The 230,686-nt window shown below is 67.5% G+C and carries 198 protein-coding genes, 1 tRNA gene and 8 pseudogenes (1 of these 207 running past the window's edge); 120 read left to right on the top strand and 87 right to left on the bottom strand.

What is annotated here, in order from left to right:
• The first annotated feature begins 41 nt into the window (after positions 1 to 41).
• The 11 genes from BACI71_RS05810 to BACI71_RS17855 all read left to right on the top strand — a co-directional run bounded on the left by BACI71_RS05810 (position 42) and on the right by BACI71_RS17855 (position 4,164).
• Complete coding sequence (locus tag BACI71_RS05810; RefSeq protein ID WP_159756247.1) at positions 42 to 326, top strand: hypothetical protein; 285 nt, start codon at positions 42 to 44, stop codon at positions 324 to 326.
• Positions 327 to 438: 112 nt separating this feature from the next.
• Positions 439 to 849, top strand: coding sequence for a hypothetical protein (locus tag BACI71_RS05815; RefSeq protein WP_159756250.1), 411 nt, complete (start codon positions 439 to 441; stop codon positions 847 to 849).
• The gene (locus tag BACI71_RS05820) at positions 849 to 1,142 is read left to right on the top strand and encodes a hypothetical protein (protein WP_159756253.1); all 294 of its coding nucleotides are present in this window, start codon (positions 849 to 851) and stop codon (positions 1,140 to 1,142) included. The genes BACI71_RS05815 and BACI71_RS05820 overlap by 1 nt, the downstream gene beginning before the upstream one ends.
• Before the next feature lies 1 nt (position 1,143).
• Entirely contained in the window at positions 1,144 to 1,362 is a 219-nt protein-coding gene (locus BACI71_RS05825) for a hypothetical protein (RefSeq protein ID WP_159756256.1), read from the top strand.
• Complete coding sequence (locus tag BACI71_RS05830) at positions 1,359 to 1,847, top strand: hypothetical protein (protein ID WP_159756259.1); 489 nt, start codon at positions 1,359 to 1,361, stop codon at positions 1,845 to 1,847. Before BACI71_RS05825 ends, BACI71_RS05830 begins: the two co-directional genes overlap by 4 nt.
• Before the next feature lie 2 nt (positions 1,848 to 1,849).
• A complete protein-coding gene (locus BACI71_RS05835; protein ID WP_159756262.1) occupies positions 1,850 to 2,548 on the top strand; it encodes a hypothetical protein in 699 nt (232 codons plus the stop codon).
• Positions 2,545 to 2,781, top strand: a complete 237-nt coding sequence (locus tag BACI71_RS05840) for a hypothetical protein (protein ID WP_159756265.1) — start codon at positions 2,545 to 2,547, stop codon at positions 2,779 to 2,781. The genes BACI71_RS05835 and BACI71_RS05840 overlap by 4 nt, the downstream gene beginning before the upstream one ends.
• Position 2,782: 1 nt before the next feature.
• Positions 2,783 to 3,091, top strand: coding sequence for a hypothetical protein (locus BACI71_RS05845; protein ID WP_159756268.1), 309 nt, complete (start codon positions 2,783 to 2,785; stop codon positions 3,089 to 3,091).
• Entirely contained in the window at positions 3,076 to 3,309 is a 234-nt protein-coding gene (locus tag BACI71_RS05850; RefSeq protein ID WP_159756271.1) for a hypothetical protein, read from the top strand. Before BACI71_RS05845 ends, BACI71_RS05850 begins: the two co-directional genes overlap by 16 nt.
• Positions 3,309 to 3,584 carry a hypothetical protein gene (locus BACI71_RS05855; protein ID WP_159756274.1) on the top strand — a complete coding sequence of 92 codons (276 nt, stop codon included), beginning with the start codon at positions 3,309 to 3,311 and terminating at the stop codon, positions 3,582 to 3,584. Before BACI71_RS05850 ends, BACI71_RS05855 begins: the two co-directional genes overlap by 1 nt.
• The gene (locus BACI71_RS17855) at positions 3,571 to 4,164 is read left to right on the top strand and encodes a hypothetical protein (RefSeq protein WP_236552834.1); all 594 of its coding nucleotides are present in this window, start codon (positions 3,571 to 3,573) and stop codon (positions 4,162 to 4,164) included. The genes BACI71_RS05855 and BACI71_RS17855 overlap by 14 nt, the downstream gene beginning before the upstream one ends.
• A gap of 9 nt (positions 4,165 to 4,173) precedes the next feature.
• Here BACI71_RS17855 and BACI71_RS05865 read toward each other — a convergent pair whose 3' ends face one another.
• Positions 4,174 to 4,524, bottom strand: a complete 351-nt coding sequence (locus tag BACI71_RS05865; protein ID WP_159756277.1) for a response regulator — start codon at positions 4,522 to 4,524, stop codon at positions 4,174 to 4,176.
• A gap of 225 nt (positions 4,525 to 4,749) precedes the next feature.
• On the opposite strand from BACI71_RS05865, the gene BACI71_RS05870 reads away from it, so the two are divergent.
• The 3 genes from BACI71_RS05870 to BACI71_RS05880 all read left to right on the top strand — a co-directional run bounded on the left by BACI71_RS05870 (position 4,750) and on the right by BACI71_RS05880 (position 6,373).
• Positions 4,750 to 5,508: a ZIP family metal transporter gene (locus tag BACI71_RS05870; RefSeq protein ID WP_159756281.1), complete on the top strand. Its 759-nt coding sequence runs from the start codon at positions 4,750 to 4,752 to the stop codon at positions 5,506 to 5,508.
• A gap of 26 nt (positions 5,509 to 5,534) precedes the next feature.
• Entirely contained in the window at positions 5,535 to 5,741 is a 207-nt protein-coding gene (locus BACI71_RS05875; RefSeq protein WP_328804084.1) for a DUF3253 domain-containing protein, read from the top strand.
• A 377-nt stretch (positions 5,742 to 6,118) separates the two neighbouring features.
• Positions 6,119 to 6,373 carry a helix-turn-helix domain-containing protein gene (locus tag BACI71_RS05880; protein ID WP_201297300.1) on the top strand — a complete coding sequence of 85 codons (255 nt, stop codon included), beginning with the start codon at positions 6,119 to 6,121 and terminating at the stop codon, positions 6,371 to 6,373.
• A gap of 154 nt (positions 6,374 to 6,527) precedes the next feature.
• On the opposite strand, the gene BACI71_RS05885 is transcribed toward BACI71_RS05880, so the two are convergent.
• Positions 6,528 to 6,604 (bottom strand) — tRNA-Arg (locus tag BACI71_RS05885).
• Between the two features lie 57 nt (positions 6,605 to 6,661).
• Here BACI71_RS05885 and BACI71_RS05890 point away from each other — a divergent pair.
• Together BACI71_RS05890 and BACI71_RS05895 are read left to right on the top strand one after the other, a co-directional pair.
• Positions 6,662 to 7,405, top strand: a complete 744-nt coding sequence (locus tag BACI71_RS05890; protein WP_201297301.1) for a queuosine precursor transporter — start codon at positions 6,662 to 6,664, stop codon at positions 7,403 to 7,405.
• Positions 7,406 to 7,412: 7 nt separating this feature from the next.
• Entirely contained in the window at positions 7,413 to 7,817 is a 405-nt protein-coding gene (locus BACI71_RS05895) for a GNAT family N-acetyltransferase (protein ID WP_236552835.1), read from the top strand.
• Positions 7,818 to 7,827: 10 nt separating this feature from the next.
• Here the strand turns inward: BACI71_RS05895 and BACI71_RS05900 are convergent, their stop codons facing one another.
• The 8 genes from BACI71_RS05900 to BACI71_RS05935 all read right to left on the bottom strand — a co-directional run bounded on the left by BACI71_RS05900 (position 7,828) and on the right by BACI71_RS05935 (position 13,394).
• Positions 7,828 to 8,259 carry a GFA family protein gene (locus BACI71_RS05900; protein WP_236552836.1) on the bottom strand — a complete coding sequence of 144 codons (432 nt, stop codon included), beginning with the start codon at positions 8,257 to 8,259 and terminating at the stop codon, positions 7,828 to 7,830.
• The gene (gene purQ / locus BACI71_RS05905) at positions 8,256 to 8,924 is read right to left on the bottom strand and encodes a phosphoribosylformylglycinamidine synthase subunit PurQ (protein ID WP_159756290.1); all 669 of its coding nucleotides are present in this window, start codon (positions 8,922 to 8,924) and stop codon (positions 8,256 to 8,258) included. Before purQ ends, BACI71_RS05900 begins: the two co-directional genes overlap by 4 nt.
• The gene (gene purS / locus BACI71_RS05910) at positions 8,921 to 9,151 is read right to left on the bottom strand and encodes a phosphoribosylformylglycinamidine synthase subunit PurS (protein WP_159756293.1); all 231 of its coding nucleotides are present in this window, start codon (positions 9,149 to 9,151) and stop codon (positions 8,921 to 8,923) included. Before purS ends, purQ begins: the two co-directional genes overlap by 4 nt.
• 46 nt (positions 9,152 to 9,197) lie before the next feature.
• Positions 9,198 to 9,977: a phosphoribosylaminoimidazolesuccinocarboxamide synthase gene (gene purC / locus BACI71_RS05915; RefSeq protein ID WP_159756296.1), complete on the bottom strand. Its 780-nt coding sequence runs from the start codon at positions 9,975 to 9,977 to the stop codon at positions 9,198 to 9,200.
• Positions 9,978 to 10,076: 99 nt separating this feature from the next.
• Complete coding sequence (locus BACI71_RS05920) at positions 10,077 to 10,901, bottom strand: DUF4349 domain-containing protein (protein WP_159756299.1); 825 nt, start codon at positions 10,899 to 10,901, stop codon at positions 10,077 to 10,079.
• A complete protein-coding gene (locus BACI71_RS05925) occupies positions 10,901 to 11,809 on the bottom strand; it encodes an alpha/beta hydrolase (RefSeq protein WP_236552837.1) in 909 nt (302 codons plus the stop codon). Before BACI71_RS05925 ends, BACI71_RS05920 begins: the two co-directional genes overlap by 1 nt.
• Positions 11,788 to 12,945, bottom strand: coding sequence for an OpgC family protein (locus BACI71_RS05930; protein WP_159756302.1), 1,158 nt, complete (start codon positions 12,943 to 12,945; stop codon positions 11,788 to 11,790). The genes BACI71_RS05925 and BACI71_RS05930 overlap by 22 nt, the downstream gene beginning before the upstream one ends.
• Before the next feature lie 287 nt (positions 12,946 to 13,232).
• Positions 13,233 to 13,394, bottom strand: coding sequence for a hypothetical protein (locus tag BACI71_RS05935; protein WP_159756305.1), 162 nt, complete (start codon positions 13,392 to 13,394; stop codon positions 13,233 to 13,235).
• A gap of 75 nt (positions 13,395 to 13,469) precedes the next feature.
• Here BACI71_RS05935 and gcvA point away from each other — a divergent pair, with 75 nt between their 5' ends.
• From gcvA to BACI71_RS05950, 3 genes are all read left to right on the top strand, one after another.
• The gene (gene gcvA, locus BACI71_RS05940) at positions 13,470 to 14,384 is read left to right on the top strand and encodes a transcriptional regulator GcvA (RefSeq protein ID WP_236552838.1); all 915 of its coding nucleotides are present in this window, start codon (positions 13,470 to 13,472) and stop codon (positions 14,382 to 14,384) included.
• A gap of 52 nt (positions 14,385 to 14,436) precedes the next feature.
• Positions 14,437 to 16,686: a DNA topoisomerase IV subunit A gene (parC, locus tag BACI71_RS05945; RefSeq protein ID WP_159756308.1), complete on the top strand. Its 2,250-nt coding sequence runs from the start codon at positions 14,437 to 14,439 to the stop codon at positions 16,684 to 16,686.
• Between the two features lie 128 nt (positions 16,687 to 16,814).
• Positions 16,815 to 18,482, top strand: coding sequence for a putative bifunctional diguanylate cyclase/phosphodiesterase (locus tag BACI71_RS05950; RefSeq protein ID WP_159756311.1), 1,668 nt, complete (start codon positions 16,815 to 16,817; stop codon positions 18,480 to 18,482).
• On the opposite strand, the gene BACI71_RS05955 is transcribed toward BACI71_RS05950, so the two are convergent.
• Genes BACI71_RS05955 through BACI71_RS05970 form a run of 4 tightly spaced genes read right to left on the bottom strand, consistent with a single transcriptional unit; the run spans position 18,452 to position 21,324 of the window.
• Positions 18,452 to 19,648, bottom strand: coding sequence for a CCA tRNA nucleotidyltransferase (locus tag BACI71_RS05955; protein ID WP_201297302.1), 1,197 nt, complete (start codon positions 19,646 to 19,648; stop codon positions 18,452 to 18,454). The genes BACI71_RS05950 and BACI71_RS05955 overlap by 31 nt on opposite strands.
• On the bottom strand, positions 19,636 to 20,220 hold the full coding sequence (locus BACI71_RS05960) for a CoA pyrophosphatase (protein ID WP_236552839.1): 585 nt from the start codon (positions 20,218 to 20,220) through the stop codon (positions 19,636 to 19,638). The genes BACI71_RS05955 and BACI71_RS05960 overlap by 13 nt, the downstream gene beginning before the upstream one ends.
• Positions 20,217 to 20,777, bottom strand: coding sequence for a DUF1285 domain-containing protein (locus tag BACI71_RS05965; RefSeq protein ID WP_201297303.1), 561 nt, complete (start codon positions 20,775 to 20,777; stop codon positions 20,217 to 20,219). The genes BACI71_RS05960 and BACI71_RS05965 overlap by 4 nt, the downstream gene beginning before the upstream one ends.
• 37 nt (positions 20,778 to 20,814) lie before the next feature.
• Entirely contained in the window at positions 20,815 to 21,324 is a 510-nt protein-coding gene (locus BACI71_RS05970) for a GNAT family N-acetyltransferase (RefSeq protein ID WP_159756320.1), read from the bottom strand.
• Between the two features lie 120 nt (positions 21,325 to 21,444).
• Here BACI71_RS05970 and BACI71_RS05975 point away from each other — a divergent pair, with 120 nt between their 5' ends.
• A complete protein-coding gene (locus BACI71_RS05975) occupies positions 21,445 to 22,077 on the top strand; it encodes a glutathione S-transferase family protein (RefSeq protein ID WP_159756323.1) in 633 nt (210 codons plus the stop codon).
• The gene (locus tag BACI71_RS05980) at positions 22,074 to 22,454 is read left to right on the top strand and encodes a dihydroneopterin aldolase (RefSeq protein ID WP_159756326.1); all 381 of its coding nucleotides are present in this window, start codon (positions 22,074 to 22,076) and stop codon (positions 22,452 to 22,454) included. Before BACI71_RS05975 ends, BACI71_RS05980 begins: the two co-directional genes overlap by 4 nt.
• On the opposite strand, the gene BACI71_RS05985 is transcribed toward BACI71_RS05980, so the two are convergent.
• Complete coding sequence (locus BACI71_RS05985) at positions 22,429 to 23,325, bottom strand: hypothetical protein (RefSeq protein WP_236552840.1); 897 nt, start codon at positions 23,323 to 23,325, stop codon at positions 22,429 to 22,431. The genes BACI71_RS05980 and BACI71_RS05985 overlap by 26 nt on opposite strands.
• Positions 23,326 to 23,549: 224 nt before the next feature.
• On the opposite strand from BACI71_RS05985, the pseudogene BACI71_RS17860 reads away from it, so the two are divergent.
• Positions 23,550 to 23,729, top strand: a pseudogene (locus BACI71_RS17860) (energy transducer TonB); the annotation flags it as partial.
• 1 nt (position 23,730) lies between these two features.
• Here BACI71_RS17860 and BACI71_RS17865 read toward each other — a convergent pair.
• From BACI71_RS17865 to BACI71_RS06000, 3 genes and pseudogenes are all read right to left on the bottom strand, one after another.
• Positions 23,731 to 23,978 (bottom strand): annotated as a pseudogene (locus BACI71_RS17865) (transposase); the annotation flags it as partial.
• Between the two features lie 83 nt (positions 23,979 to 24,061).
• Positions 24,062 to 25,174 carry an acyltransferase family protein gene (locus BACI71_RS05995; RefSeq protein ID WP_159756331.1) on the bottom strand — a complete coding sequence of 371 codons (1,113 nt, stop codon included), beginning with the start codon at positions 25,172 to 25,174 and terminating at the stop codon, positions 24,062 to 24,064.
• A 35-nt stretch (positions 25,175 to 25,209) separates the two neighbouring features.
• Positions 25,210 to 26,316, bottom strand: coding sequence for a Gfo/Idh/MocA family protein (locus BACI71_RS06000; protein WP_201297305.1), 1,107 nt, complete (start codon positions 26,314 to 26,316; stop codon positions 25,210 to 25,212).
• A gap of 157 nt (positions 26,317 to 26,473) precedes the next feature.
• On the opposite strand from BACI71_RS06000, the gene BACI71_RS06005 reads away from it, so the two are divergent.
• From BACI71_RS06005 to BACI71_RS06040, 7 genes and pseudogenes are all read left to right on the top strand, one after another.
• Positions 26,474 to 27,544 (top strand): LLM class flavin-dependent oxidoreductase, encoded by a 1,071-nt coding sequence (locus BACI71_RS06005; protein ID WP_236552841.1) that lies wholly within the window; start codon positions 26,474 to 26,476, stop codon positions 27,542 to 27,544.
• A 108-nt stretch (positions 27,545 to 27,652) separates the two neighbouring features.
• Positions 27,653 to 28,843, top strand: a complete 1,191-nt coding sequence (locus BACI71_RS06010; protein ID WP_159756337.1) for an MFS transporter — start codon at positions 27,653 to 27,655, stop codon at positions 28,841 to 28,843.
• Positions 28,844 to 29,095: 252 nt separating this feature from the next.
• A complete protein-coding gene (locus BACI71_RS06015) occupies positions 29,096 to 31,417 on the top strand; it encodes a TonB-dependent receptor (RefSeq protein ID WP_159756340.1) in 2,322 nt (773 codons plus the stop codon).
• A gap of 2 nt (positions 31,418 to 31,419) precedes the next feature.
• Positions 31,420 to 32,958 (top strand): sulfatase family protein, encoded by a 1,539-nt coding sequence (locus BACI71_RS06020; protein ID WP_201297306.1) that lies wholly within the window; start codon positions 31,420 to 31,422, stop codon positions 32,956 to 32,958.
• A 542-nt stretch (positions 32,959 to 33,500) separates the two neighbouring features.
• A pseudogene (locus tag BACI71_RS06025) lies at positions 33,501 to 34,423 on the top strand (family 2A encapsulin nanocompartment shell protein).
• The gene (locus tag BACI71_RS06035) at positions 34,404 to 36,188 is read left to right on the top strand and encodes a cysteine desulfurase (RefSeq protein ID WP_159756343.1); all 1,785 of its coding nucleotides are present in this window, start codon (positions 34,404 to 34,406) and stop codon (positions 36,186 to 36,188) included. The pseudogene BACI71_RS06025 and the gene BACI71_RS06035 overlap by 20 nt, the downstream one beginning before the upstream one ends.
• 130 nt (positions 36,189 to 36,318) lie before the next feature.
• Positions 36,319 to 38,223, top strand: coding sequence for a BCCT family transporter (locus tag BACI71_RS06040; RefSeq protein ID WP_159756346.1), 1,905 nt, complete (start codon positions 36,319 to 36,321; stop codon positions 38,221 to 38,223).
• A 127-nt stretch (positions 38,224 to 38,350) separates the two neighbouring features.
• Here BACI71_RS06040 and BACI71_RS06045 read toward each other — a convergent pair whose 3' ends face one another.
• The 3 genes from BACI71_RS06045 to BACI71_RS06055 all read right to left on the bottom strand — a co-directional run bounded on the left by BACI71_RS06045 (position 38,351) and on the right by BACI71_RS06055 (position 40,639).
• The gene (locus tag BACI71_RS06045) at positions 38,351 to 38,563 is read right to left on the bottom strand and encodes a hypothetical protein (RefSeq protein WP_159756349.1); all 213 of its coding nucleotides are present in this window, start codon (positions 38,561 to 38,563) and stop codon (positions 38,351 to 38,353) included.
• 124 nt (positions 38,564 to 38,687) lie between these two features.
• A complete protein-coding gene (locus BACI71_RS06050) occupies positions 38,688 to 39,953 on the bottom strand; it encodes a dipeptidase (RefSeq protein WP_159756354.1) in 1,266 nt (421 codons plus the stop codon).
• Entirely contained in the window at positions 39,950 to 40,639 is a 690-nt protein-coding gene (locus BACI71_RS06055) for a helix-turn-helix domain-containing protein (RefSeq protein ID WP_236552842.1), read from the bottom strand. The genes BACI71_RS06050 and BACI71_RS06055 overlap by 4 nt, the downstream gene beginning before the upstream one ends.
• A 101-nt stretch (positions 40,640 to 40,740) precedes the next feature.
• Between BACI71_RS06055 and BACI71_RS06060 the strand changes: the two genes are divergently transcribed.
• The 8 genes from BACI71_RS06060 (at position 40,741) to BACI71_RS06095 (ending at position 53,034) form a co-directional block, all read left to right on the top strand.
• Entirely contained in the window at positions 40,741 to 42,738 is a 1,998-nt protein-coding gene (locus BACI71_RS06060) for a serine hydrolase domain-containing protein (protein ID WP_159756360.1), read from the top strand.
• Entirely contained in the window at positions 42,738 to 43,727 is a 990-nt protein-coding gene (locus BACI71_RS06065) for a dipeptide epimerase (RefSeq protein WP_159756363.1), read from the top strand. Before BACI71_RS06060 ends, BACI71_RS06065 begins: the two co-directional genes overlap by 1 nt.
• Positions 43,724 to 44,998, top strand: coding sequence for a peptide MFS transporter (locus BACI71_RS06070; protein ID WP_159756366.1), 1,275 nt, complete (start codon positions 43,724 to 43,726; stop codon positions 44,996 to 44,998). The genes BACI71_RS06065 and BACI71_RS06070 overlap by 4 nt, the downstream gene beginning before the upstream one ends.
• A gap of 64 nt (positions 44,999 to 45,062) precedes the next feature.
• Positions 45,063 to 47,372, top strand: a complete 2,310-nt coding sequence (locus tag BACI71_RS06075) for a TonB-dependent receptor (RefSeq protein ID WP_159756369.1) — start codon at positions 45,063 to 45,065, stop codon at positions 47,370 to 47,372.
• A 2-nt stretch (positions 47,373 to 47,374) separates the two neighbouring features.
• A complete protein-coding gene (locus tag BACI71_RS06080) occupies positions 47,375 to 48,394 on the top strand; it encodes a DUF1611 domain-containing protein (protein ID WP_159756372.1) in 1,020 nt (339 codons plus the stop codon).
• Positions 48,382 to 49,500 carry a YkvI family membrane protein gene (locus BACI71_RS06085; protein WP_159756375.1) on the top strand — a complete coding sequence of 373 codons (1,119 nt, stop codon included), beginning with the start codon at positions 48,382 to 48,384 and terminating at the stop codon, positions 49,498 to 49,500. Before BACI71_RS06080 ends, BACI71_RS06085 begins: the two co-directional genes overlap by 13 nt.
• Positions 49,497 to 51,065 (top strand): serine hydrolase, encoded by a 1,569-nt coding sequence (locus tag BACI71_RS06090; protein ID WP_159756378.1) that lies wholly within the window; start codon positions 49,497 to 49,499, stop codon positions 51,063 to 51,065. The genes BACI71_RS06085 and BACI71_RS06090 overlap by 4 nt, the downstream gene beginning before the upstream one ends.
• Before the next feature lie 10 nt (positions 51,066 to 51,075).
• A complete protein-coding gene (locus BACI71_RS06095) occupies positions 51,076 to 53,034 on the top strand; it encodes a serine hydrolase domain-containing protein (RefSeq protein WP_159756381.1) in 1,959 nt (652 codons plus the stop codon).
• On the opposite strand, the gene BACI71_RS06100 is transcribed toward BACI71_RS06095, so the two are convergent.
• A complete protein-coding gene (locus BACI71_RS06100) occupies positions 53,024 to 53,254 on the bottom strand; it encodes a hypothetical protein (RefSeq protein ID WP_159756384.1) in 231 nt (76 codons plus the stop codon). The genes BACI71_RS06095 and BACI71_RS06100 overlap by 11 nt on opposite strands.
• Before the next feature lie 130 nt (positions 53,255 to 53,384).
• Between BACI71_RS06100 and BACI71_RS06105 the strand changes: the two genes are divergently transcribed.
• On the top strand, positions 53,385 to 53,846 hold the full coding sequence (locus BACI71_RS06105; RefSeq protein ID WP_159756387.1) for an Lrp/AsnC family transcriptional regulator: 462 nt from the start codon (positions 53,385 to 53,387) through the stop codon (positions 53,844 to 53,846).
• 19 nt (positions 53,847 to 53,865) lie between these two features.
• Here BACI71_RS06105 and BACI71_RS06110 read toward each other — a convergent pair whose 3' ends face one another.
• Positions 53,866 to 56,772 carry a TonB-dependent receptor gene (locus BACI71_RS06110; protein WP_159756390.1) on the bottom strand — a complete coding sequence of 969 codons (2,907 nt, stop codon included), beginning with the start codon at positions 56,770 to 56,772 and terminating at the stop codon, positions 53,866 to 53,868.
• Between the two features lie 153 nt (positions 56,773 to 56,925).
• Here BACI71_RS06110 and agaR point away from each other — a divergent pair, with 153 nt between their 5' ends.
• Positions 56,926 to 57,705 carry a transcriptional repressor AgaR gene (gene agaR / locus BACI71_RS06115; protein WP_159756393.1) on the top strand — a complete coding sequence of 260 codons (780 nt, stop codon included), beginning with the start codon at positions 56,926 to 56,928 and terminating at the stop codon, positions 57,703 to 57,705.
• 78 nt (positions 57,706 to 57,783) lie between these two features.
• Here agaR and BACI71_RS06120 read toward each other — a convergent pair whose 3' ends face one another.
• A complete protein-coding gene (locus tag BACI71_RS06120; protein ID WP_236552843.1) occupies positions 57,784 to 58,869 on the bottom strand; it encodes an amidohydrolase family protein in 1,086 nt (361 codons plus the stop codon).
• 146 nt (positions 58,870 to 59,015) lie between these two features.
• Between BACI71_RS06120 and BACI71_RS06125 the strand changes: the two genes are divergently transcribed.
• The 9 genes from BACI71_RS06125 to BACI71_RS06165 all read left to right on the top strand — a co-directional run bounded on the left by BACI71_RS06125 (position 59,016) and on the right by BACI71_RS06165 (position 73,817).
• On the top strand, positions 59,016 to 61,100 hold the full coding sequence (locus BACI71_RS06125; protein WP_159756399.1) for a glycoside hydrolase family 36 protein: 2,085 nt from the start codon (positions 59,016 to 59,018) through the stop codon (positions 61,098 to 61,100).
• Entirely contained in the window at positions 61,097 to 62,002 is a 906-nt protein-coding gene (locus BACI71_RS06130) for a DMT family transporter (RefSeq protein WP_159756402.1), read from the top strand. The genes BACI71_RS06125 and BACI71_RS06130 overlap by 4 nt, the downstream gene beginning before the upstream one ends.
• 69 nt (positions 62,003 to 62,071) lie before the next feature.
• Complete coding sequence (locus BACI71_RS06135; RefSeq protein ID WP_159756404.1) at positions 62,072 to 63,355, top strand: D-tagatose-bisphosphate aldolase, class II, non-catalytic subunit; 1,284 nt, start codon at positions 62,072 to 62,074, stop codon at positions 63,353 to 63,355.
• Positions 63,348 to 64,487 carry an SIS domain-containing protein gene (locus BACI71_RS06140; RefSeq protein ID WP_159756407.1) on the top strand — a complete coding sequence of 380 codons (1,140 nt, stop codon included), beginning with the start codon at positions 63,348 to 63,350 and terminating at the stop codon, positions 64,485 to 64,487. The genes BACI71_RS06135 and BACI71_RS06140 overlap by 8 nt, the downstream gene beginning before the upstream one ends.
• The gene (locus tag BACI71_RS06145; RefSeq protein WP_159756410.1) at positions 64,484 to 65,428 is read left to right on the top strand and encodes an N-acetylglucosamine kinase; all 945 of its coding nucleotides are present in this window, start codon (positions 64,484 to 64,486) and stop codon (positions 65,426 to 65,428) included. The genes BACI71_RS06140 and BACI71_RS06145 overlap by 4 nt, the downstream gene beginning before the upstream one ends.
• A 141-nt stretch (positions 65,429 to 65,569) precedes the next feature.
• Positions 65,570 to 68,956, top strand: a complete 3,387-nt coding sequence (locus BACI71_RS06150; RefSeq protein WP_159756413.1) for a TonB-dependent receptor — start codon at positions 65,570 to 65,572, stop codon at positions 68,954 to 68,956.
• 38 nt (positions 68,957 to 68,994) lie between these two features.
• The gene (locus tag BACI71_RS06155; RefSeq protein ID WP_159756416.1) at positions 68,995 to 70,479 is read left to right on the top strand and encodes a tryptophan halogenase family protein; all 1,485 of its coding nucleotides are present in this window, start codon (positions 68,995 to 68,997) and stop codon (positions 70,477 to 70,479) included.
• An 18-nt stretch (positions 70,480 to 70,497) separates the two neighbouring features.
• Complete coding sequence (locus BACI71_RS06160; protein WP_159756419.1) at positions 70,498 to 72,417, top strand: NPCBM/NEW2 domain-containing protein; 1,920 nt, start codon at positions 70,498 to 70,500, stop codon at positions 72,415 to 72,417.
• The gene (locus BACI71_RS06165) at positions 72,414 to 73,817 is read left to right on the top strand and encodes a DUF4832 domain-containing protein (RefSeq protein ID WP_159756422.1); all 1,404 of its coding nucleotides are present in this window, start codon (positions 72,414 to 72,416) and stop codon (positions 73,815 to 73,817) included. Before BACI71_RS06160 ends, BACI71_RS06165 begins: the two co-directional genes overlap by 4 nt.
• Here the strand turns inward: BACI71_RS06165 and BACI71_RS06170 are convergent.
• The gene (locus BACI71_RS06170) at positions 73,741 to 74,487 is read right to left on the bottom strand and encodes an SGNH/GDSL hydrolase family protein (protein WP_159756425.1); all 747 of its coding nucleotides are present in this window, start codon (positions 74,485 to 74,487) and stop codon (positions 73,741 to 73,743) included. The genes BACI71_RS06165 and BACI71_RS06170 overlap by 77 nt on opposite strands.
• A gap of 107 nt (positions 74,488 to 74,594) precedes the next feature.
• Positions 74,595 to 75,599, bottom strand: a complete 1,005-nt coding sequence (locus BACI71_RS06175) for a LacI family DNA-binding transcriptional regulator (protein ID WP_268894059.1) — start codon at positions 75,597 to 75,599, stop codon at positions 74,595 to 74,597.
• 205 nt (positions 75,600 to 75,804) lie between these two features.
• Between BACI71_RS06175 and BACI71_RS06180 the strand changes: the two genes are divergently transcribed.
• From BACI71_RS06180 to BACI71_RS06230, 11 genes are all read left to right on the top strand, one after another.
• Positions 75,805 to 77,046 (top strand): MFS transporter, encoded by a 1,242-nt coding sequence (locus tag BACI71_RS06180; RefSeq protein ID WP_236552844.1) that lies wholly within the window; start codon positions 75,805 to 75,807, stop codon positions 77,044 to 77,046.
• Positions 77,043 to 78,650: a glycoside hydrolase family 43 protein gene (locus BACI71_RS06185; protein ID WP_159756434.1), complete on the top strand. Its 1,608-nt coding sequence runs from the start codon at positions 77,043 to 77,045 to the stop codon at positions 78,648 to 78,650. The genes BACI71_RS06180 and BACI71_RS06185 overlap by 4 nt, the downstream gene beginning before the upstream one ends.
• A gap of 125 nt (positions 78,651 to 78,775) precedes the next feature.
• The gene (locus tag BACI71_RS06190) at positions 78,776 to 79,963 is read left to right on the top strand and encodes an alpha/beta hydrolase-fold protein (RefSeq protein WP_201297309.1); all 1,188 of its coding nucleotides are present in this window, start codon (positions 78,776 to 78,778) and stop codon (positions 79,961 to 79,963) included.
• Positions 79,964 to 80,370: 407 nt separating this feature from the next.
• On the top strand, positions 80,371 to 83,391 hold the full coding sequence (locus tag BACI71_RS06195) for a TonB-dependent receptor plug domain-containing protein (protein WP_236552845.1): 3,021 nt from the start codon (positions 80,371 to 80,373) through the stop codon (positions 83,389 to 83,391).
• A gap of 148 nt (positions 83,392 to 83,539) precedes the next feature.
• Positions 83,540 to 84,226, top strand: coding sequence for a GntR family transcriptional regulator (locus BACI71_RS06200; RefSeq protein WP_236552846.1), 687 nt, complete (start codon positions 83,540 to 83,542; stop codon positions 84,224 to 84,226).
• Between the two features lie 125 nt (positions 84,227 to 84,351).
• Positions 84,352 to 85,719 (top strand): amidohydrolase family protein, encoded by a 1,368-nt coding sequence (locus tag BACI71_RS06205; RefSeq protein ID WP_159756443.1) that lies wholly within the window; start codon positions 84,352 to 84,354, stop codon positions 85,717 to 85,719.
• Positions 85,716 to 87,050 carry an MFS transporter gene (locus tag BACI71_RS06210; protein ID WP_236552847.1) on the top strand — a complete coding sequence of 445 codons (1,335 nt, stop codon included), beginning with the start codon at positions 85,716 to 85,718 and terminating at the stop codon, positions 87,048 to 87,050. The genes BACI71_RS06205 and BACI71_RS06210 overlap by 4 nt, the downstream gene beginning before the upstream one ends.
• Before the next feature lie 17 nt (positions 87,051 to 87,067).
• The gene (locus BACI71_RS06215; protein WP_159756446.1) at positions 87,068 to 88,312 is read left to right on the top strand and encodes an iron-containing alcohol dehydrogenase; all 1,245 of its coding nucleotides are present in this window, start codon (positions 87,068 to 87,070) and stop codon (positions 88,310 to 88,312) included.
• 17 nt (positions 88,313 to 88,329) lie between these two features.
• Positions 88,330 to 89,796 carry an NAD-dependent succinate-semialdehyde dehydrogenase gene (locus BACI71_RS06220; protein ID WP_236552848.1) on the top strand — a complete coding sequence of 489 codons (1,467 nt, stop codon included), beginning with the start codon at positions 88,330 to 88,332 and terminating at the stop codon, positions 89,794 to 89,796.
• Positions 89,793 to 91,904, top strand: coding sequence for an outer membrane protein assembly factor BamB family protein (locus BACI71_RS06225; RefSeq protein ID WP_236552849.1), 2,112 nt, complete (start codon positions 89,793 to 89,795; stop codon positions 91,902 to 91,904). Before BACI71_RS06220 ends, BACI71_RS06225 begins: the two co-directional genes overlap by 4 nt.
• Positions 91,904 to 92,353, top strand: a complete 450-nt coding sequence (locus BACI71_RS06230; RefSeq protein WP_236552850.1) for a c-type cytochrome — start codon at positions 91,904 to 91,906, stop codon at positions 92,351 to 92,353. Before BACI71_RS06225 ends, BACI71_RS06230 begins: the two co-directional genes overlap by 1 nt.
• Before the next feature lie 7 nt (positions 92,354 to 92,360).
• Here BACI71_RS06230 and BACI71_RS06235 read toward each other — a convergent pair whose 3' ends face one another.
• Together BACI71_RS06235 and BACI71_RS06240 are read right to left on the bottom strand one after the other, a co-directional pair.
• The gene (locus tag BACI71_RS06235) at positions 92,361 to 93,137 is read right to left on the bottom strand and encodes an enoyl-CoA hydratase (protein WP_159756452.1); all 777 of its coding nucleotides are present in this window, start codon (positions 93,135 to 93,137) and stop codon (positions 92,361 to 92,363) included.
• A complete protein-coding gene (locus tag BACI71_RS06240; protein WP_159756455.1) occupies positions 93,134 to 94,321 on the bottom strand; it encodes a CaiB/BaiF CoA transferase family protein in 1,188 nt (395 codons plus the stop codon). Before BACI71_RS06240 ends, BACI71_RS06235 begins: the two co-directional genes overlap by 4 nt.
• 209 nt (positions 94,322 to 94,530) lie before the next feature.
• On the opposite strand from BACI71_RS06240, the gene BACI71_RS06245 reads away from it, so the two are divergent.
• Positions 94,531 to 96,396, top strand: coding sequence for an outer membrane protein assembly factor BamB family protein (locus tag BACI71_RS06245; protein ID WP_159756458.1), 1,866 nt, complete (start codon positions 94,531 to 94,533; stop codon positions 96,394 to 96,396).
• Between the two features lie 11 nt (positions 96,397 to 96,407).
• Entirely contained in the window at positions 96,408 to 96,728 is a 321-nt protein-coding gene (locus tag BACI71_RS06250) for a hypothetical protein (RefSeq protein ID WP_159756461.1), read from the top strand.
• Positions 96,729 to 96,762: 34 nt separating this feature from the next.
• Here BACI71_RS06250 and BACI71_RS06255 read toward each other — a convergent pair whose 3' ends face one another.
• Genes BACI71_RS06255 through BACI71_RS06265 form a run of 3 tightly spaced genes read right to left on the bottom strand, consistent with a single transcriptional unit; the run spans position 96,763 to position 99,105 of the window.
• Complete coding sequence (locus BACI71_RS06255) at positions 96,763 to 97,761, bottom strand: SMP-30/gluconolactonase/LRE family protein (RefSeq protein ID WP_159756464.1); 999 nt, start codon at positions 97,759 to 97,761, stop codon at positions 96,763 to 96,765.
• A gap of 2 nt (positions 97,762 to 97,763) precedes the next feature.
• The gene (locus BACI71_RS06260) at positions 97,764 to 98,186 is read right to left on the bottom strand and encodes a hypothetical protein (protein ID WP_159756467.1); all 423 of its coding nucleotides are present in this window, start codon (positions 98,184 to 98,186) and stop codon (positions 97,764 to 97,766) included.
• Positions 98,187 to 98,199: 13 nt separating this feature from the next.
• Positions 98,200 to 99,105, bottom strand: a complete 906-nt coding sequence (locus BACI71_RS06265; RefSeq protein WP_236552851.1) for a cupin domain-containing protein — start codon at positions 99,103 to 99,105, stop codon at positions 98,200 to 98,202.
• Positions 99,106 to 99,220: 115 nt separating this feature from the next.
• Between BACI71_RS06265 and BACI71_RS06270 the strand changes: the two genes are divergently transcribed.
• From BACI71_RS06270 to BACI71_RS06300, 7 genes are all read left to right on the top strand, one after another.
• Positions 99,221 to 100,531 carry an MFS transporter gene (locus BACI71_RS06270; RefSeq protein ID WP_159756470.1) on the top strand — a complete coding sequence of 437 codons (1,311 nt, stop codon included), beginning with the start codon at positions 99,221 to 99,223 and terminating at the stop codon, positions 100,529 to 100,531.
• Positions 100,532 to 100,553: 22 nt separating this feature from the next.
• Positions 100,554 to 101,513, top strand: a complete 960-nt coding sequence (locus tag BACI71_RS06275; RefSeq protein WP_159756473.1) for a cupin domain-containing protein — start codon at positions 100,554 to 100,556, stop codon at positions 101,511 to 101,513.
• Between the two features lie 54 nt (positions 101,514 to 101,567).
• Positions 101,568 to 101,864 (top strand): hypothetical protein, encoded by a 297-nt coding sequence (locus BACI71_RS06280; protein WP_201297310.1) that lies wholly within the window; start codon positions 101,568 to 101,570, stop codon positions 101,862 to 101,864.
• A 34-nt stretch (positions 101,865 to 101,898) separates the two neighbouring features.
• On the top strand, positions 101,899 to 102,195 hold the full coding sequence (locus BACI71_RS06285) for a hypothetical protein (protein WP_201297311.1): 297 nt from the start codon (positions 101,899 to 101,901) through the stop codon (positions 102,193 to 102,195).
• 127 nt (positions 102,196 to 102,322) lie between these two features.
• Positions 102,323 to 102,502, top strand: a complete 180-nt coding sequence (locus BACI71_RS06290) for a hypothetical protein (protein ID WP_159756475.1) — start codon at positions 102,323 to 102,325, stop codon at positions 102,500 to 102,502.
• On the top strand, positions 102,490 to 103,272 hold the full coding sequence (locus BACI71_RS06295) for a cytochrome c oxidase assembly protein (protein WP_159756478.1): 783 nt from the start codon (positions 102,490 to 102,492) through the stop codon (positions 103,270 to 103,272). The genes BACI71_RS06290 and BACI71_RS06295 overlap by 13 nt, the downstream gene beginning before the upstream one ends.
• A gap of 261 nt (positions 103,273 to 103,533) precedes the next feature.
• Entirely contained in the window at positions 103,534 to 103,758 is a 225-nt protein-coding gene (locus BACI71_RS06300; RefSeq protein WP_159756481.1) for a hypothetical protein, read from the top strand.
• Between the two features lie 106 nt (positions 103,759 to 103,864).
• Here BACI71_RS06300 and BACI71_RS06305 read toward each other — a convergent pair whose 3' ends face one another.
• Together BACI71_RS06305 and BACI71_RS06310 are read right to left on the bottom strand one after the other, a co-directional pair.
• On the bottom strand, positions 103,865 to 104,230 hold the full coding sequence (locus BACI71_RS06305; protein ID WP_159756484.1) for a hypothetical protein: 366 nt from the start codon (positions 104,228 to 104,230) through the stop codon (positions 103,865 to 103,867).
• A 56-nt stretch (positions 104,231 to 104,286) separates the two neighbouring features.
• Positions 104,287 to 105,075 (bottom strand): DUF1206 domain-containing protein, encoded by a 789-nt coding sequence (locus BACI71_RS06310; RefSeq protein WP_159756487.1) that lies wholly within the window; start codon positions 105,073 to 105,075, stop codon positions 104,287 to 104,289.
• Positions 105,076 to 105,339: 264 nt separating this feature from the next.
• On the opposite strand from BACI71_RS06310, the gene BACI71_RS06315 reads away from it, so the two are divergent.
• Genes BACI71_RS06315 through BACI71_RS06325 form a run of 3 tightly spaced genes read left to right on the top strand, consistent with a single transcriptional unit; the run spans position 105,340 to position 108,198 of the window.
• Complete coding sequence (locus tag BACI71_RS06315) at positions 105,340 to 106,281, top strand: lysylphosphatidylglycerol synthase domain-containing protein (RefSeq protein ID WP_159756490.1); 942 nt, start codon at positions 105,340 to 105,342, stop codon at positions 106,279 to 106,281.
• Positions 106,282 to 106,296: 15 nt separating this feature from the next.
• On the top strand, positions 106,297 to 107,139 hold the full coding sequence (locus BACI71_RS06320; protein WP_159756493.1) for an undecaprenyl-diphosphate phosphatase: 843 nt from the start codon (positions 106,297 to 106,299) through the stop codon (positions 107,137 to 107,139).
• A gap of 36 nt (positions 107,140 to 107,175) precedes the next feature.
• The gene (locus BACI71_RS06325) at positions 107,176 to 108,198 is read left to right on the top strand and encodes an endonuclease/exonuclease/phosphatase family protein (protein WP_159756496.1); all 1,023 of its coding nucleotides are present in this window, start codon (positions 107,176 to 107,178) and stop codon (positions 108,196 to 108,198) included.
• Between the two features lie 14 nt (positions 108,199 to 108,212).
• On the opposite strand, the gene BACI71_RS06330 is transcribed toward BACI71_RS06325, so the two are convergent.
• A complete protein-coding gene (locus tag BACI71_RS06330; RefSeq protein ID WP_159756499.1) occupies positions 108,213 to 109,154 on the bottom strand; it encodes an alpha/beta hydrolase in 942 nt (313 codons plus the stop codon).
• 194 nt (positions 109,155 to 109,348) lie between these two features.
• Between BACI71_RS06330 and BACI71_RS06335 the strand changes: the two genes are divergently transcribed.
• The gene (locus BACI71_RS06335) at positions 109,349 to 110,764 is read left to right on the top strand and encodes a carboxylesterase/lipase family protein (RefSeq protein WP_159756502.1); all 1,416 of its coding nucleotides are present in this window, start codon (positions 109,349 to 109,351) and stop codon (positions 110,762 to 110,764) included.
• Between the two features lie 149 nt (positions 110,765 to 110,913).
• Here the strand turns inward: BACI71_RS06335 and BACI71_RS06340 are convergent, their stop codons facing one another.
• Both BACI71_RS06340 and BACI71_RS06345 read right to left on the bottom strand, forming a co-directional pair.
• Entirely contained in the window at positions 110,914 to 113,187 is a 2,274-nt protein-coding gene (locus BACI71_RS06340) for a putative bifunctional diguanylate cyclase/phosphodiesterase (protein ID WP_159756505.1), read from the bottom strand.
• On the bottom strand, positions 113,187 to 114,833 hold the full coding sequence (locus BACI71_RS06345) for a ShlB/FhaC/HecB family hemolysin secretion/activation protein (protein ID WP_159756508.1): 1,647 nt from the start codon (positions 114,831 to 114,833) through the stop codon (positions 113,187 to 113,189). Before BACI71_RS06345 ends, BACI71_RS06340 begins: the two co-directional genes overlap by 1 nt.
• Positions 114,834 to 115,013: 180 nt before the next feature.
• On the opposite strand from BACI71_RS06345, the gene BACI71_RS06350 reads away from it, so the two are divergent.
• Positions 115,014 to 117,170 carry a FecR family protein gene (locus BACI71_RS06350; protein ID WP_159756511.1) on the top strand — a complete coding sequence of 719 codons (2,157 nt, stop codon included), beginning with the start codon at positions 115,014 to 115,016 and terminating at the stop codon, positions 117,168 to 117,170.
• 128 nt (positions 117,171 to 117,298) lie between these two features.
• Here BACI71_RS06350 and BACI71_RS06355 read toward each other — a convergent pair whose 3' ends face one another.
• The 3 genes from BACI71_RS06355 to BACI71_RS06365 all read right to left on the bottom strand — a co-directional run bounded on the left by BACI71_RS06355 (position 117,299) and on the right by BACI71_RS06365 (position 121,618).
• The gene (locus BACI71_RS06355) at positions 117,299 to 118,507 is read right to left on the bottom strand and encodes a PepSY-associated TM helix domain-containing protein (RefSeq protein ID WP_159756514.1); all 1,209 of its coding nucleotides are present in this window, start codon (positions 118,505 to 118,507) and stop codon (positions 117,299 to 117,301) included.
• An 8-nt stretch (positions 118,508 to 118,515) separates the two neighbouring features.
• A complete protein-coding gene (locus BACI71_RS06360) occupies positions 118,516 to 120,573 on the bottom strand; it encodes a TonB-dependent siderophore receptor (RefSeq protein ID WP_159756517.1) in 2,058 nt (685 codons plus the stop codon).
• Positions 120,574 to 120,883: 310 nt separating this feature from the next.
• Positions 120,884 to 121,618: an SDR family NAD(P)-dependent oxidoreductase gene (locus BACI71_RS06365; RefSeq protein ID WP_201297312.1), complete on the bottom strand. Its 735-nt coding sequence runs from the start codon at positions 121,616 to 121,618 to the stop codon at positions 120,884 to 120,886.
• 128 nt (positions 121,619 to 121,746) lie between these two features.
• Here BACI71_RS06365 and BACI71_RS06370 point away from each other — a divergent pair, with 128 nt between their 5' ends.
• Positions 121,747 to 122,058, top strand: coding sequence for an ArsR/SmtB family transcription factor (locus tag BACI71_RS06370; protein ID WP_159756523.1), 312 nt, complete (start codon positions 121,747 to 121,749; stop codon positions 122,056 to 122,058).
• Positions 122,059 to 122,082: 24 nt separating this feature from the next.
• Here BACI71_RS06370 and BACI71_RS06375 read toward each other — a convergent pair whose 3' ends face one another.
• Positions 122,083 to 124,107 carry a M13 family metallopeptidase gene (locus BACI71_RS06375; RefSeq protein WP_159756525.1) on the bottom strand — a complete coding sequence of 675 codons (2,025 nt, stop codon included), beginning with the start codon at positions 124,105 to 124,107 and terminating at the stop codon, positions 122,083 to 122,085.
• 206 nt (positions 124,108 to 124,313) lie between these two features.
• On the opposite strand from BACI71_RS06375, the gene BACI71_RS06380 reads away from it, so the two are divergent.
• The 7 genes from BACI71_RS06380 to BACI71_RS06410 all read left to right on the top strand — a co-directional run bounded on the left by BACI71_RS06380 (position 124,314) and on the right by BACI71_RS06410 (position 133,802).
• Positions 124,314 to 125,162, top strand: a complete 849-nt coding sequence (locus BACI71_RS06380) for a TorF family putative porin (RefSeq protein WP_159756528.1) — start codon at positions 124,314 to 124,316, stop codon at positions 125,160 to 125,162.
• Positions 125,163 to 125,273: 111 nt separating this feature from the next.
• Positions 125,274 to 125,363, top strand: coding sequence for a K(+)-transporting ATPase subunit F (gene kdpF, locus BACI71_RS06385; protein WP_037488267.1), 90 nt, complete (start codon positions 125,274 to 125,276; stop codon positions 125,361 to 125,363).
• A gap of 14 nt (positions 125,364 to 125,377) precedes the next feature.
• On the top strand, positions 125,378 to 127,081 hold the full coding sequence (gene kdpA / locus BACI71_RS06390; protein WP_159756531.1) for a potassium-transporting ATPase subunit KdpA: 1,704 nt from the start codon (positions 125,378 to 125,380) through the stop codon (positions 127,079 to 127,081).
• Positions 127,082 to 127,093: 12 nt separating this feature from the next.
• On the top strand, positions 127,094 to 129,127 hold the full coding sequence (kdpB, locus tag BACI71_RS06395; RefSeq protein ID WP_159756534.1) for a potassium-transporting ATPase subunit KdpB: 2,034 nt from the start codon (positions 127,094 to 127,096) through the stop codon (positions 129,125 to 129,127).
• Between the two features lie 96 nt (positions 129,128 to 129,223).
• Positions 129,224 to 132,292, top strand: a complete 3,069-nt coding sequence (locus BACI71_RS06400) for an efflux RND transporter permease subunit (protein WP_159756537.1) — start codon at positions 129,224 to 129,226, stop codon at positions 132,290 to 132,292.
• Complete coding sequence (locus BACI71_RS06405) at positions 132,289 to 132,588, top strand: DUF3240 family protein (RefSeq protein WP_159756540.1); 300 nt, start codon at positions 132,289 to 132,291, stop codon at positions 132,586 to 132,588. The genes BACI71_RS06400 and BACI71_RS06405 overlap by 4 nt, the downstream gene beginning before the upstream one ends.
• A complete protein-coding gene (locus BACI71_RS06410) occupies positions 132,585 to 133,802 on the top strand; it encodes a TolC family protein (protein WP_159756543.1) in 1,218 nt (405 codons plus the stop codon). The genes BACI71_RS06405 and BACI71_RS06410 overlap by 4 nt, the downstream gene beginning before the upstream one ends.
• A gap of 57 nt (positions 133,803 to 133,859) precedes the next feature.
• Here BACI71_RS06410 and BACI71_RS06415 read toward each other — a convergent pair whose 3' ends face one another.
• Positions 133,860 to 134,663, bottom strand: a complete 804-nt coding sequence (locus BACI71_RS06415) for an SDR family NAD(P)-dependent oxidoreductase (RefSeq protein ID WP_159756546.1) — start codon at positions 134,661 to 134,663, stop codon at positions 133,860 to 133,862.
• A gap of 175 nt (positions 134,664 to 134,838) precedes the next feature.
• Here BACI71_RS06415 and BACI71_RS06420 point away from each other — a divergent pair, with 175 nt between their 5' ends.
• The 6 genes from BACI71_RS06420 (at position 134,839) to BACI71_RS06445 (ending at position 139,906) form a co-directional block, all read left to right on the top strand.
• Positions 134,839 to 135,861, top strand: a complete 1,023-nt coding sequence (locus tag BACI71_RS06420) for a glycosyltransferase (RefSeq protein WP_159756549.1) — start codon at positions 134,839 to 134,841, stop codon at positions 135,859 to 135,861.
• Positions 135,858 to 136,832, top strand: coding sequence for an acyl-CoA dehydrogenase (locus BACI71_RS06425; protein ID WP_236552852.1), 975 nt, complete (start codon positions 135,858 to 135,860; stop codon positions 136,830 to 136,832). The genes BACI71_RS06420 and BACI71_RS06425 overlap by 4 nt, the downstream gene beginning before the upstream one ends.
• 32 nt (positions 136,833 to 136,864) lie before the next feature.
• Complete coding sequence (locus BACI71_RS06430) at positions 136,865 to 137,482, top strand: PIG-L deacetylase family protein (RefSeq protein WP_236552853.1); 618 nt, start codon at positions 136,865 to 136,867, stop codon at positions 137,480 to 137,482.
• Positions 137,479 to 138,177: a class I SAM-dependent methyltransferase gene (locus BACI71_RS06435; protein ID WP_159756555.1), complete on the top strand. Its 699-nt coding sequence runs from the start codon at positions 137,479 to 137,481 to the stop codon at positions 138,175 to 138,177. The genes BACI71_RS06430 and BACI71_RS06435 overlap by 4 nt, the downstream gene beginning before the upstream one ends.
• Positions 138,178 to 138,357: 180 nt before the next feature.
• A complete protein-coding gene (locus BACI71_RS06440; RefSeq protein ID WP_201297313.1) occupies positions 138,358 to 139,305 on the top strand; it encodes a potassium channel family protein in 948 nt (315 codons plus the stop codon).
• Positions 139,306 to 139,333: 28 nt separating this feature from the next.
• Positions 139,334 to 139,906, top strand: a complete 573-nt coding sequence (locus tag BACI71_RS06445) for a cupin domain-containing protein (protein WP_236552854.1) — start codon at positions 139,334 to 139,336, stop codon at positions 139,904 to 139,906.
• Positions 139,907 to 140,057: 151 nt separating this feature from the next.
• Here the strand turns inward: BACI71_RS06445 and BACI71_RS06450 are convergent, their stop codons facing one another.
• The 5 genes and pseudogenes from BACI71_RS06450 to BACI71_RS06470 form a co-directional block, all read right to left on the bottom strand.
• Positions 140,058 to 142,088 carry a TonB-dependent siderophore receptor gene (locus tag BACI71_RS06450; RefSeq protein ID WP_236552855.1) on the bottom strand — a complete coding sequence of 677 codons (2,031 nt, stop codon included), beginning with the start codon at positions 142,086 to 142,088 and terminating at the stop codon, positions 140,058 to 140,060.
• A gap of 288 nt (positions 142,089 to 142,376) precedes the next feature.
• A pseudogene (locus tag BACI71_RS06455) lies at positions 142,377 to 143,457 on the bottom strand (DUF3526 domain-containing protein).
• Between the two features lie 123 nt (positions 143,458 to 143,580).
• The gene (locus BACI71_RS06460) at positions 143,581 to 144,171 is read right to left on the bottom strand and encodes an NADPH-dependent FMN reductase (protein ID WP_159756558.1); all 591 of its coding nucleotides are present in this window, start codon (positions 144,169 to 144,171) and stop codon (positions 143,581 to 143,583) included.
• Between the two features lie 53 nt (positions 144,172 to 144,224).
• Positions 144,225 to 145,052 (bottom strand): alpha/beta fold hydrolase, encoded by an 828-nt coding sequence (locus BACI71_RS06465; RefSeq protein ID WP_159756561.1) that lies wholly within the window; start codon positions 145,050 to 145,052, stop codon positions 144,225 to 144,227.
• A 49-nt stretch (positions 145,053 to 145,101) separates the two neighbouring features.
• Positions 145,102 to 145,800 carry a pirin family protein gene (locus BACI71_RS06470; protein ID WP_159756564.1) on the bottom strand — a complete coding sequence of 233 codons (699 nt, stop codon included), beginning with the start codon at positions 145,798 to 145,800 and terminating at the stop codon, positions 145,102 to 145,104.
• A 104-nt stretch (positions 145,801 to 145,904) separates the two neighbouring features.
• Between BACI71_RS06470 and BACI71_RS06475 the strand changes: the two genes are divergently transcribed.
• Positions 145,905 to 146,822 (top strand): LysR family transcriptional regulator, encoded by a 918-nt coding sequence (locus tag BACI71_RS06475; protein ID WP_159756567.1) that lies wholly within the window; start codon positions 145,905 to 145,907, stop codon positions 146,820 to 146,822.
• On the opposite strand, the gene BACI71_RS06480 is transcribed toward BACI71_RS06475, so the two are convergent.
• The gene (locus BACI71_RS06480; RefSeq protein ID WP_159756569.1) at positions 146,819 to 148,429 is read right to left on the bottom strand and encodes an FAD-dependent oxidoreductase; all 1,611 of its coding nucleotides are present in this window, start codon (positions 148,427 to 148,429) and stop codon (positions 146,819 to 146,821) included. The genes BACI71_RS06475 and BACI71_RS06480 overlap by 4 nt on opposite strands.
• 77 nt (positions 148,430 to 148,506) lie before the next feature.
• Positions 148,507 to 148,716, bottom strand: a complete 210-nt coding sequence (locus BACI71_RS17870; protein WP_236552856.1) for a hypothetical protein — start codon at positions 148,714 to 148,716, stop codon at positions 148,507 to 148,509.
• Positions 148,717 to 148,750: 34 nt separating this feature from the next.
• On the opposite strand from BACI71_RS17870, the gene BACI71_RS06490 reads away from it, so the two are divergent.
• Positions 148,751 to 148,984, top strand: coding sequence for a hypothetical protein (locus BACI71_RS06490; protein WP_159756572.1), 234 nt, complete (start codon positions 148,751 to 148,753; stop codon positions 148,982 to 148,984).
• 165 nt (positions 148,985 to 149,149) lie between these two features.
• Here the strand turns inward: BACI71_RS06490 and BACI71_RS06495 are convergent, their stop codons facing one another.
• Together BACI71_RS06495 and BACI71_RS06500 are read right to left on the bottom strand one after the other, a co-directional pair.
• The gene (locus tag BACI71_RS06495; protein WP_159756574.1) at positions 149,150 to 149,602 is read right to left on the bottom strand and encodes a bactofilin family protein; all 453 of its coding nucleotides are present in this window, start codon (positions 149,600 to 149,602) and stop codon (positions 149,150 to 149,152) included.
• A gap of 4 nt (positions 149,603 to 149,606) precedes the next feature.
• Positions 149,607 to 150,893: a M23 family metallopeptidase gene (locus tag BACI71_RS06500; protein WP_328804005.1), complete on the bottom strand. Its 1,287-nt coding sequence runs from the start codon at positions 150,891 to 150,893 to the stop codon at positions 149,607 to 149,609.
• A 328-nt stretch (positions 150,894 to 151,221) separates the two neighbouring features.
• Between BACI71_RS06500 and BACI71_RS18045 the strand changes: the two genes are divergently transcribed.
• The gene (locus tag BACI71_RS18045) at positions 151,222 to 151,356 is read left to right on the top strand and encodes a hypothetical protein (protein ID WP_268894060.1); all 135 of its coding nucleotides are present in this window, start codon (positions 151,222 to 151,224) and stop codon (positions 151,354 to 151,356) included.
• Between the two features lie 145 nt (positions 151,357 to 151,501).
• On the opposite strand, the gene BACI71_RS06505 is transcribed toward BACI71_RS18045, so the two are convergent.
• The 4 genes and pseudogenes from BACI71_RS06505 to BACI71_RS06520 all read right to left on the bottom strand — a co-directional run.
• Entirely contained in the window at positions 151,502 to 152,209 is a 708-nt protein-coding gene (locus BACI71_RS06505) for a Crp/Fnr family transcriptional regulator (protein WP_159756576.1), read from the bottom strand.
• An 89-nt stretch (positions 152,210 to 152,298) separates the two neighbouring features.
• A complete protein-coding gene (locus BACI71_RS06510) occupies positions 152,299 to 154,170 on the bottom strand; it encodes a M61 family metallopeptidase (protein ID WP_159756578.1) in 1,872 nt (623 codons plus the stop codon).
• Complete coding sequence (locus BACI71_RS06515) at positions 154,170 to 154,436, bottom strand: hypothetical protein (protein WP_159756580.1); 267 nt, start codon at positions 154,434 to 154,436, stop codon at positions 154,170 to 154,172. The genes BACI71_RS06510 and BACI71_RS06515 overlap by 1 nt, the downstream gene beginning before the upstream one ends.
• A gap of 539 nt (positions 154,437 to 154,975) precedes the next feature.
• Positions 154,976 to 155,358 (bottom strand): annotated as a pseudogene (locus tag BACI71_RS06520) (Tn3 family transposase); the annotation flags it as partial.
• A 197-nt stretch (positions 155,359 to 155,555) separates the two neighbouring features.
• Here BACI71_RS06520 and BACI71_RS06525 point away from each other — a divergent pair.
• Positions 155,556 to 156,512 carry a hypothetical protein gene (locus BACI71_RS06525; protein WP_159756582.1) on the top strand — a complete coding sequence of 319 codons (957 nt, stop codon included), beginning with the start codon at positions 155,556 to 155,558 and terminating at the stop codon, positions 156,510 to 156,512.
• Positions 156,513 to 156,570: 58 nt separating this feature from the next.
• On the opposite strand, the gene BACI71_RS06530 is transcribed toward BACI71_RS06525, so the two are convergent.
• Complete coding sequence (locus BACI71_RS06530) at positions 156,571 to 157,197, bottom strand: recombinase family protein (protein ID WP_159756584.1); 627 nt, start codon at positions 157,195 to 157,197, stop codon at positions 156,571 to 156,573.
• Positions 157,198 to 157,326: 129 nt separating this feature from the next.
• Here BACI71_RS06530 and BACI71_RS06535 point away from each other — a divergent pair, with 129 nt between their 5' ends.
• A complete protein-coding gene (locus tag BACI71_RS06535; protein ID WP_159756586.1) occupies positions 157,327 to 160,305 on the top strand; it encodes a Tn3 family transposase in 2,979 nt (992 codons plus the stop codon).
• 32 nt (positions 160,306 to 160,337) lie between these two features.
• Here BACI71_RS06535 and BACI71_RS06540 read toward each other — a convergent pair.
• From BACI71_RS06540 to BACI71_RS06560, 5 genes and pseudogenes are all read right to left on the bottom strand, one after another.
• Positions 160,338 to 161,527, bottom strand: a pseudogene (locus BACI71_RS06540) (Tn3 family transposase); the annotation flags it as partial.
• Between the two features lie 97 nt (positions 161,528 to 161,624).
• Positions 161,625 to 161,879 carry a helix-turn-helix domain-containing protein gene (locus tag BACI71_RS18220; RefSeq protein WP_443018497.1) on the bottom strand — a complete coding sequence of 85 codons (255 nt, stop codon included), beginning with the start codon at positions 161,877 to 161,879 and terminating at the stop codon, positions 161,625 to 161,627.
• A pseudogene (locus BACI71_RS18225) lies at positions 161,853 to 162,241 on the bottom strand (recombinase family protein); the annotation flags it as partial. The gene BACI71_RS18220 and the pseudogene BACI71_RS18225, both read right to left, overlap by 27 nt.
• Positions 162,242 to 162,325: 84 nt before the next feature.
• Positions 162,326 to 163,492: a hypothetical protein gene (locus BACI71_RS06555; protein WP_159756588.1), complete on the bottom strand. Its 1,167-nt coding sequence runs from the start codon at positions 163,490 to 163,492 to the stop codon at positions 162,326 to 162,328.
• Positions 163,486 to 166,248: a TonB-dependent receptor gene (locus tag BACI71_RS06560; protein ID WP_159756590.1), complete on the bottom strand. Its 2,763-nt coding sequence runs from the start codon at positions 166,246 to 166,248 to the stop codon at positions 163,486 to 163,488. The genes BACI71_RS06555 and BACI71_RS06560 overlap by 7 nt, the downstream gene beginning before the upstream one ends.
• Positions 166,249 to 166,375: 127 nt before the next feature.
• Here BACI71_RS06560 and BACI71_RS06565 point away from each other — a divergent pair, with 127 nt between their 5' ends.
• Positions 166,376 to 167,491 (top strand): ROK family transcriptional regulator, encoded by a 1,116-nt coding sequence (locus tag BACI71_RS06565; RefSeq protein WP_159756592.1) that lies wholly within the window; start codon positions 166,376 to 166,378, stop codon positions 167,489 to 167,491.
• On the opposite strand, the gene BACI71_RS06570 is transcribed toward BACI71_RS06565, so the two are convergent.
• Positions 167,424 to 168,761, bottom strand: coding sequence for an MFS transporter (locus tag BACI71_RS06570; protein ID WP_159756595.1), 1,338 nt, complete (start codon positions 168,759 to 168,761; stop codon positions 167,424 to 167,426). The genes BACI71_RS06565 and BACI71_RS06570 overlap by 68 nt on opposite strands.
• Before the next feature lie 49 nt (positions 168,762 to 168,810).
• Between BACI71_RS06570 and BACI71_RS06575 the strand changes: the two are divergent.
• From BACI71_RS06575 to BACI71_RS06590, 4 genes and pseudogenes are all read left to right on the top strand, one after another.
• Positions 168,811 to 168,978 (top strand): annotated as a pseudogene (locus BACI71_RS06575) (IS481 family transposase); the annotation flags it as partial.
• A 691-nt stretch (positions 168,979 to 169,669) separates the two neighbouring features.
• Positions 169,670 to 170,623: a phosphatase PAP2 family protein gene (locus tag BACI71_RS06580; RefSeq protein ID WP_159756598.1), complete on the top strand. Its 954-nt coding sequence runs from the start codon at positions 169,670 to 169,672 to the stop codon at positions 170,621 to 170,623.
• Positions 170,620 to 171,087, top strand: coding sequence for a sterol desaturase family protein (locus BACI71_RS06585; protein ID WP_236552857.1), 468 nt, complete (start codon positions 170,620 to 170,622; stop codon positions 171,085 to 171,087). Before BACI71_RS06580 ends, BACI71_RS06585 begins: the two co-directional genes overlap by 4 nt.
• Entirely contained in the window at positions 171,084 to 171,821 is a 738-nt protein-coding gene (locus tag BACI71_RS06590) for a fatty acid desaturase (protein WP_159756601.1), read from the top strand. Before BACI71_RS06585 ends, BACI71_RS06590 begins: the two co-directional genes overlap by 4 nt.
• Here the strand turns inward: BACI71_RS06590 and BACI71_RS06595 are convergent.
• Positions 171,793 to 173,106: a glycosyltransferase gene (locus BACI71_RS06595; RefSeq protein ID WP_236552858.1), complete on the bottom strand. Its 1,314-nt coding sequence runs from the start codon at positions 173,104 to 173,106 to the stop codon at positions 171,793 to 171,795. The genes BACI71_RS06590 and BACI71_RS06595 overlap by 29 nt on opposite strands.
• 128 nt (positions 173,107 to 173,234) lie before the next feature.
• Between BACI71_RS06595 and BACI71_RS06600 the strand changes: the two genes are divergently transcribed.
• Both BACI71_RS06600 and BACI71_RS18230 read left to right on the top strand, forming a co-directional pair.
• Positions 173,235 to 173,900, top strand: coding sequence for an HAD family hydrolase (locus BACI71_RS06600; RefSeq protein ID WP_159756604.1), 666 nt, complete (start codon positions 173,235 to 173,237; stop codon positions 173,898 to 173,900).
• Between the two features lie 346 nt (positions 173,901 to 174,246).
• On the top strand, positions 174,247 to 174,396 hold the full coding sequence (locus BACI71_RS18230; protein WP_443018498.1) for a GntT/GntP/DsdX family permease: 150 nt from the start codon (positions 174,247 to 174,249) through the stop codon (positions 174,394 to 174,396).
• A 162-nt stretch (positions 174,397 to 174,558) separates the two neighbouring features.
• On the opposite strand, the gene BACI71_RS06610 is transcribed toward BACI71_RS18230, so the two are convergent.
• The 9 genes from BACI71_RS06610 to BACI71_RS06650 all read right to left on the bottom strand — a co-directional run bounded on the left by BACI71_RS06610 (position 174,559) and on the right by BACI71_RS06650 (position 186,599).
• On the bottom strand, positions 174,559 to 175,749 hold the full coding sequence (locus BACI71_RS06610; RefSeq protein WP_201297315.1) for an acyltransferase family protein: 1,191 nt from the start codon (positions 175,747 to 175,749) through the stop codon (positions 174,559 to 174,561).
• Between the two features lie 11 nt (positions 175,750 to 175,760).
• Positions 175,761 to 177,434: a glycoside hydrolase family 36 protein gene (locus tag BACI71_RS06615; RefSeq protein ID WP_159756610.1), complete on the bottom strand. Its 1,674-nt coding sequence runs from the start codon at positions 177,432 to 177,434 to the stop codon at positions 175,761 to 175,763.
• A gap of 294 nt (positions 177,435 to 177,728) precedes the next feature.
• Positions 177,729 to 180,551, bottom strand: coding sequence for a TonB-dependent receptor (locus tag BACI71_RS06620; RefSeq protein WP_159756612.1), 2,823 nt, complete (start codon positions 180,549 to 180,551; stop codon positions 177,729 to 177,731).
• A gap of 445 nt (positions 180,552 to 180,996) precedes the next feature.
• Entirely contained in the window at positions 180,997 to 182,691 is a 1,695-nt protein-coding gene (locus BACI71_RS06625) for a GH39 family glycosyl hydrolase (RefSeq protein WP_159756614.1), read from the bottom strand.
• A 159-nt stretch (positions 182,692 to 182,850) separates the two neighbouring features.
• Positions 182,851 to 183,180, bottom strand: coding sequence for a hypothetical protein (locus BACI71_RS06630; protein WP_159756616.1), 330 nt, complete (start codon positions 183,178 to 183,180; stop codon positions 182,851 to 182,853).
• Positions 183,181 to 183,261: 81 nt separating this feature from the next.
• Positions 183,262 to 184,098 (bottom strand): 23S rRNA (adenine(2030)-N(6))-methyltransferase RlmJ, encoded by an 837-nt coding sequence (locus BACI71_RS06635; RefSeq protein ID WP_159756618.1) that lies wholly within the window; start codon positions 184,096 to 184,098, stop codon positions 183,262 to 183,264.
• A 126-nt stretch (positions 184,099 to 184,224) separates the two neighbouring features.
• The gene (locus BACI71_RS06640) at positions 184,225 to 184,545 is read right to left on the bottom strand and encodes a hypothetical protein (RefSeq protein WP_159756620.1); all 321 of its coding nucleotides are present in this window, start codon (positions 184,543 to 184,545) and stop codon (positions 184,225 to 184,227) included.
• A 28-nt stretch (positions 184,546 to 184,573) separates the two neighbouring features.
• Positions 184,574 to 185,500, bottom strand: a complete 927-nt coding sequence (locus tag BACI71_RS06645) for a Gfo/Idh/MocA family oxidoreductase (protein ID WP_159756623.1) — start codon at positions 185,498 to 185,500, stop codon at positions 184,574 to 184,576.
• A gap of 43 nt (positions 185,501 to 185,543) precedes the next feature.
• Positions 185,544 to 186,599: a substrate-binding domain-containing protein gene (locus BACI71_RS06650; RefSeq protein WP_159756626.1), complete on the bottom strand. Its 1,056-nt coding sequence runs from the start codon at positions 186,597 to 186,599 to the stop codon at positions 185,544 to 185,546.
• A gap of 120 nt (positions 186,600 to 186,719) precedes the next feature.
• Between BACI71_RS06650 and BACI71_RS06655 the strand changes: the two genes are divergently transcribed.
• The 6 genes from BACI71_RS06655 (at position 186,720) to BACI71_RS06680 (ending at position 198,336) form a co-directional block, all read left to right on the top strand.
• Entirely contained in the window at positions 186,720 to 188,768 is a 2,049-nt protein-coding gene (locus BACI71_RS06655; protein ID WP_159756629.1) for a glycoside hydrolase family 31 protein, read from the top strand.
• Positions 188,765 to 190,153 carry an MFS transporter gene (locus tag BACI71_RS06660; RefSeq protein ID WP_159756632.1) on the top strand — a complete coding sequence of 463 codons (1,389 nt, stop codon included), beginning with the start codon at positions 188,765 to 188,767 and terminating at the stop codon, positions 190,151 to 190,153. The genes BACI71_RS06655 and BACI71_RS06660 overlap by 4 nt, the downstream gene beginning before the upstream one ends.
• 32 nt (positions 190,154 to 190,185) lie before the next feature.
• Positions 190,186 to 192,738, top strand: a complete 2,553-nt coding sequence (locus BACI71_RS06665; protein WP_159756635.1) for a cellulosome protein — start codon at positions 190,186 to 190,188, stop codon at positions 192,736 to 192,738.
• Between the two features lie 49 nt (positions 192,739 to 192,787).
• Entirely contained in the window at positions 192,788 to 195,517 is a 2,730-nt protein-coding gene (locus BACI71_RS06670; RefSeq protein ID WP_159756638.1) for a TonB-dependent receptor, read from the top strand.
• A 529-nt stretch (positions 195,518 to 196,046) separates the two neighbouring features.
• Positions 196,047 to 197,459, top strand: a complete 1,413-nt coding sequence (locus tag BACI71_RS06675) for a methyl-accepting chemotaxis protein (RefSeq protein ID WP_159756641.1) — start codon at positions 196,047 to 196,049, stop codon at positions 197,457 to 197,459.
• Positions 197,460 to 197,568: 109 nt separating this feature from the next.
• Entirely contained in the window at positions 197,569 to 198,336 is a 768-nt protein-coding gene (locus tag BACI71_RS06680) for an EAL domain-containing protein (RefSeq protein ID WP_236552859.1), read from the top strand.
• Between the two features lie 2 nt (positions 198,337 to 198,338).
• Here the strand turns inward: BACI71_RS06680 and BACI71_RS06685 are convergent, their stop codons facing one another.
• Both BACI71_RS06685 and BACI71_RS06690 read right to left on the bottom strand, forming a co-directional pair.
• Positions 198,339 to 199,748 (bottom strand): sensor histidine kinase, encoded by a 1,410-nt coding sequence (locus BACI71_RS06685; RefSeq protein ID WP_159756644.1) that lies wholly within the window; start codon positions 199,746 to 199,748, stop codon positions 198,339 to 198,341.
• A gap of 213 nt (positions 199,749 to 199,961) precedes the next feature.
• Positions 199,962 to 200,285 carry a hypothetical protein gene (locus tag BACI71_RS06690; RefSeq protein ID WP_159756647.1) on the bottom strand — a complete coding sequence of 108 codons (324 nt, stop codon included), beginning with the start codon at positions 200,283 to 200,285 and terminating at the stop codon, positions 199,962 to 199,964.
• 119 nt (positions 200,286 to 200,404) lie between these two features.
• Between BACI71_RS06690 and BACI71_RS06695 the strand changes: the two genes are divergently transcribed.
• The 3 genes from BACI71_RS06695 to mgrA all read left to right on the top strand — a co-directional run bounded on the left by BACI71_RS06695 (position 200,405) and on the right by mgrA (position 202,657).
• Complete coding sequence (locus tag BACI71_RS06695) at positions 200,405 to 201,163, top strand: ZIP family metal transporter (protein ID WP_159756650.1); 759 nt, start codon at positions 200,405 to 200,407, stop codon at positions 201,161 to 201,163.
• Positions 201,160 to 201,495, top strand: coding sequence for a hypothetical protein (locus tag BACI71_RS06700; protein WP_159756653.1), 336 nt, complete (start codon positions 201,160 to 201,162; stop codon positions 201,493 to 201,495). The genes BACI71_RS06695 and BACI71_RS06700 overlap by 4 nt, the downstream gene beginning before the upstream one ends.
• A 70-nt stretch (positions 201,496 to 201,565) precedes the next feature.
• Positions 201,566 to 202,657 (top strand): L-glyceraldehyde 3-phosphate reductase, encoded by a 1,092-nt coding sequence (mgrA, locus tag BACI71_RS06705; protein WP_159756656.1) that lies wholly within the window; start codon positions 201,566 to 201,568, stop codon positions 202,655 to 202,657.
• A gap of 82 nt (positions 202,658 to 202,739) precedes the next feature.
• Here mgrA and BACI71_RS06710 read toward each other — a convergent pair whose 3' ends face one another.
• Positions 202,740 to 202,988 (bottom strand): glutaredoxin domain-containing protein, encoded by a 249-nt coding sequence (locus BACI71_RS06710; RefSeq protein ID WP_159756659.1) that lies wholly within the window; start codon positions 202,986 to 202,988, stop codon positions 202,740 to 202,742.
• Positions 202,989 to 203,143: 155 nt separating this feature from the next.
• On the opposite strand from BACI71_RS06710, the gene BACI71_RS06715 reads away from it, so the two are divergent.
• Positions 203,144 to 203,656 (top strand): GAF domain-containing protein, encoded by a 513-nt coding sequence (locus BACI71_RS06715; protein WP_159756662.1) that lies wholly within the window; start codon positions 203,144 to 203,146, stop codon positions 203,654 to 203,656.
• Positions 203,656 to 205,707 carry a putative bifunctional diguanylate cyclase/phosphodiesterase gene (locus BACI71_RS06720; protein ID WP_236552860.1) on the top strand — a complete coding sequence of 684 codons (2,052 nt, stop codon included), beginning with the start codon at positions 203,656 to 203,658 and terminating at the stop codon, positions 205,705 to 205,707. Before BACI71_RS06715 ends, BACI71_RS06720 begins: the two co-directional genes overlap by 1 nt.
• A gap of 27 nt (positions 205,708 to 205,734) precedes the next feature.
• Here the strand turns inward: BACI71_RS06720 and BACI71_RS06725 are convergent, their stop codons facing one another.
• Positions 205,735 to 206,460 (bottom strand): SDR family oxidoreductase, encoded by a 726-nt coding sequence (locus BACI71_RS06725; protein WP_159756668.1) that lies wholly within the window; start codon positions 206,458 to 206,460, stop codon positions 205,735 to 205,737.
• Between the two features lie 148 nt (positions 206,461 to 206,608).
• Between BACI71_RS06725 and BACI71_RS06730 the strand changes: the two genes are divergently transcribed.
• Positions 206,609 to 207,505, top strand: coding sequence for an AraC family transcriptional regulator (locus tag BACI71_RS06730; protein ID WP_159760954.1), 897 nt, complete (start codon positions 206,609 to 206,611; stop codon positions 207,503 to 207,505).
• 16 nt (positions 207,506 to 207,521) lie between these two features.
• On the opposite strand, the gene BACI71_RS06735 is transcribed toward BACI71_RS06730, so the two are convergent.
• Positions 207,522 to 209,171 carry a carboxylesterase/lipase family protein gene (locus tag BACI71_RS06735; RefSeq protein ID WP_159756671.1) on the bottom strand — a complete coding sequence of 550 codons (1,650 nt, stop codon included), beginning with the start codon at positions 209,169 to 209,171 and terminating at the stop codon, positions 207,522 to 207,524.
• 129 nt (positions 209,172 to 209,300) lie between these two features.
• Here BACI71_RS06735 and BACI71_RS06740 point away from each other — a divergent pair, with 129 nt between their 5' ends.
• The 7 genes from BACI71_RS06740 to BACI71_RS06770 all read left to right on the top strand — a co-directional run bounded on the left by BACI71_RS06740 (position 209,301) and on the right by BACI71_RS06770 (position 217,917).
• Positions 209,301 to 210,194 carry a CocE/NonD family hydrolase gene (locus tag BACI71_RS06740; RefSeq protein ID WP_201297317.1) on the top strand — a complete coding sequence of 298 codons (894 nt, stop codon included), beginning with the start codon at positions 209,301 to 209,303 and terminating at the stop codon, positions 210,192 to 210,194.
• 81 nt (positions 210,195 to 210,275) lie between these two features.
• The gene (gene poxB, locus BACI71_RS06745; RefSeq protein WP_159756674.1) at positions 210,276 to 212,006 is read left to right on the top strand and encodes a ubiquinone-dependent pyruvate dehydrogenase; all 1,731 of its coding nucleotides are present in this window, start codon (positions 210,276 to 210,278) and stop codon (positions 212,004 to 212,006) included.
• A gap of 121 nt (positions 212,007 to 212,127) precedes the next feature.
• Entirely contained in the window at positions 212,128 to 213,315 is a 1,188-nt protein-coding gene (locus BACI71_RS06750) for an AAA family ATPase (protein ID WP_201297318.1), read from the top strand.
• A 50-nt stretch (positions 213,316 to 213,365) separates the two neighbouring features.
• The gene (locus BACI71_RS06755; protein ID WP_159756680.1) at positions 213,366 to 214,421 is read left to right on the top strand and encodes a ParB/RepB/Spo0J family partition protein; all 1,056 of its coding nucleotides are present in this window, start codon (positions 213,366 to 213,368) and stop codon (positions 214,419 to 214,421) included.
• Positions 214,422 to 214,566: 145 nt separating this feature from the next.
• Positions 214,567 to 215,736 carry a replication initiator protein A gene (locus BACI71_RS06760; RefSeq protein WP_159760956.1) on the top strand — a complete coding sequence of 390 codons (1,170 nt, stop codon included), beginning with the start codon at positions 214,567 to 214,569 and terminating at the stop codon, positions 215,734 to 215,736.
• Positions 215,737 to 216,368: 632 nt separating this feature from the next.
• Entirely contained in the window at positions 216,369 to 216,614 is a 246-nt protein-coding gene (locus BACI71_RS06765) for a helix-turn-helix domain-containing protein (protein WP_159756683.1), read from the top strand.
• Position 216,615: 1 nt separating this feature from the next.
• Positions 216,616 to 217,917 carry a type II toxin-antitoxin system HipA family toxin gene (locus BACI71_RS06770; RefSeq protein ID WP_159756686.1) on the top strand — a complete coding sequence of 434 codons (1,302 nt, stop codon included), beginning with the start codon at positions 216,616 to 216,618 and terminating at the stop codon, positions 217,915 to 217,917.
• 9 nt (positions 217,918 to 217,926) lie between these two features.
• Here the strand turns inward: BACI71_RS06770 and BACI71_RS06775 are convergent, their stop codons facing one another.
• The 6 genes from BACI71_RS06775 to BACI71_RS06795 form a co-directional block, all read right to left on the bottom strand.
• A complete protein-coding gene (locus BACI71_RS06775) occupies positions 217,927 to 219,135 on the bottom strand; it encodes a GMC oxidoreductase (RefSeq protein ID WP_236552861.1) in 1,209 nt (402 codons plus the stop codon).
• Positions 219,136 to 219,140: 5 nt separating this feature from the next.
• Positions 219,141 to 219,458, bottom strand: a complete 318-nt coding sequence (locus tag BACI71_RS17875) for a hypothetical protein (RefSeq protein ID WP_236552862.1) — start codon at positions 219,456 to 219,458, stop codon at positions 219,141 to 219,143.
• A complete protein-coding gene (locus BACI71_RS06780; RefSeq protein ID WP_201297319.1) occupies positions 219,455 to 220,807 on the bottom strand; it encodes an alpha/beta fold hydrolase in 1,353 nt (450 codons plus the stop codon). The genes BACI71_RS17875 and BACI71_RS06780 overlap by 4 nt, the downstream gene beginning before the upstream one ends.
• Before the next feature lie 503 nt (positions 220,808 to 221,310).
• Positions 221,311 to 221,565, bottom strand: coding sequence for a hypothetical protein (locus tag BACI71_RS06785; protein ID WP_159756689.1), 255 nt, complete (start codon positions 221,563 to 221,565; stop codon positions 221,311 to 221,313).
• Positions 221,549 to 222,055 carry a hypothetical protein gene (locus BACI71_RS06790; RefSeq protein WP_236552864.1) on the bottom strand — a complete coding sequence of 169 codons (507 nt, stop codon included), beginning with the start codon at positions 222,053 to 222,055 and terminating at the stop codon, positions 221,549 to 221,551. The genes BACI71_RS06785 and BACI71_RS06790 overlap by 17 nt, the downstream gene beginning before the upstream one ends.
• Before the next feature lie 110 nt (positions 222,056 to 222,165).
• Positions 222,166 to 222,621 (bottom strand): carboxymuconolactone decarboxylase family protein, encoded by a 456-nt coding sequence (locus BACI71_RS06795; RefSeq protein WP_159756692.1) that lies wholly within the window; start codon positions 222,619 to 222,621, stop codon positions 222,166 to 222,168.
• Between the two features lie 160 nt (positions 222,622 to 222,781).
• Between BACI71_RS06795 and BACI71_RS06800 the strand changes: the two genes are divergently transcribed.
• Positions 222,782 to 223,735, top strand: a complete 954-nt coding sequence (locus tag BACI71_RS06800; RefSeq protein WP_159756695.1) for a sigma-70 family RNA polymerase sigma factor — start codon at positions 222,782 to 222,784, stop codon at positions 223,733 to 223,735.
• Here BACI71_RS06800 and BACI71_RS06805 read toward each other — a convergent pair.
• Both BACI71_RS06805 and BACI71_RS06810 read right to left on the bottom strand, forming a co-directional pair.
• Positions 223,689 to 226,115, bottom strand: a complete 2,427-nt coding sequence (locus BACI71_RS06805; RefSeq protein WP_159756698.1) for an ATP-binding protein — start codon at positions 226,113 to 226,115, stop codon at positions 223,689 to 223,691. The two genes, BACI71_RS06800 and BACI71_RS06805, sit on opposite strands and share 47 nt — an antisense overlap.
• A gap of 320 nt (positions 226,116 to 226,435) precedes the next feature.
• Positions 226,436 to 226,801 carry a hypothetical protein gene (locus BACI71_RS06810; RefSeq protein ID WP_159756719.1) on the bottom strand — a complete coding sequence of 122 codons (366 nt, stop codon included), beginning with the start codon at positions 226,799 to 226,801 and terminating at the stop codon, positions 226,436 to 226,438.
• A 136-nt stretch (positions 226,802 to 226,937) separates the two neighbouring features.
• Here BACI71_RS06810 and BACI71_RS06815 point away from each other — a divergent pair, with 136 nt between their 5' ends.
• On the top strand, positions 226,938 to 228,773 hold the full coding sequence (locus BACI71_RS06815; protein ID WP_159756722.1) for a methyl-accepting chemotaxis protein: 1,836 nt from the start codon (positions 226,938 to 226,940) through the stop codon (positions 228,771 to 228,773).
• A gap of 69 nt (positions 228,774 to 228,842) precedes the next feature.
• On the opposite strand, the gene BACI71_RS06820 is transcribed toward BACI71_RS06815, so the two are convergent.
• The 3 genes from BACI71_RS06820 to BACI71_RS06830 form a co-directional block, all read right to left on the bottom strand.
• Positions 228,843 to 229,850: a zinc-dependent alcohol dehydrogenase family protein gene (locus BACI71_RS06820; RefSeq protein ID WP_201297320.1), complete on the bottom strand. Its 1,008-nt coding sequence runs from the start codon at positions 229,848 to 229,850 to the stop codon at positions 228,843 to 228,845.
• A gap of 109 nt (positions 229,851 to 229,959) precedes the next feature.
• Positions 229,960 to 230,271, bottom strand: coding sequence for a hypothetical protein (locus tag BACI71_RS06825; RefSeq protein WP_159756725.1), 312 nt, complete (start codon positions 230,269 to 230,271; stop codon positions 229,960 to 229,962).
• Positions 230,268 to 230,686: the 3' portion of a hypothetical protein gene (locus BACI71_RS06830; protein ID WP_159756728.1), read on the bottom strand. Its footprint extends 508 nt past the window's final position; 419 of the gene's 927 nt are visible here — the last part of the coding sequence; its start codon lies off the right edge, out of view; it ends in the stop codon at positions 230,268 to 230,270. Before BACI71_RS06830 ends, BACI71_RS06825 begins: the two co-directional genes overlap by 4 nt.

Genomic DNA, 230,686 nt, shown 5'->3' on the forward strand with positions numbered 1-230,686 from the left:
CCGCTGCAAAGGGGATCGCGGCGGCCGCGAAAGGACGAAGGTTGCTCGGCAACTCCATGTTTCTAGCCCAAGCTAAGACGAACGCCGGCACCACCCACTGGCGAAGGCGCTCCCTCGCTCAGGAAGATGACTCCAGCATCGACCAGGGCAGCCTGGATCGTTTCGACCGAGGCCTGCTGAACTTGCTGGCCACTCTCGAAGCGCTTGATTGTGGCAATGCCCAACCGCGATGCGGTTACGAGATCAGCAGCGGTCCAGCCGAGCAGGATGCGGGCGGCGCGACACTGTTCGGCTGTTATCATGCTGATACGTTTAGCATCAAATAGTGCTTGAACGCCAGCGCCAACGATGATACCTCAGGTATCAGACGGCCGGGTAAGGAGATTGAGCCCTCCACACCCGGCCTGACCCAACCACCTGACGAAGAGGTGATAGGCTATGAACACCGTAACGCTGGGCGTTTGCCCGGCCAAGGCCCCTTGTGCCGTCTGGACGCAAGATTCTCGCGCTCTCAAGCTGCTGGCGTCCTGCGCCAAGAACCCGCCGAAGGGCGGCTATGTACACAGCGGCTTCGCCTTGAATCGCGAGCAGGACTGCTCCTACCGGTACACCGGCTACCGTGTCGACGCACTAGCGGCGATCCCCGAGGAATACGGCTCCGCGGCGCTGAAGCAGGCGCAGGACAGCGACGACTATGCCGCGTTCGAAGCTTGGACATCGCAGCCCAGCGTCGCCGGCGCGATCGATGCCGCCGGCCTAGCGCTGACGTACGCCATCGCCGCCACCGGGCTGCACGCGTCGTTGATGGCGGTCGCGCTCGCTCCCTTCCAGATGGCGGAGGCTGCGTGATGGCCACCACGCCCCTGATCGAAGCCCGCAACACGCTCGCCGGTTGGGAAATGGATGGAAAGCATCCGTTCGCCGTTGTGAGCAGCGTCGCGCCGGCCGAACGCAGCCGCGATATGCTGCACGAAGCTGCGGCGATCCTGACCGTGATGGCCGCGGCCTGCTTCGACGCCGATGCGGTCGCGCAGCGGGGCACCACCAGCGAGTTCAAGGCGATGAACCCCACCATCATGGCCGGCGCGCTGAATGGCGTCGCCACGCTCGTCTATTTTGCCACCTTCCTCCTGGAGGACTGACATGGCCACCGACACGAACATGATCGAGATTGCGGAGGCGCGCGTCCAATCGGCCGCCAGCACCGCGTCGTACATTGCGTCGCTCTGCGCACTGGTTGGCGAGGCGCTTGGCGCTGATCCGGCCACCACCATCGCGGCCGAAGCCGTCGAGGGGCTGGGTGAGATGGCGCAGACGCTGAGCCGCACCCTGTTCGACATGGCACCCGGAGGCGCGGCATGAAGCAGGATCAGGTGAACGCGATCAGCACCGCGCAGATCGGCATCGGCCAACTCGGTACGCTTCTGTCGCTGATGGCGGAGGGTGTCAGCGACAGCCGGGCGAAGGACGCGATCGAGGCCTGCTCGGATCGAGCGAAGGACATCGCCGACCAGATGGACGATATTCCCGGCTTCGTGGAGGGGCAGACATCTCGTCAAAGCGCCAGCAGCGTCCTTCACCGCCACGCCGAATGGCTAACTGCCCGGCAGGCAACGCTGAAGCGCGCCGAAGGGCTGGAAGACGGGACCGCCAAGCACGACGAGGCTTGCATCGCCGTCAACGAGCTGGACCGGCGCATCATGGCGACGCCGGCCAACAGCCAGGTCGAGATGCTGGCCAAGCTGGCGCTCGTGGCTGCCGTGATCGCAGAGGGCGCGTCACCCACGCCGGAAGACGCGGCGCGCATCGCCGCCGAAGCCGAGCCATTCCTTGCAGGGGAGGCATGACCATGACCGTCCATACCTCCCGCCGCGCGCTTTTCGGTGGCGCCGGCCTGATCGCAGTGGCGACGCTGGCTAAATGCGGCGGCACGCCCGCGCACGCCGCCACCGTCAATCCTCGCCTGCTCCGCATCATCGCCCTGCGTGATCGTGCCGAGGAAGCGTGGCAGCGGTTCGAGCGCGACGTCGAAGCGCCGACGCAGAAAGCCTACGCAGCCACGCTGGCAGCCGAGCCGATCGAGATGCCCCCACCGCACGTCGAGACGCCGACCAGCTTCGTCAACGTGCACGGAAACAACGTTCGGCTCACGACGGCCAATCCCGGCAGCGTCGTGACGTCGCGCCGCTTCGTCAGCGATCCGACCTGGGCCAAGATGGGCGACGCCGACTGGCGACAGGCGCGCCGCGAGAACGCCGCCGCCGCCGACGAGCGCGACGCGATCATTGCGGCACAGAAGGAACGCCGCGCCGCGTTTGAGGTGAAGATGGAAGCGGCGTTCGGCCTGGAGGCGATCGAACATCGCGCCGCACAGCTGCTAGAGCGCGAGTACGACCTGTGGCGTACGGCGATTACAATGCCTGCGACCACGATGGCGGACATCACCACCAAGCTGGCGTTCGTCGATCGTGTCGGGCGGACGGACACGGAGGGCTGCCTGCTCGCCGCGCTGACTGCCGACATCCGCCGGCTGGCAGGGGAGGCATGACGATGGCCACCGTGAGCACGATCAGCAGCAGGCTGTGGCGCGTCATCGCCGCCGCTGAGCCTTGGTACAACTGGGGCGAGGTGTACGTCGAGCGCATGCAGGAGATCCGCGTCGACGAGGGCGGCCGGCTTCACGTCGGCGGCGAGGGGCCGGTGCGTTACTTCGAGATCCAGTGGTTTGGCATCCACGTTGCTGTCCAGTTCGGCCGCACGCCGAAACGGGAGGGTCGCTGATATGCGGGACACCCGAGAAGCAGCCGAACTGTTCATCGCGGTCGGCGGGCGGTTGATGGTCGCACCGACTGGTGAGGTAGAGGCACAGATTAACGCCGGGCTAGCGCTCAGCTTGACGGTCGATGCTGCTGACACGCAGCGGGTCGTCACCGCTTCACGCGCGATCGACCAGGTTATCGACGCGGAGCCGCGGGCCATCGCAGATTTGATCGGCCAGCGCGGGCATCGCATCGATGCCGGCTGGCTGGTTTGGGAGGGCGACGACACCGCGTCCAAGCCGGGGGGGCTGCTGACATGGCCACCGTGCTGAAGCACTTCGACACGTTCGATCCGGCTGCGTGGCTGACGGCCATGGCGCAGATCGGTGGCGGCTATGCGCTGGGTTCCGGCCGGCGGCTCGCCCTGATGGTCGACGATTGCCATCCGGAAGATCTGACCACCGTCATGTCGCCGCTGATCGGGCGCCCTGACCGGCAAGAGGCGATCAAGGCCGCGATCGAGCAACGCCAGTTGGGACAGGTCGCCTGATGGGCCACGCCTTCCACACGCCAGCGCCGCCAGCGCAGCGACGTCCCCGATGGCGGCGGGAGCGGCGACGGGCGTGGAGCCGACCCAGCAGTCTGCCTGGCACGGGGTCGCTGTTCGCCGCGATCCCGGTTTTGCCGCGTGACGAGCTGGCCCGCCTGACCGAACGCCTGATCGACCGCATGGACCAGATCGACGGCGATCCGGACTTGGAGGATCTGCGCGACGACGACGAAGACACCCACGACCGCGAGGACGACCGTGATGGCGATCAATAGCACCGCACCTCGGCAGCCGACGTCATCGGGCCGCGTCATCCACCAGCCCGTCGCTCGCCATGCGTGCACGTCGGGCTTCAACCGCGTGCACCGGTTCGAGGACAGCCACGCGCTGGCGGCGCAGTACGGGCCGGATTGGTGGCTGCCGATCTACCGGAGGGCGTTCCCAACGCTGATGTCCGCGGTCGCGGTGGAGCATGATGGATGGGCGCAACGCGGCGGCATCGACCGGCTGCTGACGTTGGCGTGCGGGCGGACCTACACCGTTGACGAGAAGATCCGCACCGAGGATTGGCCCGACGTCCTGCTGGAGCGATGGTCGGACGAGGTGCGCAAGTCTCCCGGCTGGGTGCAAAAGCCGCTGGCGGCGGACTTTATCGCGTACGCCCATGCGCCTGCCGCGACCTGCGTTTTGATGCCGGTGGCGGCGCTACAGCGCGCGTGGCGTCAGCACGGACGATCATGGATAGGCTTGTACGGCCTTCGGCGTGCACAGAACGCGGGGTGGACGTCGGTGAGCGTCCCAGTGCCGCGAGGTGTCCTCATGCAGGCCATTGTCGAGGCAATGTTCGTCAGTTGATCGCCGGCGTCAGCAACCTGGCACAGCCCGCTTGAACGACTCCAGCAGAGCGGTCGCCCGCACCGGCTTCTGTAGCACCTCTGCTCGAGCCACCTCATGGCACGCTTCAGGCCAAGCTGTGATGAAGGTGACCGGCACTGTGTCATACATGCTGCGGATCGCGATCACGGCATCCGGACCAGTGCCTTCGAGCAACCGGACGTCCGAGGTGATGAAGTCCGGGCGTTCAGCTCGGGCAGCGTCAATCGCGTCGCCTTCGGTCATCGCGATGATCACCGTGGAGGCACCGCCATCGCGCAGCACGTCCTCGATGTGCATGGCAATGAAAGGATCATCCTCAATTATCAGCGCGTGGCACATGGTCCGATCCTCCAGGACCAACGAACGTGTCGGCGCGGCTATTCGGGCGCGTAAGCAGCGAGATAATTGACCCTGATCTACTTTGCAGAGATCAGCCGGGCGGTCCTGCGATCGTGAGAGTTGGCGGGCGCGAACCGAAGATCGGCATCCTCACGCCAGATTGTTAGGGGCGCTCGGAGCGCCATCCCCCTGCGCACGTTCCCTGCAACGCAAGGGAGACGTGCAATGTCAGGAGTTTGGGCGGCCGGGTTCTGGGGGCTCGTCGGTGGATCGGCCCTGATCCTTGGTGCTGCCATCGCCTGGTTCGTCAAACTGCCGCAACGTCTGATCGCCTCAATCATGGCGATCGGCGCGGGTGTCCTGATCTCGGCGGTCGCCTTCGACCTGATGGACGAGGCGTTCCACCAGGGCGGCTTCGACTCCACCGGCACTGGCTTCCTCGGCGGTGCGATCGTGTACACGGCCGCGAACATCATCGTCTCCCGACGCGGCGCGAAACACCGCAAACGCTCAGGATCGAACCCGCAGGAGAGCCAGCCCGACGCGAAGAGCGACTCGGGAGCGGCTATCGCGATCGGCGCGTTGCTCGACGGCATCCCGGAGTCGGTCGTGATCGGCGTCAGCCTGTTGAGCGGCGCTGGCGTCAGCGCGGTGACCGTGGCCGCCGTGTTCCTGTCGAACGTGCCCGAAGGTCTATCAAGCGCGGCGGGCATGAAGGCAGCTGGTCGATCGCCAGCCTATGTTTTTGGTGTCTGGGGCGGCATCGCTGTCGCGTCCGCCATCGCCGCCATGGTCGGAAACGTCGCGCTGGCTGGCAGTAGCCCGGACCTGATTGCGGGCGTCACTGCCGTCGCGGCCGGTGCCATCCTCGCCATGTTGGTCGACACCATGATACCGGAGGCGACTGAGGCGACGCACGACTACTCGGGGCTGATCGCCGTAGTTGGCTTCCTCATCGCCTTCGTGCTGACGAAGAGCGCATGAGTGATCCACGAATTGTGACTCTTTCTATGCTCGCATCGCGAGCGCCCGACACAACGATCTGCCCAAGCGAGGTGGCGCGCGCCATCGCACAGGACTGGCGCAGTGCAATGCCCGACGTCCACGCCGCGATCGACGAACTGGTGCAAGCGGGCTTGGTGCGATTGAGCTGGAAAGGGCAACCGCTCGCGACGCGATCAGGACCTTACAGGATCGGGCGGTCGAACGGGGATTGAGGCGCAAGCTGAGAATGTACCCGCCGTCCGGCGGCCCTGGCCTACTCGAAGCAGATATGGGTAGCGGAAGCGCCGGTAACGAACGCACCGGCTTAGCGCGATGTTTGCATGAGTACGCACACACCCTACGCAAGCCTTCGGGCTGTGTTTCCATGACAAATCAAATACATAGCTTCTGCGCGATGCCTGTCACAATGTGCTACGCTTTGTCCCACATTGTGCCACGGGCAAAAAGAGAACCAAATTGAGTATCTTACGTGTGCCACATCGTGACCTGAAAAAAGAAGCTCGTGGATAATTGCCCTCACTTCCGACCGGTGAAATAATCCGCTCGCTTTCCGGAAGGCCCACCAGCCTCCCTGCTAGGAGACTGGTATATGAAAATCGTTTGCGAGCCGGCTCGCACCCCAACCGTGCGTGATCCTCTCACCGTTTCGGTGAATGACGCTCTCTGTATGGTTGGGATCGGACGAACACGCTTTTACGAGCTCGTCGCGGTTGGAAAGATCACAACCGTGAAGATCGGCCGGCGCCGGCTGGTGCATGTGGAGTCGCTGCGCCGGTTGGCAGCCGAAGGCTATGTCAAGGCACCGCGATACGTTCGCCCCGAGCAGATAAACCTCGACATCTGACCCACCGTGACAGGCCGCTGAGCAAGCCCGTTCGTCCGGCGCTGTTCGCGAACATCCGCGTATAGCCGCAATCAAATGTGGGAGTAGGTGAGGGAGGATCTAGAGAAGGCGAGGCGAAAAGCCAGTACATACCAACGGTTTAGGCCGAGGTAAGTGGCGCGCCCGGAGGGATTCGAACCCCCGACCAAGGAGGTAGAAGCTCCTTGCTCTATCCAACTGAGCTACGGGCGCCCGCCGACGCGCCTAGCGCGGATTGTCGCAGGAAGAAATGGGGGGCATGATCCGCGCATGACCGAACAGATGCGCATAACCCCGATCGCGGCCGATCGGGTCGAGGCCGGGCGACTGCGCTATTATGACATCGTCATGGCGGCGTTCGTTGCGATCCTGTTGCTTTCCAACGTGCTGGGCGCCGGCAAGGTGGCGCAGGTGTGGCTGCCGGGCGTCGGCGAGTGGCCGTTCGGCGCGGGCATCCTGTTCTTTCCCGTCAGCTATATCATCGGCGACGTGCTGACCGAGGTCTATGGCTATGCGCGCGCGCGGCGGGTCATCTGGGTCGGATTTGCGGCGACTTTGTTCATGGCGGGGATGGCGTGGGTGGTGGTGGCGCTGCCGCCCGCGCCCGACTGGCGCAACCAGGCGGCGTATGAAACGGTGTTCGGGCAGGTGCCGCGGATCGTATTCGCGAGCATGTGCGCCTTCTGGGCGGGCGAGTTCGTCAATTCCTACGTGCTGGCGCGGATGAAGGTGTGGAGCGCGGGGCGGCATCTGTGGATGCGGACGATCGGGTCGACGGTGGCGGGGCAGGCGGTCGACAGCCTGATTTTCTACCCGCTGGCGTTCTGGGGCGCGGAGGGGTGGACGCCGCATCTCGTGGTGGTGGTGCTGTTCACGCAATGGGCGCTGAAGGTCGGCTGGGAGGTGCTGCTGACGCCACTGACCTATTGGGTGGTCGGGTCGTTGAAGCGGGCCGAGGGGCTGGACGTGTATGACCGGGGGACCGACTTCACGCCGTTCCGGGCGCGGGTGTGACCGGGTGGTGGAACTGCGCTGGAGCGGGCGGAGCGATGCCGATCCGGTCAGGGGTTGGGTGCCGAGCGAGGATTTCGCGATCGTCGCGGCGGGCGTGGTGGTCGGCGCGATCGTCCTGCGGCTTGGCGATACCGAGGCGCTGCGGCGTTATGGCGGGCAGGTCGGCTATCGGGTGGCGCCGGAGCAGCAGCGGCGCGGCTATGCGACGGCGGCGCTGCGGTTGCTGATGCCCATCGCGGTATCGCATGGTTTCGCGGCGCTCTGGATTACCTGCCGTCCTGAAAATGTCGCGTCACGGCGCGTGCTCGACAAGGTGGGCGCGCGTTTCGTGGAGCTGGTGGAGACGCCGGCCGACAGCGATCTGTTCGCGCGGGGCGATCGGCGGATGTGCCGCTACCTGCTCGATCTGTGATCGGGCGGATTCAGGACGCGCCGGTAGCGGCGGGCTGACCGATGTGGCACGGCTTGTCGCGGTCGATCAGCGCCCAGCGCGGCGCGGCGTCGGTCCAGATCGTCGCCTGCGGCGGATAATGATCGGGGTCGTCGAGCGTCCCGACGCGCAGCACGTAGAGATGTGCGCGGACCCCGGCATAGCCGCCGACCGGTGTACCGCAGCTGGGGCAGAAATGACGGTGCATCGCATTGCCGGAGTCGGCATGCGACGCATAATCGGCGAGCGCGCCGTTAAGCGTCAGCGCCGCGCGCGGCACGATGACGTTGGTGGTCGCGCTGCCCGCCGCGAGATACTGGCACAGCCGGCACCAGCATTGCCGCGCCGCGACCGGCTCCGCGACCAACGTGTAACGAACCGCACCGCACAGGCAGCCGCCCGTCACCGGCGCGGCGTCGTTCACGCCGCCACCGCCTCCAGCAGCCCCGCGAACATCCGCTTGCCGTCGTCGCCGCCGTGTGCGGGTTCGATGCGGCGTTCGGGGTGGGGCATCATGCCGAGCACATTGCCGTCGGCGCTGACGATCCCGGCGATGTTGCGCGCGCTGCCGTTGACCGGCTCGGCGTAGCGGAACGCCACCTGGCCTTCGCCTTCCAGACGGTCGAGCGTCTCGGGGTCGGCGACGTAATTGCCGTCATGATGCGCGACGGGGAAGCGAACCTGCTCGCCCGACTTATAGCCGCGCGTGAAGACGGTGCCGGCATTCTCGACGGTCAACGCGACGTCGCGGCAGACGAAGTTGAGTCCGGCGTTGCGCATCAGCGCGCCGGGGAGCAGCCCGGCCTCGGTCAGCACCTGAAAGCCGTTGCAGACGCCCAGCACCTTCAGCCCGCGCGCCGCCTGTTCGCGGACTGCGGTCATGATCGGCGAGCGTGCCGCCAGCGCGCCGGAGCGCAGGTAATCGCCGTAGGAGAAGCCGCCGGGCACCGCGACCACGCCGATCCCGTCGGGCAGTTCGGTGTCGCGGTGCCACACCATGTGCGGTGCGGTGCCGGTCGCCTGCTCTAGCGCCACCGCGATGTCGCGGTCGCAGTTGGAGCCGGGGAAGACGATGACCGCGGTCTTCACGCGCGCTCGATCCGGTAATTCTCGATCACGGTGTTGGCGAGCAGCTGCCGACACATCGCGTCGACATCCGCATCGGCGGTATCGTCGGCGACTTCCAGCTCGATCAGCTTGCCGACGCGCGCGCTCTCGACGCCCAAGAAGCCGAGCCCCGAAAGGGCGTGTTCGATCGCCTTGCCCTGCGGGTCGAGCACGCCGGGCTTGAGCGTCACGTAGATGCGAAGTTTCATGGCCGCGCGCTATGCCCCGGCGCGCGCGCCGGGGCAAGCGTGGCGGTTACTTGCCGCGGCTCTTGCGATGCTCTTCGAGGTCGAGCACCGCGGTGTCGCCGCCCTCGGGCAGCAGGCCGAGCCGGCGCGCGACTTCCTGATAGGCCTCGACTTCGCCGCCCAGGTCGCGGCGAAAGCGGTCCTTGTCGAGCTTCTCGTTGGAGACCATGTCCCACAGCCGGCAACCGTCCGGGCTGATCTCGTCGGCGAGGATGATCCGGCCGTAGTCATTGTCCCAGATGCGGCCGAATTCGAGCTTGAAGTCGACCAGCCGGATGCCGACGCCCGCGAACAGCCCCGACAGGAAGTCGTTCACCCGAATCGCCAGATCGGCGATGTCGTGCATCTCCTCCTGGCTGGCCCAGCCGAACGCCGCGATATGCTCGTCGGAGATCATCGGATCGCCGAGCGCGTCGTCCTTGTAATAATATTCGAGGATCGTGCGCGGCAACTTCACGCCTTCCTCGATCCCGAGCCGCTTGCTGATCGAGCCGGCGGCGACGTTGCGGACGACGACCTCGATCGGGACGATCTCGACCTGCCGGATCAATTGCTCGCGCATGTTGAGGCGGCGGATGAAGTGCGTCGGCACGCCGATATGATCGAGCAGCGTGAAGATATGCTCGGAGATACGGTTGTTGAGCACGCCCTTGCCGTTGATCGTGCCCTTTTTCTGGGCGTTGAAGGCGGTGGCGTCGTCCTTGAAATACTGGATCAGCGTGCCGGGCTCGGGACCCTCGTAGAGGATCTTCGCCTTGCCTTCGTAGATCTGCCGCCTGCGTGCCATGCTTGCCCTCGAAAAGAAGCGCCCCGGCGGCGCAGGTTTGCGGACGGCCGGGGCGGGGAATCAGGCTCGGCTATAGGGGAAGGGGGCGGTGGCTGCAAATCAGGCGCGCACCCGGGCTGCGCGCCAGCGGCGGAAGCGCCGCCAGCCGAGGATCAGCAACCAGATAGCAGGCCCGACGATCACCAGCCATGGTGTCGCGGCGATGACGAAGGTGATCGCCGCTGCGGCGCTGACCGCGAACGAGTCGCCGCCCTGACCGAATGCGGTTCGGACCGGTGCCCATACGCCGCCGGCGGGGGTGACCGAATAGGCGATCGTCAGTTCCGACATCGCCACGCGGCGCCGCAACTCGGCGCGCAGCGCGCGCGCAGCGTCGAGGTCCTGCTGCACCTCGGCATAGGCTTTCTCCGCCGTGACGAGATCGCCGACGCTGCCCCCACCGTTCTGGATCAGCCTGAACAAACGGTCGGCGAGCGCCTGTTTGGCGCGCAACCGCGCCTCGACATCAACGACCTGTTTGGTCACGTCCTCGGCCGTCACGCGGCGGGTCTGCAACGCGCCCCCGGCGGCGGTGACACGCGCATCGAGTTGCTGGCCGAAGGTGGCAGCGAGCCGCGCGTCGACCAGCAGCCGAAGATTCCCCGCATCGTCGCCGCGGGGATTGTGGGTGACCGCATCCTCCATGACGATGCAGCGCTCGCGCGTCAGGTTGCGGCACAGGGCGAGGTGCGCGCGGTGCACGGAGTCGAGCGTGCCGGGGTCGAGGCGATAGGCGAGGTCGTAGCTGTAGGCGATCTGCGGGCCGCCCTCGTTCTTTGCCGCGGCGGCGGGTTCCTCGACGTCAAAGGTGTTGAGCTTGTTACTGTTCGTCGGGCTTCCGCAGCTTGCCAGAAGCATCGCAACGCCAAGAAGCCACCGCTTCATCATCGCCGCCCTCCCTCGCTGAACGCCTTCGCGATCAACCGCTTCGTTTCCGTCCATGCTGCCGTGCCCGGCGTGACCAGCTCGACATGGCCGGTGTCCGCGACGTCGTGGAGCGTCGCGGAGTCGCCGGCGGCGCGGGCGCGGGCGACATAGTCGGTGGCCATGCGGAACGGGATGATGCGGTCGGCGCGGCCGTTGACGAGGTCCTGCGGGACGCCGAGCGGGAAGAGCCGCGGGACCGATGTGTCGGCGTATGGGTCGGCGCGGCCGGTGCTGACCAGCTTCGCCACCACCTCCGTACCGCAGCCGTTGTCGGGGCTGGCGGCGGTGGCTTCGAGATCGGGGAGGCCGCCGAGGCTGATGACATGCGCGATCTTGAGCGGGTCGCGGGTGGCGAGCGGGCTGGTCGCAGGAAGGCGCGGGCGCGCGGCGAGCCACAGCGCGAGGTGTCCGCCCGCCGAATGGCCGACCGCGACGACGTGCGACGGGTCGAGCCCGAAGCGGGCGGCGTGGGTACGCAGCGCGTCGGTGGCCGCCGCGGCATCGGCGAAGGTGCCGGGGTAGCCGCCGCCGCTCCGGTCGACGCCGCGATAGTCGATGTTCCACACCGCATAGCCGCTGCGGCGCAGGTCGTCGGCAACCCAGTCCATCAGCCGGCGGTCGGCGATCTCGGTCTGCCAGCAGCCGCCGTGCACCATCAGCACGGTGCGATGCGGCCCCGGCCCGGCGGGGAGCCAGACGTCGGCCTTTTGCATCGCGTCGCTGCCATAAGCGATTGTCGCATCGGGCGCGGCGCGCGGGCGGGCGCTCAGATCGGCCCAGGTGAGCGGCTTCGGCGGCATCGCGGTCGTACATGCCGTGGCGAGCAACGCCGCGGCAAGCGCGATCAGCTGCGGCGCTCGCGCCACAACGCGGGCAGTGCCAGCAGCGCGATCCCCGCGAGGGCGATGGCGGTCTTCAGCCATGTCGCGAATGGTCCCTGGGTCTGGTCGACATAATAGACCGCATAGACGATCGCGACGTGCCAGACATAGACGTAGAGCGAATGCCGCCCGAGCAGGCGCAGGAACGCCAGCGAGAACAGCCCGCGCGCCCATGACGCGGCCCGTCGCACGCCGGGGCGGGGGTGGTCCTGTCCGGCGATCAGCAGCCACGTCAGCCCGGTGGTCGCGGCGACGAAGTTGATGAGGTAGATCGGTCCGAAGTCGCCGCGGATGCCGAGCAGGTCGATCTTCTCGATCAGCCATTGCGGCAGCATCCCGTAGGCGCTGAGCAGCCGCAGCGGCGCGAAGAACAGGCAGATCGCCAGCGCGACCCTGGCCGGGGTGGCGACGTCGGCGCGGAACACGCGCTGCCACTCGACGCGCCCGGCGGCGGTCAGCGCGCCCGCGATCATCCCGGAGAAGAAGACGAGCTGCCAGCCGAGCAGGTTGAAGCTCGCGCGCATTCCCTGACCATCGCCCGTCGTCACCCATTGCCCGAGCGGATCGGTGACGAAGCGCTGCATCGCGAGCTGGCCGGCGATCCACAGGATCACGGAAACGGTCGCGACCGGCACGACGCGCCCGTCGAGACACCAGCGCACCATCGGCGGCGCGACCAGCATGTAGAGGACATATTGCGGCAGGATGTCCATGACGGTCGGCTGGAACAGAAAGGTCGCGATCGCAGCGAGTCGCAACGGATCGCCGGTCAGGCTGGTGTGGCCCAGCCAATTGCCCCACGCCTGTGGTGCGCCGGGCAGCAGCGCGCGCGCGACCAGCACCGCGACGACGATCCCCATCGCATAGCGGTAAAGCTGGAACGCGCGTCGCCAAATCTGCGCCCGTCCCTCGTCGTACCCCAGCCTGAGCATCTTGCGGCCATAGACCAGTCCGATCATCAGCCCGGACAGGAACACGAAGCCCTGCGCATCCTCGACGAACGCCAGCTTGTTGTGGTTGATGTTCTGCATCCAGTAGCCACCCGTGAAGACGAGGTGGTTGACCAGCATGAAGACGAGGAAGAAACCGCGAAGCCCGTCGATCAATCCGTAACGTGGCAAACGGCAGGCTCCAGGGTTGTTTCAGATAACGGGCGAACGCGGTTGCGGTGCAGCATGACGGTGATAGCGGTCTGCGTCGCCGAGGCGAACCGGTTGTGCACGGCCCGCCGCTTTTTCGTGCCGCCGTGTCCCGGTCGTCGCGCTGGGCCCGCGGCTTTCGGCTACAGCCGCATACCGTCATCCCGGACCCGATCCGGGATTCCGCTTCCTTTTACCTCCACCGCCAAGAAGCAGCGGGACCCCGGATCACATCCGGAATGACGTGAGAAGGGGGGCGTCGGTGGACCCTAATCGTGACAATGGCGCGGCGGGGCCTGCCACGGCGCGGCGAACTGCCGCCGCTGGAGCCGCGCCATGCCGGCCAATGTACGCTGAACGAACCGGTGGATGCCGCGCGAGAGTTGCCGGTGGTGGGTGGCGTAAGCGTCGCTTTCGAACTCGGCGTTCATGTCCATGCTCCTTCGCTAGACCCGGTGGATGATGCGCCGCAGCACGGTACGGCGCCAACAAAGCGATGGACGGGGATGATAAGCCAGCCTTATCCTTCGCCGATGCGCCACCTGCCGCCGCTTGCCGCCGTCCGTGTTTTCGAGGCAGCCGCGCGGCACGAGAATTTCACCGCCGCTGCGGTCGAGCTGGGGATGACGCAGGCGGCGGTTAGTTATCAGATCCGCCTGCTCGAAGAACGGCTTGGCCTGCCGCTCTTTCGCCGCGAACGGCGGCGCGTCCTGCTCACCGAGGCCGGCCGTCGCGCGGCGTCGCAGCTCACCGCCGCCTTCGACGCGATCGATGCGGCCTTCGCCGGGGTGCGCGCCGAAGACGAAGCGGTGCTGACCGTTTCGACCACCAACACGTTCGCGAATCTCTGGCTGGCGTGGCGACTCGGCGGCTTTCAGCTCGCGCACCCGGACACCGCGGTGCGGATGCTCACCGACAATCGCCTCGCCAATTTCGCCACGGAGGATGTCGATGTCGCGATCCGGTCGGGCACGGGCGACTGGCCGGGGCTTGCCGCACACCGGCTGATGACGCTCGACTTTACGCCGATGTGCTCGCCGGCGTTCCTCGCCGAACAGGGCGGCGCGATCGAACTCGCCGATCTGCTCCAGCTGCCGCTCATCAGCGCGCACGATCCATGGTGGGCGACATGGCTACGCGATGCCGGGCTCGACGTGATTGCGGCGCGGCGAACGGGCATCCGCCTCGATTCGCAGGCGCACGAGGGACGCGCCGCGATCGCCGGGCAGGGGGTGGCGATGCTCACGCCCTTGTTCTGGCAGAACGATCTCGCCGCCGGACGGCTGGTCCAGCCGTTCGCGCATGTCGGTACGGACAGCTCGGCCTATTGGCTGGTCTATCCCGAGGCGCGAGCCAAGGTGGTCAAGATCAAGCGCTTCCGCGAATGGCTGCTCGCCACGCTCGGCGATTCAGCGGGGTGACGCGGGGAACGGTTGTGGAACGTCGCCCCGCGCTGCTACCACCCGCGGCGACATGGCCACCGACCTCTCCGACAATCCTCCGATCGGCATTCTGGACGCTCCGTTCGACAGTGCGCTGAGCGAGCGGTATCTCGTCTATGCGCTGTCGACGATCACCGCGCGGTCGCTGCCCGACGTGCGGGACGGGCTGAAGCCGGTGCACAGGCGGCTGCTGTGGGCGATGCGGCTGCTCAAGCTCGATCCGGCCTCGGGGTACAAGAAGTGCGCGCGCGTCGTCGGTGACGTGATCGGTAAATACCATCCGCATGGCGACCAGTCTGTCTATGACGCGATGGTGCGGCTCGCGCAGGATTTCGCGCTCCGCTACCCGCTGGTCGACGGGCAGGGCAATTTCGGCAACATCGACGGCGATAACGCCGCCGCCTATCGCTACACCGAGGCGCGGCTGACGCAGGTCGCGATCGACCTGATGGACGGGCTCGACGAAGACGCGACCGAGTTTCGCCCGACCTATAACGGCGAGGAGCAGGAGCCCGAGCTGTTCCCCGGCGCCTTCCCCAATCTGCTCGCGAACGGGGCGAGCGGAATCGCGGTCGGCATGGCGACCAGTGTCCCGCCGCACAATGCCGCCGAGCTGATGGATGCGGCGATCATGCTGGTGGACCGGCCGGACGCCGACGATGCCGCGATCCTTGAATTCGTGAAGGGGCCGGACTTTCCGACCGGCGGCTTGCTGGTCGATCCGCCCGCGATCATCGCCGAATCCTATGCGACCGGGCGCGGTGCGTTCCGGGTGCGCGCGCGGATCGAGAAGATCGCCGAGAAGGGCGGCGGCTGGCATCTGGTGGTGTCGGAAATCCCCTACGGCGTCGCCAAGGGCAAGCTGATCGAACAGCTCGCGGCGCTGATCGAGGACAAGAAGCTGCCGATCCTCGCCGACGTGCGCGACGAATCGGACGAGCAGGTGCGGATCGTGCTGGAGCCGCGCAGCCGCACCGTCGACGCGCAGGTGCTGATGGACGGGCTGTTCCGGCTGTCCGATCTGGAGACGCGCGTCCCGCTCAACCTCAACGTGCTCGACAAGGATCGTACCCCGCGCGTGATGTCGCTGCGCGCCGCGCTGTCGGCGTGGGTCGAGCATCAGTTCGTGGTGTTGCAACGCCGGACCGAGCATCGGCTGGGCAAGATCGCCGACCGGCTGGAATTGGTCGGCGGCTATATCATCGCCTTCCTCAATCTCGACCGCGTGATCGAGATCATCCGCACCGAGGACGAGCCCAAGGCGGTGATGATCGCCGAGTTCGCGCTGACCGATCGGCAGGCCGAGGCGATCCTCAACATGCGGCTGCGTAGCCTGCGCCGGCTGGAGGAAATGGAGCTGAAGCGCGAGCAGGCGGCGCTGGAGAAGGAGCAGGCGACGCTGACGGCCTTGCTCGGATCGGAGGCGAAGCAGCGTACGCGGCTGAAGGCCGATTTCCGCAAGGTGCGCGACCGCTACGGCCCGGAGACGGTGCTCGGCAAGCGGCGGACCGAGTTGCGCGAACAGGCGGCGGCGCGCGACATCCCGCTGGAAGCGATGATCGAGCGCGAGCCGATCAGCGTCATCCTCTCGGCACGTGGCTGGATTCGCGCGATGAAGGGGCATGTCGACCTGTCAGCCCCCGAGACGCTGAAGTTCAAGGAAGGCGACGGCCCGGCCTTCGCCTTTCATGCGCAGACCACCGACAAATTGCTGCTGGCGGCGGGCAACGGGCGGTTCTTCACGCTGGCGGCGGACAAATTGCCCGGCGGGCGCGGCTTCGGCGAGCCGGTGCGCGCGTCGATCGACCTCGACGGCAGTGTGCCGATCATCGCCTTCCTCAGCGCGGCGCGCGCGGCGCGGCTGCTGGTCGCCGCCAGCGACGGGCGCGGGTTCATCGTGCCGGTCGCCGACGTGATTGCCGAGACGCGCAAGGGCAAGACGGTGGTGACGCCGCGCGCCGGGGCGACGCTGGCGGTGGTCCGCCCGGTCGCGCCCGCGGACGATTATGTCGCGGTGATCGGCGACAATCGCAAGCTGGCGCTGTTCCCGATCGCCGACCTGCCCGAGATGACGCGCGGGCAGGGGGTGCAATTGCAGCGGTATCGCGACGGCGGGCTGGCGGACGCGCGGACGCTGGTGTTCGGCGACGGGCTGAGCTGGGCGATGGGCGGGGGTAGCGGGCGGACCCGCACCGAGGCGGACCTGTCGCAATGGCGCACCGCGCGCGGTGCCGCGGGCCGGATGCCGCCAAACGGCTTCCCGCGGGACAACCGCTTTTGACCCTGTTGCTGCGTTAACCATCCGATCATGACCTGCGCCTAGGGTCGTGCCGGCCGCGTATCGATCCGTCTGCGCCGATTTGTGCTCTTAAAGCCGCTCTTAACCCTTCGCCGCTAGTCAGGGCGGTGATGGCAACGCGTGCGACATGGCTGACCCGGCAAACGGCGACTCCGCTCGAGTCGCCCGGCCTGACGGCGCATCAGGGTTCGCTGGAGCTCGTGCCGATCCCGCTGGCGCTGGTGGCGCTCAAGGCGGGGCGTGCACGGTTCGAGGTCCATAACCGTGCCTTCACCCGTGCCCGTTTGCTCGACGAACCCCATCTGAGCCCGATCGTCGAGGCGTTTCTCGCCTCCGACGCGCAGAGCGAGGAGCGCGATTGGCAAACCGGCGCGGCGGTCGAACGTCGCCACTACCGGCTGACGCTATCGCGGTTGCCGCAGCGCGCCGACCACGCCTGTATCGCGTCGTTCGTCGATCAGACCGCGGAGGTGCGTACCGAAGAGACGCTACGCCGCGAGATGGCGACCGACAGCCTGACCGGACTGCCCAATCGCGGCGGCTTCACCGACGCGCTGGAAGCGAGCATCGCGCAGGGCAACGCCTGCTGGGCGGTGCTGATGATCGACCTCGATCGCTTCAGCCGCTTCAATGCCTGTCTGGGGTCGCTGACCGGGGACGAGCTGCTGATTACCGTCGCGCGCCGGATCAAGGGTGCATTGCGACACCGCGACACGCTGGCGCGAACCGGCGGCGACGAGTTTGGCGTGCTGCTGACGATCGACGCCGGGCGCGAGGAGGCCGAGCAGGTCGCGCGCCGCATCCGTGACGCGCTCGCGACGCCGTTCCGGCTGAGCGAATACGAACTGCGCGTCTCGTGCGCGATCGGCATCGCCTTCGGGGACGCCGGGGTGGCCGATGCCGAGGACGTGATCCGCCACGCGCAAGTGGCGATGAAGAAGTCGAAATCGACCAAGAATGCCGAAGCCTATCAGACCCGCGCGCTCGATTCGGCGCGCGCCGAGTTTGCGATGGAAACCGCATTGCGTCGCGCGATCGAGAGCGAGCAGCTCAATCTCGTCTATCAGCCGATCTGCGATCTGGGCACCGGGCGGGTCAGCGGGTTCGAGGCGCTGGCGCGCTGGACCGACGAGCAGGGCGTTCGCCACGAACCGGGGCGCTTCATTCCGGTTGCCGAGGAATCGGGGCTGATCGTGCCGCTGGGGCGCTGGGCGCTCGACAGCGCACTCCGTACGCTGGCGGAATGGGACTGTCGCGCGGGCGGCGATTGCGGCGCGACCGTGGCGGTCAACCTGTCACCGATCCAGTTGCAGCGCGACTCGATCGCCGGGGTCGTGCGCCGCGCGCTCAACGACACCGGGCTGGCTGGGGCGCGGCTGAAGCTGGAGATCACCGAGAGCGCGCTGATCAACGATCCCGACCGGATCGCCCGCGTGCTGACCGGGCTGAAGGAGACCGGCGTCTCGATCGCGATGGACGATTTCGGGACCGGCTTCTCGAACCTCGCCTCGTTGCAGAAGCTGCCGATCGACGTGCTCAAGATCGACCGCAGCTTCGTCACCGGCCTGCTGACCGATCGTGACAAGGTGGCGATCGTCCGCGCGATCCTCGGGCTGTCGCAGGCGCTGGGGATGGATACGGTTGCGGAGGGGATCGAGGCGATCGACGTCGGACAGACGCTGGCCGCGCTCGGTTGCACCTTCGGGCAGGGTTACGCTTATGCCCGCCCGCTGGAACCCGACGCCGCCTATGCGTTCCTGCGCGAGCGCAACGCCTGAGCGACCTCCTCGTCGGCGATGGCCGCGACCCGGTCGGCGGCTGGGAAATCCTCCGCAATCCAGCGATCCTCGATCGCGCGCAGGGTCCGCGCGACGTCGGGCCCCTTCGCCAACCCGCGCGCGACCAGCGCGCCGCCGCCGATCGGCAGCGACGGGCGCTGCCAGCCGATCAGGTCGTGCAGGTCTTCTCCGGCGAGCAGCAGCCGGTCGATCGCGCTTTCGAGGCCGACGCGATAGCCGAGCGCACGCGCGCCTTCGCCGCCGCCACCGGCGGTGCTCTGGATCAGCCGCTTGCGGTCGCTGTTCGATAATTTGAGCCGTGCGCCGACCCCTTCGGCCGCCTCCGGTGCGACCAGCGACGCGAGTCGCCGGATCGCGTCGGGGGCGACGCCAGCGGCGGCTTCGCGTCCCACGAGAGCCGTGAGTCGGGTGACGCCGCCGGCATCGATCTCGGGAAGCACCGGACGGAAGATTCCGCGCGATACCATCAACGCCACCACCGGCACCGCGCCGGGCGCGACCAGCAGCTTGAGCAATTCGGCGGCGATCCGCTCGCGGCTGAGCGCCATCAGGTCGTTGGCACGCGCGACGCACGCCTCCAGCCCGGCGGCGTCGACGGTGTCGCCGAAGCGCGCGTGGAAGCGGAAGAAGCGAAGGATGCGCAGGTGATCCTCGGCGATCCGGCGGTAAGGATCGCCGATGAACCGCACGCGCCGCGCGGCGAGATCGTCAAGCCCCCCGAACCAGTCGAACAGCGCACCGGTCAGCGGATCGGCATAGAGCGCGTTCATCGTGAAATCGCGTCGTGCGGCATCCTCGCGCCAGTCGTCGGAGAAAGCGACGACGGCATGGCGCCCATCGGTGGCAACGTCGCGGCGCAGCGTCGTAACCTCGACGACCGTTCCCTCGCTGACCGCGGTCACGGTGCCGTGAGCGATGCCGGTCGGCACCGCCTTGATCCCTGCCGCCTCGAGCCGGCGCACCACCTCTTCAGGCGCGAAGCGCGTCGCCAGATCAATGTCGGCGACTGGCAGCCCGAGTAGCGAGTCGCGCACGGCGCCGCCCACCCACCGCGCCATGCCGTTCGCCCCATCCAGCGCGTCGATCAACCGGTCGAGCCCGGCGCGGGTGCGCCACGCGGCGGCGGGCAGCGTCATGCTGGCCATTGCAGCCGTCTCGAGAGGTTGACGATCATCCCCGCAGTCGCGCCCCAGATCCGCCGTTCGTTCCACATCATCTCCACATAGTGCCGTGCGCGGCCCTGATAGATTGCGGTCGCCGCGCGCTGGTTGGCCGGGTCAAGCAGAAAGGCTAGGGGCACCTCGAACACCGCTGCCACCTCTGCCTCGCTCGCCACCAGCGGGAGGTCGGGGGGCACGATCCCGATGACTGGCGTGATCGCGTAACCGGTGCCGGTGCGATACGGATCGGAGGTGCCGATCACGGTTACCGCGCCGCGCGGCAAGGCGATCTCTTCCTCGGCCTCCCGCAGCGCGGCAGTGATCGCGTCCTCACCGGGGTCGACGCGACCGCCGGGAAACGCGACCTGGCCGGCGTGGCGGCGCAGCGTTTCGGTCCGCTGGGTCAGCAGCACGCCGGGGGCGGGGCGGTCGGTGATGGCGACCAGCACTGCCGCCGGCGTCAGGACCAGCTCGCCGGGATGATCGTGATCGTCGCCGGCCAGCGCCGGCGCCGACTCGCTGGTCAACGCGGCGGCGAGCCGCTCGGCAAGCGTCACGGTTGCAGTGCGAAGAAGGTGCCGGCGCTCCATACGCCAGGGGGCGCGTCGTCCCCGGCCAGCGCGCGCTCGGCGAGTTCATAATAGACCGGGCGTGCGATCAACGCCTCCAGCCCGCCTCGAACGTGGACATAGGGGTGCGGTCCATCGGCGCGCTCCTCGAAGCGCAGCGGATGCGCGGCCGAGGCGGTTACCAGCTCGCCGGTGTTGAGCCGGAACGCCAGCGTCGCGTCGCGCCCCTGACCCTCGACCTTCATCTCCTGCGCGACGAACGGCGCCTCCTCGACGGCGATGTCGAGCTTCTCGACCGGGGTGACGAGGACATAGCCGCCATCGGGCTCGCGGCGCAGGATGCGGCTGAACGCGCGCACCATCGCCGGGCGGGTGATCGGGGCACCCTGATGATACCAGGTGCCGTCGCGTGCGATGCGCATTTCGCTGTCGCCGCAATGTGCCGGCTGCCAGCGTTCGACCGGCGGCAGCCGGTCGGTGTCGGCGAGCCGCGCCATGTCGGCGACGGTCAGTGTGTCGAAATCGGGGAGCGGCGCCATTGGCATCGCGCTCACCTAGGATGCGGACCGTACCGGGTAAAGGTCAGGCTGCGGCGCTGGCGTGGCGACGGGGGCCGAGCACGCCGGGTAGCGCGGGCAGATTGGCGCCGCGTGCGAGCAGCCGATGCCGCTCGACCGGACCGGGCAGCCGCCACTGCGCGGTCGCGGCGGCGTCAAACCCGAAGAAGCGGCCGTAATATTCCGGGTCGCCGATCAACACGAGCGGCGGGCCGCCCGCGGCAGCGGCAAGCGCCGCCTCCATCAGGCGCCGCCCGAGACCTTCCTGCTGCCGCTCGGGCACGATCGCGACCGGGCCGACCAGCACCAGCGGCCGGACGGACCCGTCATCGCCGTCGAACTGCACCGGCCAGCACTGGATCGAGCCGAGCAGCGACTCGCCGTCGACCAGCGCGAAGCTCAGCGCGGCGATGGCGTGCGTTCCGGCGCGGAGGCGATAGGCGGTGCGCGCGTGCCGGTCGCGGCCGAACGCGCGATCGAGCAATTGCTCAACGGCTTCACCGGCGATCGAATCGATCGGCACCATCTGGGTCACGCGCGCGCTGCCTCCTGCCCGCGATCGAGGTGGACGCCCGGGCGCGGGCGCTTTAGGGCGAGCCCCGCCGCTCGGCAACGGACACGTGGCGACGGCAACGATGGCAACCGGATTGACCGCATGAAGCTCTACGACGCCGATCCCGCACCCAGCCCGCGGCGCGTGCGGATCTATCTGGCGGAGAAAGCGATCTCCGTCGAGCGCGTGCTGGTCGACCTGAAAAGCGGTGAGCATCTGCAGCCCGGCTATCTGGCAATCAACCCGCGCGGAACCGTTCCCGCATTGCAGCTGGACGACGGCGAGGTGATCGGCGACTCGACGGCGATCTGCCGATTCTTCGAGGCGCTCCACCCCGATCCGCCGCTGTTCGGCGCCCGTCCAGTCGAGATCGCGCGCATCACTGCATGGACCCGCCGTGTCGAGGCGGAGGGCTATGCCGCCTGCGTCTATGCGCTGCGCAACGTGGCGGGGCGTTTTGCTGATCGCGCGGAGCCCGGGCACTGGCCCGAGCTGCCGCAGATTCCCGCGCTCGCGGCGCGCGGCAAGCGGATGTGGGAAGCGTTTTCGATCATGCTCGACGCGCGCCTGGCCAGCAGCGAATGGGTCGCGGGCGACCGCTACAGCTACGCCGACATCACCGCGCTGGTCACGGTCGATTTTGCCAAGGCGGTGAAGCTCAAGCTGCCGGAGGGCGTGTCCCACCTGCGCCGCTGGCACGATGCCGTCGTCGCGCGTCCGAGTGCCAGCGCATGACCTACGCTCCCGATACGCTGGAACTCGAGGTCCACGATCTTGAAGTGCAGGTCCTGACCGGCATCTATTCGGAAGAGACGCACCTGCCGCAGCCGTTGCGCATCTCGCTGACGGTGCTGCTCGACGCACCGCCGCTTTATACGCCGGACACGCCTTTGTCGGCGTCGAAGAATTATCTCGACCTCAAACATGCCGCGACCGACGCCTTGTCGACCGCGGGGCATTTTACGCTGATCGAGGCCGTCGCCGATCACATCGCCGAGACACTGTTCCTTCAGGACGAGCGCGTCCGACGCGTGAAGGTGAAGATCGTCAAGCTCGCGATCGCCGAGGCCGGAGAGGCGATCGGCATCACACTGGTCCGGCACCGGCGCTGACCGGCCCGGCAGTTGCCGCGGCAGGCACCGGGCGGCACGCGCCGAGCTGTTCGATCACGAAGGCGTAATCGGCCTGCGCCTGCGTCGCATCGTCGGGCGAGAGCGACGCGGTGCTCCGCTCCGGCAGGGTCGCGGGCAGGGCGCAGGCCAGCCGGTACCACAGCAACGTGTCGCGGCGCGGCGTCGGCGCCGAATCGTCGATGATCTCGCTCAGCGCGACCGACCAGCGCGGCTGTTCGCCGGGGCGGCGCAGGATCGACAGCGCGGCGGGGCGATCATCGCGGGTGCGCAGGAATATTTGCGTCTCCCCCTCGCCGGGCAGTGCGCCGGGAACGTGGAAGGCGTTGCCGACGTCGGTAATGACCGGCGGCGCGTCCGGCGCGGCCAGTTCGGAGGCGACCGCCCGCACGCGCTGCTCCAGCGCGGGGCTCCAATCGTGCTGCGCGCCGGGTTCGACCAGCTGGATTTGCCCTGCCTGTCCCGCAACGGGACGCGCAAAGGCGAGAACGCGACGCTTTTTGAGCGAGGGCACCCGCCCACGCCAGTCCGGGGCGACATCGACCACCCAGCCGACCCGCGCCGGGATCGCGCTGGCACCGCGGACCAGCGTCGTCACATCCGCCTCGACGTAGAAGCGCGTCCTGCCGGGCGCGAGCCCCGCCGCCTCGGCGCCCTTGATTCGCGAGGCCGAGCGAATCGTCGCGTCGACCACCAGCGGGCTGGCGATCACCAGATCGGCGAGGTCGGCGTAACCCGGTTCGGCGAGAACGGGTGCGTCGGCGGGCGGTTGCTGGGCGACCGCCGCCCGCGGGGGCGCCCCGGTCGCCAGCAGCACGGCGGTGGAGAACAGGAAAAAAAAGCGCTTCGTCATAACGCATGGGATAGACGCGGGCGCACAAACGATACAGAAATAAAAACGTCGCAGTCCGGCTGTACGTTTGTTGCGTCCGACAAAGCGTTTGCGCTCCCAAAAGGCGCGCGATAGGACTTGTGTGTCTGTGGTAGCCTATTGGGCGCTACGGAAAGGTTAACAACCCGACCGGATTCCGATCCGGTCACGCCACGGGCCGCAGGATGAGGGAGTTTCGTTGCTGAATGGCCTATTCTGACCAGAAGATGAGCGGGGGCAAGGTTGGCGCGCTGGTAATCGTCGCGCTGATCCACGTTGCCCTTGGCTATGCCTTCATAACCGGCCTCGCGACGAATTTCGTCAAGAAGCAGGTCGAGAAGCTGAACACGTTCGACGTCGAGGAGCCACCGCCCCCGCCGCCGGAGNGTCAGCGCCTCGAACACCCGCTCCCAAACGCCGGCATGACACCAGCGACTGAAACGTCGGTGCACCGTCTTCCACTTGCCGTAGCGTTCCGGCAGATCGCACCAGTGCGCTCCCGAACGCAGCACCCACAAACATCCGTTCACGAACAAGCGGTTATCGAAGCCCGTCCGGCCCGGGTCAGCTGTCTTGCCCGGAACCAGCGATGCAATCCGCGACCATTGCGCCTCGCTCAACTCGTACCGCTTAATCCCCATCACTCGCTCCGAGCCTCGACACGGATGCCTATGAATCAGCCTTCACGGCGTTTGGGAATCCTGAATGTCGATCCGGCCTAGATGATGCGCCGCACCGCCGGTATCAGCCGGCTTGCCCCGGCGATCGCGAATGAGGCGCCGCAGGCCGCGGCGCCGATGACGAGGAACTTGATCAACGGGGCGGCCGACCATGACGACGCGAGAACGCCCAGCGCCACCAACACCGGCGGATGGAGAATGAAGGCGCCGAACGCGCTGGCGGCAAGCCACCTCGCCATCGGGGCGGCGGTGTGCCGTCTGCGGTTCGCCCATGCCAGGAGGCCGAGGATCACGCCCGTCGCTACACACGGCTCCCAAAGTGCATAGTAGAGCGCGTTGCGATTCATGCCGCCCTCGAACCCGCCCGCGGCGCCCTGCGACGCCACGACCAACGGCAGCGACGCGAGCGCCGCCAGCGTCAGCGCGAGCCATGGCCGTGCAATCCGCATCGTCACCTGTTCAAGCAGGCGGTTCCGTGCGGCGGCGATCCCCAGCGCGAACAGCGCGATATAGCTCGGGAAATAACCGAGTTGCAGCCACAGGATCTCACGCCCGACCGGGATCACGAGGCGGACGGCAAATGTCACCAAACCCATCGCGACAATCGCCAGCAGGATCACGGTGCGGCGGGGCAGCGCCTTCGGCGGCGACAACCACTCCGGCAGCAGCCCGCGCCACGCAGTGTAGGCCAGCGCGAAAATGAGCAGCGCGATCGCGAACCACAAAGGCCCGGGGCCATGCGGCCCGTCGATGATCCCTTGCCTCCATCGCTGCAGAAGGCCGCTCTGCGTGCCGGTGTCGGCCAGCGCGACGGTGAGCGGGTGGAGCACGAAGAAGAATACGAACAGCGGCACGCCCAGCCGCACGAGGCGGTCCGCCAGATAAAGCCGCAGGCCCTTCCGGTCGATCGACAGCGGCGTGTAATAGCCGGCGAAGAGAAAGAACAAGCCCATGAAATAGGACTGGTTGATCGCGTTGAACATGACGAGCAGCGGGTTGGAGGCGTTCGGCTGCTCACGCCAGAACCAGCCCCCCGATCCGCCGTACGCAATGGCGGTATGGTGCAGGATCACCAGCGCCGTCATCAGGATACGGAGAAGGTCGATGCCGGCGTTACGCGGCGGCGCCTTGCACTGGGTCGGTTTCGTCATGGACGGGCTATGCTGCTGATCTCGCTGATCGCCGGTTAAGCGTCGGATGCGTCGAGCGCGCGGACTTCCGCGATGTCGACCACGCGGTGCTCGCGGGCGCTGATTTCGGCGGCGACCCCGATTTCGACCGCGCGCAGTCCGTCGGTGGCGGTGACCTCGACCGGCGCTTCGCCACGCACCGCCGCCGCGAAGGCAAGATGTTGAAAGAAGGTCGCGCCTTCGTGGCTCCCGGCGGCGTGAGCGACCGGGTCGATCGCGACGCGGGTGCGTTCGACGCGCTTCTCGCCGCGAAAGCCGACGCGCGGGCTGAACACCAGATTTCCCGGCGGAATCAACACGTCGAGGCGCGCTGCATCGCCGGTCGCGGTCATCTCTTCCTGGTGTTCGGCGCCGTCCGCGAACATCGAAAGGTCCAGCATCGCACGGACTCCATTGGCGAAATCGACGGTGGTGAAGCTGTTGTCGATGATGTCGGGCCGCTGGCCGTCGTACAACTCGTCGAGATGGTTCACATCGGTAGCGCCCGAACAATAGACGCGTACCGCTTCCGACCCGATAATAACCCGCATCAGATCGAAGAAGTGACAGCATTTCTCGACCATCGTGCCCCCTGTGTTGCGGGCGAAGCGGTTCCAGTCACCGACTTTCGGCAAAAACGGAAAACGATGCTCGCGGATCGAGAGCATTCGCAACGTGCCGACCCGCCCCGCGTGGATCTGTTCGATGAACGCGGCGGCGGGAGGCATGAAGCGATATTCCATCCCGGTCCAGAACGGGCGCGGGTGCGCGGCGGCGCACTCGACGATCCAGCGGGCGTCGGCCAGCGTGGTGGCGAGTGGCTTTTCGCAGAGGATCGCGGCGTCCATTCCGAACAGCGGGTCGAGCACCGCGCGGTGGGTGTGGTTGGGCGAGGCGACGACGATCGCGTCGACCTGCGCGGTGCGCGCGAACGTCGCGACGTCGTCGAAGCTCTCGACCGCAGCGGCGTGGTCGCCCAGCGCGTCCCTCGCCCAGCCGAGCGAGGTGGCGACCGGGTCGACGATCGCGACGACCTCGGCATCGGGGAGCAGCGCGATGTTGCGGAGGTGCTCGACCCCCATCATGCCCGTGCCCACCACGCCGTACCGGATTTTTGCCGTCATCGTCGGTCCTTGCTCTCGCGTCTGCGTCGCGCTTTCCTGCCGATCGCAGCCATTCGACAAGAGGGCAAAGCTTTGCAGCGGCAAAGCGGCAGCATCTGGCGAGCGGTGCCGCGGGCTGGCATGAGCCTCGCCGGACAGGCTGATGGAGAGCAATGCCGTGACGACGACCCCGGGGCCTTGCGAGATCAGCTGGTTTTCCGCGCTGTGCGACGACGATTACGAGTTTCTGGGCGTCCCCGACCCGGCACTGCGGTCGACGTGGGAGCATTGCCGCGACATCGTGGTGCAGGCGGAAACCGCGGGCTATGACAATTGTCTGTTGCCGTCGGGCTATGCGCTGGGGATCGACACGACCGCCTTCGCCGCCGGGATCGCGCCGTTGCTGCGCCGGATGCGGCTGTTGATGGCGGTGCGGATCGGCGAAAGCTGGCCGCCGCAACTGGCGCGGCAGATCGCGACGATCGACGGGATGCTGGGCGGGCGATTGACCGTCAACATCATCTCCAGCGACCTGCCCGGCGAGACGCTCGACAGCGCGCCGCGCTATGCGCGCACGGTCGAGGCGATGCACATCTTGCGCACCTTGCTGGACGGCAAGCCGCTCGATCACGATGGCGCGTTCTGGAAGCTGAAGCTCGATCCGCCGCGCGTGACGACGGTGTCGGGGCGCTGCCCGTCCTTCTATTTCGGCGGGCTGTCCGAGGCGGCGCGCGAGGCGGCGGCGCAGGGCGCGGACGTCTATCTGATGTGGCCCGACACGATGGACGGCGTGCGGGGGATCGTCGCCGACCTGCGCGCACGCGCCGCCCGACATGGCCGCACGCTGCGCTTCGGCTATCGCGTGCATGTCGTGGTGCGCGAGACCGAGGCGGAAGCGCGCGCGGCGGCGGAGCGGCTGTTGTCGAAGCTCGACGACGCGACCGGCGCAGCGATCCGCGCGCGCTCGCTCGATTCGCAATCGGCGGGGGTGCGGCGGCAGGCCGAGCTTCGCGATGGAGCCGACGACGGCTATGCCGAGGCGAACCTGTGGACCGGCATCGGGCGCGCTCGCTCGGGGTGCGGCGCGGCGATTGTCGGCGATCCCGATCAGGTACTCGCCAAACTGCAGGCGTATCGCGCCGCGGGAATCGATGCGTTCATCCTGTCAGGCTATCCGCACGCCGCCGAGGCCGATCTGTTCGCGCGCCACGTCCTGCCGCGGATCGACCATGCGCCGTTGGTGCTGTGAGCGGCTTGGCGGCGTGATAGCGAATGTTGTTCGCGACCACCGTCCCCGCGCGGCCATGCTGAGCGCATGAGAAGTGTCTCGGAACTAAGCGGGCGACATCGCGGCTTGTTGTTCGCGCTGGTCATCACCGCGGGCGTGCTGAACCTCGTCGACCGGCAAGTGATCGCCGTGCTCAAGCCGGTGATTGCCACCGATCTCGGCTGGAGCGACGACGATTACGGGACGCTGGCGGCGTGGTTTCAGGGCGGCGCGGCGGTCGGGTTCCTGTTCAGCGGCTGGATCGCGGACCGGCTCGGCGTGCGCTGGGCCAATCCGGTCGGGGTCGCTGCGTGGAGCGTCGCGGCGCTGCTGCACGGCTGGGCACGATCGATGACCGATTTTATCGCGGTGCGGGTCGCGCTGGGCGCCACCGAGTCGATGGGGACGCCAACGGGGATCAAGACGATTACCGCGGTGCTCCCGCCACGCTGGCGGTCGACCGGGTTCGGGGCGGGCAATGCCGCCAACAGCCTGGGCGCGATCCTCGCCCCATTGGCGATCCCCGTGCTGGGGCTGTGGCTGGGGTGGCGCGGGACGTTCGTCGCGGTCGGGGTCATGGGGTTGCTGTGGGCGCTGGCGTGGCTGGGCGCGGCGCGCGGCGTGGCGTTTGCCGCGCCGAAGATCGCCGACGCGGCGTCGCCGCTGCCCTCCGCACCGATGCTGCGCGACCGGCGGACGTGGGCGGTGGCGGGCGCGAAGCTGCTGTCGGACGCAACATGGTGGCTGCTGCTGTTCTGGCTGCCCGATTTCTTCCATCGCCAGTTCGGGCTGTCGGGGGTCGCGCTCGGCGTGCCGCTGGCGCTGGCCTATGGCGGCGCGGCGGTCGGTTCGCTGCTGGGCGGAGCGATCCCGACCCGGCTGCTGGGGCGTGGCGCCTCGCTGAACCGCGTGCGCAAGGGGGTGCTGCTGGGCGCGGCGCTGGCGGTGATGCCGGTGCCGCTCGCGCTGCTGACCGACAGTTATCCGGTCGCGGTGCTGCTGATGGCGCTGGCGCTCGCCGGGCATCAGGCGTTCTCGACCAACGTCTTCGCGATGATCGCCGATATCACGCCGCAACAGCGCGTCGGGCGCGTCACCGCGTTCGGCTCGTTCTGTGGCAATATGGGCGGGGTGGCGATCGCCAAGATCGCCGGGCTGACGCTGGCGGCGGGGCTGGGCTATCTGCCGTTGCTGGTGTTCGCCAGCGTCGCCTATCTGGCGGCATGGTGCTGGATACAATTGTTATTGCCACGGCTTAGCCCGATCGAGATGGATCGCTAGATCGGCATGACGTCAACTCTATCCGTCATTGCGAGCGTAGCGAAGCAATCCAGGGCGTCCTGGTCCGGCTCTGGATTGCTTCGCTACGCTCGCAATGACGGCGGTTGCGTTTAACGAGGGGGGCGATGGTGGCGGCTGTGGGCGAAGTTCGATGATCGCCCCTAAAGTCCGGCTGTGTCCGTGCGATACGCTTCTTTATACCCGATCTATGAACTAGGCTTTAGCGTCCGCCGCGATCTGAAAGGGGACCCGATGATCGATCGACGCCTGCCTGTGCTGCTTGCTACCACTGCCTTCTCGCTGTTCGCCACGCCCGCCATCGCACAGGACGCGCCCGCGCCGCAGGGTTCAACCGCGGCCGAGGCGCCCGCCACCCCGCCGGCAGGCGAGGGCGAGGTCGTCGTCACCGCCCGCTTCCGCAACGAATCGCTTCAGCAGGTGCCGATCGCGATCACCGCGGTCGACGGCAAGTCGCTGGCCGAGCGGCAGCTGAACAACCTCGAGCGGATCGCGGCGTCGATCCCGTCGGTCGGTTTCCGCAGCGGCGCGTCGAACAAGGATCGCACCGTCTTCATCCGCGGCATCGGGACGATCACCACCTCGCCGGGGGTCGAGCCATCGGTATCGACGGTGCTGGACGGTGTGGTGCTGACCCGCCCCGGCCAGTCGACGCTCGATCTGGGTGAGGTGGAGCGGATCGAGGTGCTGCGCGGACCGCAGGGGACGCTGTTCGGGAAGAATGCGTCGGCGGGTGTCGTCAACATCGTGACCCGCAATCCGACCGACGAGTTTCACGCGTTCGGCGAGGCGGGCGCGACCACCGATCAGGAATATCGCATCAAGGCCGGCGTGTCGGGCGCGATCGTGCCGGGCAAGGTACAGGCGCTGATCGGCGGGCTCTACAGCGACTTCGACGGCAATCTGCGCAACGTCGTGACCGGGCATGACGCCAGCGGCTCGCGCCGCTACGGCGCGCGTGGCAAGCTGATCGTCACGCCGTTCGACGCGTTGAAGCTGACCGCGATCGGCGATTATCTCAACACGCGCGAGACGGTGGCGGGCGTCTATCAATCGACGCAACAGATCGCCTATCCGACCCGCGCGATCACCAATTCCGCGCCGCTTGCCGCCGCGCTGGCGTCGCAGGGGATCGTGGCGGGGCCGGGCAATCGCCGGCTGGCCACCGATCTCGACACCAACGTCCGCGACGAAAATTACGGTGGATCGCTGACCGCCGATCTGTCGCTAGGTGACTATCAGCTGACTTCGATCACCGCGTGGCGGCAATGGCTGAACCACCAGCGGCAGGATTATGACGGGCTGGCGCAGCTGACGGCGACCTTCCCGTCGGGTGCCGACGAGGGCAGCGTCGACAGCCGGCAGTTCTCGCAGGAGCTGCGGCTGACATCGCCGCGCGGCGGGCTGATCGATTATGTGCTGGGCGCCTATTATCTGCGCGCGCAGACCGACGAGCGCTATCAGCGCGCACTGACGACGCTGGCGGGGACGACGCAGACCGCGACCAGCGGCATCGCGAATTACGGCATCACCAACCACAATTACGCATTGTTCGGCGAGGCGAACGTCAACTTCACCGAGCATTTCCGCGCGATCGCCGGCTATCGCTCGACGTGGGATTCGCTCGACTTCTACCATGTGCGTACGTCGAGCAACGATCCGACCGATAGCGGGGCGGCGTCGCTCGATCGTCCGGGCATCCGCGCGTACCACAATGCCAAGGGGAGCACCGATGCGCGCGGCGACAGCTATCGCCTCGGGTTGCAGCTCGATCTCGGCGCGCATGCGCAGACGTACTTCACCTATTCGCGCGGCTATAAGGGGCCGGCGTACAACGTCTATTTCAACATGCGCTCGCTCAACGCGACGACGCTGCTCGACGAAGTGCCGCTGAGCCCCGAGACGTCGAACTCCTATGAGGGCGGGATCAAGGGCAGCACCGCCAACCGTGCGCTCAGCTATGCGGTGGCGGTCTTCACGACCGACTTCGACGGTTATCAGGCGAACTTCACCGACTCGGTCGGCGGGGCGCCGGTGACGCGGCTGATCAACGCCGGGTCGGTGCGGTCGCGCGGGGTCGAGGCGGACGTGACGCTGCGCCCGGTCAGGGGCCTTACCTTCGACCTGTCGGGCGCGTTCACCGATGCGACGGTGCGTGACTTCAACTGCCCGGTCGGTGCGCCGGTGAGCTGCAACATCAACGGGCAGCCGCTGCCCTATGCGCCGCGGGTCCGGGTGTTCGAGAATGCGACGTACCGCTTCGGGTTGACGGACAGCCTGTCGCTGGAGCTGCAAAGCGACGTGACGTTCAGCAGCAAGGTGCAATATTCGCTGGCGCAGACGCCGAACACGATCCAGCCCGCCTATGCGATCTGGAACGCCAGCGTTGCGCTGCTCCATCCCGGTGACGGGTGGCAGCTGCGCGCTTACGTCAAGAACATCACCGACACGCCCTATGCCAGCTTCCTGACCAACGGGACCTTCGCGGGGACGGTGCGGTTCGTGCCGCGCGACGACAAGCGCTATGCCGGGCTGTTGCTGCGCAAGGACTTCTGACGATGAGCGATGACACGACGCGGCGTGGTGTGCTGCTGGCCGGGACCGGCGGCGCGTTCGGGCTCTATTCGATGGCGGCGGGGGCGGTGCCCGCGCCGCGGCGCTCGCGGCGGTTGCCGAAGTTGCCGGGCGTGAAGTCGCGCAACATCCTCGTCGTGCTGACCGACGACCATCGCTACGACGCGATGGGGTTCATGAAGGCGCAGGAGTTCGGCGACACGCCGACGCTCGACCGGCTGGCGCGCGAGGGGACGCATTTCCGCAACGCCTTCGTCACCACGGCTTTGTGTTCGCCGAGCCGCGCGTCGATCTTCACCGGGCTGTACGCGCATCAGCACAAGGTGGTCGACAACAACCATCCGATCCCGCCGGGGCTGGTCTTCTATCCGGAGTATTTACAGGCCGCCGGCTACGACACCGCGTTCATCGGCAAATGGCATATGGGCGACGAGGGCGATGCGCCGCAGCCCGGGTTCGATCACTGGGTCAGCTTCAAGGGGCAGGGCAGCTATCTGCCGAGCGGCGACGGGCTGAACGTCGACGGGCGGCGCGTGGCCCAGAAGGGCTATATCACCGACGAGCTGACCGATTACGCGCTCGACTGGATCGGGAAGCGCCCGGCGGGGCGGCCGTGGATGATGCACCTGGCGCATAAGGCGGTGCACTCCGAATTCATCCCGGCCGAGCGCCACAAGGGTCGCTACGACAAGGAGACGTTCCGCTATCCGGCGTCGATGCAGCCGGTGGCGCCGGGGCGGCCGATGTGGGTCGAGAACCAGCGCAATAGCTGGCACGGGGTCGGCTTTCCCTACCACGGCACGCTCGACATCGGCGATTACTACAAGCGCTATATGGAGACATTGCTGGCGGTCGACGAAGGGCTGGCGCGGATCATGGACCTGCTGGAGCAGCGCGGCGAGCTGGACGATACGCTGATCCTGTATCTCGGCGACAATGGCTTCATGTTCGGCGAGCATGGCCTGATCGACAAGCGCACCGCCTATGAGGAATCGATGCGCATCCCGATGCTTGCGCGCTGCCCGGCGCTGTTCCCGGCGGGCAGCGTGGTCGAGCAGGTGGTGGCGAACATCGACATCGCGCCGACGCTGCTCGCCGCGGCGGGGCTGCGCGCGCCGGAGGGCATGGCGGGCAGCAACGCGCTGCCGGTGGTCCGCGACGCGCACGCGCCGTGGCGCAGCGAACTGCTCTACGAATATTATTGGGAGCGCAATTTCCCGCAGACGCCGACCGTCCATGCGCTGCGCGAGGACCGGTACAAATACATGCACTTCCACGGCATCTGGGACATCGACGAATTGTACGATCTCGCCGAGGACCCGCACGAGACGAACAATCTGATCGCGCGGCCGGGACATGAGGAACTGGCCGAGCGGATGAGCGGCAAGTTGTTCGCGTTGCTGGAGAAGACCGACGGCATGGCGATCCCGCTCAGCGCCGATGCCGGCGTGCGCAACGCGCTGCGCGACCCGGCGGGGCCGGCGCAGGCGCCGTTCCCGGCGCTGTTGCAGCGACCCCGCTAAATCTCCATCGTCATGGCAAGGGGGCGCTGTCCAACCCGATGGTGCTCCCGCCGCTCAGGCCAGCGGAGGCGTGCCGCCGTCGTGGGCTACGCGTCGCAAGGGCGCGCGTGCAAAGGAGGTGGCCGTTGATGCCGATCGCTGACAGCAGATCGCAAGCGAGATTGCCCGCACGTTGAGAGCTTCGATCGAGCTGCGCAAGCCCCGGCGTATGAACACTATTCGTTACGCAGCGTCGACTTACAACGACGGCAAGGTGAAGACATCGCCGCGCCGGTGACGTCGAAATCACGCCATGGGTGATGTGGCTCTATAATCGAAGAGCATATCAGACGCACTTCGACCGTGACAAGGTATATAAGCGCCATCGAAGTGACTTTCCTGGACCTCCCGAGTTTCTGACCCACATTGGGCAGCTCTGTTGCCGTCAAAATTGACGATAGCGAAACCCAAGGATAATTGTCGGGCCAGTGGGCGATCAACGACGCAGCCGAAGCTGCCAAGTAACTTGATCGCATCGCCATTCTATTTCGATGGAGTCTTCGATGGCTGGAGAGATTGCGCTGCCGACCGCGTTGGGGGACGTTGCGGCACGGCAGCTGGCAAATGCGACCAAGACCACCGCACAGCTTTCAAACATCTCGCCGCGGTGGCTGGTGCATTTTCTCGAATGGGTGCCGGTCGAGGCGGGCATCTTTCGCCTCAACAAGGTCAGGGAAGAAAGCGCGATCGAGGTCGAATGTTCGGCACGCGACGAGCGGATCCTGCCCAAGACATTCGTCGACTATGAGGAGAACCCGCGCGAGATCCTGTTGAGCGCGGTCAATTCGGTCGTCGAGGTCCATACCCGTGTCGCCGACCTCTACAGCGTTCCCTACCACCAGACTGCGGAGCAGCTGCGCCTGACGATCGAGACGATCAAGGAGCGTCAGGAATCCGAGCTCATCAACAATCCCGAATATGGGCTGATCGCCAATACCGCGCCGGCCAACCGGCTGAAGACGCGTGACGGGCGTCCGACACCGGACGACCTCGACGAGATCCTGGCGCGAGTCTGGAAACAGCCGGCCTTTTCCTCGCGCATCCGCTCGCGATCGCCGCGTTCGGACGTGAGTGCACCCGGCGCGGCGTCCCGCCGCCCACGGTCAACATCTTCGGATCGCCGTTCCTGACGTGGCGCGGCATTCCGCTGGTGCCGTCCGACAAGATCCGCGTCGAGAACGGCAAGACCAAGATCCTGCTGCTCCGCACCGGACAGGCCAAGCAGGGGGTTATCGGCCTCTACCAGCCGAACCTGCCCGGCGAGCAGAGCCTCGGCCTGTCGGTGCGGTTCATGGGGATCAACAGCAAGGCGATCTCGTCCTATCTGATCTCGCTCTATTGTTCGCTGGCCGTCCTGACCAACGACGCGGTCGCCGTGCTCGAGGACGTGGACGTGGGGCTCTATCATGAATATCGCTACAACTGATCCGTCCGGCGCGGCGGTGCCCGGCGTTCCGGACGAAAACGAGCGGGTGCTGGCGCAGATCGCCAGCGCCTTGTTCGCGGCGCTGCCGGGGCAGGCTGCGGCGTTCGGTGCCGGCGGGGGCTCCGCGCCGCCAGTGAACGCTGCCGGCGCGGGACCCGCGCCGATCGCGCCGCCACCCGCCTCGCTCGGCGGAGCCGATATCGCGGATCTGGATCAGGCGTTGCCGGTCTATGCGCACGCACCGATCGGCGATGTGCCGGTCGTACTGGCACCGCCGGCGCTGGGTGGTTTCGGGAGGGTCATCGCGCCGGATCATGCCAGCCTGCCCGTCGCCGATCAGTATGGCAGCGGTGGCGGGCTCGATCCCGCCGATGTGCCGCTCGCGCTGCCCGCCAGGCCGTCGCTGACCGGCGGCAAGGGCTATTCCGCGGCGTCGATCGAAAATGGCGACCGTTTCTATTTTCTGGATGCGAAGCCGGCGGCACCGGCTCCGGTCACCGCGTCCGGCTTCGGACCGCTGCCCGCCGCGGCGTCGACGCCGGTGGCGGCGCCGGCCGGCGGTTTGTACGACGCGCGCCGCATTCGCGACGATTTCCCGATCCTGCGCGAACGGGTGGGTGGCAAGCCGCTCGTGTGGCTGGACAATGGTGCGACCACCCAGAAGCCGCATGCGGTGATCGACCGGCTGGCGGGGTTCTATGCGCACGAGAATTCGAACATCCATCGTGCCGCGCACGAGCTGGCTGCGCGCGCGACCGACGCCTATGAGGGCGCTCGCGACACCGTCGCGCGCTTTCTGGGCGCGCCGGCGCCGGACACGATCGTCTTCACACGCGGCACCACCGAGGCGATCAACCTCGTCGCGCAGACCTGGGGCCGCGCGAACCTTCGTCCCGGCGACGCGATCGTCCTGTCGCAACTGGAGCATCATGCCAATATCGTGCCGTGGGTCCGGCTGGCGGACGAACTGGGGTTCACGATCCGCGTCGCGCCGGTCGACGATCGCGGCGACATCATCGTCGAGGAATATGCGCGGCTGCTCGATGGCGGCGCCAAGCTGGTTGCCTTCACCCAGGTGTCGAACGCGCTCGGGACGGTGACGCCGGCCAAGGTCATGATCGAACTGGCCCATGCCGCCGGTGCGGTAGTGTTGCTGGACGGTGCGCAGAGCGTGTCGCACATGCCGGTCGACGTTGCGGCGCTGAACCCCGATTTCCTCGTCTTTTCCGGGCACAAGATCTATGGTCCGACCGGCATCGGCGCGTTGTACGGGCGAAAGGCGCTGCTCGACGCCATGCCGCCGTGGCAAAGCGGCGGCAATATGATCGAGGACGTCACCTTCGAACAGATCCGCTACCACGGAGCGCCGATGCGGTTCGAGGCGGGGACCGGCAACATCGCCGACGCGGCCGGGCTGGCGACGGCGCTCGACTATGTGCTCGCGCTCGGGCGGGAGGCGATCTGCGCGCACGAACATCTGCTGCTCGCCTATGCCGAGCACCAGTTGCGGGCCGTGCCGGGTGTGCGCCTGATCGGTGAGCCGGTGCAACGGGCCGGCGCAATCTCGTTCGTCAAGGACGGCATCGACGTTCCGGCGATCGGCAGCGCCTTGAGTGGCGAGGGGATCGCGGTGCGCGCCGGGCACCATTGCGCGCAGCCGATCCTGCGGCGGATGGGCGTTGAGGCGACGGTCCGACCATCGTTCGGCGTCTATAACACGCTCGAGGATGTCGACGCGCTCGTCCGCGTACTCCGATCATTGTAAGGCGACGGGCCGAAGTTCTGGCGCGTCGACCGATCGTCCGGCAGCGAGGAGCGCGCGCCGTGCCGCGCACGGACCAAGGTGGAGCGAAGCGAGGTTAGGGCATCGGCCAGATCTGGGTTAATCCCGCGCCATGTCAGCAAGTCATATCAATCCGCGCGTCTTCTGGGGCGCGTCCGCCATCATCGCCGTGCTGCTTATCGCCACGCTGGCGATGCCGGGCAGTGCCGATCACGCGTTCAAGGCGGCGCAGGCCTGGGCGATCGACACATTCGGCTGGTTCTACATCGCGTCGGTCGCCATCTTTCTGGTCGTCGTGCTGGCGCTTGGCTTCGGCCCGGCCGGAAAGCTGAAGCTCGGCCCCGACGATGCCGAGCCCGACTTCCCGTATCTCTCGTGGCTGGCGATGCTGTTTGCCGCCGGCATGGGCATCGGGCTGATGTATTTCGCGGTCGCCGAACCGGTCCAGCATTATATCTCGCCGCCCGAGGCGGAGAGCGGCACGATCAACGCGGCGCGTGACGCGATGGCGATCACCTTTCATCATTACGGCGTGTATGCCTGGGCGATCTACGCACTGGTCGGACTGAGCCTCGGCTATTTCACCTATCGCAAGGATCTGCCGCTGACGCTGCGATCCGGGCTTTCGCCGTTGCTGGGCAAGCGGATACACGGGCCGCTCGGCGATGCGATCGACATCTTCGCGGTGTGCGGCACGGTGTTCGGCGTTTCCACCTCCTTGGGGTTCGGCGTGTCGCAGATGACCGCCGGGCTGTCGTACGAATATGGCGTGCCCGACGGTACGATCACCAGGATCGCGGTGATCGTGCTCGTGATGGGCGCCGCGACGCTGTCGGTGCTGAGCGGCGCGGATCGCGGCATCCGCCGGTTGTCCGAGCTCAATCTGGCGTTGGCGGTGCTGCTGATGCTGTTCGTGCTCGCGCTGGGGCCGACCTTGTTCCTGCTACGCGCGCTGGTGCAGAATTTCGGCCTTTACCTCGATCATTTCGTGATGCGGACCTTCACGCTCTACGCCTATGAGCCGCGCGCGTGGATGGCGGACTGGACGCTGTTCTACTGGGCATGGTGGATCGCCTGGTCGCCGTTCGTCGGCATGTTCATTGCCCGCATCTCGCGCGGTCGCACGATACGGGAGTTCGTGATCGGCGTGCTGTTCGTCCCGACCGCATTCACCTTCCTGTGGATGACGGTGTTCGGCAACACCGCCATCTCGCTCGATCTCGGCGTCGCCGCTGGCGGGATCGCGCGCGCGGTTCAGGCGGACCTGTCGACCGCCCTCTTCAAGTTCCTCGAATATCTACCCTTTGCCAGCTTCACCTCCACGCTGGCGATCGCGCTCGTGGCGGTGTTTTTCATCACATCGGCAGATTCGGGCGCGCTGGTGATCGACACGCTCGCGTCAGGGGGAGCGGAAGAGACACCACGCTGGCAACGTATCTATTGGTGCGTGCTGCTCGGGGTGACCGCGACGCTGCTGCTCATCACCGGTGGTCTCGGCGCTTTGCAGGCCGCGACGCTGCTCGCCGCCTTGCCGTTCTGCTTCATCATGCTGTTGCTCGCGGTGGGACTGGTACGACAGACCAACGCCGATCTTGCCGGTATCGCGCTTCCCGACGAGGCGCCGCTGGGTGAGCGCTTGAAGCGGCTGCTCATGCCGGCGCGTCGCGCCGACATCCTGCGCCAGCTGGAGGGCCATGGTCAGGCGGCGCTCCGATCGGTTCATGCGGCGCTGCAGACGGAGGGATGGTCGGACAGTGCGGTCGAGGTCACGGATGATCGGTGCATCCTGCTCCTCGGCGCCGACGCAAGCCGCGCCTTCCAATACAGCCTGATGCCGCGTTCGCGACCGCTTGCCGCCTATACCGCGCTGGACGCGGCGGAGGGGCGGCGCAGTACGGCATGGTTTCTGGCCGCCCGGACGAACGACGAGGCGCGCGTCCGCGACCTGACCGGCTTCACCGTCGAGCAGATCGAGGCGGACGTGCTGACGCAGTTGGCGCGCTGGCGGTTGGGGTAGGAGATACTGCGTACGGAAACGGGATCGGCGAACGGCGGGACGGCGATTGATCCCGGCGCCGCACCTGACGGCCTTGACGGATGCGCGCCGTCGATCCCGCGCGCATCCGTCAACGAACCATCGGTCGTCAGTTGGTTGCGATGCGCAACGCGCGTGTTCGTGGCGCCTGGAAGGCGCGGGCGACGACGGGCACGACGATCTCGATGGCCGTCGGCAGCCGCCACGTCGGCGAGAGCGGCAGCAACAGCGCGTCCGGCGTCGCGCCGGCGTCGCAGAGCGCACATGACTCGTCGGGCGCCGCGCTGCCGGTCTGGACCTCGGCGGCGGTAACCGTCTGCACATGATGCTGGTGCGCGTGGACAACGACGCCGTCATGACGCAGCGATGTCAGCCCGCGCCTTTCCGGACGCTCAACGGGTGACGGATACAATTACAACCTTGTCACCTGACCCCGTTGAGGAAGGTCAGGGGCGTGATGCGGCGACCGCAGCGCCTTGTGAAGTCTCCCTGCGCCGGGCCTTCACCCGCTCCGCCGCCTCCATGACGCGCAGGACGTTTCCACCCGCCAGTTTCGCGACGGCGGCGTCGGACCAGCCACGCCGCATCAGTTCCGCGAGCAGCGCGGGGTAGGTCGACACGTCGGTCAGCCCCTGCGGCAGCGTCTCGCCGACGCCGTCGAAGTCCGAGCCGAGGCCGACATGATCGACGCCAGCCACCCTGGCGATATGGTCGACATGGTCGGCGACCTGCGCGAGCGTAACGGTCGGCGCGGGATGGGTCGCCAGCCAGCTTGCGTAATCGCGTGCGGCCTTCTCCGGTTGACCGATGTCGAGGCCATTATAGGGCGGCGAGTTGAGCCGTGCCTTCTCGGCCAGCGAGTCGGCCGACCAGCGGCGGTATGCGTCGGAGACATAGGGCGGCGAATAATCGACCATCACCACCCCGCCATTGCGCGCGACCAGCCGCAGTACGTCGTCCGCGACGTTGCGGGGATGGTCGTTGAGCGCCCGCGCGCCGGAATGCGAGAAGATCACCGGCGCGCGCGTCACCGCCAGAGCGTCGCGCATCACCTTCTCGCTGACGTGCGACAGGTCGACCAGCATCCCCAAACGGTTCAGCTCCAGCACCACCTTGCGGCCGAAGTCGGTCAGCCCGCCGTGGCGCGGATCGTCGGTCGCCGAATCGGCCCAGTCGATCGTCAGCGAATGGGTGAGGGTCAGGTAACCGGCACCCAGCGCGGCATAGCTGCGCAGCACCGACAGGCTGCCGTCGATCTGCCCGCCACCCTCGACGCCGATCAGGCACGCGATCCGGCCCGCGGCATGGGCGCGGCGTACGTCGGCGGCGGTGCGCGCCAGCGCGAACGTGTCAGGATACCGTTCGGGCAGTGACCGGACGAGATCGATCTGCTCCAGCGTCTGCTCGACCTGCTCCTTGCCGGGCAGCGTGGGCGATACCCATACCGACCAGAACTGCGCTCCGACCTTGCCGCGCCGAAGCCGGGCGATGTCGGTGTTATAGGCCGGCGTGCGTGCGCCAAGATCGCGCAGGTCGGTCGTCCAGCGCGCCTCGCCTTCACGCTCGCGCAATGCCTCCGGCCAGTCGTTGTGGCCATCGATCAGCGGTGTCGCCTTGAGCACGCGCGCGACGCGCGCCGCATCGTCCTGCGCGTCGGCGGAGGCGGGAAGCGCCACGAGCAGCGCCCCGGCGGCGAGCAGCATGGCCCTCATCGTGCCCGCCCGGACCGGCGTGGCCGAGCCGGCGGATCGTTCTCATTCTCCGCACCCGCCGCGCGCTGGCCGTGGTGCAGCGTCAGCAGCGACTCCATCAGTTCTTCCTCGGCGCTCGACATCACCGCGAGCACCTCGGCCTCCTCGCATCCGGCAGCGGCGAGGTACGCATGACCCATGCTCGAATCCAGATAGATCGCCTGACCGGGCTCAAGCGTGACCGGATCGTAGAATTCGGTCTGCACCTCGACGCGCCCGCTGAGTACGTAGAGGAACTCCTCGCCCGAGTGCCGCACCTGCTCGCCGAATTGCTCGGCGGAGCGCGCACGAATCTTGGTGACGACCGGAATCATCCGCTTCCGGCGCAGCTCGGTACAAAGATAATAATAATCGTAGTTCGGCGTCTCGACCCGCACCGAATGCGCGATATCGCCGAGGCTGCGGCGCGCGGTGACGGGCTGAGCCGCTTCCTCGCTCTGCTCCGCGAACAGGTCGGTCAACCGCATCCCGAGCCGCCGCGCCAGCGCCTGCAACTTGTCATAGGTCAGCGTCAGCCGGTCGTGCTCGATCTTCGACAAGGTCGAGACCGGGATCCCGGACTTGGCGCTCATCTCCTTGAGCGTCCAGCCTTCGCGCGCGCGTAGCCCCTTCAGGAGCGCACCGAGGGTCGGCGGCGATGTCGGCAAGGGGGCATCCTCCATGAAGCCATTGACGAAGCACCTAAACAGGATAATTGTGTCCTGATTAGGTTACTCCTTAAAAATACCGAAAAACAGGAGCCGCGGCAATGGGGATGGGACGGATGATCGCCTGGCTGTCGGCGGGGCTGGGTGCCGCCGCACTGGCAGCGATCGCACCGGCGCAGGCGCCGGTGGGGCCCGGCGCGCCGGCGGTGGCACAACCGGCCGCTCCCGCAACGGCAGGGACGCCGGGCGGTGCGCACGCGCTCACCAGCGGCGATGTCTCCGCGTGGCTCGACGGTTATCTGCCCTATGCGCTGCACAGCGGCGATATCGCGGGCGCGGTGGTGATGGTGGTGCGCGACGGTCAGGTCATCGCTGCGCGCGGCTACGGCTATGCCGATGTCGCGAAGCGCCGTCCGGTCGATCCCGCCCGCACGTTGTTCCGTCCCGGCTCGGTGTCGAAGCTCGTCACCTGGACCGCGGTGATGCAGCAGGTCGAGGCGGGGCGGATCGATCTCGACACCGACGTCAACCGCTACCTAGACTTCACGATCCCGCCCTATCGCGGCCGACCGGTTACGATGCGGCATATCATGACGCACACCGCCGGCTTCGAGGAAGCGAACAAGAAGCTGATCACCTATGATGTGCGCGACGTACAGCCGATCGGCGCCTATCTGAAGCGGCACATTCCCGCGCGCGTCTATGTCCCCGGCACGACCCCGGCATACTCGAACTGGGCGACGACGCTGGCAGGCTATATCGTCGAGCGGGTGAGCGGGATGCCCTTCGATGATTACGTCGAACAGCGCATCTTCCGCCCGCTCGACATGCAGACCGCGAGCTTCCGCCAGCCACTGCCGTCACGGCTGCGCGGGTCGATGGCGCAGGGCTATCCGCTCGGCTCGGGCGCGCCAAAGCCGTTCGAGATCGTCGTGCCGGGGCCGGCGGGGTCGCTGTCCGCCTCCGGGCTGGACATGGCCAAGTTCATGATCGCGCATCTCGACGGCGGGCGGGGCGTGCTGCGGCCCGAGACTGCGGTGCTCATGCACGACAGCCCGCTCGCCAAAGTCGATCCACGCTCGCTGATCCCGCCGCTCAACCGCATGGAGCTGGGCTTTTTCGAGACCAACATCAACGGCCGCAGCGTGATCGCGCATCTCGGTGACACCAACCAGATGCATACCTCGCTGCACCTCTTCATGAACGAGCGGACCGGGCTCTACGTCTCGTTCAATTCGGCGGGACGCGATGGCGCAGCGCATGTCCTGCGCGGGCAGCTGTTCCAGGACTTTGCCGACCGCTATTTTCCGGGCGCCCCGCGCGACACGCGCGTCGACGCGACGACCGCGCACGCGCATGCGGCGGCAATGGCCGGGCATTGGCAGGTCAGCCGCTCGTCCTTCACCAATTTCGTCGACGTGCTCAACCTGTTCGGTCAGGCCGAGGCCGGCGTCGATGCCGAGGGTCGGCTGGTGATACCTTCGCTCAAGGGCGCCAATGGCGTGCCGATCGCATGGGTCGAGACCGCGCCCTATGTCTGGCGTGATCCGGCGGGTCACGATCGGCTCGCGGCGCAGCTGGTCGACGGGCAGCCGGTGCGCTGGAGCTTCGACCTCGTCGCGCCGTTCATGGTGTGGGACCGCGTACCGGCCCGTAGCAACGCCGCGTGGCTGGTGCCGGCGCTCTATGCCAGCCTTGCGGTCCTGTTGCTGACGGTGCTGTTCTGGCCGGCCAACTGGTATCTCCGTCGGCGCTATCAGGCCGCTGCGCCCGTTGCGGGAGCCGCGTTGCGCACGGTGCGCGCGGCACGCGGAATGGCGCTGGCGGTGCTGCTGGTGCTGGGCGGCTGGTTCTGGCTGATCTCGGTGCTGTTCGGTGACAACGCGCCGGGGGATGGCTGGCTGACGCTCGCGCAGCTCGCCAGCAACCTCGTGTTCGTCGGCGCGGTCGCGGTCGCAGGCTGGAACGCCCTGGTCAGCTGGCGGAGCGACCGGCCGTGGCCGCGCAAGCTGTGGGCGGTGCTGCTGCTGCTCGCGACACTCGTGGTGCTGTGGGTCGCCGCGGTGTTCCACCTGCTCGCACTGACGGTTTATTACTGATGCTCAGGCTGTCGACCGAGACCGCGACACTGCGGCTCGCGCAGCCGTTCCGGATCTCGGGCTATGTGTTCGAGACCGCCGAGGTGTTGGTCGTCACGCTCGACGACGGGAAGCATCGCGGACGCGGCGAGGGGGCGGGGGCCTATTATCTCGGCGACGACATCGCAAAGATGCGCGCCGACATCGCGGCGGCGCATGACGCGATCGTGGCGGGGCCGACGCGTGCGCAGTTGCGCGACCTGATGCCCGCGGGTGGTGCGCGCAATGCGGTGGACGCCGCACTTTGGGAGCTGGAGGCGCGGCGCAGCGGTACGCCGGTATGGCGGCTCGCCGGGCTGAGCAAGGCGCCGCGCCCGATCGTGACGACCTTCACCGTCAGCGCCGACACGCCCGGTGCGATGGCGGGGGTGGCGAGGGGCTACGCACAGGCGCGTTCGATCAAGGTCAAGCTGACCGGCGAGCTGGCGCTGGATCTTGCGCGCGTCGCCGCAATCCGCGCGGCGCGACCCGATGTTTGGCTCGGCGTGGATGGCAATCAGGGATTTGGCCGCGATGCGCTTGACGCGCTGATCGCCGGACTATTGCCGCACCGCGTGTCGCTGCTCGAACAGCCCCTGGCGCGCGGAGCGGAATGCGACCTCGACGGCTATCGTTCCGCGATCCCGATCGCGGGCGACGAAAGCCTGCTGACGCTCGCCGATGTCGCGGGCGCCAAGGGCCGGTTCGACGTCGTCAACATCAAGCTCGACAAATGCGGCGGGCTGACCGAGGGGCTGCTGATGGCGCACGAGGCGCGGCGGCTCGGGCTGGGCGTGATGGTCGGCACGATGATCGGCACCAGCCTGGCGACCGCGCCCGGCTTCGTGCTGGGGCAGCTCGCCGACCTCGTCGATCTCGACGGCCCGACCTTCCTCGCCGAGGACCGGCAGCCGGCGGTGCGCTATGCCGATGGTCTGCTCGACGCCGGCCCGGAGGTATGGGGCGGATGACCGCGGCGGCAGCGCCCGCCCCGACGTGGTTCGGGCAGCCGCGCGGGCTGACCGTGCTGTTCCTCACCAACATGTGGGAGCAATTCTCCTACTACGGGATGCGCGCGCTGCTGGTCTATTACATGACCAAGCAGCTGATGCTCGGGCAGGCGCAGGCGTCGCTGATCTATGGCGCCTATACCGCCTGCGCCTATTTCACGCCGATCCTCGGCGGGGTGATCGCCGACCGGGTGCTGGGCAAGCGGCGCGCGATCGTGCTGGGTGGCACGATCATGGCGGCGGGCCATTTCCTGATGGCGTTCGAGCCGCTGTTCTATGTCGCGCTCGTCACGATCGCGCTCGGCAACGGGCTGTTCCTGCCGAGCCTGCCGAGCCAGATCGACGACCTCTACGCGCCCGGCGACCCCCGCGTCGGCTGGGCGTACAACGTCTATTACGTCGGGGTGAACATCGGCGGCTTCCTCGCCCCGCTGCTCTGCGGCACGCTGGGCGAACTGTACGGCTGGCATTACGGGTTCGGTGCGGCCGGGGTCGGGATGGTGGCGGGGCTTGGCATCTATCTATGGGGGCAGCGCTATCTGCCGGCGGCGCCGCGCGCCGCCACGCGCGCGCCGGTTGCCGCGCGCGGACGGTTCACGCGTCAGGTTGCGGTGCTGCTGGTCGCGATCGCCCTGTGCGTGACGGTGTTCCGCGCCGCCTATGAGCAGGTCGGCAATACCGTTGCGCTCTGGGCCGATGCCAGCGTCGACCGCCGCGCAGGCGGAGCCATGGTGCCGATGACATGGTTCCAATCGCTCAACCCCTTGTTCGTCATGGCGCTTACCCCGCCGTTGCTGGCGCGCTGGCGACGACGGGCCGAGCATGGTGGCGTGGAGCGACCGGTGCGGCGGATGGCTGTCGGTGCAGTGATCGTCGCTGCCGCCTATCTGCTGCTCGCCGCACTGGCGGCGGGCGGGGGTGTGGCGCACTGGCTGTGGCTGGTGCTGTTCTTCGTGCTGCTCACCGTCGGCGAGCTGCACATCCTGCCGACCGGACTGGGGCTGTTCGCGCGGCTCGCCCCCGCGGGGCTCGGCGCGACGACGGTGGCGGCGTGGTATCTCGCCACGTTCGCCGGCAGCCTTGCCGCGGGACTGGTCGGCACCGTGTGGACCGGCGTCGGGCATGGCGCCTTCTTCCTGATCCTCGCCGGTCTGGCCGCGCTCGCCGCGACCTTGCTGGCGGTGATCGACCCGGTTTCGCTGTCCGTGATCCGTACGGGTGAGCGACGCTGAATCTGGATTGACTATTCTCTGATTAGGACATTACGATCCTAATCGGCAAATAAGGGAGCGGACGATGAGCAGCATTCGCCGTAGCGCGTCGATCGCCAGTGTGCTGGCCATCTTTCTTGCTGGCGCCGCGTCCGCGCAGCAGGCACCATCTGCTGATTCCGTGCAGGACGGCGCGCCCGAGCAGATCGGCGATATCGTCGTCACCGCGCAGAAGCGCGTACAGACGCTGTCCGAGGTGCCGCAGTCAATGTCGGTGCTGGGCGGCGAGGCGCTGGAGCAGCGCCAGGCTCGAACGATCGCCGACTATGCCGCACTGGTGCCCGGGCTGTCGTTCGAGTCGGGTAACCCCGGCCAGACCCGCGTCGTGCTGCGCGGGATCAACGCCGGCGGATCGAGCCCGACCGTAGCGGTCTATCTCGACGACACGCCGTTCGGATCGAGTACCGGGCAGACCAACGGCGCGACGCTGGCGGGTGACTTCGACACGTTCGATGTCGAGCGGCTGGAGGTGCTGCGCGGGCCGCAGGGTACGCTGTACGGCGCCAATTCGCTGGGCGGCGTCATCAAATACGTGACCGTCGCACCGAAGCTCGGCGAATGGGAGGCGCGCGGGCAGGGCGGCGTCGAGACCGTGCAGGACGGCGGCACCGGCTATTTCGGCAACCTCGTGGCGAACGTGCCGATCGGCGATGTCGCGGCGCTGCGCGCGAGCGGCTTCTACCGCCGCAGCGCCGGCTATATCGACGCGATCGGCATTGCCGCCGATGACGTCAATCATGCGCGCAGCTACGGCGGACGGGTCTCGCTGCTCGTCAAGCCCGGCGACCGGCTGTCGCTGCGGCTGACCGCGGTGTTGCAGAATGTCGACGCCGATGCGCGCAACGCCTTCGACGCCGATCCGGCGACGTTCCGGCCGATCACCGCAGACCCGTTCACCGGCGCACCGACCGGCGACCGCGAGGTCCGCTATCAATTGTTCCCCGACCACAATCAGGTGAGCTACCGGCTCTACACCGGCACGCTCGATTACGATCTGGGATTTGCGACCTTCACCGCGGTGACCAGCTATAGCCGGCAGGTCGCGACCGATCGCAGCGACGTGTCGTACAATGCCGCCGGTCCGGGTGTGACGCTGGCGCAGGCGGTGTCGGCCGGCTTCTACGGCCTCGCGCCGGACGCCTACGGCCTTTATTATCCCAATCGCTCGACCCAGAAGAAATTCACGCAGGAAGTCCGGCTGGCGTCGAGGAACTCGGACACGCTCGAATGGCTGATCGGCGGCTATTACACCAACGAGCCCGGCCAGCTGTTCCAGCGGTACTTTCCATACGACACCGCGACCGGCCGGCCGGTCACGCCGGTACCGACCGTTCCCGGCTTCGCCGATCTGGTGCGTGTGGAACTCGCCTCGCGCTATCGGGAATATGCCGGCTTCGGCAGCGCGACGCTCCACCTGACCGACCGGTTCGACGTGACGGCGGGCGGGCGTTACAGCCACAACAACCAGCGCACGACCCAGACACTCGACGGCGCATTGTTCGGCGGCCTGTCGGTCGACCGGGCACGCTCGCGCGAAGGCGTGTTCACCTGGTCGGTGTCGCCGCGCTACGAGATCGCGCCACGCAGCGAGATCTATGCGCGCGTCGCCAAGGGCTATCGTCCCGGCGGCCCGAACGTGATCCCGCCCGGCGCCGGCCCCGACTATCCGCGCCAGACCGATGCCGACACGCTGATGAGCTACGAGGCGGGTATCCGCGCCGAAACCGCCAACCGCACCTTCGGGATCGACATCTCAGGCTATTATCTCGACTGGGACAAGACGCTGATCGTCGCGACCTTCCAGAGCGACGCCGGGCCGATTACCGCCGATGCCAACGGTCAGGGCGCGCGAAGCTATGGGTTCGAGGCAACCGCGACGCTGCGCCCGGCGCGCGGCTTCAGCGTGCTGACGACCGTCGCCTACAATCATTCGCGACTGCGCGGCGACACCTCGAACGGCGGGCGCGACGGCGACCCGCTGCCGTTCGCGCCGCGCTGGAACGCCAATGTCTCGGCGGAATATAGCTGGGACTGGCGCGGCACACGGCCGTATGTCGGCGCGGACCTGTCGACGGTGAGCGACCGGCTCGGCAATTTCAATCTGGCCTATCGCGACCTTTACGGCCGGCGGCTGACCTTCGACGGCTATGCCACCGCCAGCCTGCGCGCGGGCGTGACGCTCGGGCGGTTCGATCTGTCGGTCTATGCGCGCAACGTCGGCAATGCGCGCGGGATCGTCTCGGCGGGCACGTTCCAGACGCGCCCGAACGAAGGCATCGAAGTGAGCCCGATCCAGCCACGCACGATCGGTGCGGCGCTCGGTATCGGGTTCTAGGCATGGCCGCGGTCCACGCGCTCGCCGTCCCCTATCTGCTGTTCCTCGGCGATGCCACCGAGCGCGGCTTCGCCAAGACCGCGCTCGGGCTGCGCGACTGGGCGGCGGACAAATGCCTCGCCGAACATGCGCTGCCCGCCGCCACCGTCACTACCGGCCTGCCGCGTCTCGCGCCGGTCGCGGCCGCCGCAGCCGGGGCACGCTCGATGGTGGTCGGGGTGGCGAACCAGGGCGGCGTGATCCCGGCCTCGTGGATGCCCGAGCTGCTCGCCGCGATCGATGCGGGGCTCGACCTTGTCGCCGGGCTCCACACCCGCGTCGCCGACATCCCGCCACTGCGCGACGCGGCGGCGCGCCGCGGCACGCGGCTGGTCGACGTGCGCGAGCCTCCCGCCGGGCTGCCGATCGCGACCGGTGCGAAGCGGAGCGGGCGGCGGCTGCTGACGGTCGGCACGGATTGCGCGCTCGGCAAGAAATATACCGCGCTCGCGATCGCGTGCGGGTTGCGGGCGCGCGGCTACGATGCGACCTTTCGCGCCAGCGGCCAGACCGGGATCATGATCGCGGGGGAGGGGATCGCGATCGACGCCGTGGTCGCCGATTTTGCGGCCGGTGCGGCCGAGCTGCTGAGCCCCGACGCCGCGCCGACCCATCTCGATGTCATCGAGGGGCAGGGATCGCTGTTTCACCCATCCTATGCCGCAGTGTCGCTCGCGTTGCTCCATGGCAGCCAGCCCGATCTGTTCGTCGTCTGCCATCAGCCGTCCCGCGAGCAGATCCTCGGGACGCCCGGCTATGTCTTGCCGTCCATCGAGGCGGTCATCGCGCAGACGATCGCGGTCGGACGGTTGACCAACCCGGCGATCCGCTGCGCCGGAATCAGCCTCAACAGCGCGAACATGGCGGACGCGGCGGCGGCGGCGGAGATCGCGCGCACCGCCGACCGGCTCGGCCTGCCGACCGCCGATCCGATCCGCGGCGGTGACGCCTTCGAGCGGCTGCTCCACGCATGCGCGGCCTGAGCCCCGCCGCGGCCGACCGCTTCCGGCGGTACGTGCTGCCCGGGCTCGCGTTCAAGGCGGTGGTGATCGGCGGCGGCTACGCCACCGGTCGCGAGCTGGCCGAATTCTTCCTGCCGGCGGGGGCGTGGGGCGGGGTGCTGGCGATGGTGCTGGCGACGCTGGTGTGGGGCGTCGTCGCGGCGGCGACCTTCCGGCTCGCGCATGCGATCGGCGCGCGGGACTATCGGACCTTCTTCCGCGCGCTGCTCGGACGATATTGGGTGTTGTTCGAGGCCGCCTATGCGCTGTTCATCGTCGTGGTGCTGGCGGTCTTCGGTGCCGCCGCCGGGGAGATCGGCGCGGCGACGCTCGGCTGGCCACCGCTCGTCGGGACGCTGGCGCTGCTGGTCGGGGTTACCGTGTGCGTCGCGTGGGGCAATGCCGGGGTCGAGCGGGTGTTCCTGTGGGTGTCGGTGCTGCTCTACGCGACCTACGCGCTGTTTCTGGTTCTGGCGCTCACCAACGTCGACGGGCGGATCGCCGATACCTTCGCGGTCGCCGGACCGCCTGCACCCGGCTGGGCGCTCGGCGGACTGACCTATGCGGGATATAACATTGTCGGCGCGGTGATCGTGCTGCCGGTCACGCGCCACTTTCGCTCCGGGCGCGACGCGCTGATTGCCGGGGCACTGGCAGCCCCGCTGGCGATGTTGCCGGCCTTGCTGTTCTTCGTCACGATGGCGGCGTTCCTGCCCGGGATCGCCACCGCAGTGCTGCCGTCGGACTATATTCTGGTACGGCTGGGTCATCCGCTGTTCCACCTCGGCTTTCAGCTGATGATCTTCGCCGCGTTGCTGGAGAGCGGCACCGGTGCGATTCACGCGGTCAACGAGCGGGTCGCGCGGGCGAGCGGTCGCGACACACTGGCGCCTTTGGCCCGTGCGCTGCTCGCGCTGGCGGTGCTCGCGCCCTGCATGCTGCTCGCCGAGCGCATCGGCCTCGTCGGGCTGATCGCGGGCGGTTACCGGCTGCTCGCGGCGCTGCTGATCCTGATCTATGTCGTGCCGCTGCTGCTGCTGACCCTGTCGGGGCGCCGCGCGACGGTCCAGCCGGAGCCGGTCGCATGAAATTCACGCTGGTCGCTGCCTTCTTCGTCGTCGTGCCGCTACCCGCGCTGGCGGCGCTACCGAAGGGCTTTGACGCCCGCGTAACGCACGTCATGCGGGCCTCGGGGACACCCGGCATGGCAATCGCGATCGTCGAGGGCGGCAAGGTTACGCTTGCCAAAGGCTATGGCGTGCGGCGGCAGGGCGCGCCCGAGCGGGTCGACGCCGAAACGGCCTTTCTGATCGGCTCGACCGCCAAGGCGATGACCGCCGCTGCACTCGCCACGTTGGTGGATGCGGGAAAGATCGGCTGGGACGACCGGGTCGTCGACCATCTTCCGGGCTTCCAGATGTACGACGCCTGGGTCACGCGCGAGATGACGGTGCGTGACCTGCTCGTCCACCGCAGCGGGCTGGGGCTGGGCGCGGGCGATCTGCTCTACGTACCGCGCGGCAGCTATTCGCGCGCCGAGATCGTGCGGCGGCTGCGCTATCTCGCGCCCGCCACCAGTTTCCGCAGCGGCTATGCCTATGACAATATCCTCTACACCGTCGCCGGGCAGCTGATCGAGGCGGTGAGCGGGCAGACGTGGGAAGACTATGTCGGCGCGCACGTCTTCGCGCCGGCGGGAATGGCCGGCGCGACCGGCGAGCTGGCCCGCTACTGGACGATGCCGAACCGTGCGCTGCCGCATGCGCGCTTCGGCGGCGTCGTGCGCGGCACCGGCGCGATGCGCGTGCTCGAGGAGCATGACCAATTGCCGCAGGCCGCCGCGCCCGCCGGGCTGATCGCGGCGAGCGCCACCGACATGGCCCGCTGGCTGCAGGTGCAATTGAGCGGCGGCGTCGCGGCGGGCGGCACGCGTGTCTTTTCGGCGGGCGCGGCGCAGGAGATGTGGACGCCGGTCACGCCAATCCCGATCGCGCCCTTTCCCGAGCCGGTCGCGGCGACCACCCCGACCTTCGACGCCTATGCGCTCGGCTGGGAGGTGCGCGACTATCACGGCGAGCGGATCGTGTGGCATGCCGGCGGGCTGTTCGGCATGACCTCGGTCGTGGTGCTGATCCCCGCACGGCAGGTCGGCTTCGCGATCGAGCTCAACAGCGAGGAGGCCGCGCCGCGTCACGGCCTGATGTGGGAATTGATCGACCATTATCTCGGGCGCACGCCGCAGGACTGGCCGACGCGCTTCACCCGTTATCGTGCGCAGCGGATCGCCGCCGCAGAGGCGGTGGTGACCGCGAAGGTGGCGGCGCCCGCAAAGGTCGGCCCGTCACTGCCGCTGCCGCGCTATGCCGGGCGCTATGTCGACCGCTGGTATGGCCCGATCGAGATTGGCAGCGACGCGAGCGGCCTGACGGCGCGCTTCGTGCCGACCCCGCGCATGGCGGGGCGACTCGACCATTATCAATACGATACCTTTATCGCGCGGTTCAACGATCCCGCGATCGAGCCCGCCTACCTGACCTTCGCGCTCGATGCGGGGGGCAGGGTGGCGCGGATCACGGCGCGGCCGGTGTCGCCGATCGCCGACTTCAGCTTCGATTATGCCGACCTGCTGTTCGAGCCCGAGCCCGCGAAGTGAGAGGATGACGATGAAAACGCTTCTGCTGGCGCTGCTCCCTGCGCTGCTCGTCGCCGCGACGCCGGCGGCGCGCCCGCCGGTCCCTTCACCGGCGACGCCGGCTGCCGAGGTGCCGCCAACGCCCGCGACCCCGGCGTCGACGCCGCAGCTGACCGCCGCCGATGTCGGCGCGTGGCTCGACGGTTATCTGCCCGGCACGCTTGAGGCGGGAAAGATCGCCGGTGCGCAGGTCGCGGTCGTCAAGGACGGCGCGATCCTGTTCGAGAAGGGCTATGGCTATGCCGATGTCGCGGCCAGGACGCCGATGGACCCGCGACGCTCGCTGATGCGCATCGGGTCGACCTCGAAGCTGCTGACCTGGACCGCGGTGATGCAATTGGTGGAGGCGGGCAAGATCGACCTCGACGCCGACGTGAACCGCTATCTCGACTTCCGCATTACGCCGCCTGGTCGGGCGGTGACGATGAACGACCTGATGCAGCATCGCGGCGGCTTCGAGGAGGGGCTCAAGGATCTGCTCGCGAGCGATCCGAAGCTGCTCAAGACGACCGAGCGTTACCTCAAGGAGAATACGCGCCCGTTCCTGTTCAAGCCGGGCGAGGCGCCGGCCTATTCCAATTACGGCGTCGCGCTGGCGGGCTATATCGTCCAGCGCGTCTCGGGTGAGCCGTTCGACGATTATGTCGCGCGCCACATCACCGGCCCGCTTGGCATGGCGCACACCACCTTCGCGCAGCCGCTGCCGCCGCGCCTCGCGCCGCTCGCTGCCAAGGGCTATCGCACCAGCGATGGGCCACCACAGCCCTATGAGCTGGTCGGCACCGCACCCGCGGGGAGCGTCGCGGCGACCGCGGATGACATGGCGCGCTTCATGCTCGCGCATCTCGGGGGCGGCAGCTTCGGCGGGGCGCGCATCCTGCGCCCCGACACAATGGCGTTCATGCATCGTCCGGCGAGCCCGCCGCCGGCGGGGTTCGACACCATGGCGCATGGCTTCTTCTGGATGCAGCGCAACGGCACGACGGTGATCGGGCACGGCGGCGATACGATCGTCTTCCACAGTGACCTCGCGCTGCTGCCCGAGAAGAACGTCGGGCTATTCATGAGCTTCAGCAGCCGGGGCGAGGGCGACGCTGTCTATGGCGCCCGCGAGCGATTGTTCGACCTGTTCATGGATCGCTACTTTCCGGCCGCGCCCCCGCCGCTGCCACCCGCGATCGGCCGCGCCGCGGCGGACGCACGCGCGCTGGCGGGGCATTACGAAACCTCGCGCCGGGTCGAGACCGGCTTCATCAGCCTCTTCTACCTGCTCCAGCAGGATGTGGTGAGCGCCAACGACGACGGCACGATCAGCGTCTCGTCGATCGCCGGCAAGCGCTTCCGCGAGATCGCACCGGGACTGTGGCGCGTGCGCGACGGCACGCGGCTGTTGCGCGTCACCACGCTGGATGGCCGCCGGACGATCGTCGACAGCCAGAACCCGGTGGGGGTGCTGCAGGCGGTGCCCGTGCTCCGCAACTCGACCTTGTTCCAGGCGGTGTTCGGTGTCTCGCTGCTGGTGCTGCTGCTGACCGTGATCGTCTGGCCGATCGGCTGGTGGATCCGCCGCCGCTACGCCTCGCCGCCGGTGGCGAGCGGGCGCGCGGCGCGCGCTCGGTTGCTGGTGCGCGTCGCCGCGCTCGCCGATCTTGGCTATGTCGCGGGCTGGTACACGGTCGTCGCGCCGATCCTCGACCAGCATGTCGACGCCTATAATGCCTCGCTCGACGGCATGATCCGGCTGTTGCAGGTCGCGGCGGTGATCCCGGTCGCAGCGGCGATCGTCGGCGTATGGAATTTCATCGAGGCGGCGCGTGGGCCGTTCGGCCGGGGCGTGCAGTTGCGCGCGGCGCTGGTGGCGCTGGCGCTGGGCGGCTTGCTGTGGGTCGCCGTGACCGCGCATCTGATCGGCTGGAGCCTCAACTACTGAGCGTGGCGCTTTCCACCAGCACCAGCGCGCGCATCTTGGCGAGCAGCATGTCGGCGACCCCGTCCGCCAGTCCGCTCACCGCGACGGCGATGCGATAGGTGTCGGCGTCGCGCTCCACCAGGGCGGTGTCGAAGGCGATCGAGCGCAGCGCCAGCAGGTTGAGCACGCGCAGCGGCAGATCGGGCGACGCATCGCCGACGACGAGGAAGTGGACGGTCATCACCTGCAATCCCGATCGAACTCACACCGGGGAATCCTGCCCGCATTTCGGTGGAAAAGCTCACCTCAGATGCGCACGTCATGGTAGGACGCGGCATGTTTATCCTGTTTGATGCCGGATCGCGGCAGGAATGACCGAGCTGGACGAATTCGAGCGCCGTATCCTCCGCGAGCTGCAACGCGATGGCAGCCAGACCGTGGCGGAGATCGCGGCGAAGGTCGGTCTGTCCGCCTCGCCGTGCTGGCGGCGGATCGACCGGCTGGAGCGCGAAGGCGTGATCCGCGGCCGGGTGGCGCTGGTCGATCGCCGCAAGGTGGGGCTCAGCGCGCATATTTTCGCGCAGGTGCGCCTCAACGCGCATGGCCGCGCCAATCTCGACGAATTCGCCGCGGCGATCCGCGCTTTCCCCGAGGTGCTCGATGCCTATGTGCTGATGGGCACGACCGACTTCATGCTGCGCATCGTCGCGCGCGACATTGACGCCTATGAGCGCTTCTTCTTCGACAAGCTCAGCCGCTTGCCCGGTGTGCAGGAGATTACCTCGACGGTGGCCCTGTCCGAGATCAAGTCCACCGCCGAGCTGCCGATCTGACCGCTCCGCCCGGCGGCCGTCAGAGGCGGCCGCGGATGCCGAAGAAGAACGCGCGGCCGGAATATTCGTAGAAGTTGGGCAGGTTGCGATATTCGTTGAACCGCTTGACCGCCTGACCGAGCAGGTTGGAACCCTGCGCATAGACGGTGACGTGGCTGTTCAGGTCATAGGAGAGCGTCGCCGACACTTCGTGGTACGGATCTTCCTTGACGGGAAGATAGGCGAGGTTGCCCGATTGCGCATAGGTGAAGCGCGACTGGAATGTGTACGACACCTGCGCCCCGACGCCGTGGTTTTCGTAGAACAGCTTGCCGTTCGCCGAAAAGGGGATTGCCCCCGGCAGGTCGGTGGTCACGTCGCCCGAGGTCGCGCGCGAGTGGTTGTAGGTCAGGTTCGCCTGGACGCCAAAGCCGTTGTCGAGGAAGTACTGGCCCCCGACCTCGATGCCATAGACGTCGGCGCTGTCGCCGTTGCGCACCTGATATTCGACAAAGTTGAAGTTCTGCACCTGATTGGCGGGCTGCGCGGTCGGCGTGATCACGACATCGACCGGCACCGTCGAGACGAAATTGGTGATGTGCTTGTAGAAAGCCGCCGCGGTCAGCGCGAGGCGGTTGGACGGATAATATTCGAGCGAGACGTCGAGCTGGTTCGCCTCCGTCGGCTTCAGGTTCGGATTGCCTGCATCATAGATGATGTACGTCCCGGATTGCGCCGAGGTCGCGTCCTTGGCGGGCGACAGTTCGGCGAAGGTCGGGCGGGAGATCGCCTGCGACGCCGCGAGCCGCAGCCGCAACCCGTCCGACAGGTCATAGGCGAAATTGGCGGCCGGCAGCAGCCGCAGATAGTCACCGCCCCCGGTGATCGGCTCGACGGGGTTGAAACCGACCGCGTTATCCTGCGTGCCTGCGCGCGGGATGATCGTCGCGATCGACGCGCCATAGCCGACCGACGACACCTTCGTCGCTACCAGCCGCCCGCCGATGTCGGCGCGCCAATGTTCGCCCTCCAGATTGAACTGGACATAGCCGGCCCAGGTCCGCTCTCGGATCCGGTACGAGGCGGGCAGGTCGTCCTGGATGATCTGCGTCGAATAGCCGGCCGGATAGGGTGACAGCGTACAGCCCGGGATCGTCGCACCGCTGGCATCGAGGCAGCTGTTGGGGTTGAGGATCGCGGGATTGTTGTCGGCGCGCGGCAGCGCGGCCAGATAGGTATCGATGTCGAAGTACGGGAAGTTGCGCGGGAAATTGCCGCGCCGCTTCTGCAGGATGTCCTCGCGGCCCGGCTTGACCACGTCGGCACCGATATCGCCGAACGTGAACGGATAGCCGCAATAGTTGCACGAGGTCGTATATTGATTGTCGACGGTCGTCACATCCTTGTGGCGGTCCGTCCAGGCGACGCCGAAGCCGATCGCCTTGAACACGCCGTTGTCGACGCGGTACTCGCCGTCCATTTTCGCGCTCTTGATATCGTCGCTGATATCCTGGCCCTGGATGCCGATATAATGCGCGCGGAAGTCGTCATTGGTCGCCTGATCGAGCGTGCGGCCACCCGGCAGCGTGATCGCGAGATCCGGCAGCCCGTTGTCGCGCGTCGCAAAGTCCGCCGAGGCGCCGGGGATGCCGGCGACCACGAAGCGGTTGCGGCCACCGGTGTTGTTGGTCGCCTTGCCATAGTAGCCGTCGAAGGCGAGCTTCAGCTGGTCGACCGGCCGCCAGTCGACGCGCCCGCCGATCTGCCACGTCTGGCTCTGGCGCGGCTCGTCGGTGGTGAGCACCTCCGCGACCATGTCGTTCTTGGTGAAGCCGGTGACGACATTGTTCTTGTCGACCGAGATCGACGCAGGGTCCCACCGCGGGGTGCCGTCATCACCGAGCGGGTTGAGGTAGTTTGACGAGCGATAATTGTGCTGGCTCACGTCGAAATGGCTATAGACGCCGTCGATCGTGACCTCGAAATTGCTCGACGGCTTCCACTGGAACGCGCCGGCCGCGCCGATCCGCTCCCGTTCGCCTGTGACATAGCCGACGCTGTAATAATCGGGCCAGATATAGGCCGGTCCGTTCGGATTGCCGTCGACACGCCCGTCGCGGTTGAAGTCGATGCCGTAGCCCGCCTCGGTCCCGTCGGTGATCGAATATTCGCCGAGATTGTCGGTCCGGAACTTGTATTTGTTGTAGCTGGCGCCGAGCAGAATACCCATCGTGTCGTCGGCGAAGGTGGTGCTGACCACTCCGCTCAGCTTGTAGCCGCCCTTGTCGACCAGATCGTTATACTGGCCTTCGACCGCGGCCGAGGCGTGGAAGCCCGACCGGTCGAGCGGGCGCGCGGTGCGCAGGTCGACGTTGCCGCCGATGCTGCCTTCCAGCTCCGAGGCGCGCACCGCCTTCTTCACTTCGGCGCCGGAGATGATTTCCGACGGCAGCACGTCGAACTGGAACGAGCGGTCGGTGCCGTCGGTCGGCAGGATACGTCCGTTGAGGGTGGTGATCGCGAAGTTCGAGCCGAGCCCGCGCACGGTGATGTCGCGCCCTTCGCCGCGCCCGTCGCGCCCGACTGTCACGCCCGGGATATTGGCGAGCGCCTCGGCGACGTTGCGGTTGGGAAACTTGCCGAGTTCCTCGGCCGAGATCGCGTCGACGATCGTGTCGGCGTTGCGCTTGGCCTGGATCGACCGCAACAGGCTGCCGCGGACGCCCCGCACGACGACCTCGGTCGCGGCGGCGGGCTCGCCGGTTTCACCGGGCTGCTGACCGGGGTCGGAGAGGATCGCCTGCGGATCGGGCGAGGCGGTGGAGGCACGCTGCGCCGGATCGACCGCAGCACCTGCGTCCTGTGCGGCGGCCTGACCGGCGATGAGCAATGCGAACAGGCTGACTCCGGTCAGCGTGGTCCTGTGCCAGCGGTTCGGGTGCGTCATCGCCACTCTCCTGATGCGTCGCATGTCATGCGAAATATTGCGGCTTCGTATCTTTCGTTTCGCAGCGATGTCAAACAGAAAAGAAACGAAACTTGACCGGCTGTTGTCGCGATGCGGGTGCGCTGATAAGGATGGCGCTCCAGGGAGGGTCACATGTCCACGGTTCGGGACACCAGCGGCAGACGACAGCAGATCAGCGCCATGGTGCGTGAACGCGGCAGCGTTCAGGTTGCGCCCCTGGCGGAGCGGTTCGGCGTTTCGATGCAGACCATCCGCAAGGACTTGCATTTCCTGGCGAAACGCGGCGTTGCCGAGCGCTCTTACGGTGGCGCGATCGTCGCCGATGCCGTCAATGTGATCGCCGAGCCGCCGGTCGAGGCGAAGCGCGCGAGCCATGTCGACGAAAAGGCGCGGATCGGAGCGCTCGCGGCCGCGATGGTGCAGCCGGGCGACTCGGTAGTGCTCGACTCCGGGACGACGACGCTCCAGATCGCGCACCATCTGCCCGACGACGAGGAGATTACCGTCCTCACCAACGATCTCGACATCCTCTGCGCGCTGGCGCGCAAGGAGCGGATCCGGGTGGTGATGCTGGGCGGGACACTGCGTCGGCGCAACCGCGCGTTCTACGGCGCACAAACCGAAAGCGCGCTCGACGATCTGCACGTCGACAAGCTGTTTCTGGGCGTCGACGGCTTCGATATCGAGCGCGGTATCACCACGCATTACGAGCCTGAGGCGATGCTCAACCGCAAGATGGTGCGGGCGGCGCGGCAGGTGATCGCGGTCACGGACCGCTCGAAGTTCGGGCGCGTTTGCCTCCATCGCATCCTCAACGTCGCCGAGATCGACGATCTCGTTACCGACGACACCGCCCCCGATGGGATGCAGGCGGCCGCCGATCGGCTGGGATTTCGGCTGCACGTCGCCTGACGGCGCACCGGCCCTGCATTGATGCCAAATTCCGTCATCCCGGATCGGGGCCGGGATGACGGATCGGGCGGAGCCCTTTCAGCCCTTCAGATGGAAGAAGCGACGCGCATTGCCCCAATAGATCTTGTCGATCACCGCGCGCGGCAGGTTCAGCCCGATCGCATCGGCCCTGATCGCCTCGACACGCTGCGACAGCGGGGTGGCGAGATACCGCCAGTCGGCGCGCCAGACCCGGTCCGCCTCCCTGGGGAAGTCGTTGGTGGCGGGCGGGTTCTGCGCGCGCGCCGCCGGATCGGGCGGGCTGTCGGTCAGGTCGGTGCCGTACAGGATCCGGTCCTGATATTTGACGAAGAACGCGCGGACCTTCGCCGGGTTGGCGTTCGATTGAACCTGCAGATTCGACAGCCGCGCGGCGAGGTCGACGACGGTGTTGGGATGGGCGTCGAAGAAGCGCGCCAGTTCGTCGACGCTCCACTCGAGGCTGGCCATGTGCGCCCCGTCGAACGCCAGTCTGGGATGTCGCGCGACGAAGCGATCGCGTGCCGCCATCAAGGCTTCGTAGCTCGGCTCTTCGGGGTGCAGGTACATGTAATATTCGGGATGCGCCTTGAAATAGTCGCGATCGTTGTCGGTCGTCATCTTGTCGAGCGGTAGCCAGCAGTTCTTCGGCTCGGCCTGATGCGCGATCAGCGGGATGTTGCGCCGTTCGAGGTGCGCCATCACGCCGTCGAAGCGCGGGTCGTCGAGGAAAACGCGCTTGCCGCTCGGGTCGGTGGCGACCATGCCGATGTTCTTCCACACCTTCACCGCGATCGCGCCCCGCGCGAACGCGGCGTCGAGCTGCGCGATCGTGCGTTCGGTCCAGCCCGCGGTGCCGAACCCGTCCATCGAGAATGTCGTGGCGTAGCGGAAATCGGCCGGGTCGGCATTGCGCATCGCACGCGCGATCGACGCCTGCTGCGCAAGCGGCGGGAAGTCGGGATAATCGACGTTGATCGACAGCACCTCGAACCGGTCGCGCCTCGCCAGCGCCAGAAAGCGCGGGTCCTCGATATTGGCATGGAAATGCGCGTCGAACTTGGCGACGCGCGCGAAGTCGGCCTCCGTATAATGCGCGCTCGTCGAGGCTGCGCCGGCCAGTAGCAAGGCCGCGATCATCGCCATGTCACTCTCCTCCATGTTTCACAACGAAAGAAAACGCGCTTTTACGTTGCGCTTTTTGTTTGCGCGTCCGCCGTGGATGGTGCAAGTTCTTTCTCGTCGGCCTAGCGGCGCGCAGCGTCGGCGGGTCGCGAAGGAGAGAATGCGTCATGTCGCCCAACCCTGTTACGCGCCGCTCGATGCTCGCCCGCCTGATGATTGGCGGCGCAGCGGTGGTGCTGCCGGACTGGCGCGGCGCGGTGTGGGCAGCGGCGCCGTCCGGGGTGCGGCTGACCGACGGTACGCTGACGATCGACTATGATCGTGCAATGCGCGCGCAGCTGTCATTCGGCGGCAAGGTGATCACCGGGCGCGGGACGCCGGAGGCGCTGTTCGTCGGCGGACGGCCGCTCGGCACGTTCCTGCTGCTCGATCATGCCGAAACCCCGGTGTCGGGCGTGCATGGCAAAGGGCGGCGGCACCGGCTGCGCGCCACCGCGGGCGGGCAGGTCGAGCAGAACGTCGCGATAACCTTCCTGAATGCCTATCCGGGCCTCGCTTTGTACGAGGTCAGCTATCGCAACACCGGCAGCGCGCCGCTGGCGGTGTCGGGCTGGCGGGTAGCGACGCACGATCTGCTCGCGCATCGCGATGGCGCTTGGACCTTTGCCGGCGCCTCCTATCCGGATCGGCGCGACGGGATCCAGAAGGTCGCGCCCGGTTTCGATCAGCGAAACTTCATGGGGATGAATGCGTCCGATTACGGCGGCGGCACGCCGGTCGCAGTGGTCTGGCGGCGCGACGTCGGGTTGGCGATCGGCCACGTCGAGACCAGCCCGCGGCAGGTGTCTTTGCCTGTTTCGGTGCAACCGGATGCGACGCGGCTCGGCCTGAGCGGCGATCAGACCGTTTTGCTTGCGCCCGGCGGGACGCTGTCGCTGCCATTTTCGTTCCTGATGGCGCACGAGGGGGATCATTTCCGGCCCCTGGACGCCTATCGTCGCCTGATGGCGGAGCGCGGCGTCGCGGCGCCGACCATCCCCGAGCCGAGCTATGGCCCGATCTGGTGCGCCTGGGGCTATGAACGCGATTTCACGCTCGATCAGGTCTATGGCACGCTGCCCAAGGCAAAGGCGCTGGGCTTCGAATGGGCGGTGCTCGACGATGGCTGGCAGACCGCCGAGGGCGACTGGAAGCTCAACCCGGCGAAATTCCCGGGCGGTGACAAGGACATGCGCGCCTTCACCGACCGCATCAAGGCGGACGGGATGCGCCCGCGGCTGTGGCTCGCACCGCTTGCAGTCGATCCGGGCACCGATCTGCTGCGCGATCACGCCGACATGCTGCTGCTCGATCGCAACGGTTCGGCGCAGAACGTCAGCTTCTGGAATGCCTTTACGCTTTGCCCGGCCTATCAGCCGACCGTCGACTATTTCCGCGCGCTGGTGCGGCGGATCATGGTCGACTGGGGCTATGACGGGCTGAAGCTCGACGGCCAGCATCTGAACGGCGTCGCGCCCTGCTACAATCCCGCGCATCGTCATGAACGGCCTGAGGAATCGAGCGAGAAGCTTCAGGATTTCTGGAAGGCGATCCATGACGAGGCGATTGCCGCCAAACCGGAGGCGGTGGTGGAATTGTGCCCGTGCGGCGACAGCTTCGCGTTCCACAATCTGCCCGCCACCAACAACACGCCGGCGTCCGATCCGCTGTCCTCATGGCAGATCCGGTTGAAGGGCAAGACGTTCAAGGCGCTGATGGGGCCGTCCGCGCCCTATGCCGGCGACCATGTCGAGCTGAGCGACGGCGGCGACGATTTCGCCTCCACCTATGGCATCGGTGCGATCCCCTCGACCAAGTTCACGTGGCCGAGAGACACGCCCAAGCCGATGGAGAAGCTGCCTCCGGGCGGCTTCGTCCTGACCCCCGCCAAGGAAGCCTTGTGGGGCAAATGGGTGGCGCTCTATCGCGAGCACATGTTGCCGAAGGGCCGCTACCTCGGCGGACTGTATGACATTGGCTTCGACAAGCCCGAGGCGCATGCGATCGAGAAGGACGGCGTGCTGCATTTCGCCTTCTACGCCGATCGCTGGTCGGGGCCGATCGCGCTGCGCGGACTGGGCGAGGGCGATTACACGCTCGTCGACGGCTTCAGCGGCACGTCGCTGGGGAGCGCGTCGCGCACCAAGCCGACCATCGACGCCACCTTCGAGCGCGCCCTGCTGGTGCGGGCGACGCCGCGGAGGATGGCATGACCGGGCGGGCGTGGCTCTTCAACGCACTTGTCACCGTCGCGCTATGGGGCGTGTGGGGGGCGTTTTCCGGCCTGTCGCCGCAGCACGGCTTCCCCGAGACGCTCGTTTATTGCGTCTGGGCGCTGACGATGGTGCCGCCGGCGCTGGTCGTGCTGGCGCAGTCGGGCTGGCGGCTCGACCGCTCGCCGCGCGCGATCGCCTATGGGCTGGCGGTCGGGCTGCTCGGCGCGGGTGGGCAGATGCTGCTTTTCTATGCGGTCGCGCGCGGGCCGGCGTATCTGATCTTTCCGATCATCTCGCTGTCGCCGGTGGTCACGATCGCGCTGTCGTTCGTGCTGATGGGGGAGCGGACCGGGCGGCTCGGTGCGCTGGGGATCGTGCTCGCGCTGCTGGCACTGCCGACCTTCGACTTCGCGCCCGGCGCGGCGGGCGCATCGGCGGCGTGGCTGTTGCCGGCGGTGCTGGTGATGCTCTGCTGGGGCGTGCAGGCCTATTTCATGAAGGCGGCGAACCACGTCATGCCGGCGGAGAGCATCTTCGTCTACATGACGATCGCGGCGCTGGCGCTGGCTCCGGTCGCGTGGGCGATGACCGATCCCGCGCGGGCGATCAATTGGGGGCTGGACGGGCCGGGGCTTGCGGCGGCGATCCAGTTGCTGAACGCGATCGGGGCGCTGACGCTGGTCTTCGCCTTTCGCTACGGCAAGGCGATCATCGTCGCGCCGCTCGCCAATGCCGGTGCGCCGCTGGTCACTGCGTTGATCTCGCTGGCGGTGCTGCACGTCATGCCCGGCCCGCTGAAGGCGTTCGGGATCGTGCTGGCGCTTACCGCGTCGCTGTTGCTGGCGATCGAGCCCGACGGCGCGGACCCGGACACCGAGCCGGAGCCGGCCACCGCCTGAGCTTCGACGGAATTCGTTTCAATATCTGGCTGGCGGACGACGGACGGTCGATCGCGAAAGGAGCGGCGCGTGCATATTCTTCTGGAGTTGGTGAGGCGGCACAAGGCGGGCGAGCGCGTCGGCGTGACCTCGGTCTGCTCCGCCCATCCGCTGGCGATCGAGGCGGCCCTGCGCCACGCACTGGCGACCGAGCAGCCGTTCGCACTGGTGGAGGCCACGTCGAATCAGGTCAATCAGGACGGAGGCTATACGGGCATGGTCCCCGCCGACTTCCGCGCGTTCGTCGAGGCGATCGCGGCGAGGGTCGGGTTTCCGGTCGCTCGACTGGTGCTGGGCGGCGACCATCTCGGGCCGAACGCCTGGACCGCGCTGCCGGCCGAGGCGGCAATGGCGAAGGCGCGGGTCATGGTCGCAGATTATGTTCGCGCCGGCTTCGCCAAGATCCATCTCGATTGTTCGATGAGCTGCGCCGACGATCCCGTGCCGCTGCCGGAGCAGACGATTGCAGAGCGCGCTGCGGATCTGTGCCGCGCCGCCGAAGATGCCTTCGACGGCGCGGAGGCGGAGGCGCCGGTCTATGTCATCGGGACCGAAGTGCCCGTGCCAGGCGGTGCGGCAGAGGACCTCGCGGAGCTGGCGGTCACCACGCCGGCGGCGGCGATCGCGACGGTCGACATGCATCGTTCGTTGTTCGAGGCAGCCGGGCTGAAGGCGGCGTGGGCGCGGGTGATCGCCACCGTCGTGCAGCCAGGGGTCGAGTTCGACCACGACAAGGTGGTCGATTACCGACCCGATCGCGCAGTGGCGCTGAGCCGCGCGATCGAGCCGGTCGGGCAGTTGGTCTATGAAGCGCATTCGACCGATTATCAGACGCCGGCCGCGCTTGCGGCGCTGGTGCGCGATCATTTCGCGATCCTCAAGGTCGGTCCCGGCGTCACCTTCGCGCTGCGGGAGGCGCTGTGGGCGCTCGACGCGATCGAGCGTGAGACCGTTGACGACGCCGCGCGTGCCAAGCTGCGCGCGGTAACGCTGGAACGGCTCCACGCCGAACCAGGAAACTGGACCAAATATTACCATGCGGCCGGCCCGGCACTCGACCTCCAGCTTCAGTACAGCCTGTCCGACCGCATCCGTTACTACTGGCCCGACCCGGTGATTGCAGCAGCGCAGGCGCGGCTGTTCGCGAATCTGCGCGACACCCCGCCGCCGATGCCGCTGCTCAGCCAGTATCTGCCGACCGCCTATGCCGCGGTGCGTGACGGTCGCGCGACGCTCGATCCTTCCGGGCTGGTGATGGCGCATATCGCCGTCACGCTCGACGCCTATCACGGAGCCTGTTTTCCCCATGACTGACACGTTGATCGCCGCCGCCCATTCGCATGAGGGCATCAGCTGGACGCGCCGTGAGATCGCGCAGCAGCCGGCGACGCTGCGCGCGACGCAGGCGCTGCTCCACGCCGCGCGCGACGAAATCACCGCGTTTCTGACGCCGTTGCTTGCGCAGCCGGATTTGCGGGTAATCCTGGCCGGCGCCGGAACGTCCGCCTTCATCGGCGAGTGTCTGGCGCCGTGCCTGTCGCATCACCTTGGCCGCACTGTCGAGGCGATCGCTACTACCGACATCGTCAGCGCGCCGCAGCTCTATCTGCGGGGCGACGTGCCGGTGCTGCTGGTGTCGTTCGGCCGCTCGGGCAGCAGCCCGGAGAGCGTCGCGGCGGTCGATCTGGTCGACCGGATGGTCAGCAAGGCGCATCACCTGATCGTCACCTGCAACGCCGCGGGCGAACTGGCGCAGCGCGGCGGCGACCGGACGCAGGTGATCGTGCTGCCGGAGGAGACGCACGACCGCAGTTTCGCGATGACCTCCAGCTTCAGCGCGATGATGCTGGCGGCGCTCTCGACGCTCGGCGGCATCGACGCGCTGGATGCGCGCGTGCCCGCGATTGCCGCCGGAGTGGCAGACATGCTGGCGCGTGCCGAGCCGGTCGTGGCCGAGCTGGCGACGCGCGGCTTCGAGCGGGTCGTTTATCTGGGCAGCGGCGTGTTTCGCGGACTGGCGCGCGAGGCAGCACTGAAGCTGATGGAATTGAGCGACGGCGCGGTGGTAACCGCGTTCGACAGTTCGCTTGGCTTCCGCCACGGTCCAAAGACGATCATCACCGGTCGCACACTGGCGGTGGTGTTCGTGTCCAACGATCCGCTGACGCGTCGCTACGATCTCGACATCGTCGCGGAACTGCGTGGCGATGCGCAGGCGGGAGCCGTGGTCGTGATCTCGGCCGGTCCCGACGACACGGCGACGATCACGGTAGACGGCCTGGCCGACGCCGCCGATGCCGATCTGCTGTTCCCGTTCATCGTGCCCGCGCAATTGTTCGCGCTGCATGTCTCGGAAGCGCTCGGCCTCACCCCGGACCGACCGAATGCGAGCGGCACCGTCAATCGCGTGGTGCAGGGCGTGCGGATTCACGCCGTCGACGCATGAGCACCGCTTACTACCTCGGCGTCGACGGCGGCGGGACCAAGACCGAGTTCGTCTGCATCGACGCCGCCGGTGAGGTTCGCGCGCGGGCGGTGACCGGCACCACCTACCATCTCGAGGTCGGCGCGGCGGAGGCATTGCGGCGCATCGAACAGGGCGTCACAGCGATCGGCACCGAAATGGCGATCACGCCGGGAGAAATGACTTACGTCTTCCTCGGGTTGCCCGCTTATGGCGAGGACCGCGTCGTCGACCCGCAGGTGCACGCGGGCGTCGAGGTGCTCCTCGGGCACACGCGCTTTCGCTGCGACAACGACATGGTGTGCGGCTGGGCCGGATCGCTGGCGTGCGCGGACGGGATCAACGTCGTCGCGGGCACCGGTTCGATCGCCTATGGCGAGCGCGCCGGCCGGGGCGCGCGCACCGGCGGGTGGGGCGAGGTCTTCGGCGATGAGGGCTCGGCTTATTGGATCGCGCAGCGCGGGCTTGCGACCTTCTCGCGGATGAGCGACGGGCGGCAGCCGGTCGGCGCGCTCCACGGACTGTTCCGAGATGCCCTGGCGCTCTCCAAGGATCTTGAATTGTGTGAGCGGGTGATGGGCCCACAGGGCATGACGCGCCGGGAAGTCGCCGCTCTGGCGGCGCTGGTATCGCGCGCGGCCGAGGTCGGGGACGATGCGGCGCGCACGATCCTTGTGGCGGCGGCGGCGGAGTTGGTGCTGCTCGCGACTAGCCTACGGGACCGGCTCGGATTTCCGAACGGCCAGACGGTGCCGGTATCGTGGTCGGGCGGGGTGCTGGCCAATCAGCCGATCGTTCGCGCCGCATTCACCGCCGGGCTGACCGAAGCCGGGCTGACGCCGGTACCGCCGCGTCACGCCCCTGGCTATGGCGCCGCACTTTATGCGCGGCATCTCGCGAGCGGCGAACAGCAAGAACGATAAAACCGCCTGATAAATGTTTCGATTTCGTGCGTTAATGGCCCAATCATCAATTATATTCTTGCGAATCTTGATGGTTGGTTCATTCTGATTGTCACTATCGCGCGATCCGGAAAGCGGACGCTGACGAAGGGGGAGTTGGGGATGAAGCGAACGCATCTTCGTGCCGGGTTGGCGACGAGCACCGCTTTGGCATTGGTGGTCGGTTGCGGCGCCGCGATGGCGCAGGCGGGTGCCGCCACAGCCGGGCCGGTCGGCTCGGGTGCCGATGCCGGCGACATCGCCGGCGATACCGATGTTGTCGTGACAGGAGTCCGCAAGGCGCTTGAAGCCGCCGCTCGCAAGAAGCGCAATGCCGACACGGTCGTCGACTCGATCACCGCCACTGACATCGGCGCCTTTCCCGACAAGTCGGTTGCCGAGGCCTTGCAGCGCGTGCCGGGTGTGACCGTCATCCGCTCGGCGGCCAAGGATGACGTGATGCATTATTCCGCGGAGCCGTCCGGGATCGTGATCCGCGGGCTCCAGCAAGTCCGCTCCGAGTTCAACGGCCGCGATACCTTCTCCGCCACCTCCGGCTATGGCCTGTCGTGGAACGACATCTCGCCCGAGCTGATGGCGGGAGTCGACACCTACAAGAACCAGACCGCCGAGATGATCGAGGGCGGGATCGCCGGGACGGTCAACCTGCGCACGCGGCTGCCGTTCGACCAGAGCGGGCAGGTCATCGCGCTGAGCGCCACCCAGAATTACGGTGACAAGTCGAAGCGCGCTACGCCCGACCTGTCGGGTCTCTATTCCCGTCGCTTCGTCACCGGGATTGGCGAGTTCGGGATCCTGGCCAACGTTGCCTATTCGCACGTCATCACCAATTCGCGTGGCGTGACGCTGCCGCGGATGATGCCGTTTGCGCCGGGCACGTACGAGGCCGGGAAGACGACCTATATTCCATCGGGGATCGGCTTCTCCGACACCAATTACGATCGCGAGCGCTTCGGCGTGTCGCTCGCCGGGCAATGGAAGAGCAACGACGGGCGCCTGGTCGCGACCGGGCAGTTCAACCGTTCGCAATATGACACCACCTGGGTTGAGCATCAGGCGCTCAGCTATTGGGCATGGGTCGATCCGGCGAGCACGAACCATTCGACGGTCTGGACCGACGCCAGCATCCTTCAGCCGCCCGACGCGGGGCTGGGCTTCAACGAGGCGGGCGGCGGCACGCCGTTCACCTTCCGCGAGGAGGGGCTGTTCCAGAAAGGCGTCATCACCGGTTCGCGCGGTGGCTGGGGTTATGGCGCGATCGACTGGGCGACCGGCGACCGCTACGTGCCCGGCTCGACCGATCAATACGGTGTCCTGCCCAACGGCCTGCCGCTGTTTCAACCGTGCCTCAACTCCGACGTCAGCCACGCCAACCAGCCGTGCCGAGCGGGCGCGCCGATCGACGTCGCGACGCGCTATTCGCACGAGAAGCGCGTCGTGGAGGACGCCGCGTTCAACCTGTCGTGGCAGGCGGGCGACCGGCTGACCTTCACCGCCGACTACCAGCATGTGAAGGCGACCAACTACAATTACGACATCACCTTCAACCAGCGTACCTACGCCGATGTTTCGCTCGATCTGACCGGGCGCTACCCGAAGATGACCTTGCTGTCGCCGTCGGGGTACAACCAGATCGGCGACCAGCCATTCGCCGATCCGCGCAACTACCAGCCGGCCTCGGCGATGGACCACATTACCGACAGCGAGGGGCAGCTGGATGCCTTTCGGCTCGACGGGGTCTATGCGCTCGGCTCGCCATGGCTGTCGGAGATCCACTTCGGCGGCCGCTTCGCCAACCGTCGGCAGGAGCATCGCTGGTCGCTCTACAATTGGGCGAGCATCACCTCCGACTGGGGCGTGAACCCGGCGGATTCGGCGTTCCTGACCAGCGGGCCAACCTATAATGCCGACGGATCGGTGCGCTTCCGCGGCTATGAACCGGGCTATTGGGAAGCGCTGAGCTACGGCCAGAATCTGCTCGGCGGCGGGCTGCTCGGCACGTCGCCGCTGGTGTTCATGCGCTCCGACATCCTGGCCGACCCCAGCCAGACCTTCAGCCGCTTCAGCGCCACCGCACAGAGCCAGGGTGGGGCGATCGCCTCCTCGTCGTGGAACCCGATCTGCTCGCGTCCCGATGAGATCGCGGGCTCGTGCTTTACGCCGGGCGAATTGCTGTCGGTGCGCGAACGGACCAAATCCGCCTATGTCATGGCGAAGTTCGGTGGGGAGAGCGCCGATATTGCCGGCATCAATATCACCGGCAATGTCGGCGTGCGCTGGGTGAACATCCGCAACCAGAGCGCCGGCGCGCTGAATTATGCGGTGGCGTTCACCGAGTCCGACCTTAATTGCGTGCCGCTGACACCGGAGGCCATCGCCGCGCTTCAGCCCGGTCAGTTCGCGGCGACGCCGGGGTGCCTTGCGGCAGGCTCGACCGAGGATCGCGCCTTTGCGAGCGGGGGGAGCACGCCCTCGACCGTGCGCGTCGACCACAATTACTGGCTGCCGAGCTTCAACCTGCGCGCCGGGCTGGGCAACGAATGGTTCGTCCGCTTCGCCGCCTCGCGGGCGATCTCCAAGCCCGACATCGGGCTGCTCAAGAATTTCACGGTGCTCAAGCGGTCATTCGTGCCACAGAGCGAGATCCGGCAGGGCAACCCCAATCTGATCCTTGGCCCGGACGGGCAGCCGACCGGGCTGCGCTACGGCTACACCGCGACTGCCGGCAATCCGCGGCTCAAGCCTGTCAGCGCCGACCAGCTCGACCTGTCGATCGAGAAATATGACGGCAGTATCGGCTCGCTGAGTGCCGCCGCCTTCTACAAGAAGTTTCACGACTATATTCAGAACGGCATCTTCTCGATCCCGATCGAGAACAATGGCGTGACACGCGACGTGGTGGTGACCGGGCCGACCAACGGTGACGGGGCGTCGATCTATGGCTTCGAACTGGCGTTCCAGCGATACTTCGACTTCCTCCCCAAGCCGTTCGACGGGCTGGGTATCCAGACCAACTATACCCGCATCTTCAACAAGGGCGTCAAGAACGCCAATCTGGTCGTCGATACGGTGGGCGGGGACAGCACGGTGGCGCGCTCGGCGCTGGCGGGGCAGATCCAGGTCGACCGGCTGGAGAACCTGTCCGATCACGCGCTGAATGCGATCCTGTTCTATGAGAAGGGGCCGCTTGGCGCGCGCGTGGCGTACAATTGGCGGTCGCGCTACCTCAACTCGGTCAATGATTGCTGCCTGGGCTTTCCGGTGTGGAACAAGTCGGAAGGCTTCCTCGACGCCTCGCTGCGATTTGCCATCACGCCGAACCTTGAGTTCAACCTGCAGGGATCGAACCTGCTCAACACCAAGATCCGCATGGAGGCACAGGTCAGCGGGCCGACCAGCGAAGACCCGAGCCGCCCGGTCAAATATCTGCCTGGTGGCTGGTTCGAGCAGGATCGCCGTTTCCAGTTCGGCGTCCGCGCGAAGTTCTGATCGATGGCGACGCAGCCCCGAATTGCTGGAAGGACACGATGCAGCGGATCGTGATCCTGGGCGGAGGCACCGCCGGCTGGATGGCGGCGGCGTGCGTGGCGCGGGTGCTGGGCGCGCCGGGACGCACGATCACGCTGGTCGAATCGCCGACGATCGGCACCGTGGGGGTCGGAGAGGCGACGATCCCGATGATCGAGAGCTTCCACCGGATGCTCGGGCTGTCGGCGGTCGATGTGCTGCGCGCGACCGCGGCGACGTTCAAGCTGGGGATCGAGTTCGTCGACTGGACGCGACGGGGTGAGCGCTACTTTCATCCGTTCGGCACGATCGGCGCCGATCTGAACGGCATCGGCTTCGTCCAGCATTGGCTGCGGCACCGCGCCGGTGGTGGCACGAGTGCGCTGCTCGACTACAGCGCCGAGGCGCAGGCCGCGGCGGCCGGCAGGTTCGGGATGGTGCAGCTGACTTCCCCGGACGCCGCGACGCCGCTCCATTTCGCCTACCACTTCGACGCGACGCTCTATGCCATGATGTTGCGCCGCTATGCCGAGCGGCTGGGTGCCGTGCGGATTGAGGGCGAGGTCGCCTCGGTGCGGCGTGATGCGGAAAGCGGTGACGTTGCGGCATTGCTGCTCGCCGACGGTCGGACGGTAGAGGGAGACTTCTTCCTCGACTGCTCGGGATTCGCGGGCGTGCTGATCGAGGGCGAGCTGGCGGCGGGCTACGACGATTGGAGCCGCTGGCTGCCGTGCAATCGCGCACTGGCGGTCGCGAGCCCGCCAATGTCGCCGTGTCCGCCGTTCACCCGGGCGACGGCGCTGGAGGCCGGTTGGCGATGGCGCATCCCGCTCCGCCATCGCACCGGCAATGGTCACGTCTTTTGCGACGCCTTCGTAAGTGAGGACGAGGCGGCAACGCGGCTTTGTGGCGCGATCGGCGACCCGCGCGCGACGCCGCGCCCGCTGCGGTTTACCACGGGTCGGCGGCGGCGCGCGTGGGTGCGCAACGTCGTCGCGCTCGGTCTGGCGAGCGGATTCGTCGAGCCGCTGGAGAGCACCTCGATCTTCATGATCCAGTCGGCGCTCGCCAAGTTGATGACGCTGTTTCCGCGCGACGGCCGGGTCAGCGCGCGCGTGGTCGACCAGTATAACGCGATGATCGCGACCGAGTGGGAACGCGTCCGCGACTTTATCGTCGCGCATTACAAGGTTACCGCGCGTGACGACACACCGTTCTGGCGACATTGCCGGTCGATGGCGGTGCCGGATTCGCTCTCCGAACGGCTGGCGCTGTTCGAGGAGGAGGGCGTGTTCGTCGAACAGCCGCACGACCTGTTCAAGGAAGCCAATTGGGTCGCGGTGCTGGCGGGGCAGGGACTGATCCCGCGCCGACACCATCCGGTCGCCGCGATCGCTCCGCTGCCGGTGCTAAACGCGCAACTGGCACGGATGCGCGCCGCCGTCGCCGCGCACGTCGCTGCGCTGCCCGATCACGACACCTATCTGGCGCGCTGCGTCGCCTGACCGTTCAAGGAATTTGCGATGCGCCTTCCGCGCCTGACCCTGTCTGCACTGGCCCTGCTCGCGGCCTCGACCGCGGTTCACGCCGCGTCCGATCCGCTCGCCCCCGCCGGACGCTGGACCTTGCCTGACCGTCCGGCGGCGCGGACCCCGCCGATGGGATGGAGTTCATGGAACGCGTTCCGTACCGACGTCGACGAGGCAAAGGTGCTCGGCGCGGCACAGACGTTGGTCGACAGCGGGCTGGCGCGGCTCGGCTATCGCTACGTCAACGTCGACGACGGCTGGTGGCTGAAGCGCCGGACTGGCGACGGGCGACTGCTGATCCGTACGGCGATCTTCCCGTCGGCGTCGGTGCCGGACGGTGACAGCAGCTTCCGGCCGTTCACCGACCGGCTGCACGCGATGGGGTTGAAGGCCGGACTCTACAGCGACATCGGCCGCAACGCCTGTTCGCAGGCCTATGACCTACAGTCGCCGAACCTGCCTGAGGGCACGACCATGGAGCGCGAAGTCGGGCTGTACGGGCATGTCGATCAGGACATCGCCCTGTTCTTCCGCGACTGGGGTTTCGATTACCTCAAGGTCGATGCGTGCGGCATCAACGTCTATGCGGCGGGGGCGCCGGTGGTAGTGCAGAACGGCTATCGCGCCCTTCCGCCGTTGATCGATCAGGCGTCGATCAACCGCACCGACGTGTCGCAGGTCCGCTCGCTATACGCGGACGTTGCTGCCGCGCTACGCCGCTATGCGCCGGACGGCGACGCGATCCTGTCGCTGTGCACCTGGGGCAGTGCCGATGTGCGCCGCTGGGGAAAGGAGATCGGCCATCTGTGGCGTACCAGTCAGGACATCACGCCCAACTGGACACGGATGCTCCACAATTTCGACAGCGCCTCGACCCGCGCGCTCTATGCGAAACCGGGGGCGTGGAACGATCCCGACATGCTGTTCATCGGACACGGCGACTTTGATGCCAGGCATCTGACCGAGGCGCGATCGCATTTCGCGCTGTGGGCGATCATCAACGCGCCGCTGTTCATCGGATTCGACCTGCGCGGCGCACCGAAGAGCCTGATGGAAATCTGGGGCAATGCCGACATCGTCCGCGTCAATCAGGACCCGGGCGGGCATCAGGGGGTGATCGCGTATGCGTCCGACGACGTGCAGGCGATCGTCAAGACGCTGAGCAACGGTCACAAGGCGGTCGTGCTGTTCAATCGTGGGCTCGCGCCGGCGACGATGGAGCTGACAGCGGCGCAGATGAAGCTGGCGGCGGATGCGCCGATCACGCTGCGCGATCTGTGGACGGGCAAGACGCTGCCCGCCTTTACCGGCGAGACCCGCTTCGATCTCGCACCGCGCGAGACACGGATCTTCGAGGTATCGGGCACGCGCCGGCTGCGTGACGGCATGTACCTGTCCGAGGTGCCCGGTGACGTCAACGTTGCGGTCGACGGGATCACCGCCTCCGAGCCCGACCCGGTGGTACACCGGATGATGGGGCAATGGAGCGGCACGCGCGACACCGGCGAGCGCCCGGTCTATGCGGGCTGGGGCGGGGCGCAAGCCGATGCGACTCCCTATGACCAGACGCTGCAGGTCGCCGGGCGAGCGTTCGACACCGGGCTGGGCGTGCTCGCGGGGTCGCGGCTGGAGGTGCGCAACACGCGCGGCGCGACGCGGTTCGAGGCGCTGGTCGGGGTGGATGACTCGACCCGCAACACGCGCGATGCGACCGAGTTTTTCGTCTATGGCGACGGCCGATTGCTCGCACGCAGTGGGGCGCGGCGGTTCGGCGACGTGGTTACCTCGCTCTCGGCCGATGTGCATGACGTGAAGGTGATCGAGCTGGTCACGCGTGCTGTCCGACGGGCCAGCGACCTGCCGATCGTGACGACCTGGGCCGAGGCGGCGCTGCGCGGCGGAACGGTGCGATGATCGCGCCGGCCGCCATGCTGCTGGCCATGCAGACCGTTACCTTGACGCCGAGCGACGCGGAGATCGCGAATCCCGAACGCGGCTTCTATCGCGCCGGCAATCGCGACCTCGCCGCACTCGATCAGGCGTCACTGGAGCGCGTCTATGCCGGGGGCGAGCGGCTGGTTTATGCGCGGATCGATCTGGTGCGCTATCGCAATGCGCCGATCGAGGCGCGCACACTCGACGGGCTGGCGCGCGGCTTCGCGGCGGCGCGCGCGGCGGGCGTCAAGCTGATCGTCCGCGCGGTCTACAATTACCCGCACGGGGAAACCGACTATCATGCCGCGCAGGATGCGCCACTGTCGGTCGTGCGCGCGCATCTCGCGCAGCTGCAGCCGTTGTTCGCGGCCAATGCCGACGTGATCGCCTTCGTGCAGGCTGGCTTTATCGGCGCGTGGGGCGAATGGCATTCCTCGTCGAACGATCTGACCAGCACGCCGAACCGGCGCGCGGTGCGCGATGCGTTGCTGGCCGCGGTGCCGCGCGAGCGGTCGATCCAGTTCCGCTATCCGCCCGATCTGATCACGTGGGGACCGATGCAACGGATCGGTTTCCACAACGATTGCTTCATGGCGAGCCAGACCGATGTCGGGACCTTTTCCGAAGAGCCCGCGCAACGCGTGCCCGAACAGGCGGCGATGGCCAGACTGACCGCCGACGCGCCCTTCGGCGGAGAAACCTGCAATCCGGCCGACGATCCCGGCGCGATCCCACGTACCGGTTGCGCGGCGATCCGCGATGAAGGCGCGCGCTATCATCTGAGCTATCTCAATGCCGATTACTATCGGCGGCTGTTCCACGATCGCTGGATCGCGGGCGGGTGTATGGCGGAGGTGCAGCGGAAGCTCGGCTATCGCTTCGCGCTGGTTAGTGCGTCGATTGCGCCGCGTGCGCAGGCCGGCGGCGAATGGCCGACGCAGGTGGCGATCCGCAACGAAGGCTGGGCGCGATTGACGAACGCGCGACCGCTGCAAATCGTTTTGATCGAGCGGGATGGCGGAGCGATGCGCCGCCTGACGATGGGTTCGGCCGATCCCCGAGCATGGCTTCCCGGCGCCGTGACGACGGTGAAGGCAGCGATCCGTTTGCCGGTCGATCTTGCGCCGGGCGCTTACGACATCGCACTCGCGCTGCCCGACGATGCGCCAGCGCTGCGCGACAACCCGCGTTTCGCGATCCGCTTTGCCAACGAAGACCGGCCCGATCGCGGGCAAGGCTGGCAGAACAGCGCCGGTCTGTTCCGGATCGGCCTGACCTTGCAGGTCGAGAAAAGGCGTCAGGTCAGTCTCGTGCCGTCGCGCGCGGCGCGGGCTTTGTCATCGCCCGGCGGATCGCTGCCTCCGCGACCGGCGCCATGACCGCATAGCCAGCCTTGTTCGGGTGGACGCCGTCCGAAGTCCACGCCGCCTTCAGCGCTGGCCCGTCATGCAGCGCGCTCCAATAATCGGCGTAGATGGCGCCGGTTCGCGCCGCATAGTCCTTCATCCATGCATTGAGCGCCACGATCCGCGGCGCTGGCTCGACCCCCGCCCGCCACGGAAAGTGATCTGCCGGCGGGATCGAGGCAAGGATGACGCGGATGCCGTGCGCGCGCGCCAGCTCCGCCATCGACATCAGGTTCGCCTTGGTCTGCTCCGCGGTCATCGGACCGGTGTTGCCGGCGATGTCGTTGGTGCCGGCCATGATCTGGACGACCTGCGGATGGAGATCGATTACGTCCTGCCGGAAGCGCAGCAGCATCTGCGGGGTCGTCTGCCCGCTGATGCCACGGCCATAACGGCCGGGCGCGAAGAAGCCGGGCACCATGTCGAACCAGCCCTGTGTGATCGAGTCGCCCATGAAGACGACCCTGACCGGTGCGGTCACGCGGGCGTTGGCGTCCCGATAGCGGCCGAGCCACGCGAAGTCCCTGTGCAGCCGCTGCTCGGCATCGGACTCGGGTCGCGTGTTCCCGCCGGCGGGCGGCGGGGTCTGCGCGAGGACAGCGCAGGGCAACGTGGTCAGGATCAGGGCGAGCGATCGCTTCATCGACGGGTGCTCCGCTTGTCAAACATCAGAGGGATTCGGCCGGTTTCTCAACGACAGCCGAAGAGAAGATCATTGCGACCGGAAAGTCTATCGACAAAGGTCTTGGGTCAAGCGCCGGTCCGGGGCGGGGCGGTGGACTCGCGCTCGACGAGCGTGTGTTCAAGCACACGCGAGACGCGGCGCGCACTCTTGCCCTGCGCCGCGCGCATTTCATCGATCAGAAGCCGTAGCGCCTCGCCGGCCAGTTCCTGCACCGGCTGGCGGATCGTCGTCAGCGGCGGCCAGAGCGTGGTTGCGGCGATGCTGTCGTCGATTCCGCACACGCTCAGGTCGCCCGGTACGTCCAGATGGCGGCGGTGCGCGACCGAGATGACCGCTGCCGCCATGTCGTCGTTGCTGGCGAGGATTGCGGTCGGCGGTGTCGCCTCGTCGAGCAGGCGTTCGCCGGCAACGAGGCCGGACGTGTAGCTATAGTCGCCTTGCGCGATGCAGGTCTCGACACCCGCCGCTGTCGCCGCCTCGATAAAGCCGGCCAGTCGCGCCTGACTGGCGCTCTGGTCGGGGTTGCCGACGATGAAGCCAAGCCGGTGGTGACCAAGCGCGATCAGGTGGCGCGTCATGTCGTGCGCCGCGCGGTGGTCATCGATCCCGACCGAGATCGCATCGGACACCCGGCCGGCTACCACCGCCATCGGCAAGCCGGCGGCGCGGAGGATATTCCGCACCGCTACCGACTCGCCGAGCGGCGGGGTCAGGATGACGCCGCCGATGCCGGACGCGATCAGTTGCTCGATCTCGGCGTGGGTCGGCACGCCGCCGTTCTTGCCCTTGAGCAGGATCAGCTGCGCCGCGCGCGCCGACGCCTCCTCGAACACCCCGGCAAGGAAGCCGCTCATGAACGCCGCGCTGGGGTTGGCATAGATAACGCCGATCCGCAGCTCGCGCGATGTGACAAGGCTGCGCGCGGAAAGGTTCGGCGTATAGTTGAGCGTGCGGATCGTCGCGTTGACGAGCTCGCGGGTTTCGTCGCGAACGCCGGGATCGCCGTTGATGACGCGCGACACCGTCATCGGCGAGACACCGGCCTGCTTGGCGACATCGATGATCGTCACCCCGCGGCGACGTCCTTTCGGCTGGGGCACGCTCATCCCGTCACGGCGTCGCCGACCATCGCCGATGCCTTTAAAGGTAGCCGATCTGCATCGGCGGGTCGCGGTCCGTCAATCTCCGATCGCGCATGCCATTGCGCAAAGGTACTTGTCAGAAACAGTCACCCGCGGCTACGACGTCATGATAACGTTACCATGGGGAGGCGGGGTGGCACGATTTCCGTACGTGCGCTGGACGGTCATCGCGTTGTTCGTCGGCGCGATGGTCATCAACTATCTCGCGCGCAGCGTGCTGGGCGTCGCCGCGCCAGCGATCATGGCCGAACAGGCGATCTCGTCCGAGCAATATTCCTGGATCACCGGCGCGTTTCAGCTCGGCATCATGTTCCAGCCGGTGGCCGGATATTTGCTCGACGTGATCGGATTGAAGGTCGGCTTCACGTTGTTCGTCGCCCTGTGGTCGCTTATTACGATCGGTCACGGCCTAGCGAGCGGCTGGATGGGCTTCGCGGGGCTGCGCGGCGCGCTGGGGCTCGTGGAGGGGTCGGCGCAGCCGGCCGGCATGAAGGTGGTGGCGGAGTGGTTCCCGGCGCGCGAACGCGGCGTCGCGGGAGGCATCTACCAGATCGGCGCGTCGTTCGGCGCGGTATTCGCGCCGCCGCTGGTCGCCTGGGCAATCGTGTTCGACAGCTGGCGCGCGGCCTTTTTCGTCGCGGGCGGTCTCGGGATCGTCTGGGTGCTGATCTGGCTGCTGTGGTATGCACCGCCGGGTCGGCACCGCTTCATCTCCGCGCAGGAGCAGCAGCTGATCGCGGACGGGCAGGAGGCCGCGCTGGCGCGCCGCGGCCGCCGCCCGCCACTTGGGGAGTTGCTCCGCCGGCGCAATCTCTGGACGATCGCGGGGGCGCGCTTTCTGGCCGACCCGGTATGGGGAATGCTGTCGCTGTGGATGCCGCTGTACCTCGTGCAGGTGCGGCATTTCGACCTCAAGCAGATCGCGCTGTTCGCCTGGCTGCCGTTTCTTGCCGCTGATCTCGGCTGCCTGTTCGGCCCGGCGGTCGTCGCATGGCTGCAACGCCGCGGGGTCGGGCTGATCGACGCGCGACGCTGGGCGTTCACGCTCGGCGCGGTGTTGATGACGGGAATGATCTTCGTCGGCACCGTGACCAGCCCGGTCGTCGCGATCGCCTTGCTGTGCCTCGGCGGCTTCGCACACCAGACGCTGTCGGTGACGGTGATCACGATGGTCTCCGATCTCTTCCCGCAGGATCAGGTCGCCACCGCGACCGGCGTCTCGGGCACTGCCGCCAATCTGGGCGTGTTGATCTTCACGCTGGTGCTGGGATCGCTGGTCGATCAGGTCGGTTACCAGCCCTTCTTCATCCTGCTCGGCCTGCTCGATCTGGCCGGTGCCGCGCTGCTCTGGACGAACATCCGAAAGCCGTCATGACCATTCGCAACCCTATTCTGCGCGGGTTCAACCCGGACCCCTCGATCGTGCGCGTCAGCGACGATTATTATCTCGCGACTTCCACGTTCGAGTGGATGCCCGGCGTGCAGATCCACCATTCGCGCGATCTTGCCGACTGGCAGCTGGTCGCGCGTCCGCTCCAGCGCCCCAGCCAGATTGACCTGCGCGGCGATCCGGATTCCTGCGGCGTCTGGGCTGCGGATCTCAGTTACGCCGGCGGGCGCTTCCACCTCGTCTATACCGATGTGAAGCGATACGGCCGGACCACGGTCGACGGGGCGGTCGGCGCGTCGTTGCGCGACTTCCACAATTACTGGGTCTGGTCCGACCGCATCGACGGCGAATGGTCCGATCCCGTTCATCTGAACAGCAGCGGCTTCGACCCCGCACTGTTCCACGACGATGACGGTCGAAGCTGGCTCCTCAACATGTTGTGGGATCATCGCCCCGGCCGGTCGCGGTTTGGCGGAATCGTCGTGCAGGAAATGGACAGGAACGCCGGGCGGCTGGTCGGGGAGCGACGCGTCATCTTCGGCGGCACTGCGCTCGGCTTCACCGAGGGACCGCATCTTTACAAGCGCGACGGCTGGTACCACCTGCTGGTCGCCGAGGGCGGGACCGAGCGCAATCACGCCGTGGTAATGGCGCGCTCGCGCCACCTGTTCGGCCCGTATGACGTGCATCCCGACGGCCCGGTGCTTACCGCGCGCGGCCGCCCGGAGCTGGCGTTGCAGCGCACGGGACACGGCGATCTCGTCGATGCGCCCAACGGGACGACATGGCTCGTCTATCTGTGCGGTCGCCCGTTGCCGGCGAGCGACCGTTGCGTGCTGGGACGCGAAACCGCGATCCAGCCAGTCGCATGGGGTGACGACGGCTGGCTGCGCACGGTCGACGGCGCGGCGACCCCGATGGGCGAGGTGCCGTCCGCGGCGTCGGCGAGGACCGTGGCACCGACGCACGATCCGACCGACTTCTCCGACCCCGTGCTTCCGCCGACGTTCCAGTGGCTGCGCACGCCGTATCCTGACGATATCTTCAGCCTGACGGCGCGGCCCGGCTGGCTGCGGCTGCACGGTCGGGAGACGATCGGGAGTCACTTTACCCAGTCGCTGGTTGCGCGGCGACAGCAGGCGTTCCGCTACAGCGCCGAGACGCTGCTCGATTATCGCCCCGATCATTTCCAGCAGGCCGCGGGGCTGGTCTGTTACTATAATTCGAGCAAGTTCCACTACTTCCATCTCACCGCCGACGACGAGGGCGGGCGCGTGCTGCAGGTATTATCGGTGCTGCCGATTCGCGACGGCGCGAGTGCCACGACCACGCCGATCGCGATCGGAGAGGGCCTCGTCGCATTGCGGGTCGAGGTGGACCACGAGGCGCTCCGCTTCGGCTATCGCGTTGGCGATGTCAGCGACTGGACTTGGCTGAATACGCCCTTCGCCGCAGACCTGCTGTCCGACGAAGCGACGATCGCGGGACTCCCCAATTTCACCGGCACCTTCGTCGGCATGGCGAGTCAGGACGTGTCCGGCGCCGGCAAGCCCGCCGACTTCCGCTATTTCCATTATGCCGAGGAATGACGATGCTCTTCGTCGCTTCAGCCAACAACAAGGCAGGTTGTCACAGACAATCAATGCTGTAAAACATATCAGATAGGATTCGCCGACCCGGAAACGAGGATCGGGAACCAGGGAGAGAGATGTCGATGAGACTGGCTTCAGCTATCGCGGTGGCGTGCTCGATCGTAGCATCGGGGGCGTTTGCCCAGGCGCCTGTGCCCGCCGCGCCGACCACAATCGTCGAGGATTTCAAACCGTCGACGCTCAACCAGCCGGGGCAATCCTTTCCGCAGGTGAACTCGCAAGGCTTTGTCCGCTTCCGCGTGCTTGCCCCTGATGCGAAAAGCGTCAAGGTCAGCCTCGGACTGGGCGGGCGCGGCGGCACCGTGCTGACCAAGGGAGCGGACGGCGCCTGGACCGCCACGTCCGAGGGGCCGCTCGACGAGGGGTTCCATTACTACCATCTCACCGTCGATGGCGGGACGTTCAACGACCCCGGGACGCTCAACTTCTATGGCTCGACACGCTGGGAGAGCGGGATCGAGATCCCCGCGCACGATGCCGACTTCTATGCAGTGAAGGATGTGCCGCACGGCCGGGTCGAGCAAATCCTCTTCGCGTCGCCGAGCACGCGCTCGCAGCGCCGCGCCTTCGTCTACACGCCGCCCGGCTATGACGCGGCCGCCCGTACGCGTTATCCCGTGCTCTATCTCCAGCATGGCTGGGGCGAGGACGAGACGGCGTGGTCGAACCAGGGCCATGCCAATCTGATCATGGACAATCTGATCGCGGCGGGAAAGGCGCGGCCGTTCATCATCGTCATGACCTACGGCATGACCAACGACGTGCGCCCCGGCAGCCCGGGCGGGCTCGCCAGTTTCGACATCACTCCGTTCCGCACCGTCCTGGTCGACGAGCTGATCCCCTATGTGGACCGGCATTATCGCACCGTCGCGGACCAGCGGCACCGCGGCATGGCCGGGCTGTCGATGGGTGGGTTCGAAACCAAGCTGATCGCGCCCAAGAACCTCGACACCTTCGGCTATATCGGGCTGCTGAGCGGCGGCACCATCGCGCCGGAGGATGTCGCGGCCGCGCCGGGGTATAAGGACAAGGTGCGGCTGACCTTCGTCAGCTTTGGCGGACGTGAGCTGGAGGCCGGCAAGACCCGCGGCTCGCCTGCGCGGCCGAGCACCGACCCTGCTGCCAATGCCGCGGCGCTTCAACGCGCCGGGCTCAACAGCGTGTTCTATGTCTCCCCCGACACCGGGCACGAGTTTCAGACGTGGCGGCGCAGCCTGTATCAGATGGCACCGCTGCTGTTCCGCGATTGATCGCGTCCGGCGCTGCCGCGTCGCTCGACAGGGTGACGGGGCGGGTATGCGCCAGCACGGGAACATGCGAGCGGAACAGGCGCAAGCAAACGACTCGCTAACGTATTGACAACGAGTTCTCAAAGTATAGGCTTTGATGGTAACGTTACCTTCCTTCGACTAATGGTGTCAGGGTGCGATTCCCACAGTCGAATGATGAGGGCTGATTACGTTCCGGTTCCAATGGCGATAAGCGAAAGCTGTTGCCGGTAACGAAGCGAAGGTCGGTTCTACTGTCGGTCGTCGGCTATCTGGCCGACGAGTGTGAAATTGTGTCGGTCATCTTCGAAGTGACCGGCGCGGATAAGGCGGGTGACCAATGATCGTCCGCTCAGCAGTGACATAAACAAGGGAGCTAGGGGAAGATGATGGAAGCGTTGACCAAGGGGCGTCGCGCCCGGATGTGGACCGGCGTTGCCGTGATCGCCTTGATTGCCGGTGGTGTTGCGCCGGCGCTGGCGGAGGCACAATCGGCACCGGCGGGGCAAGAGGCCGGTGCCGCGACGACGCCGCCCGAGGTGCCAGCGCAGCTCGATACCACGGCAGGCTCGACCGCGCGTGCCGATCAGGCGGGCCAGACCGCGGATGACGACGCGGCGCGCGACGTCATCGTCACCGGCTCGCGCATCACCACCGGCGGTTTCACGGCGCCGACGCCCACGACCGTCATCGACTCCGGCGCAATCGCCGCCAACGCGCAGCCGAACGTCTTCACGACGATCTCGCAGCTGCCGTCGTTGCAAGGGTCGACGGGCACGAGCGTCAACACGTTCAGCACATCCAGCGGTGCACAGGGGCTCAGCTCGTTCTCGCTGCGCGGCGTCGGCGCAATCCGCACGCTAACCCTGATCGACGGGCAGCGCGTGGTCGGCGCCAACGTCACCGGCGTCCCTGACGTCAGCCAGTTCCCGCAGCTGCTCATCAAGCGGGTCGACGTCGTGAACGGCGGTGCATCGGCCTCCTACGGCTCCGACGCGGTCGGTGGTGTGGTGAACTTCATCACCGACACGCGCTTCAAGGGCGTCAAGGGCAACGTTCAGGGCGGGATCACCGACTACGGCGACAATGAGCAGGTGCTCGTCCAGCTCGCCGCCGGCACCAGCCTGCTTGACGACCGGCTGCATATCGTCGGCAGCACCGAATATGCGCGCGACGAGGGCGTCGGCGGCGGTGAGTTCGGTATCGGCCTGGCGGGCGGTCGCGACTGGTTCAAGCAGACCACGCTCGTGAACCGCAACGTCACCAACGACGGTTCGCCGCAATATGTGCTGCGCGACTATGCGCAGTCGATCACCTTCACGAAATATGGCCTGATCACGGCCGGACCGTTGCAGGGGATCGCCTTCGATCAGTCGGGCAAGCCGTTCCAGTTCCAGTACGGCTCGAACGGCGTGCCGTCGCGGACCTCGTCGGGCGCGGTGATCGGCTGTTTCGCCGGCTTCTGTCAGGGCGGCGACCTGTCGGGCAACGTCGATGCGGGCCGCTCGCTGCTGTCGGGGCTGGAGCGGCTCAACAGCTATGGCCGGATCGGCTTTGACTTCGCGCCGAACAACGAGATCTATTTCACCTCGAACATCGCGCAGGTAAAGAGCAACAACCAGCCCGTCGGCGGCCAGAACCGTCCTGCCCTGACGATCCAGTGCGCCAACCCGTATGTTCCCGCCGAGGTCAAATCGGCCTGCGCGACGGCGAACATCACGCAATTCCAGTTCGGCACCAGCAACGCCGCGCTGGGCAACACGCAGGTGCACACCGATCGTCGTCAGTACCGCTTCGTGGTCGGTGCCAAGGGACGCCAGCCGGTGCTCGGGTCGGAGTGGAGCTACGACATCTACGTCGAGCATGGCACGAACCGGACGAAGATCGACGTCGACAACATTCTGCTGACGCAGCGTTACAACGCCGCGATCAACGCGACCACGCTGAACGGCGCGATCGTCTGCGCCAATCCGGTCGCGCGCGCGGCCGGTTGCCAGCCGCTCAACGTCTTTGGTGGCAGTCCGTCGCAGGAAGCCCTCGATTATGTGATGCCGGCCAACGGCCCGCGGCAGCGGACGCGCCAGACGCAGGATGTCGCCAGCCTCAACTTCTCCGGCTCGCCGTTCAGTTCATGGGCGGGGCCGGTCTCGGTCGCGTTCGGTGGCGAGTTCCGCCACGAATTCTACAAGGTCACCGCCGATCCATACGGCGCGGGGATCGACAACCAGCCGTACGACTCGATCTACCCGGCCGATCCGCTGCAATTGCCCGCGGGTAACAACTGGTATGCCGGCAATTACAAGAACGGCACCGGCGCCTACAGCGTGAAGGAGGCCTTCGTCGAGGTCGACGTGCCGCTGCTCAACGGTGAATCGGTCGGCCGTGCGAGCGTCAACGGTGCGGCGCGCGTCACCGACTATAGTACCTCCGGCACGGTCTGGGCGTGGAAGGTCGGCGGTACCTGGGATCTGCCGATCGACGGCCTCCGCCTGCGCGGTGTAACCTCGCGCGACGTGCGTGCGCCCAACCTGTCCGAGCTGTTCGCGGCACCGGTCACCACCACCCAGCCGAACTTCTTCGATCCGTTCCGCAACGTGAACGTGCTGGCCATCCAGAACACGATCGGCAACCCGAATCTTACGCCGGAAATCGCCCGGAACACCACCGCGGGTATCGCCTTCTCCGGGTCGAGCTGGTTGCCGGGCGTGAGCCTGTCGTTCGACTGGTACAAGCTGAAGATCACCGACGTCATCTCGAGCCTGGGCGCGGGCGACATCGTCGACCTTTGCTACCGCAACATCCTGCCGGGCACGTGCAGCGCGTTCAACCTGAACAACCAGGCCGGCCCGAACTTCATCAACGTACAGTCGTTCAACCTCGCGTCGATCGACACGTCCGGGTTCGACATCGAGGCAAGCTATCGCTGGCAGCGACCGTTCGGCCTGCCGGGCCGGCTGACGCTGCGGGCGCTGGCGACGCACATCAGCAAGTTCGTCACCGACACCGGGCTGAACGGCACGATCCCGAACGACACCGCCGGGGTGAACACCGGCAATACCCCCGACTGGAAGTGGCTGGCGGTGCAGACGTACGAGGGCGACAATTTCTCGCTGCTGGTGCAGGAACGCTGGTTCAGCGACGGCGTGCTCGGCAACCAATATGTCGTCTGCCAGCCCGGCACCTGTCCGGAATCGACGAACAAGCACCCGACGATCGACCAGAACTTCATGCCGGGCGCTTTCTACATGGACGTCGGCGGCACCTATAACATCACCGAGGCGGTGACCGCTTATGCAAAGGTCGACAATCTCTTCAACCGCGACCCTGCCAAGTCGCCGTTCTTCGTGAACCCGGCATTGTACGACGTGCTGGGCCGCACCTATCGCCTGGGTGTGCGCTTCAATTTCTGATGACCGGCGAGGCCCGCGCGCAGCGTTGCGCGGGCCTTCGCACCGCAGCATCTTACGTCGATCGTATAAACCCTATATGATCGGGTCCGTATCTTCCTCCCGGACCGGCGAACCCGACTTGCGGCACATCGACACGAACAGCTCTGCCTTGCCCGCCCCCCGCGCTGCGCGACCTGCGCCCGGCCCGACGATGGTGGAGCGCGCCTACGACCATTTGCTCGACATGCTGATGAGCCTGAGGATCGCCCCCGGCGAGCGGATCGCGATCGACACTGTCGCGCGTCAACTCGGCATTTCCCAGACCCCCGTGCGCGAGGCGATGAGCCAGCTGGAGGCGGAGAAGCTGGTCTACAAAATGCCGAACGTCGGCTATCGCGCCAGCCCCCAGATGACGCGGGAAGAGGTGCGCGATCTTTACACCCTCCGCCAGTTGATCGAACCCTATGCCGCGGCCCGCGCGGCCGAGGCGATGACCGACACCGCGATCGCGACGCTCCGCGCGATCGACCAGGACATGTCGGGGGTGGTGGAGGGCGATGCGCGTGCCTATTCGCGCTTCGCCGAAGCCGATGCGGCGCTGCACCGTTTGATCGCGACCGGCAGCGGCAATCGCCTGATCGCCGAGACGATCGAGCGGCTTCATGCCCACCTGCATATCTTCCGCGCGCTTTACGCCACCAACGCGCCGCACGCGGCGGCACGCGAGCACCGCGCGATCATCGACGCGCTGGTGGCCCATGATGCGGGCGCGGCCGAGCGCGCGGTGCGCCATCATCTCGAATGCTCGCAGCAGCGGATGGACGACGTGCTCGCGGAGAGTGCGCCAAGCGCCTGACAACATTCGCTTCACACCGCGTTCCATTGCTTGACAGCCACCGGACCGCTCCGTAGTCAGATCATATAGGATATGACTTGGAGAGGAGTGCGATGCGGCGGATTCGGCCAGCTCGCGCGCGGGCAATGACCCGCGTCGGCGTCGCGTTGGTGGCGCTGTGTCTCGGCGGCGCGGCGGCGGCCGAGACGGTGGTGCTCGACCACGCCACCTTGTTCGACGGAACCGGCAGCGCGCCCCGCGCGGATCAGGCGCTCGTGATGACCGACGGTCGGATCACCTGGGTTGGTCCGTCCCGCCGCCAGCCCGCCACGAAGGACGCCACCGTCACCGACCTGCGTGGCAAGTTCCTGATGCCCGGTCTGATCGACAGCCACGTTCACCTTGGACTGGTCGACGGCGTCGACCAGAGCTTCACCAAATATTATGACCGCGCCAACGTGGAGGAGCAGCTGAAGCTGTATGCCGCTTATGGCGTCACCTCGGTCTATACGCTCGGTACCGACGGCGATCTGATCCATCAGGTCATTGCCGATCAGCGCCGCACCGGCCGGATCGCGACGGCGCGCGCCTATACCGCAGGTCGGGGCGTTGTCTACAAAGGCAGCTATGGCGGCGTGCCCGGACTGGAGCAGTCGGTCGCAACGCCCGCCGAAGCCACTGCCATGGTCCAGCGCGAAACCGCTAAGGGTGACGACTTCGTCAAATTGTGGATGGACGACGAGTTCGGCACGGTCGCCAAGCGCATGCCCTATGAGGTGAGCAAGGCGGTGATCGACGCCGCCCACGCCGCGAACAAGCAAGCGGCGGCACATATCTTCTATTATGACAATGCCGCGGAGCTGACGCGCGAGGGCATCGACGTCTTCATGCATCAGGTCCGCGACCGGGTCGCCGATCCGGCGCTGACGGCGGCGATGAAGCGGCGCGGAACGTGGCAGCTCGCCTCGACGCTCAGTCGGGAGGCGAGCTTTACCTATACGTTGCTGCCGTTCGTCGATGAGCCATTCTTCTCACGCGGGGTCGCGCCATCGACGATCGCCACGCTGAAGAGCCAGGAGCGCCAGCAGAAGCTCGCGTCCTCGCCGCTATTCCCCAAATATCCGCCGGTGCTGCGCAACGCGATGGCCAGCCTCGCCGCCGAGGCGAAGGCGGGGGTGCGCTATGGCATGGGCACCGACAGTGGTCCGACCGCACGCTTCCCCGGCTATTTCGCGCATTGGGAGCTGGAACTGATGGTCAAGGCCGGGCTCACGCCGTTGCAGGCGCTGACGGCCGCGACCGGTACCAACGCCAGCTTCCTGCGCGAGAACGAGAGCGGGGTGCTGAAGCCTGGCAAATGGGCCGATCTGCTGGTGCTCGATCGCGACCCGACGCGCGACATCCGTAACACGCGTGCGATCAGCGCGGTCTATGTCGCAGGGCGCAAGGTGCCGACGATCTGGCAGACCTGCACCGGCCGCGCCGCCGACGCCTGCGGCACGACGCGCCCGTGAGCGCCTCGGGCGCTATGGTCGAGCCGGCGGCGCCTGGCGTCGAGAGCGCGGGCGAGCAGGCCGTGCGGCCGACGCGGGTGCGCCACGCGGTGCTGTGGCTCACCGTCCTCGCCTATCTCATCACCTATATGGACCGGGTGGTGATCGCGACCGCGGCGCCGTCGATCCAGAAGGAATATGGCTTCTCGCTCGTCACGATGGGCTGGATCTTTGCCGCCTTCCAGTTCGCCTACGCGCTGTTCCAGATCCCGGGCGGCTGGCTCGGCGACCGGTTCGGGCCACGCCGCGCGCTGACCGGCGTGGTGGTGTGGTGGTCGACCTTTACCGCGGCGACCGCGCTGACCTGGTCCGCAGGCTCGATGATGGTCTGCCGGTTTCTGTTCGGGATGGGTGAGGCGGGCGCGTTCCCGATCGCCACCCGTTCGCTGTCGCGCTGGATGCTACCCGCCGAGCGCGGCTGGGCGCAGGGACTTACCCATGCCGGCGCGCGGCTCGGCGGAGCGGTGACCCCGGTGTTCGTCGCGCTGCTCATACTCGATTTTGGCTGGCGGATGCCCTTCCTGCTGTTCGCGAGCGTCGGGCTGATCTGGGCCTTCGCGTGGTTCGTCTATTATCGTGACGCGCCACGCGAACACCGCGGCGTCAACGCAAGCGAGCGCGCGATGATCGAGGAGGCGCTCGGTACGGGGCCAGCCCGTGCCAAGGTGCCGTGGCGCCGGTTGCTGCGCCTGCCGCAGCTGTGGACGCTGTCGGCGATGTATTTCTGCTACGCTTACTGCATCAACATCTTCCTGACGTGGTTTCCCAAGTACCTGCACGACGCGCGCGGCTACGACCTCGCAGTGATGGGGCTGTTCGCCAGCCTGCCACTGATGGCGGGCGTCGTCGGTGATCTCGCCGGTGGCTGGACGTCGGATCTGCTGGTGAAGCGCGGGGCGGGGCTGAAGCTCGCGCGGCGTGCGGTGGCGGTGACGGGGTTCGTCATCGCCGCGACGATGATGCCGCTCGCCGCCGCGATCGACGCGCCGGTGGCAAGCATCATCTGCTTCTGCGTCGCGGTGTTCGGGCTCGAGTTGACAGTCGGCGTGTCGTGGGCCGTGACGCTCGACGTCGGCGGCGAGTTTGCAGGGTCGGTGTCCGCGATGATGAACACGCTCGGCAACCTCGGCGCGGCGATCGCTGCCGCGGTGACCGGCTATATCGTAACGGTCAGCGGCTGGTTTCCCGCTTTCATGGTGCTCGCGGTGCTCTGCGCGATCGCCGCTCTTCTGTTCCTGCGGATCGACGCGTCGCGGCAGCTTATCGCCGCCGAGGAGGTCGCCGCGGCATGATGTATGGAGATACTCGCATGACGTCCGATCCGACCGCGCCCGCCCTGTTCGGAGCGGCGCGCCTGCCGCGCGCGATCCTGTTCGGTCGCGGCCAGCGCGCCGCACTCGGTTCGGCGAGTGCGCGGCTCGGTCAGCGCGCGCTGGTCTGCACCGACGAGCGTCAGGCCGCGCAGCCCGAATTCACCGCGATGCTCGCGGACCTTGCCGCGCATGGCGTCGGGACGCGCGTTTTCGACGGCACCGTCCCCGATCTGCCGCTGCGCTCGATTGACGCCTGTGTCGCTGCCGCGAACGGTTTCGACGCCGATGTGGTGATCGGCGTCGGCGGCGGCAGCTCGCTCGACCTTGCCAAGGTTGCGGCAGTGTTGCTCACCCATGGCGGCAGCGTGCGTGACTATTATGGCGAGTTCGCGGTGCCCGGTCCGGTGATGCCACTGGTAGCGGTGCCGACCACCTCGGGCACAGGATCGGAGGCGACCCCGGTGGCGGTGGTCGCCGACGAGGAGCGCGGCGCGAAGGTCGGGATCGCCAGCCCGCACCTGATCGCGCAGGTGGCGATCTGCGACCCCGAGCTGACGGTCAGCTGCCCGCCTGCGCTCACCGCCTTTTCGGGTGCGGACGCGCTGACCCATGCGGTCGAAGCCTATACGACGCTGGCGCGGCCGATCGATGCACTGCTGACCGAGCAGCACGTGTTCGTCGGCAAGAACGTGCTGTCGGATCATTTCGCGACGCTCGCGGTGACCAACGTGTTCCGCTATCTCGAACGCGCGGTGGTTGACGGCAGCGATATCGAGGCGCGTGAGGGTGTGATGCTGGCCTCGCTGGCGGCGGGATGTGCCTTCGGCACCGCCGGCACCGCGGCGGCGCACGCGCTGCAATATCCGGTCGGCAACCTGACGCACACCGCGCACGGGCAGGGGGTTGCGACGCTGCTGCCCTATGTAATGCAATTCAACCGCCCGGCCTGTGCCGACGGGTTCGCCGAGCTGGCCCAGCTGGTCGGGATTGCGGGTACGACGCCCGCCGATCGCGCGCAGGCGTTCATCGACGCCGTCGACGCCTTGTTCCAGCGGATCGGCATCCCGAGATCGCTCGCCGACCTGGGGCTGCGTGCCGATCAGCAGGACCATGTTGCGGAATATTCGCTGAACGCGGCGCGGCTCATCAAGAACAACCCGCGGCCGCTCGACCTCGCCGCGATGCAGACCATCACGCGCGCCGCCTTCGCCGGCGATCGCGCCACGCTCCTTCACGCCTGATGCACGGAACGCTTTCGATGACCAGCTACACACCGCCGGGCGACGGCCCGTTCGCCATCCCCACCGGCCTGCTGATCGGCGAGCGCTGGACCGCCGCCGCGAGCGGTGCGACGATCGCGGTCGATGATCCCGCCACTGGCGCGACGCTCACCGCGGTCGCTGACGCGGCAGTGGAAGAAGGGATCGCGGCCGTCGACGCCGCCGCTGCCGCCGCTGCGGGCTGGGCCGCGACCGCGCCACGGAAGCGCGCCGAAGTGCTGCTCGCCTGTTACCATGCGATGATGGCGCAGCAGGAATGGCTAGCGCAGCTGATCGCGCTGGAGAACGGCAAGGCGCTGCCGGATGCGCGTGGCGAGGTGGCCTATGCCGCCGAATTCTTCCGCTGGTATGCCGAGGAAGCGGTGCGCATTCCCGGCGAGCTGGGCACGTCACCCGCGGGCGGCAACCGCATCATGGTGCAATATCAGCCGATCGGCATCGCACTGCTGATTACGCCATGGAATTTCCCGGCGGCGATGGCGACGCGCAAGATCGCGCCGGCCTTGGCAGCGGGCTGCACCTGCATCCTCAAGCCCGCGTCGGAAACGCCGCTGACCGCGCTGGCGGTCGCCGAGATCATGCGCCGCGCCGGGGTGCCGGCGGGGGTGGTCAACGTCGTCACCACCAGCCAGCCCGGTCCGGTGTGCAGCGCGATCCTCCACGACCCGCGTGTGCGCAAGCTTTCCTTCACCGGCTCGACGCAGATCGGCCGCGTGCTGCTGCGTGAAGCGGCGGATCAGGTGATCAGCTCGTCGATGGAGCTGGGCGGCAACGCGCCGTTCGTCGTGTTCGATGACGCCGATCTCGACGCCGCGATCGAGGGCGCAATGATTGCCAAGATGCGCAACGCCGGGGAGGCGTGCACCGCCGCCAACCGCTTCTACGTCCAGCGCGGCATTCACGACGCGTTTGTGACCAGGCTGGTCGAGCGGATGGGTGCGCTGACGGTCGGTCCCGGCACCAATCCGGCCACGCAATGCGGCGCGATGATCAACCGCAAGGCGGTCGACAAGATCGAGCGGCTCGTCGCCGATGCGGTGGGCAAGGGCGCGCGCGTCGCGCTGGGCGGCGAGACCCCCGCTGGCGATGGCTATTTCTACCCGCCGTCGGTGATCGCGGACGTGCAGCCCGGTTCGGAGATCCTGCGCGAGGAAGTGTTCGGCCCGGTCGCCGCGGTGACCGTCTTCGACACCGTCGACGAGGCGGTCGCGCTCGCCAATGACACCGAATACGGCCTCGCCGCCTATGTCTATTCGGGCGACCTCAAGCGCGCGCTGGCGGTGGCTGAGCGGATCGAGTGCGGCATGGTCGCGGTCAACCGCGGGCTCGTCTCCGACGCCGCCGCGCCGTTCGGCGGCATGAAGCAGAGCGGGCTGGGCCGCGAGGGATCGCACCACGGCCTGCTCGAATATTGCGAGGCGAAATACATCGCGGTGACGTGGTGAGCGCCCCGGTGTTCACGCGCCGCCAGTTGCTCGCGGGCACCGCCGCCTCCGCGCTGGTTTTCGCGATCGATCCGGCGGCGCTCGCCGCGCCTGTACAGGACGCCGACGCCACGGCGCCCGATACCGAGTGGCGTAGCTATGCCGCCGACAAGGCGAACACCCGCTACTCGCCACTCGACCAGATCAACGCCGACAACTTCAACGATCTGGAGATCGCGTGGAGCGTCAAGACCGACGTCTTCGGCGCCCGCAAGGAATACCAATTCGAGCCGACCCCGCTGATCGTCAAGGGGCGGCTGTTCCTGCCCGCCGGCTCGCGCCGCGATTGCGTCGCGCTCGACGCCGCGACCGGCGAGCTGCTGTGGATGCACCGCGTCGACGAGGGCCAGCGCGCGCTCAACTCGCCGCGTCAATTGTCCGGTCACGGCGTGTCCTATTGGACCGACGGCAAGGTGGAGCGAATCCTCTATGTCACGATCGGCTATCAGCTGGTCTCGCTCGACGCCAACACCGGCATTCCTGACCCGGCGTTCGGCAACAATGGCGTCGTCGATCTGAAAAAGGACTTCGATCAGGAACTCGACCTCGACACCGCCGATGTCGGATTGCACGCCACGCCAATGGTGGCGCGCGATACGGTGGTGGTGGGCGCGGCGCATACGGCGGGCGACGTGCCGGCGGTGCGCAAGAACGTGAAGGGCTATATCCGCGGCTTCGACGTGCGCACGGGCAAGCGCAAATGGATCTTCCACACGATCCCGCGCAAGGGCGAGTTCGGCTACGACACCTGGCTGAACGGCGACGCGGACGAGGCGGGCAATGCCGGGGCGTGGGCCGAAATGTCGGCGGACGAGGAGCTGGGACTGGTCTATGTTCCGGTCGAGCTGCCGACCGGTGACGAGATGGGCATGTTCCGCCGCGGCAACGCGCTGTTCGGTGAGTCGCTGGTCGCGCTCGATCTCGAGACCGGGCGGCGGCGCTGGCATTATCAGATGGTGCATCACGGGCTGTGGGATCGCGACATCCCGTGCGCACCGATCCTGTGCGACATTCCGGTGAACGGGCGCACCGTCAAGGCGCTCGCCCAGCCGACCAAGCAGGCCTTTCTCTACGTGCTCAATCGCGAGACGGGCGAGCCGATCTGGCCGATCCCCGAGCGAAAGGTGGAGCGCGGCGACGTGCCCGGCGAATGGTACAGCCGGACACAGCCGGTGCCGTCGAAACCGCCCGCCTATGATGTGCAGGGCGTTACCGAGAACGACCTGATCGACTTCACCCCCGAGCTGCGCGCGAAAGCGGTCGAATTCGTCAAATCGTACAAGATCGGACCGCTGTTCACCCCGCCGGTGGTCAGTAAGCCCGGGCGGTGGGGGACGATCTCGGCACCCGGCATCCAGGGTGGCACCAACTGGCCCGGCGGCTGCTACGATCCCGAAACCCATATGGTCTATGTCTATTCGAAGACGCAGCCGTCGCTCATAGGGATCGTGCCCAACGACGACCCGAAAGTCTCCGAGTTTCCGCAGGTCCACGGCGTCGCCGGCCGCGAGGCGCGCGCGATGCCGGCGATGGGCGCGGCGCGTGCGGGGATGCGCAACATGGAGGCGCCACCCGCTTCGCCACCGGCCGGCGGCGCTCCCGCAGGGGCATCGAAGGGACCGCCGCCGGGCTTCCTCGCCGTCGACGGGCTGCCGTTGCTCAAGCCACCTTATGGCCGGATCACCGCGATCGACCTGAGCAAGGGTGATCTCGCCTGGCAGGTCGCGCACGGCGAGACACCCGACAATGTCCGCAACCATCCCAAGCTCAAGGGGCTCAAGATCCCGCGGACCGGACGCGCCGGCAATCTCGGTCCGCTGGTGACCAAGACGCTGGTGATCTGCGGCGAGGCCGGCTTCTACACCAACGAATATGGCATTCGCGGCGCGATGCTACGCGCCTATGACAAGGCCACCGGCGAGGAGAAAGGCGCGGTGTACATGACCGCGCCGCAGAGCGGATCGCCAATGACCTACCGGCTGAAGGGCCGGCAATATATCGTCGTGGCCACAGGCGGCGGCAATGCCAGCGCGGAGCTGGTCGCCTACCGTTTACCGGGAGCAGCGTGATGATCGAGCGAGTGACGAGATATGGCGGCTGGCTGTTCGGCGCGGCGGCGCTGACGCTCGGCAGTGCGGTGATGGTCCGCGCGCAGGGCGGGCAGCGCGACGTCTGGAACGGCGTCTACACCGCCGAGCAGTCGGCGCGGGGCAAGGTCGCCTACGCGGAGAATTGCGCCGCCTGCCACGGCGATACGCTCGCGGGTATCGATGTCGCGCCGGCACTGGCCGGAGGCGGCTTCCTCAACAACTGGACCGGTACGTCGGCCGGCGATCTGTTCTCGCGGATCAAGACGACCATGCCGCTGAGCGCGCCGGGCAGCCTGAGCGGGAAGACCGTCGCTGACATCGAAGCCTATATGTTCGAGGTCAACGGCTTCCCCGCGGGCAAGCTGCCGCTGCCGCCAAGCCAGCCGATGGCCGCGGGGATCATGATCGCGCCGAAGCCGGTCGGCTAGGCCCGCTTCACTCGCCGCGCCACGCCGGCACGCGCTTCGTTTTGGCGAGGAAGTCCGCAACGCCGCGCCGGAAGTCCTCGCTGCCATAGACCTGCTCAATCAGCGGTTCGATCGCGGGCAAGGCATCGAAGGTCATCCGCCGCAGCGTCTCCTTCGTGACCCGCGTCGTCAGCGGCGCATTCTCGGTCGCGCGCGCACACAGCGCCGCGATCTCGGCATCGAGTGCGTCACGCTCGACGACCTTCAGCAGGAACCCGCTCGCGCGCAGTTCCTCGGCACCGACGATCTCGCCCAGCAACACCATTCGCCGCGCGACCGCCACGCCCACCGCGCTGCCGATCCGCGCCACGCTGGCGGCGGAAAGGCAATTGCCGATCGTGCGTCCGATTGGCGAGCCGAAGCGTGCGTCGGGGGTCGCGATGCGGAAATCGCATGCCGCGCTGATATTCAGCCCGCCTCCGACCGCCCAGCCTTCCACCACCGCGATCGTCGTGCAGGGAATAGCATCGACTGCGCCCATGCAGTCGTCGATCTCGCGCTCATAGGCGACGCCCTGCGCGCCTTCGGTGTAATCGGCGAATTTTGTGATGTCGGTGCCTGAGATGAACGCCTTGCCGCCGGTGCCGCGAAACGTGACCACCCGTACGTCCGGATCTTCGGCAATCGTCCGCGCCGCGTCACGCAGCTGGAGCCACATCGCACCGGTCAGCGCATTGTGCGCCGCCGGGTTGTCGAAGCGGACGTGGACCGCCGCGCCGTCGCGCGTGACGACGAGGCCGCTCACGCCGCCGCCTCAGCCGCGGCGGGCAGCAACCCGCGCTCCGCCAATTCGCGGCGGATTTCGGCGTCATGCTCGTTGAGCAGGGGCGGGGGCAGGCGCACCTCCTGCGGCGTACCGCGCATCTTGACCGGGAAGCCGAGCGCCTTGAACTCGCCCTCGACCGGATGCGGCACCTGCATCACCATGTCGCGCGCGACCGCCTGTTCGCTGGCCACCGCCTCGCCATAATCGAGGATCGGTGCGGCAGGCACTCCGGCGGCGAGCAGCGCATCGATCCATTCCTGACTGGTGCGCGTCAGGAAGGTCGGCGCGAGGTCGTCGATGAGAAGCTGGCGGTTGGCGACGCGCGCGGCATTGGTGGCGTAGCGCTCATCCTCCTGCAGCTCGGGGCGTCCGATCACCTTGATGAAGGTGACCCACAATCCCTGGTTCGCCGCGCCAATCACGAACCAGTCATCCGATGCGCGCACCGCCTGATAGGGGGCGGACATGCGATTGGCCGAACCAATCGGTGCCGGCGCGCACCCGGTACCCCAATATTCAGTCGTTTCCCAGATCGAGAGCCCCATCGCCGCCTCGAGCAGCGAGGCGTCGATATACTGACCGCGGCCGGACGTCTGGCGCCCGATCACCGCGCTGAGAATGCCGTAGACCGAGAAGAGCCCGGCGCCGAGATCGGCGACCGCGATCGAGTTCTTGGCAGGCTCCATGCCGGGAAAGCCATTCGAGCTGAGCACGCCCGACATCGCCTGCGCGATCAGGTCGAAACCCGGGCGCTGCGCCCATGGGCCGGTTTGGCCGAAGCCCGAAATGCTGGCGTAGATCAGCCGCGGGTTGAGTGCGGCCAGCGTGTCGTAATCGATGCCGAGCCGCTTCGCGACGCCGGGGCGGGCGTTTTCCACGACGATGTCGGCGGTCTGCACCAGCGCATAGAGCACGGCGCGGTCGGCTTCGTCCTTGAGATCGAGCGTGATGCTGCGCTTGTTGCGGTTGAGCGCGAGGAAACCAGGGCTGTCCTCACCCTTCAGCCGGAAGCCCATGGAGTGACGTGTCGAATCGCCGGTGCGTGGCGGCTCGATCTTGATGACGTCGGCGCCCATGTCGCCGAGCAGCATGCAGCAGAACGGTCCCGCCATGACTTGCGAGATATCGAGGACCCTCAGTCCCTTCAGCGGCAACTCCGACATGCGCAATCTCCTCTCCCCCTGATCGACCGATGTAAGCGGACGATCAACACGGATCATATTGTATAGGATCGTGCGGCTTGCTAGCACCGTTGAAATGACAGGACAACGTTGCGGCTGCTCGACTCGGAACGCAACGTCGCCGGACAGGAGAGTGGAGCGTGGCGAGCAGGATCAGGCGGCGCATAGGAGCCGTCGCACGAACAGGGACGATGATCGCCGTCGCGCTCGCGCCGACCGCGCCCGCCATGGCGCAGCCCAAGGGCGACTGGCAGGGTTATGGCCGTGACGAGAGCCACGCCCGCTTCTCGCCGCTGACCGAGATCACGCCTGCGAACGTCTCCAGGCTGCGGCAGGTCTGGACCTATCACATGCGTCCGGCGGGCACGACCGGTGAGACGATCCCGATGCCCGACAGCGTTCCGGCGAAATTCCGGACCGGTTTCTCCGCGTCCGAGGCGACGCCGCTGGTGGTGAAAGGCGTCATGTATTTGGCGACGCCGTACAAGCGCGTCGTCGCGCTCGACGCGACGACAGGCAAGGAGCGCTGGGTCTTCGCGCTGCCCGGCAACGACCAGCCGTCGACGCGTGGCGTCGCTTACTGGCCGGGCAGCAAGGGGACGGGCGCGCGGATCGTCTTCGGCACGCGCACGGGCAAGCTGTATGCGCTCGACGCGGCGACCGGCCAGCCGGCCACGGATTTCGGCGCGGCCGGTGCGGTCGACATGAAGACGCCCGAGGTCATGAACGGCACGCGCGCGCCGCTGGGGATGAGCAGCCCGCCCGCGATCTACCGCGACGTCATCATCACCGGCTCGCGCGTGCAGGAAATGCCGGTGAAGGGTGCGGCCGGCGACGTGCGCGGCTGGGACGCGCGCACCGGCAAATTGCTCTGGACCTTCCACACCATTCCGCAGCCCGGCGAGCCGAACTTCGGCACGTGGGAGGGCGATAGCTGGCAGAAGCGCTCGGGCGTCAACGTCTGGACCTTCGTGCTCGTCGACGACAAGCGCGGCATCGCCTATCTGCCGGTGGGCGCGCCGACTTTCGATCGCTGGGGCGGCGATCGAAAGGGACAGAACCTCTATGGCAACTCGATCGTCGCGGTCGAGGCGGCGACCGGCAAGTATCTCTGGCATTTCCAAACCGTCCATCACGACATCTGGGACGTCGACCTGCCGAGCGCGACGCTGATCGAGGTACGCCGCGGCGGCCGCACGATCCCGGCGATCGCGGTGATGAACAAGACCGCGATGATGTTCATCCTCGACCGCGTCACCGGCAAGCCGCTGTACGACGTGCGGGAGGTGCCGGTGCCGACCGACACCGACGTGCCCGGTGAGCAGCCATGGCCGACGCAGCCGATACCGGTGAGCCCGCCGCCGCTCGCCCGGCTGAGCTATGCCGCGGCCGATCTGGTCGATGGGCCTCCGGCGCATCGCGCCGTGTGTGAAAAGCTGGTGGCCGATCTTTCCGTTGCGCCGAGCAAGGCCTTCCAGCCGCTGCGCGCCGATACGGCGGTCAACTTCTTCCCGGGCAGCCTTGGCGGGGTTGACTGGGGCGGCGGCGCGTTCGATCGCAAGAGCGGGCTGTACGTCATCAACATCAACAATCTCGCCAGCCCGCAGCAACTGGCGCAGCAGCCCGACGGTAGCTGGGGAATGAAGGCCGGCTACGCCTATTTTCAGGATCCCGAGACCGGCACGCCGTGTCAGAAGGGGCCGTGGGGCGAGTTGGTCGCGGTGAACGTCGACACCGGGGCGGTCGCGTGGCGCAAGGTGCTCGGAACGAATGCCGACCCGGCCTTTGCCGCGAATGGCGTGATCAGCGCGGGCGGCCCGATCACCACCGCGAGCGGGCTGACCTTCATCGGGGCGACGCGCGACGCGACGATCCGCGGCTTCGACACGAAGAGCGGTGCGTTGCTGTGGTCGGCGCCGCTGCCCGCCTCCAATTACGGCACGCCGATGACCTATCGCGCCGCGGACGGCCGCCAGATGCTCGCCGCGGTCGCGACCGGCGGATTCGCTGCCCAACCCGCGACCAGCGACCAGGTGGTCGCGTTCGCCGTTCGCTGAGGAGAGTCACCATGTTGCGTATCGACCCGCTCGTCCGCCTTGTCGGCTTTGTCGGTGTGGCGCTGCTCGGCGCGGTGGCACTCGGGGCGCAGCAACCCGCGCCTCCGGTTCCCGGCCCCGGGCTCGACCTGATCAACGAGCGCTGCGGCTATTGCCACACCACCAATCAGGTGTTCACGGCGCGCAAGACTTCTGCCGAATGGCCGGCGGTCGTTCAGTCGATGATCGATCGCGGTGCCGAGCTGTCGCCCGAGGAGCAGAAGGTGGTGAATGATTATCTCTTTGCCACGCTCGCGACGGATAAGAAGGCGGCGGGCGCGGCCGGGCAGTAAGTTGACGGGGGCGACACGCGCCCCCGTTCGCGTCTCAGCGCGCGTATCGCGGCAGCACGCCCGCAACGGTGGTTTTCAGCCGGTACACGCTTGTCGAGCCAGTTATGTAGAGTGTGTGGCCGTCGCCGGCGAAAGCGAGATTGGCGGCCACTTCCGGCAACACGATTTGCCCGAGCACCTTGCCCGCGGGCGAGATCACGCGGATACCGCCCGGTCCGGTCGCCCAGACGTTGCCGCGCCGGTCGACCTTGAGCCCGTCCGCCCCGCCGGCGCCGCCGGCCGGGAATGCGATCAGCACGCGCCGCCCCGATAGCGCGCCATCGCGCCCGACCTTATAGGCGTAGATCGTTCCCGGCGGGCCGTAGTCGGTGACGTACAACGTCCGCCCGTCGGGCGAGAAACCGATGCCGTTGGGTAGTTTCAGATCGGTGATGACCGGCGTCAGCGTGCCGCCGGCAAAGCGGAACACCGCATTGTAGGGCAATTGCTTGGCGGGATCGCGGTCCATGCCGTTATACAGCCCGAACGGCGGATCGGTGAACCACAAGGCACCGTCGGCGGCGAAGACGAGGTCGTTGGGGCTGTTGAGTCGCTTGCCGCGATAGTCGGCAATCACTGGCGTGATGCGCCGGTCCGCGCCGACGCGCACGATCCGGCGTGCACCCATCTGCGCCATCAGCACGCTACCGTCGCGGTCGGAAACGAGCCCGTTCGGACCGATGCTCTTGCCTGCCGGCGGGTTCGCGAGTCCGCCGGCGTTGGGGATCAGCTCCTCGACCCGGCCGGACGCGTCCATCGCACGCAGCACGTCGCCGCTGACGTCGGAGAACCACAAGCGGCCCTCGTGCCACAGCGGACCCTCGGTGAAGGAGAAGCCGGTCGCGACGCGCTCGACGGCGGTTCCCGGCGCGATCAGCACGTCGAGCGCGGGATCGAGCCGATCGATCCGCGCCCCGCCTTGTTGCGCGGGAGCGGCGGCATGGAGCGCAAGCGGCGCCACGAGCGCCGCGGCGATGAGCAGGGGGCGCGGCATCGTCAGACCGCGTCGGTCAGAAGGACGAGATAGTCGCGATTGAGCACGGTGCGCTCGATCAGCGGCCAGTTGCGCTCGTGGACGTCGGAGCGGATCCATTTCTGGCGCTGTTCCTCGCTCTCATAGGTGAGCTGGAAACGGTAGTTGACGCCTTCGGGCGGTGCCGGCTGCCCCTGGATGACGCTGCGCAGCTTGAGCATCTTGAGGTCGATAAAGCCGCGTCCGCGAAAGCTTTGCGCGGCGGGCAGGAAATGCTGGTGGAAGGCGTCGAGCATCTCCTGCTCGCGCGCCGGATCGACCGCGAGGTCGCAGTAGAGCACGATCGGCTTGTTCTTCGGCGAGGCGGCCTGCGCCGTGCCGGGCAGCGCCCAGCCCGCACCGGCGGCGGCGATCAACTGGAGGAGCGAGCGACGTTGCATCTTCATGGTCCTTTCCGGATCAGCGGGGGGAAAGCGTGGCAGCGAAAGCCGCCTTGGCGGCGGGATCGCGCGCGATCCCGATCACCATCAATTCGAGCGGTGCGTCGCCCGTTGCGCGCAGCGTTCGTCGCGCGCCAACCTCGACCGGCAGCGCATCGCCGCTGCGCAGCGGCGCGCGCTCGCCTCCGACCTCCGCTTCGCCGCCGCCCGCCATGACATAGACGATCTCGCTGATCCCCGGCGCAGCGGCGCCGTCGAGCGCTGCACCCGGTGGAACCAGCACATGGTCGACGAACGCCCAGGGGGTCGCGAATACCTCCGGGCCGAGCAGGCGACGCGAGCGGATCGAGCCGTCGGGCTTCAGCTTGGCACGGTCAAACCGTACCGCCGCGAACTGCGCGATCGGGTCGAGCGCCGCGCCCTGACGAGAATCACTCAGGTCGAAATTGTCGTAGCGCTTGGTCTGGCCGACGTTGATGTTGAGCCATTCCACCGGGCGGTCCGAGGCATTGTAGAGCGCGTGGGCGTGCCCCATCCGGTCCGGCACCGCCGCGGGCCCGGCGAGCGTCGCGGTGCGGCCGTCAACCGTGAACTGTGCCTCGCCATCGAGGATGACGAACATCTCCTCGCATTGATGGTGGAAATGCTGGCCAATCCCGCTGTGCGGCGGGATCACACCGCGGTGGACGAAGATCAGGTTGGTCGAGAGCGCGTCAGGGCCGAGCAACGGGGCGAAGGCCATGGTGCCGGCGCCGTCGTGAACCTTGGTGAGCTGGCGATAGCGCGCCGGGTCGGTGTGGCCGATCCGCTCCGCCAATGGCCGCGTCGCGCGTGTCGAAACTCCTGCCTGCTGCGCCGCGGCGGCGTAGGTCAGTGCCAGCGTGAGCACCGCCGCGCCGCGCGCGAGCGATCGGATCGCCTCCACCCCATCTCTCCCGTTCGCGCCGGAATTCACCGGCTTTACGCACGCTTACAACGCCTCTACACAGAATCATATAGGATATAATGCAGCGGCTGACCGCTGATCCGGGAGAGCGATGATGACAGGAGCGGGGCGGAGCAACGTCCGGGTGCGGCTGGTGGCGATGCTGTTCGTCATCAGCGCGATCGCGTTCCTTGATCGCACCAACATCTCGGTCGCGGGCGTGCAGATGCGGCAGGAGTATGCGATCGACCAGATTCGGCTTGGCTGGGTCTTTAGCGCCTTCCTGATCGGCTATGCCGCGTTTCAGGTGCCCGCCGGATGGCTGGCGGCACGGCTCGGACCGCGCCGGTTACTGACGCTGGCGCTACTGTGGTGGGGCGTGTTCAGCATCGCGACCGCGCTGGTGCCGCCGGGCAGCGCCCATGCGATCACATTGCTGATGCTGGTGCGCTTCGGACTCGGTATCGGCGAGGCGGCGGTCTATCCGTCAGGCAACCAGTTCGTGTCGCGCTGGGTGCCGGCGCAGGAGCGCGGCAAGGCCAACGGCTTGATCTTCGCGGGCGTCGGCGCAGGTTCGGGGCTGACCCCGCCGCTGATCAGCGCGGTGGTGGCGGCCGGCGGCTGGCGCGCGTCCTTCTACGTCTGTGCCTTGATCGGTCTGGTCGCGGCGGCGGTCTGGTACATAGTCGCGCGCGACCGGCCGCAGGAGCATGCAGCGGTCAACGCGGAAGAACTCGCGCACATCGAGGCGGGGCTGCCCGACAAGGCCGCTGTTGCGGCAGGTCCGATCCCGTGGCGCGCAATCCTGAGCAGCCGCGCGGTCTGGGGCCTGTTCCTCAGCTACTTCGCGTTTGGCTACGTGATCTGGATCTTCTTCAGCTGGTTCTTCATCTACCTCGCCGAGGCGCGCGGGCTGGATCTGAAATCGAGCGCGCTGTTCGGCATGGCGCCGTTCCTGGCGATGACGGTCGGTTGTCTGGCCGGCGGCGTGATCAACGACGCGGTGTCGCGCCGCCACGGGCTCTATTGGGGGCGATCGGGGCTGGCGATGCTGTCGTTTGCGCTAACCGCGCTGTTCCTGCTGGTCGGGTCGCAGGTCGACAATGCGCCGCTGGCGGTAATGACGCTGGCGCTGGGTGGAGGGGCGATCTATCTGTCGCAAAGCTCCTTCTGGTCGGTCACTGCGGACATTGCCGGGCCTCACACCGGGGTGGTGTCGGGACTGATGAACGTCGGCTGCCAGATCGGCGGCGCGTTGACCGCATCGCTCACGCCATGGATCGCCGCACGTCACGGCTGGGCCGCCGCATTCGGCACCGGTGCGGGGGTGGTGGTGCTGGGCATCGCTGCGTGGGCGATCGTCGACCCACGACGGCTCATCGGTGCGGCGCCGACGCCCGCGCGCGACGCGGCCATCGCGCACTAAGCGAGAGAGAAGGGGAGGACAGATGATCCACGATAAAGGACGCCGCTGGCGCGTCGCCGCATGTGCACTCGGCGCACTGACGCTCACCGCGCAGGCACCGCGTCCTGCGCCGCCTGCGCCGGTCGAGATGTGGGTGCCCAAGAAGACCCCATATGCCGCCTATGACGCACCGAACCGCCCGTGGTGGAAGCTGGCTGACGTGCTGGCGCGGCACAAGGGCGCGACCGACTGGTCACAGCCGATCGTCCGCAATCGCGATATCGTCGCCGACTGGCACCAGCAGGCGTCGGGCAAGCGCACTGCCGAGTTGGCCTATGCGGACAACCGCACTGCGATTATCGTCTGGAGCGGTCAGCTGCGCGTGACGATCGCCGGACAGCCGACGTTCGTCGCGGGCAAGGGGTTCGAGATCGACGTGCCGCTGCGGGTGCCGTTCACGCTCGAAACGGTCGGCGACCAACCGGCCCTGTGGTTCGAGATCCACGCCGCCAGCGATCTGCCGCTCTACCCGGTCGGCAGCACGTCCGAACGGCCGCGCGACGTGTCCGGCTTCCGCTACGAGCGACGGCTGGTCTCGGGCGGGGCAGGCGCGCCGGATACGACCAATCCCTTGTACGTCGATTACTACAAGGACGTGGTGCAGGGCGGCGCGCGTGCCACCGCCTTCATCGCGGCGCAGCAACTGTTCGTGAACAATATCCGCGGCCGTGCGACCGCGACTCCGCCGGCATCCAACCTTGGTCACTTCCACGTCGGCTACGATGAATTCTGGTTCGTCATGGAGGGCAATGTCGATCTGCAGATCGAGGGCGAGCCGCTGATCAAGGCGGCGGGGCCCGGCGATGTGCTGACCGCCAAGCAGGGCCGCTGGCATCGCGCGAGCTTCGGAGGCCCTGAAGGGCAGATGGGCACCCGGGTCGCGATCAATCCCTACCCGATGGGACTGCACGGCTATAGCGTGGAGTCCAGGGGGCGGCAGTAGCGCGGAAGGGCCGCAGCGCAGACGCGCTGTCACCGGCCCGTTGCGGGTGCGGTCGTGACGGCCCGGCTGCCCCGCGACGTCGCGATTGTCGGCGATCTGCCGGCGCTGCCCACCAGCGCCAGCGGCGCGCGAAACCTTATCTCGTGGGGCAATATCGGATTCATGCTGATTGAGGGTACCGGCTTCGCGCTCGGCGCTGCTGCCTATCTGTACCTGATGACGCAACAGGCTCCGGCATGGCCGCCGGTCGGCATCCGTCCGCCCGACCCTTTGGTGGGGCGGGGTGTTCACGCTCGGCTTGCTGCTGAGCGAGTTACCCAATCTTTGGGTGCGCCGCTGCGCGCTCAATAAGGACGCACGCGGTGTTCGGATCGGCGTGGCGGTGATGACGTTGCTCGGCCTGCTCCTGCTGGTGCCGCGCGGGTTCGAGATGGCACATCTCAACACCCGTCGGGACCACGACGCCTATGGTTCGGTAGTCTGGATGCTGATGGTACTTCACACCAGCCATGTCGTCACCGACTGGGGCGACGCGGCGGTGCAGGCGGCATGGTTGTTCACGCACGAAATAGGCGACGACCAGTTCGCCGATGTCGAGGACAACGCCAGTTACTGGAGCTTCGTGGTGCTGACGTGGCTGCCGATCGGCGCGCTCGTTTACGGGCTGGCCCGGCTGTGGTGAGCCAGCGCGCGCGCTGCTGGACGGCGCTGGCGCTGCCGCCGCTCGCCTGGTTCGGGTTTGAGCAGGGGTTGTCCGCTTTGCTCCACGCGCGCTGCGATCTCGCAAGTTGGGGGTGGCGTGCGGTGTGGTGAGCCTCGGGATCTGCGCGCTGGCCTTTCAGCTTGCGCGGCGGCTGGCGCACCGCGGCGGGGATCGGCTCGCGAGCGTGTGGCTGGCGCGATCGGCGTTGGCGCTGTCCGGTATATTCGCGCTTGCGATCGCCTTCCAGACGCTTGCGATCCTGTTGGTGCCGGCATGCGTAGGCTGAGCCGCGCGCTGCCCTGGCTGTTGGTGGCACGCGCCACGCCCGCGGCGGCCCACGCAACCGGCGGACGCGAGCATCATGTCTCGGCTGGCTGGACGCACGATCCCTGGATTGTCGTGCCCCTCGTGATCGCCGCGCTGCTGTTCGCGCGCGGCTGGGGGCGGCTGCGCGCCCGGTCAGGGCAGGGGAGCGCTGCGCTGCGTCGGCGCGGACGGTACTACGCGGCAGGACTACTCGACCTCGCTGCAGCGTTGATGTCGCCGCTCCACGAGGCAGGGGAACGCTCCTTCACCGCACATATATTCGAACATGAGTTGCTGATGCTGGTCGGCGCTCCGCAGTTGGTGCTGGCCGAACCGCTCGCGGTGATGCTGTGGTCGTTCCCGCGCCCGACCCGCCGTGCGCTGGGTGTGGTGGTGCCGTTGCTGGCCGCGCCTTGGGGCCGGCTCACAGGCGCGGTGACCGCGACCGCAGCACAGGCAGTCGCGCTCTGGCTCTGGCATGCCCCCGTGCTGTTCGACCGCGCGCTGGAAAGAGAGGGCTGGCACGTCGCGCAGCATCTTTCCTTTCTGGTCACCGCATTGCTGTTCTGGACCGCGATGCTTCACCGACGTACATCCGCGGGGATTGCCGCACTGTGCCTTGTCGCTACCGCGATCGTCTTGGGGGCGTTGATGGCGTTCGCCACGAGCCCCTGGTACGCGCGCTACGCCCGGCTCGACATGGCGCCGTCCGGGCTCACCGCCGCCGAGGATCAACAACTCGCCGGCTAGCTGATGTGGGTGCCGGGCGGGCTGGTCCACGCCCGCGCAGCGTTATGGCTGATGCGGCGGTTGCTCGTTACGCCGCGGGCGGGAGTGCCCCATGCCCGCTAGGCTCAAATGGCTGGGTCTCTTGTTCGCCGCCAGCGTGCTTGCCGCCGCCGTAGGTGGCGCGGGATTGTATATCGAGGGGCGACACCGCACTCGCGTTATGGCAGAGCAGGTGACCGGCGGCAGCAGCGCGGCGGGGCGCGTCGCCATCGCGCGCTATGGATGCGGCAGCTGCCACGTCATCCCCGGCATCGCGCGGCGAACGGCGCGGTCGGGCCGGCGCGGGGGAAGATCGCTGGCCGGGCAACGATCGCCGGCCGGCTGCCCAACAACCCAGTCACCATGGCCCGCTGGCCTGAGCATCCGCAGGCGGTCGTTCCCGGCAACGCCATGCCCGAGCAAGGCGTCAGCACCCGCGATGCGCGCGATATGAGCGCGTGTCTCTAAACGTTGAAGTGACAAGTGACTTTCGGCAGCCTGTCAGCGCGACGATACAAGTTTGGAAGTCGCTGATCGTCGGCCGGGCGACCCGTGAGTTGCGCAATGCCGGCGATTATCTTGCCTTGTAGCGCAAGGTGTTTGCAAACCCGTCGTTGGCCTTCGTCATCTTCGCGATCGTGCGGAGATGCGCGCGCACGCTGCGCTCGAAGCGGCGGTCATCGTAGATGCCAGTAATCGGAAAGTCGTCCTGCCCAAGCAGCATCTTGATGTGCGCCGCAAAGGCGACGCGATCATCAACCCGCCCACTCGCGAGCAACGCGCGACAGACCCATTCCTCGGCCGCGGCATCGTCGTAATCGCTTCGCGCCTCGTAGCCCCGACGGTCGGCGGCCACCTGATCGAGCCGCGCCGCGGCACAGCGGCGTTCCAGCCAGGTCTGGACGAGACCCGGATCCCATGCGGTCGACGCCTCGTTCATCCCCACGTCTTCGAGCCCGCCGCCGCGCAGGTCAAGAGCGGCAAGCGATCACTGCATCATCGCCAGCTGGTCACCCGGCGTATGGCCCCGTCGACCGGTACGTCGTGAAGTCGGCGGTAGCGCGCCTCGACCAGGCTGAAGAGCCCGAACGCCAGCAGGCCCGCGCCGACGATGATGTCGAAGGGACTGGTCAGCCATGACAGCACGCGTGCCATGCCGCCGGCCTCGCTCGCCTGCTGCTCGATCCCCGCTCTGGCGAGAAGATAGCCGCTGACGAGGAACACCAGGCCGCGTGCCGCATAGCCGGCGCGTCCGCTCCATCGCACCCACGCCTGCGTTGCCATCGACGGATCGAGATACCGCAGGAACGAGCCCTTCGCTGCCTTGGCGAGCTGCACGATACCGAGCCCGACCAGTACCGCGGCGCCGAGCAGCACCAGCGCCGATCCGCCGGGCAATTGCATGGCGGTACGCGCGCCCTCCTGGGTGCCGTCCCCGGATAGGGCCGCCCCTCGCATCAATTGTACCGCTTGCGCGGCGAGAAGCAGGTGAATGCCCCCGCTGACACCCGCGCCAACCCGCTCCATAATACCTTTGCGATCGGTGCCATGGCGCTCGATGTCGAGCGCGGCATCAGCCAGTCGCCAGATGCCGTAGGCGGTCAGGCCGGCGGCGATGACCGCCAGCAGCAGCTGGCCGCCGCCCTGTCCGAGATACTCGATCGCGCCGCTGGGATCCTCCGCGCGCCCGGTACGGAGGATAAGCAGTGCAATGACGAGATACAGCAGTCCGCGGGTCGCGAAGCCGATCCGGGTCAGGGCCGTCAGGCGCGAGCTGGCGTTCATGCTTTCTCCTTATGGCGGCAAAACAAAGCTTTGATGAGATCGTTCCAGTCATGGAACGGGACGGCCGCGCCGCTTCAACGTCTAACCGACGCATTGCCGATCGTTTGACGCGATAGCACCGGACGCCCGGAGAGCGTTATCCGCCGCCGGGCGAGACTTCCGGCGAAGATGCGTGTAGCCCGTTCCCATGACCGCCTTCGACCATCTGGCCTGCCGTGACCTCCCCGCTGGCCCGGCCTTCGGCGACGCCTGAGTCGTTCCGGCGTGTCATTCCGTACGATCTCGGTCGCGCTGGCGACGGTTGCCGTGTTGGCGGTGTCCGGCATCGCGCTCCATCACCTGCTCGAGGGTCTCGCCTGGCATGACGTCAAGCTTGCCGTCCGGGCGATCCCGTCGGGGGCAATCGCCGCCGCGGGGATCCTGACGGCGGCGAGCTATTTCATCCTGACCGGGTTCGACGTGCTCGCGCTGCGCCTGGTCGGGCGGCGTGTGCCGTACGGGACGGTGGCGCTGGCGGCGTTTACGAGCTATATCTTCAGCCACAATTTCGGCTTTGCGGCGCTGACCGGCGGCGCAGCCCGCTATCGCATCTACGGGCGACATGGCGTGCCGCTGGGCGATGTCGGACAGATCATGATCGTCGCCGGAGTGACCTTCTGGCTGGGCGCTTTCCTGCTGCTCGGGCTGGCGTTCGTCATCCTTCCGGATCTGCCGCCGGTCGGTGACCATGCTGTCCCGCCCGCCTTCCAGACCGCGACAGGATTAACTGCGCTGGCCCTGCTTGCCGGCTACATGGTCGCACTCGCGTTGCTGAAAGGCCGCGCGGTGCGCGTGTGGCGCTGGCAAATACGGCTGCCGACCTGGCGCATGGCGATTGCGCAATTCGCACTTGGCACGCTCGATCTGCTTACCGCCACCGCGGTGTTGTTCGTGCTGCTGCCCGCGCCGGACCTTGCGCTCTATCCGGCGGTGCTGGTCGGCTACCTGCTGGCGATCATCTCCAGCCTGCTTGTTCATGCGCCCGGCGGACTGGGTGTATTCGAGGTTGTCATGATCGCCGCGCTGCCACAGGTCGATCGCACCGCTCTGGTCGCGGCGTTGCTCACCTTCCGGCTCGTCTATTACCTGATCCCGCTCGCCGCCGGCTTGTTGCTGTTCGTCGGCCATGAGGCGATCGCACTACGTGACGCGCGCGCTGCAACATAACTTCCCGGAGTTTCGATGACGATCACCACTTCGCCGTGGCTGGAGGCCGCCTTGCTCGGCCTGTTGCAAGGCCTGACCGAATTCCTCCCGGTATCGTCAAGCGCGCATCTGCGGATCGCGGGGACGCTGCTGCCGTCGGGGACCGATCCGGGCGCCGCATTCACCGCCATCACCCAGATCGGCACCGAAGCAGCGGTGCTGCTCTATTTCCGGCGCGACATCTGGCGCATCGCGGTGGCGTGGCTGACGGCGCTCGTCAAGCGCCCGGCCACCCTGTCGCCCGATGCGCGGCTCGGCTGGCTGATCATTCTGGGAACGCTGCCGATCGCTATCCTCGGCTTGCTCCTCAAGCACCAGATCGAGGGGGGGCTGCGCAACCTCTACATCACGGCGACGATGCTGATCGCATTTGGCGTGATCCTTGGGATCGCCGACCGCGTCGGAGCCCGGCGGCTGACGCTCGACCGCCTCGGCTGGGGCGATGGCCTGTTGCTGGGCTTCGCGCAGGCGCTCGCGCTGGTGCCGGGCGTTTCGCGATCGGGCGGGACCATCAGCGCGGCGTTGCTGCTCGGCTATACGCGCGAGGCGGCGGCGCGTTACTCGTTCCTGCTCGCCATCCCCGCGGTGCTGGCATCGGGCTTTTTCGAATTGATCGACAGCTGGAACAAGCCGAACCCGATTGGCGGCGGGCCGACGCTGCTCGCCACCGTGATCGCGTTCGGCGTCGGCTATGCGGTGATTGTTGGCTTCCTGCAGCTGCTGCGCACCCGCAGCTTCCTGCCATTCGTGATTTACCGGATCGCAGCGGGTGCGGCGGTGCTGCTGTTGCTGGCAAATGGCATCATTGCCGCACGGTAAGTCCGGGCGCTGCGTCTTCTGATCGGGCCTGCGGCGGTGCTGGCGACCGCCGCCTGCACGTCGCTTCCGCCCGCGCGCATGGCCCCGGCGCCATTGCCGGTTGCCTCCGGACCTTCAATCCTTGTCGACCGGTCGCAGGAACGCGCAAGCACCACGATCGACGTGCTGAGCTTCAACGTCGAAGGGCTCGCCTGGCCGGCGCGGCGCGGCAGGGCGGCATCACTTGCGAAAATCGGGAGCATTCTCGCGGATCTGAACACGCGCGGTACGGCGCCGGATGTCATTCTGGTGCAGGAAATGTTCAGTCGGGCGGCGGTCCGTGCCCTGTCGCGGGCCGGGTATCCTTATCGGGTATGGGGACCGGGCCGAACGCAGCGCCGGACACTGGTGACAAGCGGGCGTGTGCGCGGCCCGCGGCGCTGGGGAAAGGGCGAGACCGGCTTTCATCTGGTCGGTTCCGGGCTGGCGATTCTCAGCCGCTATCCGATCGTCGCGGCGGCGTCAGAGCCGTTCGGCGCCACGCACTGTGCCGGGTTCGACTGCCTGAGCAACAAGGGTGCGCAACACGCCCGGATTACAATACCGGGGGTGCCGGGCGGGATCGACCTGTTCAACACCCACCTCAACTCGCAGGCGGAATCGCGCGTGCCCGCGGAAAGGCACGGCGCAGCGCAGGCGTTGCAGCGCGCCGATCTCAGCAGCTTCCTGGCGGCGACGGCGTCCGGGCGGGACCCTGTCATCGTCGCGGGCGATTTCAATATGGCAGGAACGCCTGGCCGGCTGATGAAGCTGGAGCAGGCATTGTCGCGCTACACGATGGTCCACCGGTTTTGCGCGGCGCCCGCCTCGACGTGCGACGTGCAGATGTCGTGGGATGGCGACGAACCGTGGGTGGATACCGAGGACCTCCAGTTGTTTCGTTCCAGCTCGACCCTCGGCATCATGCCGAACCGGATCGAGGCGATGTTCGACGGCACGGCCGGGCAGCCGCGACTGTCCGATCACGATGGCCTACGGGTGACGTACCGGCTGGAATGGTCGACCCGTTCCCCGTCCTGAGCGGGTGTGCCTGTTCAGCGAACGGCGGGTTGATCGCGCCAGATCCACGTCAGCGCGCGTGGCAGCAGCGCCCCGCCGTCGGCATCCGAATGCGTCCCCTCTGTCCAGACATGCTCGACGTCATAGCGGCTGCCTGCGCGATGTTCGGCGTCCGCGTGGGCGTTCGCCCATTCGAGCGCCTTGAGCATCTGCTGGTTCGCCAGGAACCAGTTGCCGTGCTCGTTGTCGAGATCGTTGCGGCCGTCCTGCAGGAAGACACGCAGCGGCCGGACCGGCGATTTGCGGATCAGCCCCGGATAGACGTCACCGCCGTAACTGAGGGGAACGTCGTTCCGGTCCAGCGTCAACCCGATCGACGTGTAGCTGCCGATGAAGCTGATGACGTTGCGAAAGGCGTTCGGGTGCCGCCATGCCACCGTCCAAGCGGCGATCGCGCCGCTCGACGTACCGCCGATCGCGCGGCGCCGCGGATCGGCGGCGAACCGCCACTGCCGGGCGACTGTGGGGAGCAGCTCGTCCAGCGTCATCCGCGCATAGTCGTCGGACAGCGAGTCATATTCCTCGACGCGGTGATCGGGATTGTTCATCCCCAGATCGTCCGGATAATGGGTTGCACGGTGGCCGGGGGTCACGAAGATCGCCAGCGTCGGCGGGATTGCGCCACGGCGGATGAGGTCGTCGAGGACAGCGGGTATCCGTAACGAACCGGTCGGGTTTACCGCCCGCTGCCCGTCCTGAAACACGAGCAGGTTGGGCGGTCGCGCGGGATCATAATCGGCGGGGACGTACACCCAGTACCGCCGGACGATGCCGCGATAGACGCGCGAACGAAGCTCGAATGGTCCCTTCAGCGTGGACACCGGCCGGGTCGCCCGGGACGGCGCTTGGGGGCTCTCCGCCCCGACGGGGCTCGACATCAACGCGACGATCGCCGCCGCGCAGAAGATTGCTCGCATCGTTTGCTCTCCCGATCCGTGACCAGCGTAGCCACTGCACGGCGAACAAAGAAGTGCGGTCTACATTCAAAGCTTTGTTAACGGCGACGAGGATGCAATCGTGGTTGCGACGGTGGCGGGGGGCAGCTTCGCCACGGGGCGGTTTGGCCCGCCGGTGGCCACGGCGGCCGGCAACAGATGCAGGAGAGGTGACGATGAGGATCGGGATGATGGCGCTGGTACTGGGAGGTGCCCTGCTGCCATGCGCCGGACAAGCGCAGACGGTCGCGACCGAGTCCGGCAAGGTCGCGGGCAGCACCGCCGGCGGAATCGTGAGCTGGAAGGGCATTCCGTTTGCCGCTCCGCCGGTCGGCGCGCTGCGCTGGCGTGCGCCGCAGCGGGCCGCGCGCTGGAGCGGGGTACGGCAGGCGATCGCTTACGGGCACGATTGCATGCAACTGCCGTTTCCGAGCGATGCCGCGCCGCTGGGCACCACCCCGGCCGAGGATTGTCTGACGGTCAACGTCTGGAAACCCGCCGCGGCGACAGCGAAGCTTCCGGTGGTGGTGTGGATCTATGGCGGCGGTTTCGTCAACGGCGGCGCGTCGCCACCGACCTATTCTGGCGCCAACCTCGCGCGGCAGGGTGTGATGTTCGTCAGCTTCAATTATCGCCTCGGACGGTTCGGCACCTTCGCGCATCCGCAGCTGACCGCGCAGGATCCGGACCACGGCCGGCTCGGCAATTACGGCTACATGGACCAGCTCGCCGCGCTTCAGTGGATTCACTGCAACATCGCCGCCTTCGGGGGAGATCCTGCCAACGTCACGATCGTCGGCGAAAGCGCGGGCGGCATGTCGGTGAACACGATGGTCACCTCGCCGCTGACCAAAGGACTGTTCGCGCGCGCGATCGTGATGTCGGGCGGCGACGGGCAGAACCGTGGGACCGACGGACTGACCGGCACCGAGAAGATCGGTATCGACTTCGCCGCAAGCAAGGGCATCGCACGCGACGATCCGGCCGCGCTCGCCAAGCTGCGGGCGTTGTCGGCCGATGCGGTCACCGACGGGCTCAATCTCGCTACGATGTCCACGCCCGCATCGGGTGTGAAGACCTTCGCCAGTCCCTATGCCGATGGTGTCGTTGCGGTCGATGCCGCTGCCGCCTATCGCAGCGGCGCGTTCCCGAAGATCCCGATCATGATCGGCGCGACTGATAACGACATCGGTGGGCCAACCGGCTATATGGTCGCAGGCGCCCGGCAGCTCGCCGGTGCGATCGCGGCGGCCGGTGCGCCCGCCTACCATTACCGCTTCTCTTATGTTGCCGAGAGCATCGGCAAGCCCGGCGCAGGTCACGCCACAGACATTCCGTTCTTCTTCGACACCGCGGCGATCAAATACGGCGGCGCGACCACCCCGCGTGATCGCCGGATCGCGGAGACGATCAGCGCCTATGTCGTCAACTTCGCGAAGACCGGCGATCCGAATGGCGCCGGACTGCCGCGCTGGCCCCGCTACGACAAACGAGCCGACGAGCTGCTCGACTTTACCGGCAAAGGCGAGGCCGTTCCGGGCAAGGACCCGCTCGGCACCGCGATCGACGCGGCGCCGGTGCCGACCCGCTAGGCCGGATCGGCGGTCGCTCCGTCATTCCGGTTCTGATGCCGGGATGACGGAGCGATGCGGCCGCTATCATCATGACCCGAACAATAATGGTGGCGTCGGCAATCCCGTGATCCGGCGCTAGCGCGGTGCAGATTCGGACATCGAGCCTGTCAGCCCGTCACCGCTCCTGCGAGAGCGCGCTCAGCCAGTCGCCCGACCAGCGCGTCAAAGGGCATGGGACGGTCGATGAAATAACCCTGCGCATAGTCGCAGGAAGCCGCGCGCAGAAAGGCGAGGTTCGCTGCATCCTCGATCCCTTCTGCCACCACCTTCAGACCGAGCGCATGCGCCAGGTCGATGGTGGAGCGGACCAGCTTCGCGTCGCTCTCGCGTTCATGCGCATACTGCACGAAGCTGCGATCGATCTTGAGTTCGCTGAGCGGCAGTTCGCGGAGATAACTGAGTGTCGATTGCCCGGTGCCGTAATCGTCCATCGAGATCGCAACGCCACGATCGCAGAAGTGTCGCAACGTCGCGGTGGCGACGGCGGGATCAGACATCGCGGCGGACTCGGTCACCTCGAAGATCAGCGCCTCGGGTGCGACCGGCGCGCCGTCGAGCAGGCGATCGACCGCGGCGATGAAGGCGGGCGCATCGAGGAGCTTGGCCGAGATGTTGACCGCCGCCGTGACCGCATACCCCGCGGCGCGCCACCGCGCGGCATCGGCCATCACCCGTGTGAGGACATGCAGCGTAAGCGGCTCGATCCGGTCGGCCTGTTCAGCCAGCGGGATGAACGCGCCGGGCGACACGAAGCCGCGCTCGGGGTGCCGCCAGCGCACCAGCGCCTCGACGCTGCCGATCCGGTCGGTGGCGAGCGCCAGCTTCGGCTGGTAGTGAACCTCGATCTGTCCTGCGGCGATCGCGGCGTCGAGTTCGCCCATCAGCGATACCGCATTCTCCAGCCGGTCGCGGTTGAGTGTCGCGCGACGCCAGAACACGCCCGCCGCGGCGGCCTCTCCTGCTGCCAGCGCCGCGGCGCTCATGTCACCGTCCTCTGCGATGCCGAGCGCCACAGCGACGTCGACCTTGCGCCCGGCGATCTCGACCGGCTGAAGCAGCAGCGTGCGCAAGGTCGCGAGCTGATCCTCGACGATCTCGTGCGTCGGCATCAACAGTGCGAGCTGATGGCTGCGCACGCGGTAGACGACGTCATGTGCGCTGCACAGCCGGAGCCGCTCGGCGGTGCGCACGATCGCCTGTGCAACCTGCATCGTGTCGAAGACGGCCGACAGTTCCTCAAGGTTGGTGAGCTGGACGACCGCGGCGACGCCGCCCTGCTGCGCGCCACGCATTGCGAATGCCCGTTGATTGGGCAAGCCGGTGGCTTCATCGTGGAGCCGCCCCGCGCGAAAGCGGCGAAAGATGTCGCGCATCACGAACAATGCGCCGGCAGTCGACAGCATCAGCCATCCCAGCCCGAGCGGCAGGTAAATTGCCAGCCAGCGCTGCGCCGCCAGCACCACGACCGTTATCGCGATCATGCCCGCGGTAAAAATTGCCGCCGCGACGTCGCGGCGGCGCGCGCGGATGCCGGGGAGGCACAACAACAGCGCCAGCGCGAACGATGCCAGGGGGGTGGCGAGGATCGGCATGCCGCTGAGCAATGTTTCCGCTCCCAGCGCCTGGATGACCACGCCCGGCAGCACACCACGCAATGGTGCCGGATAGCGGTCGCCCATCTCGATCGCGGTCGCTCCAATCAGGATGTTGCGACCGCGCACCACTGCCGGATCGAACGCGCCGCGCTCGACCGCGACGAAGCTCAGCCGCGGGATCGTATTGGGATCGATCGAGAAATCGACCGGGTAATCGGCATCGGCGACACCAGCGCGCGCCGCAATATAGGCCGACAGCGATGGGCGCGGTGTCCCGGCGGTGATCGTTGCGAGCGGAAGCGCGCGGACGAGACCATCGACCTCGGGCGAGAAGCTGACCGACGCGAGCGCGGCGTGCGCGCGAAACGCGGCGAGCGGCAAGGCATCAAGGGTGCGAAGGTCGCCGGTGCCGGCCTGCTGGCCGAACGTCGGCAACGTCACGCGCCCTCCGGCACGCTGCAATGCCGCGGCGAAGGCGTGATCCTCGACCGGTTCGGAAGCGCTCGAGAAATCGACGTCGAACACGATCGTCGCCGCGCCCGCTGTCCGCAACCGGTCGATCACGGTGACATAATGGTGCCGTGGCCACGGCCAGCGCCGGATCGCGGCCACGCTGCGCGCATCCATTTCGACGATCGCAACTTGCTGGCTGGCAGCGTGCGACTGGACGGCGAAGCGGAACGGCTCCAGCGCACGCCGGATCGGCCCGCCGACGCCGGGCAGCATCGCGATCATTCCGACCAGCCCGGCGGCAAGGAGGATCAGTGCGTTGCTGGACGCGCGCATCAGAACGCGCGGGCGACGCGTAGCGAGATACGCGCGCGGCGATCGCCGGTGTCGAAGCGGACCGGGCCGAGCGGGAGCGCCGCTTCGGCCATCCAGTCGAACCGTCCGGTGCCGATACGCAGCCCGACGCCGGTCGAGGCGAGGCTGCCCCCGCCGACCCCGCCGTTACGATTGCCGACCACCCCGCCGTCGACGAACGTGTACAGCTGCCCGCGGTCAACGACGCTGCCTGGAATGCGCCCGATGTCGGCGCGAACCTCGAGCGATCCCATGATGCCGTGATCGCCGGTCCGTTCGGCATAATCATAGCCGCGACCGAACGCCGGACCGCCTAGCCCGACTTCCATCGCGGCGAGCAGCGGACGCGATGCCAGCTGCCCGGCGCTGGTGATCACCATGCTGAAGGGCTTGCCGAGCCCGACCGTCCAGTCGATCAGATAGGTGCCGGCCACGAAGCGGGCGTCCCCATCAAACCGCGACCCGAGCAGCGAACCGGCATGCGTCACGCCTGCCAGCGGCAGTCCGGTGAGCGCCGCGATCTCGCCGCGCAATGTCCCGCCGCCGACCGCCATGTTGCCACCTAGCGTGCCGGTCATCGTCGCGATGCGATCGCTGCGCAGTCGGCGTCGCGCGAGTTCCTGATCGGTGCCGAGCGCGCGCAGCTCGGCGCTTGCGAACAGGGTCCGCGCGCGGGTACGGAGTAGCGGATATTGCAGCGTCACCGCCGCATCGGCGCTGCGTCCACGCACGTCGAGCGTCCGCAGGAACCCGCCAGGTCGCGTGCGCGCGATCGAACCGGAGGCCGAAAGCGTCAGGCCATCGCCGCCCAGGATTGCACCATAGCGAACCCGCGCGAAGGTGAATTCGCTCGGCTGGAGCGGCGTCTGCGACACGATGAACGCGAGTTCGTCGCCATCGCTGACCAGCGAGTGCAGGGAAGCGAGCGCGGTCGAGCGGACCGGGCCGATCTCCTTGCTGCCACGATTGTCAATCTGAACATAGCCAGATGCCTTGTCGGTCTCGATCGTGACGAGCAGGATGCCGAAGCCGTCCTGCCGGACCAGCCGGCTGTCAATGACGCGGACGCCGGGGACGTCGCTAACCAGCAACAGCGCCCGTTCGAGCTGCTTCTGCTGCACCGGCTGACCAGTGGCGAGCGCCCGCCCGAGCACGTGGTCAGCGGTCGCGCTGCGTCCGCCGATCACCCGCACCGCGTCGATCTTGCCGAGGTCGAGCCCGACCCGCAGCACGCCGTCACGCTGCGCCTGCGCCGGAACCTGCGCGGTAGCGAACGGATAGCCTTGTGCGCGCGCCACGCCGGCGATCGCGCCCGCGAGCGCGGCGACCTGCGTGCGGTCGAGCCGCTGACCGATCACCGCGGTGATCGGGATCGCGAAGACTTCGGGCGGGAGCCGGTCGCCGCCGTCGACGATCACCGCGCGCACCACTTGCGTCAGCGCTGCCGGTGCCTTCGTCGCGACGGTGGCCGGACCGGCGCGCGCCGGGGCGACGGGATCCTGCGGTGTTACGGCCGCCGGCAGCGTCTTCTCGATCAGCCGTGGATCGGCCCGGTCGAGCGCGGTCTGCGCCTCGGCACCCTGCGAGGCGAGCGCCGCCAGCAGCGACCAGGTTATTGCACGCGTCATTTGATCCGATCCGGATGGAGGAGACGGTGCAGTAGCCCGGCAAAGATTGTGATTTGGTTGAAGGTGTTAGATCGTCCGTTACTGACGTCTCAACCATGTTTGGAGAGCCGCCGGAAACGTTGAAGCGGCCATGCGGGGCGCTCCTCGGGCACGATTGGTGACCGATCCGGAGAGTGCATCATGCGTCGCGCCCTGTTCGCCGTTCTGGCGACCACCTGTTCCGCTCCGGCACTGGCCGCGCCCGCGGGATGGACGGTCAGCGAGGCAAGCGGCAACGTTGTCATCGCGCGCGCCGGGGTCAGCACCGTCGCGACGCGCGGGACGGCGGTCAACGCCGGCGATGTCGTCAACACCGGCCCCGGCGGTCGCGCCGTGCTGGTACGCGGCACGGAGTTCATGATGGTCGCGCCGTCATCGCGTTTGCGGCTGCCGGCCGAGGCACAGCCGGCCGGCGTGACGCGGGTCGTCGAGGAGTTCGGCAACATCGTCTTCATGATCAAGAAGAAGATGACCCCGCATTTCGAGGTGAAAACGCCGTACCTCGCCGCGGTCGTGAAGGGCACGACCTTCTCGGTCGGCGTTTCCGATCAGGGGACGGCGGTGCAGGTCCTCGAAGGAGCGGTCGACGTCTCGACGCTCGACGGAGGCGCGCACGATCTGGTCAGGCCGGGCGCGGTCGCGATGATCTCGGCGTCGAACCGGATGCGCATGACGATCGAGGACAACGGCCGGTCACGCGTCCTGGAGTCGCCGGCTGCGGCGGCGCCCGAGCAGGCTGCGCCGGCTGAAGCTCCCGGCCCTGCGTCCGTTGTACAGGCCGATAACGAACCAGCGCCGGCCGCAGCGCCGGTGGCGACCGTCGACGCGCTTGCTGCGCCGGTAAGCGTAACAGCGGCGGGTGAGCCCGTCCCCGCGCCGATCGAGACCGTGCAGGTGGCCAGCGTGACGCCGGTGCTGGCGCAGGCGGTCTATGCGCCCATGACCTCGCTTTCGGCGACGACGAACGGTCTGGTGTCCGGCTCGATCGGCGGCGACGTCGCCGGGGTTGCGGCGGCGACGCGGCTGGCAAACGAGGCGGCGACCACCACGACGCGCGTCGTCGAGGCAGCGGCGGTGATCGTGGAGAAGCAGTCCGCCTCACTGGCGGCGACCGAGGTCGCGGAAAAGTCCAGCGTCGATGCCACCGCCGCCGCGCAGGCGAAGCTGGCGGCGGAACGCAGCTCGCTGGCCGCTGCGGCGGCGAGCGCCAAGGCGGCGGAAGAGGCCGCCATTGCCAAGGCCGCGCAGGAGCAAAGTGCCGCCGCAAAGGCGGTGGCCGCCGCTGCTGCCGATCAGGCGATGCGCGCGGCCTCCGCTGCCGCCGACCAGGCTGCGCAGGCCGAGGCGGCCCGGGTCGCCTCGGCGAGCGTGCAGGCGCAGGCCGTGGCCGAGGCGAGCGTCGCGACCCGGATCGCACAGGAGCAGACCGAGGTGAACGCGCGCGTCACGGGACAGGCGGCAGCGCAGGCACAGGCGCAAGCGCAGGCGGCGGCAGCGCGCGCGGCAGAGGCCGCGCGCCTGGCGCAGGATGCCCAGGCAGCCTCCGCGGCGCTCGTTGCGCAACAGGCGCAGCAGGTCGCCGCGCAAGAAGCGGCTCGACTGGCCAGTGAGGTCGCCGCGCATCTGGAGGCGGAGGCCGTTCGCGCGAACGATGCCCCGTCGCGCGCCGCGGCGGACAAGGCGGCGCGTGACGCCGTCAGGGCGATCGCCGATGCGGCACGTGCGGCCGATGACGCCGAAAAGGCGAGGGCCGACAAGGCCATGCGCGACACGGCAAAGGATGTGGCGGATCAGGCGGCCAGGGCCGCGCGCGACAGCGAGCGGGCGGCAAAGGATAATGCCGACAAGGTCGTCGCCGCGGCCGCAAAGGAAGCGGATCGCGTTGCCAAGGCGGCCGCCGATGCCGCCGAGCGTGCCGCCAGGGCGGCCGCCGACGCAGCGCGGGCAAACGCCGACAAGGCTGCGAAAGAGGCCGACAAGCTCGCGCGTGACAAGGTCGCGGAGCAGGCCGGCAAGGATGCCGCCAAGGCGGCGGCCGACGCCGACAAATCGGCGCGCGACAAGGCGGCGAAGGAGGCCGAGAAGGTAGCGAAGGACGCCGAGAAGGCGGTTGCGAAGGCGGCCGAGGATGCGGCCCGGGAGCAGGAAAAAGCGGCGAAGGACGCGCAAAAGGCAGCAGAAGAAGCCGCAAGACAGGCGGCAAAGGACAAGGACGGCGCGATCAAGGACGTCGGCAAGGGGGTCGAGAACGCAGCCGAGAAGCTGAAGGATCTGCTGAAGGGCAAAATCGGCAATTGATTGGCAACGTTCGGCGCGGGGGGTAGGTCCGTGTCACGTCTGGTCGCGTTCCGGGCGCGGCCGGAAATGCGTTTGGCTATTGTCGGGCAGCGCCTCGCTTCCGGCAGGCAGGCTCGCGGCCTCCGCCCTTACCGTCCGTCGGGTCGCCTGCGCCGGCCGCTCCGGCGCTTGCGCCGCCAGATCAGCAGACCGGTGACGCTCAGCAGCACGACGCCGGCGCCCACGACCGACACGATCACGCGATAGCCGCGTCCGAACGCGTCGGCGGTGTGCAGGCTCTCGATCCACGTCGTGACGCGGTTGCCGGCCGGACCGGTCACCGGCATGTCGCCACCGGCGACGCGGCCGCTATCGGCGTCGATGTAGAGCGTCGTGTCACCGGTCAGGCTCACATCATCCGACGCGCGTACCCGGTACGCGAAGAGGCGTTTGGCGCGATCGAACGAGAGGCGGTGCTCGGAGCGGATCTGCTGCCCGCGCCGCGCCAGCTCGGCAACCATCGCCGCACGTGCGATCAGATAGCCGTGGCGGAACGACAGCCCGGGTGTTTCCGGTCCGCTTCGCTCAGGCAATGCGTCGTAGCCATCCCGGTACCCCAGCAGCGCCCGCGTGAGCGGCCGGTAGACCGGGCGCAGCGTGAGGTCGACCGACGACCAGGCGAAGACGAGCAGGAATGCCCAGAGCCATAGACCGCCAGCGCGGTGAAGGTCGAAGGTGAGCTTGTGGCCGCCGCTCCACAAGCGCATCCGCCACGATGGCCGCCAGCGCGACCACCAGCCCTTGCGCGCCGCGCCCGACCCGGCGGTCGACAGGCGTATGGGGAAGGTCAGCCACGCGCCGACGAAGCAGTCGAGCGTCCACAACAGCGCGACGATTCCGAACGCGGTTTCGCCGACAGCGCCCAAAGCCAGACTGTAGTGCAGCCGCAGGAGGAACGGCAGCAGGTTGCAGGTGCCCTGCGTGATGTCGCCCCAGCGCCGGCTGCCGACGATATGGCCGCTGACCGGATCGAGGAACACCTCGTCGTCGGCGGGCGCGCTATGGCCGGCAAGCGGCGATAGGAAGAAGCCCGCGGTCCGGCCGGGCAGAGTATCGAGCGGCACCATGGTCACCGCGGCGTTCGGGTAGGCCGCCGCCACCCGTTCGCGCAGCGTCAGCGGATCGAGCGGCCGCACGCCGGATGGCGCGGCGGCTGTCACGAACAATCGTGGCGCCGTCAACGGTTCGAGGTCATCCGACCATGCGAGCACCGCGCCGGTGGATCCCGCCACGACCAGAAAGGCGGCGACGAACAATCCGGTCCAACGGTGCGCGAGGACGAGCCAGCGGCGCGGCATGGCGCGGCTCAGGAGCGAAGGCGCAGCGTCGCCAGCACCGTGCGCGGCGCGCCCGGATAGAGGTAGCTGTTCTGGGAATCATAATACCGCCGGTCGGTCAGATTCTGGACGTTGACCGCCAGTTCGACCCGTGTGCCGAGCTTGCCGTACAGAGCGGCATCGGCGCGCAGGTAATCCGGGATACGGAACGTGTTGGGCAGATAGGCTTCGCGCTGCCCGACGTAGAACACACCCACCCCGACGCCGAGCGGCAGGGCGGGCGGATCGTAGCGGGTCCAGAAACTCGCCTGATGGTGCGGCACGTTGAGCAGACGGTCCCCGACCGGGATCGCCTCGTCGCGGGTGACGACGGCATCGGTATAGGCGTAGGAGGTGACGATCTGGAGCTGGTCCAGCGGCTTGGCGCTGAGATCGAACTCGAGCCCGCGCGACCGTTCCTGACCGGCGAGGATCGCGAAATCAGGATCGGCGGGATCCGGCGTCGCCACGTTGCGCTTGGTTATCTGATAGACTGCCGCCGAAACGGTCAATCGTCCGTCGTGCATGACATATTTGATGCCGCCTTCGACCTGCTCCCCCTGTTCGGGCGCGGGCGGACTGCCGCCTCTGAGCGTCGTCGAGGTCTGCGGATTGAAGCTCCGCGCGTAATTCGCATAGAGTCGCACCGCTGGTGCGGGCTCGAAGATCAGCCCGATCCGCGGGGTGGTCTGATTCTGGCCGAAGCGGGTGATGGCGCCGGTGAGATGATCTTCGACGCGGTCGCGGAAATGGTCGAAGCGAAGACCGGCCAGCAACTTCCATCGCTTGGCCAGTGAGATGAGATCCTGTGCATAGCCGCCGAGGTCATCGGTTACCTCGCGCCGCAGCCGGAGCCGAGGCGGAAGACCCGCCGCCTTGCCGGCATACACCGGCGCGAAGATATCGATCGGGGCGACCGTGTCATAGCGGCGGAAGTCGTTCACCGCCGTGATGCGATTGCCATCGACGCCGGCCACGAGGCGGTGATGAAGCCCGAACGTGTCGAAGGAGCCGTGCAGCTCCGCGAAACCGTTGAGAAAGGTCTCGGGGGAGCGCACGCGGGTGAATTGCCGGTTGACGGTGCGACCGTCGGTTTCGAGATCGGTCGTCTGGGTCGCCTCGCGGCGGTCGGTGTTGCGGTTGCGCTCGACCCCCGTCCGCATCGACCACCCGCCACCCAGGTCGTGATTGAGCACCGCCGACAGATCGTTTGCGTCGACGCGGTAGCGATCGCCCGGCTCGCCGAGGAAGCGCGACGGCGGCAGTCGGAACGCGATCAGTCCCAGCGAGTCCGGGTCGAAGCCGCGATCGGGTGTGGTGACGATGTGCAGATAATAGCCGCGCAGGTCGAGCGTGGTGAAGGGTGTGATCCGCCAGGTGAGCGCACCGCCGACGGTCCACTTGCGTGGATCGATATGCTCACGAAAATTTTCGCCGCGGTCATCGGCGCCGGTCAGGCGGATACCGAGCGTGCTGGACAGCGGCTGGCTCACGTCACCCTGCACGCGATACTTGCCATAGCTGCCGGCGGTCAGGGCGATCTCGCTCTGGCCGACTTCGGTCGGCGCCTTGGTCACGATGCTGACCACGCCGCCCGGTTCGATATAGCCGGTCGACACCGAGGCCGGACCCTTGATGACCTCGATCCGATCGACATGCACGAGGTCGACGGCGGTATCGTAGAAGCTGTGGCGAAAACCGTTGAGCAATCCGGTTTGCGCGTCGAAGCCGCGGATGCCGAATGAGTCGGTGACGCCAAGGTAGGCTTCCTTGCGGACCACGCCCGACACGTTGCGGATCGCGTCGCCCAGTCGCTGGAAACCCTGATCCTCGATCAGTTGCGCGGGAACGCTTTGAATCGCGATCGGCAGGTCCTTGATGGGCGCGTCGAGATGGGTCGCATCCGAAATGCTGCGTTGCGCGGAGACGATGATGTCACCGACCGCACCGCTTTGTTGCGGCGCGCTGCCGATCTCCTGTGCGATTGCGGGCGTTACGATCGTCATCACACCCGATGCGGACATCAGCATCCGCCACATACGCCTCATCATCGACTCCACGGCTATTGCGAGTCGTTATCGGATAGGAGGTTCGTTACGGATTGTAAACGATCAGGTCGCGGTCGCTTATCGGCGCGCATCGCTTCCGATCCGCAACCTCTCTTGGGTCGTTGCGCCGGACTCGAACGGGGCCTTCAAACTTCGCGCGCCAGACGTGAGAAGCGGGAGCCCGGATCAAGATCGGGGTGACGGGGGCAAGTAATCGATGGTCGTCGGTCACCTTGCCCAGGTTTCCAGCCGGTGGGCGAAGCGACGTGCCGCCGGCCCGTCCCGCGAGGAGAAGGGCCGACGTCGTAGCTTACGCGGTCAGACCGCCGTCGATGTTGAGCGTGGTGCCGGTGATGTAGCTCGCGTCCGGTCCGGCGAGGAACGATGCGGCGCCTGCGATCTCCTCGACGGTGCCGTATCGGCCGAGCGGGATCGACCCGCGCAACTGCTGCGCGAATTCGCTGTCGGCGGGGTTAAGGTCGGTATCGATCGGACCCGGCTGGACGGTGTTGACGAGGATGTTGCGGGCGGCGAGGTCCTTGGCCCAGCCGCGTGCGAGCGCCGCCACCGCCGCTTTGGTCGCGCCATAGGTTGCGGTCGCAGTGAAGGCGAGATCGCCGGAGATGCTGCCGATCAGGATGATCCGCCCACCGTCAACGAGGTGCGGCAGCGCCGCGCGCGTGCCGATGTGGAGCCCCTTCACATTGACGCCGAACTGGCGATCGTAGGCGTCATCGGTATCGTCGGCGACCGGAAGGAACTCCGCAATGCCGGCATTGTGGACCAGAATGTCGATCCCGCCCAACGCCGCCGCGGCCTTCTCGATGCCTGCGCGCTGTGAGGCGGGGTCGGCGGCATCCGCCTGGAACGCGAATGCCGTTCCACCCGCGCCTTGGATCGCCGCGACGGTCGCGTCGGCTGCGGCCTTGTTGCCGGCATAGGTGATCGCGACCGTCGCGCCGTCGGCAGCCAGCCGCCGGGCGATCGCCGCACCGATGCCGCGCGACCCGCCGGTGACGAGCGCCCGCTTGCGTGCAAGTGACATGTGCATTCTCCATATCTCGCCCGCGATCACGACATCGTGCGCCGTCGGCCGGACGAAGATGGCACGTCATTCCGACGGTTCAATATTCCCGAACTATTAAATTTACTTTGCGCACTTATATCTGGCGTATGCCTCGTTTCACTCACCCCCGGCTGGAGGACGTGCCGCTCGATCTGGCGTTGCACGCGCTGGCCGATCCCAACAGGCTCGGCATGGTGGCGCGGCTGGCCGCAACCGAGCGGCTCAGCTGCGGTGACGCGGCGCCGTGCGGCACGATTCCGAAGAGTACCTTGTCAAATCATCTAAAGCTGTTGCGCGCGGCGGGGCTGATCGAGACGACACAGGTCGGGCGCGAGATGATCAATACGCTGCGCCGCGACGACTTCGATCGGCGTTTTCCGGGGTTGCTCGACGCAGTGCTTGCCAACCGGCCCACGTGACCGGCTGGCGTCACATTCGGGCTCTTATTGCCAGACACTGACCCGCTGTGCCGGCGACAGATACAAGGCGTCGCCCGGCTTGACGCCGAACGCCTGATACCAGGGGGCAAAATTCCGCACGATGCCGTTGACGCGATATTTGTCGGGCGAGTGCGGATCGCTGAGCAACTGCTGCCGCACCGCCTCGTCGCGGCGCTTGCCCTGCCAGGCCTGCGCGTAGGCGAGGAAGAAACGCTGATCGCCGGTCAGCCCGTCGAGCACCGGCGGCTCGCCGTGGCGCGCGACGTAGCGGCGATAGGCGGCATAGGCGGTCTCGAGCCCGCCGAGATCGGCGAGATTCTCGCCAAGCGTCAGGCGGCCCTTGATCCGGACGCCGGGGATCGGCTCATATTGGTCGAACTGTGCGGCGAGCCGGTCGGCCTGGACGGTGTATTTGGCGGCGGTGTTCTTGCTCCACCAGTCGCGCAGGCGTCCCTTCTCGTCGAACTGCCGCCCCTGATCGTCGAAGCCGTGGCCCATCTCGTGCCCGATCGTCGTTGCGCCGGTCTCCGCGTAATTGACTGCCGGGTCGGCGTTCGCATCGAAGAACGGCGGCTGCAGGATCGCCGCCGGCAGCGTGATCTGGTTCATCGTCGGATCGTAATAGGCGTTGACCGTTTGCGGAGTCATGTACCACAGACCGCGGTCGACGGGCTTGGGGAAGCGCTGCAGCTGGAGCCGCCACTGGAAGTCCGCGGCCGCCAGGTTGTTGGCGAGCGGATCGGTCCGGCTGACCAAAAGCGTCGTATAGTCGATCCACTTCGCCGGGTGACCGACGCGCGGATCGAAGGTCGCGAGCTTGGCGAGCGCCGCGGTGCGGGTCGCTGTGTCCATCCACGTCGCCGCGGTGATCTTGTCCTTATAGGCGGCCTGCACATCGGCGACCAGCTCGTCGGCCTTGGCCTGCGTCCTCGGCGACCAATATCGCTGAACGTAGATCGCGCCGACCGCCTCGCCGAGCGCGTCGTCGATCAACGCCATGCCGCGCTTCCACCGCGCGCGCTGTTCGGGCACGCCGCGCAACGTCTTTGAGTAGAACTCGAAATTGGCCTGATCGAACGCGCGCGGCAGGAAGGGCGCGGCGCCGGAGATGAAGCGCGCGGTCATCCACTCTTTCCACGTCGACAGCGGTACGTCGCCTAGCCGCTTGGATGCGGCCGCGACCGCGCTGGGTTCCGACACGTTGACCCTTGCCGCCTGACCGAGCCCGATCGCGGCCAGGGTCGGCGTCCACCCGATCTCGGGAGCGAGCTTCATCAATTGCGCGCGCGTCATCGGATTGTGCGTCTTGACCGGGTCACGGCGCTGCTCGGGCGTCCACTGGTCCTGGCTGAGCCGCGTTTCCAGCGCGATGATCCGGTCCGCCTTCGCAGCGGCATCCGACACTCCGGCCAGTTCCTGGATCGTGATGAGGTAGTTACGATAGGCGCGGCGGATCGTGTCGTAGCGTTCGCCGGTCAGCAGGTAATAGTCGCGCGTCGGCAGACCCAGCCGGGCCTGTCCGGCGTCGACCATGTAGCGCGTCGGATCGTCGGCATCGGCGGAGATGCCGATGTTGACCGGGGAGGGAAAGCCCGGGCGCATCATCAACTTGACGAGCTGCGGGCGGGTCGTGATCGCGGCGATCCGCGCGAGCCATGGCGCCAGCGGCGCACGTCCGCGCGCCTCGATCGCCTGATCGTCCATCCACGCCGCGTAGAAATCGCCGACCTTCCGCGCCGCGGGCGTCGTCGGCCGTGCCGCGGCCGCCTCGACGATCCGGCGGACCTGACCTTCGATTTCGTCGGGCAAATCGTAATTATATCCGGCGCCTACCTTGTCCGCCGGGATCGGGTGATCGCGCAGCCACGTACCGAGCGCATAGGCGTAGAAATCGTCGCCCGGCTTGACGGAGCGATCCATGTCTCGAAGCTCGAGCCCCCATGGCTGGTAGCGGGGTACGGCGGTCTGGGCGGTCAGCAGCGCGGGGACGGACAGGAAAGCCAGTGCGAAAAGGGCAGTAGGACGCATCGGAGACTCCGCAGGGATCGGCGGCGGCGAGCCTAGCCGAACGACCCGAACCTCGCCAAGCGCCGCACCGCCGCGAAAAGCGCGCGCTATATGCCGGCTATATGCAAATGACCAGAATCGCTCTCGAATTACTACGCGTGCTGCGCCTAATCGCTCTGCCCTGGAGGGGCCGCCATGCGGCGGTCGCCACTTCCAAGGGGGCATGAATGAACTTCCGTTATGTCGCGTTCGTCGCGGCGCTGGTGACGGCTCCGGCGGCCGCGCAGAACAATGAAGCGGCGGATCAATCACCTGCGGTGACGGTCAGCGGCGCGGCGACGATCGCGTCCGATTACCGGTTCCGGGGCGTGTCGCAGACCGACCGCAACATGGCGGTGCAGGGCGGGATCACGGTCGCGCACCGAAGCGGCGTCTACGTGGGCACGTGGGGCTCCAATCTGGCCGGCTGGGGCACCTTCGGCGGCGGAAATATGGAGCTCGATCTCATCGCGGGCTACAAGACGAAGCTCTCCGACACCGGAACGATCGACGTCGGTCTCACCTGGTACATGTATCCGGGCGGTGCGGCGAAAACCGACTTCGCCGAGCCCTATGTCAAGCTGAGCGGCACGACCGGACCGGCGACGCTGACCGCCGGCGCGGCCTATGCGCCCAGGCAGCAGGCGATCGGCAAATGGTATGCGACGGGCGCCGACGCTGCGGCGCGGACCTACACTCATCCGGGGGCGAAGGACGACAACCTGTACCTCTGGGGCGACGGGGCGGTCGCCATCGGGGGAACGCCGGTCACCGGCAGGGCGCATGTCGGGCATAGCCGCGGGCAGGACGGGCTGGGGCCCAACGCGACCGCGGTCGCACCGACCGGCGCCTACTGGGACTGGTCGCTGGGCGCGGACGTCACCTTCGACAGGCTGACCCTGAACGTCAGCTATGTCGACACCGACATCACCGCGCGCGCGTCGCGCTACCTCCAGCCGAGCTTCAGCAAGGGGCAGGACGGGACCGGATCGATCGCCGGGGGCACCGTCGTCGCCTCGCTGACCGCCGCCTTCTGAACCGGGAGCACATGCCATGCAGGATTTGCTGTGGATCGCGATCATGATCGGGCTGGTGGCGGCGACGCTCGCTTTCGTCCGGCTGTGCGACAACGCCTGAGGAACCGCGCGATGACCCTCGATCTCTGGCTCGCCGCGCTGACCGCGGCCGGGCTGCTCATCTATCTGGTGGCGGTGCTGATCCGCCCCGAACGCTTCTAGAAGGAGGCGATCCCATGACATTCCAGGGCTGGTTCCTGATCCTCGCCTTCACCGGCATCCTGCTGGCGCTCGCCAAGCCGGTCGGCCTGTGGCTGTTCGCGCTGTACGAGGGGCGGCGCACGCCGCTCCATGCGATCCTCGGTCCGGTCGAGCGCGGCTTCTACAGGCTGTCCGGCATCGACCCCGCCGAAGAGCAGGGCTGGCGGCGCTATGCGGTGCACATGCTGCTATTCAACGCGGTGCTGATGCTATTCACCTATGCGGTGCTGCGGTTGCAAGCCGTGCTCCCGGGCAATCCACAAGCGCTGGCCGCACCGAGCGAGCATCTGTCGTTCAACACCGCGATCAGCTTCACCGCGAACACCAACTGGCAGAGCTATGGCGGCGAGAGCACGATGTCGAACCTCAGCCAGATGCTGGGGCTGACGATCCACAACTTCCTGTCGGCGGCGACCGGGATCGCGCTGGCGTTCGCGCTGTTCCGCGGGTTCGCACGCCGCGAGGCCAAATCGGTCGGCAACTTCTGGGCGGACGTGACGCGCGTCACCCTGTACCTGCTGCTGCCGCTCTGCGTGGCGCTGACGCTCTTCTATATCGCCAGCGGCGTGCCGCAGGCGCTGGCCGGGGTCGTCGACGTGCAGACGCTGGAGGGCGCGCGGCAGTCGATCCTGCTCGGCCCGGTCGCGAGCCAGGAAGCGATCAAGATGCTCGGCACCAACGGTGGCGGGTTCTTCAACGTCAATTCGGCGCATCCGTTCGAGAACCCGACCGCGCTGACCAATTTCGTCCAGATGCTGTCGATCTTCCTGCTCGGCGTCGGGCTGACGTGGACGTTCGGCAAGGCGGTCGGCAACACGCGGCAGGGCTGGGCGATCCTCGCCGCGATGATGATCCTGTTCCTCGCCGGCACGACCGTGACCTATTGGGCGGAAGCGGCGGGCAATCCGGTGCTGCACCAGATCGGCGTCGCGGGCGGCAATATGGAGGGCAAGGAGGTGCGGTTCGGCATCGCTGCCTCCGCGCTGTTCTCGGTCGTCACTACCGCGGCTTCATGCGGCGCGGTCAATGCGATGCACGACAGCTTCACCGCGCTGGGCGGGATGATCCCGCTGTTCAACATGCAATTGGGCGAGGTCGTGATCGGCGGCGTCGGCGCGGGCATCTACGGCTTCCTGCTGTTTGCCATCCTGGCGGTGTTCGTCGCCGGGCTGATGGTCGGGCGCACGCCCGAATATGTCGGCAAGAAGATCGAGGCGCGCGAGGTGAAGCTGGCGGTGCTGGCGATCGCGGTGCTGCCGTTGATGATCCTGGGGCTGACCGCGCTGTCGTCGGTGCTGCAACAGGGACTGGCCGGCCCGCTCAACAAGGGGCCGCACGGGTTCAGCGAGATCCTGTATGCCTTCACCAGTGCGGTGGCGAACAACGGCTCCGCCTTTGCCGGGCTGACCGCCAGCACGCCTTATTACGACGCACTGCTGGGCGTCGCGATGTGGGTCGGGCGGTTCCTCGTCATCGTGCCGATGCTGGCGATCGCGGGCAGTCTCGCCGCCAAGAAATACACGCCGGAAAGCGCGGGGTCGTTCCCGACCACCGGCGGGCTGTGGGTGGGGCTGCTGGTCGGCATCATCCTGATCCTCGGCGGTCTCACCTTCCTGCCGAGCCTCGCGCTCGGTCCCATCGCCGATCATCTCGCGATGATCCGCGGCCAGCTCTTCTGATCGGGCGCCCTCATGGCCAAGCAGTCAAAAAGCCTTTTCACCGCCGACCTCGTCCTGCCGGCGATCTCGGCCTCGTTCCTCAAACTCAACCCCGCGCAGCTGATCCGCAACCCGGTGATGTTCGTCACCGCGGTGGTCGCGGCGCTGATGACCGTGCTGCTGGTGATCGGTCACGACGCGCTCGGCATCGGGTTCAAGATGCAGCTCGTCATCTGGCTGTGGCTGACGGTGCTGTTCGGCACCTTTGCCGAGGCATTGGCGGAAGGGCGCGGCAAGGCGCAGGCGGCATCGTTGCGTGCCGCCAAGGCGGAGCTGACCGCCAAAAGGCTGAAGCGCGACGGGCGCGAGTATGACGACGTGCCCGCGAGCCAGCTGAAGATCGGCGACGTGGTGCTGGTCGAGACGAACGACCTGATCCCGTCCGATGGTGAAGTGATCGCGGGCGTCGCCTCGGTCAACGAGGCCGCGATTACCGGCGAGAGCGCGCCGGTGATCCGCGAGGCCGGCGGCGACCGTTCGGCGGTGACGGCGGGGACGCGCGTCATCTCCGACGAGATCCGCGTCAAGGTGACGGTGGAGCCGGGCAAGGGCTTTCTCGACCGAATGATCGCGCTGGTCGAGGGGGCCGAGCGGCAGAAGACGCCGAACGAGATCGCGCTGACCTTGTTGCTGGTCGGGCTGACAATCGTCTTCCTGATCGCGGTCGCGACGATCCCCGGCTTTGCGAGCTATGCCGGCGGGAGCATTCCGGTGGCGATCCTCGCCGCGCTGCTGATCACGCTGATACCGACAACGATCGCGGCGTTGCTGTCGGCGATCGGGATCGCGGGAATGGACCGGCTGGTGCGGTTCAACGTGCTCGCCAAGTCGGGGCGCGCGGTCGAGGCGGCCGGTGATATCGACGTGCTGCTGCTCGACAAGACGGGCACGATCACGATCGGCGACCGGCAGGCGTCGGAGTTCCGCGCCGTCGGCGGCGCGAGCGCGGCCGAGCTGGCGGAGGCGGCGTTGCTCGCCAGCCTCGCCGACGAGACGCCCGAGGGGCGCTCGATCGTGGTGCTGGCGCGCGAGACGTTTCATGTGACGACCGCGCTGCTGCCCGACGATGCCGAGGTGATCCCGTTCACCGCGCAGACGCGCATCTCGGGGGTGAAGACCGGCGGGGCGCTGATCCAGAAGGGGGCGGTCGATTCGATCCTGCGCGCCAATGACGGCAGCGGCGCGACCGCGGCGGCGACCGAATTGCGGCGCGTCACCGACGAGATCGCGCGCGCGGGCGGTACGCCGCTGGCAGTGGCGCGCGACGGGCGGCTGCTGGGTGCGATCTTCCTGAAGGACGTGGTGAAGGCGGGGATCCGCGAACGCTTCGGCGAGCTGCGGACGATGGGGATCCGCACGGTGATGATCACCGGCGACAATCCGCTGACCGCCGCGGCGATCGCGGCGGAGGCCGGGGTCGACGACTTCCTCGCGCAGGCGACACCCGAGGACAAGCTGGCGCTGATCCGGAAGGAGCAACAGGGCGGCAAGCTGGTCGCGATGTGCGGCGACGGGACCAACGATGCACCGGCGCTGGCGCAGGCCGATGTCGGCGTGGCGATGAACACCGGCACGCAGGCGGCGCGCGAGGCGGGCAATATGGTCGACCTGGACAGCGATCCGACCAAGCTGATCGAGGTGGTCGGGCTCGGCAAGCAATTGCTGGTGACGCGCGGGGCGCTGACGACCTTCTCGGTCGCCAATGATGTCGCGAAATATTTCGCGATCATTCCGGCGATGTTCGTCGCGCTCTATCCGGGGCTGGGCGTGCTCAACGTGATGGGGCTGGCGTCGCCGCAATCGGCGATCCTGAGCGCGATCATCTTCAACGCGATCATCATCCCGTTGCTGGTGCCGCTGGCGCTGAAGGGGGTGGCGTATCGGCCGATGCCGGCCGGGCCGCTGCTGGCGCGCAACCTTGCGGTCTATGGTCTGGGCGGGCTGCTCGCGCCGTTCGTGGGGATCAAGATCATCGATGTGGTCGTCGGCGGGCTGGGGCTGGCGTGATTGTGCAAGCCCCTCCCCCTTGGGGGAGGGGTTGGGGGGTCGCCGTCGCCGGGACGAGCGAGCTCAAGGCCCTCGCGGCGAACTGAGGGCGGACCGATGCTTCGTGCCCTGGCCGCGTGGTCGCTCTCCTATCGCCTGCTCGTGCTGGCGCTGTCGATCGTGACGGCGGCGCTGGGCGCATGGGCGTTCGCGACCCTGCCGGTCGACGCCTATCCCGATATCGCGCAGACGCAGGTCAAGATCATCCTCAAGGCCCCGGGCATGACGCCCGAGGAGGTCGAGACGCGGATCATCGCGCCGATCGAGCTGGAGATGCTGGGCTTGCCGCGCCAGTCCGTGCTCCGTTCGACCGCCAAATATGCGATCGCCGACGTCACGATCGACTTCGACGAGGGCACCGACATCTACTGGGCGCGCCAGCAGGTGACCGAGCGGCTGGCGGGGGTGATGAAGGACATGCCGGAGAGCGTGTCGGGGGGGCTCGCGCCGATCTCGACCCCGCTCTCGGAAGTGTTCATGTTCACCGTCGAGGGATCGCTGACGCTCGCCGAGAAGCGCGAGCTGCTCGACTGGACGATCCGGCCCGCGCTGCGCACCGTGCCCGGCGTCGCCGATGTCAACGTGCTGGGCGGGCATGTGCGCACCTATGAGGTGCGCCCCGATCCGGTGCGCATGGCCGCCGCGGGGCTCACGATCGAGGCGGTCGCCGAAGCGGTCGAGCGCGGCAACCGCAACGACGGCGCGGGTCGCCTCGCGCGCGGCGACGAGGCGCTGATCGTCCGCGCAGTCGGCGCGATTCGCGATGCCGACGATCTGCGGCAGATGGTGGTGGTCGCGCGGAACGACCGAATCGTGCGGCTGGGCGATATCGCCACGATCGGCGCGGGCAGCCAGACGCGTTATGGCGGGCTGACGCGCAACGGCAGGGAATCGGTCGAGGGGCTGGTCCTCGCGCTGCGCGGCGCGGACGCGCGCAAGGTGGTGGACGGCGTCGAGGCGCGGCTGGCGGAGCTGAAATCCGGCCTCCCCAAAGGTGTGACGATCGACGTCTTCTACAACCGCTCCGACCTGATCGAACATGCCGTGGGCACCGTGCAGGAGGCGCTGATCGAGGCGATCGTGCTGGTGGTGATCCTGCTCGTCATCTTCCTCGGCGACTGGCGCGCGGCGGCGATCGTCGCGACCACGTTGCCGATGGCGGCGCTCATCACCTTCCTCGCGATGCGCTACATGGGCATGTCGGCGAACCTCATGAGCCTCGGCGGGCTGGCGATCGCGATCGGGATGCTGGTCGACGGCGCGGTCGTGGTGGTGGAGAATGTCGTCGACCGGCTCGCGCATGCCAAGGACGACGGCGTGCCGCGCCTGAACGTGGTGTTCCGCGCCACCGCCGAGGTGGTGGTGCCGGTGTCCGCCGGGCTGCTGATCATCGCGCTGGTCTTCGTGCCGCTGCTGTCGCTGCAGGGGCTGGAGGGGAAGCTCTTCGCGCCGGTCGCACTGACGATCATGTTCTCGCTCGCCGCGGCGCTGTTGCTCGCGCTGACGCTCGTGCCGGTGCTCGCGTCCTACGGGCTGAAGGCGGGCGAGCATCGCGAACCGTGGATCATGCGGATGCTCGCGCCGCGCTACCATCGGCTGCTGGCCGGCGCCTTCGCGCGCAAGCCGCTGGTCTATGGCGTGGCGGGCGCGGGGCTGGTGCTGGCGGTGCTGGCCTATGGCGCGGTCGGCAAGACGTTCATGCCGACGATGGACGAGGGCGCGGTGGTGATGCAGACCACCAAGCTGCCCTCGATCGGCCTCACCCGCACGCTCGCGCTGGATGGCAAGGTCGAGCAGGCGATCCTCGCTGCGGTGCCCGAGGTGGAGCGGATCGTCGCACGCAACGGCGTCGACGAGATCGGCCTCGACGCGATGGGGCTCAACGAGACCGACATGTTCATGGCGCTGAAGCCGCGCGACGCGTGGCGCGGCACGAAGCAGGACATCGTCGACGCCATCCGCAACGTGATGGAGGGGATGCCGGGAGTCGAGCCGGTGTTCACCCAACCGATCGAGATGCGCGTCTCCGAGATGCTGACGGGTTCGCGCGGCGATCTGGCGATCAAGATCTTCGGCCCGGATCTGGGGACGCTCTCGGCGCTGGCCGGGCAGATCGAGGGCACGTTGCGCGGGGTGCGCGGCGCGTCCGAGGTGGTGACGGCGGCGAATGCGTCCGTCGATTACCTCCAGCTCGATGTGGATCGCGCCGCGGCGGGGCGGTTCGGGATGCCGGTCGACAGTTTCGAGGACATGCTGCGCGCGCAGGTCGAGGGCCTGCCCGCGGGGACGGTGATCGAGGCGCAGAAGCGTATCCCGGTGGTCATCAAGGGGGACGATGCCGTGCGCGAGGATCCGGCGCGCTTCCGCGACCTGCAAATGGTGACGCCGGGCGGCACGGTCGCGCGGGTCAGCGACCTTGCGCACGTCACCGAGACGCAGGGGCCGGTGATGCTGAGCCATGAGAGCGGCGGTCGCTACGCGCTGGTGCAGGCATTCGTGTCCGGGCGCGATCTCGTCGGGTTCGTCGAGGAGGCGCGGGCGAAGGTCGCGGCGCAGGTGAAATTGCCGGATGGCTATCGCATCGTCTGGGGCGGGCAGTTCGAGAACCAGCAACGCGCCGCGGCGCGGTTGATGCTGGTGATCCCGATCGCGTTGCTGATGATCTTCTTCGTGCTGTTCGCGACGCTCAAGTCGCTGCGCGGCGCGCTGCTGATCCTCGCCAACATCCCCTTCGCGGCGGTCGGCGGGATCGTGTCGCTGTGGATCGCGGGCGACTTCCTGTCGGTGCCGGCGTCGGTCGGGTTCATCGCTTTGCTCGGCATCGCGGTGCTCAACGGGCTGGTGCTGGTGAGTTATTTCCGACAGCTGCGCGCGGAGGGCGTGCCGCTCGCCGATGCGGTGCGGGTCGGGGCGGAGCGGCGGCTGCGGCCGGTGCTGATGACCGCGTCGATCACCGCCTTCGGGCTGGTGCCGCTGCTGTTCGCGACCGGGCCGGGATCGGAGATCCAGAAGCCGCTGGCGATCGTGGTGATCGGCGGGCTGGTGTCGTCGACGCTGCTGACGCTGGTGCTGCTGCCGTTGCTCTACGAGCGGTTCGGCGAAAGCCGGGCGGAGCGGGTCGCATGAGCAGCGTGCTGCTGCGGTTCGCCGGCGCGGCGGGCGATGCCGAACCGATCGTCGAGGCGCTGCGCGCCCGGTCGTCCGTTCCGATCCACGTTCGCGACGAAATCGTCCGCGGGCTGGATTTCGCCGATGCCGGAACGGCCGAGCGGGTGACCGGTGCGCTGCGCCGCGTCGCGATCGAGCTGCTCGCGGCGACCGATGACGTTCCGGCGCTGGTCGCCGCGGTGGACGCGTCGCGTCGCCGGCTGCCGGTGCGCTGGATGACGCTGCCGGTGGGCGACATGGGACGACTGGCATGAAGCGCGCGCTCCTGATCCTCGCGCTGGCGACACCGCTGCCGGTGCTAGCGCAGGATCTGCCGCCCGTGGCCGAGGTGCGCGCCGCGCTGGAGGCCTATCCGGCGGTGATCGCCGCCGATGCGCGCGTCGACGCCGCGCGCGGGGCGGGCGACGCGCTGCGCGCCGGGCCGCACGAGGTGACCCTGCAGGGTACGCTCTCCAACCGCCGGGTGGACATGGAGCGCCGCGACTATCGGGAATATGACGTAACGCTCAGCCGTGCGGTGCGCCTGCCCGGCAAGGCGTCGCTCGATCGCCGGGCAGGCGCGCTCGGCGTCGAGGTGGCGATCAATCGCGCCGAGGACGCGCGACATCAGGCGGCGCTCGCGCTGGTCGAGCTGTGGTATCGCTGGCTCGGCGCGAGTGCTCGGCATCGCAATGCGGTGGCGACGCAGGCCAACCTCCAACAGGCCGCGCGGGCGATCGACCGCCGCGTGGCGCTCCGCGACGCCGCGGTGCTCGATGCGGATCAGGCCGCCGCGGCGGTCGCCTCGGCGGCGCTGCGGGTCGGCGAGGCCGCCGCCACGCGCGACCGCGCGCGCGCCGAGCTGGCGGCGACCTTCCCCGAACTCGCGCTACCGGGCGACGCGCCCGAGATCGCGGTGGGTGAGGGGTATGAAACCGCGCTGGCATCGCTCGCCGCGGATGCAGTGACCAAAAGCCACGACATCACCGCCGCCGATCGCACGGCAGACCGTGAAGCCGCGCTCGCCCGCCGTTCGACGCTCGACCGCCGCCCCGACCCGACGCTCGGGCTGCGCAGTTTCCAGGAGCGTGGCGGGCAGGAAAAGGGCGTCGGCGTGTTCCTGTCGATGCCGTTTGGTGGGGGATATCGGCGCGGCCTGGCGGAGGAAGCGGCGGGCACCGCCCGTGCCGCGACGTTCGAGGCGGCGCACGTGCGCCGCGAGGTGGCGGCGCATTCCGCGGGCGATCTCGCCGAGACCCGCGCGCGCCTCGCCGCGTGGCGCGCGGCCCGCGCTGCGGTTGCCCGCGCGGATGCTGCGGCGGCGAAGACGGCGCGCGGACAGGATGTCGGGGTCCTCGACCTCGCGGATCGTCTCTACGCCGACCGCCTCGCCTATGAAGCGCGCGCCGCGGAGATCGACGCGCGCACCGCCGCCGCGCTGGCAGTGACGAAGATGCGTATCGATGCACATGCCCTGTGGATCGAGTAGCGCGCCGTCATGGGCCTTGAGGTTGCCTTGCCCTAGCCGGCGATCGTGGGCCTTGCCCTAGCCGGCGATCGTGGCGACCGACCCGGAGTCGACGCGGAGGCCAGCGCCGTTGATAAAGCTCGCCCGCTCCGAACACAGGAACGCGACCGCGGCGGCGACCTCCTCGGCACGGCCGCGTCGTTTCAGCACCATGCCGCGCCGTTCTTCGTCAAGGAAGCTGTCGATCGCCGCGTCGAAGCTCTCACCGCGTTCCCCGGCACGCTTGCGCATCATCTTGTCGGTCATCGGCGTCGCGATAAAGGCGGGTGAGACGGTATTCACCAAAACATTGTCGCCACCATAGGCCTTGGACAGCCCCTTCGCGAGGCTGAGGATGCCCGCCTTCGACGCGCAATAGGCGAGTTCGTCGACATAGGGCTGAACCGCGTCCTCCGACGCGAACAGCACGATCCGGCCCCAGCCGCCGCGGCGCATCGCGGGGATCGCCTCGCGGCACATCCGGACGGCACCCATCAGGTTGATGTCGAGCGTCTGCTGCCAGCCGGCATCGTCGACGTCGAGGAAATCGCCGGTAGCGCCGGTGACGCCGGCCGCGTTGACGTAGATGTGAGGATCGCCAAGACTTTCGCGCACCTCCGCCCACAACGCCTGGACATCGTCCGCCTTCGTCACGTCGCCGGTGACGGCGATCACATCGCCGAGGCCGGAGAGTTCGGCGCGCGTCTCCTCCAGATCACCTCCCGGCTGGTCGGTGATGGCGACGCGCGCGCCAGCCTCAAGCAGCAGCCGGGCGGTTTCCTTGCCCATCCCCGAGTCTGCGCCGCTCACCAGGGCGATGCGGTCTCTGATACCCAGATCCATGATAATCCCTCGTCTGTTCCGGGCGTCGAACGCACGACACGATAAACCGGCCGGCCAGCCGCAGGCAATTATCCAGGTGAAGTCGAAGCCGCTCCCGTCATCCCGGTTGATCGCTATCAATGGCGCAGATTTCCAAGCTCGGTTAGACACCTGTCATGAAGGTCGAAGGTCGCCATTGACGAAGACGCCGTCCGCCCGCCGGATCAGCATCGCCATTTGCGTGCCCGCCCGCAACGAGGCGGAGACGTTGCCAGCGCTCTTCACGGCGCTGGAGCGGCTCGATCGGGGCGGCACGGCGCCGGTCCTGTGTCTTCATCTCGACAGCTGCGACGACCGTAGCGCGTCTGTCGCGCATGATTATGCCGCCCACGCATCGTTCCCCGTCCGGGTCGAACACGCGCACCAGTCGGCGCCCAACGCGGGTCACGCACGCCATCGCGCGATGCTGCTGGGCGAACGGGCGCTCGAGGGCGCCGGGGTGCTGCTGACCACCGATGCCGACAGCAGACCCGATCGCCATTGGTTGCAGGCGATGATCGCCGCGCTCGACACGGCCGATGTCGTGGCGGGCAGGGTGGTACGGACGGTCACCCAGCCCCATCCGGCGCAGGATCGCCTCGAGCGTTACTATGAGGCGCTTCATGCCCGTCGCCGGGTGCTCGATCCGGTGGTGTGGGAGGCGTCGGCGACCCACCATCAGACCAGCGGCGCCAATCTGGGGATCGGGGTGCACCATTATCGCGGGCTGGGCGGATTTCGGCCGGTTGCCGTCGGCGAGGATGCGCAGCTCGTCGATGACGCGGCGCGCGCCGGGCTGCGCGTCCGGCGCGACGCCGCCAGCGTGGTCGCCACCTCGGATCGGCGAACGGGGCGGGTGCTGCACGGTTTCGCGCACGGGCTGCGGGCGCTCGATGGCGACGGTGACGCGGTCGAGGTCGCGCATCCCGACGACGCGACATGGCAGTATCGCGGACATGCATCGGCGCGGCGGGCTTACGATGATGGCGAGATGGCGATCCTCGCCGATGCGATCGGGCTCACCACGGATCATCTCGTCGGCGTGATGCGGGACAGCCCGAACGCCGAAGCCTTCGCGATGCGCGTCGTGCCCGTCCCGCCCGGCGGGATGCGCCGGGTGACCCTGCCGGTGGCCGAGGCGGCGCTGGCGAAACTCGCCGTCGGGCGGTACGCGGCGTGACCGACCTGCGTCGCGCGATCGCGATCCGCTCGGCACTGCTGCCCGGCCTCGACGACCCTGCCGATCCGCGTGCGCTGCTCCAGCTGCTGCGCGTCCTTTATGCGACCGGCCGCGTCGACCTTCCGCTGGGGCGGCTCTTTGAAGGGCATGTCGACGCGGTGCAGATCGTGCGGCGGTACGGCACGCCGCGCCAGCGCGACGCGGTGGACGCAATCGTGGCCGCCGGCGGTGCGCTGGGTGTGTGGAACGCCGATCTTGCGGGCGAACCGCTGCGCCTTGCCGACGCTGGCCTCGACGGCGGCAAGAGTTTCGCCAGCGGTGCGGGGATCCTCTCGCACGCGCTGGTTTCCGTCGACGCGGCGGGCGAACGCCAGTTGCTGTTGCTCGACCTCGCCCGCACGGCGCCGGTGATCGACCGCACCTTCTGGCGCGTGACCGGCATGCAGCGGTCGGAAACGCACGTCGTGCGCTGGCACGAGGCGCCGGTGAGCGACGACGACGTGATCGGTGCGTCCGGCGATTACGCGCGCGAACCGTGGTTCAGCGGCGGCGCATTGCGCTTCGCCGCCGTACAGGCGGGCGGCATCGCCGCGCTGCTCGATCATACGACGGCGCATCTGGTCGCGGCGGGCCGGGCGGACGATCCGCACCAGAAGGGTCGCCTCGCTGCGCTGTACCAGATGACCGAAGCGGCGGCGGGAGCGATCCGCACCGCGGCAGCGGGCTGGTTCGGCGAGCCGGCGGCGCGGTTGCCGCTGGTCGCCGCCGCGCGGGCGGCGGTCTATGCCGCCGGCGGTCAGGCGATCGAGCTCGCCGAACAGGCCGTGGGCGTGCAGTCACTGTTCGCGGACCACCCGCTGGCGGCGGTCATCACCGATCTGTCGGTCTATCTGCGTCAACCTTCGCCCGATGCGCAGCGGATGCAGGTCGGGGCGGCCGTGGCCGCCGGAACCCTGACGGCAAGCCTGTGAGAGGGCGGTCGGGGACGCCGCGGCGGCTGCTGGTGATCGCACCGCATCCGGACGACGAGACGATCGGGGCCCATACGCTGATCACGCGGATGCGACGACGTGGCGTGGCCGTGCACGTGGTCGTCGTCACCGACGGCGCGGCCTCACATCCCTGCAGCGCCAGATGGCCGCGCCGACGGCTGGTCGCGGAGCGGCGGCGCGAAAGCCGGCGGGTGTTGCGACAGATCGGCGTGACAGCAGACGCGGTGACGTTCCTCGCGCTTCCGGATGGCCGGCTCCACACGCAAGCAGGGGCCGCGCGTCGCGGCCTGGCGCGCCAGATCGTCCGCCGCGGCGCGACGCTCGTGGTGGCGCCATCCCGCCGCGACGACCATCCCGACCATCGCACCGTCGCCGCGTGCGTGGCGGCGCTGACGCGGCCGGGCCCGCGCACGCTGGCCTATCCGGTCTGGCCGGCGGGGCAGACGGTGACGGGCGGCGTGGCGCTGTTCCTGACCACGCAGGAACGATTGGCCAAGCGCCGGGCCGTGCGCAGCTATCGCACGCAGACCGGGCGCATCGCCGACGATCCTCATGGCTTCACCATGACGCGCCGGCAGATCGCCTCCTTCACGGGCGCGCAGGAGGTGTTCGTGGAGCGGCGCCGATGAGACCGATCACGCTGGACGGCTTCGACGCCAAATTCGCCGGCAACGACGACCCGTGGGCGACGTTCACCGACCGCAACGAGGCGCTGAAGCGCCGCGCCATCCTGCACGCGCTGGGGAGTGGGGTGAAAGGTCGCGTTCTCGAGCTGGCCGCCGGCAACGGCTCGAACAGCGTCGACATCGCGCCGCGCGCCCTGCGCCTCGACGCGACCGAAGCGACGTCGAGCGGTACGGCGCTGGTGGCGAAGGCGCTGGCGGGCAGGCCGCGGGCGCGGGCGACCCGGCTGGCCGTCCCCGCCCGGCTGCCGCGCACGTGCTACGACGTCATCGTGGTGGCCGAGGTCATCTACTACCTGACCGCGCGCAACATGGCGCAGACCGCGCGCGACGTCGCCGCAGCGTTGCGTCGCGGCGGAACGCTGGTGCTGGCGCATCATCATGTCGACTATCCCGATTTCGCGCAGCATGCCGCGCACCTGCAGCGCGCCTTCCTGACCGCAACAAGGCGTCGCTGGCAGGTCCGGGTGCTGCGAAGGACGGGTCGCTGGACCGTGTTTGCGTGCCGGCTGCTGGGGGCGCAGGAACCGGCAGCGACACCGGTCAGCGAAGCCTGGCGACCGGATGTTTCCCGACGTCCCGCCAAAGCCATTGGAGAGCGGTACAGCTTTGTCGTATCACGCGCTATCCTGCGACGCTGATCGAGCCGGAGGGGGCGGCATCACCATGGTCTCGGACCTTTGAAGCATCCAGGGCCGGCAGGAAGGGCGCTGCCACCGGGCCGACTGGCCGCACGCGCCGCCGTGCTGGCGGCGCGACCGCGCTTCTACCGGGCCGGGCGGCTGTCGCCGCTGACGACGCTCGCGATCCGGGGCGTCGCGGTGCTGCTGCTCGTCGGCATCGCCCTCGGCGGTCACTGGATCGAGCGTAGCGGCCTGCGCGACAACACCGACGGTGCGGTCAGCTTCCTCGATATCGTGTATTTCACCGTCATCACGGTGACGACGGTCGGCTATGGCGACATTGTGCCGGTAAGCGATGCGGCGCGCATGTTCGACACGTTCGTCGTCACGCCGATCCGGATCTTCGTCTTCCTGATATTTCTTGGAAGCGCCTATAGCTTCATGCTGAGACAGGGTTGGGAACGGTGGCGTATGGGTTTCATCAGACGCGAACTGAAGGATCATGTCATCGTCTGCGGCTACGGCCGCTCCGGCTCCGCGGCGGTCAGCGAGCTGCTCGAGCGTGACCATCCGGCCGAGCGCATCGTCGTGGTCGACACGAACGCCGATCGGCTGCGGCTTGCCGAGGAACTCGGCGTGGCGACCGTCGAGGGGGACGCCACGCACAACAAGGTGCTGGAGATCGCGAGGGTCGAGACGGCCCGGACGGTGATCGTCTGCCCGGGGCGCGATGATACCGCGGTGCTGATCATCCTGACCTGTCGCAGGCTGTCGCCGCAGGCGGCGGTCGCCGTCTCGATCGCGGCGATCGAGAACGAGCTGCTCGCCCGTGATGCGGGCGCCAGCATCATCGTCAATCCGGTCAGCTTTGGGGGGCAGTTGCTGGCGCAATGCACGGCGGGCCCGCATGTGGCCGATTATGTCGCGGACCTTGTCACGCGCAACGGCAAGATCGAGCTGCGCGAACGCGCAGTACGGGCCGACGAAGTCGGAAGCGCCGCCCGCGAGGTGACCTCCGGCCAGATCGTGCGCCTCTACCGCGGCGACCGCGCGATCAGCATCGACGAGCCTGACGCGCAGCACCTGCAGGCGGGCGATCTGGTGATCGAGCTGGTCGAGCCGCGGCGCCGATCGTCCACTCCCTGAGAAAAGCCAGCTATCACAATTCGTTCTGTTGCAGTCGGCAGGTGTTGGTGCAAACGTGGGTGCCCAGGAACTCGAGGCCTTTATGCGGATGACCGGTAGCAAGATCGTGGCGGCGTTCCTCATTTCACAATGCGCCGGTGCCGTGATGCCCGTTCCCGCGCTGGCCCAGTCGGACGTGGCGAACCGTTCGGAGGCGGCGACGGATTTTGCCAGTAGCGCCGCGGTTCGTAAGCAGGCGGCGGCCTTGCTCGCCGAGATGAAGCCGGACCAGGGGTTCGCCTGGCGTCCGCTGCTGAAGGAAGGGTCGCACGTCGCGGCGATCGAGGTCTGGAAGAAGCCGGGCCGCCCGGCGGTCCATCCGGCCGAGGCCGAATATGCCATCGTTCTGGAGGGCGCCGGGACGCTTCTCTCCGGGGGCACGCTGGTGACGCCGGTCACGCGCAAGGAAGGACTTGTCGAAGGCGACCGGATCGAGGGTGGCACATCACGATCGCTTCGGACCGGTGACGTGCTGCTCGTTCCGGCCGGCGTGCCACATTGGTTCGGGATCACGGGCGACCGGCTCGTGTTGCTCGGCATCAAGCTGCCATCCGGCAAGTAGCGCGGCGCCGATCCCCGGCCGCCGCATCGGCGCGCCCGTCGAGGACGAAGCCGGCGGTGGTGCGACCTTTCCCGGCTTCGGATCGGGGTTGCCGATCGCCTTGGCCGGGGATCGGCAAGCGATCGCTTCACGCCGCCGCTGGCGCGTCCGGCTAGAAAACGGCCGCTACGGTCAGCCGGAAGCTGCGCGGCGCACCGGGCACCGTCCAGACGTTCGCGTAAGAACTGCTGATGTAGAAGGTGTCGAACAGGTTATCCAGATCGGCGCGGACGCTCACTTGTTCGGTCACCGCATAGCGCAGCACCGCCCGCGCGATCGTATAGGCCGGCAGTCGGTAGCTGGTGCCGAACGGATCGCCGGCGCGGCGGCCGACATACGTTACCCCGCCGCCTATTCCGAACCGGCCCGCCGTCTTCAGCGCGAACATGCTGCCGCTCTGCGCAGGAACGTTCGACAGCGGCTTGCCGATCAGGGTGGCGTCCTGATCGCGGCGAATGTCTGCATCGACATAGGTGTAGGTCGCGGTGGCGTAGAGATCCGCCGCGCGTGAATAGGTCAGCTCCGCCTCCACGCCACGCGAACGTTGCCGCCCGATCTGGCTTTTGACGAACGGGTCGATCGCATTGGGGTTGAGGACGTTGCGCTTCTGCATGTCGAACACGGCCGCCGTGCCGGTCAGCCGGCCGGCGAGCAGCGACAGCTTCACGCCCGCCTCGGTCGAGCGGCTGCGTTCGGCGTCGAAGGTGGCGTTGCCGTCGGACGGGTTGAGCCGCAGTGACTCGCCCCAACTGGTGTAGAGCGACACGCCCGGCGCCGCTTGCCACGAGAGCGCCGCGCGCGGGGTGACGCCCCGATCGTCGGTGGCCAATGTCCGTCGCGTCAGCCGGTTGAAGACGTTCTCGCGAAAGCTGTTCCAGCGCGCGCCGAGCAGTAGCGTGAACGGACCCGAGCGGATGACGTCCTGCGCATAGACGCTTTCGCTGCGGAACGACGCCGTTCGGCTGAGCGAGGCCGGCGGGGTCGGCAGCGGCTGACCGTAAACCGGCGCGAACAGGTCGATCAACAGGATCGGACGCGCCGGCGTGCCGCGCGCGCGGTCAAGCCGGAAGTCGAGCGAGTGGCGTACCCGGTCGGTGCCGATGCGCAGGTCGTGCTCCAGCCCGAACACATCCAGCTTCGCGGTGAGTTCGGCCCGTAGCGACAGGTCGTTCCATGCAAAATCGTGATAGCGCCGGTCCCGGCCGGCCGTGCGGCCATCCGCCTGAAGCCCGCGCCCGCCGAAGTCGACCATCGTGCCGAAGCCTTGCAGCGATCCGTCGCGGTGGCTGCCGCCCAGGTCCAGCCCGACATTATTGCCAAGATCGATGATCGCGCTGCCCTGTTGCCACAGGATTTTCTGCGTGATCCGCCCGTCCTGCGGTTCGCCGAGGAAGGTCGACCGGTTCATCGCCTTCGCATCTCCGGCGATGCCGACGATCCCGCGATCCAGCACGGTCGCGTTGCGCATATATTCGGCCTGGTACAGCAGCCGCAGAACCGGGGAGGGTGCCCAGGCGACGGAGGGCGCGATCAATTGCCGCTCGCCGGCGACATGATCGCGGAAACTGTCGTGGCGCTCACCTGCGCCGATCAGACGCACCGCCAGCCGATCGTCGATCGGGCCACCTACATCACCGGTCACGCGCAGCGTGTTCCAGCTGCCGTAACTGGCGGTCGCTCCGGCATGATAATGGTCGAGTGGCGCTTTCGTGACGATATTGACCGATCCGCCCGGTTCGCCGCGCCCGGACAGAGCGGCGCTGGCGCCTTTCAGCACCTCGATGCGCTCGACCGTCGCCGCGTCGACCGGCGCGTTGAAGCCCAGATTGCTGCCGAAGCGGTTGATGAGAATGTCGGGCCCGGCATTCTCGTCACCAGAGAAACCGCGGATCGCATATTTGTCCCACAGCCCGCCAAAGTCGTTCTGGTGCGACACACCGCCGGCATGGTCCAGCGCATCCTGCAACCGCTGGGCATTGAGAGCGGCAAGGTCCTCCTTGTCCAGCACGCGCACCGATTGCGGATAGGCGGTCAGTGCGGTGTCGCTGCCGAGGATGCTCGCCCCGGCGTTGCGGGCGGTCACCACGATGTCATCGCCCGGGTCGGCGCTACCGTCTCCCGGCGCCGCGAGGGCAGCGGGCACGCAGGTCGTCATCGCGCCGAGCCAGCATAGCAGGGACAGGCGCCCCCGAACGTTCGTCACTTCTGTGTCTTCCCCCGGACGCGTGTTCCACGCCGGCCCGTACTGCTTATGCGAGTCGATCGCAATGACTGTTTGATGCGGCTGCCGCTCAGGCAGGCCGAGCGGGAAGCTCAACGTCAATCCGTTCGCCCCGTGGCGCGGCCACCGGACGATCAGAAGCCGTGGCTTACCCGCGCATAGCCGATCCGCCGCCTTACGGGCCGTTGCGCGGGACGATCAGACGTGCGCTCACCCCCCGGCGCAGGCGCTAAAAGGCGGTGCGCGTCCAAAATCGGCCTTTCCGAACGGCCGGTCGTGGAAGACGTAACCGTAATAGAAGGAGCGCAGCCCCGCGTGAAAAGCGCGGATGCGATCCTGATAGGCCAGTTGCGCGGTCACATCGGTGCGCGCCAGCCGGGTGAGCAGTGCCTGCACGCCGACCGAGGGCAGCAGCCACCCGAACGCGCGTCCGGCGCGGTCGCGCCGCTCCAGCGCGCTGCGATAGGCGCGCGACCGGGCAGCGACGGCGTCGTCGCCATTCTGGTGGAAAGCGAGGTACCATTTGTAGTGGAAGGTGGTCCCGAGCGGCGGCGAGTCCGCCCATTGCGGGGGCGCGGCGTAGAAGCGCCGCATCGTATCGTCACGCGGGATGTCCCATGCGCGATTGACGATCTCGCGTTGCGCCAGCGCGATCTCCGCACCCGGTCCGACCGGGATCAGTCGGTCGATCACGACATTGCCGAGCGTCGGCACGATCAGCACCAGCACCAGCCAGACGGCGGCCAGCGTCGCGGCATTGGCGACCGAGGACCAGCGCAGCCGCCGCGGGGCAGCGCGTCGAGCGTCCGCTGCCGCCCCGCCTCACGCTCGCCCGATCGCAGGTCGTGGAACAGAACGATCGCGAATAGCGGTGCGAGGAACACCAGCACGAACGCGAAGTCGAACCGGCCGGGCAACCCGATCTCGGATTGAAGGTGTCTCCGGCGTCAATCTGCGCCTCCAGCCCCAGCGCGCGGACGCGCAGGATGTACGGCGCGACGTCACGCATCCCCAGCGCGGCGAAAGCGAGCGGCGCGGGCGCGTCCCAGGTGGGGTGAAAGCTGTGATAGGCCGCACTGCCGGCATCCTTGCTGCGGTCGACATAGTCGGCGACCGCGCCGATATCCTCGGTCTGCGCCGCCGCGATCGCGGCGATGGCGGTGCGTTGCCGCGCGACGTCCGCCATGCCGGTTGCCAGCGCCGCGACACCCAGAAGGGCGAGCAGAACGAGCGCGACGGCGCTCAGCCGCTGGCGCAGCAACAGGCGCAGTTCATGCCGCCACAGGATCATCGGCGTCCTCCCAGCCGGCGCGTCGCCCACGCCAGCAGCAGGGCGGCGGCCACCAGCCACAGGCTCAGGATGGCCAGGCCGGGCAGGCGGCGATGACCCGTGTGGCCAGCGTGGTCCTCCCGCTCAGTAAGGCGGCGCGACGCGCGCGCGCTGCTCCCGCGCCGCCGCTGTCCACCAGGCAAGGTCGTCGGCGAAGCGCGGAAAGGCACGGGCCAGCGCCGCGCCGCCGTCACCGGTCGGGGTGCCGCCGGCGTCGAGCGTATGACCGATGCTGCCGACGGTCAGCGTGCTCGACACCACGACCATGCCCATCTCGGTCAGCGTCCCATGCCAGGCGACGCTGGCGTGTGCACCCGCCAGCCGACCGGCCGAATAGCTGGCGATCGCCGCAGGTCGCCAGAACCATTCCTCCAGAAAGTGGTCGGTCAGGTTCTTCAGCCCGGGCTGCTGCCCCCAGTTATATTCGCCGGTGACGAAGACGAAAGCGTCGGCGGCGCGGATCTTGCCTGCAAGCGCCTCCAGCGCGGGTGGCGCCGTTCCCGCCGGATACTCCTTGTACATGCGGTCGAGCATCGGCAGTCCGATCGCCTTGGCGTCGATCAGCTCGGGCGCGGCGCCGCGTTCGGCAAAGGCCCGCACCAGATAGTCGGCGAGCCGGATGCCCTGCCGGTCCGAACGGTAGGAGCCGTAGAAGATCAGAATGCGGTCGGCCATCACGCCACTCCCCTGAAGAAGCGGGCGGACCACCGGCCCGCCCGCACCGTCGCTCACCCCTGGATGAACGCGAGCAGATCGGCGTTGATCCGGTCGGCATGCGTGGTCGGCATCCCGTGCGGATAGCCGGGATAGGACTTCAGCACCGCGCCCGCGACAATATCGGCGGACAGCTTGCCGGTGGTCGCGAACGGCACGACCTGATCGTCCTCGCCGTGCATGACCAGCGTCGGGACCGCGATCGCCTTCAGATCGTCGGTGAAGTCGGTCTCCGAGAACGCCTTGATGCCAAGCGTATGCGCCAGCACGCTGCCTTGCATCCCCTGCCGCCACCAGTTGCGGCGCACGCCTTCCTTCACCTCGGCCCCATCGCGATTGTAGCCGAAGAAGGGCAGGGTGAAGTCGTAGAAGAATTGCGCGCGGTTGGTCGCGGTCTGCTGGCGGACGTCGTCGAACACCTCGATCGGCACCCCGTCGGGATTGCGGTCGGTGCGCACCATGATCGGCGCGACCGCGCTGACCAGCACCGCCTTGGCGACGCGCCCCGGCGCGGCGCGCGCAACGTAGCGGGCGACCTCACCGCCGCCGGTCGAATGGCCGACATGGATCGCGCTCCGGTTGTCGAGCGCATCGGTCAGTGCGATCACGTCGGTGACATAACTGTCCATGTCGTGGCCGGTCGCGGATTGCGATGAGCGACCATGCCCGCGCCGGTCGTGGGCCACCACCCGGTAACCCTTGTCGAGAAAGAACATCATCTGCGCATCCCAGTCGTCCGCGCTGAGCGGCCAGCCGTGATGGAAGTGGATGACCTGCGCGTCGCGCGGGCCCCAGTCCTTGTAGAAGATTTCGGTGCCGTCGGCGGTGGTGATGAAGGGCATGGCCGGTCTCCGTGGTTCGATGGCTACGCACACAGAAAGGAAAGAAGGATCAGGCGGCGTCGACGAGCACGATCTCGGCATCCTCGATCGCGGTGACGGTCAGCACCGCCTCGTCGGCGATCGCGGCACCGTCGCGCGCCTCGATCCGGACGCCGTTGACATCGATCGCGCCGGTCGCGGGCACCAGATACGCATGATGGCCAGCGCCGAGCCGATATTCGGCGGTCTCGCCCGCCTTGATCGTCGCGCCCAGCACGCGGGCGTCGGTGCGGATCGGCAGCGCGTCGCCGTCGCCGTCCAGCCCCGAGGCGAGCACCACGAACTGCCCGGCGCGAGCACCTTTCGGGAACGGCTTGGCGCCCCAATGTGGCTCGCCGCCGCGCACCTTGGGCTCGATCCAGATCTGGAAGATTCGCGTGGCCTGCGTCTCGCGGTTGTATTCCGAATGGCGCACGCCGGAGCCGGCGCTCATCACCTGCACGTCGCCGGCTTCGGTGCGGCCGGTGTTGCCCAGCGAGTCCTGATGCGTGATCGCGCCCTCACGGACGTAGGTGATGATCTCCATGTCGGCATGCGGATGTGGCGGGAAGCCGGTGCCGGCAGCGATCGTGTCGTCGTTCCACACCCGGATCGGGCCCCAGCCCATGTTGTCCGGATCGTAGTAGCTCGCGAACGAGAAGTGATGCTTCGCATCCAGCCAGCCATGATTGGCACCACCGAGTTTGGCGAAGGGGCGGCGATCGATCATCTCTGGGCTCCTTGAATGACACTGACATTTGTTTCGCTGAGAGCAAGATGGTGCACGAAGCCGCTTGACGAAACGGCAAGTATGGCATTGCATCATTGCCGAAAATGACACGTCGACTCCCCGACCTCGAAGCCTGGGCGATCTTCGCCAAGGTCGCCGAAACCGGCTCGTTCGCGCGCGCCGCGCAGGAGCTGGGGCTCGCCAATCCGACCGTCTCGAAGGCGATCGCGCGGCTGGAAGCGCGGATGGGGGTGACGTTGCTCAACCGCACGTCGCGCCGGCTGGCGCTGACCGAGGGCGGGCGCGCGGTGCTGCCACGCGCGGCGCGGCTGCTGCGGGAGGGCGAGGCCGCGGAGGACGAGGCGAAGGAGCAATCGGCGGTCCCGCGCGGGCGGGTGCGGATCAGCGCGCCGGTGTCGTTCGGGATCGGCTATATGGCGGCGATCCTGCCGACGTTCATGGACGCGTATCCCGAGGTGACGCTCGACCTCGCGTTGAGCGACCGGCACGTCGATCTGGTCGCGGGCGGGTTCGATCTCGCGCTGCGCATCGCGCGGCTGGAGGACAGTTCGCTGGTCGCGCGGCGACTGTGCACGGTGCGGCTGCTGCTGGTCGCGTCGCCCGGCTATTGGGATCGGGCGGGGCGGCCGACGCACCCGGCGCAGCTCGCCCGGCATCGCGCGCTCGCGTATAGCGGAGCCGCTAATCCCGGCGTGTGGCGCCTGACGCATCCGCAGTTCGGCGAAGAGACGATCACCCCGTCCGTCGGCTTGTGGGCCGACAATGCCGACGTGCTGACCCCCGCGCTGCTGGCGGGGCAGGGCGTCGCGATGCAGCCGGAGTTCCTCGTGTGGCGCGAGCTGCGGGCGGGCACGCTGGAGGTGGCGATGCCCGACTGGGCAGCACCGGTGCTGGCGCTGCATCTGGTCATGCCGCCGTCGACGCTGCGCCCACTTCGCGTCCAGGCGGTGATCGACCATCTCGCGCTCGCGCTGGCGAAGGCGCCCTGGGCGCTGTCCTAACGCCTGACCGCTTCCCAGACCTTCGAGATCACGACCGACCCTTCGCCGACCGACGAGGCGACGCGCTTCGTCGAGCCGGCGCGGACATCGCCGACCGCGAAGATCCCCGGGCAGGATGTCGCATAAGGTGAATCGGCGCCGACCGCTGCGCCGGTCAGGATGAAGCCCTTGTCGTCCAGCGTGACCAGATCGGCGAGCCATGACGTATGCGGGACCGCGCCGACCATCACGAACATCGCGCAGCTCGGGATCGTCCGGTCGCCCGCTTCAGTGCGGATCGTGACCGCCTCCAGCGCGGTGTCGCCATGCAGCGCCGCCACTTCCGCTTCATATTCGATCGTGACCGCCGGATCGGCTTCCAGCCGGCTGGAGAGATAATGCGACATCGACGTCGCCAGCGTCGCGCCGCGCACGAGCAGCCGGACATGGCGCGCGACGCGGCTGAGGAACATTGCCGCCTGTCCGGCCGAATTTCCGCCGCCGATCACTACGACCTCGGCGTCGCGGCAGAAGCGCGCCTCGCTCTCGGTCGCTGCATAATAGACGCCCGCGCCTTCGAAGTCCGCCAGGCGTTCGATCGGCAGGCGGCGGTACTGGACACCGGTAGCGACGACCACCGTGGCGGCGCGCACGCGCTGGTTGTTGGCGAAGGTCGCGCAGAAGCCACCATCATCGCAGCGCGCCAGCGCCGCGACGCGCCGCGGCATGACGAAGCGGGTACCGAATTTCATCGCCTGGATCTCGCCCCGCCAGACCAGATCGCCACCCGAGATGCCGGTCGGGAAGCCCATGTAGTTTTCGATCCGGCTCGACGTGCCGGCCTGCCCGCCGATGGCGGTTTCGTCGACGACGAGCGCGCTCAGCCCTTCCGCGCCGGCATAGACACCGGCTGCCACGCCGGCCGGTCCGGCACCGACGATCAGGACGTCGAACACCGCATCGTCGGCCAGATCCTGGTCGAGCCCTAGCAGGCGTGCCACTTTCTCCGGAGTAGGGTCCGTCACGACCAGATCGCGGCCGAACACCACTACCGGCGTGGCATCGGGTACGCCGCAACTGGCGGCGACCTCCGCCGCCCCGGCGCTGCCGATCGGATGCGAGCGATAGGGAAGGCGATTGCGCGCCGCAAACTCCGCCACCTGCCGGACGGAGCGATCGTCTTCCTCCCCGACCAGCACCAGCATCGCGTCGCTGCTCTCCAGCTGGCGACGGCGCCGGGCGGCGAGCACGGTGATGATGATGTCCGACAGTTCGGGGATCGCCGACATCAATTGCAGCATCCGCGCGCGCGGCACTTCGATCACCTGCGTGTCGCGGACCGCGCGCATCGGCATCGACCAGTTACCGCCGGAGAGCAGCGACACTTCGCCCATGAATTGCGTGGGGCCAAGCGTCGACGGGACCAGCCGCTCGCCGGAGAAGGGGTTGACGACCTCGACCTCGCCGCTTTCGACATAGACGAAGCGGTCGGCCGGGGCGCCCACTTCGGCGAGCCATGCACCTGCCTGATAATGCCGGCCGATCCCGGCCGCCCGCAACGCGTCGACATGGCCCGGCGCCAGTGGAATGCGCTGCATCTCCCTGAGATCGCGCCCGATCGTTTCCATTTGGCCCCGCTCCCTTCGGCGCTTTTGCTATCGTGGCCGACGCGCGCTCGCAACCTGCCGGGAGCGTTGGTCTGCGGTTACCGATCGAATTGCCCCGGAGACAGCGGTGCGTCCGGATCGGCGACGCCATGCTCGGGATCCTGCCGCGGTTCGAACGCGACCACCCATTGCGGATAGCCGTTCGGCGACATGACGATGTCCGCATGGCCGACCGGATCGTCACCGGTCTCGATCCAGCCGGCCCCGTGACAATAGTCGCAGCTGGCGCGCTGCCCCCGGAAGCTCACCAGATCGATCTCGGTATTCCACTGACCATGCCCCTTGCAGATCGGGCATTTGGCATCCAGCGATCCGTTTCGTGGCTGCAGCGGAATGTTGTCGAAGGCGTGCGGGCTGTTCGGCCCGTCGCAATGGACGATGTTGCTGGCGTGGGCGATCGGTCTTCTCCTTGGCGCCGCACAGAACGACCGGATTGCCGGTGCGGTTGCCCTGCCTGGAGAGGGCCGCGATCAGCAACGGTGGACGATAGATATCGCCACCTGCCAGCAGGCATAACGATGGCGATAATAGGCATTATGTAAGTGCCGCGTGATCGAGCACCGTCACCCGCACGCAGGTCGGGTCGACGGTCGCGGCTGGGGCGCCTGACGACCGATAGGCCAGCACGGCGCCGTCGCAACACCGCTACCGTGGCGATCGCCGGCGGGATGACGTTGGCGGTCAGGACCCGCTCTCGCGCGCCGTGGCCGGGTGATCGTCCGCCCCGGTATTGTCCCGCTCGATCAGCAGCGGCGCGGTCTCGAACGGCTTCGTCCCGACCGGTGCTACGGGTATCGTCGCGCCCGGCACCTCCGCGCCGTTCTTGGCGAACGTACCCTCGACCTGCGCGCCCTGCTCGATCGTCAGCGTCTCGTAATGCACCTCGCCGACGATATGCGCGCTGCGCTGGATGACGAGGCTGTCGACGATGATGCTGCCGCGCACCGTACCGGCCAGATGCGCGGATTGCGCGGTGATCGTGCCGATCATCTCGCTGGCGGCGCCTTGCACCAGCGCCAGACAATTGATGTCGCCGCGCACCCGGCCGTCGATGTGCAGGTCGGCCGAGGCGGAGATATCGCCGGTGATGGCGACGTCGGCGCCGATCATCGAAAAGGTGGCATTCTTGCTCATGGGTTCACTTGCTACCCTTGGTTGGACCGGTGACTTTGGCGGCGTCGGGACCGGAATGCGTGGCGGCGCGGGCGGAGTGGCTGACGATCGTCGATGAAACATGGCTGCGCGCCTCCAGGAAGGGACGGGGGTTGGTGGGTTGGCCGTTGATCCGCACCTCGAAATGCAGATGCGGGCCGGTCGACCGGCCGGTCGAGCCGATCGCGCCGATCGTCTGCCCCGCCGCGACCTGCTGACCGACATGGCTGCGGAAGGCGGACATGTGCGCATAACGGGTCACGAGGCCGGGCCCGTGCGTCACCTCGACGCAATTGCCATAGCCCGAGCGCTGCCCGACGAAGCTGACCATGCCGCGCGCCGCGGCGTAGATCGGGGCGCCGGACGGGCCGCGGAAATCGAGACCCGGGTGGAACGATCCATGACGGGTGAACGGGTCGGAGCGATAGCCGAAACCGCTCGAGACCGCATCGGCGCTGGCGGGCAGCACCTGCGGCATCCGCGACATCGCCCGCTCCAGCGCGCTCATCCGTGACAGGCTGGCGCCGAGCCGGGCGAAGCGCGGGTCGATCGAACCGTCGGCATCGGTGGCCAGCGCGAACAGCGGGCCGCCCATCGCGTCCCTGCCCACCTCACTGCTGCCCGCCTCACCGCTGCCCACCCCGCCGAGCACCATCCGCGGATCGACCCCCAGGTGGCGCATCATCGCCAGCCCGCCGGTGGCACGCCGGTCGGCATAGCGCGTCAGGCTTTCGACGAAGGCCAGCTGGCGCGCTTCCATCCGCGCCAGATTGCCCGCCTCGGGCACGGCGGCGCTGACCTTGTCGATCGTCCGGCCGGTCTCGCTGCTGCTGTTGGTGACGGTTTCGCCGTCCTTGCTGTCGCGCGGCAGCGTGCCGAGATGCGCCTGAGTGACCTTCTCGATAAAGTCCTGCCGGCGTTGCAGGTCGGAGGTGACCTCGTCGAGGTTCCGGCGATAGGCGGCGACCCGGCTCTCCGCCTTTTCCACGCGTGCCTGGCGGCTCAGCAGGGCGGTGGCATCGCGGGAGTCGTGCCAACGGATCAGCGCCAGCGTGGTGATCGAGCCGACATAGGCGAGCGCCAGCACCGCGACGCCGGTCGCAGCCCGCTTCTGGGTGCGTGCGGCAAGCCGGATGAAGCGCACCTGCCCCTGCGAGCGCATGATGAACTCGCGATCGGGGAACCATTGATCGATCCGCGCGCGGGTCGCCGCCAGTCGCTGGCGAACGCGCGCGAAGCGCTGCCCCGCCTGCTGCGGCTTCGGCTTGTTCAACTCGACCCCGCTTCCGGTACCCTTGCGCCCCATCCATGATTATAGCTGGTGTCCGTCCGTACCGGGAGAGCACCCCGCCATTGTGGGTCAGTGCCAGGGCATGAGCCTCAGGCTCACCCGGAAAGGATGCGTTTCGAATATATCAGTTCTTTGTTGAAACCATTTACCCGTCGAGCGGAGAGAGGGTCATAAAGCTCTGGAGACCTTGCCAACAGGACGCGCGTCGCACCGGAGAATTGACCCCTGTGCATCAGAAGTCACGCGCTTCCGTAGCTTTGACGTCATGCTTTTATAATGAAGCCGGCCTACGCTCGGCCGGGAAAGGAGCATGATCGGCAAGCCCTCCCGCGCAACCATGTCCAGTGTGGATGGTGGGCACATCGTTCTGCAGGCGTCGGATGTCGATGGGGCATTCGGGACGCTGAACGCCAATGCCCGCGTCGATGCTGTCGTCACCGGCTAACTGATGCCGCGACGCACGGGCGCCGATCTCATCCGTCAGCTACGTGAGGCAGGTGCCAACACACCGGTCATGGTCATCACCGGGTATATGGCATGACGCGACCCATTGCCCGCCGGCACGCTGCGCATGAGAAACCGGGGGACCGTCAGCCGAGATAGAGATAGCGCGGGTCGAATTCGGCGGCGCGCCACAAGGTGCTCAGATCAAGGATCCTGACCCTGCCCGCAGCGAGCGTCGCGGCGCCGGCCTCGCGTAGCTCGCGCAGCACGCGATTGACTGATACGTTGGTCAGTCCGGTGCATTCGGCGATGTCGGTCTGCGTCAGCGGCAGCTCATAGCCACCCGCATCGGCGAGGCCGACGAGAAGCAGACGTTGATGCAACTCGCTCAGCAGCATCGCCACGCGCGCTGACGCAGTACGGCGCCCGAGCGAAAGCTCCCATTCGCGATGGATCGCGGCATCCAGGTTGGTGCTGAACCAGTAACTGCGCGCGAGCGCCGGAAAACGCTCGGTGAGATCACGCAGCCTGGTATGCGGCACAATCCCGAGCCGGCACGGCGTCAGGCTCATCACGTCGTGATCCAGGTATTTGAGCGTGAAGCTGTGCAGGTCGGCGAAGTCGCCTGCGACATGCAGCTCGGTGATCTGGCGTTGCCCGTTGCGCAGGTCCTTGTAGCGACACAGGATGCCGTCCAGCAGCAGCGTACTGTGGTCCTGCACATCGTGCGCGCGGACGACGATCGTATCTGCCGGCACCGTGCGCAGGTCAGCGACGGCATCGCGAATGCCCTGCTCCTCCTCCCCCGACAATCGCCCGCGGGCGCGAAGCTTTGCAAAGTGTCGTTCGATCAACGGTCTCTCCCACCGTCGGGAGACGACCAGGCCCTGCGTCTCGTTCCACCGGGACAGGCGATCGAGCGCTGATGATCGGAAACGGCGCGCTAGGCGGCGCGCCGCGGCCGCAGGATCGCGCCGATCCGATCCGGTTGGTCGCAGAGACGGACGAGTGTGGGATAGCGTGGCTGCCGGGGGCGCCGCAGCGTCACCGCCCGGACCGTCGAGCCCCGTCGAACCAGCAGCTCCAGATCGACCCCATCAACAGCGAGGCAGGCGCGGAGGCGCTCCACGGAGAAAGAGCGCCCTGCAACTGCCTCGATCGCCGTGCCGATCGTCAGTCCGGCATCGAACGCCGCACCGTGCCACAGCACGTCGGCGATCCGCCCGTCCTGCGCAACGGTGAAGCCCATCGTGTGGGTAAGGTCGGCGATCCCGGTCTCGGCCTCCTGACAACGCTGATAGGGGTTCGGCGTGGCGTCATAGTCGAGCCGATAGCCACCGCGCGCCAGCCCGCCGAGCAACGTTCCGGCGCGCGTCTCCTCCAGCGCTTCGAGCAGGAAGCCACGCCAATCGAACGGCACCAATGCCTCCAGCTCGTGAACGACGTCATCAAGGCCATAGGGACGGGTCGACCAGTCGCCGTCAGCGCCGCCGAAGAAGCGCCGCGCGAAGTCGTCGAGCGAGCGGATATCGCCCGACAGCTCGCGGAGCCGGGTGTCGACCTCCAGCCACAGCAGCGCGCCTTCGGAATAATAGTCTTCGCTGCGCTGCCAGCTTGGCCACGGCAGCGGGCTTCGCGCGGCGATGATCGGGTCGCGCGTGGTATCGATCAACGGGCGCCAGCGGCTGCCGGGTCGCGCCTCGTAGCGGGCCGCGTTGAGCGCCAGCGCGCCCAGCGTCTGCTCCACGCTCCACAATCCGGATCGTGCGCACAGCACGTTGGTCCAATATTGCGTCTGCCCTTCATAGACCCAGAGCAGGCTGTTCTGGATCGGGCGATCGAACGATGCCGTGCACGAGTCCGCGCCGCGGCGATGCTTGCCGTTCCAGCTATGGATGAATTCGTGCGGGATCGTGTCGCGGCGCGTCACGTGCGCGTCCCATTCGGCGAAATAGCCGGGCACGCTGACGGCCTCGAACGAGCGGTGATGCTCGATCCCCGCGGTGCTCAGCGTGTCGCTGAGCGCGAGCAGCATCTCGAACCGGTCGTAGGCACGGGAGCCGAACAGCCGCAGCGCCTCGGCAACGACGGCGGCATGAGCGTCAACCTGCGCCGCGCTCGCCTCGGCGAGATGAGGCTCATCGGCGGCGACGCGCAACTGCACGTTCTCGTCGAGCGCATAGGTGCGCAGATAGCGTGCCGCCAGCACGGGCGAATCGATCAACGTGTCGAGCGAACAGCGCTCGAATGTCAGTGCGTTGGCGTCTCCGCACGTGACCGGAACGGCACAGGCGGCCGTCCATGCCTCGGGCAGGGTGAGCCGGGCGTCGACAGCGATGTAGCCGGCGCTGTGGCCCGCCGGGTAGAGGATCGCCGTATGCCACGGCAGGCAGAGCAGATCGGGCGCACTGATCACCCTCCCCTGCGCGGCGTCGGTGGGCGACAGGAACTGGAATGCCGCTTCGATCGCGTCCACACCGCCCGGCACCGTGACCGCAAAGGCGTGCACCATCGTCGGATGACGCCGCCACGCGAGCGGCGCTCCGTTGGCCGTGAAGGACAGCCCGGCCAGCAGCTCGATCGGGGCGACCGGCGCGTGAAAACCGGGCAACCACTTGGGATAGAGCAGGATCAGTTCGCCGGCTCCCGCGACCGGGATGATCTCACACACCCGCAGGATTCCGCGCCAGCGATCGGTGGCGTCGACGTGGAGCGCGAGGGCACCGGCATAGGCGACGTCGTCCGGCGCCGGGATCGCAAATGTATCCTGATGCTGCGCGTCGTCGCGCGTCGTCTCGTCCACGGGAGGAACCATCAGGACATCGCCGCGATCGCTTCGGCGCAATAGATGCGCGCGACGATCGCACCGGACGGATCCAGCACATCCACTCTGCCCCTGGGATCGAGCGCAGGCTCCTGCCCGCCGACAAACGTCCGGTAGAGCCGGCGATTGGCCTGCGCCAAAGCATGATGCACATCACGGGCTCGAAGGCGGTGATCGGCCACCAGCTGGCTCGATTTGTCGATGAACAGCAGCGAATATCTAAGCATGAAGCGCGCAACATGGCTATCCGGCGCCATGTTCCTGCGATTAAAACCCTTTAAGACGATTCTGAGGCATCCGACATCGGAGGCTGTGTTTTGTCATTGATGCAGATTTTGCCTGCTTCTTGTCTTATCTTGGTTGATGACGATCATGATATTCGTCGTGGGACTGTCGATCGCCCGCCTCGGTTGAACGCAAACATTCCCGACGAGGCTGTTGCAATGTCCACGACATTTCCGGAGGCTCGCCGATCAGCCGAGGTTTGATGGTATGCTCAGGTCAGGTCGCTTCGTACTGAAGCGGCTCGTGAAAGAGCCATATCCGGGGTACAGGTAGCTCCAGTAAATCCTCCGACCGTCAAGTGACTGGACGTACCAATAGTTCGTGATCGTCGCGCCGACGGCGCCGATGTCCTGCCATTCGATCGCGGTTCTGCTCAGCCAGAGGGTCGGCCCAAACAGTCGTGATGGCCCCTGCACGCCTTCGTCGGTCCAGATCACGTCGTGCCTGTGGGTTAGAGATGCCCTATGAAGGGGGCGTCACATAAAGGGGCACAGATATACGGTAGCGGCGATCATGCTGGCAGCCGGCCGGTCTGACGAACCGGGCGCAGCTCGCCGTCGCGCGGTGCAGGATTGGACCAGAGATAGTCGCCGGTCAGGTTGATGTGCTGCCATCCGAGCGGGGAGAGGTGCTGGAGCAGGTCGGGCGGCACCGGGCGGCCCTGCCTATCGAGATGACGCATTGCGGCTTCGAGGTAGGTGGTGTTCCACAGCACGATCGCGCCGGCGCGATCAGGTTGCGCGCGCTGGCGCGGTGTTCTTGGGCTTGCAGGCCGTGGTCGCGGATGCGGCCATTGCGATGGAAGAAGATCGCGCGCTTGAGCGCGTTCTGCGCCTCGCCCTTGTTCAGCTCGCGCGTGGCATGGCGTCGTTCCTCGGGCCGTTCGATCCAGTCGGGGTCCGGTGAGAAAGTAGCCGAAAACGTACGCTAAGCCGAACAGCTCGTCTGACTAGGCGCGGTAGATTGTCGAAATCCTCGTCTTGCTATTATGATCCGTGGGCGGACGGTCTGCTGCCGAGCATGTTTCTGTCCGAGAGGGAGCATAGCTGCTCGACCGTGAGGCAGGGGAGCCATCATTTCGAGGTGTATGGATGAGATTTTCTCGTCAGATTCTTGCCGCCTTACCAGCTGCGCTGCTATTATCTAGTGCTGCGCTGGCTCAGTCCTCGGAAGAAGGGTTCGTGCATCAACGCATGGCTGCGTCCGGCTTCATTCCACTCGATGAGATGACCTTCGGTGGTCGTGACGTACGCCGGGTCTTGCCCGTCGATCCCTATGGTATGCTACCGATCCCCGGTATCGAACTCGAACGCCACGCGGATGGGCGCCTGACCCTCCGAGCACAATATCGTGGCTGGAGCGGGCAAGCCTACGACCTGTCGGCAGGCGAATGGGAACAGGTTTCAGGCTTGGAAACCGCGGCCTATGCACCGCCAGCTAAGAGCAGCGCACGGTCAAATCCGAATGTTGTGGTACATTGCTGGAGCGGGTTTCTAGAGGCCAGCCCCGACAAGGCGGCAAGTTGGTGGGGTTGCAACGACGGAACACGTCCTGCTCAAGTCTATACCGAAGCCGTGCTCACGCTTGCCATGCGAAAGATGGATTGCGATCCTAGTGACAAGGAAACGCTGTGGCGCTTTTCAGAATGTCTGGCCAGAACGCGCAAAATCGATGACCCGGCGCTTGCGGCAAATTTCACCGAACTTCAATCGCGATGGGAGAAGCAGCGTGAACCGGGTTCGGATATACTCGCTAGGGCGCGCCTTGCTTTGAGAGCAGCACAATCGAACCGGACGGACAGTCTGGTCGCCACTGCTCGGGATGCAGTGTTCGCCTTTGGGCGTCAGCAGGAGGCCCTCCGGACAATCATTCAGACCAGTTTCTCACCTTTTCGAGCGGCCGAGGAGCGCGGCGGAGGGAGCGCCGTTATTCTGGCCGAGACACGACGGGCGTGGCTCGAGGACGTAAACGCGCAAGACCGGAACTATATTGGTCTTCTTGAAGAGTTGGCACGCGTCCAAGCCGTCGGTTCGAACAGTCAGCGCTGAAATTGACCATCGTGAATGTCGGCTGAGAGGGCGACGGCCGCTTCATAGTTTAGCGAAATCACCTCGCACGCATGGCAAGCAGCTTCTCGCCATCGGGTCTGATCTCCCCATTAGGCGTGACGTGACGATAGAGCGTCTGCCGCGTGATCCCGAGTTCGGCGCACAACTCAGCAATCTTCGTCTCGGGCTTACCCATCGCGGCCTGTGCGAGCCGCAGCTTGGCAGGCGTCATCTTGAAGGGGCGCCCGCCGCGACGCCCACGGGCGCGGGCAGAGGCGAGGCCGGCACGGGTACGCTCGACAATCAGCTCTCGTTCGAATTCCGCGAGGCCGGCGAAGATCGCGAACACAAGGCGGCCATTCGCGGTGGTCGTATCGATCGAAGCGCCTTCGCCGGCCAGCACCTTCAACCCGATGCCGCGCTTCGTCAGATCGCCGACTAAGTTAACGAGGTGGCGCAGGTCGCGCCCCAGCCGATCGAGCTTCCATACGACGAGCGTGTCATTGCGGCGCAGCGCCTTCAGACAGGCGTCCAGCCCCGGCCGCTTGTCGAGCCGGCCCGACACCGCATCCTCATAGATATGCTCGGAGTCGACGCCGGCCGCGACCAACGCGTCGCGCTGGAGGTCATAGACCTGGCTGCCGTCCGCCTTTGATACCCGTGCGTAGCCGATCTGCGTTGTCACATATACGTCCGTCTGCGTGACGGAGCGGCATTGCTCGTCGATCGATCTCTCTAATGTCACATAACCCGTATTGTGGTCTATGCTCCGTGAACAGGGTCGCTTGCCTGTTGCGTGACGAACAGGAAGCCGATGCCGTCCAGGACCATATTGTCGCCCGCGCAGCGTAGCGCGATCTTCGATCCGCCTGCCGATCGGGCAACGATCGAACGGCTCTATACGCTCGGCCCCGATGACCTTGGACAGGTGGCGCGGCGCCGGCGCGGACCGAACCGGCTCGGCTATGCGGTGCAGCTCTGCTATCTGCGTCACCCGGGGCGGAATCTGCTGCCGGGTGAGGCGGTGCCTGCCGCCATGCTGGCGCTGCTCGCCGACCAGATCGGTTGCCGTATCGACGACTTCGCCGACTATTCCGCGCGAGCGACGACGCTGCGCGAGCATCGTGCCGAGGTCGAAGCGTATCTTGGTCTGCGCTCCTTCGACCGGATCGACGTGCGATCGGTGCTGGCGCTGGGATCGGAGATCGCCACCTCGACCGACCGGGGCGACGCGATCGTAGCAGGCATGGTCGATCGCCTGCGGCTCGACCGGATCGTGCTGCCCGCGGCATCGACGCTGGAACGGCTCGCCCTCATCGTGCGGGCGCAGGCACGCAAGGCCGCGCATGCCGGACTGATCCGCGACTGCTCAAGCGAACAGGAGACAGCGCTCGAACGCCTGATCGCATCCGACGACAAAGGTCGTACCCGGCTCGGATGGATACGCGAATGGCCGGAAGCGCCATCGGCGTCGAACCTGAAGGGGATCGTCGAACGACTCGAAGCGGTGCGCGGCATCGGGATCGCAACCGATCGGGCACGAAGTATCCATGCCGCCCGCTATGCCGTCATCGCCCGGACCGCCGGTATCGTCACCTCGCAGCACCTCCGGCGTCTCGAACGTCCGCGCCGGCTCGCGATGCTGGTCGCCTCCATGATCGAGATGGAGGCGGCATTGACTGACGCCGCAATGGTCATGGTCGAGAAGATGGTGGGCGCGCTGTTCCGTCGCGCCGATCGTACCCGGTCCGACCGGCTGCTCGGGCAAGCCCGGATGCTGAAAGACACGGCGCGCTTCCATGCCCGGCTCGGCCGCCTGCTGATCGATGCACGCGCGAGCGGACGCGACGCCTTTCGCGTGATCGACGCCAAGGTGGGCTGGGATCAGCTCGAACGCAGCATCCGTTTCGCCGAGGATCTGACGCGCTCGGCCGATGACGGCCTGAAGGAAGTAGTCGAGCGTTATCCCGCCGTGCGGCGGTTTGCCGCGATCTTCCTCGCCGCCTTCACCTTTCGCACGGCGCGGTCAGGTGATCCGCTACTCGGCGCAATCGAGGTGCTGCGGACGATGTACGGCGACGGCCGATCGGTCCTGTCGAAGCGGGCGCCGACAAGCTTCATCAAGCCGCGCTGGCGCAAAATCGTGGAGCCGGCCGAAGGGACGATCGACCGGCGCGCCTATGAGATCGCGGTGATCGTCCACCTGCGCGAGCGACTTGGCTCGGGTAGCGTCTGGGTGGATGGCAGCCGGGCCTATCGCACGCTGGACGATTACCTGCTGCCGGTGCCCACGTTCGACAGGATGCGTACCGACGGCAATTTGCGCTTGGCCGTACCGTCCGGCTTCGCCGAATGGCATGAGGATCGGCGCACGGTGATGACCCGGCGCATGACCGAGGTGGAGCGCGCAGCCGCGACGGGCGAGCTGGTCGACGTGACGATCGACCGCGGGCAGTTGCTGATCTCGCCGATCCGTCGATCCCCGTCCGAGGATGCCGAGGATGCCGAGGCGCTGAAGGCCCGGCTCTATGCCATGCTGCCACGTGTGCGGATCACCGACCTGCTGGTGGAAGTCGCCGCATGGTCAGGCTTTGCCGACCGTTTCGTTCATGCCCGCAGTGGCGAGCCGGCCTCTGACCAGTCCGCGCTGATGGGGGCGATCCTCGCCGATGCGACCAATCTCGGCCTCGGGCGCATGGCGGAAAGCTCGCGTGGGCTGACATTGTCACGCCTGCGCTGGACTGCGGAATGGCATGTGCGCGATGAAACGTACCTGTCGGCGCTGGCGGCGATCGTCGACTGCCACACCGCGCATCCGCTCGCCCAGATCTGGGGACCGGGCGACACATCGTCCTCGGACGGGCAGTTCTTCCGCGCCGGTGGTCAGGGCGAAGCGCGCGCCGATCGCAACGCCCGCTACGGCACCGAACCCGGCGTGCTGTTCTACACCCACGTCACCGACCGCTTCACGCCGTTCCATACCAAGGTCATCGCCGCCAATGCCGGCGAGGCCGCGCACGTCCTCGACGGCCTGCTCGATCACGAGAGCGAACTGGTGATCCGCGAACATGCGACTGATACCGCCGGGGCGGTCGACCATGTCTTCGGCTTGTGCCATCTGCTCGGCTTCCGCTTCGCGCCCCGCATCCGCGACCTCAACGAACGTCGGCTGTACGGTCTGTCGTCGCTCGATCCCTGGCCGATCTTGCGCCCGCTCGTCGCCGGCCCGGTCAACGTCCGCGCGATTGAGGAGCACTGGGACGAGACACTGCGGCTTGCCGCCTCGATCCGGGCCGGCACCGTCAGCGCCTCGGTCATGCTGCGCAAGCTGGCGGGTTTTCCACGTCAAAACCCGGTCGCTCGCGCATTGCGCGAGATCGGACGGATCGAGCGCACCCTGTTCATGCTCGATTGGTTCGATGATCCCGAGCAGCAGCGTCGTACCGGTAGCATCCTCAACAAGGGTGAGGCCCGCAACGCGCTTGCCCGTGCCATCTTCTTCAACCGCCTCGGCGAACTGCGTGACCGCACGTTCGAGAACCAGCGTCATCGTGCCTCCGGGCTAACCCTTCTCACCGCGGCCGTCACCCTTTGGAACACTGTCTATCTCGACCGTGCCGTCCGGCATCTGCGCGGCAGCGGTGCTGACGTGCCCGACGAACTGCTCGCCCATGTCGCACCGCTGGGCTGGGAGCATGTCGGCCTCACCGGCGACTATCTCTGGAGCGAGATCGACAAACCTCGCGAGCGGTTCAGGCCACTACGCCTCCACCAGCAGCGCCAGGATCCTTAGCGTACGTTTTCGACCATCCTCTCACCGGTCCCCCAGTCGAGCGTGAACAGCGTGCGCTCGACACGCCCGACTTCGCGTAGCGCCAGCGCCAGACCCTTCGCGCGCGGGCAGGAGCCGAGCCGTTCCAGCATAACCGAGGCACTGGTGACGCCGGTGCGGATCGAGGTCGCGAGCCGGATCACATCGGTCCAGTGCCCTGCGATCAGCGCCTCGTCGATCGGCTGTGCCGCCAGCGGAGCGATGTCCGGTCCGGGCCGCGTGTCGGCGAACAGGTGCAGGCGCCGGGCAGCGATGTTCGGGATGCGCGGCGCGAAACGGAAGCCGAGCAGGTGGCACAGCGCGAAGACATGATCGGAGACGCCGCCCCCAAAGGTATGGTGGCGCTCGATCGCGAGATCCGCGCCGTGGTGGAGCAGGCCGTCGAGGACATGTGCCGCTTCGCCGGCACCGGCAGAGATGACCCTGGAATGGAACGGCGCGTAGCGATCGGAGACGTGCGTGTAGAATGAGACGGCGGGATCGCTGCCCTGTGCGGGTTGATCGCGCCGGTCGCCTGCGCGCGCCTGTCGAGCGGAAAGTTCTGTCCATCCGAGCTGGACGCGGTGCCGCTGCCGAACATCGCGGCGAGCGGCATCCGGTGCTGCGCCTCGGCAAGCCTCGCCAGCGCCGCGCCGTAGCTGCCCTCGCGCAGATGCCAGGCCGACAGCCATCCGAGCTGGTGCTGCGTCACCAGCCCGCACGCTTCGGCCATGCGGGCGTGGCCGAGATTGGTGGCATCAGCGAGAACGGCGGTGAGGATCGCGCGCGGATCGTCATGCGGCCGACCCGTCGTCAGATGGGTGAAGCAGTGGGTGAGACCGGTCCAGCGATCCACGTCAGCGAGCAGGTCGGGGATCCGGATCGACGGCAGGTGCGCGTAGAGCGGGGCAAGCACGCCTTCCGCTTCGTCGGGCGTGATCGCCCGCAGGGGTGAGATGCGCAGACGACCGTTCGCGAGCTGCACGTCCTCCAGTGTATCGGAAGCGATCTTGGCGCCGACCTCCGCCAATCGACGCGCGAGCAACGCCGTGCCTTCGGCCAGCCAGCCCATGGCGGTATCGGCGACCGGCACAGGTAACGGTCCTGCGTCGCGCATCGCGGCAAACACCGGTGCAGGGATGAGCTGCTGTTCGACGGCGCGATAGCGTCGACTGCCCTCGACCCACATATCGCCGGCGCGCAGCGTCCCATGCCGGACCAGCGCGGCTTCGTCGTTCGGCAAGGCCAGCAGGTCGGCGCGCTGCGCCTCGGTCAGAACGGAGCGACGCAGCACCCGGAGATCAGGCCTTGGCCGGGGCCGTCCAGCCGATCCGCGCCAACGTGTCGATCAGCGTCGAGCGGGCGACCCCGAAGTCGCGGCAGACGGCCGCCTTGCTCGCGCCTCCATCGAGGGCCGCGGTGATCGCCTCGATCTTCTCCGCGTCGATCATCGGCGGCCTGCCACCCTGCCGCCCCCGGCGTTTCGCCGCGGCAAGCCCGGCCATGACCCGCTCGCGGGTCAGCGCGCGCTCGTACTGCGCCAGCGCGCCAAACATCGAGAACAGCAGCTCGCCGTGCGGCGTGGTCGTGTCCATCGCCTCGGTCAGCGAGCGGAAGGCGATGCCGCGCGTGCGAAAATCGGTGATGATCGACAGGAGATGCGGCAGCGAGCGCCCCAGCCGGTCGAGCTTCCACACCACCAGCGTGTCGCCTTCCTTCAGCCAGGCGAGGCAGCCTTGAGACCGGGACGATCGACGCGCGCGCCCGACGCCTTGTCGGCGTGGATGTGGCGATCGTCCACGCCGGCCGCGATCAGCGCGGCGCGCTGGAGGTCGACCGATTGCCGGTCGTCGGCCGACGACACCCGCATGTACCCTACCAGCATGTGCGCCAAACCCTCCAGACCCGGTTTCCGCATAGCGGAACAAGGCGACAGGGTTTGTCGTGCATATTTGGCGTGTTCGGAATCGGTTTGTGTCGATCCGCCCCAGTCACGCGGAAATCACCTGTTTGACGACATGACGTCCAGTTCTTCGGTCGTCGCAGACCAGACATCTTCCGGTACGAAATTTGACGCTGTCATGGGCGGCGGGCTGTCGGGAGAAGTGAGTTGCCCGGTGTCGGGATCGTAGCGGAACGTTTCCACGATCTCGTCGGTCGTGGCGGTGATGACGCCGTTCGCGACATCGTCCTGTACGGTCAGGCGGCGCGGCCTGTTGCTGCCGCAGCGGATCATGGCGCCGTCATCGAACCCGCCGTTCTGGGCGGGGCGGATCAGGCAGGAGCGCCCCTGCGGCCGACCGATCTCCAGCCAGCCTTCCGGTGTGATGCGGTGGAAGTAGAAGCCGCGCCCATCGGGGCCGATGGTGGTGAAGGTTTCGCCGCGTTCGAAGCGCCGACCGTTGCCGGGGATGCCTTTCACGCCGACCTGATTGTACCGCAGCAGCCCGTCGGTGCCGAGGTAATAATGGCCGATCTGCGTGCCGGTGTTGCACGGCCAGCGCAGGTGCATGTGGATGTGCGGCGGGGCATCGACGTGGCCGTGCGGCGCATTGGTGTCGAACCCCATCACCTGGATACGGCCGAGATCACGGCGCTCCGCCTCCTCGCCCAGGCCTAGCGTGCGGATGACTTCACGCTGGGCGAATTCGAGGACATTCGCCGCGCGGCGCTCCGTATCCGGGAAGCGCCCGGTCGCATAGGCACCGGCGCGGCGGGCCGGATCGGCATGTTCGAAGCGGAGCACCATCCCCGACTCGACGATATGGGTCGCGACTTCGGCAGCGGTTTCCATGTCGCGGGTGAGGGGCGGCAGCTGAACGACGATCCCGTCGTGTTCCCGCCGGAAGGGAATGTCGTCGCTTTCCAGCACGACGCGGCGTACCGCGTCGGCCGGCCCCGCGAACCGCAGCTCGAGCGAACGACGTCGCGGAACCGCGATCGCGATTACCGTCTCCCGGGCATTCTCCGCATTGTAGAGCGGCGTGGTGACGGGCGTGCAGGCCGGACACGATACCGGGTCGAAGCGGGCGACCGGCTGACCCGGCGCGCCGCGCTTCACGAACTTCAGCACCGCCGTCACCCGATCGGAGGCCTCACCCTGCGCAGCAGCGGGCGCCGCGATGCCGCACAATGCCGCCGCCAGCACGATCGCCGCGCGGCTCACCATTGCGGCTTCCAAGACAGGCCGAGCCAGAAGATGCGGCCCACCGGGAAATAGTAGTTCACATAGTCGCGGTTGACGCCCTGCCGGACGATGAAGGGTTCCTTTGTCAGGTTCTGTACCTGCCCGACCAGCTCCAACCCGTCCCGCACCGCATAGCGTGCCTGGAGGTCGACCTGCTGGCGTGGTTCCTGGTAGAGGTCGCGCGTCGGCGTGTCGCCATCCGCCGATTGCAGCGCGCGACCGATACGGTTGTACGAGGCGCGCAGCTCGACCGGCCCGATACCGTAGAAGACGGTGAGGTTGGCGATGTAATCGGGTTGCTGGATCAGCCCGCTGGTCCTGCGCGAGGCAGGCAGGCCGGATGCGACACCCGCTGCGCTGACCGGCTGCCGGTAGGAACCGTCGAGCAGCGTGAAATTGGCGTTGAAGCCCAATCCCGGCAGCAGGGGGATACGATCCTGCGTGTAACCAAGCTCGATACCCTTGACGCGAGCGGAGGCGGCGTTGCGCGGCGTACTGAGGAAGACGTTCTGGTAGGTTACGCCCTGGAACGTCGTTACCGGCCCCTGCTCGCTGCTGGTGAAGATCTCGTTCCTGATATCCTTCGCAAAGCCGGCGACCGAGAGCAGCCCGCCGCCGCCCATGTACCATTCGTAGGACAGGTCGTAGTTCCATGCCTCGCGGGGCTTCAGGTCCGGATTGCCGGTGTTGATCGTCAGCGAACCATCGGTGCCGATACCGAAGGAGGTGCGGGCGGCATATTGGCTGTAATCGGGACGCCCGATCGTCTTCGACACGCCCGCGCGCACCCGCATCCCGTCGCCCAGCTGGTAGGTGGCGAGCGCCGAGGGCAGCCAATAATCGTATTCGGTCCTGCGCCGCACGGGCTCGTAGGCGGTGGCTCCGCGGATCGTCGGCGCCTGGAAGGTGTCGATCGTGAGGTTGGTGGCGTCGTAGCGGACGCCCGCCTGCACGTCGAAGCGATCGGTGCGGAACAGCGCCTGCGCATAGGCAGCCTTGGTCGTCTCCAGGTCGCGGAAATCGTCTGCGGCGTTGTTGGCGATCTGGTTGGTGGCGACGAACGATCCGGGATTGGCCTGGAACCGGTGCCACGCCGCCTGCCGATCGATCAGCAGATAGGGCACACCCGGTGTCATGTAGGTGGCGGGTCGCTGGTCGTAGATGATGCCGCCCAGGCCGCCGACCGCCTGCTGTCCGGCGGCGGTGCCCGGCACAAATTCCCGGTAACGCTGATCGTACGACAGATCGGTGCGCGTCACCGCCGCGCCGACATTGACGCCGAAGCCACGATCCTGCGGGGAAGCGTTGAACCCGAGGTTCGCGCGCGCGAAGTCGACGGTGGAATCGAGATCGCGCGCGATGTCCCGGTAGTAGAGCGCCTTGTAGCTGGCCGGGTTGGCGCCGGCCGTGGCGTCGTTGAATGTCAGCCGCGGTCGCCCGTCGACGATCGTGTAGCTGTAGCCGAACTGCGGCAGATAGTTGACGGTGGTAGTGCCGGGGCGCGGGTTGGTGTCGTACTTTATCATCTCGCGCTGCTCGCGATATTCCGCCTTGGATCGCGCCAGCGTGGTGTCGAGCACCAGGCCGCCTCCGAAATCGTGCCGGCCCTTGGCGTCAATCAGCCAGGTGTCGCGCGTCACCGGCTGATAGGTAAGCCCCTGTTGCAGGCTCCCCTGCGCGAAACGGCCGCTGTCGCCGGCCTCGCCGATCACCGCACCGGTGGGCGTGGTCAGCACCTCGTAGCGGGTCTCGGTATCCTTGTCGTGATAATAGCCGCCGAACAGCGACACCTCGGTCGCATCGACCGGCCGCCACTCCAGCTTCAGGTTGCCGCTGAGCCGCGTGCGCATGTTCTCGAAGAAATAATCCTGGTTGCGCACGGGCACGAGGTTGCCGGTCGACAGGTTCGGGAAGGGCGTACGCGCGCCCGCTGCGGTGAAGTAGCTCCACCCTGCGCCATTGGTGTCGCCGGGCAACTCGGCCCGCGCGGTGGACGGCAGCCGCTGGTATTCGGCGGACGCAACGATGCCGAACTGGTCGCCCGGCCCGAAACGCGTCGCCGCGGTCGCGTCGGTGCGGATCGCAGCACCCCCGTCGCGCACCAGCTTGCCTGCGGTGTAGTTATAGCCGCCATTGGCGTTGACGATGAAGAAACCGTCGCCGCGCCCGTCGAACGCGCTCTTCGATACGATATTGATCTGGCCGCCGAGCGCATGCGGATCATATTGCGCGGTCACGCTTTTGATCGCCTCGATCCGCGAGACAAGTGAGGCCGGCAGCATTTCCAGCCGCGCGCCGCGATACACCCAGTCGGGCGACGCGAGCGGGATGCCGTCGATGGTGACGAGGTTGTAGCGCGGATCGAGCCCGCGGATCGTGGCGCGCTGGTAGATGTCGCGGTTCTTGGTCGCGTCCGCGCCCCCTACCACCGACACGCCGGTGATGCGCCGGCTCGCCTCGACGATGTTGAGGTCGGGCAGCCGGCCCACATCGTCCTGAGATACCGCGTCGAGGATGACGGCGGAGTCGCGCTTCGCCCTGGTCGCCGAGCGCTGCGATGCCCGGAAGCCGGTGACGACGATCTCCCCGCCTGCACCGTCGGCCTGTTCGGTTGAACCGCTCGCATCCGGCGCACCGGCTGGCGTCGAAGATGCCGTCTGGGCACCGGCCGGAAGCGCCGATCCCGCGAGTATCGTGCCTGCAAGCAGCCACCAAAGCGAATGCGATTTTAGAATCATCTGTATGAACCCCCCTGCTTCTCCCTCAATATATATCCGCTTGTATGATATTAATTTGACAAATGGTGGGCGAGTTGGTGATTTTTCGTGGCACGCGTAGCTGGGGCGGCATGAGGGAAGACGGTCGATGAAGGTTGCGGCGATATCCGGCCGGGGACGGGCAGTGCTGTTCGCGGTACGGCGCCACGGCCGCATCTCCCGATCCGCGCTGATCCGTGAAACCGAGCTGTCCGGCACCGCCGTCTTCCGGGCCACGGAGGAACTGGAGGCCGCAGGGCTGGTCCGTGCCGGAGAAGCCGTAGCCGCGGGACGCGGTCAGCCCAGCGCCACCATCCACATCAAACCCGATGCCGCCTTCGCGATCGGCCTGTCGGTGATGACCGACCGTGCCGATGCGGTGCTGCTCGACCTTGCCGGCAACGTGCGCGCCCGGCGTGAAGTAACGCTGCCGGGCATGCCGCGAGACGCCATCATCGATGCTGCCGCGGCGTTCGGCATTGAAACCCTGGCCAGTCTGGATATCGATCGCAACCGGCTGAAGGGGATCGGGATCGCGGTGGCCGGCTTCTTCGTCGCACCCGATACGGTCAACCCCGGGGCGGAGCTGGACGACTGGGCGCTGGTCGATCTACATGCCGCCGCCTCGCGCCGCCTCGGCCTGCCGGTCGCGGTGGAGAACATCGCGGGCGCGGCCGCGATCGGCGAACGGTTGCTGGGGGTCGGCGCACGCTATCGCAGCTTCTGCTACCTCAATGTCGCGGCGGGGTTCGGCGCGGGACTGGTCGTCGACGGGACGTTGATGCGCGGCCGGCACGGCAACGCCGGCGAAGTCGCCGGGCTGTTCGCGCTGGCGGGCCGCACCATCCCCAACCTCGCCACCCTGCGCGCCTGCCTCGCCGATCACGGCGTCGCGACCACCGGTATTGCGGACATGGTGTCGCGCTTCGATCCGGACTGGTCGGGGGTCGAGGCATGGCTGGCGGAGCACCAGCCGTCCTTCTCCTACCTGTTAGGTGCGCTGCGCTTCACGCTCGACACCGAAGCACTCGTCCTCGGCGGCCGGCTCCCCCGCGAACTGGCGCGGCGGATCATTGCGGCGGCCGAGTGGCCGGAGGACGCATGGCCCGCTCGCCGGAACCGTCGGGCGCCCGCGACCATGCTTGATGTCGCCAGCCTCAGCCCCGATCTGGCCGGGCCGCTGGGCGCCGCGTCGCTGGTCTTTCACCAAACGCTGTTCGACTGACGCGCAGGGCCGGGATCAGCATCAGACATGCGAGCGCGATCGCCACCAGCGCCGCCACCATCAGCAGCGAGGGCGCGGACCAGGGATCGGCCAGCGCGGTGCGATAGGGCGAGGTCGCCAGCACCTGCCCCAGCAGCAGCATCGCCACACCCTGCGCCAGCTTGGACACGCAGGTAAAGATGCCGACATGGCCGGTCGCCTGCCCGGCTGCGGCCCGCGCCATCATCGCCGACCACAGGATCAGCCACAATCCGCTCGCGCCCGCGCCGAAGCACAATCCCACCGTGGCCGCGCTCACCGGTCCGGCGCGCCACGGCCCGAGCAGCACGATCGTGGCCAGCATCAGCAGCGCCGCGGCGACCGTCAGGATGCCGCCTTCGCCAAGGCGGCGCGCGCCGACGATCCATAGCGGCTGACCCAGCAGTCCACCGATTGCCGCCCATACGAGCAACCCGGTGCCCTTGCCCGCAAAGGCGCCGTAATAAGGTTCCAGCGCCCGAAAGGTCGAGCAGGCGACCATCATTACAGCCAGCGTTACCAGCACGGGAATGGAGCTGCGCTCATGGGTATCCGAAGCCGCCGGTTCCCTGGCGGGTTCTGCCTCGAAGGCGCGCAGCAGCAGCGCGGTGAAGCAAACCAGCACGGACAGGCCTCCGGCCCAACCCAGCCAGGCCACCATGCTCCGCTCATGGATCAGCAGCGGGGCCGCCAGCACCGCCACCCCCAGGCCTGCCAATCCCGACACCATGTTTCGCTTGGCGAGCAGGGCGCGGCGGGCAACCTGCTTGCGGGCGATCGACACGACCATCGCGTTCTGCGGCACGTCGATGAAGGGATAGGCGAGGCGAAAGCCCATGAGCGCCGTCATCGACCAGGCCACCCGCACTGTGGGATCGAGCAGCGGCGTCGCGCAGAACAGCAGAAAGAACAGGCAGGTCACGGGCGCCGCGATCGCTTGGCACCGGATCGTGGAGGCCGCGATCGTATCCGAATCGCTCCAGCCGGTTCCTACGACGGCATCGGCCACCCCGTTTACAACGAGCGATCCGGCCATGATGAAACTCATCGTCCGCGCGTCGAGCCCACATGCCTCGGTCAAGAAGAACCCGAACAGCAACGTACTGGCGTGCCACAACTGGCTCTTGGCGAAATGGGCGAGAAGGTAGGCCGACACGGCAGCCCCGCTCGCCTCAGGCTTCCGCAGAAAACCGTCCTGGCTTGCTCCATCCTCCACGCGATCCGCTGACCCATCAAAGGCAAGATCGCCCACCCACCGGCCCTGGCGTATATCTATGCCCGTTTTATGTCTTAACCCCATGCAGTTGCACCACGCGCTCGCCGAGTTCATGGCCGCCTACAGTTTCGCCCGCCGGCTCAAGACGCTCAGCGGTCTCACGCCCTACGAATACATCGCCAAAATCTGGAAGTCAGAGCCAAATCGGTTCATCGTCGACCCGATCCACCAGATGCCGGGACTAAACACCTAGCCCCGCTTTCAGATCGCCGGTCGCGGCAGCATGCACACCTGACAAGAGAACGCCCACACCCAGCGCGGTAACGAGAGCAGCGCTGATCTTGCCAGGGGAGATCGTACCATCACCACCTGTTGCCCGGAGAGGATCACGCTTTCGGTTGAGGATAGACCATCCGATGGTCACAACGGCGACGACACCCGCAACTATCAGCGCATGCATTCAAGCTCTCCGCTTCACGAAGAGCCAAGCTGACCGAACGGTTGCTGTCGAACAAGCGGCTCCGCTCACGGCGACCGCTTCGAGGCAAATACGGACATGCACACCTCAAGTTCCCGCATCACGTTAACGAGAGGCCGCTATCGGGCAAGCCGACACGCCGACTGGTTCCGCCAGGCGCTTGCCGCATCCATCATCTTCCGGATCAATCAATAAGTTCCGAGCATCGATCGGTGTGACAAATTGTACGGACTGCCCTCAAGAAGACCGTCGGCCGCAAGACCATGCAAAAAGGATTGATCGTGTGCGTTCGCATCGCGCGTCTGAGCCGCCGTTGCGCCGGCTTGATCTTCACAGGCGGTGCCTTCGTACCTGTTCGGAACGCTGCGGCGATGGACATCGCACAGCGGCTGCGGACCCGACGTGGTGGGTGTCGCGTTATCTCACCATGCGTCCGCCGATCCCTGGGACATTCCGCGCCGACGCCGTGACCTGGTGGGTGATCGCCGGCCTGGCGCTTGGCTGTTTGCTGTTGGGTCACGCGCTTGGTTTCGGCCTGTTGCCCGCACGCGCTGCGCTGCCCGCGACCGGACTGGCGGCGCTGGCCGGTGCGCTGCTAACCGGACGGCTGCGAGCGGATGCCCGGCTGATCGCGGGAGCGACCGCGTTCCTGCAGATGACGCTTTTCACCATCCTCGGAGTGGTGTTTGCCTATCTGCTGGCGGCGGCCAGCCACCCCTTGTGGGATCGCTGGCTGACCGCGGCGGATGCCCGGCTGGGGTTCGACTGGCCCGCAATGCTGGCAAAGGCCGACCAATTACCGGCAGCGATCCTGCTGATTGGCGGGCTCGCTTATCATAGTCTGGTGCTGCAGATGGTGGTGTGCATCGTGGTGCTCGCCGGGACCGGCCGGCTCGAACGACTGCAAACAACCATCGCCGCTGCGATCCTGGCGGGGAGCGTGACGATCCTTTTCTCCGGCCTGCTGCCCGCCACGGGCAATCTGTTCGATCCGGATCACTATCGGCACTTGTGGCCGTCGGTTGCCTGGGGTGATCGCGACCTGGTGGCGGGGCTGCGCGACGGCGCCATCCGCAAGCTCGACCTGTCGCATATAACCGGGATCGTCAGCTTTCCGAGCTATCACGCAGCCCTTGCCGTGATCCTGTTCCGGGGGGTGTATGCGATTGGCTCGCTGCGCGTTCCGGGCGCGATCTGGGCCGGTTTGACGATCGTGGCGACCCCGTTGTTCGGCGGCCATTACATCGTCGATGTGCTGGCGGGCCTGCTGCTATCCGTCATTGCGCTGGGCGTCGCCCGCGGGTTTGCGCCGACGTCGCAGGACCCCGACCGGATGCGCGCGCCCCGCCGTCCTGCTACGGCGGCGTTGCACACGGGCGGGCTCGGGCGCTGCAAGCTCGACCTAGAGGTGACGCATTGAGCTGGTACGAGAAACTGCTGCTGGTGCTCGCCATGGTGCTGTTCATGGAGGTCTTCGCCTGGGCGACGCATAAATATGTCATGCATGGCTGGGGCTGGGGCTGGCACCGATCGCATCACGAACCGCATGACGGCGCCTTCGAACGAAACGATCTTTATGCGGTGACCTTCGCCATCATCGTCATCGCCTTATTCGCGCTGGGTACGGTCTGGGAGCCCGTCTGGTGGATCGCCCTGGGCATCACCGTCTACGGCGCGATCTATGCCTTTGTGCACGACATGCTGGTGCACCAGCGTTTCGGCGCGCGCTGGGTCCCGCGACGGGGCTATCTGAAGCGGCTGCATCAGGCGCACCGGCTCCACCATGCGGTGAGAGGCAAGGAGGACGGGGTCAGTTTCGGCTTCCTGTTCGCGCCTGATCCCGTGCGACTCAAACGTCGGCTTGCCGAGCGAAACAGGCGATGAGCCCGAAACGCCACCCGGGCGATACGGGGCGCGGCTTGTTGCTCGCCGCGGCGATCGGCGCGGCGTGGGTCGCGGTGCATGTCGGCGGGATCTTCTTCTGGCGGTGGAGCGTCGGCACCGCGCTGCTGGCGGTGGTCCTCGTCGTGGTGCAGGCGTGGCTCAGCACCGGGCTGTTCATCATCGCCCACGACTGCATGCATGGATCGCTGGCACCCGGGCACCCACGGCTGAACAGGTTTGTCGGAACGCTCTGCCTGGGTATCTACGCCGGCCTGGCGTATGGCGCGTTGCTGCCCAAGCACCACGCGCACCATGCCGCACCCGGCACGGCAAGCGATCCCGACTTTCATGCCGCGGCTCCTCGCCGGGCGCTTCCGTGGTTTGGATCCTTCTTCCGCACGTACTACTCGCATGGCCAGATCATCCGGATCACCGTCGCCGCGACCGTCTACCTGCTGCTGGGTGCGTCGCTGCTCAACATCGTCATCTTCTGGGCCCTTCCAGCGCTTCTCGCGCTCGGGCAGTTGTTCGTCTTTGGCACCTACCTACCGCACCGTCACAGCGACCAGACCTTCGCCGATGCGCATAATACGCGCAGCGGCGCGGCGGGACCTTTCCTCTCGCTGATGACGTGCTTCCATTTCGGCGCGTACCACCACGAACATCACCTCAGCCCCGGCACGCCCTGGTGGAAATTGCCGGCGTTCAGGCGGAAGACGTCAGCGCAGCGGTGATGGCGTCCGCGGCGCCCGCCGCGCCCGTTCCGGCCGCGATCTCCGCGGCGATGACGCGCGCCGCCTGCGCGTAGCCCGGCCGGTCAATCACCTCCTGCAAAGCGCTGGCCAGCGTGCGGGGACGCAGTCGGCGTGGCGAGATCATCCGGCCGGCCCCGACGCGCACGATCCGGGCGGCCGTCGCCGGCTGCTCGAAGCCGATCGGCAATGCCACGATCGGCACCCCGGCCGCCAGCGCATCCAGCACCGTGTTGAAGCCACCGTGCAACACGGCGGCCGAACAGCGCCTCAGTACGGCAGCCTGCGGCCAGAAGGCGCGCACCAGCGGATCGCCCGGCAACGCGGCCTCCTCTTCCCGCGACAGCCCGCCGCCATGGCCGATCACGGCGCGTGCGCCAATCGCCGCGCAGGCCTGCGCCATGGTGGCGAACAGCGCCCGGTGCGATCCCTGGAGAGTGCCGAGCGAGCAAAACACCAGCGGCGGTCCGCCGCGTGGCAGATCGGGATCTTCCTGATCTCCTGACCGCCACGGCGATCCATAGCGGAACGTCGATGGCAGGGCGCAGCGTGGATAGTCCAGTCCGCGCGGGCATTGTGCGACCTGCACGCGCGGCCCGCAGTCTTCCGCAAGGCCCCACTGGCGCCGACGCGTCTCCAGCACGCGCGCAATCGGCCGCATCAGCAAGTCGGTAACCGCGTACCCGCCCCGGTTCCGGAACGCGCCCCACCGATCCGGGCGGTAGCGCCAGCCGAGAAAAGGTGGCGGTACTCCGGCTTCCCCGAACAAGGGCAGGCCGGTTGTGGCGACGGCATAAGGAAGCTGGAGCTTTCGCGCGATCAGCGGGCCGGCCGGTTCAACCGCGTCCGCCAGCACGGCGGTGACGCCGATCCGTTCCAGGACGGTCGGGGCTTCATCCAGCAAACGACCGGTCATCGCCGCCGAAGCCCGAATCATGCGGTTGAGCCGGATCGGTCCGGTCGGCTGCACCAACGTTTCGACATAGGCGTCGAACATGTCCCCGGCTCCGCAGGGAAGCGCCGAAAACCGCAGCGTGGGTTCTGTCACGAAGCGTCTGGCGGCAGCCACATGGACCAGCGACACGCTCCACCCGCGCGCGTTCAGCTCTTTCGCTAGAACCTGCACCGGGTTGACGTGGCCGGCGAGCGGCGCCGTGATAATGGCGAGGTGCCCTGCTGTTGGCAGACCATGTTCAGGGGAGGCACCATTGCGCATCGCGTTGAGCATGACCAGGCAGCCGCCCTGCCTGCAAGCGAGAAAGCTCATGCCGGCGCCGTTCGCGACGCTTCATCGTCAGGGTCCGGCATGGCAGGCCGCGGTGCACGATGGGGTCCCTCTTGGTGCCGATCACCGTGCGCCATGCGTTGGGGCGCTAACTCAGGAGCAGCGACACCATGGCGATCAAAGCGGTTCTTTTCGACATCGACGGCACCCTCGTGGACAGCAACGACCATCACGTTGCGGCATGGCAAGCAGTATTCCGCCAGATCGGCGCGACATTCGATGATCAGGCGGTCCACGACCAGATCGGAAAAGGCACTGACATGCTGGTGCCGACCCTGCTTCCGGATACCGACGAAGCCGAGCAGGAAAAGCTGGGCGAGGAGCATGGCAGGATCTTCAAGTCGAGGTATCTGGAGCAGGTGAAGCCTTTTGCCGCTGCCAGAGAATTGCTCGCGAAGGTCAGGGACGGCGGCCGGCAGGTCGTGCTGGCGTCCTCGGCGTCGTCGGATGAACTCGATCACTACCTCGATCTGCTGGATGCTCGTGAGATCGTCAGCCTTTCGACCACATCGGACGACGTAGAGAAGACCAAGCCCGCACCTGACATCTTCGCCACCGCGCTCAAGAAGCTGTCACCACTCGCCGCCAGTGAGGTGATCGTCGTCGGTGACACGCCCTACGACATCGAAGCGGCGGCCGGGTGCGGCATCGCCGCTGTGGGCCTCCGGTCGGGCAAGTTCAGCGACGAGACCCTCAACGACGCGGGCGCGGTGGCCCTGTACGACAACGTCGCTGCCCTGCTGGCTGATTTCGAGAACTCACCGCTAAACGGTTGAGGACGCGTGCTGAACCGGCTTTTCCGGGACGTGGATTGCCGCCTGCTTTCCAAAATGGGGAGCGAGCGCGCCGGCAAGGGGATCGCAGCAGATGAACCACGATTTCACGCGGTTGTGTCCGGCGGACACCTTATGCAGCAACCGGTATCCGCTCCAGCGTGGCGGGCGTGCTCCGCGCGACCACGCTGAAGCCGATCCCGCGATCCGCCCAACTCACCTTCCGCACATCATTATCGCGGCGTGAGACCTCGTCCCGGCGACCGGTCTCCGCCGGGGCGCCGCATCGAAAGTCGCGCCGGACCCGAGCGACTTACAAAAGGGCAGGCGATGAAATTCGTTGCCGCCGTTGAGCCACGTCAACGATGGTGGCTTCTGGCTCGTAAACGAATATGTCGGGCTTGGCGTCGCGGATACGCTCCGCAGCTGGACGGTCTGCGAGACGTTGATTTCCGCGGTCGCCCTATTGATAGTGCTCTCCGTGTCGCTTGTGATGTGAGACATCACATTGGCACGTGCCAGTCGGTGAATGTGTCAGAGTGACTGCACAAACGCTGCGGACCTCAGGAGGCCCGCAAAAGGTCGATAAGCCCCCGCCCCACGCGCTTTCTGGTTCCGGACGTTCGGTGGCACGCAGCTCAACATTCAGCGATGTTACCGGCTACCCGGCACTGCTCGCGGGATGACGCACGGCAGAAGCGAGGACGCGCCGGCCTAGCCAGCGACGCACCGGCTCGTCGTAGAGCTTGAGGCTGGCATAAGCGACCGCCACTGCCGTGACGACCAGCGCGACGCCGACCGGTGCGCCGATGCGCGCGGGCACCTTATGGTCGATAACCCAGGCGGTGTAGAGATAGATCAGCGGGTAATGTGTGATGTAGAGCGGAAACGACAGGTCGCCGAAAAAGCGGGCGACGCGCATGCTCACGCCCGTCGCGGCTTTGACCCCTGCCCCGATCGCAACAACCAGCGGGAAGAGCAGCAGCACGCAAGCAGCGTCGTACAAGCCGTTCGACCAGTGGTGGGGTGTGTCCCCCAACCGTGGCAGCGCCAGTGCGACGATCAGCAGAATGGCGCTGATCGCGAACGGCTGCGGGCTGCGCAGCCGCCATCCCGACCGCATGAGCAGCATGCCGGCGAGAAACGGATAGCATAGCCGGGCAAGCCCGATATGGACGCCGGCGGCATCGAGCGACCAGCCACCGACAAGATCGCGCCGCTCGCCCAGCAGCGCCACCTCGAGCAGCAGCACCGCCGCGAGCACCGCCAGGATCGCCAGCGCACGCGACGACAGCCGCCGCAGCACCGTCGCATAGGCGACGTTCGCGACATATTCGTAGAACAGCGACCACGCCGGTCCGTTCAGCGGGTGGATCTCGTCCCACCCGCGGACGTCGAGCTGCTTCGGCAGCGGAAGCAGCGTGCAGCCGAGCAGCATGACCAGCAGCATCTGCCAGACCGGCGTCGCCGCGATCCTGGGAAACAGCGCTCCCGCCTGCAGGTAGAAAAGCGCGGCCCCGATCACGCTGCCAAGCACCACCATCGGCTGAAGCCGGATCAACCGCCGCTTGTAGAAGTCCCACGCGCCCATTCGGCCCCAGCGATCGTCATAGGCATAGGCGATGACGAAGCCCGACAACAGGAAGAAGAAGTCGACCGCGAGGTAACCGTGATTGATGATCTGACGCGTCGGATCGCCGAACGAATAGGCCTCGAACGTGTGGAACATGACCACCATCAACGCCGCGACGCCGCGCAGACCGTCCAGCACGACATAATGGCTCTTTGCCGGAGCGATCGCGTCGGTGGCAGTCGCCGCGGCGGCGGACACGTCAAGGGGCGCAGCGGTCACCGTCACGCCGCTCATGGACGTCGTACCAGCGCGACAATGCCTGCGCGCGGCACGGCGACGACATGCGCGCCGCGCGACAGGTCAAGCGGTGTCCGCGACACTTCCCGTCCTTCCGCGTTGGTCGCGCGCGCCTCGTAGCGGCCGAGATCCCGCGTCGCTTCCACGACCAGCCGCGTCGACGCCGTGGCATTGACGAGGTCGATCGCCGGCGCAGGGGCATCCAGCACGATCGTACGACCGGCATAAACGGCGACGATCTGCTTGGTGGCCGTCACCGCGCGGACGAGATCATATTGTGCGTTGATCCCCTCCGGCCGGAACTGTCCGTCGAGCAAAATTTCCCGGTTGGCCCGCCAATAGGCGAGATAGTGCATAAGCATCGCGGTATGTGACGGGCTGAGAGAGTTTAGCCGCATCGAAACCTGTGGGACGGCGAACAGCGTGTCGAGCAGTTGCAGCGCTGCCGTGTCGCTGGGCTCGTCCGCGTGCCACACGATCGGATCGGCATGGACCGGGGTGGCGCCGGCCAGCAGCCGCAGGTCGACGATGCGCTGACGATTGAGGATCGAGGCATTGGGCGTGTCCGATGCGCGCAGCATGTTGCCAAAGGTGCGGATCACCGGGCCGCTGTAGGGCTGGCGGAACTCGATCATCACATCGGGACGGATCGCGCGCAGCGCCGCCATCACGTCGACCATCAGGCGGTTCACCGCCTCATAGACCGAGGCGGTGTCGCGACCGTCGGCACGATCGAGCACGGTGTTCTCGTCGCTGCTGAACATATCGATGAAGTCGAGCTTCAGCCCGTCCCAGCCCCAGTCGCGCACCGCGCGGCGGAAGGTCTCGATCAGATATGCGCGCACCTCGGGGTAGCGCGGATCGAGGACGTTGGTGCGCTGGTCCGCCCAGCGCCGCAGGATCTTGCCGCGGAAGCGCGGCAGCACTGCCGCCTCGTCGCCGACCAGCGGCACCGAGAACCACAGCATCCCCTTCATCCCGCGCGCGTGGAGCGCGTCGGTGACGACCCGCATCCGGCGCAGCCGTTCCGGCTGCCAGTCGCCCGCGTGAGCATAGCCGCGGTTGCTGTCTCCGGTCTGCCAGCCGTCGTCGACGATCATCACCTTCAGGCCATGCCGCGCTGCCGCCTCCGCTTCTGCCAGAACAACCGCTTCGGGTATGTTCTGGTGATAGCTGACCCATGTCGAGTCGAGCGGCTCACGAGCGCTGGCCGGTGCGGGCAAAGGCTGCTTGCCCGGCTGACGTGACCACCAGACCGCGACATCCCCCAGCGCGGCTGAGAACGGGATGGCGCGCGTGTCGAGCCGCAGGCTCGTGGCGTAGCGCGTGAGCGGCGCATGGCGCTCGCTGAACAACTCCACGCTGCTGTAGACCCGCACGTCCTCCTCGCGTAGCCTGACGGCGAGCAGTACCGGGTTCACTGCGTCCTCGGCGGCGACGGTCAGCCGGTTCTGCTCGTCGCGACCGTAGAGCGTCAGCACCGGCGCGGCGGCGGTGAGCGTCGAGCGCAAGTGCGTCGATGCGAAATCGGGCACGATCGTTCGTCCCAGCCCCGCGTCCGGCGTCCACATCCCCGCCATGTCGACCGAGGGCTGCGACCAGCGGATGGCGAGCCGCGGCGGCGGGGCGGGCGTGGCGCGGGTCAGCGTCAGTACCAGACGGGCCACACCCGGTGCGATCGGTTCGGAGCGAAGGTCCAGAGCAAATCCGTGGAGATCGCCCGTTATGGCTAGATCCAGTCCAGCTATGGTGACGCTGCGGCCTGGTTCCGTCGCCGCCGGAGCACTCTCCTGCGCCGACGCGCCCGCGGGCCCGAGGCAGGCGTAAAGCGCCACAAGGGCCCAGCTCTTCATCCAAACTCTCTCCATCTGCGGCGTTGCCTCCGCACCGCCCGTCCCGCGGTCGCCCTCCACCTGCCCCGGGCAAAGCCCGGCGCACGGGGCGCCGGGCCGGGGATGACATCAGAACTTCACGCGGGCACCGAAGTTGTAGCGGGCGCCGGTTTCCTGAAGCAGCAGGAAGCGCTCCTCGATTGCGGACCATTCATGGATGCGCTGGTTGGTGACGTTCACACCCTGCACGTACACCTGGAAATTGGGTGTGATGTCGTAACCAACGTTGAAGTCGAACTGCCCGTAGCTCGAACGGTTGCGCGGACGTCCCTGGTCCGAGCGACACGCGCGCAGGTATTCGGAGCGCCAATTGTACGAGCCGCGCGCGGAAAGGCCGAACTTCTCGAAGAAGATACTGCCATTCGCAGAGTGTGGCGACAGACCGTTATATCCGCATTCGTAATCGGCGAGTGCCGAGTCCCGCTCGGCCTTGCTCTCGACATAGGTGTAGTTGCCGGCCACGCCGAAGCCTGACAGCACGCTCGGCAACCAGTCGAACGTATATTGACCACCTACCTCGATGCCGCGGATATAGCCGGTCTGCCCGTTGCGTGTCCGGGTATCCTGAAAGGTCCGCCCAAAGCGCTGCACTGGCACCGTCTGGAGCTCGAGGAAGTTGTCGAGCGTCTTGTAGAAGGCGCCAGCGCTGACGTAACTGATCGAATTAAGATAATATTCGATCGACAGGTCGTAATTGGTCGACTTGAACGGCTCCAGCGTGGGATTGCCGCCGCTCGACTGCGGCACCGAGATCCGGCCACCGAACGAATTGTCCACGCCCAGATCGGTCAGGGTCGGGCGCGTGACCGTCTGCGAGAAGGCGGCGCGGGCGATCAGTTTTTCGGTAACGTTGAATTTGATGTTCGCCGAGGGCAGCGCGTTGACGTAGCTGTTGCGCACCGAAACTGGCGTGGAGGCACCATAAGTGAAGACCAGCGTGTCGTCGCCACGCGTGTTCGTGATGTCGATAACCGGTTGCTCGAAGCCGCGCGAGATCGTCTGCGTGCGGACGACCCGCACACCGGCGTTGGCGCTCCAGTTCTCGCCACCGAATGACATCGCGACATAGGCGGCCAACAGACGTTCGTTGACGTTGAGCAGGCTGCCCTGGTTTTCGCGCACGCCGTACGGCCCGCCCGGCAACGCCAGAAGCCGCGCCGCCTCGGCAGCCTGCTCGGCTGCAGTGCGGCCCTGTCGCGCGCGCGCCAGATTGGCCGGGTTCGACAGGAACGCGATTATCGCGTTGGCGTCGTACGTGAAGAATTGCTGCGGAACGTTTTCGCTGCCCGACACGCCGGGCAGGAAATTGTTCAGCTTGAAGGGCGACAGCAGCGACGTATCTACAGGGATGTCATAGCCGCAATAAGCACAACCGCCGTCATTGTTGCCAAAGAAGCGCCGCTCCTTGGTGCGATCCGAATAGGCCATGCCGATCCGCACCGACTTGAGGATGCTGTCCTGAATCTTGTAGTCGGTGTCGAGGTGATATTCCGAGCTGCGATCGCTCACCCGGTTGTTCCCCACGCCCGTGTAGTGCGCCCGCATCAGCGATGGATCGGTGATGTTGCCGAAATTGGATGCGGTCGGCAGGTCCTCGCCCTTGTTGAGGTCGAAGCGCGGGCTGGTCTGCGCCAGCGAGCCGACGACGACGAACTGCGTCGGATTGCGCTGTTTGGCTCGCGACGTCGAGACATCGAACCGCACCTCGACATCCTCGGCCGGGTTCCACTTCAGATTGCCGCCGATCTGATAGGTCTGTGTCAGGCGGTTGTTGTTGTCGACGATATTATCATTCTGCGAGAGCGACACACTCCCGTTCAGCGCCGGGTTGGCGGCGAGGAACTGTTGCCCGGGCCGGTTGAAGCCGATGGCCGATCCGGTGCCGTCGACCTCAAGGCCGATATAGGGCGCCGAGTAGAAGTTGGCGAAAACGTTGCGCGAGCTGAAAACGTCGAATTTCGAATAAATGCCATCGACGGTCAGCAGCAACTGGTCGCTGAGTTGCGCCTGCACCGCTCCGGCAAGGTTGATGCGGCGCCGTCGATCCGCCTGCCGCGCGAACGCGAGATTCTGCGGCACGTTGACCGTCGCGCCGGTGTTGCCGAGCGCCGCGGTGGTCAGCCCGGTGGACGACGCGGTGCCGTTGACCACGTTCTGCGCGCCGAACAGCCACCCGTCGGTCTGGACGTAGTCGAGCTGGCTGCGGCGATCGGTGTACGATCCCGACAGCACGATCCCCAGCGTCTTCGCATCGTTGGTAAGCGAGGTAACCGCCGAGAAGTCCGGGCTGAGCTTCTCCCGCAGCGTGTCGTAGATGCCACCCGCCGAGGCGGCGACGTGGAACCCGCTCTTGCCGTCAAGCGGCCGCGCGGTGATGATGTTGACGGTGGCGCCGATGCCGCCTTCCTGTAGCTCGGGCACGCTCGACTTGTAGACGTCGGTCCGCTGGATCATGTTCGACGACAGCACGTCGAACGAGAACTCGCGACCCGGATTGTCCGTCGCCATCACGCGACCATTGACCAGCACCGTATTGAACTCCGGCCCGAGCCCGCGGACGGTGATGAACTGGCCTTCACCACCCGAGCGGTCGATCGCGACGCCGGTGATGCGCTGAAGGGATTCGGCGATATTCGCGTCCGGGAACTTGCCCACGTCCTCGGCGGAGATCGTGTCGACGATCTGCTGAGCGTCGCGCTTGATCCGCGCGGACGATGCCAGGCTGGCGCGAATACCGGTTACCACGATGTCGTCGGCGGTACCGGAGCCCACCTGAGCCGCAACCGGGGTGGGCTCCTGCGACGCATCAACCGGAGAGGAGGTCGGAGCGCCTGCGGCCGGTGCCGCGGCACCTCCGGGGAGGTCCTGCGCCTGCGCGTCGATCGCGAGCATTAGACTTCCGGCCAGCAAAGCCGCTCTGAACGACATATGCATATGCAAACCTCCCCTATATCAACCGCTTCTGCGGTATTGGTATTATGATAGGCTACGAGGCGAGCACCTGCGGTGGCAACCACGTTTTACGCCATTGTGAAAATTTCTTTTCACCTGGCTTTCACGGCCAATGACGTGGCGTGCTCCCGTCGGAGCTTCAGGCCCGTGTTACGCTATGCGTTTATTGCTCGCCTGACGGTGTGGATCGTGATGCACGAACGCCTTCGGTGGACCCATCGCAAGAGAACCAAGTTCGCGACATAGCCGCGCCGGGTTCCGATCGGTCGGGTAGCCAGTCGCCCCGAGGTACGTCAGCCCCGGCTGCCACGAACATCGGGTCGAGGCTCCTTCCGGCTTGGCCGATCGACGAACGATGCCTCACCCGCCACGTGCCGCCGGCATGCTACCGCCGGTCGATCACGATCAGCGCGACCCCCTGCCGCGGCAGCTCCAGCGTGGCCGTGGCAGCGCCGCCGGCCGCGCCGGTCAACGCCAGCGGCTGCGGCTGCATTACCGACGCCTGTTCGAGCTGCACATATTGCGCATCGTCGGGCGCGATCGGCGCGCCCATCTTCTTCCATGCGGTGAAGGCGTTGGCATGGTCGCCGTCGACGCGCCACACCGTCGCGCGCGCGCCTGCCCCGCCCTTCACGCCGCGCAGCGCCAGCGTCACCGCCGCGGCCGGGCCCGGCACGTCGTCGTCGTGATAATGCCAGACGAGCACCGCGACCTTGCCGTCGGCGGTGCGGGTCGCGATCGTCCCGACGTCCGCCGCCCCTCGCACGCCATCGCGCATCACGATGTCGAGCGGCAGCTGTGCGTCGCTGCTCGCCGCCAACCGGTCATCGCCGAGCTGCGCGAACATCCGGAAGACGTTGAGCACCGGCAGATCGACGCCGTTCGACGACAATTGCCGGTATCCCGCGAACCACGGCTGGTCCTCGAACTCGAACGCCCAGCTCAGCGCCCCGTCGAGATTGACGTTGCGCCGCGCCGCCAGCTCCCAGATGCGCGCAACGCTGGCCGCCGTGTAGCTCGAATACATCGTGCCGTTGCGATAGGCGTTCTCCGGTCCCGGACAGGCGGCGCAGCCCTCCGGGTCGCTCTCGCCGATCACCACCGGCTTGCCTGCCAGCGCCGGGATCGACAGCGTCTTGGTGAAGCCCTTGTCGACTTCCTTCAGGTGGGTGGCGATGCCCATCCGGACATGGCCGTCGGCAAAGGTCGGCTGCCCCTTGGCGTGGAAGGCGAGGAAGTCGGTCGGCGTACCGATCTGCCCCGTGGCATAATTGCGTCCGGACGTGACGTGCTTCAGGAAGCCGTCCATGAACGCACCGCCCGCTCCGGCGGCATCGGGGCCGCCGACCCGCGCATTGGGCAGCGCGCGGCGGATGCCGTCGACCGCATAATCGTGCATCTTGTAGAATTCGTCGTGGCTGGCCTTCCAGTACCAGCCGTTCGCCTCGTTCCAGATCTCGAAATACCAGCGCTCGACTTCCGCGCGGCCGTAGCGCTCGACATTGTGTTTCGTCCACTGGAAGACCAGCTCGCGCCATTTGTCGTAATCCTTTGGCGGATAGGCCCAGCCCGACATGATCCGTTTGTAGTCGAACCCCGGTCGCCAGTCGTGGCGATAGGGTGTGCCGGCGGGCGCGGAGGACAGCGCCTCGGGCATGAACCCGATCTGCAGATACGGATGGATGCCCGCCGCGCGATAGGTGTCGATGATCCGGTCGACGTTGGTCCAGTTGTAGATCGGCTTCCCGTCCGGCGTCTCGTTATAGATGTCGGTGCTGCCCCATTTGAACGCGGCAGTGCCGTCGCCGGTGTTGAGCAGGTTGTGCGCGCGGAAATAGATGTCGCCGAGATTCAGCTTGCCGAGTTCGGCCAGCAGCTTCCTGCCGTCCTTCATCGTCGCGTAATTGGGCTCGTCCGCACCGAAGAAACGCCAGATCGGTGGCAGCTTGCCCGCCGTGCGGGCGGTGTCGACCGTGATCCGCACCGGCCGCGCGGCGGTCGGCGCCTGCGCATGGACCGGCCCGGCGAGCAGCGTGCCCGCGAGCAGCAGCGGGGCGAGCAGATCGCGAAAGGGGCGCATCGGGAATCCTCTCTTGTCGTGTGACTTACGGGCACGCACGGATGCGGACCGCGACCATAAGGCAATACAGCACGGTATCACGCGGAAAGAACGCGGCGGCCGGGCGGCGAGGATGTCGTGGCACTTCCGCGTGCCGGGCAGTGGCAAGCAGCGCGGGGCTCAGCGCTGCTTCTTCGTGACCGTCGCGGTGAAATCCGGATCCTTCTTCGCCACCCAGTCGACGAATTTGCGTACGTTCGGATTGTCCAGCAAGCCGGACACCTCCGTGCCATGCCGCTGCAACTCGGAATTGGTAAAATTGGCGATCACCGTCTGCTGACAGATCGAATGCATCGGCACGACGTCGCGCCCGCCGCGGCTCTTGGGGACGGGATGGTGCCAGACGATCGTCTTCCCGGTCGGCCGGCCGCACAACCAGCAGGGGACCGGTTCGGCCGCGGCGTCTTCCTGCGGAAGGTGATCGTAAGGGTCTTTCGAACGTCTGGCCATTGCGCTGCCCGCCTTGATTGCCCCCTGTCTTTAGCGAAGCGATCCGCCGCATCCTATGGAAAGATGTCGCCGACGATGCGCTTAGCCCGCCCCGGTCAGCCAGTCGGCGCCGATCTCGCCCCGATGTCCCTCCGGCGCGAGCACGACGCGCAACGCTTCCAGCAGCGGCGGCAGCGCCTGCGTGAAGGCATAGGGTGGATTGATGATGAAAAGACCGGCGCCGTTGTAGCTGCCGGGTCGATCGTCATCGTACAGCCAATGCTCCACCGTCAGGAATTTCGGGATACCGAGCGCTCGCAACTGCCCCTTCCACCGCCAGTGCGCGGCGCGGTCCTTCAGCGGATACCAGATCACCGTCACGCCATGCCCCCATTTGCGGGACGCCGCGGCGAGCGTAGCGGTGATCCGGGCGCGCTCGTCGGTCTGCTCGTACGGTGGATCCACGACCACCATGCCGCGCGCGGTGCGCGGCGGCACCATCGCCAGCCAGAATTCATAGGCGTCGCGCTCATGCACCGCAGCCGGGGTGTCGCGCATCGCCCCGCGCAACGTATCGGCATCCTCGGGGTGTTTCTCGTTCAGGATCAGCGCATCCTGCGGGCGCAACACGTCCGCCAGAAACCGCGGCGAGCCGGGATAGAAGCGCGTCCCGCCGTCGTCGTTCACCGCCCGCACCGCGGTGCGATAGTCGTCCAGTAACGGGTTCGCATCGGAGACGGCGCGCAGCACCCCGTGCATCGCCTCGCCCGTCCGCTGTGCATGCTCGCCTTCGAGGTCGTACAGCCCGCAGCCGGCATGGGTGTCGATCAGGGTCAGTGCGCCCGGTTTCTGCTGCAATGCGTGCACCAGCGCGATCAACAGGCCGTGCTTGACGACATCGGCGCTGTTACCGGCATGGAAGGAATGGCGATAATTCACTGCGGATTCACGTCCTGACGATCGCGGGCGGCAGTCAGCATACGACGCGGCGCTGACCTGCGGCCACTTTCCGTCGGCGGCGCGGCTGGTACGGGCGCGTGCCGCCCCGACGGTCCAGACCGGGCGTCAATTGCCGTCGGCATCGACCGTGAACACCACCGGCTTGCCCCGCGAGACCGGCTCCCAGCCGGCGGCGAGCGCCGCGCGCACGCACCGCGAGATCGTCGCGTCATCGAGTTGCAGCCGACCGCGCGGCAAACCCTTCAGCAGTCGCTTGGGTGCCGGGAACTCCACCCACGCCTCGCGCGGGACATCGTGCTGGAGCAGCCCGATCGTCATCCCCTTCCACCCTTCGTCGTCAGACTGATGGGGTTCACGCTGAAGATGCCAGTCATAGCTGTTGCCATCCACGACAACCGTGCCGCTGGTGCTTTGTGATCTTGCCATATCGGGCGCCCCTAGCACGGGTTTCGCGTCAGGGCACGGGCCGCCGCGTGCCGCGCTGGCGGGACGTCTCCGCATCGCGAACGATCGCTTCGCAGATCTCGTGCGTCGCCAGGATCGCTGCGGCATCGACCGGCCGCCGCGTGCGGGCGGCCAGCAGGAAGTCGTCGCACATCGCCTCGAAGCCACGCTGCCGTCCGACCGGCGTCCAGTCGCCGCGGCGCGACCGGCTCAGCGTCCCGCGCGCTTCGATGCGCTCGGACAGGTTCAGCACCGTGTGGCGTACCCCCGCCCCGATCACGTCCAGCCGTTCCTCGTCGAGGCCGCTGTCACGATGCATGGTGCCGATCGCGGTGAACCCCGCGCCGGCCAGCGTCAGGGTGATCGCGTGCAGCAGGCCGCCCGCGACATGCGTTTCGATGGTACGACGCAGGACCGGCGCGGGGACGAACGACAGCAACGTGTCGACGACATGGATGAAGTCGTCGAAGACGACGCGCCGCGGCAGATCGGGCTGGCGCTCGCGGTGCTTTTCCATGACGATCAGGCTGGCAGCGGTGCCGCGCAGCGCGACATAATCCGGCGCGAACCGTCGGTTGAAGCCGATCACGAGCGGAACGGCACGCGCGGTCGCCAGCGCGACCAGCGCCTCGACCCCGGCGAGATGGTCGGCGAGCGGCTTGTCGACGAAGGTCGGCACGTCGTGTTCGATCAGCAGCCTGACGAGGTCGCCATGTGCCGGCGTCGCGGCGTGGACGAAGGCGGCGTCGAACGAGCTGGCGGACAAGGCCGCGGCGGCGCTGCGGTGGCGATGCACGATCCGGAAGGCGTCGCCGACCGCGGCGAGCGCGGCTTCATCGCGCGTTGCGAGGTGGATATCGAGCCCGGCGCGCGTCGACACCACCGGAAGATACGCCTTGCGGGCAATGTCGCCCAGCCCGGTCACCAGCACCCGCATCGTTATTCCTTCCGCCCGCACCGGACCGGGACCGCAATCCGCATCAGCGCGAAATACCAGGCGCATCAAGCCGATGACGATCGACCCGATGACTTTGCCGCAGCCGCAGGTGCAGCGGCCATCGCAGCTGCAGCCGGGCGTCGGCATCCCGTTCCCTGTCGGCGATCATCGCCACCAGCTCGTGCGCGAGGGCGAGCCCGAGCGCGTTGAGATCGAGCGAGAAACAGGTCAGGTCCGGCGACAAGGCCTGACACGTCGGATTGTCGCGCAGCCCGATCACCGCAATGTCGCGGCCCGGTTCGCAGCCCAGCCCGCGCAACGCCCGATACGCGCCGACGGGAGCGGTTTCTCCCATCAATAACAACGCGGTCGGCGGCTGTTCCAGCGCCATCAACTCGCGCGTCGCGGCCTCGCCGTCATGTTCGTCGGTGTCACCGCGGTGGATCAATGCCTCATCCGCCGCGAGCCCGGCCCTGGCGAGCGCGGCGCGATATTCGGCGACGACGATGTGGCTGTTGTTGATCGTCGCGGGCGGGGTCACCAGGCCGATGCGGCGATGCCCGTCGGCGAGCAGCAACGCCATCGCCTCCGCGACGACGCCTTCGAAGTCGAGGTCGATCCACGAATAATCGCCGACCGACGCGGTACGCCCGAGCGCGACGAAGGGAATATGACGCTCCGACAGCAACTTGATGCGGGCATCCTCGTGTTGCGTGCCCGACAGCAACCAGCCATCCGCCGTGCCGCGCGCGATGTGGCGGCGGAGGAACGTCTCGCCGTCCTCGCCCTTGCGCGCCAGCAGGATGACAAGATCGAGGCCGTGGTCGACCAGCCCGGCCTGCACGCCTTCGAGCAATGCCATGAAGAACGGATCGCCGTGCACCGCGCTATCGTGTTCCAGCGTCAGCATAAAACCGATCGTCGCCGTTCGCCCGATCCGCAGCGTCCGCCCGGACTGGTTGGGCGTGTAGCCAAGAGCCGACGCCGCCTCCAGCACGCGCTGCCGCGTTAAGGGACTGACATCCTTACGATCATTCAGCGCGCGCGACACCGTGCCGATCGACAGGCCCAGATGGCCGGCAAGCGCCCGAATGTCCATCCGCGCCTGATCGCCGCCGCACCGCGGCGGCGCAAGGGGCTTGACAGGACGATGGCCGGAACGCACACCGCCGGAAACGTTTACGGCCGGAGCATTGGTCGACGGGGAGGATGAAAAAGCGTGGATACGCTGACGCTTGAAGAGCGCGCGATCGCCTGGGGCTATAATGGCGACTGGGTGCGGATCGAGGCACATGGGCCGAGCGGCTTGCGGCTGCGCGCCTCGACCTACGCCGCCCGCCCCGCCGCGCCGGGGGCGTTGCTCGACATCAATCCGGTTGCCGCGACGATCGATCGGGACGGTTCGGTAGCACGGATCCGCAACGGCGGGATCACGGCAGAGCTGGATTTACAAGGCCGCGTGCGCTTTCTGGATCGCCACGGACGCGTGCTGATCGAGGAAAAGTGGCGGCAGCGCGATACGGTGACCAGATTCTGGACCATCGGCAGCGAGACGGTCGAGACGATCAGCGCGCTGGGTCTGGCCGGGCGCGAATTCCGCCCGCTGCCGGGCGGCGCGGCGCAGATCACGGTGCGGTTCGAGGCCCGGCCGGGCGAGCGGCTGTACGGCATGGGCCAGTACCAGCAACCCAATCTCGACCTCGCCGGCTGCGTGCTCGAACTGGCGCAGCGCAATTCGCAGGCGAGCGTCCCGTTCGTCGTGTCGAGCCACGGCTATGGCATGTTGTGGAACAGCCCGGCGGTCGGCGAGGCGTGCTTTGCAGCCAATGGCGCGATCTGGACGTCGCGGGCCGCACACGAGATCGATTACTGGATCACCGCCGCCGACACGCCCGCGCAGATCGTGCGCAATTATGCGCAGGTCACGGGCACGGCGCCGATGATGCCCGATTATGCGCTGGGGTTGTGGCAGAGCAAGCTGCGCTACCGCACGCAGGACGAGCTGCTGGCGGTCGCGCGCGCCTATCGCGAGCGCGGCATCCCGCTGGCGGTGATCGTCGCCGACTTCTTCCACTGGCCGGTCCAGGGCGACTGGCGGTTCGATGCGCGCGAATGGCCCGACCCGGCGGCGATGTGCGCCGAGCTGGCGGCGATGGGCACCGCGCTGATGGTGTCGGTGTGGCCGACCGTCGATCCGCGTTCGGAAAATTACCCGACGCTCGCCGAGCGCGGCTATCTGGTACGCGCCAACCGTGGCGTCGACGTGCAGCAGGAGTTCCTCGGCAACACGCGCTTCCTCGACGTCACGCATCCCGGCGCGCGCGACTTCCTGTGGCAGACGCTGAAGCGCAATTATCGCGACAAGGGCGTGACATTGTTCTGGCTCGACGAGGCAGAGCCCGAATATGGCGCCTATGACTTCGACAATTACCGCTATCATGCCGGCGAGGTGCTGGCGGTCGGCAATGCCTATCCGCTCCATTACGCCCAGGCGCTCCACGACGGGCTGGCCGGCGAGGGCGCGACCGACACCGTCAGTCTGGTGCGCTGCGCGTGGGCGGGGAGCCAGCGTTATGGCGCGCTGATCTGGTCGGGCGACATCCACAGCTCGTTCACCGCGATGCGCAACCAGTTGAGCGCCGGGCTGAACATGGCGATGGCAGGGATCCCGTGGTGGACGACCGATATCGGCGGCTTCCACGGCGGCGATGTCGACGATCCCGCGTTCCACGAGCTGATGATCCGCTGGTTCCAATGGGCGGTGTTCACGCCGGTGCTGCGGATGCACGGGCATCGCGACCCGATCACCCCGCCCGCCGAACCGTTCCGCGACGGCGTCGCACAGTGCGACACCGGCGCGGGCAACGAATTGTGGAGCTTTGGCGACGACGTGTTCGCGATCCTGCGCCGCTTCGCTGCGCTTCGCGAGCGGTTGCGGCCGTATGTCGCCGGGCTGATGCGCACCGCGCACGAGGCGGGCGACCCGCCGATGCGGCCGATGTTCTACGACTATCCCGAGCAGCCGCGCAGCTGGGAAGTCGACGACCAATATATGTTCGGCCCCGACCTGCTGGTCGCGCCGGTTACCGCGGCGGACGTCGATGCGCGTGAGGTGTGGCTGCCCGCGGGTGCGTGGGTCGATGCGTGGTCCGGGGCGGAAGTGGCCGGCGACGCGACGATCCGCTGCGCCGCGCCGCGCGACCGGCTGCCGGTGTTCGTCCGCGCCGGCGCGCGCGTCGCGGAAGCGTTCGCGGACCCCGAGGCATGACGACGATCGCGCAACAGGGCGACGCCGCGCCGGTCCACGCCGCGCCGACACCCGTCGCGCGCGTGCCGTTCGGCGAGAAGGTCGCCTATGGCTTCGGCGACGCGGGCGGGACGATCATCACCGGGCTGATCGCCAATTTCCTGACCTTCTATTACACCGACGTGTTCGGGATCGCGCCGGGCGTCGTCGGCATCCTGTTCCTGTCGCTGCGCATCTTCGATGCCGTCTCCGACCCGCTGATCGGGATCATGGCCGACCGCACGAAGACGCGCTGGGGGCAGTTCCGCCCGTATCTGTTGTGGACCGCGATCCCGGTCGGGCTCTGCAGCTTCCTGACCTTCCAGTCGCCCGACCTCGGGCAGGACGGCAAGGTCGCGTATGCCGCGATCACCTATTTCCTGCTCGCCTTCTCCTATTCACTCAACAACGTTCCCTATTGCGCGCTGGTCACGCGAATGACCGACAGCGCCGAGGAAGGCGTCGCGTGCCAGTCGGTACGCTTCGCGATGGTGGCGATCGCCTCGTTCACCGTCTCGGTCGGGCTGCCGATCATGGTGCGCGCACTGGGCGCGGGCGACGTCGCGCGCGGCTATCGCGACGGCGTGGCGATCCTGAGCCTCGTGGCGGTGGCGATGTTCCTGATCTGCTTCCTGTTCGTGCGCGAGCGCGTCACCTTCGCGGCCGCCGAGGAACCGCCGCTGCGCGTCGCGATCGCCAATACGCTGAAGAACGACCAGTTGCGCATCACCTTCGCGATGACGCTGCTGCTGATCGCGATCTTCAACACCAAGGGTGGCGCGGCGCTCTATTTCATCACCTATGTGCTGAACGGCGGGACGACCTATCAGGCGTTCTTCTTCGGCATCGCGACGATCGGCGGGTTCATCGGCTCGATCGTCGTCACCTTCTTCACGCGCCGTTTCGACGTGCGGACGATCTATATCTGGGTCAATCTGATCCTCGTCGCCGGGCATGTCGCCGCCTTCTTCGTGCCGGGCGACTATCCGACCCTGTGGCTGGTGCTGGTCGGGCTGTGCTGCATCGTGCTGGGCTGCACGCTGCCGCTGCACTTCACGCTGATCCAGCTCGCCGACCAATATGGCGAGTGGAAGCTGGGGATGCGCTCGTCCGGCATGAGCTTCGCGTTCAACCAGTTCTTCGTGAAACTGGCATGGGCGGTCGCGGGGGCGCTGATCAGCGCGGTGCTGGTGATCGTCTCCTACAAGGCCGGCGCGAACAACCAGACGCCGTTGTCGCTGACAGGCATCCGCGCGCTGTCGACGCTGGTACCGGCCGCGATGCACCTGCTGCTCGCCTTTACGATCAGCCGGCTGATCCTCAACCGCGCGACGATCGCGCGCATGAACGCGGCGCGCGCGGCATGAACGCCGCCCCGTCCTCACCGGAGTTTCGACCGATGCGCGCCCTCGCCATTGCCGCCCTGCTTTATACGACCGCTGCTCCCGCGCTGGCGCAGGACGCGCCCGAACGGCTGACCGTCGATATGGGCAGCGACACCGGTGCGTTCCACGGCGGCGCGTCGGGGACGCTGTACGGCCTGTACGATGCGCGGCTGCCGCACCCCAATCTGCTCGAAGGCATCGATCTGCGCACGGTCTCGACCAAGGCGCAGGACGGGCCGCAGCATCCCGGCGCCGACGCGCTGGAGGTCGCGACGCTGCTGACCGATGCGTCGGGCGGCGACACCTATATCTATATGACCGACATCTTCCGCGAGTTTCCGTACAAGTGGAAGAGCGGCGACTGCGCGCAATCGGTGACGAACTATATCGAGGTGCTCAAGCGGCAGGCCGCGCAGGTCCGCGCGTTGCCGGCGCGCTACCGCGACCGGATCGTGTTCGTGCCGTTCAACGAGCCCGACGGCAACATGTTCAGCGCCGACGCCAAGAGTTGCACCGGCGTCAGCTGGCTCAAGGAGCCGGCGGTGTTCCTCGACGCCTGGGACCGTGCGGTGCGCGCGTTGCGGCAGGCGGCGCCGGGGACGCGGATCGCGGGCCCGAACACCAGCATCCTGTTCGATCAGGTCGAGGGCTTCCTGCGCCACGCGATCGCCGCCGACACGATGCCCGATGTGGTGACGTGGCACGAGCTGAGCGATCCCGCGACCGTCCGCACCAGCGTCCGCAAATATCGCACGTGGGAGGACCGGCTGTTCGCGGGGACGAAGTGGCAGGGGCGGCACCTGCCGGTCAACATCAACGAATATGCCTATAATTATCACACCTCGGTGCCCGGGCAGATGATCCAGTGGGTCGCGGCGATCGAGGATGCGAAGGTCGATGCCGACATCGCCTATTGGAACATCGACGGCAATCTGAGCGACAGCGCGGTGCAGGCGAACCGCGGCAACGGCCAATGGTGGCTGCTCAACGCCTATGCGACGATGAGCGGGCACACGCTGGCGGTGACGCCGCCGCACCGCGACCAGAGCTATACGTTGCAAGGGGTCGCGACGCTCGACCCGGCGCGGCGACAGGCGCGCGCGCTGCTCGGCGGCAAGAGCGGTGCGGCGACGGTGGCGCTGACCAGGCTGCCCGCGCTGTTCGGGGCGGCGGCGCAGGTGCGCGTGCGCGAGATCGCGTGGACCGGGCAATTGGGCGATGCCGCCCCGCCGGTCATTGTCGCCGATCGGCGCGTACCGGTGACGAACGGCACAATCGGGTTGACGTTCGGGCGCGGCGATCTGCCGGCGCTGCGCGAGGAATCGGCCTATGAGCTGGTCGTCACCCCGGCTGGCACCGCGCTGCCGGCCCCGCCGGCGCCGTGGCGGCAGGATTATGAGGCGGAGGCGGCGACGCGGCGCGGCAGCGGGCTGACGGTGCGCGGACCCGAGGGTTCGCCCAAGGACGTGTCGCGCTTCCACACCTCCGGCGGCTATTCGGTCGAGGGGTTCGCGGGCGGCAACGATGCCGCGCTCGACTTTGCGGTGCAGGTGCCGCGCGCGGGCCGCTATGCGCTGCGCGTGCTCGCCAGCACCTTCAACAAGGACCCGCTGGCGGCGGTGGAGGGCGCGACCAACGTCTTCCTGCGCGTCGACGGCAAGGACATGGGTGCGCTGTACCTGCCGCTCGGTTACAAGCCCGCGGTCCTCGATCATGCCGATACCGAGCTGACGCTGGGTGCGGGGCGGCATGTCGTGACGCTGGCGACGGGCAGCCGGGACGGGCGCGTGCGGACGCAGGGCACTGCACTGGTCGACCGGATCACGCTGACCGAGGCGACGGGCGACGCCGCGCAGGTCTATGATGCACGTGACGCGAAGCGCGACGGCGCGGCGGCGACCTATTGGGTCTATGCGGCCAGGGACGGGCCGGCGCGGCTGGCGGCGGCTGGTGGACGCGTGCTGCGCGTCAACGGGCGCGCGGTGCGCGGCGACCGTGCGTTCCTGCTCGGCGGGGTCAACAAGGTTGAGGTCGCGGGGGGCACCGGGCTGAAGGTGGTGCCGACGCCGGCGGTCGACGCGCAACATTATGAGGCGGAGGCGGCGCAGGTCGCGGGCAATGCACGGGTCGCGGCGGCATCGCGGGCGAGCGGCGGCAAGGCGGTGTTCGACATCGGCGGCGCGCCGGGCAACGGCAACACGCTGACCTTCCCCGACGTGCGCGTCGCGCGTGCCGGGAGCTATGCGCTGACGCTGCGCTTCTCGAACGACGAACAATCGAAGGCGACGCATTACAATCCCGATCCGCTGGCGCGCGTCGCGCGGATCGCGGTGAACGGCGCCGCGCCGGTGCTGGCGACCTTCCCCAACAGCTTCCACCGCAACAACTGGTGGGAGATGACCGTGCCGGTGACGCTGCGCGCCGGCCGCAACACCGTGCGCATCGCGGGCGAGGAACAGCCCAACTGGGATGGCAAGAGCCATGCCTCGCAGGTGTGGCCCGATGTGCCTCTGCGCTCGCGCTTCGCCCCCAACATCGACCGGATCACGGTAACGCCGATGCCGTGATCCGCATCGCCGAACGACAAACAGAAACGATAAAAATGGGAGGATTACCATGTTCATGATGACCAATGCGCGCCTGCTCGCCTCGAGCGCCGCGCTGGCGATCACCGTCGCCGCGACCACCGCCGCCGCCCAGACCGCGCCCGAGCCGGGCACCACGCCGCCGTCCGCCGACGCACCCGACGAGATCGTCGTCACCGGCATCCGCCAGAGCCTGAGCAGCGCACAGAACATCAAGCAGAATTCCGACGCGATCGTCGATGCGCTGGTCGCCGAGGATATCGGCAAATTCCCCGACAACAACGCCTCCGAGGCGATCGCGCGGATCACCGGCGTGCAGGTGACGCGCTATCTCGACGAGGCGAACGGCGTGCTGATCCGCGGGCTGCCCAACGTCCAGACGACCGTCAACGGGCGCGAGATCTTCACCGCCGACGGTCGCTCGGTCGCGATCCAGGACTTCCCCGCCCAGGCGGTGGCGCGCGTCGACGTGTTCAAGGCGGTGACCGCGGTGAACCTCGAAGGCGGGATCGCCGGCCTGCTCGACGTCGGCTTGCGCCGGCCGTTCGACTTCAAGGGCTTCGAAGTCGCGGGCGCGCTGCGCGGCGTCTATAACGACCAGAGCCGCAAGCTCGACCCGATCGGCAGCCTGCTGGTCAGCGACCGCTGGCAGACCGGGATCGGCGAGATCGGCGCGCTGCTCAACGTCTCCTTCACGCAGACGCGCTACCTCAATTCGGTCCGCTATCAGGGCTTTCAGGACAATGTGCCCGCCGCGCAGGCGATCCTGCCCGCGTCGGTGGGACGCGACTTCACCTTCCCGCAGGACATCGGGCTGTTCTACGGGCGAGGCACGCGGCAGCGGCCATCGGTCAACGGCTCGCTGCAATGGCAGCCGACCGACAATCTGATGATCTACGCCGACGGGCTGTGGCAGGCGTATCGCAACAAGAACGCCAACGACTTCTTCGGCGTGCCGATCCAGTCAAGCACCACCGGCGGCACCCCGCCGACGATCCGCAACGCGGTGCTGACCCCGGACGGCACGACGCTGGAATCGTTCGACATCGATCTCGGCATCGTCAACGGCCCGACCAAGGAATTCGGCGACAGCAGCACCGACACCTATCAGGGCGCGCTGGGCGCGAAATGGGAGGTCGGCAACGCGGTCTTCACCACCGACCTCGCATACACGCGCTCGGTGGTCAGCAACACCTTCGGCCGCTTCGAGACGCAGACCGTGTCGCCGCTGTCGCTGGCGGTGCGGCTCAATGACCAGCGCAGCGTCAACTTCACGCCGAGCGGGGTCGACTTCGCCAGTCCCGACAGCTTCTACGTGCGCGGCGTCTATGACGAGCGCCGTCGCTCGGAGGGCAGCCAGTGGCAGTGGCAGGGCAACGCGCTGATCGATACCGGTTCGACGCTGTTCCCCAAGTTCCGGCTCGGCCTGCGCTACGCCGATCGCAACGCGCGCTCGGAGTTCGGCGGGCGCTATGCCGGGCTGTCGGGGCTCAGGGAGGTCATCAGCGAGGTGCCGACCGTGTCGCAGGGCGGGATCATCGAGGCGGGCTTCCGCGGCGACGACGTCCAGCAATTCCGGACCTGGTATGCGCCCGACGCCTATCTGTTCAACGACAAGCTCAACGACGTGCGCGGCTATGTCCGCGACGGGCTCGCGCGGCTCAACGCCGATGCCGGGACGCAGGCGGCATGGGCGTCGGACGAGCCGCGCTACGACCCGCTGGCGTCGTTCCGCGCGCGCGAGCAGGTGTTCTCGGGCTATGCGCAGCTCGATTATGCCTTCGACGTCGGCTTCCCGATCGACGGCGTGATCGGCACGCGCGTCGTCATCACGCGCAACCGCCTCGACGGCACCAACTCGCTGCCGATCCCCGGCACCGGCCAGACGCAGCTCGTCCCGATCGATTCCTCGACGCAATATGTCGACGTGCTGCCGAACATCAGCGCGCAGCTGCATTTCACCGACCGGCTCAAGCTGCGGCTGTCACGCACCGAGGCGCTGACCCGGCCGGGCTTCAACCAGATCAACCCGACGCTGACGATCACGCAGGGGACGATCGGCGGCAACATCTCGTACACCGGCAATGGCGGCAATCCCGAGCTGCAACCGATCCGCTCGAACAATTACGACGCGTCGCTGGAATATTATTTCTCGCGCACCGGGTCGGTATCGGTCGCGGGTTTCTATCGCGAGATCGAGGGCTTCATCAATTCGCTGCCGCAGGTCGTCAACGTCCAGCCGTTCGGCAACATCCTCGTCTACCGTCCGTCGAACTCCAGCTCGGGGACGATCAAGGGCATCGAGGCGGCGGCGACGACCTTCTTCGACTTCCTGCCCGGCCCGTTGCGCGGGCTCGGCGCGCAGGCGAACTTCACCTATATCGACGGCGAGCAGGTCGTCCCCGCCGCCGCCAATTTCGCGGGCGGGCGCAACACGTTGCCGGGCGTCTCCAAGTACAGCTTCAACGTGATCGGGCTGTACGAACTCGGGCCCGCCAGCGTGCGGCTCGCCTATAACTACCGTAGCGCCAACGTCGACGGCTTCGGCGCGCCCGGCGTGTTCACCACCGTCTATTCGGACGCGGTCGGCCGGCTCGACCTGTCGGCGAGCTATAACGTCAACGACAATATCACGCTGACCGTCGACGCCACCAACCTGCTGCGCACGCCGTACCACAGCTACGTCAAGGACGCGCGCTATCCCCGCGACGTGCGGTGGGAGGCGAGCCTGTTGTCGGCGGGCGTGCGATTCCGGTTCTAGAGCGTTTTCCGACCGATCTGCATCATCGGCCCGCCCCGGAGGGGTTGCTTCACGAAGATACAGATTGGCCGGAAACCGCCTCGGCGCGTCGGCCTGCCTGTACCCGTCGAAGCGCAGCCGTCGATCCGGCGCTTCGACGTCGGTGCACCCACGCCGTATACCCATAGCGACCCGGCGATCGGCAAACGACGGTTGGACGGCCCGCCCCGGCGACCGCCGCATCAATATGGGCGTTACCGTTTTCCAGCCGATTCCGGTGTCCGCTCTTAACGAATTGTCAGGATTCGCGAAATACTGCGGCCGGCAATCATGGTTACGCGATAATTGACGATGAACGCGAAACCGGCCGCTTCCACATCCTTCAGCAAAACCGACGGTATTATCCACGTCTTACGTAGTTAACGGATGCCTTGTTCGGCCTGATAGCTCTTACGCAGCAAACCGATCACTGACATTGAACCATGTCGTTGATTTACTACCGGACATTTATCGCACCTCGATAGTTCTGCCCGCCGGTAGGAGTATCAAGATGATTGCCTGGTTCCGAAACAATGCCCCGATCCGTGTCAAATTCCGCGTGGTGGTCGCTTTCCAGATTCTGGTGGCGACGCTCAGCCTGGGGCTGATCTATCTCGCCGCGATGGCGCCGCCGGCCGCGCTGGAGCGCATCATGCTGGGCGGCGTGGCGCTGGCGTCGCTGCCGGTCCTCCTCACCTGGTACAGCGGCAAGCTGATCAGCGATCCGTACGTCACCACGGTGGTGCGGATGGAAGCATTGGCCGCGGGCGACCTCGCGGCCGAGATCCTGTTCTCCGATCATCGCGACTGCGTGGGACGGATGACGCGCGCGATGCGGGTCTTCCGCGACAATGCCGATACGATCCGGCGCTCCGGCGTGGACTCACAGGCGATGGTCGAGGCGGTGGGCGCCGGGCTCGGGCGGATGGCCGCAGGCGATCTGACGCAGCCGATCGATACGCCGCTGGCCGCGCAGTTCGAGCCGGTCCGCCACGATCTGAATGCAGCGATGGCGGCGATGGCGACGACGCTGAACCGCGTGTCGATCGTCGCGGGCGGCATCGACAGCGGGAGTGCCGACATTCGCGAGGCCGCCGACGATCTGTCGCGCCGCACCGAACAGCAGGCGGCGGCGCTCGAGCAGACCGCCGCGGCGATGGACGAGATCACGACCACCGTGCATCAGACCGCGGATGGCGCGACCAGGGCCAGCGCGCTGGTGTTGCAGGCGCGCGGCGAAGCGCGCTCGTCCGGCGAGATCGTCGACCGTGCGGTCATCGCAATGGGCGGCATCGAGCGTACCTCGACCGAGATCGGCGAGATCATCAGCGTCATCGACGGCATCGCCTTCCAGACCAATCTGCTCGCGCTCAACGCCGGCGTCGAGGCGGCGCGCGCCGGAGACGCCGGCAAGGGCTTTGCGGTGGTCGCCTCGGAAGTCCGTGCGCTTGCGCAGCGCTCCGCCGATGCCGCCAAGGACGTCAAGGCGCGCATCGCCGCCTCGACCGTTCAGGTCGAGGCCGGGGTCGAGCTGGTGAGCGCCACCGGCTCGGCGCTGCGCGGGATCATCGGCCGCGTCGAGGAGATCAACACGATCGTCTCGACGATCGCCGCATCGGCCAAGCAGCAGGCGGTCGGGCTGCAACAGGTCAACACCGCGATCGGGGAGATGGACGGCGTGACGCAGCAGAATGCGGCGATGGTCGAACAGGCGACCGCGGCCACGCGCAGCCTCGCTGCCGAGGCCGGCAACCTCGCGGAGGAAGTCGCCCGGTTCACCTTCGCTCCGCAGCACGATGCCGTGCCGGCCCGCCACCGTCCCGTCGCGGTCCGGTCGCAGCCGCGGCCGGTTACGCCGCTCCGCCCGGCGCCACGGGTGACGGCGCTGCGCCAGACCGCACAGGAAGACTGGTCGACGTTCTGACGCGGCGGCAGCAACCGACGCCGCGCCGGGGGGACGCTCCGCGCTGATCTGCATTGCAAACGGGACGTTAGCGATTTGCCCGCTAAGCCGCGCGGATGGATCGTCAGTCATGAGCATGTGTCAGGGATGCCGGAGCGAGGCGGCGCGGTTCGACCTCGCCATGGCCTTCCAGCCGATCGTCGATGTCGTCGCCGAGCGGATCTGGGCCTATGAGGCGCTGGTCCGCGGACCGGCCGGGCAGAGCGCCGCCACGGTGCTCGGCACCGTCACCCCGGACAACCGGTACGCCTTCGACCAGCAATGCCGGGTCGCCGCGATCACCCAGGCGGTCGAGGCCGGGATCGTCGCGACCGGTGCGAAGCTGTCGATCAACTTCCTTCCGAACGCCGTCTACTCGCCGCTGGCCTGCATCCAGCTGACGCTGAAGACCGCCGCGGCGACGGGCTTTCCGGCCGACCGGCTGATCTTCGAATTCACCGAGAACGAGGAGATGGTCGACACCACGCACGTCGCGACGATCATCGAGACCTATCAACGGATGGGCTTCACCACCGCGCTCGACGATTTCGGCGCCGGCCACGCCGGGCTGGCGCTGCTCGCCAAATTCCAGACCGACGTCATCAAGCTCGACATGGAACTGGTCCGCGGCATCGACCGGAGCCCGCCGCGACGGATGATCGTCGAGGGCCTGCTCGCCCTGTTCAGCCGGATGGGCATCACCGCACTTGCCGAGGGCATCGAGACGGTCGGGGAATATGAGGTGCTACGCGATATGGGGGTGCGATACATGCAGGGCTATCTGCTGGCGCGACCGGGCCTTGGGACGCTGCCCGCCTGGACGCTGCCGCACGGCGCACCGCTGAGCCGGCGCGCCTGACCTTACGGATTGCCGGGCAGGTCCGCGGCGGTCTCCGCAGGTTCGCGACCCGGCAGCGGCAGCGCGATCGAACAGCGCACGCCGTCGCCGGTCAGGACGAACGTGGTACGGGCCTGCATCTGATACGGCAGCGCCTCCTCGATCAGCCGACGTCCCTGTCCGGTGCCGCACGGCGCGGCGCCGGGATCCGGCATCTGCACGCCCGTCTCCTCCCAGTCGACGTGCAGCCACGCCTCCCCCTGCATGCCCGACCTTACCGACCATCGCACCAGCAACCGCGCATCGGACTGGCCGAGCGCGCCATATTTGACCGCATTGGTCGCCAGTTCGTGCAGCGCCATCGCGAAGGTCTGCACGGTGCCCGACCGCAGCGGCACGTCATCCGGACCTTCGAGCGTCACCCGCGTACGATCGCCGACGCACGCGCCGGTCGCGTCGAGTTCGGCGCGGATCAGCTCGCCGAACGTAACGCGGTCGTGATCCTGCAACCGCGACAACAGCCGCTGGACTCGCGCCAGCGCGTCGATCCGGCTGTTGAACTTGGCCCGGAAGTCCTCGAGATCGACGCTCGACGCGATCGTCAGATCGGCGGTCGCGCGCACCACGCCCATCAGGTTGAAGGTCCGATGCTGCAGCTCGCCGATCAGCAGCCGCTGCAGCGCCTCGCTCTCGCGCACCGCCGCTTCGGCCCGCCGGCGTTCGGTAAGGTCCGCCGTCACGACCAGAAAACCGCCCGGGTCCTCGTCCTGACCGGGCAGCGCCGAGACGGTGCTGTTCGCCCAGGCGATCGACCCGTCCGGGCACAGGTAGCGCTTGTCGAGTGATACGGGGGTCGTCACGCGCGCGGCCTCGTCCAGCGCCGCCCGGCTCGCCGGCACGTCGTCCGGATGCGTGACATCGACCACGCTCAACGCAAGCAGTTCCTCGCGCGAGCGGCGGAGGATGCGGCAGAGTTCGTCGTTCACATGTTCGAAGCGGCCATCGGCGGCGATCACCGACAGGCCGACCGGCGCCTTGTCGAAGATCGCCGCGAACCGGCCGCGCTGTTCCCTGAGCTGGTGCCGCGCGAGCTGCGCCTGCAACCGCAGGATCTTGTCCTGCGCCGCCTTCCACGCCGTAATGTCCTTCGACGTCGTCGCGACCCCGTCGCCAAGCCTGACGACCGACTGGTAGAACCAGCCGTCGAATTGTTCGTGGACATAATGGTGCTCGGACTGCTCGGGCACGCCGGTCTCGGTGACGCGTTTGAAGCTGTCGAAGATGCCGGTCGGGATGACGCCGGGATTGCGTTGCAGGAGGCTTTCGCCCCGCACCTCGCCATAGCGGCGTTCCGAGGTGTGATTGTTCAATATCCAGCGAAAGTCGCTGATCTGCCCGGTGTCGTCGCGGACCGCCTCGAATACCTGGATCATGTCGTCCGAGGCATCCATGGTCGCCTGAAGCAGCTCGTATGCCGAACGCCACCCGCGGGCGTCGCGCTGCTGAACCCCGTTCGCGACGGGCCCGGCTGCGACGGCGGGCGACGGGTCAGCGGCGGATCTGGTCATATCGCGAACCTAGCATGAGATCGGCGCCTCGCGACCAATGATAGATCAAGGCGGTGGCGATCGCGCGCCGGCGGCGGGCTATCGGCAGTCGGCCCTGGTCTGTTGCGCCAGGTCGATGTCGCCGCCGCGCAGCGCCGTGTCGGCCGCGGCGGCGCAGCGTCCGTCGGCGGCCAGCCGGTGTACCTCGCTGGGCAAGGCGCGCGCAGCGGTCGCCTGGCTGGTGGCCGCCGTCCATGTCGCCGCGGCCTGGCGCGAGACGAGGTCACGCTCGGCCTGCGCCCGCTGCGCGGCCATCCGCCCCGCCTCCTGCTCGCTGTAGGTGGGCGCACGACCCAGATTGCAGAGATAATCGGCCGGGGTGCATTGGGCAGCGAGGGCGAGCTGGACGAACAAGGCGATCATGGCGGTCCTGCAATCGTGAGGGGGGTGAACGGAAGATCGGGATCGTGCGCGGGTTTGTCACGGGGCATGCGGAGCATTGATCCGCCGCGCACGTTTCGGCTGTACGAGGGAGACGCACGATGGCGGGAGTCTGGATTGCCGGGTTCTGGGGGCTGGTCGGTGGATCGGCGCTGGTCCTCGGCGCGGCGATCGCCTGGTTCGCGACCCTGCCGCAGCGGCTGATCGCCTCGATCATGGCGATCGGCGCCGGCGTGCTCATCTCGGCAGTCGCCTTCGACCTGATGGACGAGGCGTTCCGGCAGGGCGGTTTCGACTCGACCGCGACCGGCTTCCTCGGCGGGGCGATCGTCTACACGCTCGCCAATTTTCTCGTGTCCCGCCGCGGCGCCAAACACCGCAAGCGTTCGGGCTCCAACCCGAACGAACGCCAGCCCGATGCGCAGGCCGATTCCGGGGCGGCGATCGCGATCGGGGCGTTGCTCGACGGCATTCCGGAGTCGGTCGTGATCGGCGTCAGCCTGCTGAGCGGCGCCGGGGTCAGTGCGGTGACGGTCGCGGCGGTCTTTCTGTCGAACATCCCCGAGGGACTGTCGAGCGCGGCGGGCATGAAGTCATCCGGTCGCTCGGCCTTCTATGTCTTCGGCGTCTGGGGCGGGATCGCAGTGGCGTCGGCGCTGGCGGCGATGATCGGCAACGTCGCGCTGGCCGGGAGCAGCCCCGACCTGATCGCGGGCGTCACCGCGGTGGCCGCCGGGGCGATCCTCGCCATGCTGGTCGACACGATGATTCCCGAAGCGACCGAGGCGACGCACGATTTCTCGGGGCTGATCGCGGTGGTCGGGTTCCTGATCGCCTTCGTGCTGACGAAGAGCGGGTGACCGCGTCCGACGCACCGCCGACGACGCCCGACGGCCGCTATATCGTCGTGCGCGGGCGGCTGTGGCGCACGAGCGACCCGTCGCTCGCGCCCGCTACCCGGCAAGCATTGGTCGACGAACTGATGGCGGCGCGGCGGGCGGTGCAGGCGGCGCAGCGCCGCCACGACCCGGCGGCGCTCGGCGCGGCGCGCGCGCGGGTCGATGCGGCCAAGATCGGGCTCGGCGAGCGCGGCGCGGTCTGGTGGACCGACGGCACCCCGGACCTGACCCGCCGGCTGGCGCGCAACACCTGCTATGCGGGCTGGTATGCGGGCGTGGCGGGGGGCGGGTGACCGAAAACCGGCCCGCCGCATTGATACGCTCTGTTCCCCGTGCGTTAGGCAGTCAGAAGAAGGAGCCGCCATGCCGTTTGACCCGCCCTATGCCGCCTCGCCCGACCGCTACGATGGCCGCATGCCCTATCGCCGCACCGGACGCAGCGGGCTGCGGCTGCCGGCGATCAGCCTCGGCCTGTGGCAGAATTTCGGCTGCAGCGACGTCTTCGAGACTGGCCGCGCGATCCTGCGCCGGGCGTTCGATCGCGGCGTCACCCACTTCGACCTCGCCAACAATTACGGCCCGCCCTACGGATCGGCAGAGGAGAATTTCGGTCGCGTGCTCGCCGCCGATCTCCGCCCGCACCGCGACGAGCTGGTGATCTCGACCAAGGCCGGCTGGGACATGTGGCCCGGCCCGTACGGCGATATCGGCTCGTCGAGGAAATATCTGATCGCCAGCTGCGACCAGAGCCTGAAGCGGATGGGCCTCGACTATGTCGACATCTTCTATTCGCACCGCGTCGACCCGGCGACCCCGCTGGAGGAGACGATGGGCGCGCTGGTGCAGCTCCACCGGCAGGGCAAGGCGCTGTATGTCGGGATTTCTTCCTACGAACCGGGGCTGACCCGCCAGGCGGCGCAGATCCTCGCCGAGGAGAAGGTGCCGCTGTTCATTCACCAGCCAAGCTATTCGATCCTCAACCGCTGGATCGAGCGCGAACTGCTCGACACGCTGGAGGAGCTCGGCACCGGCTGCATCGCCTTCTCCCCGCTGGCGCAAGGGATGCTGACCGACAAATACCTGCACGGCGTACCCGGTGACGCGCGCGCCAGCCGCGGCGGTTCACTGTCGCAGAACCTGCTGACCGACCAGAATCTGGCCGCGATCCGCGCCCTGAACGACATCGCCGCCGCGCGCGGGCAAACGCTGGCGCAGATGGCGATCGCCTGGGTGCTACGCGATCCGCGCGTCACCTCGGCGTTGATCGGTGCGCGGACGGTCGAACAGCTCGACGGCGCGCTCGACGCGGTCAAGGCGCTCGACTTCACCGCCGACGACCTCGCCGCGATCGACCGGGCGGCCGCGGACGGCGGCCTCAATCTGTGGGCGGAATCGTCCGACATTGCGGCGCTTCCCGCCGCGCAGGGGGTGCCGGCCGCGTCGCGAGGCGCCTGACGGCTGATCGTTTCGACGAAAGCCGCGCGCGCACGCCCCGCATGGGAAGTCGCGATCGCGCGTGGCCGACCCCGCCCGATCGTCACCCTTGCGCGAGATAGCGTTCGAGTTCGTCGCTGCCGCCGATCCGCGCGCCGTCGATGAACACCTGCGGCGTGGTGGCGACCCCCTGCCCGGCCTTGAACGCATCGACCGCATCGCGCGATTCAAGCAGGCGATCGTCGATCCGGTATCCCGCCTGTTCCAGCAGCTGCCGTGCGCGGACTCCGAACGGGCACGTATGATCGGGCAACACCATCCGGTACAGCGTCGCGGTCTTCGTCTCTGCCATCGAACCTCTCCACGGGCGGACCTGCCCGTCCCGCCAGAGCGACCGGCGCGGCGGGACGTTCCGGATCGTGACCGCACCCCAGCCGCACCGGATCAATTTCTTAACATGCTCGCCGCTAAGGACTTTCCGGTTCAATATTCGAGCACGAGACGCCGATGCTGAAAACCCTGTTGGAAGAGCGGAAGCGATCGCGCGCGGTGCGGGACCTCAAGGTCGTCGGCTCGGCGGCGGAGCCGGTCTTCGATCGCTTCGTCGCCGCCGCGGCTGCGGCGTTCAATGCGCCGGTCGCGCTGATTTCGCTGATCCACGGGGAGGAACAGTGGTTCAAGGCCGCCCACGGACTGGTGATCGACTGCATCCCGCGCGCCGACGGTTTCTGCGGCCATGCACTGGACTGCCCCGATGTGCTCGAGGTGCTGGATCCGTGCGCCGATCCGCGCTTCGCGCAGCTGCCGAACGTCGTCGGCGACCCCTATGTGCGCTATTACATCGGCGCGCGGCTGCAGCGCACCGACGGGACGAGCGTGGGGGCGCTGTGCGTTGTCGACACCCGCGCCCGCACCGCGGCGTCTGCCGACCAGAAGGCGTATCTGTCGAGCCTGGCGCGGCAGGTGACCCGTGCGCTGGAGGACCGGATGGAGCGCCGGATCCCGGAGGCGGCGCGATGATGCGTGTCGCCTTGTGCATCGCGCGCGAGCACGACCTGCGGCTGGTCGCGCTGGCGCTGCTGGTGTGCCTGATCGGCTCCGCGGCGTCGGTGCAGCTGTTCAGCCGCGTCCGCGCGTCGGCGGGCGCCAGCCGCGCCGGCTGGGTGATCCTTGCGGCGGTCAGCGCCGGTACGATGGTCTGGGCGACGCACTTCGTCGCAATGATGGCATTCCGTACCTCCGCGCCGGTGGTGCTCGATCCGCTGACGACGCTGGCCTCGCTGCTGGCGGTGATGGGACTCGCCGGCCCCGGGCTCGCGATCGCCGCGCGGCCCGGCCGGTGGTGTGGCGCCATCGGCGGTGCGGTGATCGGCGCGGGCGTCGCGGTCATGCATTATGTCGGGATGGCCGCGTACCGGGTAGACGGGATCGTCACCTGGGACTGGCGCTACGTCGCCGCCTCCGTCGTCCTGTCCTGCGCGCTGACCGCGGGAGCGTTCCACCGCCTCACCTCGTCGGCGCGCGCCGCCGGCGTCCACGCGGTCGCGCTGCTCAGCCTCGCGGTCGCCACGCTGCACTTCACCGGAATGGCGGCGATGCAGATCACGGTGCTGCGGCTGGGCGACGGCCTGTCCAACCTGACGATGGGCGCGCTGGCGGTCACCACCACCGTCGCGACCTGCATCATCGTCGGCTGCGCAGCGATCAGCGCGCTGATCGACGGCCATACCCAGAGTGAGTCCTACCGTCGGCTGCGGCAGATGGCGATGCACGACGGGCTGACCGATCTGCCCAACCGCACCAGCTTCATCGCCGAACTGGAGCAGCGCTTCCTCATCCATGGCGGCTATGCGTGCATGGCGGTGGTGATGCTGGACCTGTCGCGGTTCAAGGTCGTCAACGACACCTATGGCCATCAGGCCGGCGACCAGTTGCTCGTTGCGCTCGCCGCGCGGCTCGCGGCCCAGCTCGAACCCGGCGAGCTGATCGCGCGACTGGGCGGCGACGAGTTCGCGGCGGTCGTGTCCTACGACGATGCCGACGATCTCGCGCGGTTCCTCGACCGCGTCCGGACCGCGTTCGACGCGCCGTTCGTCTTCGAGCGGTTCACCGCCTCGATCGGCGCGAACATCGGCGTCGCGCTGGCGGTTCACGACGGGTTCGACGCCGACGCGCTGCTCGCCAAGGCCGATCTGGCGATGTACCGGGCGAAATCGGCGCATTCCACCAAGCCGTGCTTCTACGACGCGCAGATGGACGACGCCGTGCGCGAGCGACGCGAGCTGGTCGCCGATCTGCGCAAGGCGCTGGATGGCGCGGCGTTCGAGCTGCATTATCAGGTGCAGGCGGCAATCCCGTCGGGCGAGATCACCGGCTATGAGGCGCTGATCCGCTGGCCGCACCAGACACGGGGCATGGTGCCCCCGGCGTTGTTCATCCCGCTGGCCGAGAAAAGCGGTGACATCGTGCCGCTGAGCATCTGGATCCTGCGCCAGGCCTGTTTTGAAGCCGCCTTGTGGCCGAACCGTTATCCGGTCGCCGTCAACCTGTCGCCCGTGCATCTCGCCGATCCGCGACTGATCGAAACGGTGCGCGCCGCGCTCGCCGATAGCGGGCTTCCCCCGGAACGCCTGTCGCTCGAGCTGACCGAAAGCGCGATCATCCACGACCGCCGCTTCGCGCTCGCACAGCTCAAGGCGCTGAAGGAAATGGGGATTGGCATCGCGCTCGATGATTTCGGCGTCGGCTATTCCTCGCTCGACGTCCTGCGGTCCTTTCCCTTCGACCGCATCAAGCTCGACGCGTCGTTCGTCGCCGAGATCGAGCATGACGATCAGGCGGTCTCGATCCTGCGCTCGGTCGCAGCACTCGGCGTGACGCTGAACATGCCGGTGCTCGCCGAGGGCGTCGAGGAGGCGGCGCAACTGGCGATCGTCATGCGCGAGGGATGTTCGGCGATCCAGGGCTATCTGATCGGCAAGCCATCCCGCGCGCTCGCCGATCCCGCGCAGGTGCGCCGCACGATGTCGCTCAAACCGCGGGAGATCGTCGCCGGTGCCGGGGGCGGCTGATCCGCCCGCCCCCGTCCCGGCCGGCGCTTACATGTCCGCCGCGGTCGGCCGGACGATCACCTCGTTGATGTCGACGCCGGCGGGCTGTTCCAGCGCGTAGCGGACCGCGCGCGCGATCGCATCGGGGGTCAGCGCCTTCTTCCGCCACCCGGTCAGCGCGGTCGCGACCGCGGGATCGGTGATGTCGTGGCCGAGTTCGGTGGCGACGACGCCCGGCGAGATCAGCGTCGCGCGGATCTCGTCATGCTCCTGCCGCAAGCCCTCGGTAATGGCGCGCACGGCATGTTTGGTGCCGCAGTAGACGGCGGCGGTCGGCACCACGATGTGCGCCGCGACCGAGGCGACGTTGACGATGTGCCCGTCACCGCGCGCAACGAACCGCGGCAGCACCGCGGCGATACCGTTGAGGACGCCGTGGATATTGACGTCGATCATCCGCTTCCATTCCTCGCGCTTCAGCGCGGCGAGCGGCGAAAGCGGCATGACACCGGCGTTGTTGACCAGCACGTCGATGCGGCCGAACCGCGCCTCGGCGGCGTCCGCGAACGCCGCGACATCCGCCCCGTCGGTGACGTCGAGTTCGCGCCACGCGACCGCGTCGCCAAGCTCTTCGGCCAGCGCCTGCAGCCGCGCGCCGCGACGCGCGCCGATGAAGAGCCGTGCCCCGGCCGCCGCGAGTTCGCGCACCGTCGCCGCGCCGATCCCGCTCGACGCGCCGGTAACGAGGACGACCTTGTCGATGCTTCCTGCCATGATGATTTCCTCTGCTTCGGGTGACGGTCCGCAAATGGTGGCGCCGGGCGGCGGAGCGGTAGCGCGATCGTCCGAACGCCTTGCCCGATCCTCCAGAACCGGCGCTGTTCGCTTGCACGCGCAACGCGAACGAGGAATGACGATCGCCATGGAACGGATCAGCGAACTGGCCGCGATCATCGATCGCCACGTAGAGGGAACCGGGATCTGTGCGACGGCGATGCCGCACGTGTCGTTGATCCGTGCCGACCACCCGAGCACGCCGACACCGGCGGTCTACGAGGCGTCGCTTTGCCTGATCGCCCAGGGATCGAAGCGCGTCTCGCTCGGCGGCGAGAGCCTCGTCTACGACGCCGCGCATTACCTCATCGTGTCGGTCGACCTGCCGCTGGTCGGTCATGTGACCGAGGCGTGTCCCGAACGCCCCTATCTGTGCTGCAAGATCGATCTCGATCCCGCGCTGCTCGCCGATCTGATCGTCGCCGAGGGTGGCGCGGTGCCGCGTACCGACCTGCCGGTGCTGGGCGTCTACCCCGGCGACCCGCATCTGATCGACGCCGCCTGCCGGCTGGTCGGACTGCTCGACCAGCCCGATGCGATCCGCGCGCTGGCGCCGCTGATCGAGCGCGAGATCCTGTACCGGCTGCTCACGGGACCGCACGGGCCGATGCTCCGCCACGTCGCGACCGCGGGCAGCCACCTCCATCAGGTCAGCCGCGCGATCGCCGCGATCCGCCGCCGCTTCGATGCACCGATCCGCATCGACGAGGTCGCCGCCGAAGCGGGCATGAGCCCGTCGTCGCTGCACGCGCATTTCAAGGCGATCACGCGCATGACACCGCTCGAATATCAGAAGCAGCTGCGTCTGCAGGAAGCGCGGCGCCTGATGCTCGCCGGCGGCGCCAGCGCGGGCACCGCCGGGTTTACGGTCGGCTATGAGAGTTCGTCGCAGTTCAGCCGCGAATATCGCCGCCTGTTCGGCGCCCCGCCCCGTCAGGACATCGAGCGGCTGCAATCCGCCGTGGCGCCGGCGCTGGCGCTCTAGCCGCGCTTCCGCTCCGTCAACCGAGCAGGATGCGGCGCGCCGGCCCTTCCGGATCGTCGACCATCCGGCTGTTGACGTCGAAGACCATCGTCTGACAGCGGACCGGGTCGCTCGGCGCCCAGGCCAGCGACGGCTGGCCCGGGTTGCCCGTCCGCGCGAAGCTCGCCCACGCCGTCGCCATCGTCCGGCCGAGCCGCTGCGCGTCCGCGCCGTTGCCCGTGCCCTGCGCACAACGCGCGACATTGTCGAAGCAGAACGCGAGGTCGGCGGTGTGCCATGCCCCCGCCACCCCGCCGAGTTGCGGCGACTGGAACTGGAACAGATACTGGTAGACCGGCGCCCCGCCCTGCGCATGCTTCAGCCGCACCATGTCCTGCACGCGGTTGCGGTTCGCCAGCCCCTGCACGCCATAGGCGAGCGTGCGGACGCTTTTCTCCGGATGGGCCACCTTCATGGCGGCGATCAGCCGGTCGGCCTTGGCAGCCCCCATCTGCTTCGTCAGGTCGGCGCGCCATTGCGGCTCCGGCGGGTTATAGCCCCAGCGCATCCCCTCCTCGCTGGTGTTGCCGACCATGAACGGCACGTCGCGCGACACCGCCGGCGCGACCTCGGAAAAGGAGCGCACGTCGATGACGCGACCGTCGAGGGTCGGGTTCCAGCCGACCCGCGGCGTCATCGCCGGGCCCATCGGACCACGCGGGCCGTTGATCTCGTCCGCCAGCGCGTTGCCGGCCTCGAACAACGGCTTCCAGTCGATCTTCTGAAGCGCGGCGATGTCGGTGCTGCCGATCCCGAGCCGCTGCAGCAGCCGTTTGGCGAAATCGCGCGACTGTTCGGCGTCGGGTAGCGCCCCGCCCCCGCCCGACTGTGCCGCGGCGCGGTGGATCAGCCCCTTGCCGCTCCGCATGCCGAGCAGCGTGGTCACCTTCGATCCGCCGCCCGACTGGCCATAGATCATCACCTTGTCTGGATCCCCGCCGAACCGCCCGATATTCTCCTGCACCCAGCGCAGCGCGGCGGTACAGTCGGTCATGCTGACGTTGACCGACTCCTCATAGGCAGCCCCGCCGACATCCCGCAGATCGAGGAAGCCGAGCACGTTCAGCCGGTGGTTGAGCGAGACCTGCACGACATCGTGATGCCGCGCCATCTGCGCGCCATCGTGCGAGGCGAGTTCATAGGACGAGCCGAAGCTGAACCCGCCGCCGTGGAAATAGACCATCACCGGCCGGTTGCCCGACAGCGACGGCGTCCAGATGTTGAGCCGCAACATGTCCTCGCCGGGAAAGCCGTCGGTCCATTGTTGCAGGAACGTATGCTCGACGGCGCGGAAGTCGTGGAGCGTCTGTGGGCAATTGGGGCCGAAGGACAAGGCGTGGAAGTCCTCGGTCCAGCGGCGTGGCGGTTTGGCGGGGAGCCAGCGGTTCTCGCCGCCGGTGTCGGCGCCATAAGGGATGCCCTTGAACGTATAGACGCCGTCATCGAGATAGCCGCGCACCGGGCCGTATTGCGTGCGCGCCGTCGCGTCGCGAGGCGTCGAACAGGTCCCGCGCGCCGTGGCACGCCCGTTCACTTCCGCGGCGCGGGCAGCCGGGATCATGAACCCCGCCGCACCGGCCAGCGGCGCGATGAGTGCGTGGCGGCGGTCGATCGATGGACCCGGCATGACGTGAACTCCCTCTCCTGCGCCGCATCGCGGTCGCTGCCACGATGGTAGTGCAACCGCCGAAGAATCCTATAGGATATTTGGGTCAGGCGCTTGTCACTGACATCGTCGTCGAAGGAGAGGATTGCCGTGTTGATCGCCCTGTTGCTCGGTCTGGCGCTGCTGACCCCGGTACCGTCACCCCCCGCCCCCCGTCCGGCGACCGAGACGGGCACCGGCGCCTATCCCGCAATCTATGAGGAGCGCGCGGACCTGCCCGACCATGTCGTGTACCGGCCACGCGATCTGGCGGCGGTCAGGTCCGGCACGCTCGGCATCTACGTCTTCGGCAATGGCGGATGCGGCGCGGACGGCACGGCGTCGCGCAATCACCTGCTCGAGATCGCCTCGCACGGCTATCTCGTCATCGCCTCGGGCACGATCCCGCGTCCCGCGGGGGATGCGCGGGGTGCATCCCCGTCGGGCAAGCTCGCCGCCGCCACGCCGACGCGCGCACTGACCGACGCGATCGACTGGGCGCAGCGCGAGAATGGCCGCGCCGGCAGCCCCTTTCGCGGCCGGATCGACCCCGGAGCGGTCGCAACCTCGGGATGGAGCTGCGGCGGGTTGCAGGCGCTGACCGCGGCACAGGACCCGCGCGTGCGCACCGCCGTCATCATGAACAGCGGCTTCTTCCCGGACGGCGCGAACCCGATCGCGGGGGTGGTGTCGGACAAGGCGCTGCTCACCGGCCTGCACGGCTCGGTACTCTACGTGCTCGGCGGCCCGACCGACATCGCCGCGGCGAACGGTACCGACGATTTCCGGCGCCTCGGCCACCTGCCCGCCGCGCTGGTCAACATCCCCGTCGGCCACGGCGGCACCTATATGCAACCGCACGGCGGCGTGGCGGCGGAGGTCGTCACCGCCTGGCTGGACTGGCGATTGAAGCAAGACGCGCGCGCCGCGGCGCGCTTCACCGGGCCGGGGTGCGGGTTCTGCGGCGACAGGCGGCTGACGCTGGAGCGCAAGGGCTTCGACTGAACAGGGGGAAGCGAAAAGCCGCCCGCTCGTTGAGCGTCCATGGAAAGGCCCCGGCCTCCCCTAGCGACGGATACCAAGACGATGAGCAAGACGATCGCCGATCTGCTGAACGACACCCTGATCGAGGCCGGGGTGGAGCGCATCTGGGGGGTGACCGGCGACAGCCTCAACGCCTTCAACGACAGCATGCGCCGCTCCGGCGAGATCGCGTGGATGCATGTCCGCAACGAGGAGGCGGGCGCGTTCGCTGCGGGTGCCGAGGCCGAGGCGACCGGCAGACTGGCGGTCTGCGCCGGGAGTTGCGGGCCGGGCAACCTGCACCTCATCAACGGGCTGTACGATTGCCACCGCAATCGCGTGCCGGTGCTCGCGATCGCCGCGCATATCCCGTCGAGCGAGATCGGGCTGAACTATTTCCAGGAGACGCACCCGACCGAGCTGTTCCGCGAATGCAGCCACTTCTGCGAGATGGTGCAGGATGCACGCCAGATGCCCGAGCTGCTCCACCGCGCGATCCGCACCGCGCTCGGGCAGCGCGGCGTCGCGGTACTCGTAATCCCCGGCGACGTCGCGTTGCAGAAGGCGCCCGAGACGCGCGCCGTCCCCTTCCCCGCGCTCGCGACGCCGCGGCTGGTTCCCGATGACGGCGCGCTGCGGCAGGTCGCCGCGCTGCTCGCCGACTCGAACGCCGTAACCCTGCTGTGCGGCGCGGGTACCGCGGGCGCGCATGACGAAGTGGTGGCGCTCGCCGCCGCGCTGAAGGCGCCGGTCGTCCACGCCTATCGCGGCAAGGAATGGATCGAATACGACAATCCCTATGACGTCGGCATGACCGGGCTGATCGGCTTTTCGTCGGGCTATCATGCGATGATGGATTGCGACACGCTGCTGATGCTTGGCACCGACTTCCCCTATCGCAACTTCTATCCCGATGCGGCGAAGGTGGTGCAGGTCGATCGCGATCCGGGCGCGCTGGGGCGGCGCGTGCCGCTCGACCTCGGGGTGGTCGCGGACGTCAGGGAATTCGCGGCACGGCTAACCCCACTGATCGCCGCCGACCGCGACAGCCGCTTCCTCGATACCGCGCGCGGCCATTATCAAGCGGCGCGCAAGGGGCTGGACGAGCTTGCAACGGCCCGTGATGGCGAAAAGCCGCTCCACCCGCAATTCGTCGCGGCGACGGTCGATCGCCTCGCCGCCGAAGACGCGGTGTTCACCGCGGATGTCGGCACCCCGGCGGTCTGGGCGGCGCGCTATCTGACCATGAACGGGCGGCGCCGCCTGATCGGCTCGTTCAATCACGGCTCGATGGCCAATGCGCTGCCGCAGGCGCTCGGCGTACAGGGGGCGTTCCCGGCGCGGCAGGTCGTCTCGCTGTCGGGCGACGGCGGGCTCGCGATGCTGATGGGCGACATGCTGACGGCGGTGCAGATGTCGCTGCCGATCAAGATCGTCGTCTTCAACAACTCGACGCTCGGCTTCGTCGAGATGGAGCAGAAAGCCTCCGGCTATGTCGATGCCAATGTGGCGCTCAAGAACCCCGACTTCGCCGCGATCGCGCGCGAGATGGGCTATTTCGGCGCGCGCGTGGCACGTTCCGATGCGCTGGAAGATGCGGTGCGCGCCGCGTTCGCGCATGACGGACCGGCGCTGGTCGACGTCGTCACCGAAGGGCTCGAGCTGATCATGCCGCCAAAGATCCAGGCCGAACAGGCGAAGGGGTTCAGCCTTTACGCGTTGCGGGCGGTGCTCAGCGGCCGCGGCGACGAGGTGGTTGAACTCGCACGCGCGAACCTGTTCCGATCGTCATGACGATCGCGCCGTCACCCCCAGCCGAAATCCGTCTCGGTCGCAACTTGCCCGACTGAATGAATTCTGTCAGGAACGTCAACCAAAAGGTTCAAGGGGCTGTATGTTGGCACAGGATGGTGCAATGCTGTCGCGGATCGGCGAGCTTGCCGAGGCAGGTGAGCGGATGATCGAGCGGTTGCGGCGCAAGGCGTTTCTGCCCGAAAGCCGCAAGGGGCTCAACGTCCGCTTCGGCATCGCCGAGGCCGCGCAGCTGCTGGGATGCTCCACCAACCGCATCCGCATGGCCGAAGAGGATGGCCGGCTCCCCCCTGCCCCGGCTTCGGAAAACGGCCGGCGGCTCGGCTATACCGTCGAGGAGATGCTGCGGATGCGCGAGGTGCTCGGCGCCTCCCCGGCGCGCGCGCCGCTCGACGTGCCGGCGATCATCGCGGTGCAGAACTTCAAGGGTGGCGTCGGCAAATCGACAGTCACCACGCACCTCGCGCACTATTTTGCGGTGCAGGGCTACCGCGTGCTGGTCGTCGATTGCGACAGCCAGGCGACGACCACCACATTGTTCGGGTTCAACCCGCACTTCAACATCACCCGCGAAGAGACGCTTTACCCGTATCTGTCGATCGACCCGACCCAGGCCGATCTCGATTATGCGATCAGGCCGACACCGTGGCCGAACGTTGACCTGATCCCGTCCAACCTCGAGTTGTTCGACGTCGAATATGAGCTGGCCGCGGCGGGCAGCGACGGCGGGTCGGTGCTGGCGGCGCGCTTTCGCAAGCTGAAACGCGGGCTCGCCGATCTGGCGCGCAATTACGACGTCGTGCTGCTCGATCCGCCACCCGCGCTCGGCACGATCAGCCTCGCGGTGATGCAGGCGGCGAACGCGCTGCTCGTGCCGCTGGCGGCGACCACGCCCGACTTCTGTTCGACCGTCCAGTTCCTGTCGATGATGGACCAGGTGCTGCACCAGCTGACCGACGCCGGGATCGAGGTCGATTACCAGTTCGTGCGGCTGATCTGCTCGAAGTTCGACGGCAACGATCCCAGCCATGCGATGGTCCGCGCGATCATGGAGCAGAGCTTCGGGCCGGCGTTGCTGCCCGTGCCGATCCTCGAATCGGCGGAGATCAGCCATGCGGCGATGCGGATGATGACCATCTACGAACTGGAACGTCCGATCGGCACCGCCAAGACCCACAAACGCTGTCGCGCGAACCTCGACGAGGCGCTGCGCCAGGTCGAGCAGCTCGTCCGCCAGAGCTGGGGCCGTGTCGAGCCGGCGCGCGAGGAGGAGATCATCCGTGCCGCATGATCTTTCCTACATCGCATCGTTCCTTCTATGTTCCGCGGTGGAGGTGAGTCGTGGCGCGTAAGCAATCGGATTATCTGGCGGCGCTGCTCGCCGACGAACCGGCCGGAGCGGAGGGCGCCCCCGCCCCGCCCGCGCCGCGCGACGCGCCCCCAGAACGTGCGCGCGCGACGACGTTGCTCGGGCGCGAATCGGCGCTGGCGCGGGTCGCGTCGGGCGAGGTACGGCAGGTGACGCAATTGCTGCTCGATCCGGCACGGGTGCGGATCTGGCCGGGCAATGCGCGCAGCTACACGCATCTCTCGGAGGCGAATTGCCGCGAGCTGATCGATTCGATCATCGCCGAGGGCGGACAGAAGGTCCCGGCGGTGGTGCGCCGCGTCGACGGCGATCCCGATCACGATTTCGAGGTGATCGCTGGCACGCGCCGCCATTGGTCGATCAGCTGGCTGCGCGCGCACAGCTATCCCGACATGCAGTTCGTCGCGCAGGTCGCGCAGCTCGATGACGAGGCGGCGTTCCGGCTCGCCGATCTCGAGAATCGCGCGCGCGCCGACGTGTCGGACCTCGAACGCGCGCGCAATTATCTCGACGCGCTGAAGACCCATTACGGCAATCACCAGACGCGGATGGCCGAGCGGCTGAAGCTGTCGAAAGGCTGGCTGTCGAAGATGCTCAAGGTCGCGACGATCCCCGATGCGGTGATCGCGGCTTTTGCCTCGCCATCGGACGTGCAGCTGAAGCCTGCCTATGCGCTGGCGCAGGCGCTGGATGACAAGGAGGCGGCGAAAGCGATCGGCGCGGTTGCAAGGGAGCTCGCGCGCGAGCAGGCGCGGCTGCGCGAGGGCGGTGCCCTTCCCTGCCCGGCGCCCGAGGTGCTGCGGCGATTGATCGAGGCGCCGAAGGTTCAGGCCGGCAAGGAGCAGGCCGAGCCGTATCGCTACGCGACCAAATACGGGCGCACCGCGCTGACGGTGCAGTCGGCGAACCGGCAGGGGGTGACGATCCGGCTGCACGCCGGCTCGGGCGCGGACACGGACGAACTGGTGTCGGCGTTGCGCGACGCGCTCGCGCACCTCGATGCGACCGGCAAGGGGCTGCGGCCATGACCGGTTTCCCCGGGGAAACATCCGGCATCCGGCAGGCGATGTTTCCCCGGGGAAACGCGCGGGTGCGTTATGCGCCATCTTCGCCAACATCGGGCCGATCGGCGTGACGGCGAAACGGAACGAGCCTGCCACGCGGCAGATCGAGATGTTCCTCCCCTATCTCGCCGATCTGCCGTTGCGCGATCAGCGCGAGATGATGGAGCGCCCGTTCTTCAGCCTCGCCAAATCGAAGCGGGTCAAGCCGATCGATTATCGGTCGCCCGACGGGAAGCTGTGGGTCCACGTTTCGGCCAGCCCGGATTACGGGATGGCGACGATCTGGGACGCCGACATCCTGATCTATTGCGCGTCGATGCTCGCCGACATGGCGCGGCGCGGCATCAACGACGTCCCGCGCAAATTGCACCTGATGCCTTATGACCTGCTCCGCGCGATCGGCCGCCAGCCGACCGGTCGCGCCTATGAGCTGCTGGGCCAGGCGCTCGACCGGCTGGTCGCGACGACGGTCAAGACCAACATCCGCGCCGAGAACCGCCGCGAGGCGACGTTCAGCTGGCTGGACGGATGGACCCAGCTGGTCGACGAGAAGACCGAGCGGTCGCGCGGCATGACGATTGAGCTGTCGAACTGGTTCTGGGAAGGCGTCATGATGACCGGCGGCGTGCTGTCGATCGACCGCGCCTATTTCGACATCACCGGCGGGCGCGAACGCTGGCTTTACAAGGTCGCGCGCAAACACGCTGGGGGCGCGGGTGACACGGGCTTCGCGATTTCGATGCCGACGTTGTTTGAAAAATCGGGCGCGGAGGGCCAGTATCGGCGGTTCAAGTTCGAGATTACCAAGATCGCCGAACGCAACGAGCTGCCCGGCTATGCGCTGTCGTTCGAGCAACCCGAGGGCAAGCGCGAACCGCTGCTGCGGATGCGTCGGCGCGGTGATGACGAGGCCAGGACGGCCTCCGCCAGACCGTCAAAGACGCGTGCCGCCCCTGCCCCTGCCCCCGCTAGCGGCAATGCGGCGGTCGCCTCGACCGTCGAAACGCCGCGGACCCCCGTCACCGATAACGTCGACGTGTCCGCGTTGGTAAGGCGCAGCGTGACCACCCTTGCCACGCGATTGAGCTTCGGCGACATCACCGAGGCAACCCTGGCTACCTTGCGGGCGGAATGTCCCGGCTGGGATTACCAGACGCTCCACGCCGAGTTCCGCGCGTGGATCGAGGCGGACGCGGCACGGACCCCGGTCAGCTACCAGCATGCCTTCATCGGCTACGTCCGGCGCTTCGACGCGCGCAACCGGCACACGTTGCGCTAGTGCTGTTGTTCGGCAGCGCTTCCGGTGCCGCCCGTCATCGCTACTGATCGAACCGCGCGACGCCGCCCCGGTGCAGGTCCGCTGCGCTCCTTCGTCTCCTGCCGGAATTTGGCGGCACCGGCCTTCGCCCGCAGGAATAGCAATCACACTTGCCGAGGCTCCCGATGATCGGCGGCGTTCCCGAAATATCGCTAGTGCCCGGCGGCCCTCACCCGCCCGCGGCCGAACGCCGACGCTGAAAGTGCGGATTGAACGTCTATTGCGGGCACGGATGGCAAACTGATTCAAATGCGGTGCCTTATCCGACAACTTGAGCCGACCATCGACACTCCGGGAACGCGTGACGATACAAAGGGAACGCTGCCGCGATACATCGGGAACGCCGCCATCGATCTTTCGGGAACGATCCAACGATATTCCGGGAACACGCGTCCGCGTGCGAATCGCAGAGGAGCGGGCCTTTGCGGCGTCCGAGCGGTCGCCTAACTTGATAACCTATCTACAAACCCTCTAACCCGGTGAGGCTTTTTCTATTTTTGAGCGATAAGCGGGACCGGGGCAGCCGCCCGCAAAGCCGCGAAAACGCTTTTCCGTATATTGCCGAATGATGCGGAAAACCGTATCGTGCGTGGATGGTATCGCTGGTCCGCTCCCCCAAGTCGCTCGGTGAAGCCCTGCGCCGCGCCCGTCGTGCCGCCGGACTGACCCAGGCCGAACTCGGCAGGCGCACCAGCCTTCGACAGGCGACAATCTCCAGCCTTGAGAATGGTGATGGTGCAACGCTCGATACGCTGTTCGCGGTTTTGACCGCTCTCAGGCTCGATGTCGAGCTCGGCCCGCGCAGCGACAGCGGGCCGGCGCTGGAGGACCTCTTCTGACATGGCGCGCCGTTCATCCGCGCTGTCGGTGCTGCTGAACGGGCGACAGGTCGGGCAGCTGTCGCGGGCCGCGAACGGCGCGATCGACTTCCGCTATGCAAGCGACTGGCTGGACTGGGAGCATGCCATCCCGGTATCGCTGTCACTGCCACTCGACACGCTGCGCTACACCGGCGCGCCGGTGGTCGCGGTCTTCGACAATCTGCTTCCCGACAATGACGATATTCGTCGACGGATCGCCGGCCGGGTCGGGGCAGGGGGCGCAGACGCCTACAGCCTGCTCGCCGCGGTCGGGCGCGATTGCGTCGGTGCGCTCCAGTTCCTGCCGGAGGGGGAGGGTGATACCGGCCCCGCCACGCTCGATGCCGAACCGATCGGGGAAGCCGCGGTCGACGCGCTGCTCCGCAATCTCGGCCGCGCGCCGCTCGGGCTGCAGGCGGACGACGCTTTCCGCATTTCGATCGCCGGCGCGCAGGAGAAGACCGCACTGCTGTGGTCGGACGGGCAGTGGATGCGGCCGCGCGGGACCACGCCGACCACCCATATCCTCAAGCCGCCGATCGGCGAACTGCCGAACGGCATCGACCTGTCGAACAGCGTCGAGAACGAGCATCTGTGCCTCGCTTTCCTGCGTGAACTCGGGCTGCCGGTCGCGGCGACGCGGATCGCACACTTCGGCGACCGGCCGGTACTGGTCGTCGAGCGCTTCGACCGCTTTCGCGCCCGCGACGGCCGCTTGCTCCGCCGCCCCCAGGAAGACCTGTGCCAGGCGCTCGGCGTACCGCCGACCCGCAAGTACGAGGATCACGGCGGGCCCGGGGTCGCCGACATCCTGCGCCTGTTCAGCGCCAGCGACCGCCCGGACGTCGACCGGCGCATGGTGATGAAGGCGGTGGTCGCCTTCTGGCTGCTCGGCGCGACCGACGGCCATGCCAAGAATTTCAGCATCCATCTCGGGCCGGGGGGGCGGTTCGCGGCCACCCCGCTCTATGACGTGCTGTCCGCCGAGCCGAGCCTTGCCGCACACCAGATCAACCGACGCCAGATGCGGCTGGCGATGGCGATCGGCGACCGGCGCCGCTACCGGATCGACGAGATCGCCCCGCGGCATTTCCTCCAGACCGCAGTGCGCGCCGGCTATGACGAGGCCTCGACCCGTGCGCTGCTTGCCGAACTGCGCACGACCGCTGCGACGGCGTTCGACCGTGCGGTGGAGACGATGCCGGCCGACACGCCCGCGGCACTGGTCGACCCGATCGGCGCGGCGATCCGAACGCGCGCCGGACGTATCGACGACCTGTGACCGGAAGCTTTACGCCGCCAGGAATTTCTCTGCCGTCCGCAGCGACAGCGCCATGATTGTCAGCGCCGGATTGGCGGCCAGCGCGCTCGGGAAGATCGAATTGTCGCAGATCAGCAGATTCGGGATCTCGAAACTGCGCCCGTCCGCATCGACCACCGCGCTGTCGCCGTCATCGCCCATCCGGCAGGTGCCAATCGTATGCGCCGAGCGGTCGATCGCGAACACGTCGCGCGCGCCCGCAGCATCCCAGATCGTGGCCATGGTGCGCCGGGCATGCCGGTCGATCGCCCGCTCGTTGGCATGATAGCTGAAGTCGATCCGCGCCTTGCGATGACCGAACGCATCGAGCTCGTCCGACAATGTCAGGCGATTGTCGGGGTGGGGAAGGCAGTCGCCGTTGATCCCGATCCCGCCCAGGCGATTGTAGCCGAGCAGCAGCTGTTGCAACCGCTCGCCCCATAGCCCCGCACCCCGCGCGAGCCCGTTCGCCAGATTGACCGGCAGCACGCCGAGACTCTGGATCAGATAGCCACCGGCGAAATCGGCGTCGGCGGGCCGCAGCATGTCCTCGCTGATCAGCGACGACGGATAGCCGCGGTTCATCCGCATCTCGGCGTCGAAACTGCCCCAGACCTGCGTCGCGACATGCGCCATGAAGTTGCGACCGACCTGGCCGCTGGCATTGGCGATGCCGAGGTTGAGCAGCAGGCGGGGCGTCTCCACGCCGCCCGCGCACAGGAACACCGCGCGGCAGCGCTGGCGCCGCTCCTCGCCGTGCTGCCGGTAGATGACACCGGCGACGCGCCCGTTGCGGTCGATGTCGAGAGAGAGCACCCGTGCCCCGGCGCGGATCTCCGCGCCCTGCGCAACCGCCTGCGGCAGGTAACAGGTGTCCATGCTGGTCTTGGCGGCATTGCGGCAGCCCTGATGGCAGGTGCCGCAATTGACGCAGGCCTGCCGCTGTCCCCAGTGCGGCTGATCGCGGTCGCGCGAGACGAGCGCCGCGGGCGCGTCGGCGGCGGTGATCCCGGACGCCGCACAGCCCCGCGCCATTGCATCCGCCGACGCGTTGCGAGCGACCGGGGGAAAGGCATAGTGGCGGGTGGCGTCCCACGGATAGGACGCCGGTCCGGACACGCCGGTAAAGGCCTCGACCCGGCGAATATAGTCGACCAGCTCGGCGTGCGGGACCGGCCAGTCCGCACCCTGACCGGTCATCGTCTTCAATTGCAGGTCGCGCGGGTCGGGCGCGGGCAGAACGCGCCCCAGTGGAGCGTCGAGCCGCCGACGCCCATTCCCGAGTTGTTCGCGCCGAAAGCGGTCGGATCGTCGCCGCCGCTCAGTCGCTCCTCCATCCAGTAGATGTCCGCCGCCAGCTCGTCGGCGACATGCTCGTCTGGGCGGAACGCGCGGCCGGCCTCCAGCGCGACGACCGCCAGACCCGCCTCGGCCAACCGCGCGAGCAATGGCGCGCCGCCGGCACCGGTCCCGATCACCACGGCATCGACGACGTCGTTTCCGGCATAGGGTGCGCGGCTCATGCGCCGGGCTCCGCGGCCTGCTGCCAGTGTTCGATGTCGTCGGCGGCGGTACGCGCATAGCCCTGCTTGCGCTCGCCATCGCCGCCGACCGCGAAGCCGTCATAGCCGATCGTCGCCATCGCAGCGGGGGTCGCCATCCACTGCCGGACGATCTCGGCGCGGGCGTCCTGGAACCATAGCGCCATCTGCCCGGCTGTCAGACAATCGGCGCGCCCGTCGATCCCCGCGCTGCGGTCGTCGACCTGCATCAGCCAGTCGCGCTGGTCGCGCCGTGACAACGCCGCAAATCCGCCGGTCAGCGCGTCCAGTGTCGCGAGTCCGCGCGCCCAGGCCTCGGTGTCCGACGGAAGATCGGCGAAGCGCCAGCCGTCGCCGGGCCCATGGACCGCCGCACCGACGCGCCGCGCCAGCGCGTCGTCCGCGCCCACGTGCGGCAGGACCTGCGCGATCAGCGCGGCGACCGTCGCCAGTTGCGCGGCGGTCCAACCGGACGCCGCGGCGGAGAGGGGCCGCGTTCGCGCCAGCATCGCCGCGCGCGTGCGATGGCTGACGCGTGCCGACCCGAGCACGCGGACGAACGCGTCCGGCAGTGCGGCCGCGGCGACCGCCCGCGTATGGCCGGCGATCAGCGCGGCCAGCGCCGCCGGTTGCTCGTACGGGATCAGATGCGCGGCGCCCTCGACGATGCGGATCGAACCATTCTCATAATGTGGCAGGTTGAGCCGGCGTTGCGCCGCCGCGCCGAGATCGCCGTCTCTGGCGCCGGCCACGATCAGCGCCGGGATCGTGATGTTCGTGGCGCCGGGGCTCCAGTCCTCGCGGCTGCCGCGCTCCAGCCACCCCAGCCATGCCGCGCGGCTCGACCGCTCGACATCGGCGATCGCCTGTTCGCGCTGTGCGTCGGGCAGGCGCGCGGCGGTGTTGGCAGCGACGAATGTCTCGGCTTCGGCGCGGCCGATCGCGCCGTCCGCGACCCAGCCGATCATCTCGGCGCGACGGTCCGGCGCGATCGGCTCGGGGGAGGGGGGTGAGCCGGCGACCAGCACGACGCCGAGCACCCCGGCGAGCCCGCGCTCGCCCGCCATCGCGCGCGCCGCGACCAGCGTCACGATCTTGGCGCCCATGCTGTGCCCGACCAGCACGCACGCGGTCAGCTGCTCACGCCGGATGACGGTCACCAGTTCATCGGCCATCGTCGCGACATCGGCATAGCCGTCGTCGGCGCGGTCGCCAAAGCCGGACAGGTCGAGCGCGAGGCACGGATGGTCGGGCAGGTGGCGGCGCACGAGATCCCATTCCCGCCTGCTCGCACCCAGTGCATGTAAAAAAACCAATGTCGGTTGGGTCACGCGACCTCGCCCAGCTAAATCTTCTGCTGGACGATGCAACGCCGCCCGCGTTCCCGTCGCGACGGTCAGAACAATAATTAATCCGTATCAGGACCATCGCCACGGATATTGCTGGAGCATTCCCGCCGCGCGGGGAACTCTCCGGCGTAGCGAACGCTTCGGCATCAAATCCCATCACAGCCGGGGTGTGTCCGTGGCGAACACCGGTCGGCCGCAGGTGATATTAAGGGCCGAACAACGTGAGATCCAGCGTTCGGCACATCGAGAGACCTGCCGCTCGATCTCCTGAAGAATGCGCGCAAATAAAGCGTCTCGATCGCGAATGCGGTTCTCGCCGACACCATGATGTGCGCGGTCCGTACAGGAAGCAGCACTGGCAGATGTCAGCCACAATATTCTATCAACGGCATCTGCTGCTCGATCGCCACTACGAACAGCAGGCCGGGCTGGTCGACATGGTGGTGGTACAAATGATCTCGCCGCCGACGCAGCGCGGAGCCGGCTTACCGCAATCCCATCAGCCGCAGCGCGCGACGCACCGTATCGGCGGTTATCGGCCCGCCGCGCGGCGCGGCCAGCCCGCTGTCGTGGCACGCCGCGACCATCGTGCGGGTGTCGGGCAGGCCGTCGAGGCGACCGGTCGCGGCGCGATGCCGGTGGATCGTCGCCTCGAGACAGCGGATGACCGGCTCGGCGCGTGCATAGGCGCCCGCGCGTCGCGCGCCATGCCGGAGTTCCAGATCACCGATACCGTCCATCATCGTGCCGGCTCTTAGCACCACCATCGGCGAGCGCCATCCGGCGAACCCGGGCAAGCCGTTGTCTTGTAAGGCGCGGGTCTTCGTAAAGGTCGCGGACCGCCCGGCGCCGGAAGCGGTTCCACCACCGCTGCCACCGGTGCTCCTCGGCGTCGTGGAGCAGGTGGCAGCGCTGGCACAGCGCGGCGAGATTGCCGGACGTGCTGTTGCCGGGATCATGGTCGAGATGCGCGCAGGCCAGCACGACCCTGGTGGTCCGGATGCTGGAAAGCAGCAACCCGTCCGCCAGCGCCGTCCGCGCTCCGTGCGCTGTCCGCCAGTGGCCGGCATCGGCATCCCACCATCGGCCGTCGCCAAGATGCACCACCCGACGCAGGTGCGGGCGGCCGCACCGTTCGCACCGCGATCCCGCGCGCTCGAACCGCACCGTCGCCGACAGCTGCGCCCAGTCGATCGGGTAGAGCCAGCGGTTCTCGGGACGGATCGGCATGACGATCCCATGAGTCAGCCGGCGGCGAAACAGAAGGGAAAACGACGCCGGCACGTCGATGATTCACCCTTTGCGGGTAAAGTCCGTCCGTCGTGTCGCGGCGGTCCGGCTCAGGGACGCGCTTTCACCGGCAGGCGGAACGGCGCGCCGAGGCGGTTGAAAGCGTTCATCGCGGCGATCGTGATCGTCAGATCGACCAGCTCTTTGGGCGCAAATACCGCGGCTGCGGCGGCATAGGCCGCATCCGACGCGCGCGTCTCGGCGATCAGCGTCACTTCCTCGGCCCACGCGAGTGCCGCACGATAGTGATGGGGGAAGAGATGCGGCACCTCCGCCCACACCGGGATCAGCGCGACCTTGTCCGCCGCCATGGTCTTCAGCAGGTCGCGCGTATGCAGGTCGATGCAATAGGCGCAGCCGTTGATCTGCGATACGCGCAGGAACACGAGGTGGATCAGCTCCGCGGGCAGTGCGGTCTCGTTGAGGAGGTAAGGGTGGATCGCGAACAGGGCCTTTGCCCCCTCGGGTGCGATCTCGTTCCAGATCAGTCGCGCATTCTCGCTCATGGCATATCCTTCATCGCTGGCGCCTCCAGGCGGCGCCCGTGGCCATGACGAGGGCGGGGCAGGGGGTGTGACATGCCGACCACCGCCAATCGATGTCACACCGGCCAACGCTGCCTCGTCCTGCGGGCGCGGCCCCCTGGCCGATGATAGGAGCACGGAGATGGCGGAGCGGGTTATCGATCAGCGGGTCGTCGCCTTCGAGGCAGAGCGCAAGCGGCTGGCGAGATTGGCGTATCGCATGCTCGGCTCGCTCAGCGAGGCCGAGGATACCGTGCAGGACGCATGGCTGCGATGGGAGCGCGCGGGCGGCGTCATCGAGTCTCCCGCCGCCTATCTGACGCGAATCGTCACCCGCCTGTGCCTCGACCGGTTGAAGTCGGCGCGGGCCATGCGGGAGCGCTATATCGGCCCGTGGCTGCCCGACCCGCTGGTCGGAACAGTCGATCCCGTCGCGACGATCGCCGACGACATCACGGTGACGTTGATGCTCGCGATGGAGCGGCTGTCACCACTCGAGCGCGCCGCGTTTCTGCTCCACGATGTCTTCGACGTCTCGCTCGGCGACGTCGCGATCACGCTCGGACGCGATCCCGCCGCGGTGCGTCAGCTCGCGTCGCGGGCGCGCCGGCATGTGCAGGCGGCGCGCCCGCGCTACGCCGTCGCGACGGCGGAGGCGGAGCGGATCAGCCATGCCTTTTTCGCGGCGGCACGTGACGGCGACACCGCGGCATTGTCGACGCTGCTGGCGGAGGATGTCGCCATCCATGCCGATGGCGGCGGCAAGGTGCTCGCGTTCCGCAACGTTCTCCACGGCATCGACCGCGCGGTGCGGCTGTTCGTCGCGCAGAAGCGCAAGCGGCCGGAGGCGCCGCGGTTGCTGCGCACCGCCACGATCGACGGGCTGCCGGGCTATATCAGCATCGAACGGGGCGGGATCCTGCAGACCACGGCGCTGGATGTTCGCGACGGTAAAATCGCGACGATCTACATCGTCAGAAATCCCGACAAGCTCACGCATCTAGCATCCGTCATCGCGTCCACGTCCGGACCGCACGCCCCGGAACCAGCTACGGGACGAGTTCCGGACTGGCTGCCGCACGCGGCCGGGCGGTGAGAAGGGCGATGCTGGAGACCAGCTCGTCGTTGCGGAACGGCTTGCTGAGCCGGGCCGTCCCGGCATCGATCCCGTCCGCCTCCGCATAGCCGGACACGATCAGCGTGCGGAGGTCCGGCAGGTGATCCGATAGCGCCTGCGCGAGCTGTGCGCCGCTCATGCCGGGCATCAGATGATCGGTGATGAGCAGGTCGGGTGACAATCCCGCATCGACGAGGCCGAGTGCCTCGGCAGCGGAACAGGCCTCGACAATGACGTAGCCGAGTTCGGCCAGCATGTCGGCGGTGCTGGCGCGCACCAGATGTTCGTCGTCGACCAGCAGTACCGTTCCCGAACGGATCGCCGGCAAATCGAACGGTTCGTGCCGGTCCGGGATCGTCGGGGCGACGACGCTCAGCGGCAGCCACAGGGTGATCTTGGTCCCGTGCCCCGGTGCACTGTCGATCGTCAGACCGCCGCCGAGTTGCGCCGCCAGGCCATGCACCATCGAAAGGCCGAGGCCGGTGCCCTTGCCGACGCCCTTGGTGGAGAAGAACGGTTCGATCGCGCGCTGGCGGGTCGCCGCATCCATCCCCGATCCGGTATCGGCGACGCTGAGGCATATGTAACGCCCGACCGGCACCTCGGTCTTCTCGTGCGGCGCGACGACGCAGCGTTCGGCCTTCACCGTCAGCGTCCCGCCGTCCGGCATCGCATCGCGCGCATTCACCGCGAGGTTCAGCAACGCCATTTCAAGCTGGTTGGTATCCGCCCGCGCCGAGGGCAATTCGGCGGTGGTGTCGACGTGCAGCGCGATCGTCGGTCCGACCGTCGATCCGATGAGGTCGGCCATACCTTGGATCAGTCCCGCGATATCGACCGCGACGGGCTGGAGCGGCTGTCGGCGCGCGAACGCGAGCAGCCGCTGCACCAGCGTCTTCGCGCGATCGGCCGACTGCAGCGCGCCGTCGATCATCCGACGCTCGCGCTCGTTGCCCAATCCCTTGCGGAGCAGCAGGTCGAGCGCGCCGATGATCGGCGTCAGCAGATTGTTGAAGTCGTGCGCCACGCCGCCGGTCAGGCTACCCATCGCCTCCACCTTCTGGCTCTGGCGCAGCGCCTCCTGTGCGACGGCCAGCTCAGCTTCCGCCGCGAGGCGTTCGGAGATGTCATTGGCCTGGTGAAAGCCACCGATCACGTTTCCGTCGTCGTCGTGCAGCGGGGTGAAGCTGATCTCCCAGGTGGACAGGCCGATCTCCGGTCGCCCGAAGCGCTCGATGATCGTAAAGCTCTCGCCCGCCAGCGCGCGGTGCATCAACCCGCGCAGGATGGCGGCCTGATCGGGGACGAACTGGTCAGGAAACACGGCGCCGACGACGGAATCGCAGCCGTTCAGCCGCCGGAATTCCTCCATGTGCGCCTTGTTGCAGGCGACCAGCCGGTAGCGGGTGTCGAAGGCGCAGATCGGCGCGACGGTCGCCTCGACGATGTCGTGGTAGCGCCGCAGCTCGACGGTGCGCTCGACGATCTGCTGTTCGAGCGTCCCGGTCATCGCGCGCAGCGCGACCTCGGCACGGGCACGCTCCACCGCGACCTTCACCCGTTCGCCGACGCCCTGGATCAGCCGCTCCTCGATCGCGGTCCAGATGCGCGGCGTAGCGCTCTGCACCGCGAGCAGCCCGACCCATGCGTCTTCCTGGAACAGCACGACGTCAACGAACGCGCCGACCTCGCGCGCGGTCAGCCCGGCGCGCGCGCCATCGCTCAGCCGGTCGTCCGCGCCGACGTTGCGCACGACGACCGGAGCACCGTCGCGATAGGCGGCGAGCAGGTCGGGCCCGAAACTCTCCAGCGAGTGCGTCCCGACGATCGTCGACACGCCGTGCGCGTAATCGCGTTCGACGGTCATCCGGCCCTGCGCGGTGATCTCGGCATAGAAGACCCGGCTCGCGGCCAGTTCCTCTCCCAGCCGGCGCGCGGTCAGCGCCATGATCGCCTCGGGCGTGGCACAGCCGCGAAGATCGTCTGCCAGCGTCAGCTGGAACGTGGCGAGACGTTCGGTGACGACGTGCTGGGTCGTGTCCGCTGCGACGCACAGCACGCCGACGGTCGCGTCGTGCCGATCGACGACGGGCGAATAAGCGAGATCGAACCAGCGGGATTCCGGATATCCCGCGCGCCGGACCGTCACCGCCTGATCGCGGACGCTCAGCGGGTCACCCCCGCGCCGGACCCGCCGGACATGATCGTCGCACGTCATGTCTTCCGACGACCCGTCCCGCGCGGTCGAACCCAGCAGCGCGGGGTGGCGGTCGCCGATCAGCGCCGCATAGGCATCGTTGTAGAGGATGACGCCCGACTCGCCCCAGAACGACGCCATCGGCACGGGCGAGCGCAGCACCGTGGCCAGCGTCGTCGCCTGCGGTTCGGGCCAGGCGTCGGCGGCACCGAGCGGCGTCGCTGCCCAGTCCCGTGCTTCGATCAGCGCTGCGCACCCTGCCGCGCCGGCCGGCCGTTCGGGTTCGCATGTCGGATGGGCCGTTTGCTGATACGCTGCGGAGATAGGATGGGACTCACTTCGTTGCGGCATCGACGGTCGGGCGTCAGCGACGATGCACGGCATGTTCGTAACAAAGCGGCGAGCGGAAAGCTCCTTTTTCCAGCAGTCAGCGTGTCTCATATTGCGCGCGCATCGCGCCGGCCACGCGCCGGGCGCGAGGATCAGCGCGTCAGCCAGTCGTGTGCGCTCTCCGGGTCGGAGAAGAATTCCAGTCCCGGGCGCGACGACAGTCGTTTGGCCTGCAGGCGGGCAAGGCTTTTGGCGGTGACGAAGGCCAGCCGGCGCGACCGGACGTCGTCGCTGCCGACCAGCCGCGAAAATTCCTCCACGCGCTCCTGGCTCTGAATGTCCATGCTTCGCATGTCGCACAGTGTCAGATGCTCGTTGGGCGGACAGGTGAGCGAATCGATCGCGGTGACCATCTGCGCGCGCATCGCCACGACCGTTTCACTGTCGAAGAAGCCGCCCATGGTCAGGCGGATCAGCGAAGCTCGTCGGTCCGCCTCGATCCTGAACCACCCTTGCATCCGCCACGATCTCCTTTGGCCCCGATTCCGGCGACCGGATCGCAGCGCTAGTACGTCGCCGGTTTATCCGGGGTTAAGGAACCGGTGCGGCCGTTCTTCATCAGATAGATACGCCTAATGTGGTTTAGGACGTGACATGACCGTCCGCGCAAAGCTGTTCGCCTCTCTCGCAGCCCTCGGGCTGTCGATCGCCCTGATCGCCGGCCTCGCGTTCTGGAGCATGGACCGCGGCAGGGCGGCGATCGACACCATCATCCAGGACCGGGTCGCACCGATGCGCGATCTGAAGATCGTTGCCGACAAATATGCGGTCGACATCGTCGACGCCTCGCACAAGGCGCGCAACGGCAACATCACGGTCGCGCAGGCAGCGGACAAGGTTCGTCAGGGCTCGGCCACGCTGCACGAGCGGTGGAAGGCGTATTCGCTGACCGAGATCGACGGCGAGGAAAAGGTGCTCGCGCAAAAAGCGGAGGCCGACATGCGCAGCGCGGACCAGCGTATCGCCGAACTTCAGGCGATCCTCGACCGCGGCGATGGAGCGGCGCTCGACGGCTTCGTGCGGACGAAGCTGTACCAGAGCATCGATCCGGTATCCGATTCGATCGCGAAGCTGGTCGACCTTCAGCTGAAGATCGCCGAGCAGACCGGGACCGACGCCAGCGCCGACGCGCAGACCAAACGCGGCATGATGATCGCGTTGATCGTCGCCGCGCTCGCGGTGCTCGGGGCGTCGCTTTATACGATCTCCGGCAAGGTGGTCGGGCCACTGCGGCGGCTGGCGGCGGCGCTGCCCGCGCTGGTGACGCAGAGCGGCACGGTTGAGATGCCGCATCTCGACCAGAAGGACGAGATCGGCGGGATCGCGCGCGCGGTCGACGATTTCCGGCGGGCGGTCATCGCGAACGAGCAGGAGAAGACGCTTGTCGTCGCGCGCGTCACCGATGCGCTGGCGGCCGGGCTCGCCTCATTGGCGCAGGGCGACCTCACCTCGCAGATCGACGGCGAGTTCCCCGCCAGTTACGCGACGGTCCGCGCGGACTTCAACAAGGCGGCGCTGTCGCTGCACGATGCGCTGTCGCAGGTCGCGCAGGCGGCGGCCGGCATCAACAGCGGCACCAGCGATATCCGCCAGGCGTCGGACGACCTGTCGCAGCGCACCGAGCAGCAGGCTGCCTCGCTCGAGGAAACCGCCGCGGCGATGGACGAGATCACGTCAACGGTGCGCAGCACCGCCGGGCACGCCAACAGCGCGAACGATGCGGTGCGTGGCGCGACGGTCGAGGCCGAGCGGTCCGGCGACGTGGTCCGCCGCGCGGTCGAGGCGATGGGCGGAATCGAGCGCAGCTCCAGCGAGATTTCGGAGATCATCTCGGTGATCGACGGCATCGCCTTCCAGACCAATTTGCTGGCGCTAAATGCCGGGGTCGAGGCCGCACGCGCGGGTGATGCCGGCAGGGGCTTCGCGGTCGTCGCGTCCGAGGTGCGCGCGCTCGCACAACGTTCGGCCGAGGCGGCAAAGGATGTGAAGACGCGCATCAACACCTCGTCAGTGCAAGTAACGGCGGGGGTCGAGCTAGTCGCCGAGGCCGGAGCGGCGCTCGGCCGGATCGTGGGCAAGATCAACGAGATCAGCGAGCTGGTGTCGACGATCGCCGCGTCCGCCGGGCAGCAGTCGACGGGATTGCAGCAGATCAACACCGCAGTGTCGGAGATGGACGGGGTCACGCAGCAGAATGCGGCGATGGTCGAGCAGGCGACCGCGGCGGCGCGCAGTCTTGCGCACGAAGTCGATGGCATGATGCGGCAGATCGGACGCTTTCGCCTGCGCACCACCATGCCCGCCTCACCGGTCCATGCGCCTCAGCAGCGTGTCGTCACGCGCGGCAGCCGCCCGATGCCGCCGGCCGCGCCGCGCGCAATCGGCAACACGGCGCTGGCCGTCCACGAAGAGGAATGGTCGCACTTCTGAAACGGGCGGGGGGTCTTACCCGCCGCCCGCCCGATCCCGGATCACCGCGCCCGCATCAGGCGCTGCCCGTTACCATTCGATCCCGATCTTGCCGAAATGGCCACCGCTCATCTCGTAACGGAACGCGTCGGCGAGCTGGTCCAGCGCAAAGCGGCGGTCGATCACCGGGCGGATGCCGCTGGCGTCGAGCGCGCGAACCATGTCCTGCTGCTCGCGGCGGCTGCCGACGATCAGTCCCTGCAGCCGCGCCTGCCGCCCCATCAGCGCGGCGGTCGGCACCTCGCCCGCGCCACCGGTAAGGACGCCGATCAGCGAGATATGACCGCCGACCCGCACGGCCTCGATCGACTGCGCGAGCGTGCCGGGTCCGCCGACCTCCACGACATGGTCGACGCCGCGTCCGCCGGTCCAGTCGCGCACCGCGCGACCCCATCCGGGCTGGTCGCGATAGTTGAGGGTGAAGTCGGCGCCCATGCCGCGCGCCCGCTCGAGCTTCTCGCCCGACGAGGAGGTGATGGCGACGGTCGCGCCCATCAGCGTCGCCAGCTGGAGCGCCCAGATCGACACGCCGCCGGTGCCGAGCAGCAGCACCGTGTCGCCGGCCTTGAGCTTGCCGTCGACGATCAGCGCGCGCCACGCGGTCAACCCGGCGGTGGTGATCGTCGCCGCCTCGACGGCATCGTAGTCCCTCGGTGCGTGCGTGAAGGCAGTCGCGGGCAGCACGACATAGTCCTGCGCAAAGCCGTCGATGCCATCCCCCGGCGTCCGCGCGAAATCGCCGACGGTGGGGGCGCCGTCCTGCCAGTCGGGGAAGAAGCAGGAGACGACCTGATCGCCGACCGCAAACTCGGCCACGCCGCTCCCGACCGCCTCGACCACGCCGGCGCCGTCGGCCAGCGGGATCCGGCCGTCGGCGGTCGGCGTCCGCCCGGTCGCGACGCCCAGGTCATGGAAGTTGAGCGAGCTGCCGTGCAGCGCGACGCGGATCTCTCCGGCGCCGGGCACGCCGGGATCGGCCCTGTCCTGCAGCATCAGCCGGTCCAGCCCGATCGGGGGCTGCAATGTCATCGCCTTCATGCTCGATCTCCGTCGCGTCGAAGGTGCCTCAACGGACGAACCGCCATCGCTTTCCGCACGCCGACGACAGCACCTGCGCGACGTCGCGGCCTCGTCCGACGTGCCAGGCTTATGCGAACAGCGCGCCGATCGTGACGGCGAGCAGCGCGACGACGATCAGCATGACGGTGCGGAAACGGAGATGCTGGCTGAGCCACGCGACCAGCGCCACCAGTGCGATCAGGCCTGTACCCATTGCGAAGACCGCCGCCTCGAACGCGGCGGCCAGCCCCTGTCCGGCTGCGTCGTTGCTGGCATCGCGCGGGCCGAAGACGCCGGCGGCGAGCAGCGCGGTAGCTACGGCGGCGCCCAACGCAATCAGCGCGGTCCGGCGGCGCGGCTTCCACCAGCGTCGGTCGGGCCTGACCCGGTCCGCCGTCACCGCACGACACCGAAGCGCATCCGGGCGGTCAGATCGAGGACGACGATGCCCTCCCACAGCGGCGCGTTGCCGAGCACCCCGTCGGTGGGGACGGGCCAGTCGGAAAAGCTCTCCGGCGCCGCCGGGTTGGTGAAGACGGTGACGGTGCCGAGCGGGACGCCGCCCACTGTCACCGGCGCTGCGGCCGGCGCACCGGCGAGCGCGAAAGGCTTGCCCCAGGCCATGCCGCGGATCGTCGACGGTGCGGCCGCCGTGGTCGCGCGCCCAGTGATGCGCTGCCACGCCGCGCGGTCGACGTGGAGCGGCATTTCGCTCGATCCGGTGTCGAAGACGATCGTGTCGCTTGAAAAGGTGCCGGTCGTGACCGGAACGTGGAATTTGCCATTGCGCAGCATCGCGCGGACGAACTGCGCCT

The sequence above is a fragment of the Sphingomonas sp. 8AM genome, assembly GCF_902506455.1.
In the GTDB taxonomy this organism is placed as follows: domain Bacteria; phylum Pseudomonadota; class Alphaproteobacteria; order Sphingomonadales; family Sphingomonadaceae; genus Sphingomonas.

Excerpts from the sequence above, each read along its gene's own strand:
- BACI71_RS05815 (WP_159756250.1), top strand. The coding sequence starts at position 439 with ATGAACACCGTAACGCTGGGCGTTTGCCCGGCCAAGGCCCCTTGTGCC.
- BACI71_RS05820 (WP_159756253.1), top strand. The coding sequence starts at position 849 with ATGGCCACCACGCCCCTGATCGAAGCCCGCAACACGCTCGCCGGTTGG.
- BACI71_RS05825 (WP_159756256.1), top strand. The coding sequence starts at position 1,144 with ATGGCCACCGACACGAACATGATCGAGATTGCGGAGGCGCGCGTCCAA.
- BACI71_RS05830 (WP_159756259.1), top strand. The coding sequence starts at position 1,359 with ATGAAGCAGGATCAGGTGAACGCGATCAGCACCGCGCAGATCGGCATC.
- BACI71_RS05835 (WP_159756262.1), top strand. The coding sequence starts at position 1,850 with ATGACCGTCCATACCTCCCGCCGCGCGCTTTTCGGTGGCGCCGGCCTG.
- BACI71_RS05840 (WP_159756265.1), top strand. The coding sequence starts at position 2,545 with ATGACGATGGCCACCGTGAGCACGATCAGCAGCAGGCTGTGGCGCGTC.
- BACI71_RS05845 (WP_159756268.1), top strand. The coding sequence starts at position 2,783 with ATGCGGGACACCCGAGAAGCAGCCGAACTGTTCATCGCGGTCGGCGGG.
- BACI71_RS05850 (WP_159756271.1), top strand. The coding sequence starts at position 3,076 with ATGGCCACCGTGCTGAAGCACTTCGACACGTTCGATCCGGCTGCGTGG.
- BACI71_RS05855 (WP_159756274.1), top strand. The coding sequence starts at position 3,309 with ATGGGCCACGCCTTCCACACGCCAGCGCCGCCAGCGCAGCGACGTCCC.
- BACI71_RS17855 (WP_236552834.1), top strand. The coding sequence starts at position 3,571 with ATGGCGATCAATAGCACCGCACCTCGGCAGCCGACGTCATCGGGCCGC.
- BACI71_RS05865 (WP_159756277.1), bottom strand. The coding sequence starts at position 4,524 with ATGTGCCACGCGCTGATAATTGAGGATGATCCTTTCATTGCCATGCAC.
- BACI71_RS05870 (WP_159756281.1), top strand. The coding sequence starts at position 4,750 with ATGTCAGGAGTTTGGGCGGCCGGGTTCTGGGGGCTCGTCGGTGGATCG.
- BACI71_RS05875 (WP_328804084.1), top strand. The coding sequence starts at position 5,535 with ATGCTCGCATCGCGAGCGCCCGACACAACGATCTGCCCAAGCGAGGTG.
- BACI71_RS05880 (WP_201297300.1), top strand. The coding sequence starts at position 6,119 with ATGAAAATCGTTTGCGAGCCGGCTCGCACCCCAACCGTGCGTGATCCT.
- BACI71_RS05890 (WP_201297301.1), top strand. The coding sequence starts at position 6,662 with ATGACCGAACAGATGCGCATAACCCCGATCGCGGCCGATCGGGTCGAG.
- purS (WP_159756293.1), bottom strand. The coding sequence starts at position 9,151 with ATGAAACTTCGCATCTACGTGACGCTCAAGCCCGGCGTGCTCGACCCG.
- purC (WP_159756296.1), bottom strand. The coding sequence starts at position 9,977 with ATGGCACGCAGGCGGCAGATCTACGAAGGCAAGGCGAAGATCCTCTAC.
- BACI71_RS05920 (WP_159756299.1), bottom strand. The coding sequence starts at position 10,901 with ATGAAGCGGTGGCTTCTTGGCGTTGCGATGCTTCTGGCAAGCTGCGGA.
- BACI71_RS05935 (WP_159756305.1), bottom strand. The coding sequence starts at position 13,394 with ATGAACGCCGAGTTCGAAAGCGACGCTTACGCCACCCACCACCGGCAA.
- gcvA (WP_236552838.1), top strand. The coding sequence starts at position 13,470 with ATGATAAGCCAGCCTTATCCTTCGCCGATGCGCCACCTGCCGCCGCTT.
- parC (WP_159756308.1), top strand. The coding sequence starts at position 14,437 with ATGGCCACCGACCTCTCCGACAATCCTCCGATCGGCATTCTGGACGCT.
- BACI71_RS05950 (WP_159756311.1), top strand. The coding sequence starts at position 16,815 with ATGGCAACGCGTGCGACATGGCTGACCCGGCAAACGGCGACTCCGCTC.
- BACI71_RS05955 (WP_201297302.1), bottom strand. The coding sequence starts at position 19,648 with ATGGCCAGCATGACGCTGCCCGCCGCCGCGTGGCGCACCCGCGCCGGG.
- BACI71_RS05965 (WP_201297303.1), bottom strand. The coding sequence starts at position 20,777 with ATGCCAATGGCGCCGCTCCCCGATTTCGACACACTGACCGTCGCCGAC.
- BACI71_RS05975 (WP_159756323.1), top strand. The coding sequence starts at position 21,445 with ATGAAGCTCTACGACGCCGATCCCGCACCCAGCCCGCGGCGCGTGCGG.
- BACI71_RS05980 (WP_159756326.1), top strand. The coding sequence starts at position 22,074 with ATGACCTACGCTCCCGATACGCTGGAACTCGAGGTCCACGATCTTGAA.
- BACI71_RS05985 (WP_236552840.1), bottom strand. The coding sequence starts at position 23,325 with ATGACGAAGCGCTTTTTTTTCCTGTTCTCCACCGCCGTGCTGCTGGCG.
- BACI71_RS05995 (WP_159756331.1), bottom strand. The coding sequence starts at position 25,174 with ATGACGAAACCGACCCAGTGCAAGGCGCCGCCGCGTAACGCCGGCATC.
- BACI71_RS06000 (WP_201297305.1), bottom strand. The coding sequence starts at position 26,316 with ATGACGGCAAAAATCCGGTACGGCGTGGTGGGCACGGGCATGATGGGG.
- BACI71_RS06015 (WP_159756340.1), top strand. The coding sequence starts at position 29,096 with ATGATCGATCGACGCCTGCCTGTGCTGCTTGCTACCACTGCCTTCTCG.
- BACI71_RS06020 (WP_201297306.1), top strand. The coding sequence starts at position 31,420 with ATGAGCGATGACACGACGCGGCGTGGTGTGCTGCTGGCCGGGACCGGC.
- BACI71_RS06035 (WP_159756343.1), top strand. The coding sequence starts at position 34,404 with ATGAATATCGCTACAACTGATCCGTCCGGCGCGGCGGTGCCCGGCGTT.
- BACI71_RS06040 (WP_159756346.1), top strand. The coding sequence starts at position 36,319 with ATGTCAGCAAGTCATATCAATCCGCGCGTCTTCTGGGGCGCGTCCGCC.
- BACI71_RS06050 (WP_159756354.1), bottom strand. The coding sequence starts at position 39,953 with ATGAGGGCCATGCTGCTCGCCGCCGGGGCGCTGCTCGTGGCGCTTCCC.
- BACI71_RS06060 (WP_159756360.1), top strand. The coding sequence starts at position 40,741 with ATGGGGATGGGACGGATGATCGCCTGGCTGTCGGCGGGGCTGGGTGCC.
- BACI71_RS06065 (WP_159756363.1), top strand. The coding sequence starts at position 42,738 with ATGCTCAGGCTGTCGACCGAGACCGCGACACTGCGGCTCGCGCAGCCG.
- BACI71_RS06070 (WP_159756366.1), top strand. The coding sequence starts at position 43,724 with ATGACCGCGGCGGCAGCGCCCGCCCCGACGTGGTTCGGGCAGCCGCGC.
- BACI71_RS06075 (WP_159756369.1), top strand. The coding sequence starts at position 45,063 with ATGAGCAGCATTCGCCGTAGCGCGTCGATCGCCAGTGTGCTGGCCATC.
- BACI71_RS06080 (WP_159756372.1), top strand. The coding sequence starts at position 47,375 with ATGGCCGCGGTCCACGCGCTCGCCGTCCCCTATCTGCTGTTCCTCGGC.
- BACI71_RS06085 (WP_159756375.1), top strand. The coding sequence starts at position 48,382 with ATGCGCGGCCTGAGCCCCGCCGCGGCCGACCGCTTCCGGCGGTACGTG.
- BACI71_RS06090 (WP_159756378.1), top strand. The coding sequence starts at position 49,497 with ATGAAATTCACGCTGGTCGCTGCCTTCTTCGTCGTCGTGCCGCTACCC.
- BACI71_RS06095 (WP_159756381.1), top strand. The coding sequence starts at position 51,076 with ATGAAAACGCTTCTGCTGGCGCTGCTCCCTGCGCTGCTCGTCGCCGCG.
- BACI71_RS06100 (WP_159756384.1), bottom strand. The coding sequence starts at position 53,254 with ATGACCGTCCACTTCCTCGTCGTCGGCGATGCGTCGCCCGATCTGCCG.
- BACI71_RS06105 (WP_159756387.1), top strand. The coding sequence starts at position 53,385 with ATGACCGAGCTGGACGAATTCGAGCGCCGTATCCTCCGCGAGCTGCAA.
- BACI71_RS06110 (WP_159756390.1), bottom strand. The coding sequence starts at position 56,772 with ATGACGCACCCGAACCGCTGGCACAGGACCACGCTGACCGGAGTCAGC.
- agaR (WP_159756393.1), top strand. The coding sequence starts at position 56,926 with ATGTCCACGGTTCGGGACACCAGCGGCAGACGACAGCAGATCAGCGCC.
- BACI71_RS06120 (WP_236552843.1), bottom strand. The coding sequence starts at position 58,869 with ATGGCGATGATCGCGGCCTTGCTACTGGCCGGCGCAGCCTCGACGAGC.
- BACI71_RS06125 (WP_159756399.1), top strand. The coding sequence starts at position 59,016 with ATGTCGCCCAACCCTGTTACGCGCCGCTCGATGCTCGCCCGCCTGATG.
- BACI71_RS06130 (WP_159756402.1), top strand. The coding sequence starts at position 61,097 with ATGACCGGGCGGGCGTGGCTCTTCAACGCACTTGTCACCGTCGCGCTA.
- BACI71_RS06140 (WP_159756407.1), top strand. The coding sequence starts at position 63,348 with ATGACTGACACGTTGATCGCCGCCGCCCATTCGCATGAGGGCATCAGC.
- BACI71_RS06145 (WP_159756410.1), top strand. The coding sequence starts at position 64,484 with ATGAGCACCGCTTACTACCTCGGCGTCGACGGCGGCGGGACCAAGACC.
- BACI71_RS06150 (WP_159756413.1), top strand. The coding sequence starts at position 65,570 with ATGAAGCGAACGCATCTTCGTGCCGGGTTGGCGACGAGCACCGCTTTG.
- BACI71_RS06155 (WP_159756416.1), top strand. The coding sequence starts at position 68,995 with ATGCAGCGGATCGTGATCCTGGGCGGAGGCACCGCCGGCTGGATGGCG.
- BACI71_RS06160 (WP_159756419.1), top strand. The coding sequence starts at position 70,498 with ATGCGCCTTCCGCGCCTGACCCTGTCTGCACTGGCCCTGCTCGCGGCC.
- BACI71_RS06165 (WP_159756422.1), top strand. The coding sequence starts at position 72,414 with ATGATCGCGCCGGCCGCCATGCTGCTGGCCATGCAGACCGTTACCTTG.
- BACI71_RS06170 (WP_159756425.1), bottom strand. The coding sequence starts at position 74,487 with ATGAAGCGATCGCTCGCCCTGATCCTGACCACGTTGCCCTGCGCTGTC.
- BACI71_RS06185 (WP_159756434.1), top strand. The coding sequence starts at position 77,043 with ATGACCATTCGCAACCCTATTCTGCGCGGGTTCAACCCGGACCCCTCG.
- BACI71_RS06190 (WP_201297309.1), top strand. The coding sequence starts at position 78,776 with ATGAGACTGGCTTCAGCTATCGCGGTGGCGTGCTCGATCGTAGCATCG.
- BACI71_RS06195 (WP_236552845.1), top strand. The coding sequence starts at position 80,371 with ATGGAAGCGTTGACCAAGGGGCGTCGCGCCCGGATGTGGACCGGCGTT.
- BACI71_RS06205 (WP_159756443.1), top strand. The coding sequence starts at position 84,352 with ATGACCCGCGTCGGCGTCGCGTTGGTGGCGCTGTGTCTCGGCGGCGCG.
- BACI71_RS06215 (WP_159756446.1), top strand. The coding sequence starts at position 87,068 with ATGACGTCCGATCCGACCGCGCCCGCCCTGTTCGGAGCGGCGCGCCTG.
- BACI71_RS06220 (WP_236552848.1), top strand. The coding sequence starts at position 88,330 with ATGACCAGCTACACACCGCCGGGCGACGGCCCGTTCGCCATCCCCACC.
- BACI71_RS06230 (WP_236552850.1), top strand. The coding sequence starts at position 91,904 with ATGATCGAGCGAGTGACGAGATATGGCGGCTGGCTGTTCGGCGCGGCG.
- BACI71_RS06240 (WP_159756455.1), bottom strand. The coding sequence starts at position 94,321 with ATGTCGGAGTTGCCGCTGAAGGGACTGAGGGTCCTCGATATCTCGCAA.
- BACI71_RS06245 (WP_159756458.1), top strand. The coding sequence starts at position 94,531 with ATGATCGCCGTCGCGCTCGCGCCGACCGCGCCCGCCATGGCGCAGCCC.
- BACI71_RS06250 (WP_159756461.1), top strand. The coding sequence starts at position 96,408 with ATGTTGCGTATCGACCCGCTCGTCCGCCTTGTCGGCTTTGTCGGTGTG.
- BACI71_RS06255 (WP_159756464.1), bottom strand. The coding sequence starts at position 97,761 with ATGCCGCGCCCCCTGCTCATCGCCGCGGCGCTCGTGGCGCCGCTTGCG.
- BACI71_RS06260 (WP_159756467.1), bottom strand. The coding sequence starts at position 98,186 with ATGAAGATGCAACGTCGCTCGCTCCTCCAGTTGATCGCCGCCGCCGGT.
- BACI71_RS06270 (WP_159756470.1), top strand. The coding sequence starts at position 99,221 with ATGACAGGAGCGGGGCGGAGCAACGTCCGGGTGCGGCTGGTGGCGATG.
- BACI71_RS06275 (WP_159756473.1), top strand. The coding sequence starts at position 100,554 with ATGATCCACGATAAAGGACGCCGCTGGCGCGTCGCCGCATGTGCACTC.
- BACI71_RS06285 (WP_201297311.1), top strand. The coding sequence starts at position 101,899 with ATGACGTTGCTCGGCCTGCTCCTGCTGGTGCCGCGCGGGTTCGAGATG.
- BACI71_RS06295 (WP_159756478.1), top strand. The coding sequence starts at position 102,490 with ATGCGTAGGCTGAGCCGCGCGCTGCCCTGGCTGTTGGTGGCACGCGCC.
- BACI71_RS06300 (WP_159756481.1), top strand. The coding sequence starts at position 103,534 with ATGCGGCAGCTGCCACGTCATCCCCGGCATCGCGCGGCGAACGGCGCG.
- BACI71_RS06305 (WP_159756484.1), bottom strand. The coding sequence starts at position 104,230 with ATGAACGAGGCGTCGACCGCATGGGATCCGGGTCTCGTCCAGACCTGG.
- BACI71_RS06310 (WP_159756487.1), bottom strand. The coding sequence starts at position 105,075 with ATGAACGCCAGCTCGCGCCTGACGGCCCTGACCCGGATCGGCTTCGCG.
- BACI71_RS06320 (WP_159756493.1), top strand. The coding sequence starts at position 106,297 with ATGACGATCACCACTTCGCCGTGGCTGGAGGCCGCCTTGCTCGGCCTG.
- BACI71_RS06330 (WP_159756499.1), bottom strand. The coding sequence starts at position 109,154 with ATGCGAGCAATCTTCTGCGCGGCGGCGATCGTCGCGTTGATGTCGAGC.
- BACI71_RS06335 (WP_159756502.1), top strand. The coding sequence starts at position 109,349 with ATGAGGATCGGGATGATGGCGCTGGTACTGGGAGGTGCCCTGCTGCCA.
- BACI71_RS06340 (WP_159756505.1), bottom strand. The coding sequence starts at position 113,187 with ATGCGCGCGTCCAGCAACGCACTGATCCTCCTTGCCGCCGGGCTGGTC.
- BACI71_RS06345 (WP_159756508.1), bottom strand. The coding sequence starts at position 114,833 with ATGACGCGTGCAATAACCTGGTCGCTGCTGGCGGCGCTCGCCTCGCAG.
- BACI71_RS06350 (WP_159756511.1), top strand. The coding sequence starts at position 115,014 with ATGCGTCGCGCCCTGTTCGCCGTTCTGGCGACCACCTGTTCCGCTCCG.
- BACI71_RS06355 (WP_159756514.1), bottom strand. The coding sequence starts at position 118,507 with ATGCCGCGCCGCTGGCTCGTCCTCGCGCACCGTTGGACCGGATTGTTC.
- BACI71_RS06360 (WP_159756517.1), bottom strand. The coding sequence starts at position 120,573 with ATGAGGCGTATGTGGCGGATGCTGATGTCCGCATCGGGTGTGATGACG.
- BACI71_RS06365 (WP_201297312.1), bottom strand. The coding sequence starts at position 121,618 with ATGTCACTTGCACGCAAGCGGGCGCTCGTCACCGGCGGGTCGCGCGGC.
- BACI71_RS06370 (WP_159756523.1), top strand. The coding sequence starts at position 121,747 with ATGCCTCGTTTCACTCACCCCCGGCTGGAGGACGTGCCGCTCGATCTG.
- BACI71_RS06375 (WP_159756525.1), bottom strand. The coding sequence starts at position 124,107 with ATGCGTCCTACTGCCCTTTTCGCACTGGCTTTCCTGTCCGTCCCCGCG.
- BACI71_RS06380 (WP_159756528.1), top strand. The coding sequence starts at position 124,314 with ATGAACTTCCGTTATGTCGCGTTCGTCGCGGCGCTGGTGACGGCTCCG.
- kdpF (WP_037488267.1), top strand. The coding sequence starts at position 125,274 with ATGACCCTCGATCTCTGGCTCGCCGCGCTGACCGCGGCCGGGCTGCTC.
- kdpA (WP_159756531.1), top strand. The coding sequence starts at position 125,378 with ATGACATTCCAGGGCTGGTTCCTGATCCTCGCCTTCACCGGCATCCTG.
- kdpB (WP_159756534.1), top strand. The coding sequence starts at position 127,094 with ATGGCCAAGCAGTCAAAAAGCCTTTTCACCGCCGACCTCGTCCTGCCG.
- BACI71_RS06400 (WP_159756537.1), top strand. The coding sequence starts at position 129,224 with ATGCTTCGTGCCCTGGCCGCGTGGTCGCTCTCCTATCGCCTGCTCGTG.
- BACI71_RS06405 (WP_159756540.1), top strand. The coding sequence starts at position 132,289 with ATGAGCAGCGTGCTGCTGCGGTTCGCCGGCGCGGCGGGCGATGCCGAA.
- BACI71_RS06410 (WP_159756543.1), top strand. The coding sequence starts at position 132,585 with ATGAAGCGCGCGCTCCTGATCCTCGCGCTGGCGACACCGCTGCCGGTG.
- BACI71_RS06415 (WP_159756546.1), bottom strand. The coding sequence starts at position 134,663 with ATGGATCTGGGTATCAGAGACCGCATCGCCCTGGTGAGCGGCGCAGAC.
- BACI71_RS06435 (WP_159756555.1), top strand. The coding sequence starts at position 137,479 with ATGAGACCGATCACGCTGGACGGCTTCGACGCCAAATTCGCCGGCAAC.
- BACI71_RS06460 (WP_159756558.1), bottom strand. The coding sequence starts at position 144,171 with ATGGCCGACCGCATTCTGATCTTCTACGGCTCCTACCGTTCGGACCGG.
- BACI71_RS06465 (WP_159756561.1), bottom strand. The coding sequence starts at position 145,052 with ATGCCCTTCATCACCACCGCCGACGGCACCGAAATCTTCTACAAGGAC.
- BACI71_RS06470 (WP_159756564.1), bottom strand. The coding sequence starts at position 145,800 with ATGATCGATCGCCGCCCCTTCGCCAAACTCGGTGGTGCCAATCATGGC.
- BACI71_RS06475 (WP_159756567.1), top strand. The coding sequence starts at position 145,905 with ATGACACGTCGACTCCCCGACCTCGAAGCCTGGGCGATCTTCGCCAAG.
- BACI71_RS06480 (WP_159756569.1), bottom strand. The coding sequence starts at position 148,429 with ATGGAAACGATCGGGCGCGATCTCAGGGAGATGCAGCGCATTCCACTG.
- BACI71_RS06495 (WP_159756574.1), bottom strand. The coding sequence starts at position 149,602 with ATGAGCAAGAATGCCACCTTTTCGATGATCGGCGCCGACGTCGCCATC.
- BACI71_RS18045 (WP_268894060.1), top strand. The coding sequence starts at position 151,222 with ATGATCGGCAAGCCCTCCCGCGCAACCATGTCCAGTGTGGATGGTGGG.
- BACI71_RS06510 (WP_159756578.1), bottom strand. The coding sequence starts at position 154,170 with ATGGTTCCTCCCGTGGACGAGACGACGCGCGACGACGCGCAGCATCAG.
- BACI71_RS06515 (WP_159756580.1), bottom strand. The coding sequence starts at position 154,436 with ATGGCGCCGGATAGCCATGTTGCGCGCTTCATGCTTAGATATTCGCTG.
- BACI71_RS06525 (WP_159756582.1), top strand. The coding sequence starts at position 155,556 with ATGAGATTTTCTCGTCAGATTCTTGCCGCCTTACCAGCTGCGCTGCTA.
- BACI71_RS06535 (WP_159756586.1), top strand. The coding sequence starts at position 157,327 with ATGCCGTCCAGGACCATATTGTCGCCCGCGCAGCGTAGCGCGATCTTC.
- BACI71_RS18220 (WP_443018497.1), bottom strand. The coding sequence starts at position 161,879 with ATGTTTGGCGCGCTGGCGCAGTACGAGCGCGCGCTGACCCGCGAGCGG.
- BACI71_RS06555 (WP_159756588.1), bottom strand. The coding sequence starts at position 163,492 with ATGGTGAGCCGCGCGGCGATCGTGCTGGCGGCGGCATTGTGCGGCATC.
- BACI71_RS06560 (WP_159756590.1), bottom strand. The coding sequence starts at position 166,248 with ATGATTCTAAAATCGCATTCGCTTTGGTGGCTGCTTGCAGGCACGATA.
- BACI71_RS06565 (WP_159756592.1), top strand. The coding sequence starts at position 166,376 with ATGAAGGTTGCGGCGATATCCGGCCGGGGACGGGCAGTGCTGTTCGCG.
- BACI71_RS06590 (WP_159756601.1), top strand. The coding sequence starts at position 171,084 with ATGAGCCCGAAACGCCACCCGGGCGATACGGGGCGCGGCTTGTTGCTC.
- BACI71_RS06595 (WP_236552858.1), bottom strand. The coding sequence starts at position 173,106 with ATGAGCTTTCTCGCTTGCAGGCAGGGCGGCTGCCTGGTCATGCTCAAC.
- BACI71_RS06600 (WP_159756604.1), top strand. The coding sequence starts at position 173,235 with ATGGCGATCAAAGCGGTTCTTTTCGACATCGACGGCACCCTCGTGGAC.
- BACI71_RS06620 (WP_159756612.1), bottom strand. The coding sequence starts at position 180,551 with ATGCTCGCGATCGACGCGCAGGCGCAGGACCTCCCCGGAGGTGCCGCG.
- BACI71_RS06625 (WP_159756614.1), bottom strand. The coding sequence starts at position 182,691 with ATGCGCCCCTTTCGCGATCTGCTCGCCCCGCTGCTGCTCGCGGGCACG.
- BACI71_RS06630 (WP_159756616.1), bottom strand. The coding sequence starts at position 183,180 with ATGGCCAGACGTTCGAAAGACCCTTACGATCACCTTCCGCAGGAAGAC.
- BACI71_RS06640 (WP_159756620.1), bottom strand. The coding sequence starts at position 184,545 with ATGGCAAGATCACAAAGCACCAGCGGCACGGTTGTCGTGGATGGCAAC.
- BACI71_RS06645 (WP_159756623.1), bottom strand. The coding sequence starts at position 185,500 with ATGCGGGTGCTGGTGACCGGGCTGGGCGACATTGCCCGCAAGGCGTAT.
- BACI71_RS06650 (WP_159756626.1), bottom strand. The coding sequence starts at position 186,599 with ATGGACATTCGGGCGCTTGCCGGCCATCTGGGCCTGTCGATCGGCACG.
- BACI71_RS06660 (WP_159756632.1), top strand. The coding sequence starts at position 188,765 with ATGACGACGATCGCGCAACAGGGCGACGCCGCGCCGGTCCACGCCGCG.
- BACI71_RS06665 (WP_159756635.1), top strand. The coding sequence starts at position 190,186 with ATGCGCGCCCTCGCCATTGCCGCCCTGCTTTATACGACCGCTGCTCCC.
- BACI71_RS06670 (WP_159756638.1), top strand. The coding sequence starts at position 192,788 with ATGTTCATGATGACCAATGCGCGCCTGCTCGCCTCGAGCGCCGCGCTG.
- BACI71_RS06675 (WP_159756641.1), top strand. The coding sequence starts at position 196,047 with ATGATTGCCTGGTTCCGAAACAATGCCCCGATCCGTGTCAAATTCCGC.
- BACI71_RS06680 (WP_236552859.1), top strand. The coding sequence starts at position 197,569 with ATGAGCATGTGTCAGGGATGCCGGAGCGAGGCGGCGCGGTTCGACCTC.
- BACI71_RS06685 (WP_159756644.1), bottom strand. The coding sequence starts at position 199,748 with ATGATCCAGGTATTCGAGGCGGTCCGCGACGACACCGGGCAGATCAGC.
- BACI71_RS06690 (WP_159756647.1), bottom strand. The coding sequence starts at position 200,285 with ATGATCGCCTTGTTCGTCCAGCTCGCCCTCGCTGCCCAATGCACCCCG.
- BACI71_RS06695 (WP_159756650.1), top strand. The coding sequence starts at position 200,405 with ATGGCGGGAGTCTGGATTGCCGGGTTCTGGGGGCTGGTCGGTGGATCG.
- mgrA (WP_159756656.1), top strand. The coding sequence starts at position 201,566 with ATGCCGTTTGACCCGCCCTATGCCGCCTCGCCCGACCGCTACGATGGC.
- BACI71_RS06710 (WP_159756659.1), bottom strand. The coding sequence starts at position 202,988 with ATGGCAGAGACGAAGACCGCGACGCTGTACCGGATGGTGTTGCCCGAT.
- BACI71_RS06715 (WP_159756662.1), top strand. The coding sequence starts at position 203,144 with ATGCTGAAAACCCTGTTGGAAGAGCGGAAGCGATCGCGCGCGGTGCGG.
- BACI71_RS06720 (WP_236552860.1), top strand. The coding sequence starts at position 203,656 with ATGCGTGTCGCCTTGTGCATCGCGCGCGAGCACGACCTGCGGCTGGTC.
- BACI71_RS06725 (WP_159756668.1), bottom strand. The coding sequence starts at position 206,460 with ATGGCAGGAAGCATCGACAAGGTCGTCCTCGTTACCGGCGCGTCGAGC.
- BACI71_RS06730 (WP_159760954.1), top strand. The coding sequence starts at position 206,609 with ATGGAACGGATCAGCGAACTGGCCGCGATCATCGATCGCCACGTAGAG.
- BACI71_RS06735 (WP_159756671.1), bottom strand. The coding sequence starts at position 209,171 with ATGCCGGGTCCATCGATCGACCGCCGCCACGCACTCATCGCGCCGCTG.
- poxB (WP_159756674.1), top strand. The coding sequence starts at position 210,276 with ATGAGCAAGACGATCGCCGATCTGCTGAACGACACCCTGATCGAGGCC.
- BACI71_RS06750 (WP_201297318.1), top strand. The coding sequence starts at position 212,128 with ATGCTGTCGCGGATCGGCGAGCTTGCCGAGGCAGGTGAGCGGATGATC.
- BACI71_RS06760 (WP_159760956.1), top strand. The coding sequence starts at position 214,567 with ATGTTCCTCCCCTATCTCGCCGATCTGCCGTTGCGCGATCAGCGCGAG.
- BACI71_RS06765 (WP_159756683.1), top strand. The coding sequence starts at position 216,369 with ATGGTATCGCTGGTCCGCTCCCCCAAGTCGCTCGGTGAAGCCCTGCGC.
- BACI71_RS06770 (WP_159756686.1), top strand. The coding sequence starts at position 216,616 with ATGGCGCGCCGTTCATCCGCGCTGTCGGTGCTGCTGAACGGGCGACAG.
- BACI71_RS06775 (WP_236552861.1), bottom strand. The coding sequence starts at position 219,135 with ATGACCGGTCAGGGTGCGGACTGGCCGGTCCCGCACGCCGAGCTGGTC.
- BACI71_RS17875 (WP_236552862.1), bottom strand. The coding sequence starts at position 219,458 with ATGAGCCGCGCACCCTATGCCGGAAACGACGTCGTCGATGCCGTGGTG.
- BACI71_RS06785 (WP_159756689.1), bottom strand. The coding sequence starts at position 221,565 with ATGGACGGTATCGGTGATCTGGAACTCCGGCATGGCGCGCGACGCGCG.
- BACI71_RS06790 (WP_236552864.1), bottom strand. The coding sequence starts at position 222,055 with ATGCCGATCCGTCCCGAGAACCGCTGGCTCTACCCGATCGACTGGGCG.
- BACI71_RS06795 (WP_159756692.1), bottom strand. The coding sequence starts at position 222,621 with ATGAGCGAGAATGCGCGACTGATCTGGAACGAGATCGCACCCGAGGGG.
- BACI71_RS06800 (WP_159756695.1), top strand. The coding sequence starts at position 222,782 with ATGGCGGAGCGGGTTATCGATCAGCGGGTCGTCGCCTTCGAGGCAGAG.
- BACI71_RS06810 (WP_159756719.1), bottom strand. The coding sequence starts at position 226,801 with ATGCAAGGGTGGTTCAGGATCGAGGCGGACCGACGAGCTTCGCTGATC.
- BACI71_RS06815 (WP_159756722.1), top strand. The coding sequence starts at position 226,938 with ATGACCGTCCGCGCAAAGCTGTTCGCCTCTCTCGCAGCCCTCGGGCTG.
- BACI71_RS06820 (WP_201297320.1), bottom strand. The coding sequence starts at position 229,850 with ATGAAGGCGATGACATTGCAGCCCCCGATCGGGCTGGACCGGCTGATG.